At 72.3% G+C, this 224333-nt stretch carries 205 protein-coding genes, 4 tRNA genes, 8 pseudogenes and 1 riboswitch (1 of these 218 running past the window's edge); of the genes and pseudogenes, 94 read left to right on the forward strand and 123 right to left on the reverse strand.

The window, feature by feature from the left end; translation table 11 throughout:
• Positions 1-79 precede the first annotated feature (79 nt).
• Entirely contained in the window at positions 80-667 is a 588-nt protein-coding gene (locus AB5J54_RS16060; RefSeq protein ID WP_369144591.1) for a hypothetical protein, read from the reverse strand.
• Positions 668-774: 107 nt separating this feature from the next.
• Here AB5J54_RS16060 and AB5J54_RS16065 point away from each other — a divergent pair, with 107 nt between their 5' ends.
• Together AB5J54_RS16065 and AB5J54_RS16070 are read left to right on the forward strand one after the other, a co-directional pair.
• Positions 775-1131, forward strand: coding sequence for a hypothetical protein (locus AB5J54_RS16065; protein ID WP_369144593.1), 357 nt, complete (start codon positions 775-777; stop codon positions 1129-1131).
• A 24-nt stretch (positions 1132-1155) separates the two neighbouring features.
• The gene (locus tag AB5J54_RS16070) at positions 1156-1671 is read left to right on the forward strand and encodes a hypothetical protein (RefSeq protein WP_369144594.1); all 516 of its coding nucleotides are present in this window, start codon (positions 1156-1158) and stop codon (positions 1669-1671) included.
• A 61-nt stretch (positions 1672-1732) separates the two neighbouring features.
• Here AB5J54_RS16070 and hutI read toward each other — a convergent pair whose 3' ends face one another.
• The 4 genes from hutI to hutU are packed head-to-tail and all read right to left on the reverse strand — an operon-like array spanning position 1733 to position 7171.
• Positions 1733-2902, reverse strand: coding sequence for an imidazolonepropionase (hutI, locus tag AB5J54_RS16075; RefSeq protein ID WP_369144595.1), 1170 nt, complete (start codon positions 2900-2902; stop codon positions 1733-1735).
• Positions 2903-2949: 47 nt separating this feature from the next.
• Entirely contained in the window at positions 2950-4290 is a 1341-nt protein-coding gene (locus AB5J54_RS16080; protein WP_369144596.1) for a formimidoylglutamate deiminase, read from the reverse strand.
• Positions 4281-5477, reverse strand: a complete 1197-nt coding sequence (locus tag AB5J54_RS16085; RefSeq protein WP_369149347.1) for an allantoate amidohydrolase — start codon at positions 5475-5477, stop codon at positions 4281-4283. Before AB5J54_RS16085 ends, AB5J54_RS16080 begins: the two co-directional genes overlap by 10 nt.
• A 17-nt stretch (positions 5478-5494) precedes the next feature.
• Entirely contained in the window at positions 5495-7171 is a 1677-nt protein-coding gene (gene hutU, locus AB5J54_RS16090; protein WP_369144597.1) for a urocanate hydratase, read from the reverse strand.
• A 114-nt stretch (positions 7172-7285) separates the two neighbouring features.
• Here hutU and AB5J54_RS16095 point away from each other — a divergent pair, with 114 nt between their 5' ends.
• The 6 genes from AB5J54_RS16095 to AB5J54_RS16120 all read left to right on the forward strand — a co-directional run bounded on the left by AB5J54_RS16095 (position 7286) and on the right by AB5J54_RS16120 (position 11301).
• Positions 7286-8602, forward strand: coding sequence for a diaminopimelate decarboxylase (locus AB5J54_RS16095; RefSeq protein WP_369144598.1), 1317 nt, complete (start codon positions 7286-7288; stop codon positions 8600-8602).
• Positions 8603-8634: 32 nt separating this feature from the next.
• Complete coding sequence (locus AB5J54_RS16100; RefSeq protein WP_369144599.1) at positions 8635-9114, forward strand: SRPBCC family protein; 480 nt, start codon at positions 8635-8637, stop codon at positions 9112-9114.
• A gap of 151 nt (positions 9115-9265) precedes the next feature.
• Entirely contained in the window at positions 9266-9658 is a 393-nt protein-coding gene (locus AB5J54_RS16105; RefSeq protein WP_369144600.1) for a hypothetical protein, read from the forward strand.
• On the forward strand, positions 9655-10440 hold the full coding sequence (locus AB5J54_RS16110) for a transcriptional regulator (protein ID WP_369144601.1): 786 nt from the start codon (positions 9655-9657) through the stop codon (positions 10438-10440). Before AB5J54_RS16105 ends, AB5J54_RS16110 begins: the two co-directional genes overlap by 4 nt.
• Before the next feature lie 41 nt (positions 10441-10481).
• The gene (locus tag AB5J54_RS16115) at positions 10482-10874 is read left to right on the forward strand and encodes a roadblock/LC7 domain-containing protein (RefSeq protein ID WP_369144602.1); all 393 of its coding nucleotides are present in this window, start codon (positions 10482-10484) and stop codon (positions 10872-10874) included.
• Positions 10875-10929: 55 nt separating this feature from the next.
• Positions 10930-11301, forward strand: coding sequence for a hypothetical protein (locus AB5J54_RS16120; RefSeq protein ID WP_369144603.1), 372 nt, complete (start codon positions 10930-10932; stop codon positions 11299-11301).
• Positions 11302-11304: 3 nt separating this feature from the next.
• Here the strand turns inward: AB5J54_RS16120 and AB5J54_RS16125 are convergent, their stop codons facing one another.
• The 3 genes from AB5J54_RS16125 to AB5J54_RS16135 form a co-directional block, all read right to left on the reverse strand.
• Entirely contained in the window at positions 11305-12138 is an 834-nt protein-coding gene (locus tag AB5J54_RS16125) for a MurR/RpiR family transcriptional regulator (RefSeq protein WP_369144604.1), read from the reverse strand.
• A 62-nt stretch (positions 12139-12200) separates the two neighbouring features.
• Complete coding sequence (locus AB5J54_RS16130; RefSeq protein WP_369144605.1) at positions 12201-12674, reverse strand: hypothetical protein; 474 nt, start codon at positions 12672-12674, stop codon at positions 12201-12203.
• A 321-nt stretch (positions 12675-12995) separates the two neighbouring features.
• Positions 12996-14384, reverse strand: coding sequence for a cystathionine beta-synthase (locus tag AB5J54_RS16135; protein ID WP_369144606.1), 1389 nt, complete (start codon positions 14382-14384; stop codon positions 12996-12998).
• Between the two features lie 119 nt (positions 14385-14503).
• Here AB5J54_RS16135 and AB5J54_RS16140 point away from each other — a divergent pair, with 119 nt between their 5' ends.
• From AB5J54_RS16140 to AB5J54_RS16150, 3 genes are all read left to right on the forward strand, one after another.
• The gene (locus AB5J54_RS16140) at positions 14504-15487 is read left to right on the forward strand and encodes an SGNH/GDSL hydrolase family protein (RefSeq protein WP_369149349.1); all 984 of its coding nucleotides are present in this window, start codon (positions 14504-14506) and stop codon (positions 15485-15487) included.
• A 428-nt stretch (positions 15488-15915) separates the two neighbouring features.
• Complete coding sequence (locus tag AB5J54_RS16145; protein ID WP_369144607.1) at positions 15916-17136, forward strand: acetyl-CoA C-acetyltransferase; 1221 nt, start codon at positions 15916-15918, stop codon at positions 17134-17136.
• A 246-nt stretch (positions 17137-17382) separates the two neighbouring features.
• Entirely contained in the window at positions 17383-18234 is an 852-nt protein-coding gene (locus AB5J54_RS16150) for a hypothetical protein (RefSeq protein WP_369144608.1), read from the forward strand.
• A 16-nt stretch (positions 18235-18250) separates the two neighbouring features.
• Here the strand turns inward: AB5J54_RS16150 and AB5J54_RS16155 are convergent, their stop codons facing one another.
• Entirely contained in the window at positions 18251-18580 is a 330-nt protein-coding gene (locus tag AB5J54_RS16155; protein ID WP_369144609.1) for a hypothetical protein, read from the reverse strand.
• A 109-nt stretch (positions 18581-18689) separates the two neighbouring features.
• Between AB5J54_RS16155 and AB5J54_RS16160 the strand changes: the two genes are divergently transcribed.
• Positions 18690-18920 carry a DUF4287 domain-containing protein gene (locus AB5J54_RS16160; RefSeq protein WP_189805629.1) on the forward strand — a complete coding sequence of 77 codons (231 nt, stop codon included), beginning with the start codon at positions 18690-18692 and terminating at the stop codon, positions 18918-18920.
• A gap of 18 nt (positions 18921-18938) precedes the next feature.
• Here AB5J54_RS16160 and AB5J54_RS16165 read toward each other — a convergent pair whose 3' ends face one another.
• Entirely contained in the window at positions 18939-19811 is an 873-nt protein-coding gene (locus tag AB5J54_RS16165) for an alpha/beta fold hydrolase (protein ID WP_369144610.1), read from the reverse strand.
• Positions 19812-19914: 103 nt separating this feature from the next.
• Between AB5J54_RS16165 and AB5J54_RS16170 the strand changes: the two genes are divergently transcribed.
• Positions 19915-20472: a TetR/AcrR family transcriptional regulator gene (locus AB5J54_RS16170; RefSeq protein WP_369144611.1), complete on the forward strand. Its 558-nt coding sequence runs from the start codon at positions 19915-19917 to the stop codon at positions 20470-20472.
• A gap of 64 nt (positions 20473-20536) precedes the next feature.
• On the opposite strand, the gene AB5J54_RS16175 is transcribed toward AB5J54_RS16170, so the two are convergent.
• The gene (locus AB5J54_RS16175; RefSeq protein ID WP_369144612.1) at positions 20537-21439 is read right to left on the reverse strand and encodes a Bax inhibitor-1/YccA family protein; all 903 of its coding nucleotides are present in this window, start codon (positions 21437-21439) and stop codon (positions 20537-20539) included.
• A 184-nt stretch (positions 21440-21623) separates the two neighbouring features.
• Here AB5J54_RS16175 and AB5J54_RS16180 point away from each other — a divergent pair, with 184 nt between their 5' ends.
• Positions 21624-22238, forward strand: a complete 615-nt coding sequence (locus AB5J54_RS16180; protein ID WP_369144613.1) for a hypothetical protein — start codon at positions 21624-21626, stop codon at positions 22236-22238.
• A gap of 10 nt (positions 22239-22248) precedes the next feature.
• Here AB5J54_RS16180 and AB5J54_RS16185 read toward each other — a convergent pair.
• Positions 22249-22333: transfer RNA gene (locus AB5J54_RS16185), tRNA-Leu, on the reverse strand.
• Positions 22334-22724: 391 nt separating this feature from the next.
• Between AB5J54_RS16185 and AB5J54_RS16190 the strand changes: the two genes are divergently transcribed.
• On the forward strand, positions 22725-23495 hold the full coding sequence (locus tag AB5J54_RS16190) for an ABC transporter ATP-binding protein (protein WP_369144614.1): 771 nt from the start codon (positions 22725-22727) through the stop codon (positions 23493-23495).
• A 53-nt stretch (positions 23496-23548) separates the two neighbouring features.
• Positions 23549-26080, forward strand: coding sequence for an ABC transporter permease (locus AB5J54_RS16195; protein WP_369144615.1), 2532 nt, complete (start codon positions 23549-23551; stop codon positions 26078-26080).
• Between the two features lie 59 nt (positions 26081-26139).
• Here AB5J54_RS16195 and AB5J54_RS16200 read toward each other — a convergent pair whose 3' ends face one another.
• The 9 genes from AB5J54_RS16200 to AB5J54_RS16240 all read right to left on the reverse strand — a co-directional run bounded on the left by AB5J54_RS16200 (position 26140) and on the right by AB5J54_RS16240 (position 36565).
• Complete coding sequence (locus AB5J54_RS16200) at positions 26140-27432, reverse strand: class I SAM-dependent methyltransferase (RefSeq protein WP_369144616.1); 1293 nt, start codon at positions 27430-27432, stop codon at positions 26140-26142.
• A gap of 197 nt (positions 27433-27629) precedes the next feature.
• Positions 27630-29012, reverse strand: coding sequence for an NAD(P)/FAD-dependent oxidoreductase (locus AB5J54_RS16205; protein WP_369144617.1), 1383 nt, complete (start codon positions 29010-29012; stop codon positions 27630-27632).
• A 370-nt stretch (positions 29013-29382) separates the two neighbouring features.
• Positions 29383-30297, reverse strand: coding sequence for an exopolyphosphatase (locus AB5J54_RS16210; RefSeq protein ID WP_369144618.1), 915 nt, complete (start codon positions 30295-30297; stop codon positions 29383-29385).
• Complete coding sequence (locus tag AB5J54_RS16215) at positions 30294-30836, reverse strand: DUF501 domain-containing protein (protein ID WP_369144619.1); 543 nt, start codon at positions 30834-30836, stop codon at positions 30294-30296. The genes AB5J54_RS16210 and AB5J54_RS16215 overlap by 4 nt, the downstream gene beginning before the upstream one ends.
• Positions 30837-30863: 27 nt before the next feature.
• The gene (locus tag AB5J54_RS16220; protein WP_369144620.1) at positions 30864-31334 is read right to left on the reverse strand and encodes a septum formation initiator family protein; all 471 of its coding nucleotides are present in this window, start codon (positions 31332-31334) and stop codon (positions 30864-30866) included.
• A 90-nt stretch (positions 31335-31424) separates the two neighbouring features.
• Positions 31425-32711, reverse strand: coding sequence for a phosphopyruvate hydratase (gene eno, locus AB5J54_RS16225; RefSeq protein WP_369144621.1), 1287 nt, complete (start codon positions 32709-32711; stop codon positions 31425-31427).
• A 325-nt stretch (positions 32712-33036) separates the two neighbouring features.
• Entirely contained in the window at positions 33037-33741 is a 705-nt protein-coding gene (locus AB5J54_RS16230) for a transglycosylase family protein (RefSeq protein WP_369144622.1), read from the reverse strand.
• Between the two features lie 3 nt (positions 33742-33744).
• Positions 33745-33918, reverse strand: a riboswitch (cyclic di-AMP (ydaO/yuaA leader).
• A 258-nt stretch (positions 33919-34176) separates the two neighbouring features.
• The gene (locus tag AB5J54_RS16235) at positions 34177-35187 is read right to left on the reverse strand and encodes a transglycosylase family protein (protein ID WP_369144623.1); all 1011 of its coding nucleotides are present in this window, start codon (positions 35185-35187) and stop codon (positions 34177-34179) included.
• Between the two features lie 94 nt (positions 35188-35281).
• On the reverse strand, positions 35282-36565 hold the full coding sequence (locus AB5J54_RS16240) for a cytochrome P450 (protein WP_369144624.1): 1284 nt from the start codon (positions 36563-36565) through the stop codon (positions 35282-35284).
• A gap of 87 nt (positions 36566-36652) precedes the next feature.
• On the opposite strand from AB5J54_RS16240, the gene AB5J54_RS16245 reads away from it, so the two are divergent.
• Positions 36653-37864, forward strand: a complete 1212-nt coding sequence (locus AB5J54_RS16245) for a globin domain-containing protein (RefSeq protein WP_369144625.1) — start codon at positions 36653-36655, stop codon at positions 37862-37864.
• Between the two features lie 5 nt (positions 37865-37869).
• On the opposite strand, the gene AB5J54_RS16250 is transcribed toward AB5J54_RS16245, so the two are convergent.
• From AB5J54_RS16250 to AB5J54_RS16260, 3 genes are read right to left on the reverse strand one after another with little or no spacing between them, the layout of a single operon-like run.
• Complete coding sequence (locus AB5J54_RS16250; RefSeq protein WP_369144626.1) at positions 37870-38139, reverse strand: hypothetical protein; 270 nt, start codon at positions 38137-38139, stop codon at positions 37870-37872.
• Positions 38136-39098: a nucleoside triphosphate pyrophosphohydrolase gene (locus tag AB5J54_RS16255; RefSeq protein ID WP_369144627.1), complete on the reverse strand. Its 963-nt coding sequence runs from the start codon at positions 39096-39098 to the stop codon at positions 38136-38138. The genes AB5J54_RS16250 and AB5J54_RS16255 overlap by 4 nt, the downstream gene beginning before the upstream one ends.
• 19 nt (positions 39099-39117) lie before the next feature.
• On the reverse strand, positions 39118-39762 hold the full coding sequence (locus AB5J54_RS16260; protein ID WP_369144628.1) for a SurA N-terminal domain-containing protein: 645 nt from the start codon (positions 39760-39762) through the stop codon (positions 39118-39120).
• A 285-nt stretch (positions 39763-40047) separates the two neighbouring features.
• Between AB5J54_RS16260 and AB5J54_RS16265 the strand changes: the two genes are divergently transcribed.
• Complete coding sequence (locus AB5J54_RS16265; protein ID WP_369144629.1) at positions 40048-42432, forward strand: YfhO family protein; 2385 nt, start codon at positions 40048-40050, stop codon at positions 42430-42432.
• Here AB5J54_RS16265 and AB5J54_RS16270 read toward each other — a convergent pair.
• From AB5J54_RS16270 to AB5J54_RS16290, 5 genes are all read right to left on the reverse strand, one after another.
• Positions 42335-42703 (reverse strand): hypothetical protein, encoded by a 369-nt coding sequence (locus AB5J54_RS16270; RefSeq protein ID WP_369144630.1) that lies wholly within the window; start codon positions 42701-42703, stop codon positions 42335-42337. The two genes, AB5J54_RS16265 and AB5J54_RS16270, sit on opposite strands and share 98 nt — an antisense overlap.
• On the reverse strand, positions 42700-43350 hold the full coding sequence (locus AB5J54_RS16275) for a GNAT family N-acetyltransferase (protein WP_369144631.1): 651 nt from the start codon (positions 43348-43350) through the stop codon (positions 42700-42702). The genes AB5J54_RS16270 and AB5J54_RS16275 overlap by 4 nt, the downstream gene beginning before the upstream one ends.
• A gap of 42 nt (positions 43351-43392) precedes the next feature.
• The gene (locus AB5J54_RS16280) at positions 43393-43944 is read right to left on the reverse strand and encodes a GNAT family N-acetyltransferase (protein WP_369144632.1); all 552 of its coding nucleotides are present in this window, start codon (positions 43942-43944) and stop codon (positions 43393-43395) included.
• 40 nt (positions 43945-43984) lie between these two features.
• On the reverse strand, positions 43985-45049 hold the full coding sequence (locus AB5J54_RS16285; RefSeq protein ID WP_369144633.1) for a helix-turn-helix domain-containing protein: 1065 nt from the start codon (positions 45047-45049) through the stop codon (positions 43985-43987).
• Positions 45050-45138: 89 nt separating this feature from the next.
• Positions 45139-45867 carry a DUF2625 domain-containing protein gene (locus tag AB5J54_RS16290; protein WP_369144634.1) on the reverse strand — a complete coding sequence of 243 codons (729 nt, stop codon included), beginning with the start codon at positions 45865-45867 and terminating at the stop codon, positions 45139-45141.
• Positions 45868-45985: 118 nt separating this feature from the next.
• On the opposite strand from AB5J54_RS16290, the gene AB5J54_RS16295 reads away from it, so the two are divergent.
• The 3 genes from AB5J54_RS16295 to AB5J54_RS16305 are packed head-to-tail and all read left to right on the forward strand — an operon-like array spanning position 45986 to position 47569.
• Positions 45986-46360: a PadR family transcriptional regulator gene (locus AB5J54_RS16295; protein ID WP_369144635.1), complete on the forward strand. Its 375-nt coding sequence runs from the start codon at positions 45986-45988 to the stop codon at positions 46358-46360.
• Entirely contained in the window at positions 46357-46932 is a 576-nt protein-coding gene (locus tag AB5J54_RS16300; RefSeq protein ID WP_369144636.1) for a hypothetical protein, read from the forward strand. Before AB5J54_RS16295 ends, AB5J54_RS16300 begins: the two co-directional genes overlap by 4 nt.
• A gap of 34 nt (positions 46933-46966) precedes the next feature.
• Positions 46967-47569, forward strand: coding sequence for a GNAT family N-acetyltransferase (locus AB5J54_RS16305; RefSeq protein ID WP_369144637.1), 603 nt, complete (start codon positions 46967-46969; stop codon positions 47567-47569).
• A gap of 6 nt (positions 47570-47575) precedes the next feature.
• On the opposite strand, the gene AB5J54_RS16310 is transcribed toward AB5J54_RS16305, so the two are convergent.
• From AB5J54_RS16310 to helR, 6 genes and pseudogenes are all read right to left on the reverse strand, one after another.
• Entirely contained in the window at positions 47576-48199 is a 624-nt protein-coding gene (locus AB5J54_RS16310) for a hypothetical protein (RefSeq protein WP_369144638.1), read from the reverse strand.
• Between the two features lie 83 nt (positions 48200-48282).
• Entirely contained in the window at positions 48283-48699 is a 417-nt protein-coding gene (locus tag AB5J54_RS16315) for a type II toxin-antitoxin system VapC family toxin (protein ID WP_369144639.1), read from the reverse strand.
• Positions 48696-48986, reverse strand: coding sequence for a CopG family transcriptional regulator (locus AB5J54_RS16320; RefSeq protein WP_369144640.1), 291 nt, complete (start codon positions 48984-48986; stop codon positions 48696-48698). Before AB5J54_RS16320 ends, AB5J54_RS16315 begins: the two co-directional genes overlap by 4 nt.
• Positions 48987-49171: 185 nt before the next feature.
• Positions 49172-49507: pseudogene (locus AB5J54_RS16325) on the reverse strand (helix-turn-helix domain-containing protein); the annotation flags it as partial.
• Positions 49508-49832: 325 nt separating this feature from the next.
• Entirely contained in the window at positions 49833-50267 is a 435-nt protein-coding gene (locus AB5J54_RS16330) for a VOC family protein (protein ID WP_369144641.1), read from the reverse strand.
• 55 nt (positions 50268-50322) lie between these two features.
• Positions 50323-52470, reverse strand: a complete 2148-nt coding sequence (gene helR, locus AB5J54_RS16335) for an RNA polymerase recycling motor ATPase HelR (protein WP_369144642.1) — start codon at positions 52468-52470, stop codon at positions 50323-50325.
• A gap of 270 nt (positions 52471-52740) precedes the next feature.
• Here helR and AB5J54_RS16340 point away from each other — a divergent pair, with 270 nt between their 5' ends.
• From AB5J54_RS16340 to AB5J54_RS16350, 3 genes are all read left to right on the forward strand, one after another.
• On the forward strand, positions 52741-53079 hold the full coding sequence (locus tag AB5J54_RS16340) for a hypothetical protein (RefSeq protein ID WP_369144643.1): 339 nt from the start codon (positions 52741-52743) through the stop codon (positions 53077-53079).
• 98 nt (positions 53080-53177) lie between these two features.
• Entirely contained in the window at positions 53178-53798 is a 621-nt protein-coding gene (locus AB5J54_RS16345) for an RNA polymerase sigma factor (RefSeq protein ID WP_369144644.1), read from the forward strand.
• Positions 53795-54127, forward strand: a complete 333-nt coding sequence (locus AB5J54_RS16350) for a hypothetical protein (protein WP_369144645.1) — start codon at positions 53795-53797, stop codon at positions 54125-54127. The genes AB5J54_RS16345 and AB5J54_RS16350 overlap by 4 nt, the downstream gene beginning before the upstream one ends.
• Before the next feature lie 61 nt (positions 54128-54188).
• Here the strand turns inward: AB5J54_RS16350 and AB5J54_RS16355 are convergent, their stop codons facing one another.
• From AB5J54_RS16355 to AB5J54_RS16370, 4 genes are all read right to left on the reverse strand, one after another.
• Positions 54189-54572, reverse strand: a complete 384-nt coding sequence (locus AB5J54_RS16355) for a hypothetical protein (RefSeq protein ID WP_369144646.1) — start codon at positions 54570-54572, stop codon at positions 54189-54191.
• Between the two features lie 127 nt (positions 54573-54699).
• Positions 54700-56295, reverse strand: coding sequence for a protein kinase (locus AB5J54_RS16360; protein WP_369144647.1), 1596 nt, complete (start codon positions 56293-56295; stop codon positions 54700-54702).
• The gene (locus AB5J54_RS16365; protein WP_369144648.1) at positions 56292-56858 is read right to left on the reverse strand and encodes a hypothetical protein; all 567 of its coding nucleotides are present in this window, start codon (positions 56856-56858) and stop codon (positions 56292-56294) included. The genes AB5J54_RS16360 and AB5J54_RS16365 overlap by 4 nt, the downstream gene beginning before the upstream one ends.
• 123 nt (positions 56859-56981) lie before the next feature.
• Positions 56982-59036 (reverse strand): N-6 DNA methylase, encoded by a 2055-nt coding sequence (locus tag AB5J54_RS16370; protein WP_369149350.1) that lies wholly within the window; start codon positions 59034-59036, stop codon positions 56982-56984.
• Between the two features lie 290 nt (positions 59037-59326).
• Between AB5J54_RS16370 and AB5J54_RS16375 the strand changes: the two genes are divergently transcribed.
• Positions 59327-60136: a DUF4190 domain-containing protein gene (locus AB5J54_RS16375; protein ID WP_369144649.1), complete on the forward strand. Its 810-nt coding sequence runs from the start codon at positions 59327-59329 to the stop codon at positions 60134-60136.
• Between the two features lie 93 nt (positions 60137-60229).
• Positions 60230-60973 carry a hypothetical protein gene (locus AB5J54_RS16380; protein WP_369144650.1) on the forward strand — a complete coding sequence of 248 codons (744 nt, stop codon included), beginning with the start codon at positions 60230-60232 and terminating at the stop codon, positions 60971-60973.
• An 86-nt stretch (positions 60974-61059) separates the two neighbouring features.
• On the opposite strand, the gene AB5J54_RS16385 is transcribed toward AB5J54_RS16380, so the two are convergent.
• Both AB5J54_RS16385 and AB5J54_RS16390 read right to left on the reverse strand, forming a co-directional pair.
• Complete coding sequence (locus AB5J54_RS16385; protein ID WP_369144651.1) at positions 61060-61806, reverse strand: N-acetyltransferase; 747 nt, start codon at positions 61804-61806, stop codon at positions 61060-61062.
• Positions 61807-61850: 44 nt separating this feature from the next.
• Positions 61851-62291, reverse strand: a pseudogene (locus tag AB5J54_RS16390) (HNH endonuclease family protein); the annotation flags it as partial.
• Between the two features lie 91 nt (positions 62292-62382).
• Here AB5J54_RS16390 and AB5J54_RS16395 point away from each other — a divergent pair.
• The 3 genes from AB5J54_RS16395 to AB5J54_RS16405 all read left to right on the forward strand — a co-directional run bounded on the left by AB5J54_RS16395 (position 62383) and on the right by AB5J54_RS16405 (position 66355).
• Positions 62383-63537: a tyrosine-type recombinase/integrase gene (locus AB5J54_RS16395; RefSeq protein WP_369144652.1), complete on the forward strand. Its 1155-nt coding sequence runs from the start codon at positions 62383-62385 to the stop codon at positions 63535-63537.
• Between the two features lie 80 nt (positions 63538-63617).
• Positions 63618-65735, forward strand: a complete 2118-nt coding sequence (locus tag AB5J54_RS16400; RefSeq protein WP_369144653.1) for a tyrosine-type recombinase/integrase — start codon at positions 63618-63620, stop codon at positions 65733-65735.
• Positions 65732-66355, forward strand: coding sequence for a DUF6262 family protein (locus AB5J54_RS16405; protein ID WP_369144654.1), 624 nt, complete (start codon positions 65732-65734; stop codon positions 66353-66355). Before AB5J54_RS16400 ends, AB5J54_RS16405 begins: the two co-directional genes overlap by 4 nt.
• On the opposite strand, the gene AB5J54_RS16410 is transcribed toward AB5J54_RS16405, so the two are convergent.
• The 4 genes and pseudogenes from AB5J54_RS16410 to AB5J54_RS16425 form a co-directional block, all read right to left on the reverse strand.
• Positions 66336-67694, reverse strand: coding sequence for a tetratricopeptide repeat protein (locus AB5J54_RS16410; protein ID WP_369144655.1), 1359 nt, complete (start codon positions 67692-67694; stop codon positions 66336-66338). The genes AB5J54_RS16405 and AB5J54_RS16410 overlap by 20 nt on opposite strands.
• Positions 67695-67730: 36 nt before the next feature.
• Positions 67731-68501, reverse strand: coding sequence for an HNH endonuclease family protein (locus AB5J54_RS16415; RefSeq protein ID WP_369144656.1), 771 nt, complete (start codon positions 68499-68501; stop codon positions 67731-67733).
• Between the two features lie 82 nt (positions 68502-68583).
• Positions 68584-68811: pseudogene (locus tag AB5J54_RS16420) on the reverse strand (hypothetical protein); the annotation flags it as partial.
• A 108-nt stretch (positions 68812-68919) separates the two neighbouring features.
• Complete coding sequence (locus AB5J54_RS16425) at positions 68920-69759, reverse strand: hypothetical protein (protein ID WP_369149352.1); 840 nt, start codon at positions 69757-69759, stop codon at positions 68920-68922.
• Positions 69760-69881: 122 nt separating this feature from the next.
• Here AB5J54_RS16425 and AB5J54_RS16430 point away from each other — a divergent pair, with 122 nt between their 5' ends.
• Both AB5J54_RS16430 and AB5J54_RS16435 read left to right on the forward strand, forming a co-directional pair.
• Positions 69882-70472, forward strand: coding sequence for a TetR/AcrR family transcriptional regulator (locus AB5J54_RS16430; RefSeq protein WP_369144657.1), 591 nt, complete (start codon positions 69882-69884; stop codon positions 70470-70472).
• A gap of 28 nt (positions 70473-70500) precedes the next feature.
• Complete coding sequence (locus AB5J54_RS16435) at positions 70501-71781, forward strand: SGNH/GDSL hydrolase family protein (protein WP_369144659.1); 1281 nt, start codon at positions 70501-70503, stop codon at positions 71779-71781.
• 93 nt (positions 71782-71874) lie between these two features.
• Here AB5J54_RS16435 and mfd read toward each other — a convergent pair whose 3' ends face one another.
• The 3 genes from mfd to AB5J54_RS16450 form a co-directional block, all read right to left on the reverse strand.
• A complete protein-coding gene (gene mfd, locus AB5J54_RS16440) occupies positions 71875-75405 on the reverse strand; it encodes a transcription-repair coupling factor (protein ID WP_369144660.1) in 3531 nt (1176 codons plus the stop codon).
• A 400-nt stretch (positions 75406-75805) separates the two neighbouring features.
• Positions 75806-78388, reverse strand: a complete 2583-nt coding sequence (locus AB5J54_RS16445) for an ABC transporter permease (RefSeq protein ID WP_369144661.1) — start codon at positions 78386-78388, stop codon at positions 75806-75808.
• A complete protein-coding gene (locus AB5J54_RS16450; RefSeq protein ID WP_369144662.1) occupies positions 78385-79173 on the reverse strand; it encodes an ABC transporter ATP-binding protein in 789 nt (262 codons plus the stop codon). Before AB5J54_RS16450 ends, AB5J54_RS16445 begins: the two co-directional genes overlap by 4 nt.
• Positions 79174-79365: 192 nt before the next feature.
• Here AB5J54_RS16450 and AB5J54_RS16455 point away from each other — a divergent pair, with 192 nt between their 5' ends.
• Together AB5J54_RS16455 and AB5J54_RS16460 are read left to right on the forward strand one after the other, a co-directional pair.
• A complete protein-coding gene (locus tag AB5J54_RS16455; protein WP_369144663.1) occupies positions 79366-80871 on the forward strand; it encodes an MFS transporter in 1506 nt (501 codons plus the stop codon).
• Between the two features lie 70 nt (positions 80872-80941).
• Positions 80942-81280: a hypothetical protein gene (locus AB5J54_RS16460; RefSeq protein WP_369144664.1), complete on the forward strand. Its 339-nt coding sequence runs from the start codon at positions 80942-80944 to the stop codon at positions 81278-81280.
• Here AB5J54_RS16460 and AB5J54_RS16465 read toward each other — a convergent pair.
• Positions 81277-81687: pseudogene (locus AB5J54_RS16465) on the reverse strand (SMI1/KNR4 family protein); the annotation flags it as partial. The gene AB5J54_RS16460 and the pseudogene AB5J54_RS16465 overlap by 4 nt on opposite strands.
• A 113-nt stretch (positions 81688-81800) precedes the next feature.
• On the opposite strand from AB5J54_RS16465, the pseudogene AB5J54_RS16470 reads away from it, so the two are divergent.
• Positions 81801-81938 (forward strand): annotated as a pseudogene (locus AB5J54_RS16470) (IS5/IS1182 family transposase); the annotation flags it as partial.
• 314 nt (positions 81939-82252) lie between these two features.
• Positions 82253-82612 (forward strand): hypothetical protein, encoded by a 360-nt coding sequence (locus tag AB5J54_RS16475; protein WP_369144665.1) that lies wholly within the window; start codon positions 82253-82255, stop codon positions 82610-82612.
• Between the two features lie 15 nt (positions 82613-82627).
• Here AB5J54_RS16475 and AB5J54_RS16480 read toward each other — a convergent pair.
• From AB5J54_RS16480 to AB5J54_RS16490, 3 genes and pseudogenes are all read right to left on the reverse strand, one after another.
• Positions 82628-83466 (reverse strand): annotated as a pseudogene (locus AB5J54_RS16480) (IS5 family transposase).
• Positions 83467-83576: 110 nt separating this feature from the next.
• Positions 83577-83765, reverse strand: coding sequence for a DUF397 domain-containing protein (locus tag AB5J54_RS16485; protein ID WP_369144666.1), 189 nt, complete (start codon positions 83763-83765; stop codon positions 83577-83579).
• Complete coding sequence (locus tag AB5J54_RS16490; protein ID WP_369144667.1) at positions 83762-84607, reverse strand: Scr1 family TA system antitoxin-like transcriptional regulator; 846 nt, start codon at positions 84605-84607, stop codon at positions 83762-83764. The genes AB5J54_RS16485 and AB5J54_RS16490 overlap by 4 nt, the downstream gene beginning before the upstream one ends.
• A gap of 103 nt (positions 84608-84710) precedes the next feature.
• Between AB5J54_RS16490 and AB5J54_RS16495 the strand changes: the two genes are divergently transcribed.
• Complete coding sequence (locus AB5J54_RS16495; RefSeq protein WP_369144668.1) at positions 84711-85181, forward strand: ATP-binding protein; 471 nt, start codon at positions 84711-84713, stop codon at positions 85179-85181.
• A gap of 8 nt (positions 85182-85189) precedes the next feature.
• Here the strand turns inward: AB5J54_RS16495 and AB5J54_RS16500 are convergent, their stop codons facing one another.
• Together AB5J54_RS16500 and AB5J54_RS16505 are read right to left on the reverse strand one after the other, a co-directional pair.
• Positions 85190-87472 carry an FG-GAP repeat domain-containing protein gene (locus AB5J54_RS16500; RefSeq protein WP_369144670.1) on the reverse strand — a complete coding sequence of 761 codons (2283 nt, stop codon included), beginning with the start codon at positions 87470-87472 and terminating at the stop codon, positions 85190-85192.
• Complete coding sequence (locus tag AB5J54_RS16505; RefSeq protein ID WP_369144671.1) at positions 87469-88749, reverse strand: MFS transporter; 1281 nt, start codon at positions 88747-88749, stop codon at positions 87469-87471. Before AB5J54_RS16505 ends, AB5J54_RS16500 begins: the two co-directional genes overlap by 4 nt.
• A gap of 77 nt (positions 88750-88826) precedes the next feature.
• On the opposite strand from AB5J54_RS16505, the gene AB5J54_RS16510 reads away from it, so the two are divergent.
• Positions 88827-89675 (forward strand): DUF5937 family protein, encoded by an 849-nt coding sequence (locus AB5J54_RS16510; RefSeq protein WP_369144672.1) that lies wholly within the window; start codon positions 88827-88829, stop codon positions 89673-89675.
• 60 nt (positions 89676-89735) lie between these two features.
• On the opposite strand, the gene AB5J54_RS16515 is transcribed toward AB5J54_RS16510, so the two are convergent.
• The 3 genes from AB5J54_RS16515 to AB5J54_RS16525 all read right to left on the reverse strand — a co-directional run bounded on the left by AB5J54_RS16515 (position 89736) and on the right by AB5J54_RS16525 (position 91772).
• A complete protein-coding gene (locus tag AB5J54_RS16515) occupies positions 89736-90572 on the reverse strand; it encodes a hypothetical protein (protein WP_369144673.1) in 837 nt (278 codons plus the stop codon).
• A gap of 232 nt (positions 90573-90804) precedes the next feature.
• The gene (locus AB5J54_RS16520) at positions 90805-91182 is read right to left on the reverse strand and encodes a VOC family protein (protein ID WP_369144674.1); all 378 of its coding nucleotides are present in this window, start codon (positions 91180-91182) and stop codon (positions 90805-90807) included.
• Positions 91173-91772 carry a CGNR zinc finger domain-containing protein gene (locus AB5J54_RS16525; protein ID WP_369144675.1) on the reverse strand — a complete coding sequence of 200 codons (600 nt, stop codon included), beginning with the start codon at positions 91770-91772 and terminating at the stop codon, positions 91173-91175. Before AB5J54_RS16525 ends, AB5J54_RS16520 begins: the two co-directional genes overlap by 10 nt.
• 38 nt (positions 91773-91810) lie before the next feature.
• Here AB5J54_RS16525 and AB5J54_RS16530 point away from each other — a divergent pair, with 38 nt between their 5' ends.
• Positions 91811-92986 carry an MFS transporter gene (locus tag AB5J54_RS16530; protein ID WP_369144676.1) on the forward strand — a complete coding sequence of 392 codons (1176 nt, stop codon included), beginning with the start codon at positions 91811-91813 and terminating at the stop codon, positions 92984-92986.
• 19 nt (positions 92987-93005) lie between these two features.
• On the opposite strand, the gene AB5J54_RS16535 is transcribed toward AB5J54_RS16530, so the two are convergent.
• The 3 genes from AB5J54_RS16535 to AB5J54_RS16545 form a co-directional block, all read right to left on the reverse strand.
• A complete protein-coding gene (locus AB5J54_RS16535) occupies positions 93006-93959 on the reverse strand; it encodes a cellulose-binding protein (RefSeq protein WP_369144677.1) in 954 nt (317 codons plus the stop codon).
• A gap of 127 nt (positions 93960-94086) precedes the next feature.
• Positions 94087-96642 carry an SUKH-4 family immunity protein gene (locus tag AB5J54_RS16540; RefSeq protein WP_369144678.1) on the reverse strand — a complete coding sequence of 852 codons (2556 nt, stop codon included), beginning with the start codon at positions 96640-96642 and terminating at the stop codon, positions 94087-94089.
• 7 nt (positions 96643-96649) lie between these two features.
• Entirely contained in the window at positions 96650-97648 is a 999-nt protein-coding gene (locus AB5J54_RS16545) for an SMI1/KNR4 family protein (protein ID WP_369144679.1), read from the reverse strand.
• Positions 97649-97920: 272 nt separating this feature from the next.
• On the opposite strand from AB5J54_RS16545, the gene AB5J54_RS16550 reads away from it, so the two are divergent.
• Together AB5J54_RS16550 and AB5J54_RS16555 are read left to right on the forward strand one after the other, a co-directional pair.
• On the forward strand, positions 97921-98433 hold the full coding sequence (locus AB5J54_RS16550) for a YwqJ-related putative deaminase (RefSeq protein WP_369144680.1): 513 nt from the start codon (positions 97921-97923) through the stop codon (positions 98431-98433).
• Between the two features lie 10 nt (positions 98434-98443).
• Positions 98444-98944, forward strand: a complete 501-nt coding sequence (locus tag AB5J54_RS16555; RefSeq protein ID WP_369144681.1) for an SUKH-3 domain-containing protein — start codon at positions 98444-98446, stop codon at positions 98942-98944.
• Positions 98945-98960: 16 nt separating this feature from the next.
• Here the strand turns inward: AB5J54_RS16555 and AB5J54_RS16560 are convergent, their stop codons facing one another.
• Entirely contained in the window at positions 98961-100286 is a 1326-nt protein-coding gene (locus AB5J54_RS16560; RefSeq protein ID WP_369144682.1) for a sensor histidine kinase, read from the reverse strand.
• 115 nt (positions 100287-100401) lie between these two features.
• Between AB5J54_RS16560 and AB5J54_RS16565 the strand changes: the two genes are divergently transcribed.
• The 8 genes from AB5J54_RS16565 (at position 100402) to AB5J54_RS16600 (ending at position 107014) form a co-directional block, all read left to right on the forward strand.
• Positions 100402-101262, forward strand: a complete 861-nt coding sequence (locus AB5J54_RS16565; protein WP_369144683.1) for a hypothetical protein — start codon at positions 100402-100404, stop codon at positions 101260-101262.
• A 13-nt stretch (positions 101263-101275) separates the two neighbouring features.
• Positions 101276-101350, forward strand: a tRNA-Gln gene (locus tag AB5J54_RS16570).
• 108 nt (positions 101351-101458) lie between these two features.
• Complete coding sequence (glmU, locus tag AB5J54_RS16575) at positions 101459-102907, forward strand: bifunctional UDP-N-acetylglucosamine diphosphorylase/glucosamine-1-phosphate N-acetyltransferase GlmU (RefSeq protein WP_369144684.1); 1449 nt, start codon at positions 101459-101461, stop codon at positions 102905-102907.
• A 121-nt stretch (positions 102908-103028) separates the two neighbouring features.
• On the forward strand, positions 103029-104003 hold the full coding sequence (locus tag AB5J54_RS16580) for a ribose-phosphate diphosphokinase (protein ID WP_351188843.1): 975 nt from the start codon (positions 103029-103031) through the stop codon (positions 104001-104003).
• A gap of 257 nt (positions 104004-104260) precedes the next feature.
• Positions 104261-104845: a 50S ribosomal protein L25/general stress protein Ctc gene (locus AB5J54_RS16585; RefSeq protein ID WP_369144685.1), complete on the forward strand. Its 585-nt coding sequence runs from the start codon at positions 104261-104263 to the stop codon at positions 104843-104845.
• 98 nt (positions 104846-104943) lie between these two features.
• Positions 104944-105540, forward strand: a complete 597-nt coding sequence (gene pth, locus AB5J54_RS16590; protein WP_369144686.1) for an aminoacyl-tRNA hydrolase — start codon at positions 104944-104946, stop codon at positions 105538-105540.
• A gap of 40 nt (positions 105541-105580) precedes the next feature.
• The gene (locus AB5J54_RS16595; RefSeq protein ID WP_369144687.1) at positions 105581-106024 is read left to right on the forward strand and encodes a hypothetical protein; all 444 of its coding nucleotides are present in this window, start codon (positions 105581-105583) and stop codon (positions 106022-106024) included.
• Between the two features lie 162 nt (positions 106025-106186).
• Positions 106187-107014, forward strand: coding sequence for an LPXTG cell wall anchor domain-containing protein (locus AB5J54_RS16600; RefSeq protein WP_369144688.1), 828 nt, complete (start codon positions 106187-106189; stop codon positions 107012-107014).
• Positions 107015-107083: 69 nt separating this feature from the next.
• Here AB5J54_RS16600 and ppc read toward each other — a convergent pair whose 3' ends face one another.
• Entirely contained in the window at positions 107084-109813 is a 2730-nt protein-coding gene (ppc, locus tag AB5J54_RS16605) for a phosphoenolpyruvate carboxylase (RefSeq protein ID WP_369144689.1), read from the reverse strand.
• Positions 109814-110054: 241 nt separating this feature from the next.
• On the opposite strand from ppc, the gene AB5J54_RS16610 reads away from it, so the two are divergent.
• From AB5J54_RS16610 to AB5J54_RS16625, 4 genes are all read left to right on the forward strand, one after another.
• Complete coding sequence (locus tag AB5J54_RS16610; RefSeq protein ID WP_369144690.1) at positions 110055-111038, forward strand: acyl-CoA desaturase; 984 nt, start codon at positions 110055-110057, stop codon at positions 111036-111038.
• Positions 111038-111727 carry a TetR/AcrR family transcriptional regulator gene (locus tag AB5J54_RS16615; protein WP_229843022.1) on the forward strand — a complete coding sequence of 230 codons (690 nt, stop codon included), beginning with the start codon at positions 111038-111040 and terminating at the stop codon, positions 111725-111727. Before AB5J54_RS16610 ends, AB5J54_RS16615 begins: the two co-directional genes overlap by 1 nt.
• Before the next feature lie 239 nt (positions 111728-111966).
• Complete coding sequence (locus tag AB5J54_RS16620) at positions 111967-113682, forward strand: FG-GAP repeat domain-containing protein (RefSeq protein ID WP_369144691.1); 1716 nt, start codon at positions 111967-111969, stop codon at positions 113680-113682.
• Positions 113683-113924: 242 nt separating this feature from the next.
• Positions 113925-115622 (forward strand): FG-GAP repeat domain-containing protein, encoded by a 1698-nt coding sequence (locus tag AB5J54_RS16625; RefSeq protein WP_369144692.1) that lies wholly within the window; start codon positions 113925-113927, stop codon positions 115620-115622.
• 78 nt (positions 115623-115700) lie between these two features.
• Here AB5J54_RS16625 and AB5J54_RS16630 read toward each other — a convergent pair whose 3' ends face one another.
• On the reverse strand, positions 115701-116534 hold the full coding sequence (locus tag AB5J54_RS16630) for a trans-aconitate 2-methyltransferase (RefSeq protein ID WP_369144693.1): 834 nt from the start codon (positions 116532-116534) through the stop codon (positions 115701-115703).
• A gap of 162 nt (positions 116535-116696) precedes the next feature.
• Here AB5J54_RS16630 and AB5J54_RS16635 point away from each other — a divergent pair, with 162 nt between their 5' ends.
• The gene (locus AB5J54_RS16635; RefSeq protein WP_369144694.1) at positions 116697-117194 is read left to right on the forward strand and encodes a MarR family winged helix-turn-helix transcriptional regulator; all 498 of its coding nucleotides are present in this window, start codon (positions 116697-116699) and stop codon (positions 117192-117194) included.
• Here the strand turns inward: AB5J54_RS16635 and AB5J54_RS16640 are convergent.
• The 8 genes from AB5J54_RS16640 to AB5J54_RS16675 all read right to left on the reverse strand — a co-directional run bounded on the left by AB5J54_RS16640 (position 117153) and on the right by AB5J54_RS16675 (position 127921).
• Positions 117153-117923 (reverse strand): LuxR C-terminal-related transcriptional regulator, encoded by a 771-nt coding sequence (locus tag AB5J54_RS16640; protein ID WP_369144695.1) that lies wholly within the window; start codon positions 117921-117923, stop codon positions 117153-117155. The two genes, AB5J54_RS16635 and AB5J54_RS16640, sit on opposite strands and share 42 nt — an antisense overlap.
• Before the next feature lie 240 nt (positions 117924-118163).
• A complete protein-coding gene (gene galK, locus AB5J54_RS16645; RefSeq protein WP_369144696.1) occupies positions 118164-119312 on the reverse strand; it encodes a galactokinase in 1149 nt (382 codons plus the stop codon).
• On the reverse strand, positions 119309-120280 hold the full coding sequence (gene galE, locus AB5J54_RS16650) for a UDP-glucose 4-epimerase GalE (protein ID WP_369144697.1): 972 nt from the start codon (positions 120278-120280) through the stop codon (positions 119309-119311). The genes galK and galE overlap by 4 nt, the downstream gene beginning before the upstream one ends.
• Positions 120277-121320 carry a galactose-1-phosphate uridylyltransferase gene (gene galT / locus AB5J54_RS16655; RefSeq protein ID WP_369144698.1) on the reverse strand — a complete coding sequence of 348 codons (1044 nt, stop codon included), beginning with the start codon at positions 121318-121320 and terminating at the stop codon, positions 120277-120279. The genes galE and galT overlap by 4 nt, the downstream gene beginning before the upstream one ends.
• Positions 121321-121440: 120 nt before the next feature.
• Positions 121441-122124, reverse strand: a complete 684-nt coding sequence (locus AB5J54_RS16660) for a LuxR C-terminal-related transcriptional regulator (protein WP_369149354.1) — start codon at positions 122122-122124, stop codon at positions 121441-121443.
• Positions 122125-122267: 143 nt separating this feature from the next.
• Positions 122268-124118: a PQQ-binding-like beta-propeller repeat protein gene (locus AB5J54_RS16665; protein ID WP_369144699.1), complete on the reverse strand. Its 1851-nt coding sequence runs from the start codon at positions 124116-124118 to the stop codon at positions 122268-122270.
• 13 nt (positions 124119-124131) lie between these two features.
• Positions 124132-126003, reverse strand: a complete 1872-nt coding sequence (locus AB5J54_RS16670) for a PQQ-binding-like beta-propeller repeat protein (RefSeq protein ID WP_369144700.1) — start codon at positions 126001-126003, stop codon at positions 124132-124134.
• Positions 126004-126115: 112 nt separating this feature from the next.
• A complete protein-coding gene (locus AB5J54_RS16675) occupies positions 126116-127921 on the reverse strand; it encodes an ABC-F family ATP-binding cassette domain-containing protein (RefSeq protein ID WP_369144701.1) in 1806 nt (601 codons plus the stop codon).
• A 93-nt stretch (positions 127922-128014) separates the two neighbouring features.
• Between AB5J54_RS16675 and AB5J54_RS16680 the strand changes: the two genes are divergently transcribed.
• Together AB5J54_RS16680 and AB5J54_RS16685 are read left to right on the forward strand one after the other, a co-directional pair.
• Complete coding sequence (locus AB5J54_RS16680; RefSeq protein WP_369144702.1) at positions 128015-128287, forward strand: CopG family transcriptional regulator; 273 nt, start codon at positions 128015-128017, stop codon at positions 128285-128287.
• Positions 128284-128703: a type II toxin-antitoxin system VapC family toxin gene (locus AB5J54_RS16685; RefSeq protein ID WP_369144703.1), complete on the forward strand. Its 420-nt coding sequence runs from the start codon at positions 128284-128286 to the stop codon at positions 128701-128703. Before AB5J54_RS16680 ends, AB5J54_RS16685 begins: the two co-directional genes overlap by 4 nt.
• On the opposite strand, the gene AB5J54_RS16690 is transcribed toward AB5J54_RS16685, so the two are convergent.
• Entirely contained in the window at positions 128690-129982 is a 1293-nt protein-coding gene (locus AB5J54_RS16690; protein ID WP_369144704.1) for an acyltransferase, read from the reverse strand. The genes AB5J54_RS16685 and AB5J54_RS16690 overlap by 14 nt on opposite strands.
• Positions 129983-130204: 222 nt before the next feature.
• Between AB5J54_RS16690 and AB5J54_RS16695 the strand changes: the two genes are divergently transcribed.
• Positions 130205-131179 (forward strand): hypothetical protein, encoded by a 975-nt coding sequence (locus AB5J54_RS16695; RefSeq protein ID WP_369144705.1) that lies wholly within the window; start codon positions 130205-130207, stop codon positions 131177-131179.
• Here the strand turns inward: AB5J54_RS16695 and AB5J54_RS16700 are convergent.
• The 6 genes from AB5J54_RS16700 to rsmI all read right to left on the reverse strand — a co-directional run bounded on the left by AB5J54_RS16700 (position 131176) and on the right by rsmI (position 136796).
• Positions 131176-132075 carry a 4-(cytidine 5'-diphospho)-2-C-methyl-D-erythritol kinase gene (locus AB5J54_RS16700; protein ID WP_369144706.1) on the reverse strand — a complete coding sequence of 300 codons (900 nt, stop codon included), beginning with the start codon at positions 132073-132075 and terminating at the stop codon, positions 131176-131178. The genes AB5J54_RS16695 and AB5J54_RS16700 overlap by 4 nt on opposite strands.
• On the reverse strand, positions 132072-132956 hold the full coding sequence (rsmA, locus tag AB5J54_RS16705; protein WP_369144707.1) for a 16S rRNA (adenine(1518)-N(6)/adenine(1519)-N(6))-dimethyltransferase RsmA: 885 nt from the start codon (positions 132954-132956) through the stop codon (positions 132072-132074). The genes AB5J54_RS16700 and rsmA overlap by 4 nt, the downstream gene beginning before the upstream one ends.
• Before the next feature lie 103 nt (positions 132957-133059).
• Positions 133060-134343 (reverse strand): ubiquitin-like domain-containing protein, encoded by a 1284-nt coding sequence (locus tag AB5J54_RS16710; protein ID WP_369144708.1) that lies wholly within the window; start codon positions 134341-134343, stop codon positions 133060-133062.
• An 82-nt stretch (positions 134344-134425) separates the two neighbouring features.
• A complete protein-coding gene (locus tag AB5J54_RS16715) occupies positions 134426-135295 on the reverse strand; it encodes a TatD family hydrolase (RefSeq protein ID WP_369144709.1) in 870 nt (289 codons plus the stop codon).
• Between the two features lie 52 nt (positions 135296-135347).
• Positions 135348-135770: a hypothetical protein gene (locus AB5J54_RS16720; RefSeq protein ID WP_369144710.1), complete on the reverse strand. Its 423-nt coding sequence runs from the start codon at positions 135768-135770 to the stop codon at positions 135348-135350.
• 138 nt (positions 135771-135908) lie between these two features.
• Positions 135909-136796 (reverse strand): 16S rRNA (cytidine(1402)-2'-O)-methyltransferase, encoded by an 888-nt coding sequence (gene rsmI, locus AB5J54_RS16725; protein WP_369144711.1) that lies wholly within the window; start codon positions 136794-136796, stop codon positions 135909-135911.
• A gap of 94 nt (positions 136797-136890) precedes the next feature.
• Here rsmI and AB5J54_RS16730 point away from each other — a divergent pair, with 94 nt between their 5' ends.
• From AB5J54_RS16730 to AB5J54_RS16755, 6 genes are all read left to right on the forward strand, one after another.
• Positions 136891-138597, forward strand: a complete 1707-nt coding sequence (locus AB5J54_RS16730; RefSeq protein WP_369149356.1) for a dolichyl-phosphate-mannose--protein mannosyltransferase — start codon at positions 136891-136893, stop codon at positions 138595-138597.
• 166 nt (positions 138598-138763) lie between these two features.
• A complete protein-coding gene (locus AB5J54_RS16735; protein ID WP_369144712.1) occupies positions 138764-139561 on the forward strand; it encodes a hypothetical protein in 798 nt (265 codons plus the stop codon).
• A gap of 177 nt (positions 139562-139738) precedes the next feature.
• Positions 139739-141376 carry a penicillin-binding transpeptidase domain-containing protein gene (locus tag AB5J54_RS16740; RefSeq protein ID WP_369144713.1) on the forward strand — a complete coding sequence of 546 codons (1638 nt, stop codon included), beginning with the start codon at positions 139739-139741 and terminating at the stop codon, positions 141374-141376.
• Between the two features lie 123 nt (positions 141377-141499).
• Positions 141500-141997 carry a YbaK/EbsC family protein gene (locus AB5J54_RS16745; protein ID WP_369144714.1) on the forward strand — a complete coding sequence of 166 codons (498 nt, stop codon included), beginning with the start codon at positions 141500-141502 and terminating at the stop codon, positions 141995-141997.
• Complete coding sequence (locus tag AB5J54_RS16750; protein ID WP_369144715.1) at positions 141994-142845, forward strand: EamA family transporter; 852 nt, start codon at positions 141994-141996, stop codon at positions 142843-142845. The genes AB5J54_RS16745 and AB5J54_RS16750 overlap by 4 nt, the downstream gene beginning before the upstream one ends.
• A gap of 54 nt (positions 142846-142899) precedes the next feature.
• Complete coding sequence (locus tag AB5J54_RS16755) at positions 142900-143772, forward strand: MerR family transcriptional regulator (RefSeq protein ID WP_369144716.1); 873 nt, start codon at positions 142900-142902, stop codon at positions 143770-143772.
• On the opposite strand, the gene AB5J54_RS16760 is transcribed toward AB5J54_RS16755, so the two are convergent.
• Positions 143769-144554, reverse strand: coding sequence for an SDR family NAD(P)-dependent oxidoreductase (locus AB5J54_RS16760; protein WP_369144717.1), 786 nt, complete (start codon positions 144552-144554; stop codon positions 143769-143771). The genes AB5J54_RS16755 and AB5J54_RS16760 overlap by 4 nt on opposite strands.
• Positions 144555-144746: 192 nt before the next feature.
• On the opposite strand from AB5J54_RS16760, the gene AB5J54_RS16765 reads away from it, so the two are divergent.
• Both AB5J54_RS16765 and AB5J54_RS16770 read left to right on the forward strand, forming a co-directional pair.
• Entirely contained in the window at positions 144747-145505 is a 759-nt protein-coding gene (locus tag AB5J54_RS16765) for a 2OG-Fe dioxygenase family protein (RefSeq protein ID WP_369144718.1), read from the forward strand.
• Between the two features lie 77 nt (positions 145506-145582).
• On the forward strand, positions 145583-146200 hold the full coding sequence (locus tag AB5J54_RS16770; protein ID WP_369144719.1) for a LysE family translocator: 618 nt from the start codon (positions 145583-145585) through the stop codon (positions 146198-146200).
• A 7-nt stretch (positions 146201-146207) separates the two neighbouring features.
• Here the strand turns inward: AB5J54_RS16770 and AB5J54_RS16775 are convergent, their stop codons facing one another.
• The 7 genes from AB5J54_RS16775 to AB5J54_RS16805 all read right to left on the reverse strand — a co-directional run bounded on the left by AB5J54_RS16775 (position 146208) and on the right by AB5J54_RS16805 (position 152406).
• Positions 146208-146705, reverse strand: coding sequence for a YbaK/EbsC family protein (locus AB5J54_RS16775; RefSeq protein ID WP_369144720.1), 498 nt, complete (start codon positions 146703-146705; stop codon positions 146208-146210).
• A 16-nt stretch (positions 146706-146721) separates the two neighbouring features.
• Complete coding sequence (locus tag AB5J54_RS16780; RefSeq protein WP_369144721.1) at positions 146722-147789, reverse strand: ArsR family transcriptional regulator; 1068 nt, start codon at positions 147787-147789, stop codon at positions 146722-146724.
• A 161-nt stretch (positions 147790-147950) separates the two neighbouring features.
• A complete protein-coding gene (locus AB5J54_RS16785; RefSeq protein WP_369149358.1) occupies positions 147951-149117 on the reverse strand; it encodes a serine hydrolase domain-containing protein in 1167 nt (388 codons plus the stop codon).
• 92 nt (positions 149118-149209) lie between these two features.
• Positions 149210-149707, reverse strand: coding sequence for a hypothetical protein (locus AB5J54_RS16790; protein WP_369144722.1), 498 nt, complete (start codon positions 149705-149707; stop codon positions 149210-149212).
• 146 nt (positions 149708-149853) lie between these two features.
• Positions 149854-150594: an energy-coupling factor ABC transporter ATP-binding protein gene (locus AB5J54_RS16795; protein ID WP_369144723.1), complete on the reverse strand. Its 741-nt coding sequence runs from the start codon at positions 150592-150594 to the stop codon at positions 149854-149856.
• A complete protein-coding gene (cbiQ, locus tag AB5J54_RS16800) occupies positions 150591-151352 on the reverse strand; it encodes a cobalt ECF transporter T component CbiQ (protein WP_369144724.1) in 762 nt (253 codons plus the stop codon). The genes AB5J54_RS16795 and cbiQ overlap by 4 nt, the downstream gene beginning before the upstream one ends.
• Position 151353: 1 nt before the next feature.
• Entirely contained in the window at positions 151354-152406 is a 1053-nt protein-coding gene (locus AB5J54_RS16805) for an energy-coupling factor ABC transporter permease (RefSeq protein ID WP_369144725.1), read from the reverse strand.
• Between the two features lie 179 nt (positions 152407-152585).
• Here AB5J54_RS16805 and AB5J54_RS16810 point away from each other — a divergent pair, with 179 nt between their 5' ends.
• Complete coding sequence (locus AB5J54_RS16810; RefSeq protein WP_369144726.1) at positions 152586-152945, forward strand: SsgA family sporulation/cell division regulator; 360 nt, start codon at positions 152586-152588, stop codon at positions 152943-152945.
• 28 nt (positions 152946-152973) lie between these two features.
• On the opposite strand, the gene AB5J54_RS16815 is transcribed toward AB5J54_RS16810, so the two are convergent.
• The gene (locus AB5J54_RS16815; RefSeq protein ID WP_369144727.1) at positions 152974-155133 is read right to left on the reverse strand and encodes an MMPL family transporter; all 2160 of its coding nucleotides are present in this window, start codon (positions 155131-155133) and stop codon (positions 152974-152976) included.
• Positions 155134-155236: 103 nt separating this feature from the next.
• Positions 155237-155809 (reverse strand): TetR/AcrR family transcriptional regulator, encoded by a 573-nt coding sequence (locus AB5J54_RS16820; protein ID WP_369144728.1) that lies wholly within the window; start codon positions 155807-155809, stop codon positions 155237-155239.
• Between the two features lie 172 nt (positions 155810-155981).
• Between AB5J54_RS16820 and AB5J54_RS16825 the strand changes: the two genes are divergently transcribed.
• Positions 155982-159287, forward strand: coding sequence for a S41 family peptidase (locus tag AB5J54_RS16825; protein ID WP_369144729.1), 3306 nt, complete (start codon positions 155982-155984; stop codon positions 159285-159287).
• On the opposite strand, the gene AB5J54_RS16830 is transcribed toward AB5J54_RS16825, so the two are convergent.
• The 5 genes from AB5J54_RS16830 to AB5J54_RS16850 all read right to left on the reverse strand — a co-directional run bounded on the left by AB5J54_RS16830 (position 159284) and on the right by AB5J54_RS16850 (position 163584).
• Entirely contained in the window at positions 159284-159784 is a 501-nt protein-coding gene (locus AB5J54_RS16830; RefSeq protein ID WP_369144730.1) for a GNAT family N-acetyltransferase, read from the reverse strand. The two genes, AB5J54_RS16825 and AB5J54_RS16830, sit on opposite strands and share 4 nt — an antisense overlap.
• Before the next feature lie 162 nt (positions 159785-159946).
• On the reverse strand, positions 159947-160132 hold the full coding sequence (locus AB5J54_RS16835) for a hypothetical protein (protein ID WP_369144731.1): 186 nt from the start codon (positions 160130-160132) through the stop codon (positions 159947-159949).
• Between the two features lie 109 nt (positions 160133-160241).
• Positions 160242-161132 (reverse strand): SDR family oxidoreductase, encoded by an 891-nt coding sequence (locus AB5J54_RS16840; RefSeq protein WP_369144732.1) that lies wholly within the window; start codon positions 161130-161132, stop codon positions 160242-160244.
• Positions 161129-162046 carry an alpha/beta fold hydrolase gene (locus AB5J54_RS16845; protein WP_369144733.1) on the reverse strand — a complete coding sequence of 306 codons (918 nt, stop codon included), beginning with the start codon at positions 162044-162046 and terminating at the stop codon, positions 161129-161131. The genes AB5J54_RS16840 and AB5J54_RS16845 overlap by 4 nt, the downstream gene beginning before the upstream one ends.
• Positions 162043-163584, reverse strand: coding sequence for a flavin-containing monooxygenase (locus AB5J54_RS16850; RefSeq protein ID WP_369144734.1), 1542 nt, complete (start codon positions 163582-163584; stop codon positions 162043-162045). Before AB5J54_RS16850 ends, AB5J54_RS16845 begins: the two co-directional genes overlap by 4 nt.
• A gap of 214 nt (positions 163585-163798) precedes the next feature.
• Between AB5J54_RS16850 and AB5J54_RS16855 the strand changes: the two genes are divergently transcribed.
• From AB5J54_RS16855 to AB5J54_RS16880, 6 genes are all read left to right on the forward strand, one after another.
• Positions 163799-164440: a MerR family transcriptional regulator gene (locus tag AB5J54_RS16855; RefSeq protein WP_369149360.1), complete on the forward strand. Its 642-nt coding sequence runs from the start codon at positions 163799-163801 to the stop codon at positions 164438-164440.
• Between the two features lie 101 nt (positions 164441-164541).
• Positions 164542-165156 carry a hypothetical protein gene (locus tag AB5J54_RS16860; protein ID WP_369144735.1) on the forward strand — a complete coding sequence of 205 codons (615 nt, stop codon included), beginning with the start codon at positions 164542-164544 and terminating at the stop codon, positions 165154-165156.
• Between the two features lie 5 nt (positions 165157-165161).
• Positions 165162-166409, forward strand: a complete 1248-nt coding sequence (locus AB5J54_RS16865) for a peptidoglycan-binding protein (protein WP_369144736.1) — start codon at positions 165162-165164, stop codon at positions 166407-166409.
• A complete protein-coding gene (locus AB5J54_RS16870; RefSeq protein WP_369144737.1) occupies positions 166406-167134 on the forward strand; it encodes an ABC transporter ATP-binding protein in 729 nt (242 codons plus the stop codon). Before AB5J54_RS16865 ends, AB5J54_RS16870 begins: the two co-directional genes overlap by 4 nt.
• On the forward strand, positions 167131-168360 hold the full coding sequence (locus AB5J54_RS16875; protein WP_369144738.1) for an ABC transporter permease: 1230 nt from the start codon (positions 167131-167133) through the stop codon (positions 168358-168360). The genes AB5J54_RS16870 and AB5J54_RS16875 overlap by 4 nt, the downstream gene beginning before the upstream one ends.
• A gap of 396 nt (positions 168361-168756) precedes the next feature.
• Positions 168757-169122, forward strand: coding sequence for a hypothetical protein (locus tag AB5J54_RS16880; protein ID WP_369144739.1), 366 nt, complete (start codon positions 168757-168759; stop codon positions 169120-169122).
• Positions 169123-169155: 33 nt separating this feature from the next.
• Here AB5J54_RS16880 and AB5J54_RS16885 read toward each other — a convergent pair whose 3' ends face one another.
• Genes AB5J54_RS16885 through AB5J54_RS16895 form a run of 3 tightly spaced genes read right to left on the reverse strand, consistent with a single transcriptional unit; the run spans position 169156 to position 172378 of the window.
• Complete coding sequence (locus AB5J54_RS16885) at positions 169156-170829, reverse strand: sensor histidine kinase (RefSeq protein WP_369144740.1); 1674 nt, start codon at positions 170827-170829, stop codon at positions 169156-169158.
• Complete coding sequence (locus AB5J54_RS16890) at positions 170826-171527, reverse strand: response regulator transcription factor (RefSeq protein WP_369144741.1); 702 nt, start codon at positions 171525-171527, stop codon at positions 170826-170828. Before AB5J54_RS16890 ends, AB5J54_RS16885 begins: the two co-directional genes overlap by 4 nt.
• Positions 171528-171574: 47 nt before the next feature.
• Positions 171575-172378 (reverse strand): exodeoxyribonuclease III, encoded by an 804-nt coding sequence (locus AB5J54_RS16895; RefSeq protein ID WP_369144742.1) that lies wholly within the window; start codon positions 172376-172378, stop codon positions 171575-171577.
• 49 nt (positions 172379-172427) lie between these two features.
• Between AB5J54_RS16895 and AB5J54_RS16900 the strand changes: the two genes are divergently transcribed.
• Both AB5J54_RS16900 and AB5J54_RS16905 read left to right on the forward strand, forming a co-directional pair.
• Positions 172428-172907, forward strand: a complete 480-nt coding sequence (locus AB5J54_RS16900) for a GNAT family N-acetyltransferase (RefSeq protein ID WP_369144743.1) — start codon at positions 172428-172430, stop codon at positions 172905-172907.
• A gap of 328 nt (positions 172908-173235) precedes the next feature.
• Positions 173236-173979: pseudogene (locus tag AB5J54_RS16905) on the forward strand (collagenase); the annotation flags it as partial.
• Between the two features lie 98 nt (positions 173980-174077).
• On the opposite strand, the gene AB5J54_RS16910 reads toward AB5J54_RS16905, so the two are convergent.
• The 7 genes from AB5J54_RS16910 to galU all read right to left on the reverse strand — a co-directional run bounded on the left by AB5J54_RS16910 (position 174078) and on the right by galU (position 179377).
• Positions 174078-174151, reverse strand: a tRNA-Ala gene (locus AB5J54_RS16910).
• Positions 174152-174247: 96 nt separating this feature from the next.
• Complete coding sequence (gene glpR, locus AB5J54_RS16915) at positions 174248-175267, reverse strand: gephyrin-like molybdotransferase receptor GlpR (RefSeq protein ID WP_369144744.1); 1020 nt, start codon at positions 175265-175267, stop codon at positions 174248-174250.
• Positions 175268-175404: 137 nt separating this feature from the next.
• A complete protein-coding gene (locus AB5J54_RS16920) occupies positions 175405-175998 on the reverse strand; it encodes a GNAT family N-acetyltransferase (RefSeq protein WP_369149362.1) in 594 nt (197 codons plus the stop codon).
• A gap of 14 nt (positions 175999-176012) precedes the next feature.
• Positions 176013-176552: a molybdenum cofactor biosynthesis protein B gene (locus AB5J54_RS16925; RefSeq protein ID WP_369149364.1), complete on the reverse strand. Its 540-nt coding sequence runs from the start codon at positions 176550-176552 to the stop codon at positions 176013-176015.
• A 14-nt stretch (positions 176553-176566) separates the two neighbouring features.
• Entirely contained in the window at positions 176567-177052 is a 486-nt protein-coding gene (moaC, locus tag AB5J54_RS16930) for a cyclic pyranopterin monophosphate synthase MoaC (RefSeq protein ID WP_116160486.1), read from the reverse strand.
• Positions 177053-177111: 59 nt separating this feature from the next.
• Positions 177112-178380 (reverse strand): gephyrin-like molybdotransferase Glp, encoded by a 1269-nt coding sequence (gene glp / locus AB5J54_RS16935; protein ID WP_369149366.1) that lies wholly within the window; start codon positions 178378-178380, stop codon positions 177112-177114.
• 85 nt (positions 178381-178465) lie between these two features.
• On the reverse strand, positions 178466-179377 hold the full coding sequence (gene galU / locus AB5J54_RS16940) for a UTP--glucose-1-phosphate uridylyltransferase GalU (RefSeq protein ID WP_369144745.1): 912 nt from the start codon (positions 179375-179377) through the stop codon (positions 178466-178468).
• A 104-nt stretch (positions 179378-179481) separates the two neighbouring features.
• Between galU and AB5J54_RS16945 the strand changes: the two genes are divergently transcribed.
• The gene (locus AB5J54_RS16945) at positions 179482-180081 is read left to right on the forward strand and encodes a 5-formyltetrahydrofolate cyclo-ligase (protein WP_369144746.1); all 600 of its coding nucleotides are present in this window, start codon (positions 179482-179484) and stop codon (positions 180079-180081) included.
• On the opposite strand, the gene AB5J54_RS16950 is transcribed toward AB5J54_RS16945, so the two are convergent.
• Complete coding sequence (locus AB5J54_RS16950) at positions 180065-182815, reverse strand: penicillin acylase family protein (RefSeq protein WP_369144747.1); 2751 nt, start codon at positions 182813-182815, stop codon at positions 180065-180067. The two genes, AB5J54_RS16945 and AB5J54_RS16950, sit on opposite strands and share 17 nt — an antisense overlap.
• A gap of 215 nt (positions 182816-183030) precedes the next feature.
• Between AB5J54_RS16950 and AB5J54_RS16955 the strand changes: the two genes are divergently transcribed.
• From AB5J54_RS16955 to mscL, 6 genes are all read left to right on the forward strand, one after another.
• On the forward strand, positions 183031-184599 hold the full coding sequence (locus AB5J54_RS16955; RefSeq protein WP_369149368.1) for a potassium/proton antiporter: 1569 nt from the start codon (positions 183031-183033) through the stop codon (positions 184597-184599).
• 251 nt (positions 184600-184850) lie between these two features.
• A complete protein-coding gene (locus tag AB5J54_RS16960; protein WP_369144748.1) occupies positions 184851-186122 on the forward strand; it encodes an MFS transporter in 1272 nt (423 codons plus the stop codon).
• Between the two features lie 68 nt (positions 186123-186190).
• Positions 186191-186538, forward strand: coding sequence for an FmdB family zinc ribbon protein (locus AB5J54_RS16965; protein ID WP_369144749.1), 348 nt, complete (start codon positions 186191-186193; stop codon positions 186536-186538).
• Between the two features lie 81 nt (positions 186539-186619).
• On the forward strand, positions 186620-187465 hold the full coding sequence (locus AB5J54_RS16970; RefSeq protein ID WP_369144750.1) for an S-methyl-5'-thioadenosine phosphorylase: 846 nt from the start codon (positions 186620-186622) through the stop codon (positions 187463-187465).
• A gap of 128 nt (positions 187466-187593) precedes the next feature.
• Positions 187594-188109 (forward strand): hypothetical protein, encoded by a 516-nt coding sequence (locus AB5J54_RS16975; protein ID WP_369144751.1) that lies wholly within the window; start codon positions 187594-187596, stop codon positions 188107-188109.
• Between the two features lie 198 nt (positions 188110-188307).
• Positions 188308-188829: a large conductance mechanosensitive channel protein MscL gene (gene mscL, locus AB5J54_RS16980; protein WP_369144752.1), complete on the forward strand. Its 522-nt coding sequence runs from the start codon at positions 188308-188310 to the stop codon at positions 188827-188829.
• A 19-nt stretch (positions 188830-188848) separates the two neighbouring features.
• Here mscL and AB5J54_RS16985 read toward each other — a convergent pair whose 3' ends face one another.
• From AB5J54_RS16985 to AB5J54_RS17015, 7 genes and pseudogenes are all read right to left on the reverse strand, one after another.
• Entirely contained in the window at positions 188849-189067 is a 219-nt protein-coding gene (locus tag AB5J54_RS16985) for a hypothetical protein (protein WP_369144753.1), read from the reverse strand.
• A 42-nt stretch (positions 189068-189109) separates the two neighbouring features.
• A complete protein-coding gene (locus tag AB5J54_RS16990) occupies positions 189110-189583 on the reverse strand; it encodes a hypothetical protein (protein ID WP_369144754.1) in 474 nt (157 codons plus the stop codon).
• Positions 189580-190272, reverse strand: a complete 693-nt coding sequence (locus AB5J54_RS16995) for a ubiquinol-cytochrome c reductase iron-sulfur subunit (protein ID WP_369144755.1) — start codon at positions 190270-190272, stop codon at positions 189580-189582. The genes AB5J54_RS16990 and AB5J54_RS16995 overlap by 4 nt, the downstream gene beginning before the upstream one ends.
• Positions 190269-190868, reverse strand: a complete 600-nt coding sequence (locus tag AB5J54_RS17000; protein WP_086832060.1) for a 4Fe-4S dicluster domain-containing protein — start codon at positions 190866-190868, stop codon at positions 190269-190271. The genes AB5J54_RS16995 and AB5J54_RS17000 overlap by 4 nt, the downstream gene beginning before the upstream one ends.
• A 7-nt stretch (positions 190869-190875) precedes the next feature.
• On the reverse strand, positions 190876-193200 hold the full coding sequence (locus AB5J54_RS17005) for a molybdopterin oxidoreductase family protein (protein WP_369144756.1): 2325 nt from the start codon (positions 193198-193200) through the stop codon (positions 190876-190878).
• Positions 193197-194219, reverse strand: a complete 1023-nt coding sequence (locus AB5J54_RS17010; protein WP_369149369.1) for an MFS transporter — start codon at positions 194217-194219, stop codon at positions 193197-193199. Before AB5J54_RS17010 ends, AB5J54_RS17005 begins: the two co-directional genes overlap by 4 nt.
• A 189-nt stretch (positions 194220-194408) precedes the next feature.
• Positions 194409-194591, reverse strand: a pseudogene (locus AB5J54_RS17015) (pyruvate formate-lyase 1-activating enzyme); the annotation flags it as partial.
• A 166-nt stretch (positions 194592-194757) separates the two neighbouring features.
• Between AB5J54_RS17015 and AB5J54_RS17020 the strand changes: the two are divergent.
• From AB5J54_RS17020 to AB5J54_RS17045, 6 genes are all read left to right on the forward strand, one after another.
• Entirely contained in the window at positions 194758-194988 is a 231-nt protein-coding gene (locus tag AB5J54_RS17020) for a sirohydrochlorin chelatase (protein ID WP_369144757.1), read from the forward strand.
• A 35-nt stretch (positions 194989-195023) separates the two neighbouring features.
• Positions 195024-196202: a low temperature requirement protein A gene (locus tag AB5J54_RS17025; RefSeq protein WP_369144758.1), complete on the forward strand. Its 1179-nt coding sequence runs from the start codon at positions 195024-195026 to the stop codon at positions 196200-196202.
• Positions 196203-196249: 47 nt separating this feature from the next.
• Entirely contained in the window at positions 196250-198754 is a 2505-nt protein-coding gene (locus AB5J54_RS17030) for a BTAD domain-containing putative transcriptional regulator (protein WP_369144759.1), read from the forward strand.
• Between the two features lie 436 nt (positions 198755-199190).
• Complete coding sequence (locus AB5J54_RS17035; RefSeq protein WP_369144760.1) at positions 199191-199976, forward strand: SDR family oxidoreductase; 786 nt, start codon at positions 199191-199193, stop codon at positions 199974-199976.
• A gap of 50 nt (positions 199977-200026) precedes the next feature.
• The gene (locus AB5J54_RS17040; RefSeq protein WP_369144761.1) at positions 200027-201085 is read left to right on the forward strand and encodes a P1 family peptidase; all 1059 of its coding nucleotides are present in this window, start codon (positions 200027-200029) and stop codon (positions 201083-201085) included.
• A 73-nt stretch (positions 201086-201158) separates the two neighbouring features.
• On the forward strand, positions 201159-202001 hold the full coding sequence (locus AB5J54_RS17045; protein WP_369144762.1) for a DUF6227 family protein: 843 nt from the start codon (positions 201159-201161) through the stop codon (positions 201999-202001).
• Between the two features lie 28 nt (positions 202002-202029).
• On the opposite strand, the gene AB5J54_RS17050 is transcribed toward AB5J54_RS17045, so the two are convergent.
• A complete protein-coding gene (locus AB5J54_RS17050) occupies positions 202030-203103 on the reverse strand; it encodes a glycosyltransferase (RefSeq protein WP_369144763.1) in 1074 nt (357 codons plus the stop codon).
• A 317-nt stretch (positions 203104-203420) separates the two neighbouring features.
• On the opposite strand from AB5J54_RS17050, the gene AB5J54_RS17055 reads away from it, so the two are divergent.
• Positions 203421-204527, forward strand: coding sequence for a hypothetical protein (locus AB5J54_RS17055; RefSeq protein ID WP_369144764.1), 1107 nt, complete (start codon positions 203421-203423; stop codon positions 204525-204527).
• A gap of 87 nt (positions 204528-204614) precedes the next feature.
• On the opposite strand, the gene AB5J54_RS17060 is transcribed toward AB5J54_RS17055, so the two are convergent.
• The 4 genes from AB5J54_RS17060 to AB5J54_RS17075 form a co-directional block, all read right to left on the reverse strand.
• Positions 204615-206597 carry a fructose-specific PTS transporter subunit EIIC gene (locus AB5J54_RS17060; RefSeq protein WP_369144765.1) on the reverse strand — a complete coding sequence of 661 codons (1983 nt, stop codon included), beginning with the start codon at positions 206595-206597 and terminating at the stop codon, positions 204615-204617.
• Entirely contained in the window at positions 206594-207547 is a 954-nt protein-coding gene (pfkB, locus tag AB5J54_RS17065) for a 1-phosphofructokinase (RefSeq protein WP_369144766.1), read from the reverse strand. The genes AB5J54_RS17060 and pfkB overlap by 4 nt, the downstream gene beginning before the upstream one ends.
• On the reverse strand, positions 207544-208305 hold the full coding sequence (locus tag AB5J54_RS17070) for a DeoR/GlpR family DNA-binding transcription regulator (RefSeq protein WP_369144767.1): 762 nt from the start codon (positions 208303-208305) through the stop codon (positions 207544-207546). The genes pfkB and AB5J54_RS17070 overlap by 4 nt, the downstream gene beginning before the upstream one ends.
• A gap of 257 nt (positions 208306-208562) precedes the next feature.
• A complete protein-coding gene (locus AB5J54_RS17075; protein WP_369144768.1) occupies positions 208563-210101 on the reverse strand; it encodes an MFS transporter in 1539 nt (512 codons plus the stop codon).
• Between the two features lie 62 nt (positions 210102-210163).
• Here AB5J54_RS17075 and AB5J54_RS17080 point away from each other — a divergent pair, with 62 nt between their 5' ends.
• Positions 210164-211123, forward strand: a complete 960-nt coding sequence (locus AB5J54_RS17080) for a helix-turn-helix transcriptional regulator (protein WP_369144769.1) — start codon at positions 210164-210166, stop codon at positions 211121-211123.
• Between the two features lie 249 nt (positions 211124-211372).
• Here the strand turns inward: AB5J54_RS17080 and AB5J54_RS17085 are convergent, their stop codons facing one another.
• The gene (locus AB5J54_RS17085; RefSeq protein ID WP_369144770.1) at positions 211373-212374 is read right to left on the reverse strand and encodes an RNA polymerase sigma factor RpoD/SigA; all 1002 of its coding nucleotides are present in this window, start codon (positions 212372-212374) and stop codon (positions 211373-211375) included.
• A 385-nt stretch (positions 212375-212759) separates the two neighbouring features.
• Between AB5J54_RS17085 and AB5J54_RS17090 the strand changes: the two genes are divergently transcribed.
• Complete coding sequence (locus AB5J54_RS17090; RefSeq protein ID WP_369144771.1) at positions 212760-213767, forward strand: questin oxidase family protein; 1008 nt, start codon at positions 212760-212762, stop codon at positions 213765-213767.
• Between the two features lie 4 nt (positions 213768-213771).
• On the opposite strand, the gene AB5J54_RS17095 is transcribed toward AB5J54_RS17090, so the two are convergent.
• Positions 213772-214560, reverse strand: coding sequence for a dioxygenase (locus tag AB5J54_RS17095; RefSeq protein WP_369144772.1), 789 nt, complete (start codon positions 214558-214560; stop codon positions 213772-213774).
• 82 nt (positions 214561-214642) lie between these two features.
• Between AB5J54_RS17095 and AB5J54_RS17100 the strand changes: the two genes are divergently transcribed.
• Positions 214643-215149 (forward strand): MarR family winged helix-turn-helix transcriptional regulator, encoded by a 507-nt coding sequence (locus tag AB5J54_RS17100; protein WP_369144773.1) that lies wholly within the window; start codon positions 214643-214645, stop codon positions 215147-215149.
• Between the two features lie 118 nt (positions 215150-215267).
• Here the strand turns inward: AB5J54_RS17100 and AB5J54_RS17105 are convergent, their stop codons facing one another.
• Positions 215268-216803: an MFS transporter gene (locus AB5J54_RS17105; protein WP_369144774.1), complete on the reverse strand. Its 1536-nt coding sequence runs from the start codon at positions 216801-216803 to the stop codon at positions 215268-215270.
• A gap of 78 nt (positions 216804-216881) precedes the next feature.
• A complete protein-coding gene (locus tag AB5J54_RS17110) occupies positions 216882-217544 on the reverse strand; it encodes a TetR/AcrR family transcriptional regulator (protein ID WP_369144775.1) in 663 nt (220 codons plus the stop codon).
• Positions 217545-217805: 261 nt separating this feature from the next.
• Between AB5J54_RS17110 and AB5J54_RS17115 the strand changes: the two genes are divergently transcribed.
• Positions 217806-219077 carry a M6 family metalloprotease domain-containing protein gene (locus AB5J54_RS17115; protein ID WP_369144776.1) on the forward strand — a complete coding sequence of 424 codons (1272 nt, stop codon included), beginning with the start codon at positions 217806-217808 and terminating at the stop codon, positions 219075-219077.
• On the opposite strand, the gene AB5J54_RS17120 is transcribed toward AB5J54_RS17115, so the two are convergent.
• Positions 219064-220680 (reverse strand): class I adenylate-forming enzyme family protein, encoded by a 1617-nt coding sequence (locus tag AB5J54_RS17120; protein WP_369149370.1) that lies wholly within the window; start codon positions 220678-220680, stop codon positions 219064-219066. The two genes, AB5J54_RS17115 and AB5J54_RS17120, sit on opposite strands and share 14 nt — an antisense overlap.
• 138 nt (positions 220681-220818) lie before the next feature.
• On the opposite strand from AB5J54_RS17120, the gene AB5J54_RS17125 reads away from it, so the two are divergent.
• Positions 220819-220891, forward strand: a tRNA-Arg gene (locus AB5J54_RS17125).
• Positions 220892-220989: 98 nt separating this feature from the next.
• Here the strand turns inward: AB5J54_RS17125 and AB5J54_RS17130 are convergent.
• Positions 220990-222093, reverse strand: a complete 1104-nt coding sequence (locus AB5J54_RS17130; protein ID WP_369144777.1) for a M23 family metallopeptidase — start codon at positions 222091-222093, stop codon at positions 220990-220992.
• 493 nt (positions 222094-222586) lie between these two features.
• Here AB5J54_RS17130 and AB5J54_RS17135 point away from each other — a divergent pair, with 493 nt between their 5' ends.
• The gene (locus AB5J54_RS17135) at positions 222587-222952 is read left to right on the forward strand and encodes a hypothetical protein (protein WP_369144778.1); all 366 of its coding nucleotides are present in this window, start codon (positions 222587-222589) and stop codon (positions 222950-222952) included.
• A gap of 49 nt (positions 222953-223001) precedes the next feature.
• Here the strand turns inward: AB5J54_RS17135 and AB5J54_RS17140 are convergent, their stop codons facing one another.
• On the reverse strand, positions 223002-224333 hold the 3' portion of the coding sequence (locus AB5J54_RS17140; protein WP_369144779.1) for an MFS transporter. 594 nt of this gene lie beyond the right edge of the window; only the last 1332 of its 1926 coding nucleotides appear in the window; its start codon lies beyond the right edge, outside the window; the stop codon is at positions 223002-223004.

Genomic DNA, 224333 nt, shown 5'->3' on the forward strand with positions numbered 1-224333 from the left:
TGGCCGCGCCACGGGCCCGTTCACGGTCGACCGACCCTGGACGGGCCCTTTCGCGGCCATGAGGGACGGCGGAGCTGACCTACCAGCCGATCTGTACGTCCCCGATGACCTCGCCGCCGATGTGGGCGGCGAGCTTGCGGGCGCGCGGGAGGTCGCCCCACTTGTCGACGTGCACGAAGACGGTGTGGTGCGGGGTCCAGTCGTCGATCTGGGCCGTGTCGCCGTGCAGGACGAGCTGGACGCCGTCGTACTTGTCGGAGCCGGAGCACTCCGCGTCGGGGTCGTCCGGCCAGCGCCCGCGCCACGAGATGTCGGTGGTGCCGTCCCCGACGGCCCGGACGATCTCGGGCCCGACGGCCGCGAAGGGCACCTTGGCGGAGAGGCAGAGCGGCAGCTCGGCGCGGATCTCGTCGTCCCCCGCGGTGCCGAGGTCGAGCTCGCAGAAGAGGTACTCCCCGGTCACGGGGTCCCGCACGGCCTCCACCCGGTCGACGGCCGCGCCCGGAAGGAGCCGCGCGATCCGCCGCGTCTCCTCGACGGTACGGGCCTCGGCGTCGACGTACACGTCGTCGCGTCGCTCAAGCAGCCCGACGAGCCGCCACGCGCGCGCGTACGCCTCGTCGGCGTCGGTTGTCGTGAAGACGGCGTAGGCCCGCGAATTCCCCATGCGGCGCAGACTCGCACGGGATCCGGCCCGTCGCGTAATCAATTGGCGGCCTGCACAGGCCCGTCGCTAGCGTCGAGCCCCCGACCTCACGCAGAGAGCGAACCACCATGACCGGCCGCACCCGCCCGACGACGACCCTGTGGCGCCCCACCGGCCCCGTCGAGCTGGAGCTCGTACGGGAGTCGGGATGGCGGGCCTGGCCGCCGCGGCTGCCGGAGCAGCCGATCTTCTATCCGGTGCTGAACGAGGACTACGCGGTCCGCATCGCGCGTGACTGGAACGTCAAGCACGACGGCGCCGGCTTCGTCACCCGCTTCGAGGTCGACACGGAGTTCCTCCGCAGGTACCCGGTCCGGCAGGCGGGCGGGCGGACGATCCTGGAGCTGTGGGTTCCCGCCGAGGAGCTGGCCGAGTTCAACGCGCACATCGTCGGCGAGATCGAGGTCGTGCACGAGTTCCGCTGACGGCACTTCGTTAGGGTGCCGGGCATGGGATCACTGCTCGACGCCGTCCGTGAGAACGAGGAAGCCGCCCGGTTCCTGGCCTGGCCGGGGGACTTCGAGCCGGCCCGGAGGGACCACGTCGAGGAGGTCCGTCTCGCGTCCGGCGCCGCCCTGGAGGGGTTCGCCGGCGACGGTGCCGGGGGCACGTACTTCTTCTGCGGCGACGGCGGCGAGGAACGTCCCGTGCTGTACGCGGACTCCGAGGGCCGCGCGGCCCTGGTCGCGATCGGGCTGACCGAACTCCTCGGACTGCTCCTCGCCGCCCCGTGGTGGCGAGGCGGCGGGGCGGCGGAGTACCTCGCCGACATGCCCGATCTGCCCGCGCGCCGGGACGGGGCCGCCGCGGCCCTCGGCCTCGCCCTGCCGACGGAGGCCGAGGCCCTGGCCCGGCTGCGCGAGGTCGCGACGGGCCCGGGGAAGGAGTACGTCCTGGTCCTCACCTCGGAGGAGGAGCCGTACGAACCGCTGCCGATCCTCAACGCGCCGGGCCACCGGGGCTGAACCGGGCGACGGGGAACAACATCTCCCGGCCGCCTCGGCCAGCCGGATCAGCGGCGGCGGCTCAGACCGCTCGCACGCCCTTCCGCCAGACCTCCGCGATCAGCGGGACGCCCGGGCGGTACGCCAGGTGGACGTGGGAGGGGGCGTCGAGGATCGTCAGGTCCGCACGCGCGCCGACGTTCAGGTGGCCGACGTCCGTGCGGCGGAGGGCCGCGGCGCCTCCGGCCGTGGCGGACCAGAGGGCCTCGTCGGGGGTCATGAGCATGTCGCGGACGGCGAGGGCGATGCAGAACGGCATCGAGGACGTGAAGGACGAGCCCGGGTTGCAGTCCGTGGAGAGGGCCACGGTGACGCCCACGTCGATCAGGCGGCGGGCGTCCGGCCACTCGGCCCGGGTGGAGAACTCGGCTCCCGGAAGCAGCGTCGCGACCGTGTCGCCCTGGGCGAGGGCGTCGATGTCGGCGTCGGTCAGGTGGGTGCAGTGGTCGGCGCTCGCCGCGTCGAGCTCGACCGCCAGCTGCACGCCGGGGCCGTACGTGAGCTGGTTGGCGTGGACGCGGGCCTGCAGGCCCTTCGCCATGCCCGCCTTGAGGATCGCGCGGGCCTGGTCGCCGTCGAAGGCGCCCTTCTCGCAGAAGACGTCGACCCAACGGGCGTACGGGGCACAGGCGTCCAGCATCTCGCCGGTCACCAGCTTCACGTACCCCGCCGGGTCGTCGGCGTAGTCGGGGGACACGATGTGCGCGCCGAGGTAGGTGACCTCGTCCGTGTGCTCCGCGGCGATGCGCAGGGCGCGGGCCTCGTCCTCGACGGTGAGGCCGTAGCCCGACTTGGTCTCGAAGGTGGTGGTGCCCTGGCGCAGGGCCTCCCACATGTAGCGGGCGACGTTCGCGGACAGTTCGGCGTCGCTCGCCGCGCGCGTCGCCGCGACGGTCGTGCGGATGCCGCCCGCCTGGTACGGCCGGCCCGACATCCGGGCGTTGAACTCCGCCGTGCGGTCGCCCGCGAAGACGAGGTGCGAGTGGGAGTCGACGAAGCCGGGGATGACGGCGCGGCCGGCCGCGTCGACGGCCTGGTCGGCCGCCGGGGCCTGCGCCGCCGGGCCCACCCAGGAGACCTTCTCGCCTTCCAGGACGAGGGCGGCGTCCTTGATCAGGCCCAGGGGGCCTTCGCCGAGGGTGGGGTCGTTCGTGACCAGGCTGCCGATGTTCGTGATCAGCGTCGTCGTCATGGTGCTCTCCGGTGGGGGGCGGGCGGGCGGTTCGGGTGCGGGCTCGCCTAGTTCCTCAGGGCTGAGATCGCGTGCGCGAGCGCCTCGCCCGCGTTCGGTACGGAGACGTGCGTGCCGTTCTCGACGATCGTCCGGCCGCCCACCACCACGTGGCGCACGTCCGCCGCCGTCGCCGCGAAGACCGCCGTCTCGGCCGCGAGGCGCGGGACCGGGCCCGCCGTGCGGACCGAGTCCAGGGTGATCGTCGTGAAGTCGGCCAGGGCGCCGGCCTCCAGGGTGCCCGCGTCGGCCCAGCCGAGGGCCGCGTGGCCGTCGGCCGTCGCCGCGCGGAGGAGCGCGGCGGCCGTCCAGTGGCCGCGGGTGCGGGTGCGCAGGCGCTCGTTCAGCTCCATCGCCCGCGCCTCTTCGAGGAGGTCGATGACGGCGTGGCTGTCGCTGCCGAGGGAGAGCGGGGAGCCGGCCCGCTGGAGGGCGACGGCGGGGCCGATGCCGTCCGCGAGGTCGCGTTCGGTCGTCGGGCACATGCAGGTGCCGGTCGAGGACCCGCCGATGAGCGCGATGTCCTCGTCCGTCATGTGCGTGTTGTGGACGCCGGTCGTCCGCGCGCCGAGGACGCCGTGCTCCGCCAGGAGCTGCGTCGGCGTCATGCCGTGGGCCGCGAGGCAGGCCTCGTTCTCCGCGGTCTGCTCGGAGAGGTGGACGTGGAGGGGGGCCCGACGGTCCTGGGCCCAGCGGGCCACCGTCGACAGCTGGTCGGCCGGGACCGCTCGTACGGAGTGGATCGCCGCCCCGATGCGTACGCCGTCGCGCTCCTTGAGCGCCGAGACCCGCTCGGCCCACTTCTCCGCCGTGCCGTCGGTGAAGCGGAGCTGGTGCTGCTCGGGTGCGGCGCCGAAGCTGGAGGAGAGGTACGCGGTGTCGAGGAGGGTGATGCGGATGCCCGCCTCCCCGGCCGCCGCGATGAGGGCCTCGCCCATGGCGTTGGGGTCGGTGTACGCGCCGCCGCCGGGCGCGTGGTGCAGGTAGTGGAACTCGCCGACGGAGGTGATGCCCGCGAGCGCCATCTCCGCGTAGACCGCGCGGGCGAGGGCGAAGTAGCTGTCGGGGGTGAGGCGCTGGGCGACGGTGTACATGATCTCGCGCCAGGTCCAGAACGTGCCGGAGCCGACCTGGACCGTGCCGCGCAGGGCGCGGTGGAAGGCGTGCGAGTGGGCGTTGGCCAGGCCGGGGATCGTGAGGCCGCGGAGGACGACGGCGCCCGGCGGGGGCGTCTCCACTCCCGTGCGTACGGCGCTGATCCGGCCGTCCGAAGAGACCTCCAGGGCCACGCCCGGCTCGACATGGGTGGCGAGCCAGGCGTGCTCCAGCCAGTACGTCGTCAGCGGCACGCCAGCTCCTCCAGTACGTCGGCGAGTGCGAGGACCCCGGCCACGCAGTCGTCCTCGGCCGCGTTCTCGGCCGGGGAGTGCGAGACGCCGGTGGGGTTCCGTACGAACAGCATGGCGGTCGGGATCGATTCGGACAGGATGCCCGCGTCGTGTCCCGCGCCCGTGCCGAGGACCGGCACCTTGCCCGAGGTGCCCAGGATGCGGGAGAGCTCGTCGCGCAGGGCGTGCGAGAACTCCACGATCGGGGTGGAGGACTCCTGGACGACGGCGAGGTCGATGCCGTGGCGGTCGGCGTACTCCCGGGCCGCCGTCTCGACTCCCGTGACGACCTTGTCCAGGGAGCCCTGGTCGGCGGCGCGGGCGTCGAGCCAGCCGCGGACCAGCGACGGGATGGCGTTGACGCCGTTGGGCTCGACGGCGATCTTGCCGAAGGTGGCGACGGCGCCCGCGAGTTCGGCCTCGCGGCGGGCCGCGAGGACGGTCTCGGCGTACGTGAGCATCGGGTCGCGGCGGTCGACGAGGCGGGTGGTGCCCGCGTGGTTGGCCTCGCCGGCGAAGTCGTACCGCCAGCGGCCGTGCGGCCAGATGGAGGAGGCGATGCCGACGGGGTCGCCGGAGAGGTCCAGGGCGCGGCCCTGCTCGACGTGGAGTTCGACGAAGGCGCCGATGCGGGCCAGTCGCTCGGGGTCCGCGCCGATGCCCGCGGGGTCGTACCCGGCGGCCTCCATGGCCTGCGGGAGGGTGATCCCGTCGGCGTCGCGGAGCTCGTACGCCTGCTCCTTCGTCAGCCGGCCGGCGGTGAGGCGGGAGCCGACGCAGGCGAGGCCGAAGCGGGCTCCTTCCTCGTCGCCGAAGTTGACGATGGCGAGGGGCCGCTTGAACGAGGCGCCGCGGGCGCGGAGTTCGTCGAGGGCGGCGAAGGCGGACACGACGCCGAGGGGGCCGTCGAAGGCGCCGCCGTCGGGCACGGAGTCCAGGTGGGAGCCGGTGACGACGGCGTCGCCGGCCGTGGGGTCGCCGAGCCAGGCCCACTGGTTGCCGTTGCGGTCGGTCTCGACATCCAGGCGGCGGGCCTCGGCCTGCATCCGGAACCAGAGCCGGCAGTCGGCGTCGGCCTCGGTCCAGGCGTAGCGGCGGTAGCCACCGGAGGCGGCGCTGCGGCCGATGGGCCGCAGCGACCGCCACATGGCGTGGAAGGTGGCACTCACGCCGAGGCCTCGTCGTCGGAGCCCTCGCGCATCGGGACGCGGACGCCCTTCTCGTCGGCGACGCGCTCGGCGATGTCGTAGCCGGCGTCGACGTGGCGGATGACGCCCATGCCGGGGTCGTTGGTGAGCACGCGGCGGATCTTCTCGCCGGCGAGCTTGGTGCCGTCGGCGACGGAGACCTGGCCGGCGTGGATGGAGCGGCCCATGCCGACGCCGCCGCCGTGGTGGATGGAGACCCAGGAGGCGCCGGAGGCGACGTTGACCATGGCGTTGAGCAGCGGCCAGTCGGCGATGGCGTCGGAGCCGTCGAGCATGGCCTCGGTCTCGCGGTACGGGGAGGCCACCGAGCCGCAGTCGAGGTGGTCGCGGCCGATGGCGAGGGGGGCGGCGAGGGTGCCGTTGCCGACCATGTCGTTGAACATGTCGCCGGCCTTGTCGCGCTCGCCCTGGCCGAGCCAGCAGATGCGGGCGGGCAGGCCCTGGAAGTGGACGCGCTCGCCGGCCATCTTGATCCAGCGGTGCAGGGACTCGTTCTCCGGGAAGAGGTCGAGGATCGCCTTGTCCGTCTTGTGGATGTCGGAGGCCTCGCCGGAGAGGGCGGCCCAGCGGAAGGGGCCCTTGCCCTCGCAGAACAGCGGGCGGATGTAGGCCGGGACGAAGCCGGGGAAGGCGAAGGCGCGGTCGTAGCCGGCCAGCTGGGCCTCGCCGCGGATCGAGTTGCCGTAGTCGAAGACCTCGGCGCCCGCGTCCATGAAGCCGACCATGGCCTCGACGTGCTTGGCCATCGACTCGCGCGAGCGCTGGGTGAAGCCGGCCGGGTCCTTGGCGGCGGCGTCGGCCATGTCCTCGAAGGCGACGCCGACCGGGAGGTAGGACAGCGGGTCGTGGGCCGAGGTCTGGTCGGTCACGATGTCGATCGGGGCGCCCTCGGCGAGCATCTGCGGGAGCAGCTCGGCGGCGTTGCCGAGGAGGCCGATGGAGAGCGGGCGGCGGGCGTCGCGGGCCTCGACGGCGAGCTGGAGGGCGTGGGCCGGGTTGTCGGCCTTGACGTCCAGGTAGCGGTGCTCGATGCGGCGCTCGATGGCGCGCGGGTCGACGTCGATGCAGATCGCGACGCCGTCGTTCATCGTCACGGCGAGGGGCTGGGCGCCGCCCATGCCGCCGAGGCCGGCGGTGAGGGTGATGGTGCCGGCCAGGGTGCCGCCGAACTTCTTGGCCGCGACGGCGGCGAAGGTCTCGTAGGTGCCCTGGAGGATGCCCTGGGTGCCGATGTAGATCCAGGAGCCGGCCGTCATCTGGCCGTACATGGTGAGGCCGAGCTGCTCCAGGCGGCGGAACTCCTCCCAGTTCGCCCAGTCGCCGACCAGGTTGGAGTTGGCGAGGAGGACGCGCGGGGCCCACTCGTGGGTCTGCATGACGCCGACCGGGCGGCCGGACTGGACGAGCATCGTCTCGTCCTGCTTGAGGGTGCGCAGGGTGCGGACCATGGCGTCGAAGGAGCGCCAGTCGCGGGCGGCCTTGCCGGTGCCGCCGTAGACGACGAGCTTGTCGGGGTGCTCGGCGACCTCGGGGTCGAGGTTGTTCTGGAGCATCCGGAGGGCGGCTTCCTGCTGCCATCCCAGGGCGCTCAGTTCCGTACCGCGGGCGGCTCGTACGGGGCGGGGTCCTGACATGGGGGTGCCTCCTCGGATGTCGTTCAGATATTCACATACTGGCTCGCTGAATAGTCTTAGTCAACAGGGCATACCGGCCACGCCGCGGACGGCGCATGGACAAGACTGGGCCGCATGGCCTCCTCCCGTCGCGATCTCGCCGTCCGAGCCACCGTCGATCAAGGACTCCTCTCCCCCGCCGAGCCCGTCGTCGCCCTCCTCGACACCGCCGGCATCCGCGCCTCCGCCGCCGCCCTGACCAGCGCGTTCGCCGCCGTCACCGACGCCCACGTGCTCCACGCCTTCGCCGTGAAGGCCACCCCGCTCGTCCCCGTCCTGCGCCTGCTCCACGAGGCCGGGCTCGGGGTCGAGGTCGCCAGCCCCGGCGAGCTGGCCCTCGCCCGCGCCGCCGGGATCCCGCCCGCGCACACCGTCCTCGACTCCCCCGCCAAGACCCCGGCCGAGCTCCGCCAGGCCCTCGCGCTCGGGATCGCCGTCAACGCCGACAACCTCCAGGAGCTGGCCCGCCTCGACGCGCTCGTCGCCTCCGCCCCCACCGCCTCACCGCTCGGGCTCCGGGTGAACCCGCAGGTCGGAGCCGGTTCCATCGGCGCGCTCTCGACCGCGACCGCCACCTCCAAATTCGGCGTGACACTCCGCGACGAAGGCGCCCGCAAGACCGTCGTCGCCGCCTGCCTGGAGCGGCCCTGGCTGACCCGGCTGCACACCCACACCGGCTCCCAGGGCATCCCGCTCGCCCTCATGGCCCAGGGGGTCGGCGAGGCGTACGCGCTGGCCGAGGAGATCAACCGGGCGGCCGGCCGGCAACAGATCGACACCCTCGACATCGGCGGCGGACTGCCGGTGAACTTCACCTCCGACGAGGAGACCCCGACGTACGCGGAGTACGCCCGGCTGCTCGCCGACACCGTCCCCGGGCTCTTCGACGGCCGCTACCGGCTCGTCACCGAGTTCGGGCGCTCCCTGCTGGCCAAGCACGGCACGGTCCTCGCCCGGGTGGAGTACACGAAGACCTCCGGCGGCCGCCCGATCGCCGTCACCCACGCCGGCGTCCAGCTGGCCACCCGTACGGTCTACGCCCCCGAGTCCTGGCCACTGCGCGTCCTCGCGTACGACTCCGAGGGCCGCCCCCGCACCGGCGACGTCACCGTCCAGGACGTGGCCGGCCCCGCCTGCTTCGCCGGGGACCTGCTCGCCACGGGCCGGGCGCTGCCGCTGCTGCACCCCGGGGACGTCGTGGCGGTCCCGGACACCGGCGCGTACTACTTCGCCCACCACTACGCGTACAACAGCCTGCGCCGGCCCGGGATCCACGGCTTCACCGTCGACGACGACGGGGCGGTGACCTTCACGACCGTCCGCGAACCCCAGACGCTCGACGAGATCGTCGCCGAGGCGGGCGGGGCGCGGGCGGACGCGCTGGTCCGGTAGCGGTGGCCCGGCGGCCCGGCTTCCATGGAGCCATGACTGGAACGGGTACGGACACCACCTCCGTCGTCGTCGAGCGCCGGGTCGCCGCCTCCCCCGGACGGGTCTGGGAGGCCATCACCGACCTGAAGGACATGCCCCGGGTCCTCTCCGGCGTCGACCGGGTGCAGGTGCTCACCGAGGGCGGCTTCGACGTGGGCACGCGCTGGCGCGAGACCCGGCGGATGTTCGGCAAGGAGGCCACCGAGGAGATGACCGTGACCGAGTGCGAGCCGCCCGACCGGTACGTCACGGTCGCCGACTCGCACGGCATGCACTACGTCTCCGAGCTCACCCTCACCCCCGACGGCGCCGGGTCCACCACCCTGCGGATGGCCTTCTCCGCGCGGCCCGCCGGCGGCCGCGCCCCCGGGGTCGTCGCCCGGCTGCTCGCCCGCTTCGGCGCGAAGGCGGTCGCGAAGGCGCTCGCGAAGGACCTGTCCGACATCGCGCACGCGGTGGAATCGCGCGGCTGACCGCCCCGTCGAAGATCTCTTCGGATCAATTCGCGTCAGACAGCGGCATGTTCCGATGGAAAATGCCAGAACGCCTCCCCGGGGCACGAACGTTCAGTAGCGTCACCGTCACTGCCGCACGTTCGCACGCCGCATCGGGAGGGGAATCCGCGTGCCCGGAATCGACGAGTGCCTCCTGGAGGCCATGGCCCTGCCCGGGGCCCGGGGCGCCTCCCTGGTCGACTGGACCAGCGGGCTCGCGCTCGGGACCGCGGGCGAATCACCGGTCGGCGACCATGAGACGACAGCCGCCGAGACCGCCGAACTAGCCCGTTCCGCAGCCGAGTTCGACTCCTTCACCACGACGGGCGGAGGACCGGGGGACGAACCGCCCGTCGAGGACCTGATCGTCACCACCCGCGCCGGTTACCACGTCCTCCGCTTCGTCGAGACCTCCTTCGACAGCAGCGTCTTCCTCCACCTCTGGCTCGACCGCGACTCCGGCAACCTCGCCCTCGCCCGGCTCCGGCTCCGCGACCTCGCCGAGAGACTGGTCCTCGGATGAGCCCGGCCACCGCCGCCACACCCAGGACGGCCGTCTCCCCGATGCTGGTCCGGCTCGCCGCCGAGAAGGCCACCGGCGCCCTGCTCCGCGACCACGGCACGCTCTACCTCGTCGACGGCCGGGTCGTGCACGCCGAGTCCCCCGCCGCCCCCGGCGTCGACGTCCTCCTCACCACCGGCGGCCGGCTGCCCCGCGAGGGCTGGGACGAGGCCGTCGACCGGGCCGGCGCCCACCGCGCGGTCGGCCGCTTCCTCGTCGACAGCGGCCGGCTGCACGACGGCGAGCTGGAGATCTGCCACCTCGGCGCCGTCTTCGACGCGGCCTTCTTCGCCCTCTCCCCCACCAGCGGACCGACCCGCTTCCGGTACGGGGTGGGGCACTGGTTCGGCACGGTGCGGCCGGTCTCCGCCGAGGCCGTCGAGCGCGAGACCGTCCGCCGCCGCGAACTCCTCGACGCCGTCTGGCCGTACGCCTCCGTGGACACCGCCCCGGTCGTACCGCGCCCCGCCTCCCCCGGCCAGACCGTGGGGGCCCGGCAGCGCGCGCTGCTCGCCGCCGCCGACGGGGAGCGGACCCCCGCCGAACTGGCCCGGCTGCTCGGCCGGCCCGCCTTCCACACGCTGCTCGACGTGCGGCGCCTCGCCGCCGCCGGGCTCGTCGAGACACCGCTGGAACCCGCATCCGCACCGCCCCCGCCGGTGGTTTCAGCGGCCCCGCCGGTGGCCGATCCCGACATCGCCCTGCTGCGCCGGCTCCGTGACGCCCTGGAGGCACACCTGTGATGAGGCGTGCCCTGCGCATGCGCGCCGAGAGGAGACAGCTCATGACGGCAGAAGCCGAGGTCCTCGGCGAGCTCAGACGGCTGCGGGCCCGGCTGCCCCAGCTCACCGGGGCCCTGGCGGCCAGCGCCGACGGACTCGTGCTCGCCCATGACACGGTCGACGGCGAGGCGGAGAGCGTGGCCGCGCTGACCGCGGCGGCGCTCGGCGTCGGCCAGCGGCTGACCGACACCACCGGTCAGGGCCGCTTCCGTGAGCTGCTCGTACGCGGCGAGGACGGCTATGTGGCGACGTACGCGGCGGGCGGCTCGGCCGTCCTGACGCTGCTCGCCGAACCCCGGATCAACGTGGGGCGGCTCCATCTGGAGGCCCGCAGGGCGAGCGCCCGGATAGGGGAACTCGTCGACGGCGCGCTGGAACGCAGAGACCTGAACTGAATCCGTCCGATCAGCAATCCGTCCGATCAGCACCGAGAAGGAAGAGAACGACACCATGGCGAACACCGAGACCTCCCTCAAGGAAGCGGCCCAGATCGAAGGCACGATCGGCGCGGCCCTCGTCGACTACACGAGCGGCATGGCGCTCGGCACGATCGGCGGTGGCAAGGACCTCGACCTGAACATGGCCGCGGCCGGCAACACCGACGTCGTCCGGGCCAAGGTCCGGACGATGGAGATGCTGGGCCTCAACGACGACATCGAGGACATCCTGATCACCCTCGGCAACCAGTACCACCTGATCCGGCTCCTGAAGGGGCGCGGCACCAACGGCCTCTTCCTCTACCTGGCGCTCGACAAGAACCGCGCGAACCTGGCGATGGCCCGCCACCAGCTGAAGAAGATCGAGGCCGAGCTGGAGGTCTGACGGCTACTCGACGAACAGGCCCCGGGCCGCCGCCTTCGTGTCGAACTCCTCCAGACGCGCCTGCGCGTCGGGGAGTTCGTCGGCCATGGCCTCCAGGAGGACCCGGCCGAGGAGCATCGGCGCGCAGGCCGTGTCGAAGGCGAGTCCGGTGCCCACGGCGGCCGGGATGAGCAGGTCGCTGTGGGCGGCGACGGGCGCGAAGGCCGACTCGGCGACGGTCACGACCGTGAGCCCGGCCGCCCGCGCGTACTCCAGGGCCTCGACGACCTCCTTGGGGTGCCGGGGCAGCGCGAAGCAGAGCAGGGCCGTGGCCCCGGCCCGTACGGCCGCGTCGATGCGGTCCTTGAGCATCGAGCCGCCCTCGTCGAGGAGCCGGACGTCCGGGTGCACCTTGGCGGCGAAGTAGGCGAAGCCGCGGGCCTGCGAGGAGGCGGCCCGCAGTCCGAGCACGGCCAACGGCCGGGAACCGGCGAGGAGCCGGCCGGCCTTCTCGACGGGTGCGGGATCGGCGAGGAGCCGGGCGAGGTGCTGGAGGTTCTCGATCTCGGCGAGCACGGCCTGCTGGTACTCGTTGTGGCCGGAGGTCTCCTCGGCGGCCGCGGGCATGCTGTCCCGCAGGTGCTTGCGGAGCGCCGGGTAGCCGTCGAAGCCGAGGGCGACCGCGAAGCGGGTGACGGAGGGCTGGCTGACGCCGGCGAGCTCGGCGAGCTCGACGCTGGACAGGAACGGCACGTCGCCGGCGCGCCGGACCATGCAGTGCGCGATCCGCCGCTGCGTCGGCGTCAGCCGGTGCCCCTCGAAGAGCGCCTGCAGCCGACCGGCCGGGCTGTCGCTCATGCCGCCCCCTTCACTTATTCATCCACAGAAGACCTTGTATAAGGATATGCAGGCGCTCGGCCTCAGGGCGAGGGGCGGGCGGCCACGGCCGTGCAGGACTCCTCCGGGCCGTGGGCCGTGACCCGGGGCCGGTCCTTCGCCGTGAGCTCGACGGTGAAGCAGCGGGTGGCCATGGCCTCGGCCGGGCCGAAGACGACCACGGTCCGCTCGTACCCGCGGGAGAAGGACACCAGGACCCGGGTGCCGTGCTCCGTGGGGCGCACCTCCATGAGCGTCCCGAGGCGCGGGCCGCCGTCGGCGAGCCGGTCGAGGGCGGCCCGCACGTCCTGCTCGGAGGGCGTGCCGCCCTCGGCGGCGAGGGCGTCGGCGAACCGTTCCGCGTCCGCCCGGGTGGCCTCGAAGGCCTCGTCCTGCCGACCGGACTCACGGGCCTGGGCGAGGACGAAGAAGGCGGCGATCGCCACGGCGGGGACGAGCAGAACCGCGGCCAGGACCTTGGCCCAGAACGGGGTTCCGCCTCTGCGTTCGGATGTCACTGGTTCCGGAGGTTACCCGCGGAGGACCCGGGAGCGCAGGCGAACGGGCCCCCGCGTGAGCGAGGGCCCGTCGGCGTCGTGCGAGGTGGTTGGCGCGGGGACCGCCGCACCCCCGGAACGGGGGGCGGGACGACGGCGGTCCCCGCGAGGACCACGGGACCGGGTCAGGGCCGGTCACCGCGTCCGCGGCGTCTGTGGAGGCCCGGGAGCCGCTCCGGAAGTCCGTGACGCCGACGACCACCAATGTGCCGGACGCTTGTTAAGCGGGTGCTGCGGGTACGTGTCGCCCTCGTACCAGTTGTACGAACTGCTGCGTACCGCCTACTTCGAGCCGCCGTTGGCCAGGAAGGCCAGCAGGTCCTGGCGGCTCACCACACCGGTCGGCTTGCCCTCGACCAGCACGATCGCCGCGTCGGCGGACTCGCCGAGGACGGCCATCAGGGCGGCGACCGGCTCGCCCGAGCCGACCTGCGGCAGCGGCGCGCTCATGTGCTGCTCCAGCGGGTCCTCCAGGGAGGCCTTCTGGGTGAACAGGTGGTCCAGGAGCTCGCGCTCCACGACCGAGCCGACGACCTCGGCCGCCATGACGTCGGGGTGGCCGGCGCCGGGCTTCACGATGGGCATCTGGGAGACGCCGTACTCGCGCAGCACCTCGATGGCCTGGCCGACGGTCTCGTCCGGGTGCATGTGGACGAGCGAGGGCAGGACGCCCTCCTTGTGACGCAGGACGTCGGCGACGGTCGCGGTGGAGGTGTCCTCCAGGAAGCCGTGGCCGGCCATCCACTCGTCGCTGAAGATCTTCGACATGTAGCCGCGGCCCGAGTCCGGGAGCAGCACGACGACGACGTCGTCGGGGCCGAGCTCCTTGGCGACCTCCAGGGCCGCGACGACGGCCATGCCGCAGGAGCCGCCGACGAGGAGGCCCTCCTCCTTGGCGAGGCGGCGGGTCATCTGGAACGAGTCCTTGTCGGACACGGCGACGATCCGGTCCGTGACGTTCCGGTCGTACGCGGTCGGCCAGAAGTCCTCGCCGACGCCCTCGACCAGGTACGGACGGCCGGAGCCGCCCGAGTAGACCGAGCCCTCCGGGTCCGCGCCGATGACCTTCACCTTCCCGCCACTGGCCTCCTTGAGGTAGTTGCCGGTGCCGGAGATGGTGCCGCCGGTGCCGACGCCCGCGACGAAGTGGGTGATCTTCCCGTCCGTCTGCTCCCAGAGCTCGGGACCGGTGGTCTCGTAGTGCGAACGCGGGTTGTTCGGGTTCGAGTACTGGTCGGGCTTCCAGGCGCCCGGCGTCTCACGGACGAGGCGGTCCGAGACGTTGTAGTACGAGTCGGGGTGCTCGGGGTCGACGGCCGTGGGGCAGACCACGACCTCGGCGCCGTACGCCCGCAGCACGTTGATCTTGTCGAGCGACACCTTGTCCGGGCAGACGAAGATGCACTTGTAGCCCTTCTGCTGGGCCACGATCGCCAGGCCGACGCCGGTGTTGCCGGACGTGGGCTCGACGATGGTTCCGCCGGGCTTGAGCTCACCGCTCTGCTCGGCCGCCTCGATCATGCGCACGGCGATCCGGTCCTTGACCGAGCCTCCGGGGTTGAAGTACTCGACCTTGGCCAGAACGGTCGCCTGAATGCCCGCTGTGACGTTGTTGAGCTTCACCAGCGGGGTGTTGCCGACGAGGCTGATCATCGAGTCGTGGAATTGCACCGTAATCTCCGGGGTCTCCGTAATGGTGTGGCCAGCGTATGCGTAGTCGGAGCGGGTTACGGGGCAGTTAGACCCTGAACGGCTTGAAGGAGGTGACGGCCCCCATGTCGAGGGCGAGGGTGGCGCGGCGGATCGCGGCGGGTGCGGCGTACGGCGGCGGGAGCATCGGGCTGATCGGGGTGGCGGCGGTGGGGGTCCTCCTGGCCGAGGCACAGCTGGCCAAGCGCACGGTCTACGGCGCACCGGCGCCGCTGCCGCCGGTGGCGGACGGCCTCTACGGCCGCGCGTTCGGCACGGAGGACCCGCTGCGGCTGGCCCTTCTGGGTGATTCCACGGCGGCGGGCCAGGGGGTGCGCCGCTCGGGGCAGACGCCGGGCGCGCTGCTCGCCTCCGGGCTCGCGGCGGTGGCGGAGCGGCCGGTGGTCCTGCGGAACGTGGCGCTCTCGGGGGCGCGCTCGGACGATCTGGAGCGGCAGGTCTCGCTGCTCCTCGCGCAGCCGCTCGGGCCGCCGGACGTCTGCGTGATCATGATCGGCGCGAACGACGTGACGCACCGGCTGCCGGCGACCGAGTCGGTACGGCTCCTCGCCTCGGCCGTACGGCGGCTGCGGACGGTCGGCGCGGAGGTGGTGGTCGGCACCTGCCCGGATCTCGGCACGATCGAGCCGGTCTACCAGCCGCTGCGCTGGCTGGCCCGGCGGGCCTCGCGGCAGCTGGCGGCGGCGCAGACGATCGTGGTGGTGGAGCAGGGGGGCCGGACGGTGTCCCTGGGCGACCTCCTCGGGCCCGAGTTCGCGGCGAACCCGCGCGAGATGTTCGGGATCGACAGCTTCCACCCCTCGGCGGAGGGGTACGCGACGGCGGCGATGGCGGTCCTGCCGACGCTGTGCGCGGCACTGGGCGTCTGGCCGGAAACGGACCGGCTGGAGCCGGCGCGGCGGGAGGACATGCTGCCGGTGGCGAAGGCGGCGGCGGAGGCGGCGAAGGAGGCGGGGACGGAGGTCACGGGGGCGCGGGCGCCGTGGGCGCTGCTGAAGCACCGGCGCCGTCGCCGCCTCCCGGTCCCGACGGAATCCCCCACCCCGGAGGACGCCCAGGCGTGACGTCGCCGTCGTGGGCCCGCGCCGCGCCCGTGTGGGCAATCGTCCCGCTGGGGCGGGACGGGTGGGCACACGGGACGGCGCCCCCAGCCGGGCCCAGGCTTCCGCGCCCGAACCCGCACCACGACCGCGCCGCCACCGAGGGTGCGGGTCCGGGCACGGAAGCCTCTGGCGCCGGCAAGGGCGCCGTCCGTTGTGCCCACCCTCCCCCAAGCTCTCGGCTTCGCTCGAGCAGGGGGGACCCCCATCGCCCCAGCGGAACGATTGCCCACAACGGCGCGCCCTCGGCGTCGCCGCGCGGAATATCCGCAGCCTCCTGAGCGCTCGCTTAGAAAAGAGGTCCGCGTCACACCCTTCGGGCGGTGACCCGTGCGGTACGTACGGGTAACTTCCCTTTCAGTCCGCCCACTCCGCACCCTCAGGGAGCCGTCATGCCCGAAGCCGTGATCGTCTCGACCGCCCGCTCGCCCATCGGCCGGGCCTTCAAGGGCTCCCTCAAGGACCTGCGGCCGGACGACCTCACCGCGACCATCATCCAGGCCGCCCTGGCCAAGGTGCCGGAGCTGGACCCGCGCGACATCGACGACCTGATGCTCGGCTGCGGCCTCCCCGGCGGCGAGCAGGGCAACAACCTGGGCCGGATCGTCGCCGTGCAGATGGGCATGGACCACCTGCCGGGCTGCACGATCACCCGTTACTGCTCCTCCTCGCTGCAGACCTCCCGCATGGCGCTGCACGCGATCAAGGCGGGCGAGGGCGACGTCTTCATCTCGGCGGGCGTCGAGATGGTGTCCCGCTTCGTGAAGGGCAACTCGGACTCGCTGCCCGACACGCACAACCCCTTCTTCGCCGAGGCGGAGGCCCGCACCGCCGAGGTCGCCGCCTCCGAGGGCTCCACCTGGCACGACCCGCGCGAGGACGGCATCGTCCCGGACGCGTACATCGCGATGGGCCAGACCGCCGAGAACCTGGCCCGCTGGAAGGGCATCAGCCGCCAGGAGATGGACGAGTTCGGCGTACGGTCGCAGAACCTCGCCGAGCAGGCCATCAAGAACGGCTTCTGGGAGCGCGAGATCACCCCGGTCACGCTGCCCGACGGCACGGTCGTGTCCGCGGACGACGGCCCGCGCGCCGGCGTCACCCTGGAGGGCGTGCAGGGCCTCAAGCCGGTCTTCCGCCCCGACGGCCTGGTCACCGCCGGCAACTGCTGCCCGCTGAACGACGGCGCCGCCGCGCTCGTGATCATGTCCGACACCAAGGCCCGCGAGCTCGGTCTGACCCCGCTGGCCCGGATCGTCTCCACCGGCGTCTCCGGCCTCTCCCCCGAGATCATGGGTCTCGGCCCGGTCGAGGCCTCGAAGCAGGCCCTCAAGCGCGCCGGCCTGACCATCGGCGACATCGACCTCGCCGAGATCAACGAGGCCTTCGCCGCCCAGGTCATCCCGTCCTACCAGGACCTGGGCCTGGACCTGGACAAGGTGAACGTCAACGGCGGCGCCATCGCCGTCGGCCACCCCTTCGGCATGACCGGCGCCCGCATCACCGGCACGCTGATCAACAGCCTCCAGTTCCACGACAAGCAGTTCGGCCTGGAGACCATGTGCGTCGGCGGCGGCCAGGGCATGGCGATGGTCATCGAGCGTCTCAGCTAGTCACCGCCCCGCTCTCCACGGACCGAGCGCGTCAACCGCTCCGCGTCCGAGCCGTGACCGAATCTCCCCCAGGATGTGACCTACATCCCGGGGGAGTTCGTTTTCCCAGGTCAGGGCCGTTTTGGGACTAAACACCTGGCAGAAATACCTGTCCAATTCGTGACGTAATGCACTGACAGCGGGCACCACCCCAGGACAAGCTGATGTAGGAAGTCGGGGGATCGACTCGGAATCGGGAGTACGTCAGTGAGCGCCATGTCTCTTGCCCTGCTGCTGACCACGGCCGCCGCCACGGCCGTGGGCGCTGCTGCCCTGCACGCCGTCCACGGTCTCCGCAAGGAGGTCACCGCCCTCCGGGGCGAGCTGGCCGCCGGTCACGGTGCCACGGTCCCCGCGGCCCGCGCCACGCCCGCCGCCGAGATACGGGCCGCGGTCGCCGAGGCGCTGGCCGAGGAGCGCGAGCGCGAGCTCGCGGAGGCGCGCGCCTTCTGGGCCGCGCAGGAGGCCCGTGACGCGGCCGACGCCCCGTCCCTGCTCGGCGGTCTGGGCGGCCCGGTCGACGACGGCACGCTCTTCGTGCCGCGCCAGGCCGACTTCGTGGGCCTGGAGGCGATGGCCCTGGAGGCCATGGAGGCGGAGGCCACCGCGCTCGACGGCCCCGACCCGCTGGAGGCCTTCGACTCCTTCGACGAGTACCCCGAGTACCCCGAGGACTCCGTGGAGCTGGCCGCGGCCCGCCGCCGGCACCCCTCGCACCCGGACTTCGTGCCGGTGCAGACGCCCGTCGTGACGGACCACGAGCGGACGGTGGCCCGCCTGGAGGAGCTCGCGGACACCGGTACCGCGCTCACCGACGTGCGCCCGGGCCCGCTCGGCACCCTCGACGTGTACGTCTTCGCGGACGGCACCACCCTCTGTATGACCCCGGGCCACCGCGAGACCGCGGAGCGCCTGGCGGAGGCCCTCCGCGCCGGCCGCACCCCGGTCCTGCTCGGCGGCTCGGGCGTCTCGGGCGCCTTCGCCCTGACCTTCTCGTACGGCGACTCGGACGAGGAGAACGTCTACATCCTCGCCGACCGCGTCATCGCCTCCCTGTAAGGCCGCCAGGGGCTTCCTACAGCCCCGAGCGCTCCGCCGCCTCCCCCACCAGCCTCACGGCCTCGTCCAGCTCCGCCTCGCGGGAGCCGGCCGGGGCCGTTCGCAGGATTTCGGCCAGATCGTTCCCGGCGACGGCGAGTTGGTCGCCCACCACGAAGAGCCCCGCGTCCGGCATGATCACCGGCTCCCGGTCCGGGTCCTCGGCACGCTGGGCGCGCACCGCCAACTCCCTGGCCAGGGCGAGGCCTTCGGCCGCCGCGGTCTGCTTGAGACGGCTCTGCGGGGCCGCCCGCAGCCGGTCGGCGAACCGCTCGACGGCGGCGGTCAGTTCACTCGTATCGTGCACCCCGCGACCCTACGCGCCCTCCCGGGCCCCTTGCCAACGGCCGCAGGCTTCGGCACGGTGACGGGAAGGAGTACGAGAAGCACACGGTACGAAGCGTCCGGAGGCGCCGATGTCCCACACTTTCTCCGAAGAGACCCACCGCAACCTCTTGGCCCGGATCCCGCGCCGCACCGGTCGTGAGATCGCCGACTGGATGCGCACCGTCGAGGAGGGCCCCTCCCTCCTCCGCTTCGAGGAGCGGGTCAGCTGGCTCCGCGGGGCGCACGAGCTGGCGTACGGCCATGCGAAGGCGATCATCCACGAGTACGACCTGCGGCGGGCGGCCCGCAGACTGCTCTGATCCGGAACCCGCCGCGCGTCACTTCAGGTGCCGGCCGAGGAAGTCGCGGACGAGTGCGGCGATCTCCTCGCCGTGCGTCTCCAGGGCGAAGTGCCCGGCGTCCAGGAGGTGGATCTCGGCGTCGGGAAGGTCACGGGCGAAGGCCTCCGCACCGGCCGGTCCGAAGATCTCGTCGCCGCGCCCCCAGGCCGCGAGCAGCGGCGGCCGGTGGGTGCGGAAGTACTCCTGGAAGGCCGGGTAGCCGTCCAGGTTGAACTGGTAGTCCCAGAAGAGCTGGAGCTGGATCTCCTTGTTGCCGGGCCGGTCGAGGCCGGCCTGGTCCAGGGTCCAGGTCTCGGGGCCGATCCGGTCGAGCCGGTCGGCGGGGACCCCGTGGGTGTACTGCCAGCGGGTGGCCTCGGCGGTCAGCAGTTCCCGTACGCCGGCCTCGTTCGCCGCCCGGTCCTTCGCGTGGGCGAAGAGCACGTCCCAGAAGGGCGTGAATCCCTCCAGGTAGGCGTTGCCGCTCTGACTGACGATCGCGGTGACGCGCTCGGGACTGCGGGAGGCGATCCGCAGGCCGATCGGTGCTCCGTAGTCCTGGATGTACAGCGCGAACCTCTCCACGCCCAGCTGGTCGAGGAGGCCGAGGGTGATCTCGGTGAGCTTCTCGAAGCTGTACTCGAAGTCCTCGACGGCCGGTGCGGCGGAGGCGCCGAAGCCGATGTGGTCCGGGGCGATCAGGTGGTACGCGTCGGCGAGCTCGGCGATGAGCCCCCGGTACATGTGCGAGCTGGACGGGAAGCCGTGCAGCAGCACGAGGGTGGGGTTCGCCGGGTCGCCGGCCTCCCGGTAGAAGACGTCGAGCCCGTCGACGGTGACGGTGCGGGCACGCAGGCGGTACGCGGACATGGCTGACTCCCCGTTTCCGGTTTCCGATCGAGAGAACGGTCGTTCTCCCGATGCCCTGTAGACTACGAGAACGATGGTTCTCCACGCAAGGGGTGATCGGACGATGGACGCGGAAACCGCCGAGCTGAAGCTGCTCGACACCGCGGAACGGCTCTTCGACGAGCGGGGGGTGCAGGCCGTCGGCATGGACGCCATCCGCACCGCGTCGGGGGTCTCCCTGAAGCGGCTCTACCAGGTCTTCCCGTCCAAGGAGCTCCTGGTCGAGGCCGTTCTGCGGCGCCGCGACGAGGCCGTGCGGGCCGCCCTGACCTCGCACGGCGCGCGGGCCGCCGACGGGCCGTACGAGCGCGCCCTCGCGGTCTTCGACTGGCTGGCCGGCTGGTTCGCGGAGCCCGGGTTCCGCGGCTGCGCGTTCATCAACACCTTCGGGGAGCTCGGCGGGGTCACCCCGGCGGTCACCACGATCGCCCGCGACCACAAGGAGGCCCTGCGGGCCTACTTCGCGGAGCAGACGGACGCCCTCGGCGCCCCGCCCGTCCTCGCCGACCAGCTGGCCCTGCTCGCCAACGGCGCCATGGCCGTCGCGGGCATCACCGGCTCCCCCGAACCGGCCGCGCAGGCGAAGGCCGCGGCGCGGGTCCTCCTGGACGCGACGCCCTAGACACGCGGAAGGGCCCGCCCGGCACGAAGCCGGACGGGCCCTTCCCCCCGAGTCAGGGGGTGCGTCAGTCGTCGCCCTGCAGGATCGACAGCAGACGCAGCATCTCCAGGTAGATCCACACCAGGGTCATGGTGAGACCGAAGGCGGCCAGCCATGCCTCCTCGCGCGGCGCGCCGTAGGTCACGCCGTCCTCGACCTGCTTGAAGTCGAGGGCGAGGAAGCAGGCACCGAGGATGATGCCGACGATGCCGAAGACGATGCCGAGGCCACCGCTGCGGAAGCCGAGGCCGTCACCGCCGGCGAAGACGGCGAACAGCAGGTTGGCCACCATGAGCAGCGTGAAGCCGATCGCGGCGGCGATCACGAAGCCGTAGAAGCGGCGGGTGACGCGGATCCAGCCCATCTTGTAGGCGATGAGCACACCGGCGAAGACCGCCATCGTGCCCAGGACCGCCTGGATGACCACGCCGTCGGCGATGTACGTCGAGACGGCGGCCGAGATGACGCCCAGGAAGACGCCCTCGAAGGCCGCGTAGCCCAGGATCAGCGCGGGAGACGGCTTGCGCTTGAAGGACTGCACCAGCGACAGGACCAGGGCGACCAGAGCGGCGCCGATGGCGATGCCGTAGGACTTGCCGAGGTTCGCCGGGTCGACCGGCAGCAGCAGCCAGGACAGGACGGCGGTGAGCACGACCGTGCCGAGCGTCATGGCCGTACGGCTCACGACGTCGTCGATCGTCATCACGTTGCCGCGGGCCTGCTGCGGGGCGCCGAGCTGGACGTCCTGCGGGGCGTACGGGTTGGTCGCGTACGGGTTCGTCGCGCCCTGGGCGTACGGGTTGCCCGTGGCGTACGGGTCGGTTCCGACGGCGGGGCCCCCGGCCTGCGGCTGCTGCGCGTTGAAGCCCGCGTAGCCGGCGTCGCGGCTGAACCCCCGTCGCGAGAAGACCGGGTTGCTGCTCCTCATCTCACTCCTCCATGGCAAGACCGCACGGCGCGGTCTTGCGTCAAGAGTAATGGGTAGGCAAAAGGAACGCCCTAGTGCTCGGGGAGGATCTTTTCCCGTAAGTTTTCGATCTTCGTCGGCGGCGGGCCACCCCGCCCGGCCAGGCTCGTCCCGTACGGAACCACCCCCTCCACAGGAGAGCCCCATGGCCGCCGAACCGAACGAGACCTGGACCCTGCGCCACGCCACCGCGTGGGTCTTCACCGCGGACGGGCGCCTCACCAGGCCCGTGATCCTGGTCGGCGACGCCGGCACCGGACTCGCCGAGCTCGCCGCGGGCGCGGACCACGACTCGTACGCGCTCCTCAAGGAACTCACGGCGCGCGGCCACGACCTGATCCTGCTCGGCCTGCCCGAGGACGGCTCGATGACGGGCGACGGCGGGATCGTGCAGAACACCGTCACGCGCACGATCGCGGAGCAGTACGGCGACACCCGGCTGACCGTCGGCGGCACCGGGCGGGGCGCCCTCGCCGCCCGCTACGCCCTCGCCGGCATGGAGTACCAGCGGATCGACCACCGGACGGGTGTCTTCTTCTCCCACAACGCCGCCGCCCCGGAGCTGGAGGACGAGGCCGAGCTGAGCCGCATGGGCGGCAGGCCGCAGATCCCGCTGTTCCTGCGCCTGACCGACAGCGGCGTGGACGACGGGCTCGACGAGGAGGCCGCCGACGAGACGATGACGGGCACGGCGGGCGGGGCCGGTCCCCTGCTCTCCAAGGAGTACGGCTCCCGACTGCTTGAGCGTCTGCCTGGGTAGCGAGACCGTGTGGTGCCCGGAACCGGACTCGAACCGGTACGGCCCGAAGGCCAGCGAGGTTTAAGCTCGCCGTGTCTGCATTCCACCATCCGGGCGTCGCCGCGAAGCTCCGCGTTGGCACATGAGCCTATCGGGACGGTTTCCCCCGATCAGCGGAACATCGGCCCGATGTTGTCTTATTTTATTGACGTCTGAGGGTGCGTCAGTGCAGGTGAGGGGCCTTTCGCCAAACTGTGACAGGGGTCGCAGGCGCAAAGCGGCACCCCCTGGAATGACGAAAAGTCGTCGCAGGTCTGTCACCTCCGGCCGACGGGTTCCCCGTCGTCCGGAGTCAGGGGTCCCGTCATCCCAAAGGAGGAGGGACCGGACCTCCGGTCAGACTCGAGACTGCCCCCGGAACGGGCACGTGGGCGGACGACCGGAAGCGGAACGCTCGACACGATGGAGGGGTTCCCGAATCGCCGTCGCAGTGACAGGAGTCCCCCCGTGACCACCACCCCCACCGTGTCCCGCGCCACCGCGGTGGCCGCCCGCGCCACGGATCTCACCAAGGTCTACGGACACGGCGAGACCCAGGTGGTCGCGCTCGACCGGGTCAGCGTGGACTTCCGACAGGGCGAGTTCACCGCGATCATGGGCCCCTCCGGCTCCGGCAAGTCGACGCTCATGCACTGCGTCGCCGGTCTGGACTCCTTCTCCTCCGGCTCGGTCCGCATCGGCGAGACGGAGCTGTCGACCCTGAAGGACAAGCAGCTCACCCAGCTGCGCCGGGACAAGATCGGCTTCATCTTCCAGGCCTTCAACCTGCTGCCGACGCTGACGGCCCTGGAGAACATCACGCTGCCCATGGACATCGCCGGCCGCAAGGCCGACAAGCAGTGGGTCCAGCAGGTCATCGACATGCTCGGCCTCTCCGGCCGGCTCACCCACCGCCCGTCCGAGCTCTCCGGCGGCCAGCAGCAGCGCGTGGCCGTGGCCCGCGCCCTCGCCTCCCGCCCCGAGATCATCTTCGGCGACGAGCCCACCGGAAACCTGGACTCCCGCTCCGGCGCCGAGGTCCTCGGCTTCCTCCGCAACTCGGTACGTGAACTGGGCCAGACCGTCGTCATGGTCACCCACGACGCCGTCGCCGCCTCCTACGCGGACCGCGTCATCTTCCTCGCGGACGGCCGGATCGTCGACGAGATGCTCCGCCCGACGGCGGACGGCGTCCTCGACCGCATGAAGGCCTTCGACGCCAAGGGCCGTACGAGCTGACGCGGCACCAAGCCGCCACCGCCCGCCGCCTCCTCGAACTCCAGGACCCACCCATGTTCCGTACCGCCCTGCGCAACGTACTCGCGCACAAGGCGAGACTGCTGATGACCGTCCTCGCCGTGATGCTCGGCGTGGCCTTCGTCTCCGGCACCCTCGTCTTCACCGACACCCTCTCGAACGCCTTCCGCAGCCAGTCGGCCAAGAGCTACGACGACGTCGCCGTCGCGGTCAGCCTGCGGCCCGACCCGGAGGAGGCCGTCAAGGACCCCGGCCTCTCCCAGCGGACCGTCGACGAGGTCGCGAAGCTCGACGGCGTCACCGCCGTCGCCCCGCGCGTCGACGGATTCGCCGGCGTGCCGGACAAGAACGGCAAGCTGATCGGCGTCGGCTGGTCCAACAAGGGCACCAACTTCGCCCCCGGCAAGGACGGCAAGGACCCGGCCCTCACCTTCACCACCGGCAACGGCCCGGCCGCGGCCGACCAGGTCGCCCTCGACAAGGACACCGCCGACAAGGGCGGCTACAAGGTCGGCGACCGGGTGCGGGTCGCCACCAACGGCCCGGTGAAGGAGTTCACCCTCTCCGGCGTCTTCACCACCGAGGACGGCGCCGTCAACGCGGGCGGCAGCCTCGTGGTCTTCGACGCCCCGGTCGCCCAGAAGCTCTACCTGAAGCCCGGCTACTACTCCGACCTGAACGTCACGGCGGCCCCCGGCGCCGACGCCGAGAAGCTCCGCGACGAGGTCCTGAAGGTGGTCCCGAAGGCCGCCACCGCCCAGACCGGCCAGGCCCTCGCCGACCAGCAGGCCACGGACATCGAGGCCGGCCTCGGCGCCCTCAACCAGGTCCTCCTGGGCTTCGCCGGCATCGCGCTCTTCGTCGGCATCTTCCTGATCGCCAACACCTTCACGATGCTGGTCGCCCAGCGCACCAAGGAGCTGGCCCTGATGCGCGCGGTCGGTGCCTCGCGCCGGCAGATCACCCGCTCCGTCCTGGCCGAGGCCGGCATCGTCGGCATCCTCGCCTCCGCCGTCGGATACGTCCTCGGCATCGGGCTCGCCGTTGCCCTGCGCTCCGGCATGGCCGCCTTCGACATGAAGGTCCCGGACGGCGCCCTGGTCCTCGGCGCCACCCCGGCCGTGGCCGCCTTCGGCGTCGGTGTCGTCATCACCACGCTGGCCGCCTGGCTGCCCGGCCGCCGGGCCGCGAAGATCCCGCCGGTCGCCGCGATGAACAGCGTGCACGCCACCCCGAGCGCCAAGTCCCTCGTGGTGCGCAACTCGATCGGTGCCGCGATCACCGCGATCGGTGCCGTCCTCATCGTGCTCGGCGCGAACGCCGGCGGCGACGACGGCCGCATGACCATCGCGGGCGGTGCCTTCGCCACCCTCATCGGCGTCATCGTCCTCATCCCGTTCCTGGTCCGGCCCGTGATCGCCCTGATCCGTCCCCTCTTCGAGGCGGTCTTCGGGATCTCCGGCAAGCTCGCCGGCCTCAACGCGGTCCGCAACCCGCGCCGCACCGGCGCCACCGCCTCCGCGCTCGCCATCGGCCTCACCCTGGTCACCGGCCTGTCCGTCATCGGCGTCAGCGCCGGCCAGGCCCTGGACAAGATGACCGTCGACCAGATCAAGGCCGACTACATGGTCACCATGGCCAGCGGCGGCGGTCTGTCGCACGAGGCCCTGACCGCCCTGGAGAAGGCCCCGGGCGTCACCGCGGTCTCCCCGCAGCAGGCGGGCGCCTTCGACCTCAAGGGCACGTACGTCTCCGCCTCCGGCGTCACCCCCGGCGCCATCGAGAAGGTCCTCAAGGTCGAGGTCGTGAACGGTTCGCTGGCCTCGCTCGGCGAGGGGAAGATCGCCGTCGCCGACAAGACCGCCACCAGCCGCGGCCTGAAGGTCGGCTCCAGCGTCCCGGTCGAGTACCTGGACAAGAAGAAGGGCACGCTGACCGTCGGCGCGATCTACGAGGACAGCGAGTTCCTCTCCCCCGTCCTCGTGGACGCGAAGATCCTCGACGCGCACGACCCGCAGCCGTACATCCCGCAGATCTTCGTCTCCACCGACGGCGGCCCGAGCGACGCGAACGAGCGGGCGCTGGCCAAGGCCATGGGTGACAACCCGGCCATCACCGTCCTCGACCAGAAGGACATCCGCGACACCTTCGGCGGGCAGATCAACCTGCTGCTGAACATCATGTACGGCCTGCTCGCCATGGCCCTGCTCATCGCCGTCCTCGGTGTCGTCAACACCCTCGCGATGTCCGTCTTCGAGCGACAGCAGGAGATCGGCATGATCCGGGCGATCGGTCTCGACCGGCGCCGGGTGAAGCGGATGGTCCGTCTGGAGGCCGTGGTCATCTCGGTGTTCGGCGCGATCGTCGGCATCGGGCTCGGCACCTTCCTCGCCTGGGCCCTCGGCAAGACCTTCGAGAGCAGCCTGCCCGGATACACCCTGGTCCTGCCCTGGGACCGGATCGGGATCTTCCTGGTCCTGGCCGGCGTGGTCGGTGTCCTCGCCTCCCTGTGGCCGGCCCGGAGCGCGGCGAAGCTGAACATGCTCTCCGCGATCAAGGCCGAGTAGCCGGACCCGTACGGAGAAGAGGGCCGGACCCCCGCGCGGGGGTCCGGCCCTCACCCCGTTCACTCCTGCCAGACGCGCGGCCGCAGCGCCGTCCCGCTCGCCCCGGAGACGGGGGTCTTCACCGCGAGGAACTGGTTCACGCCGATCCGGTTGCGCTCGAAGGAGACCGCCGAGGCCGCCATGTAGAGCCGCCAGATCCGGGCCCGGCCGGGCGAGGTGAGCCGGACCGCCCGGTCCCAGTCGCCCTCCAGGTTGGCCACCCAGCGGCGCAGGGTGAGCGCGTAGTGCTCGCGGATCGCCTCCACGTCCCGGACCTCGAAGCCGGCGTCCTCAAGGGTCGTCAGGGTGCGTCCCATGGGGGCGAGTTCGCCGTCGGGGAAGACGTACGCGTCGATGAAGGCGTCGACCTCGTAGGCCTCCTCGTCGGGCTCGGGGCGCCGGGAGATCTGGTGGTTCAGGAGCCGCCCGCCGGGCTTGAGGAGGGCGTACAGGTCGTCGGCGTACTCCCGGTACTTCGCGGCGCCGACGTGCTCGGCCATGCCGATCGAGGAGATCGCGTCGTACGGGCCGTCGGTGACGTCGCGGTAGTCCTGGACCCGGATCTCGATCAGGTCGGTGAGGCCCTCGTCGGCGACCCTCTTGCGGGCGTAGGCGGCCTGCTCGCGGGAGAGGGTGACGCCGACGACCTTGGCGCCGTACGCGCGGGCCGCGTGGATGGCCATGGAACCCCAGCCGCAGCCCACGTCGAGGAGCCGGTCGCCCTCCTTGAGGTTCAGCTTGCGGGCGATGAGGTCCAGCTTGTCGCGCTGGGCGTCCTCAAGGGTGCCGTTCTCGGTCCAGTACGCGCACGAGTAGACCATCGAGGGGCCGAGGACCAGCTCGTAGAAGTCGTTGCCCACGTCGTAGTGGTGACTGATCGCCTGCTTGTCCCGGCGCTTGCTGTGCCGGCTGCCGCTGCGGCCGCGCATCTCCTCGGCCGGGGCCTGCGGCGGCGGCAGGGGCCCGGCGAGCCGCAGCAGGGAGCGGGCGGCGGCGCGGAGCTTGGGATCGCGTACGGAGTCCAGCAGGCCCCTGGCCTCCTCGCCGCGCTCCCACAGGAGGCCCGAGAGCCGGTCCAGGAGCTCGTAGAGGTCGCCCTCGACGTCGATCTCGCCGGCCACCCAGGCGCGGGCCAGGCCCAGTTCGCCGGGCTTCCAGATCATCCTCCGCAGGGCCCGGCGGTCGCGGACGATCAGGACGGGGCCGCCGGCGGGGCCGGCTTCACTGCCGTCCCAGGCTCGCAGACGGACCGGGAGCGGTCCTCCGAGGAGTTCCTCGGCGAGAGTCGTCAGCCGCGACGCGGCGTCGGCCATGGTGCACACCTCCGTGATCTCGTGCCCCAGAAATGCTCGTCACCAAGGGAACACCGTCCGTAGGCGTTTGCAGTCCCGGCGCCGCGCAACAAGTCGGCAAAACACGCGAAGGGCCGTCCGCACCACGGATGGCGGACGGCCCTTTTACGGCCTTGCGTGTACTGCTGGTACTGCCGGTACTACAGGGGTGCTACGGGTCAGGCCTTGGCCTTCTCCTGCGCCGGGGCGGCCGGCGCGGGGGCGGGCTTGGCCGCCTCGTAGAACTCCTCGCGCGGCGTCTCCATGGCACCGAGCGACACGACCTCGCGCTTGAGGAACATGCCGAGGGTCCAGTCGGCGAAGACGCGGATCTTGCGGTTGAACGTCGGCATCGCCATGCCGTGGTAGCCACGGTGCATGTACCAGGCGAGACGGCCCTTGAGCTTGATCTTCACCTTGCCCATGACGATCATCGCGACGCCCTTGTGCAGGCCGAGGCCGGCCACCGCGCCCTTGTTGGCGTGGCTGTACTCCTTCTGCGGGAAGCCGCGCATGCCGGCCACCACGTTGTCGCCGAGGACCTTGGCCTGGCGCAGGGCGTGCTGGGCGTTCGGCGGGCACCAGGCGCGCTCGCGCGGGACGCCGGCCTTGATCGCGGCCATGTCCGGGACCTGGGCGTTGTCGCCCGCGGCCCAGACGTAGTCCATGCCGTTGACCTGGAGCTTCTCGTTGCAGTCCACGTGGCCGCGGGGGCCGAGCGGCAGACCGAAGCGGGCGAGCGCCGGGTTCGGCTTCACACCGGCGGTCCAGACGATCGTGTTGGAGTCGACCTCAAGGCCGTTCTTCAGCACGACGTGACCGTCGATGCAGGAGTCCATGGAGGTCTCGAGGTAGATCTCGATCCCGCGGGACTCCAGGTGCTCCTTGCCGTACTGGCCGAGCTTGGGGCCGACCTCGGGAAGGATCTTGTCGGCCGCGTCGACCAGGACGAAGCGCATGTCCTCGCGCGACACGTTCTGGTAGTACTTCGCGGCGTCGCGGGCCATGTCCTCGACCTCGCCGATCGTCTCGGCGCCGGCGAAGCCACCACCGATGAAGACGAAGGTCAGCGCCTTGCGGCGGACCTCCTCGTCGGTGGTCGAGTCGGCCTTGTCGAGCTGCTCGAGGACGTGGTTGCGCAGGCCGATGGCCTCCTCGATGCCCTTCATGCCGATGCCCTGCTCGGCGAGGCCGGGGATCGGGAAGGTGCGCGAGACCGCGCCCATCGAGATGACCAGGTAGTCGAACGGCAGCTCGTACGCCTCGCCGACGAGCGGCGCGATCGTGGCGACCTTGCGGTCCTGGTCGATGGTGGTGACCCGGCCGGTGAGCACCTCGGCTCCGCGGACGACGCGTCGCAGCGGGACGACGACGTGACGCGGGGAGATGCTGCCGGCGGCGGCTTCGGGGAGGAAGGGCTGGTAGGTCATGTACGACCGCGGGTCGACGACCGTGACGGTCGCCTCCGCGTAGCGCATCTTCTTGAGGATGCGCCGAGCTGCGTACAGGCCTACGTACCCGCCGCCTACTACGAGGATCCTGGGACGCTCCGTGGTGCTCATGAGATCGAGTATCCACCCCTCCCCAGGGGGGTGCTCGTGCGCCCCTTCACAAGCTCTGTGGACACCTCTGCTACACTCCGCCGCCCACGTGATCCACGTCATGGTCCTGCAAAGGAACCGGGGTGCACTGGTGAACGTTGTTCACCCCCCTTGAACTGGCCTGGAGAGCGGCCGTTAACGCTCAACCGGACTCCTGCTTCACACGATGGAAACATCGAGCGAATCGGCCTCCACACCTGCGAAAGGGCCCCGAGACGCCCCTCGGAGGGCCTAATGACCTTCCTCGGGCACCATCAGGGCCCTTTTCCTTGTGAAGAACTTCACGAACCTTTTCCGGCAGGGTGTCGCCGGAGGGCTCGATAGCCGCCCGCTATGCCACGGATAGGGCGATCCCATCGAGAATGTCGTGCTCGCTGACGACGACCTCGGGGGCCCCGACGCGCTCCACGATCTCCCGCAGGACGAGGGCGCCGGCGATGATCACGTCGATCCGGCCGGGGTGGATGACGGGGATCGCGGCCCGCTCCTCGTGGGTGGAGGCGAGGAGCCGCTCGGTCACCTCGGCGACCTGCGCGGCGGAGATCCGGGCGTGGTGGATCTTCTCGGAGTCGTACTCGGGGAGACCGAGGGCGATCGCGGCGACCGTGGTGACCGAGCCGGCGAGCCCGACGAGGGTCTCGGCCGCGTCGATCGGGACGGTCTCGGCGGCCAGGTCGAGCGCGGTACGGACGTCGGCGCGGATCGCGGCGACCTCCTCGGCGGTCGGCGGGTCGTGGCGGACGTGCCGCTCGGTGAGCCGGACGCAGCCGATGTCGACGGAGCGGGCGGCCTCGACGTGCTTGTTGCCGACCACAAACTCGGTGGAGCCGCCGCCGATGTCCACGACGAGGCGACGGTCGTCCCCGTGCAGCTCGCCGGTGGCGCCGGTGAAGGAGAACTCGGCCTCCTGGTCGCCGGTGATGACCTCGGGCTCGACGCCCAGGATCTCCACGACCCCGTTCACGAAGTCCTGGCGGTTCTCGGCGTCGCGGGAGGCGGAGGTGGCGACGAAGCGGAGCCGCTCGGCGCCCAGCTCCTCGATGATCCCGGCGTACTCGCGGCAGGCCGCGAAGGTCCGCTCCAGGGCCTCGGGGGCGAGCCGGCCGGTCTTGTCGACGCCCTGCCCGAGCCGGACGATCGTCATCCGCCGGTCCAGCTCGATCAGCTCGCCCGTCTCGGGGTGGACGTCGGCGACGAGGAGGCGGATGGAGTTCGTACCGCAGTCGATTCCGGCGACCCGGGTCACTTCTCCCCGCCCTCCTTCTCGTCCCCGCACGGGTTCACGCACGGGCCCTTCGCCCACCACTCCGGCAGCATCGCGAGCGCCTCGTCGCCGAACGGGTTCACGCCCGGTCCCGCGGCGAGCGAGTGGCCGACGAGGACGTGCAGGCACTTGACCCGGTCCGGCATGCCGCCGGCGCTCGGGAAGCCCTCCAGGACCTCGATGGCGTCACGGCGGGCGATGTAGTCCTCGTGCGCGGCCCGGTAGGCGGCGGCGAGCTCCGGGTCGGTGGCGAGCCGGGCCTGCATCTCCTTCATGACCCCGTTGGCCTCCAGGGTGCCGATGGCCGAGGCCGCCCGGGGGCAGGTCAGGTAGTACGTGGTCGGGAACGGCGTGCCGTCGGGGAGCCGGGGCGCGGTCTCGACGACGTCCGGGTTGCCGCACGGGCAGCGGTGCGCGATGGCGCGCAGGCCGCGGGGCGGGCGGCCGAGCTGGAGCTCGAAGGCGGCGATGTCCGTCTCGGTCGGCTCGGTGCGTTCGGTCTGCGGAGGGGGCGTTTCCATGTCTGCCTTGTTCGTGTCGCGGAGGGGTCAGGGACGGTCGGCGTGGTCGACGCCGTCCCAGAGGTTGTCGTACCAGGGCCGGTCGGCCGCGCCCTGGTCGGCGCGGGGCCGTTGCTCCGCGTCGGGGTCGTTCACGGTGAAGCCGGTCTCGCCGGGGAGCAGGTAGTGCAGGTGCTCGCGGGCGAGGCGGCGGACGTAGGCCGGGTCCTGGAGGCGGGCCTTCTCGTCCTTCAGCTCCTCGACCCGCCGGGCGGCCTCGGCGGCCCTGCGCTCCTGCTCGGCGATCTCGCCCTGCTGGGAGACGTAGCTCCGCATCGGGTAGGCGAGCGCGACGACGAGGGAGCAGACCACGAGGGCGAGGAAGGCCGCGCGGCCGGTGAGCCGGGAGCGGCGGGCCTGGCGGCGGGTCTGGGAGCGGTAGACACGGGCGGCGGTCTGCTCGCCGAGCAGCTTGATCCGGGTCGCGGTCGAGAACCGGTCCCGGTCCTTCGCGGCCATGTCGTGTCGCCTCCCCTGTTCACGCGGACGTCCCCGCACACGGTACGGGACCGAGTGCGGGGACGTCCGTATCTACAGCGTCAGGCCTGTTCAGCCCTTGAAGCGCGGGAAGGCGCTGCGGCCGGCGTAGACCGCGGCGTCGTCGAGGATCTCCTCGATGCGCAGCAGCTGGTTGTACTTGGCGACGCGGTCCGAGCGGGCCGGGGCGCCGGTCTTGATCTGACCGCAGTTCACGGCGACGGCGAGGTCGGCGATGGTGACGTCCTCGGTCTCGCCGGAGCGGTGGGACATCATGCACTTGAAGCCGTTGCGCTGGGCGAGCTCGACGGCGTCGAGGGTCTCGGTCAGCGAGCCGATCTGGTTGACCTTGACCAGGAGGGCGTTCGCGGTGCCCTCCTCGATGCCGCGGGCCAGGCGCTCCGGGTTGGTGACGAAGAGGTCGTCGCCGACGATCTGGACCTTGGTGCCCAGCTTGTCGGTGAGGATCTTCCAGCCGGCCCAGTCGTCCTCGAACAGCGGGTCCTCGATGGAGACCATCGGGTACGCGGAGACGAGCTCCTCGTAGTACTCGGTCATCTCGGCGGCCGAGCGGGACTTGCCCTCGAACTCGTACGCGCCGTCCTTGTAGAACTCGGACGCGGCGACGTCGAGCGCGAGCGCGACATCGGTGCCCGGGGTGTAGCCGGCCTCCTTGATGGCCTCGACGATGAGGTCGAGGGCGGCGCGGTTCGACTCCAGGTTCGGGGCGAAGCCGCCCTCGTCGCCGAGGCCGGTGGAGAGGCCCTTGCGCTTCAGGACGCTCTTGAGGGTGTGGTAGATCTCCGCACCCCAGCGAAGGGCCTCGGAGAAGGACTCCGCGCCGATCGGGGCGATCATGAACTCCTGGATGTCCACGTTGGAGTCGGCGTGCGACCCACCGTTGAGGATGTTCATCATCGGAACGGGCAGCAGGTGCGCGTTCGGGCCGCCCAGGTAGCGGAAGAGGGGGAGGTCGCTGGCCTCGGAGGCGGCGTGCGCGACGGCGAGGGAGACGCCGAGGATGGCGTTGGCGCCGAGCGAGCCCTTGTTCTCGGTGGCGTCCAGGTCGAACATGGCCTGGTCGATCAGGCGCTGCTCGGTGGCGTCGTAGCCGACGAGCTCCGGGCCGATCTGCTCGATGACGGCGAGGACGGCCTTCTCGACACCCTTGCCCTGGTAGCGGTTGGGGTCACCGTCGCGAAGCTCGATGGCCTCGAACGCACCGGTGGAGGCGCCGGACGGAACGGCAGCACGGCCGGTGCTGCCGTCGTCGAGGCCGACCTCGACCTCGACCGTGGGGTTGCCTCGGGAGTCCAGGATTTCCCGGGCTACGACGACGTCGATGGACGGCACGAGCATCTCCTTCTGGGATGTGACGCTGGATGTGACGCAAGGTCGTGCAGGGTCGCGTGGCCTTGCGACAAGAGCCTAACCGGCTCGGGGGCTCCGGCCCGCCGTGCGCCCGCCCCCTGGGACGAAAAAGGACCCAAGGGCATGCATCCCGGGACGAAGGGCCCCAGATCTACTGGACGGTAACCGTCGTGACCCCGGGTCCTCTTGGGGGCGGGAACGGGGAAACCCCGGTCCGGCGCGCACGGGGGAAGGGGCACGCCGGACCGGGGTGGTCACCGCGGGAGGGTCGTCGGGGCCGCGTGAGCCGCCGGACTCACGCGAGCCGCCGGGCTCACTTCAGGTGGAGCTGCTGACCCGGGTAGATGAGGTCGGCGTTCTCGACGACGCCCTTGTTCAGCTCGAAGAGCTTGGCCCAGCCGCCCTTGACGCCGTGCGCCTGGGCGATCTTGCTGAGGGTGTCGCCGGCGACGACCTTGTACTCGCCGTCACCCTTCTTGACCTTCTTGCCGGTCGGGGTGGTGACGGTCTTCGGGGCCTTGCGCTGCTCGCTGCGGGTGGTCGGCTGCTCGGCGCGACGCTCCTGCTGCTTGGGGGCGGCCTCCTGCTTGGGGGCGGCCTGCTGGGTCTGCTGCGGGGTGCTCTCGGCGGCGCCGCCGTCGTAGGAGGCGCTGGAGAGGCCGACGCCGCAGCTCGGCCAGGCACCCTTGCCCTGGCCCGCGAGGACCTTCTCGGCGACGGCGATCTGCTGGGCCTTCGAGGCCAGGTCGGCGCGCGGGGCGTAGGCGGTGCCACCGAAGGCGGCCCAGGTGGAGTTGGTGAACTGCAGGCCGCCGTAGAAGCCGTTGCCGGTGTTGATGGACCAGTTGCCGCCGGACTCGCACTGGGCGACGGTGTCCCACTCGGCGGTGGTGGCGGCCGAGGCGGTGCCCGCGGTCAGCAGCGGGGCGGCGACGGCGACACCGGTGACGCCGACGAGCGTGGCGACCTGGGCGGCCTTGGAGGGACGGCGGTGTTTGCCCTTGGCGGAAAACAGCATGGGAATTCTCCTCACCGACGCCTGTGAGGTGAGCTGTCGGGTTCGGGCCGGAAAGTTGCCCGGCCGCGTGTCCTTGCACGCGGCTTCACCCCAAGCCGGTCGTCGGCCGTCTGTCTCAACGGCCGGGACCGGCACTTACCTTGGGTCCCCCACTCCTGCCTTCGGCGCTTGCGCGACGACTGTTCCCATCGGCCGACGGCAGGATTCGGCGTTTCGGTCGACGGGGCCCGCGGTGGCGAGCGGTGACGACCGTAGACACAGACCCACCGGAAGTTCAAAGAGGCTCATTGCGGAAATATCGCCCCTGCTTGCCCTCCGGTGGGCGGTGTTTGTGCAGGTGAGAGGTGACGGAAGCAAAGTTTGCGGACGTGACACGCCAGTTGGGACGAAGAGACCCATGTCTCACTTGCCCAGAACCGGACATAAGCCCGCGAACTAGCCTTCCGCCGCCACCGAACCGATCGTCAGGTCAAGGCTCTGACCAGGCAGGATGAGATCCGGATCGGCGCCCACCGTCCGCTTGTTGGCGTCGTAGAGGGCGGTCCAGCCTCCGGGGAGTTCGTTCTCCTCCGCAATGCCGGACAGGCTGTCGCCCGGCCGCACGGTGTACTCGCCCGAAGTGCCCTGACTGTCCGTTGCGCCCGAATTCGCCGCTTCGTCGGTCACCGGAGTGGCGTCGACCTTCTCCGCGGGCTTGCCCGTGCCCGACGCGTGTCGGCCGGTTTCGGACGAGTTGCCCGTTGCGCCGGTTTCCTCCGGGGCGGCGTCACCCCGGTGCTTGCCGGTGCCGGGCGTGGCCGACGGCACGTCACCCTTCGGCGTCTCAGACGAATCCGGCGTACCGGGCGTAACGGACGCGTCGGGCGTGACCGGGGCCGCGGGCGTGGTCGGCGCGGCGGGAGTGGCGGAGGTCGCCGGAGCGGTCGGCGTGGCGGGCGTCACGGCGGTGGTGGACGTGGCGGACCGCCCGGCGGACGACCCTTCGCCGCCCGCGGTGCGGTTGGACTCGGGGAGGGGGCCCGTGGGGGTGGTCGGGACGACGGTCGGGCCGGGGTTCACGCCGGTGGCCTTGCCGTCGTTCTTCAGGCCGGCGATCGGCGCGCAGGTGGCCCAGTCGTTGCTGCCCGCGTCGAGGGCCTTCTCGGCCACCGCGATCTGCTGGGCGCGGCTGGCGAGGTCGGGGCTGGGGGCGTAGGCGAGGCCGCCGTTCCGCTCCCAGCTGTCCTGGGTGAACTGGAGGCCGCCGTACATGCCGTTGCCGAAGTTGGCGCTCCACTGGCCGCCGGACTCGCACTCGGCGACCCGGTCCCAGGTGGTGGCGTCGGCGGCGGAGGCGGATCCGGTGGCGAGCAGCGGCAGCGCCATGGCGGATCCGGTGACGCCCGCGGCGACGACGATGGCGGGGGCCTGACGGGGGCGACGGTGTCGTCCGTTCCCGGAACGCATAGGAGGGCCTTTCGCGTGACGGCTGAGACTGCCGGGAAACGTAGCGGTATTCGAACGCCCGTCACAAGTCGATCGCCCCGCGATCACGTGAAGATCACATTTCTGATGGCTCGTCAGCGACCAACACGGGTACGGAAGGGGAGAACTCCACCGGAAGCGTGCGCAAACCACGCATGATGAGCCCACCGCGCCACCGGAGTTCGGACGGGTCGGCGGCAAGTCGCAGATCCGGCAGGCGAGTCAGCAGGGTCGCGAGCGCCGTCTGCCCTTCGAGGCGGGCGAGCGGTGCGCCGAGGCAGTAGTGGATGCCGTGCCCGTAGCCGAGGTGCTGGTTGTCACGCCGGGCGAGGTCGAGGGTGTCCGGCCCGTCGAACCGCGCCGGGTCCCGGTCGGCGGCGGCGAGCACCACGAGCACCGGGTCGCCCGCCGGGATCTCCTGCCCGCCGATGGTCAGCGCCCGTGTCGCGTACCGCCAGGTCGCCATCTCCACGGGCCCGTCGTACCGCAGCAGCTCCTCGACGCCGGTCTCCAGAAGCCCGGTCTCCCCGGCGGCGAGCGAGGCCTGGAGCCGCGCCCGCTGCTCCGGATGCCGGAGAAGCGCGTAAAGCCCGTTTCCTACCAGATTGACGGTGGTCTCGAAGCCGGCGAAGAGCAGGATGAACGCCATGGCGGCGGCCTCGTTCTCGGTGAGGTGCTCGCCGTGGTCGGAGGCCTTGATGAGACCCGAGATCAGGTCGTCGCCCGGCTCCTCGCGCTTGCGGTGGATCAGCTCCGCGAGATAGCCGCGCATCTTCTTCACCGACCGGGCGACCCCGCCGCGCGGCCCCCCGCCGTGCCGGATCATCATCCCGGCCCAGTCCCGGAAGTCGTCCTGGTCCTCCGCCGGCACCCCGAGCAGGTCGCAGATCGCGTAGATGGGCAGCGGGAAGGCGAACTCGTGGATGAGGTCGGCGCTCCCCCGCGCCACGAACGAGTCGATGAGCCGGTCCGTCAGCTCCTGCACGCGCGGCGTGAACTCCGCGACCCGGCGCGGGGTGAAGGCCTTCGACACGAGCCGCCGCAGCCGGGTGTGGTCCGGCGGGTCGATGTTGAGCAGATGCGTCATCAGCTCGGCCTTGCGCTCGCCCGGGATGCCCGTCTTCCCCTTCGCGTGCGGCGACTCGTCGTGGTGCGCCGGGTTCTTGGAGAGCCGCTGGTCCGCGAGGGCCTGCCGGGCGTCCGCGTACCGGGTCACGAGCCAGGCCTCGACCCCGCTGGGCAGCGTCGTCCGGTGCACGGGCGCGTGCTCGCGCAGCCAGGCGTAGGCGGGATACGGATCGCTCGCGAACTCCCAGGTGAAGAGCTCGGGCGCGGGGGCGGGGCCGGGGGTCGTACTCACGTCACGACGGTACAGGGCGGGCCCTGACGTCACGTTCGTGGAGAACCTGTGATCAAGAGGTGCATGTCGTGCCCTAGATTCTTGTCGGTGGATCCTCAGCTACTCAGAAGCACGTTCGCGGTCGTCGAGAGACGCGCCGAGCACGCCGTCACGTTCTTCTACTCGCACCTCTTCTGGCACAACCCCGGCGTGCGCGAACTCTTCCCCGAGGACATGGTCCCCCAGCGGGACCGGCTTTTCGCCGCGCTCACCCATGTGGTGACCCACGTGGAGGACCCCGGACTCGCGGCGTACCTGGGGCAGCTGGGCCGCGACCACCGCAAGTTCCTCGCCTCCCCCGCGCTGTACGCGGCCGTCGGGCAGAGCCTGCTCGCCGCGTTCGCGCACGCCGCCGGCGCAGCCTGGACCATCGAGGCGGAGAAGGCGTGGACCGAGGCGTACGGCCTGGTCTCCGACCTGATGCTCGCGGGCGCCGACACGGCGGCGGGGGCCGGGGAGCCGCCCTGGTGGGACGCGGACGTCGTCCGGCACGAGCGGTACGGCGCCGACCTGGCCGTCCTGACCCTCCGCCCCCGGCAGCCGCTGCCGTTCCGCCCCGGCCAGTACGTCAGCGTCAGCTCGCTGCGGGTCCCGCGCGTCTGGCGCACCTACTCCCTCGCCGACGCGCCCCGCCCGGACGGCACCGTGGAGCTGCACGTGAGCCGCGTCCCGGGCGGCGCGATGAGCACGGCGCTGGTCGACGAGACGGGGCCGGGCGAGGTGCTGCGGCTCAGCGCCCCCGGCGGCGCGCTGACCGCGCGGACGCCGCCGGGCGGACTGCGCACCTATATATGCGGGGGCACGGGCTGGGCGCCGGTGCGGTCGCTGCTCGCGGAGGCCGCCGGGACCGAGCCGGAGCTCGAGGGCCGGCTGTTCGTGGTGGCCCGAGCCAAGGAGTACCTGTACGGGCGCGGGGACGCCGAGCTCCTGAAGGAGCGCCTCCCCGGGCTCCACGTCACCTACATCACGGCCGCGCCGCGCCAGCGCCGGGACCGGGCGACGGAGCGACTGCTCCAGGCGCTGCGGGCCTGCGTCCGCTGGTCGGCGCACGACGTGTACCTCGCCGGGCCGCCGGCCTTCGTGGCGGAGGTCCGCGAGGCCCTGGAGGAGCTGGGCACCGACCCGGCGCGGATCCACCACGACACCCTGCCGTCCGTGGGCCGCTTCACCACCCGCCCGAACACCGCCGCCGAACGCCTCCTGGGCCCCCCGGCGCCCCTCTGGCACAACCCGGAGGCCAGGGCGCCGCGCGAGTCCTGACGGGGTCAGGTCCGGGCGCGGGTCCGCGCGCGCCACACGCCGATCCGCACGAGGTCCACGAAGGCGGGCACCGCGCACAGCGCCAAGACGATCCGCAGCCAGACCGAGACCGAGGAACTGGCCGCCTCCCACGTGAAGAAGACGAAGAGCAGGGCCGTCACCCCCGGAGCATTGGCGGCCGACGGCTTCCGGGGCCGAGCCGGGTCGGCGTGGCGCGGCTCCCGCGGGCCGGCGTCGGAGGTGTCCGGCTCGCCCGAGCCCGGTGTCCCGCTCACGCGAGCCCCTCCGCCGCCCGGATCGCGTCCCGGTACGTGCGGGCCGCCGCGCGCAGCGCCGCCTCCGGGTCCACACCCGCGGCCTCCGCCCGGGCCGCGAGGGCGAGGAGTTCGTAGCCGATGCCCTCGCCCGCCGGGAGCTTCACGTCGAGGGACGCCGAACGGACCCGGCCCGCGAGCTTCGCGGCGAGGGCCAGGCCCGGCTGGCCGAGCGGCACGCCGTCGGTGACGGACTCCCGCTGCTTCTCGATCGCCTTGGTGCGCAGCCAGTGCGCGTGGACGTCCTCCGGGGTCTCGGCGGTCGCGTCCCCGAAGACGTGCGGGTGCCGGTGGATCAGCTTCTCGACGAGCGTGCCGGCGACGTCGTCCACGGAGAACGGCTCCTCCGGGTCCTCCTCGGCGATCCGGGAGTGGAAGACGACCTGCAGCAGGACGTCCCCGAGCTCCTCGCGCAGCTCCCGCCGGTCGCCCTCCTCGATCGCCTCGACGAGCTCGTACGACTCCTCGATGGCGTACTTGGCGAGCCCCTGGTGGGTCTGGCGCGAGGTCCAGGGGCACTCGCGGCGGATGCGGTCCATGATCTGCACGAGGTCGAGGAGGCGGGCGCCGGGCAGGTCGTACGAGCCGGGCAGCAGCTCCAGGTCGGGCATGGAGACGCGGCCGGAGCCGGCGAGCCGGGCGAGGCCGTCGGTCAGCGCCCTGTCGCCCTCGCCGGAGGGCAGCAGCAGGACCGTGCGGCCCCCGGCGCAGGCCTCGACGAGCTCCTCGGCGGTGGGCCGGGCCTGCTCGACGGCGACGCCGGCCTCCCGCAGATACGGCAGCTGGGGGTGGTCCTCGTCGGGGCAGAGCACCCGGTCGGCACCGTGCAGCGCCTGCCAGGCGGGCCAGGACAGCAGTCCGGGGGCCACGCGATGGCTGGCGGTGAGCAGGACGATGCGGCCGGGGCTCTCAGAAGTCACCCCTCGAACCTACCCCGGCTCAGGCCACACCAGGGACGGCGGCCGGGTCCTGGCTGATCTGGCGGAGCCAGGGCGTCGTGGTGTCGGAGAGGCGGACCTGGGCGTCGTCCCAGCGGCCGAAGCGCGGGTTCACGTCGACGGCGAGGGCCTTGGAGGCGGCCGAGAAGACGTCCGTCAGCTTCTTCTGGCCCGCCGCGTCGTCGTTGGCTCCGAGCTTCGTCGCGATCTTGTTCATGAGGACGTTGCGGCGGACGAAGGCGTCGATCTGGTCGGGCGCCACGCCCTGCTCCTGGAGGAGGACGGCCGCGAGCTGGTCCTCGCCGCCGGCCTGGCGGACGAAGGAGGCCCGGGTCTGCTGGAGTTCGGCGCGGGTGGCGGTGACGCCCTGGTCCCGGGCGACCCTGTCGACGACCCGGTCGAAGATCATGACGTTGAGTTTGCGGCGGCTGAGGTCGCCGGTGGCGGCGACCAGCTGGGCGGACTGCGGCGAGGCCGCCTGCGCGGCCCGGACGTCCGCGACCTGGGCCTGCAGGCTGGAGACCTCGATCCGTTCGCCGCCGACGACGGCCGCAGCTCCTGGATGGGCGTCACTGCCGCAGGCGGTGAGCAGCGGGGCCGCGGCGAGCAGGGCGGCGGACACGGTGAGCGCAGTGCGGCGGTGCAAAGGAGCCTCCCGGGCTGGTCGTGCGTCAGTTGAACGACCTTGCGGTGATCGATGGTAGGGAGTCGCCCGGGCCGGAGCCACTCCTTCGGAGCGACTGTTTCGGAGCGACGCTTTCTGAGCGACTGTTTCCCCCAACGACTCACCCGTCACCCGGGTGTCGGCCGCCCGGGCCCTGCGGCCCGGTGTCCCCGCCGGGCCACGGGGATGGCGAGCAGGCGACCATCGCGTGAACTGGCCTTCCGGAACCGTCGTTCCCCGTGCCTTCGCTGTCATATTCGATCCGTCATGCCGAACGCCCAGCGCTCCCGACCGCTCTCCGCCCTGCTCGCCGCCCTGCTGTCCGCCGTCGCCGCCTGCGGCGGGGACGCCGTCGCCCGGGTCTTCCCCTTCGGGCCGCGCCACCGGGCCGTCAACGACCTCGCCAACCAGTTCGTGCCGTTCCACGCGCACCTGTGGGACCTGCTGCGGCGGGGCCGGGCGGACGGCGGGCTGCTGCTCGACTGGCAGGCCGGCTGGGGCACGAGTTTCCTGCCCGACTACGGCACCTACCTGTCGAGCCCCTTCGCCCCGCTGGTGGCGCTCTTCCCGCGCGGGGACATCGAGTACGCGGTGTACGGGATCACCGTCCTGAAGACGGCGCTCGCGGCGGCCGCGATGACGTCCCTGCTGCGGCGGACCGGCCCGGCCGGCGTGTGGTGGTGGGCGTCGGTCCTGGGCGCCTCGTACGCGCTGTGCGGCTGGTCGCTCGCGGAGGGCACGTACAACCCGATGTGGCTGGACGGCCTGATCGCCTTCCCGCTGCTCTGCCTGGTGGGCGAATGGGTACGGGAGGGCCGGCGGCCGCTCCTGGGCCCGCTGGTCGTGGCAATCTGCTGGTTCGCGAACTTCTACACGGCCTACATGGCGACCCTCGGCGCCGCCCTGGTGCTCCTGGTCCGCCTGGCGCTCACGGACTCCTTCCGGTGGCGGACGCTGCTCCGGGCGGCGGTGACGACGGCCCTCGGCGTCGGTCTCGCCGCCCCCGTCCTGATCCCGGTCCTCCTCGGCTCCCGGCACGCCTACCCGGGCGTGGTGCGGGACTTCGCCCCGGCGGCCGGCACGGACTTCCTGGCCCGGCTGCTCCCGGTGACGTACAGCTTCTCGACCCCGGCGGCCTTCGTCTGCACGGCGGTGCCGCTGCTCGCGGGAGCGCTGCTCTTCCGCCGGGACGCGCCGGGCCGGGAGCGGTGGCTGTGGGGCGGCCTGTGCGCGGCGGTCGCGCTGTCGATGCAGTGGACCCCGACCCACCTGCTCTGGCATGTCTTCGCCACCCCGAACGGCAGCCCGTACCGCCAGACCTTCGTCCTGTCCGGCGTCCTCGTCCTCGCCGCCTGGACGGGCCTCGCGCACGGCCTCCCGGACCGCCGCTCGCTCCTGGGCGGGGCGGCGGTCGTCCTGGCCCTCACGGCCGGGGCCCTGCCCAGCGACCTCCTCACCCCGTGGGCACTGCTCCTCGCGGGCGCGGGCCTCGCGGCGGTGGCGGGCGCGCTGCTGCTCCCCCGCCGGGGCCGGTACGGGCTCCTCGCCGCGCTCCTCGTCTCCGGCACCCTGCTCGGGCAGGCCGCGGCGACGACCGCGTACGCGGACCGGGAGCGGCTCGCCCGCCTCGACGACTACCCGCCGTGGGGCGCGGAGCACGAGCGGCGGGCGGCGGCCCTGGCGGCGGCCGACGGCTGGCCCGCGTACCGCACGGACTCCGGGCTGCCCCGGGTCGCGGGGAACGATCCGCTGCTCCTCGGCGGCCAGGGCGCCGCGTACTACAGCAGCCACACCCCGGCGGTCCTGACGGAGACCCTCGCCGCGCTCGGCGGCGGCTGGACCTCGCGCGGCCGGAACCTGCTGAGCCTGGACAACCCGGTGACGGACGCGCTGTTCGGGGTGGGCGCGCGGGGGCGGGACGGCGGGGTGGTCCGGACGGAGACGTACCTGCCGCTGGTGACGGTACGGCCCCCGGGCCCGCCCCCGGCCTACGGCCCGTCGCCCTTCCGGAACCAGGAACTCCTCCTTGGCGCCCGGGTGTACGAGGCTCCGCACGCGGGCGCGTGCCGGGTCGGTACGGAGGTCTTCCTCTGGGCCCCGGACGCCACGGGCACGGCCCGCCTCGGCGGGAACGCCCCGGTCCACCTCCTCGGCGGCACCCCGAAGCGGCGCGCGGCCCTGACCTCCCTCGGCGTCCAGACGGTGTCCGGCCTGAAGCCCGGGCTGCCGGGGCCCGGGGCACTCGGCTGCCTGGACCACGGCCGGCTCCGCACGGCGGTGGCGGCCCTGCGCGCCCGCGCGGCGACCTCGGTCCGCGTCACCCCGGACGGCATACGGGCCACCCTGCCGCCGGGCGCCACGGGCACGGCGGTCGTGGCGGCCCCGCACATCGCCGGCTGGCACTGCGAGGGCGCCGCCCCCGTCCCGTACGGCGGCCTCCTCGCCGTCCCGGCCCGGACCGGACTCTCCTGCGCCTTCCGTCCCCCGGGCCTCCGGGCGGGCCTGGCGGCGGGGGCGCTCGCGCTCCTGGGCCTGGCCGTCGTCCTGATGCGGGTCAGGACCGGACGACGGCCTCGTCCCGGAGCTCCGGCGGAAGGTGTCGCCGCTCGTCCTCGTGACGGATCCGCGCGGGTCCGCCCACGGGCAGGATGACGGCTCCGAGGGCGTCGGCGACGCGGCCGACCACGTCGAGCACGGCGCCGCGCGCGATGTGCATCGCCGTCAGCGACGTCACGGCTCCGCCGGATTCTCCTGTGCTGACGTGGAACTCCGCCTCGCTTCCGTCCTCCGCCCGCAGGAGGACCTCACCGGCGTCCACCGAGCCCGCCGCCACGTACGGCTCGACCACCCGGCGGAAGCGGTCGAGGTCCAGCGCGGCGGGCTCGCCGGCCACGAACCGGAGGAAGAACGTCTCCGCGCTCACGGGCCCTCGATCCCGAAGAACTCCTCGCAGCCCTTCAGACCGGTCACGGTCACCGGCAGCTGGTCCCGGGCGGCCCAGTCCTCGCGGGAGAGGCGGAAGCGGAGGGATTCGACGACCTCGCCCCGGCGGACGTCACGGGTGATGCCGTCGGGGCGGTAGCCGAGCCTGCGGGAGACGGCGACCGAGGAGTGGTTGTCGGCGAAGGACATCGACGTGGCCGAGACCGTGCCGAGTTCCGCGAAGGCGAGGTGCAGCATGGCGGTCCGCATCTCGGTGCCGAGCCCCCTGCCCTGGTGGTCGAGGCCGAGCCACGAGCCGGAGACGATCTCGCGCCGGACGCCGAAGTCCGCGGCCCGCACCTCCTGCATGCCGATCGGGCGGCCCTGGTGGAAGGCGGCGAGGCTCAGCACCCAGTTCTGCGGGGTCCACTGCCCGAGGCGGCTCCAGTGCAGCTGCACCACGTGCCGGGCCCGCCCGGCGGGCGACAGGTCCGTCCACGGCGTCAGGAACGGCCGGGCGTCGGGCGCGTGGATCCCCCGCGCCGCGATGTCCGCCACCTCGGCGAGCTCCTCGTCGGAGGGGAGGCGCAGCTCCAGGCGGGGGGAACGGACACGGAGGGCCATCAGGGGCCAGTGATCGCTGAGCACGGGGGCGAGTCTGCCCAGCCGCCCCACCGGACCGCACCAGGTTTACGGGGCGGTCCGCGACTCCCCGCGGACCTCGCCGTCCCGTCCGTCGCCCGTCGGGCTCCGCAGCTCCCAGCGGATCTCGCCGTCCTGTTCCTCGTCCGTCGGCGCGAGGCCCGCCGCGCGGGCGACGCCCGCCGAGGCCGCGTGGTCGGGGTGGACATGGGCGACGACGGTACGGACGCCCCGGTCCACGAGGAGTCCGACGAGCGCCCCGGCCGCCTCGCGGGCGATCCCCCGCCCCTGCCAGTCCGTGCCGATCACCCACGCGACCTCGGCGGTCCGCCCGCCCCCGGTGACCGTCGCCTGCACGGTCCCGGCGAGCCGGTCCTCGGCGCGGACCCGCACCACCCAGTTGCACCAGACGACCGCCGGGTCCGGCGATCCGGCGGCCAGCCGCTCGTACCGGGCCCGCAGCTCGGGCCTGGTCAGCGGGGCGCCGCCGATGAAGGTGTGCAGGGCGGGGTCGGCGAGGACCCCGGTCATCTCGTCGGCGTGCGCGACGGCGAGCGGGACGAGGTCGAGCCGCCGTGTGCGTACCGTGCTGTTCTTCACGCGTCGAAGTCCCAGATCGCCTGTCCGTTGTCGTCACCGGTCATTGTGGTCCCTCCCCGTCCTCCCGAAGCCTGCCGGACGGCTCCGAGCCTAGGAACGCGACCGCCGGTCCCGCTGTGCGTCGGGCGCGGGCCTCCTTGACGCTCAGCGCACGGAACTCGGTGGGGCTGAGTCCGTACGCCGCCCGGAAGGCGCGGCTGAAGACCGCCGGGCCGCTGAACCCCCAGTGCGCGGCGACGGCCTGCACGGGCCGCCCGGCGAGTTCGGGACGGGCGAGGTCGTCACGGCAGCGCTCCAGACGGCGGCGCCGGACGCGGACCTGGACGGTCTCGCCGTCGCCGTGCGCCTGGAAGAGCTGGTGGAGGGTCCGTACGGAGATGTGGTGGGCGGCGGCGACGGTGGCCGGGGTGAGGTCGGGGTCGCCGAGATGGGTGTCGACGAAGGTGTGGACGCGCTGGAGCAGGGCCCGCGCCCGGGCCTCGGCGGGGAGCTGGTCCTCGGCGTCGAGGTTCTGGGCGAGGCAGGCGGCGACGAGGTCGACGACGACCGAGCCGAGCCGCGGCAGGTCCTCGGGCGCGCACTGTCCGGCGTGGCCCTCCAGGGAGCCGAGGAAGGAGGCGAGGACCGCCCCGAGTCCATGGCCTCCGGGGATGCGGCTGGCGAGCAGCCGGTCGATCCGCCGGGGCCGCAGGGGCAGGACGTCACGCGGGAGTTGGAGCATCAGCAGGTGTACCGGACCCGCGTCGGTGGGCACGGCCGCGTCGGAGGGCCGCGAGGTGTCCCAGAAGACCAGGTCCCCCGCCCCGACGCTGCAGTCGTTGCGCTGCTGGGACAGGAAGGTGGCGCCCCGCCGCATCAGGCCCAGCTGGTACTGCTCCGGGTCGCCGCGCCGGATCAGGGCGGGCGTACGGCGGGAGCGCAGGGGCGAGAAGGCGAACCGTGCGACGCGGACGGTCTTCAGGTCGAGGACGGCGGCCTCGGCCTGGAAGTCGGCGGGCCGCTCGACGCTGAGCGCGGTGGGCATCACCTCCCTCGTGACGAGGTCGGCGAACCAGTCGAAACGTTCCCGCGCGGGCAACTCCCCTGCCGAGACCACGGACCACATCACACGCTCCCCCGTCGAGCTTCCTGTCGGCGGCCAGAATGCAGTGGCGAGAACGCGTTTGTCGCCGGGTCAGGGTCCCGGCGTGGCGGTCACGGGGTGCCCAGGAAGCCGGGGTCGGTGCCGTCGAGCTGCAGGGCCGTCTCGCGTCCGAGGCCGAGGAGCTGGTCCAGGGGGACGACCGCGCGGCTGGTCCCGGCCAGGTCCTGGTGCGCCTCGGCGGACCACAGCGGCGGATAGAGGCTGAGCCCCTCCCCGCCGGTCAGCCCGGGGACCTCGTCGCGCCAGCCGGGCCAGCGCAGCCCCTCGTAGAACTCCTCGGCGCCGCCGGCGAGCAGCCAGGACAGCCAGGCGCCGTACCCGGCGCCGACGGCGTCCCAGCGCAGCGAGTCGGGCGCGAAGTAGACCATCTCGCCGGGCCGGCCCGGCAGACCGGTCTCCTCCTCCGTCCCGCCCTGGATCGCGAAGGTCCCGCCGAGCACGTCGTGCGCCACCACGAGCCCTGCGGCGGGCCGCCAGTCGGCGTCGGGTTCGTCGGGGTAGCCGTTGACGCGCGCGAGGCCGGGCAGGCGCCGGTCGTTGTGGACGGCCGGGCTGCCGTACAGCCGCAGCCAGCCGTCGTCGACGAGCACCCCGCCGGTGTGGAACACGAACGCGCCGAGGTACGAGCGGACGGTGACCTGTGTCTGGAGGAGGGTGGCCGCCGCCTGTCCGGGGTCGGGGTCCAGTACCTCGACGGGCACCTTCGCGGCCCGCAGCTCCTCTTCGAGCAGCGGCCACGCCGGCTCGTCGACCTCGGTCAGCTCGCTCAGTTCACGCACAGGGAAATCGTCGCACGCGGTCCGGGGTCGTCGACCGGGGGCGTCGACCGGGAGCGTCGACCGGGAGCGTTGATCGAAGGCGTTGATCGGCGGCCCTCCCGGAGGTATCTTGCATTACATGGTTCCTGGCGAAGCAAGATCTGAGACGGCGGCCGGAAAGGTCGCCAGTCAGCTGCGCAAGGGGGTACTGGAGTACTGCGTCCTCGCCCTGCTGCGCGACGGCCCGCGCTACGGCGTCGAGATCCTCGACGAACTGGCGGCGGTCAGCGTCATGACCACCAGCCAGGGCACGATCTACCCCTTGCTGTCCCGGCTGCGCCGCGACGGGCTCGTCGACACCGAGCTGCGCGAGTCGGCCACCGGCCCCGCCCGCCGCTACTACACGCTCACCGCGCCGGGCAGGACCGCGCTCACCGAGTTCGCCGAGAGCTGGCCGCGCTTCCGCGACGGCGTCGACCACTTCCTGACCGCACCCCACGGAGGCTCCGCATGACCGGCACCGAACACCCCCTCGTGACCGACTACCTGGCCACGATCGAGCAGGAGGCGTCCTTCCTGCCCGCGGGCCGGCGCGAGGAACTCCTCGCCGACCTGCGCGAACACCTCGCGGTCGCCGTCGGCGACGAGGAGGACCCGCAGGCCGTCCGCGCGGCCCTCGAACGGCTCGGCAGCCCCTCGGCCATCGTGGCCGCGGCCCGCGCGGAGGAGCCGGAGACCACCGCGGTGCCGGCGCCGGCCAAGGACCCGCAGCCGCGGTCGCGAACGGTCACCACCGCCGTGCTGCTCGGCATCAGCGGAGTCGCCACCGCCGTCTCCCCCTTCGTCGGCGTGGTCGTTCTCGTCGTCGGCCTCGTGATGCTGTGGACGTCCACCGCATGGGAGCAGCGCACCAAGGTGTTCGCGACCGTCCTCACCGTCGCACTGCCGGTCCTGATCATCCTCGGCATGTTCCTCCTGGCGGCCCGCGTCGGCCCGACGGAGCTGCTCGTCGTGCTCGCGCTGGGCATCGCCCTGCCGGCCACGGCGGCGGTGCGCCTGCTCCGCACCCAGCCCCCGACCGCCTGACCCGCCGCGGGACCAAGATCATCACGGGTGCAGAATGACCCGTATGACCCTGTCGAACACACCGAAGTCGGCCACGATCGACGACGCTCGCACGGTCGGCCGGACGCTGGCCTCCGCCTTCGGCGACGACCCGATGATGCGCTGGTTCTTCCCCGACGACGCCTCGCGCGAGACGGGCCTCGTCCGCTACTTCACGACCCTCTTCACCCGGCAGTACGGCCTCCACGGCGTCTGCGAGCGGACCGGTTCGGCGGCCGCCTTCTGGGTGTCGCCCGAGGGCGCGGACAAGGCCGTCCCGGACGCGGAGACGATTCAGCAGCTCGTGGAGATACTCGGCGACCGCGCCCCGGTCTTCCAGGAGGCCGTGACGGCGGCCGCCGAGCACGGGCCGACCGAACCGCACTGGTACCTCGCCGTCATCGGCGCCGACCCCGCCGCCCGCGGCCGGGGCCACGGCTCGGCCCTCCTCCGCTCGGGCCTCGCGAAGGCCGACGCGGACGGCCTGCCGGTCTACCTGGAGTCCTCGAAGCCGGACAACCTGCCGGTCTACGAGCACTTCGGCTTCAAGGTCGTCGACGAGTTCCCGCTGCCGGGCGGCGGCCCGGTCCTGTGGGCCATGAAGCGGGACCCTCGCTGACGCCCTTCAGAGGAGCTGCGGCGGACCGATGACCTCCCGGCCGATCCGCTCGGCCAGATGCCGGGCGAGCCGGTCCTCGTAACCGTCGAGGTTGCCGAGGCGGATGTGCACGAGGACCAGGTGCGTGTCGGCGGGCACGTCGAGTTCACGCGAGTCGTTGTTGAGGACGAGCGTGACCTCGGCGTGCTTGTACTCGCCGTAGAAGCCGCGCTCCGGCACCTCGGACCATTCGAGGCTCTCCCAGTTGATCCAGGCCGGGAACACGCCGACCGCGTCCACGAGGCGGTCCTCGACGCTACCGACGGGCTGGTCCTCGATCGAGAAGCCGAGCGGCAGGTACGCCTCCGCCCCGCTCAGGTCCTCGGGCAGCTCGCGGACGGGGATCGTCCGGGTCAGGTCCGGGAGCCCCGGCGGCGGCACGGCGGGGGCGCCCGTGGCGTCCCAGCACACGAGCCGGGCCTCGGGCAGTTCGCCGCACAGCCGCCTCAGCTCGTCCAGGGTGTGCGCCTCGGCCTCCACCGACACCTGGGAGTACGGCCTGACGCCGAAGGCCACCATCTGCCGGGCCACCCGCAGGGCTTCGGCGCGGTCGGGGCTGCGGAAGATCGGATACGCGACGTCGTCGGACATGCCCTGACACTGCCACGCGCGGGGCGACCGGTTCCTCCGTTTTACGGGTGGTGCTTCGGTGCGGTCCGGGCGGCCGGCGCCCGTCAGGGCAGCAGCGTGAAGGTGTCGACGTGCGCGGGGCGGACGGCGCCGAAGTGGCGGCGGTCCACGGTGGCGACCTCCCTCACGCCGAGCCGCTCGGCGCAGGCGATGACGGACGCGTCCACGAGGCCGAGGGGGAACCCCGCGTACCGGGCTGTCAGTTCGGCGATCCGCAGCCAGTCCCCCGGGTGCACGGGTTCGACCGTGAGGAGCCCTTCGGCGAAGTCCTGGGCGAGCAGCAGCTCGGAGCGGGCGCCGAGGCGACGGCCGAGCAGGTGGGCGACTTCGGCGAGGACGAGGGTGGGGACGACGAGAGGCCCGGGATGGGTCTCCAGGAGCCGCACACACCGGTGGTGCCAGGCGTCGCTCCTGTCGTGCAGGGCGTAGAGCGGTCCGGCGTCGACGATCAGCGTGCTCATGCGCTGCGTCGCACCTCGCGCGCCTCCTCCTCGGCGATGAGGTCCCGCCCGTCGGCCAGGCCGGCCAGCAGCTCCTCCATGCGCTCCGCGATGTCGCTGCGGCCGCTGGCGCCCGAGCCGGTGGAGTGGAACCTGCGCCGAACAGGGGCATCGCCCTGCTCGTCGCCGGGCAGGTGGGCGGCGATGGCCTCGCGCGTCCACTCCGAGACGGTCATGCCTCGCCGGGCGGCCTCGTGACGCATGCGGGCGTCCAGCGACTCGTCGATCTTGATCGTCGTCCGCTTCATGTATGCCAGCATACCCACGACATTTTCACGGGTACGCGGCGCTTCACGCCGCCACCGCCTCGTGCACGTTCGCGTCCGCCTCGCAGTCCGGGCAGCGGCCCGGTTGCCAGGCGCGGAAGGCGACCTCCTCGCAGGTGACGCAGGTCTGGATCGGGGGCGGGGACCTCGCTCGGGGCCTCCGCGACCGCGCCCGGGTTGCTGTACGAGACCGTGCGCGTCACCATCCGGCCGTTGCGGAGGCGGTCGCGGGTCCGGCTCAGGTAGCCGTGGGCCTCCAGTTCGCGCAGGGCGGCGGCGATGCGGGTCTCGCCCTCGGGGAAGCGCGCGGCGAGGTGCTTGATGCCGATGCGCGACCCGGCGGGCAGCGACTGGATGTGGACGGCGAGGCCGATCGCGAGGAGCGAGAGGTGCTCGTGCTGCGCGAGGTGGTTGCCGACGACGGTGAAGCGCGTCGTGTGGGGGACGTTGGCGTGGATGACGCCCGCGCGGGAAACGGGCGCGCTAAGGTTCTTTGTATCCATGGGGAAGGGTTTGCTTCCTCGATGGCCAGGCCCTCGTCGGGATTGCCGTCCCGCCGGGGGCCGAGCATTTTCAGTTCGGTTGAGGCGGAGCATATGCCCGGCAACCATCCCAAAATCCAGCCCAGTCGGCAGAGTTCCCTCGTGTGAGTGACGCCCCTCCTCAGCTGTGACCCCTCAGAGCAGGTGGGGTGGGGTGGGGTACTTCCCCCCGGTACTTGAAGGACGTCGGGGCCCACCGGGTCGCGGTGCTGGTCGACCCGGTGCGGACGCCGGAAGCGGCCCCCGCCCGGCATGGGCGGAGGCCGCTTCGTACGGTTTCAGGCGCTCAGTCGAGGCAGAACTCGTTGCCCTCGATGTCCTGCATGTTGATGCAGGACTCGTTCTCGCCGTCGGCGTACAGCGTCTTCAGGTGCGTCGCACCCAGCTTCACCAGGCGCTCGCACTCGGCCTCCAGGGTGGCGAGGCGCTCGTCGCCCACCAGTCCGGCGCCGGCGCGCACGTCGAGGTGGACCCGGTTCTTCACGGCCTTCCCCTCGGGGACGCGCTGGAAGAGCAGGCGCGGGCCCTTGCCGGTGGGGTCGGTGCAGGCGAAGTAGACGGGGCGCTCCTCGGCCGGCAGCGAGTGGTGGTACTCCTCCCAGGTGGCGAAGCCCTCCGGCGCGGGCGGTGTGACGTACCCGACCACCTCGCACCAGAAAGCGGCGAGACGCGCGGGCTCCGCGCAGTCGATGGTGACCTGGATTTCCTTGATCGCTGCCATGCCGACACCGTAGCCGCCCGCCCTCATCTGCGCATTCCCCTTTTTCGGAGGCCCGTCAGGACGTCAGGACCACCAGCCGCTGCGTCGCGCGGGTCATCGCCACGTACCGGTCGACCGCGCCCTCGACGCCCTCGCCGAAGTTCTCCGGGTCGACCAGGATCACCAGGTCGAATTCGAGGCCCTTCGCCAGCGTCGGAGTGAGCGAGCGGACCCGGGAGCGCTCCTCGAACGCCGGGGCGCCGATGACGCAGGCGACGCCCTCCGCGTGCTCGGCGAGCCAGGTGTCGAGGATCCCGGACAGGTCCGCGACCGGAGCGTGGGTCACCGGGATCCCGTTGCTGCGGATGGACGTCGGCACGTTGGCGTCCGGGAGCGCGGCGCGGATGACCGGCTCGGCCTCCGCCATGACCTCTTCCGGCGTGCGGTAGTTGACGCTCAGGGACGTCATGTCGATGCGGTCGAAGCCGACCCGCTCCAGGCGCTCCCGCCACGACTCGGTGAAGCCGTGCCGGGCCTGGGCGCGGTCGCCGACGATCGTGAAGCTGCGGGAGGGGCAGCGCAGGAGCAGCATCTGCCATTCCGCGTCGCTGAGTTCCTGCGCCTCGTCGACGACGATGTGCGCGAACGGGCCGTCCAGCGGCTCCAGTTCGGCGGTCGGCAGGGCGCTCTCGTCGATCAGGCTGTCCTGGAGGTCCTTGCCGCGCAGCATCGTGACCGCGCCCTCGCCGTCGGCGTCGGCCGCGACGATGCTGTCGATGACGCCGGCCATCCGCTCGCGCTCGGCGGCGACGGTGGCCTTGCGCCGCAGCTTGAGGCGGGCGGTCTCCGGGTCGCCGAGCCGCTGCCGGGCCGCGTCCAGGAGCGGCAGGTCCGACACGGTCCACGCCTGGGCGTCCGCCCGCCGCAGCCGCTTCACCTCGTCGGGGTTCAGCCAGGGCGCGCACATCCGCAGGTACGCGGGGACGGTCCACAGGTCGCCGACGAGGTCGGCCGCCTCCAGCATCGGCCAGGCGCTGTGGAGGGCCCCGGTCAGCTCGCGGTCCTGGCGCAGCGACTTCCGGAACTGCTGCTCCGGGACCTCCTCGCCGTCGTACTTGTCGTAGAGGATCGAGACCAGGTGCTCCCAGATCTGCTCGCGCGCCTCGTTGTGCGGGGTACCGGGCTCGGCCGCGTCGAAGGCCTCCGCCCAGTCGGCGGCGGTGAGCCGGATGTCGGACCAGTGGGTGGAGACGGTCATGCCCTCGGTGGGCGGTTCCTCGTAGAAGGCGACGGCCTTCTCGATGGCCTCCACCATCTGCCGCGAGGACTTCAGACGGGCCACCTCGGGGTCGGCCTCCGCCGGCGCCTTCGCGCCCTCGGCGACCAGGTCCCGCACGGTGCAGGTGCGTACGCCCTCCTCGCCGAGACTGGGCAGCACGTCCGCGACGTAGTTCAGGTAGGGCTGGTGCGGGCCGACGAACAGCACGCCGCCGCGGCGGTGGCCGAGCCGCGGGTCGGAGTAGAGCAGGTGCGCGGTGCGGTGCAGGGCGACGACCGTCTTTCCCGTACCCGGGCCGCCGTCGACGACGAGGGCGCCGCGCGAGCCCGCGCGGATGATGGCGTCCTGGTCGGACTGGATCGTGGCGAGGACGTCCCGCATCCGGGGCGAGCGGTTGCCGCCGAGGCTGGCGATGAACGCGGACTGGTCGTCGAGCGCCGCGTGCCCTTCGAGGCCCTCGGCGGTGAAGACCTCGTCCCAGTAGTCGGTGATGCGGCCGCCGGACCAGCGGTAGCGGCGTCGGCTCGCCAGGCCCATGGGGGTGGCGTGGGTCGCCGCGAAGAACGGTTCCGCCGCCGGGGAGCGCCAGTCGATGAGCAGTCGGCGGCCGGTGCTGTCGGTGAGGCCGAGACGGCCGATGTACACGGGCTCGGGGTCGTCCGTGCCGACCACGCGGCCCAGGCACAGGTCCAGGCCGAAGCGGCGCAGGGTCCGCAGGCGGCCGCTCAGCCGGTGGATCTCCGCGTCCCGGTCCATCGCCTCCCGGCCGACGCCGCCGGGTGCCTTCCGCTCGGCGTCGAGCCGCTCGGACAGCTCGGCGATCGTCTCGTCGAGGCAGCGGGCGATGGCCGCGAAGTGCTGCTCGTCGGCGGCGATGAGTGCCGGATCGGCCTTGGGAGAGAGGTTGCCGGAGAGGTCGAACACACCGGCAATAAGGGACGTCATTGATTAAAAACCCCGTTTTCGTGCATCTTTTGGCTTCGAGGAGCGATTGTGCGCCACGGAGGGGGCCTTGCCGCAAGGCCCCCTGTGCGCTATACGTTAAAAGTGCGGGAGGTGTGTCGCCCCTCCTCGCCGATCCTCCCTCTTCCATCTCGGGGGAAATTTCCCGGACTCGATCCGCAACCTCGGGCAGTGCCGCACGTCTGGTGGGTTGAAGGCGCCCTTCAGCTGATGTTCCAGACCGTGTTTCCGACACTTCCTCGGGAGAACTCCATGTCCAGCCACGCCAAGCCCCGGATTCTGGGCGTCGTCGCCGGTGTCGCACTGCTCCTCGGCGGCGGTTTCGCCGCGCAGGCGGTCGCCGACACCGCGCCGAAGCCGGCCCCGGCCCCCGCCGCGCCGAAGGTCGCGACCGCACCGGAGCCGGTGGCCGCGCCCGAGCCGGTGGCGGCCGCGCCCAGGCCCGTCGCGGCGCCCAAGCCGGTGCCCGCGCCTGCCGCGCCGAAGCCCGTGCCGGCCGCCCCCGAGCCCGTCGCCGCGCCGGCTCCCGTGCCCTCCCCGGTCCCCGCGCCCGCCGGTGACGCGCCTCGCGTGATCGCGCCCGGCAAGTAGCCGCACCGGGCGGGTGGCGCGGATCCGGTCCTCCCGGATCCGGTCCTCCGGATCCGCCCACCCGCCCCTCACTCCCCGACCCCGACGGATCGAGGCCCATGCCGTACGCCCTTCCCCTGCCCCTGGCGCCGCCCTGGTGGTCCCGGCTGCTCGCGCGCGTGCCGGTACGGGAACGTCCTCTGCACGCCGTCCGCACCCCGTACGGCAACGGGCCCGAGGCGCCGGGCCTCACCGAGCTCTACCGGGCGCGGCGGCTCGCCATGGTGCGGCTCGCGCTCTTCCTGGTGGACGACCTGCCGACCGCCGAGGACGTCGTGCAGGACGCGTTCGCCGCCGTGTGCCGCGCCTACGGCACCTCCCTCGACGGACTGCAGGACCCCGGGGCGTATCTGCACACCGCCGTCGTCAACGCGGCCCGCTCCGTGCTGCGCCGGCGCCGCACCGCGCGCGCGTACACCCCTCCCCACCCGGGCTCCGGCGCGCCCGTCGACGAGGGGCTGCTGCTCGCCGAGGAGCACCGGGACGTGCTCGACGCGCTGGCGGAGCTGACGCGGCGGCAGCGCGAGGTGCTCGTGCTGCGCTACTGGTCGGAGCTGACGGAGGCGCAGATCGCGCAGACGCTCGGCCTTTCGCGCGGCGCCGTGAAGTCCACCGCGAGCCGCGCCCTCGACGCCCTGGAGCGCAAGCTCGGGAAGAAGGACCTGGAGGCGGGCCGATGACATCCCCTGTCGAGGAGCGGCTGCGTGCCGCCCTCGCCGCCCGCGCCGCGCTCGTCACCCACCGCGAGCTGCGCCGTGACGCGCCTCCGCAGGGGCGCGGCTGGGGCACCCGCCGGGTCCGGGCGGTCGCGGTCGCGGTGTTCGGGGCGGCGGCCGCCGTGGCCGCGGTGTGCGTCCTCGTGCTGTTCCCCGACGGGCCGGCGGCCCCGGCCCCGGTGCTGCCCGCCCGTACCCCGGTGCGGACCGCCGTACCTCCGGTGCCCACACCGGCCCCGGCCGCCCCGGTCGTCCCGTCCGTCTCGGCGCCCAGGCCGGTGGAGTCGCCGTAGGGCATGAAGAAGGGCCGGAACCCTCCGGGTCCGGCCCTTCTCCGCGGAGCTGTGCGCGCGATTACTTCGCGGCGACCTCGTCCAGGCAGAGGACGAACTTGTCCGAGCCCAGCTGCTGGGCGAGCGCGGAGAGCTCGTCGCCGCACTTGTTGAGGTCGAAGGTGTTGTCGATGACCTTGACGACCTTGAACAGGTCGGCCTTCCCGGAGGAGCAGTCGACGGTGTCGACCTTCGGGTCGTTGTCGGGGCCGGTGACGGTGACGCACTCGCCGGCCTCGGCGTGCACCGGGGCGTCGCCCGTGAGGTGCGGGAGGCCGAGCTTCACCGCGACGGCGACGACGATCGCGACGACGATGCCGCCGACCTTCTTCAGGAGGGCGCCACCCTTCTTGGCGGGGGCGGCGGGCTGCTGCTCGGGCGTGAACGGAGCGGACGGCGTCGTCATGGGGAATTCCTTGGGAACGCGGGCGCGGACATGATCAGACGCGAACGTTACATGTGCCAAAACGGTCAAAAAGGATCATGAAGATCCACTGCCCAATCAGTTGTCGAGTCGTGACCCTGTCACCCCGTCAGGGCCGCTGCCCCAGCTGCCGCTGATGGTCGAGCGCCCGCCGCAACTCCACCGGAAGCGGGTGATACGGGCCGTACGCGCGCTCCGCGTCGAACAGCAGCCGCCCGAGCTCCTCCTGACCGGCCGCGTGCTCGCCCGCCGCCAGGAGCAGCAGCCCGATCCGCTGCCGGATGTCGAAGGCCCGGACCAGGTCCCGCTCGTAGTACGGCAGCACCGCGCGGAACTCCGCGAGCGCCGCGGCCGTCTCCCCCAACTGCTCCAGACACAGCGCCGCGTCGTAACGGAACTGCAGGAACTGCGGGTCCGCCGGGCCCGCCTCCGCCCCGCGGTCCTCCGCGAGCCGGCGCAGCTCCGGCAGCGCGCGCCGGTACTGGCCGTCGTCCATCAGCGTCGACGCGTACTGCTTGCGCAGGATCCGGACGACCGGCGACCCCTCTCCGTGCTCGGCCGCCGCGGCCGGCAGGATCCCGCCGAGCATGTCCACGGCCTGGGTGAGCGAGCCCTCCCCGAGCAGCCGCTTCACCTCGTCGACGGCCGCGGCCACGTCGGGACGCGCGGGCGGCACCCCGCCGGCGTACACCCGGGGGTCGGTACGGGGATCGGCCGGCGACGGCGGCGCCACCGGGACCGGCGGCACCGGCACCGTCACCGGCACCGGAGGCAGCGGCACGACCCGGTCCTGCGCCCGCTCCGGCCAGGGCGCGTGCGGCCGCAGGAACGGCCGGGTCGGGTCCATCGGCCCCGCCGGGGCACCGCGCGCCGGGAGCAGCGGCAGCAGGTGCTCGTACACCTCGTGCGCGCCGGACGGCCGCGCCTGCGGGTCCTTGGCGAGCAGCCGCAGGACCAGCGCCTCCAGCACCTCGGGGACCTCCGGGCGCAGCTGCCGGAGCGGGGCGGGCGGCTCGTGCAGATGGCGGTGGAGCACGCCGAGCGCGGTGGATCCGGCGAACGGCACGTTCCCGCTGAGGAGTTCGTGGAGCAGCACACCGAGCGCGTACAGGTCGGTGGACGGGCCGACGGCGCCGCCCATGGCCTGCTCCGGCGCCATGTACGCCGGGCTGCCGATGGGCGAACCGGTGTGCGTGAGCCGGGTGGTGTCCGTGTCCAGGACGGAGGCGACGCCCAGGTCGAGGACGGTCACGGTGCCGTCCGGGCGGATCATCACGTTCCGCGGCTTGAGGTCGCGGTGCACGATCGGCACCGCGTGCACGGCGGCGAGCACCGCGCAGAGCTGCGCGGCGACGCTGACCGCCCACTCCCAGGGGTACGGATCGTGCTCGGCGAGGTGGTCGGCGAGGTCCGCGCCCTCCACGTACTGCATGACGAGGTACAGGTCGTCGCCGTCGCTGCCGGCGTCGTGCACGGTCACCAGGCCGGGGTGGTCGACCTGGGCGGTCACCCGGCACTCCCGCACGAAGCGGCGGCGCAGCTCCTCGGCGGCGGTGGCGGGGCCGGTCATGGTGGCGGGCCGGAGCAGTTTCACCGCGACCCGGCGGTCGAGACGTCCGTCGTACGCCGTCCAGACCTGGCCCATGCCGCCCTGGCCGATGACGGTGGCGAGCTCGTAACGCCCGCCGACGACACGCCCGTTCACCTGCGGCCCGCGTCTTCCCCGCCGTTCCCGGTGTCCTTCCTGAGCAGGTCGCTGAGCTCGTCGAGCTCGGCGCGGACCTGGTCGATGCGCGGTCCGGGCGCGGCGGGCGGCGGGACGGCCGGGCCGACGTACGGGTTCGGGTTCCCGAAGGTGCTCGGGACCGTGACGGCGGTCGCGTGGTCGTGGCCCGGCGGGCCGAACGCGTCGGCGGCGGGCCGGTCGAACCGGCGGATCTCCGTCACCAGGTAGTACGTGAGCGAGCCCGCCACCAGGAGCACCATGACGCCGACGCCGATGAAGGACTCGGCGGTGGTCGGCTCCTGGTCGCCGGTGACCCCCGCGTACGTGAACAGGCCCGCCGCCACCAGGAACGTCACGGCGAACAGCACCCAGTCCACCGCCCTGCGCGTGACGATCGCGAGACGGAGCATCGGCGCCCATGCGAGAAAACCGCAGCTCAGCAGCGCGAGGGCGGAGAAGAGGACGAGCAACGCGATCCGGCCACCGGTGGCGGGGCTCTTCGGCGGCTGCGGAACCTGCGGGGCCTGCGGGGGGCCGTACATCCTGCTGCTCCTGCTCGGACGGATGGGTGCGGAGACGAGCGTATACACCCCCGCGGACAACGGTTCCGGGATACCCGGAACCGTTGTCGAACCGAGCGATCGCCCAGGGCCTGCAGAGCAGCCCTAGGGAGCCACCGTGCCGTCCGCCAGGCCGTCGTACAGGCCCTGGACCAGCTGGTCGCCGAGGCGGGCGGCGAGGCGCAGCGACTCCTCGAACTCGGCGAGCGCCCGGAACCGCTCCCCGAACCTGCGCTGTTCGGCCAGGGGCAGGCGCGGCAGCTGGAGGCGGCGCACATCGAGACGGGTCGCGGTGGAGGCGTAGCTGCTGGCCTGCCGGGTGTTGGCGGTGGCCCGCAGGAATCCGGCCAGGAACCAGGGGTCGAGGGCCGCCGGATCGGGGCGGAGCAGCTGGAGGTTGCGGCCGAGCGCGGCGCCCTCGGCGGAGGCGTCGACGACCCGGACGGCCGCGCCGCCGCCGAGGACCGGGACGATGACGTCCCCGGCGTTGAGGAGGACCGGCTCCTCGGGCGGGCCGTCGGGCAGCGTCCCGGAGGGCGGCTGCGCGGCGAGGACGTCGTGGTCGGTGAGGACGGCGACCGGGGATCCGGCGGGGGCGGTGCCCGTGCCGCCCGCGCGCAGGGCGAGGGCTCCGGCGCGGGCGAGTTCGCCGACGGTGGTCGTGGGCCGGCCGGGCCCGGTACCGGAGCCCGGCTCGGTCACGGGCGGCGGGGTCAGCTCGCGGGTGCGGTGCAGCGTCTCGGTCAGCCGCTCGCGCACCCCGGTCAGCTGGACCGCGCCCTCGGCGGCGGCCGGCGGTGGGAGGTGGCGGGCGGGGGCGAGGTCGACGTCGTCGTCGAGGAGTTCGATGACCGGCACGGAACGGTTCGCGCCGGGCGTCCCGGCGAGGGTGCCGTCCCGGTCGAAGGGCGTCCAGGCGTCCAGTACGGCGGAGTGGACGGCGGGCCAGTCGAGCCGGTCGCGGCCCTCCCGGCCCGGCCCGGTCTGCTCGGACGCGGCGTCGACCAGGAGGAGTTCGCCGGCGTGACGCTCGCCCTGGACGGGCCGGCGCAGCACCCACAGGTGGAGCGGGATGCCGTACGGCGGGGCGGCGCCGGCCGGGAGGGCGACGACCGCGCGCAGGGCGCCCCGGCGGAGCAGATCGGCCCGGATGCGGCGGCCGGAGCGGCGGGAGGCGGCGGCCGGCGGCATGAGGAGGACGGCGGTGCCGCCGGGGCGCAGACGGGCCAGGGCGTGCTGGACCCAGGCCAGTTCGGACTCCGTGCGGGCCGGGAAGCCGTACTCCCAGCGCGGGTCGTAGGCCAGCTCGTCGTGGCCCCAGTTCCGTTCGTTGAACGGCGGGTGACAGAGGACCGCGTCCGCCGCGAGCGTCGGGAAGGCGTCGGCGCGCAGGCTGTCGCCGGACCGGACGCGGATGTCGGCGTCGGTGGCGAGCGCCAGGCGCAGGGCGGTGAGCGCGGCGAGGTCGGGGTCGGCGTCCTGGCCGCACACGGCGCCGGGGTGCTGGACCGCGCTCAGCAGGCCGCCGGTCCCGGAGGCCGGGTCGAGGACGGTGAGCGGGACGCCGCCGCGGCCCGTCCTCGGGGCCGCCGCGAGCGCCGCCATCAGGGCGGCGGGGCCGGGCGGGGTGAGGGTGTACTGCCGGGGGTTGGCGTCGAGGTGACGGCCGAGCAGGAACTCGAAGGCCCCGCGGACCCCGCTCGCGGCCGCCAGTTCGGCGGCCCCGCGCAGGAGCGGGACGGAGGCGGCGAGCGCGGAGCTGGTGGGGGTGAGGACGGCCCGCTCGGGGCCGAGGCGCTCGGTGAGCGTCTCCTCCAGGGCGACGGGCAGCACCTCCGCGAGCCGCTCGTCGGAGAGCTCGGCGAGCGCGGGCCAGGCCGCGGACCTGTCCCGTACGAGGAGGAGGGCGCAGCCCGCGTGGACGAGGGCGGCGACGGCGCCGGCCGGGTGGCCGGCGACCTGCTGCCAGACGCGTTCCTTGAGCGGGACCTCGGCCAGCTTGCCCTGGGCGCGGAGCCACCGCTCGACGTCCGCGAGGGCGAACGACGGGCTGGTCTCCGTGCCGCCGACGGGCTTGGGGAAGTCGGGGTGGCGGCGGCGCCAGTTGCTGACGGCGGCCCGGCCGACCCCGGCGAGCCGGGCGATCCCGGCGGCGGTCACCTCGGCGGCGGCGCCCGTGTCCGCGGTACCGCCCGTGTCCGCCGTACCGCCCGTGTCCGCCGTACCGCCCGGCTGCTCCGCACCCGCCGCTGCTTCGTTCTCCGGCACGTGACCCAACTCCCCTGGCTCGCCCCTCTGGCTGTGACACCAATCCTAGCGAGGAACGCGCCACGCACCACTTCACAGTGTGAGTCGATCTGTTTTTGGTGAACCGTGTTGACTCGGTTCACAGCCTCTGCTGTGATTGACCCATCGCACCAGACATCGCCTTCGTCCGGGAGGACACACCCATGTCGTACGACACCCAGGTCCCGCCTGCCGCCGCCCCGCGGGTCATGCGCAACGGTCTCGGCACCGCGGCCCTGATCCTCGGCATCATCGGCACGCTGTCCGGTCTCATCCCGCTCCTCTTCTGGCTGGCCGGCATCCTCGGCCTGATCGCGCTGATCCTGGGCCTCGTCGGCAAGGGCCGGGTGAAGCGCGGCGAGGCGAACAACAAGGGAGTGGCGCTCACCGGCGCGATCCTGGGCCTCGCGTCCCTGGTCCTCTCGGTCGTCGGCCTGGTCATCACGGTCACCGCCGTCAGCGACGCGGTCGACGAGATCGACAAGTCCATCAAGGACACCGCCCCGAAGGACCCGTCGAGCAAGGCTCCGGCGAGCAAGGCCCCGGCGGGCGACGCCGGCAAGACCGACAAGAACAAGGGCCAGGGCCTGGAGGACGGCGACAGCTCGGTCTACGACGACGACCTCACGGTCACGGTCTCGGACCCGAAGCCGTTCTCCCCGGGCGAGTACGCGATCGGCCACACCAAGGGCAACAAGGCGTACCAGGTCACCGTCCTCATCGAGAACAAGGGCAAGGCGAAGTTCGACACCACCCTCGTGTCCTTCAGCGCCACGGCCGGCGCGAACGGCGTCGCGGCCGAGCAGGTCCTCGACGACAAGGCCGGCGCGGGCTTCGAGGGCACGATCATGCCCGGCAAGAAGGCCACCGTCACCATCGCCTTCGACGCCCCCAAGGACGCCAAGAACCTGACCGTCGAGGTCGACCCCGGCTTCACCTACGACGCCTCCCAGTGGGAGCTGAAGCTCGGCTGACCCCGGCCGGACACCCACCAGGCACCTCAGCACCTCAAGGACCGGGGCCCTTCGGGGCCCCACCCCCGCACACCCCCTCTCGGAGACACCACCATGCCTGCCGCCCCCCGCCGCACCGCCCTCGTCGCCGCCCTGAGCGCCGCCGTCGCCCTCGGAGCCACCGCCTGCGGCCCCTTCTCGGACGACGCGAAGCCGGCCGGGCCCTTCGGGGAGCTGACCGGATCGCAGATCGTCGACAAGGCCTTCGCGGCGACGAGGACCGCGAAGTCGATGACCGTGGACGTCGACGAGCAGGGATCCGCCGAGCCGCTCAAGGCCTACCTGTCCCTCGACACGCAGGGACGGTGCGCCGGCACGCTGACGATCGGCGCGACCGGCACGGTCGAACTGATCAAGCCGGACGACAAGAACGCCTACATGCGCTTCGACGAGGCCTTCCTGCGCGAGCAGGTCAAGGAGGACGGCCCGGAGGCGCAGGACGCCATGGTCAAGGAGCTCAAGGGCCGCTGGATGAAGGGGCCCGTCTCCGACCCCGACAACAAGGGCATGCTGGAGCTCTGCGACCTGAAGGGGCTCCTCGACGGGTTCGAGCAGGGCGCGAGCGGGATCGCGAAGGGCGAGGAGACCACCGTCGGCGGCCAGAAGGCCCTGGCCCTGACGGAGCCGGGCGACGGCGGCGAGACCAACACCGTCTACGTGGCCACGCAGGGCACCCCGTACGTGCTGAAGATCGTCACGAAGGGCGGCGAGGAGCCGGGCACGATCACCTTCTCCCACTACGGGAAGCCGGTCGAGGCCAAGGCCCCGGCGGCGAAGGACGTCGTCGAGACCGGCTGACCGCCGGTCGGGACGCGAACGCGTGAGAGGGCCGTCACCCGGGGGGGAACGGCCCTCTCACGTATGCGTCGTACGCGTCGGACGTGTCAGACGCGGTGGCGCACCCACACATTGGGCTCCACGTACACCGCGTAGCCGCGCGCGGCCTCGCAGTGCACCGGGACCAGCGCGCCCGCGACCTCGACCGGGCCGTCCGTGTCGAAGGGCAGGCCGGTCCACGTCCGCCACTGGTCGAGGGAGCCGGAGACCGTCATGGACGCCGGGGCCACCGCCTCGATCACACCGCCCGCGCGCACATGGACGCGGAGCCACGGGTCGTGCGGCAGGCCGTCGGCCTCACGTGTACGGAAGGCGTACTCGTGGATGGAGGCCTCGGGCTCCAGGTGCTTGCCGTTGGGGCGGACCGGGGCGACCAGCTCGGCGAAACCGCGCCTGCCGACGTTCTCCCGCATGGCGGCGAGCATCCTGTGCGAGATGCCCTTGCCGAGGTGGGCGAGGTCGACGGTGATCTCGATCGCGCTCACCGTGTCGGCCTCCCGGCCGTGCCGCAGATCGGAGAAGGCCCAGTTGAGGACCTCGTCCCAGCCGCGGGCGGGCAGCTCGCGGCGGCCCTCCACGTCCAGCCGGAAGGGCACGCTGAAGCCACGGGCGACGACCGCGCCCCCGGCGTCGGTGGCGACGAGCACGAACTCCGGGAAGTCCCGCACGATCCGGCCCATGTTGGCCCAGCCGACCGGGTCGTACATCATGAACTCGGGCCAGAGGTCCTTCATGGACCACATCGCCCCTTCGAGCTCGGGTCGTTCGGCGAGGGTCGATATGTTCAGGTCCATACCGCCAGGTTAAAGATCGTTCACGGAGTGCCCAACCGTTTTTTCTACGGCAGTCGCTCCTGCGGGCAGCCGGCGAGGACCCGCTTCATCGCGTCCCGCTCCCCCGCCGTCACCCACACCCCGTACTTCTTCTTCACCGCGACCTGCCGGGCCACGTACGTGCAGCGGTAGGCGCGGTTCGGCGGCAGCCAGGTCGCGGCGTCGCCGTCGGACTTGCGGCGGTTGGTGGCGGCGTCGACGGCGAGGAGGTTGAGCGGGTCGTTGGCGAAGCGGCGCCGGGTCTCGCCGTCCCACTTCTGCGCCCCCTTCTGCCAGGCGTCGGAGAGCGCGACGACATGGTCGATGTCGACCTTGGAGCGGCCCCGGACGTAGCGGACGGTGGTGCCGGTGTACGGGTCGTCGGTGAGGGTGCCGGAGGCGACCTTGCAGTGGCCGTCGGTGAAGCGGACGCCGGTCAGGTCGCGCTTGAGTATGTCGTCGCGGGTTATCTGCAGGCCCTTCTTCCTTGTGAGAGACGTGAGTGACAGCCGTGTCCTCCCTTTGTGTCTCGCCGTTATCAGTCACACCAAGAGGCACATGAGCGACATGCTCGGACAAGGGGAGGACTCAGCGATGTTGTGCACGGAGAGGGCCGTCTCTCCCACCACGGGAGAGGTCACCTGGTTACTCGTCGACGAGGAGACGTACCGGCCTCATCGCGAGGCACGGGAGTTCTCGCTCTACCTGCGGGGCGCCGGGCGCTCACCGCAGACGCAGCGCGCATACATTCCCCGGGTCGGACGCTTCCTCAACTGGTGTGCCGGGCGGGGCACTGACTGGAAGACCGCCGGCCTCGGGGACATGACGAGATTCAAGTTCCATATCGAGCGAACACCCATCCGACAGGGGCAGTTGCCCTCGGGGAAGACAGTCAATGCCGTTCTCACCGCTGTCTGCGAGTTCCTACGGTTCTGCGCTGTCCAGGGGCATGTGGAGCATGAAGTCGCCGCACGCCTGAGTGAGCCACGCTTCCTGACGTCGCCGCCGAGCGGCTTCGACCCGGGGGAAGGCGGCCAGCACCTCATGATCAAGACTCGCGTCCTGAAGGCGCCGACGATCGAAACAGCACCCGCAATTCTCACCGATCCCCAGGTCAGGGAGGTGCTGGAGACGGCCCGTTCAGCCCGGGATCGGCTGCTCCTGACGGTGCTCGTGGAAGGGGGACTGCGGATCGGCGAGGCTCTCGGACTGCGGCGGGAGGACATGCACCTGCTTCCCGACTCGACGCATCTGGGCTGCCGTACGCGAGGCGCCCATGTCCATGTCCGCCCCAGGCAGGACAACGTGAACGGCGCACGAGCGAAGGCAGGCCGCCATCGGGCGGTACCGCTGACTGAAGGTGCCGTGCACAGGTACCGCGACCATCTTTCGGAGCGTGAGAACGTGCCGGAAGCCGTCAGTTGCGACTACGTGTTCGTGAACCTCGCCGGGCCGTACGCGGGCAGGCCGATGACGTACTCCAACGCCAAGCAGATCGTCGAGCGGATCGGGGAGCGCTGCGGCTTCCGCGCCCGTCCGCACATGATGCGGCACACCGCGGCAACGCGATGGATTCGCAGCGGAGTCTCACCGGACGTCGTCCAGACGCTGCTGGGCCATGCCTCATCCGCGAGCACCGCTGTCTATCTCCACGCCCAGGACGAGGAACTCCGAGCCGCTGTCGAGCGTGTCTCGCCGGAGGTAATCCGATGAGGCAGGGGGCCGACTCGGCTGTCGTCGCGCTGCCACTCCAGGCGGATACATCTTGGGCTTCGTGGCTCGCGGAACGCCTGGTGTCCGGGTGGCGAGCGGCCGAGTGGGACGAGGGCGCACTGCTGTTCACCGCAGCCCCGGGCAACCCCGCGACCAGCGTATTCATCTGCAGGGTGGCGGCGTGCTCCACGCACGTTGCCCACAACGGCGGCCGCTGCAGCGCCTGCAGCAGAGCACGCTGGTCGCGGGGCAACCCGTCCGACTTCGACGTAACCTACGTACCCGATGCGGCGCGCCGTCGCCCCAATATCTCGACCGGGTCCCTTCCTGGAGTTTCCCAGTTCTCGCTCAGCGAGGTCTCCTCGGCAGTGCGGCGGGAGATCCAGTACGGAATCCAGCAGCGCGACGCCGCGGGGATCAACCTCGTGCCCCAGCGCGTCCGTCGTATGGTCGTCGCTCTTCCCGCCCCATTGCCGACGCTCCTGGATCTCGACGAGTCGTTCGTGCGGGAGCTGCCGGCGGAACTCGCGGGGATGCTGAACGGGATCCTCCAACACGTCCGACGTGCGCGCTTGGAGTACGAGGGCACCGATCCGACATCGGGAGACGTCTGGGAATGCTCCCTTGTGGGACTCGCCGCCGGTCCAGGGCGGAAATATACGGCCATGCACGGCGTCATCGACTTCCGCCCGGTCCGCCAGGCATGGCTGCGTGAGCTGCTGAAGGACTACGGCCGTGCGGTACGCCCCAATGTCATCGAGTTCCGCCAAACCGTGTACGCCGCGACACTCGCCTCAGCCGCCCTGACCGATCGCCCCCACGGTGATGCACCTGAGAGGTTGTCGATGGCGGACATGAGCGCCGTGGTGGAGGCGTTCCGGATCGCCAAGCGTCCGGAGAACGGTCAGGACTACTCGACGAGCCACCGGCGGGCACTGCTGCGCCTATGGCGAGCGTTCCTCGAGTACGTACGACAGGCCGGGCTGATGGACCACATCCCCGGCGGCTTCGCGCTGAACCCGAAATTCCACACCATCGCCGCGGTCGAGATCTCCGAGGACGAGATCGGCCGTGCCATCCCGGAACATGTCATCTCGCAGCTTGACGCTCACATCGAACTGCTCGGCACATCGACAGCGTACGAAAGCGGCGGCTGGACTGCCGCGGACTTCGCGCGGATGTACCAGGTTGCCTACATGGTTCTTCGGGACACAGGTCGGCGCCCTGGCGAGGTCACCAGCCTGCGCCGCGACTGTCTGCAATGGATCGACGGCAAACCGACTCTGATCTACGACAACCACAAGCGACGCCGACACGGCCGCCGCTTGCCCATCACCGAGGCGACCGCCCAGGAGATCGAGTCCTGGCAGAAGGCTCTTCAGGGCCTGCCACCGGTACCTGCGTGCGAGCAGTGGCTTTTCCCGTCACCAGGTCAGCGCAACCGGCCCCGGCGTGGTCACCTCACTCCTGCGCAGTTCTGCAACAGGATCTTCCGCGCCTGGGTCGACGAGGTCATTCCCGCGCTCGTGGACGAGCGTCTCAGCGACGACGGTGAGCCTCTCCCCTACGACCGCGCCCAGATCGTCCCGTACGGATTCCGGCACGCCTACGCCCAACGCCACGCGGACGCGGGTACTCGCCCCGATGTCCTCCGGGAACTCATGGACCACCGATCGCTGGACGTCACCATGGGGTACTACAAGGTCTCGCTCAGCCGGAAGCAGGAAGCCGTGCGCTCGGTCGCGTCGCTCGCTGTCGACCGGCACGGGAATTCCCGTGGCTTCAGCGACCCACTGGCCTACGAGGTGGAGAGCGTCGGAGTTCCGTACGGCGGCTGTACCGAGCCGAGCAATGTCAAGGCCGGGGGAGGGCACTGCCGCATCCGCTTCCAGTGCGCCGGATGCGACTTCTACCGGCCCGATCCCTCCTACTTGCCGGCTCTGGAACAGCAGATCGCGGACCTGCGGGCCGACAAGGAGGCCGCCCTGGCGATGGAGGCCGCGGACTGGGTCGTCCGCAATCTCGACGACCAGATCCGCGCGTACTCGAAGTCGGCCGTCGAGATGCGGAGGAAGCTCGACGCGCTGCCCGCCGAGGAGCGCGCGGTTGTCGAATCCGCCTCGCGCGAGCTGCGCAAGGCCCGCTCCGCAGCGGCCTTCGTCCCCTTGCAGGCACTGACGACACGGAGCCCCGAATGAAAAGTCCCGTCGCTTCCGGCAGCAATGACCGGAACTCACGGGTCGAGCGCCTGCGCGCCAGCCGTGCCAAGGACAGCGAGGACAAGACCAAGCGCGCGCTCGATGCAGTGGACGTCCTTCTCCACTCGGGACGACGCATCACCGTCAGCCAGGTGGCGCGGGACGCTGCGGTGTCCACGTGGTTCGTCTACAACCAGCCCCAGGTGCACCAGGCCGTTCAGGACGGCATCACCGCCCAGCGAGAACAAGTACGTCACGTCTCCCCCGGCCCGGAAGCAAAGCGGGTGTCCCCTGCCGGGCTGGCGACAGATCTCGCCCTGGCACGCGAAGAGATCAAAGAGCTCAAGAGGGAACGCGACCAGCTCCGGAACCGGGTCCGGCTGTCTCTCGGCGCCGAGCTGGACGGAGTGAACCAAGACAAGCTGATCGAGCGGGTGCAGCACCTGGAGCAGCGGAACACCACTCTGGATCAGGAACTGTCAGAGGCCAGGGGGCGGATCGCCGCCCTGGAGGGCCGGCTGCGTGAGACGGAAGACGATCTCACCGCCGCACGAGCCGGGCTCCGCCGTGCGATGCGGGCCGTTCCGTCCCCGGACGGAGTCAGAACGGGGGATCGTTGAAGAGCGAGCCGGTCCAGACAGGTGCGACCGGCTCGGATTCGCGCTGCTGAAGGAGCACGACAGCGTCTTTGACGCGGCCCAGGTCGATGAGGTGGCCGGCCAGGGAGCCGCTGTGAGCGGAGGCATACGGTTCGAGAGCGGCTACGGCTTCCTCGATCCGACCGTTCTTGGCGAGGAGATCGGAAATGATCCAGGCCGCATACGAGGTGTCGCCCTCAGGGTGCGCCCGCGCCTGCTCGACCGCCTCGTCGAGCAGGCCGCAGTCGGCCATGAGCGGAAGGCGCAACCGGAAGAAGTCCCACTCCTCCCGCCCATCACGGCGCGCCTTGAGGGCGTCGAGGTAGGCCAGGCCGTCCAGGGCGCGGCCATGGTCGGCATACAGGGTGCACAGTGTGTGGACGATCCAGTCCTCCGCGCCACCGGGTGAGTCCGCGAGCACGCGCATCACCCCGATCGCCTCATGGCCCCGGCCGTGCCGGACCAGGAGCTGCGCCAAGTGCACCGCACCGTTGCGCTGGCAGACCGGTGAGTCGCCCGGCTGCCGGTACACGGCGATGGCCCCTTCCACATCACCGCGCTCCTCCAACACCTCGGCCAGGCGCCGCGCGGCGTCACCGAGGTACTCGGTCGCCGCGTACGCACGCAGTTCCTCGATCCGATCGTGCCGAGCGAGCAGATCGGCCAACTGGTCGTGATTGTTGACGGAGGTGATGTGCTGCCGGGTGTGCAGCAGGGCGATCGCTTCGTCGACGCGGCCCTGACGTTCGCGGATCGTGGCAAGCAGCCCGATTGCCGTGTCGGGGTCGAGGCCTCGGCAGCACCATGGGCTGTCGCACCGGTGCTGGTCCGGGATCCGGGCGGCCAGCAGCGCGGCGATGTCTTCGTCCCGGTCTGTTCCCTCCGTTATGTCGACCAGGGCGGTGGCAAGGAACCAGTCCTCCACCCCGGCGCTCAGCCGACTGATCGCCTCGTCCGTACGTCCGTGCCGGGCAAGCAGCCGCGCGAAGAACTCGAGCGGAAGCCCTCCGACCTCTGTGTACGGCCGGACCAGGAGGATCGCCTCCTCAGCCCGCCCCCAGCTCTCCAGCAGCTCCGCCTGGGCCTGGGCGGCCGGCCACCAGCCCGTGGCGACGTACGGAGCAAGCACCTCCAACGCCTCGGCCTGCCGACCTTGGTCGCCGAGCAGCCGCGCCCACTCCCGCGCGCAGAACCACTCCCCACGGCCGGCCTGGAACTCCACCTCCTCCATGTGGCCCAGCTCGAGAAGTCGGGTGACCAGGAGCGGAGGAATGCAGCCGGACAACGTCCGGGTCCGGTAGTCGAGATCAGCAGCGTCCACGGCAGTGCACCCTAGCCACCGCCTCCGACATCGCCGTCAGTCTGCGCACTGCTTCAGCATCGTCGCCTTGTCCGCTCTCGTCACCGGAAGGTCGTATTTGAGGGCCACCTGTGCGAAGCGGACCGCGTAGGAGCACCTCACTTGCTTGTCCGGAGGCAGCCAAGACGCCGGTCCGGAATCGCCCTTGGCCGAGTTGGCCCGGCCCTGGACCGGGATCAGATTCAACACGTCGTTGGCGAGCTGCTCGCGCTTGCTCTTCGGCCAGCGAGACGAACCCATCTGCCAGCTGTACGACAGCGGCACCACGTGGTCTATCTGCACCTCGGAGGCCTGCTGTTTGCGCCACTCGATGGTCGTCCCGGTGTACGGGTCGTCCAGCGTCATGGCGATCACGACGCAGTCGGAGCCGGCTCGGAAACGAAGCTTCTGGCCATCGCGACGAATGAGATCATTTCGCGTGTCACACCCGTTCCTCGCGAGCGGCACCCCGTCGGCCGTGTCCATCCATGCATAGCCGAACTTGTCGCGGTCGTAGCCAGTCTTCGGCCCCCGCCCCTTCACGGACACTTCCTCGATGAGCTTGCGGGCCTCGGCCCTGTCCTCCGCGGTCGGCAGGGGCGCGAGCCCTGGCTTAGTACCGTCCGGGTTCTTGAGCGGGCTGACCGCCCGCCCACCGGGAGCCGGTCCGGGCCCCGCGGAGGAGCCGTCATCGCCGAGACCCTCGCATCCCGACGCGAGGAGCACGGCAGCCGTCGCCACCGTCACCGCACGGAGAAAACGCACGCCACCCGCCCTCTTGTGACTCATGTGCCTCTCAGTAAGCACAACTCACCATCCCCTGCATGAGCTGCGCAAATGCCTCAGTCACCCGGCGAAGCATAGAGATAACGCGGGTGCCGCAGCCGTTGCCGTCGACGTCCACCCAGGCGCGGCCGAACTTGTCCCGCTCGTAACCGGTCTTCGGGGCGCGGCCCTTGACGGTGAGGGTGTCCACGGCGGCGAGCGCGGTCCCGCGCGCGGCGGGCCTACCGCCCGCGCCGCCGGACGGCTCGCCCCCTCCGCCCGGCGAACAGGCGCCGGCCGTGAGTACGGCGGTGGCGGCGAGGGCCGCGGGCAGGATCGTTCGACGTGTCAGCACCCTGGGATCCTAGGCCGAGGAGTGCGGGACCCTTCGGATCTTTGGTCCCGAATCGGACGGCCCGAAGGCCCGGGGTGTGAGGTCGCGTCAGATCTTTCCGATGCCGAGGGTGTTCTCGGAGGGCAGCAGGCCGGAGCCGATGACGGTGAGCCAGGGCCCGCCCAGGAGGTCGCCGAGCCGTGCGGTGGCGTCCGGGCCGAGGGCCTCCCAGGGGCCGGCGGCCAGCTCGTCCGTACGGCGCTCGACCTCTTCGCGCAGGGCGCGGCCGGCCTCGGTGGCCGACCCGTCCGGGTCGAGGAGACCGCGGGCGATGAGGCGCTCGCGGGCGGCGGCCCAGGCGTCCTCGCTCCACCCCCGGCTCTCGAAGACGGGTTCCGCGGCGGCTCCGACGGCGGCGAAGGAGACGAGCGACTCGGCCGGGTCGAGACCGGCGGTGACCAGGGCGGCGATGTGGCCGTCGCCCCGGTGCTCGCGCAGGATCGTCGCCGCCTGCCAGAGGACGAGGTGCGGGGCCTCGGGCCAGGGCAGTTCGGCGTGGGCGGCGGCGAGCGGGCGGCCTTCGAGGCGGGCCGACTCGGCGGCGCGGCGGGCGAGCCCGGCCGCCTCGGCCAGTGCGGGGCTGTCGAGGACCTCCTGGCCGAGGAGGGTGCGGTAGATGCGGTCGACGGCGCGGAGTCGGGCGGCGAGCACGTCGGCCGGGGCGGCGACCGCCCACGCGGCGGGGACGTGCCGGGCGACCTTCTCGGGGCTGAAGCCGTAGAAGGCGGAGGCGACGCGGACGGGTCCGACGGGGCCGAGGGCGGCGGCGCGCCAGGCGAAGTAGGAGGGCCAGCGGTCGGCGGTCTCGTAGCCGAGGGCGGCGGCCTCCTCGAAGGCCTCCGGGGCGTAGTAGAGCACGGAGTGCAGGGGTTCGAGCAGGTGCCACATCTGACGTACGCGAGCGGTGTCCACGAGGTCCTCCCGATGTCGTCCACATCTTGTCGGTGACTAGATAGTACGCCGCCGAGCCGGGAACTTGTCAATGACTAGATGGAGGCTAGGCTGCTGTCATGACGACGAGCCGGAGTACCTACCACCACGGCGAGCTGCGGCAGGCCGTCCTCGCCGCCGCCCTCGACGTGATCGCCGCCGACGGCCCCGGGGCGCTCAGCCTGCGCGACCTCGCCCGCCGCGCGGGCGTCTCGCACGCCGCCCCCGCCCACCACTTCAAGGACCGCACGGGCCTGCTCACCGCGATCGCGGCCCAGGGTTACGAGCTCCTCGCCGCCGGCCTCGCGGGCACACCCGAACTGCGCGAACGCGGCGTGCGGTACGTCCGCTTCGCGAGGGAGCACCCGGCGCACTTCCAGGTCATGTTCCAGCCGGATCTGCTCCGTGCCGACGACCCGGACCTCCTCGCCGCCAAGGAGCACGCCTCCGCCGAACTCCGCGCGGGCGTCGCCGACCTGGGGGGCGTCCCCGACGCCCGTACGGCCGGCATCGCCGCCTGGTCGCTCGCCCACGGCTTCGCGACGCTGCTCCTCACCCACAACGTGCGGGACGCGGTCGGCGACCGCGACCCCGAGGAGTACTTCCGCTCGCTCACCGGCCTGCTCTTCGGCGGGGCCGCGTCCCAACCTCCCGCCGGGGAACGGGAATAGCCCGCGTCAGCCAGTAATTGACGGAGACATGCGAACCACGAACACGCTCCGTCGCTCCGCTCTCGCCCTCCTCACCACCGCCGCGCTCGCCTTAGCCCCCACCGCGCTCGCCGACGCCGGCCACCACGGCCCCGGCAGCCAGGCCTGGCGCGGCGCCTGGGCCGCCTCCCCGCACTCCGCGACCGCGCCGTTCGGCCCCAACTGGTCGCAGCAGGGCTTCGACAACCAGACGGTCCGCCAGGTCGTCCGCGTCACCGCCTCCGGCACCCGGACCCGCATCGAACTGACGAACCGTTACGGCACCGGTCCGCTGCGGATCACCGGCGCGACCGTCGCCCGTACCGCCACGGGAGACCGCCCCCGGAGCGCGATCGTGCCCGGCTCCGTGCGGACGCTCCGCTTCGACCACCGGCCGTCCGTGACGATCCCGGCCGGCGAGACCCTCCTCAGCGACGCCGTGAACCTCCCCGTCGAGGCCTTCGAGCAGCTGACCGTCACCCTCTACCTCGCGGACCCGACCGGCCCGGCGACCTTCCACCACCTCGCCTCGGCCACCAGCTACCGCGCCGCCGGCGACCACCGCGCCGACCTGTCCGGCGCCGCCTTCCAGGAGACCAGCAGCTCCTGGTACTTCCTCTCCGGCGTCGAGGTCACCGGCGGCCGCGACACCGCCCGCCGCGACGGCATCGTCACCTTCGGCGACTCCATCACCGACGGCGTCGGCTCCACGACGGACGCCGACAACCGCTACCCCGACGAGCTCGCCGAGCGCCTCGCCGCCTCCGGCCGGCCCCGCGCCGTCCTCAACCACGGCATCGGCGGCAACGAGGTCACCAACGACACCACCTGGGCGGGCGAGAAGGCCCTCAACCGCTTCCGCAAGGACGTCCTCACCGAGCCCGGCGTGCGGACCGTCGTCATCCTGGAGGGCATCAACGACATCGGCGGCAGCGGCCCGTCCTTCCCCGGCGGCCCCACCCCCGAGGTCTCCGTCGAGAAGCTGATCGCCGGCCACCGCACCCTGATCGCCGAGGCCCACGCCAAGGGCCTCAAGGTCGTGGGCGCCACCCTCACCCCGGTCAAGGGCTCCCCCTACTTCACCGAGGCCAACGAGGCCAAGCGGGAGGCCTTCAACGACTGGGTCCGCACCTCCGGCGCGTACGACGCCGTCGTCGACTTCGACCGCGCCGTCGCCGACCCGGCCGACCCGGAGCGCATCCTCCCCGCGTACGACTCGGGCGACCACCTCCACCCGGGCGACGCCGGCTACCGCGCCATGGCCGAGGCCCTGGACCCCGACGCGCTGTAAAGCCGTGGGGCGGCGCCCCGGGGCAAGAGCCCGTGGAGCGGCGCCCCGGGGCAAGAGCCGTGGGGCGGCACCCCGAGGTGCCGCCCCACGACCTCAGCCCCCGAGGATCGTCGTCAGGAACTCACCCGTCCACGCCAGGAGTTCACGGCCGACCACCGGCTTCCCGCCGATCTTCCCGGACGTCGGGCGCGGCACCAGGATCTGGTGGACCGCCGGCTTGATCACCGAGCGCGGGTGGAGACGCTTGAGGCGGAGCTCCTGGGACTCGCGCAGCTCCACCGGCGCGAAGCGGATGTTGGAGCCCTGGAGGACGATCTCGCCGACCCCGCACGCGCGCGCGAGCATCCGCAGGCCCGCCACCAGGAGCAGGTTCTCCACCGGCTCGGGCAGCTTGCCGTACCGGTCGGTGAGCTCCTCGCGTACGGCCCTGATGTCCTCCTCCGAGTTCGCCGAGGCGATCGAGCGGTAGGCCTGGAGCCGCAGCCGCTCCCCCGGCGCGTAGTCGTGCGGCATGTGCGCGTCGACCGGGAGCTCGATCTTGACCTCCAGCGGCGGCTCCTCCTCCACGCCGCCTTCGAGCGAGGCCCGGTAGTCGGCGACGGCCTCGCCGACCATCCGTACGTACAGGTCGAAGCCGACGCCCGCGATGTGACCGGACTGCTCGCCGCCGAGCAGATTGCCCGCGCCGCGGATCTCCAGGTCCTTCATCGCCACGTACATGCCCGCGCCCATCTCGGTGTGCTGGGCGATCGTCGCGAGCCGCTCGTGCGCGGTCTCCGTGAGCGGCTTCTCCGGCGGGTACAGGAAGTACGCGTACCCCCGCTCGCGGCCACGGCCGACACGGCCGCGCAGCTGGTGGAGCTGCGACAACCCGAAGTTGTCGCCGCGCTCGACGATCAGGGTGTTGGCGTTGGAGATGTCGATGCCGGACTCGACGATCGTCGTCGACACCAGCACGTCGAACTTCTTCTCCCAGAAGTCCACGACGACCTGCTCCAGGGCCTGCTCGGACATCTGGCCGTGCGCCGTCGCGATCCGCGCCTCGGGCACGATCTCGCGCAGCCGCGCCGCCGCCCGGTCGATCGAGTCGACCCGGTTGTGGATGTAGAAGACCTGGCCCTCGCGCAGGAGTTCACGCCGGATCGCGGCGCCGATCTGCTTCTCCTCGTACGGGCCGACGAAGGTGAGGACCGGGTGCCGCTCCTCGGGCGGTGTCGTGATCGTCGACATCTCCCTGATCCCCGTCACCGCCATCTCAAGGGTGCGCGGGATCGGGGTCGCGGACATCGTCAGGACGTCGACATTGGCCCGGAGCTTCTTCAGCTGCTCCTTGTGCTCGACGCCGAAGCGCTGCTCCTCGTCGACGATGACCAGGCCCAGGTCCTTGAACTTCGTCTCGGAGGAGAAGAGGCGGTGGGTGCCGATGACGACGTCGACCGAGCCCTCCCGCAGGCCCTCCATCGTCGCCTTCGACTCGGTCTCCGTCTGGAACCGGGACAGCGCCCGCACCTTCACCGGGAACTGCGAGTACCGCTCGCTGAACGTGCCGAAGTGCTGTTGCACGAGGAGCGTCGTCGGGACCAGGACCGCGACCTGCTTGCCGTCCTGGACGGCCTTGAAGGCCGCCCGTACCGCGATCTCCGTCTTGCCGTAGCCGACGTCGCCGCAGATCAGACGGTCCATGGGGACCGTCTTCTCCATGTCCTCCTTCACCTCGGCGATCGTGGACAGCTGGTCGGGCGTCTCCGCGTACGGGAAGGCGTCCTCCAGCTCCCGCTGCCACGGGGTGTCGGGCCCGAAGGCATGACCGGGCGCCGCCATCCGCGCCGAGTACAGCTTGATCAGATCGGCCGCGATCTCCTTGACGGCCTTCTTCGCGCGCTGCTTCGTCTTCGTCCAGTCCGCGCCGCCGAGCCGGTGCAGGGTCGGCGCCTCGCCGCCCACGTACTTGGTGACCTGCTCCAGCTGGTCGGTCGGGATGTAGAGGCGGTCGCCCGGCTGGCCGCGCTTCGCGGGCGCGTACTCGACGAGGAGGTACTCGCGGGTCGCGCCCTGCACGGTCCGCTGCACCATCTCCACGTACCGGCCGACGCCGTGCTGCTCGTGCACGATGTAGTCGCCGACCTCCAGGGTCAGCGGGTCGATCGTCTTGCGGCGCTTGGCGGGCATCCGCTGCCCGTCCTTGCCGGCCGCCTTCTGCCCCGACAGGTCGGTCTCCGTCAGCACCGCCAGCTTGAGCGCCGTGTCGACGAAGCCGAAGTCGATGGAGCCGCACGCCACGTGCACGACCGACGGGGCGATCTCCGTCAGGTCCGCGTCGAGGCGGGCGGCGATGCCCTCGCCGCCGAGGACCTCGACCGTACGGGACGCGGGGCCGTGGGCCTCCGTCACGTACACCGTGCGCCAGCCGTCGGCCAGCCAGCCTTTGGTGTCGGCGAGCGCACGGGCGGTGTCGCCTCGGTACGACTCGGGGGCGTGCATGCCCAGCGTCAGGGTGTCCCCCGCGACGATCTCGTCCGCCGCGAACGGCGACACCGACCACCAGGCCATGCCGAGCTCGCGCGCCCGGTCCCGTACGTCCGCGATCCCCCACAGCGAGGCCGCGCCGACGTCGATCGGCGCCTCGCCGCCGCCGGCGGTGGCGGCCCACGAGGCCTGGAGGAACTCCTGGCTGGTGGCCACCAGGTCGGCGGCCCGGGTCCGCACCCGCTCGGGGTCGCAGACGACGGCCATCGAGCCCTTGGGAAGGACGTCGAGCACCAGCTCCATGTCGTCGACGAGGACCGGCGCGAGGGACTCCATGCCCTCGACCGCGATCCCCTCGGCGATCTTGTTGAGCAGCTCGCCGAGCTCGGGATGCTCGACGGCGAGCGCCGCGGCCCTTTCCCGTACGTCCTCGGTCAGGAGCAGCTCACGGCAGGGCGGCGCCCACAGACCGTGCTCGGCCACTTCGAGGGAGCGCTGGTCGGCGACCTTGAAGTAACGGATCTCCTCGACGTCGTCGCCCCAGAACTCGATCCGGAGCGGATGCTCCTCGGTCGGCGGGAAGACGTCCAGGATGCCGCCGCGCACGGCGAACTCGCCGCGCTTCTCGACGAGCTCGACACGGGAGTACGCGGCGGCGGCGAGCCCCTCGACGACCTCGTTCAGATCGGCGGTCTGGCCGCTCCTGAGAGCCACCGGCTCCAGGTCCCCCAGCCCCTTGACCTGCGGCTGGAGTACGGAACGGATGGGCGCGACGACGACGGAGACGGGCCCGGCGGCCGGGTCGTCGTCGCGGGGGTGCGCAAGCCGGCGCAGCACGGCCAGCCGGCGGCCGACGGTGTCGGAGCGGGGCGAGAGCCGCTCGTGCGGCAGGGTCTCCCAGGAGGGGTACTCGACGACCCTGTCCGGGTCCAGGAGGGACCGCAGCGCGGCGGCGAGGTCCTCGGCCTCCCGGCCGGTCGCGGTCACCGCGAGCACCGGCCGCCCCGAGTCCCGGGCGAGCGCGGCCACGGCGAACGGGCGCGCCGCCGCCGGGCCGACCAGGTCCACGTGCGGACGGTTGCCGTCGGCGGCGGCCTTCACCGCCTCGGCGAGGGCGGCGTCCTTGACGACGACATCGAGCAGACCGTGCAGACTCATGGACCTTTTCCATCCCGGGTTCGTACGACGGGGGCGGGCAACGCGAACAGCCCGACACGTCTCACGGGCCGGGTGGTCCCGGACCCCAGGGCCCGGTGTCGCCCAGCCTACGACGCACCACGGACACCCGCTCCCGAAACACGACCGGGCCCGTTGTGGGCAGGCGTTCCGCAAGGGGCGGTGCCCACCCGCCGTGTGGGCAATCGTCCCGCAGGGCGGGACGGGTGGGCACACGGGACGGCGCCCTCAGCGGCGCCTCCGCCTTACGCGCCTGGACCCGCACCATCCGCTCGGTACGCGGGGTGCGGGTCCAGGCCCTGGAGCCTCTGGCGCCGGCAGGGGCGCCGTTCCGTTGTGCCCACCCGTTCCGCCCCGGCGGAACGCATGCCCACAACGGGAGCTACTCGCTCGCGATCGCGTTCAGGACGTTCATCCGGCCCGCGCGGAACGCCGGGACCAGCGCCGCGAACAGCCCCACGAAGGCCGAGCCGATGAAGACCGTCACGATCGTCGGCCAGGGGATCTCCAGGACCCCGAGGCCTTCGAGGGCGAGGAGCTTCTGGGCGGCGGTGCCCCAGCCCATCCCGAGGCCCAGGCCGAGCAGCGCGCCGAAGAGGGCGATGACCACCGACTCCAGGCGGATCATGCGCCGCAGCTGCCGCCGGGAGAGCCCGATGGCCCGCATGAGGCCGATCTCGCGGGTCCGCTCGACCACCGAGAGGGCGAGGGTGTTCACGACACCGAGGACCGCGACGACGATCGCGAGCGCGAGGAGCCCGTACACGATGTTGAGCAGCTGACCGACCTGGTTCTGCAGCTCCTCCTTGTAGTCGGCCTGGTTGCTGACCTTGTACTGCGGGTACGGCGCGAGCGCGTCCTTGAGGGCCTGGTACGCCGCGTCCTCCTGGCCGTCCTTGGCGCTGGCCAGGATGAGGAGGCTGTTCGGTACCCGCTCGGCCGGCAGGTGGCGGGCGACGGTGGACACGTTCGTGTACATCGCGCCCTTGTCGACCTGCCCGGTGTCCGCCGTGATCGCCGCGACCTTCAGCTTGACCGTGTCGCCGCCCGTGAAGGCGAGGGTCAGGACGTCGCCGACCTTCACGCCGTGCTCGGTGGCGTAGTCGCTGCCGACGGACATGGCGTTCTCGCCGTACGCGTCGGTGAGGGTGCCCGCGGTGGTCTCGCGGCGCAGGTCCTTCACGTACGTGGGGTCGGTGGCGGCCAGGTCGGCCGTGGTGGTCCTGCCGCGCGGGTCGGTGACCTTCGCGTCGACCCACTTGTACGCGGTGACGTGGTCCAGGCCGGGGGTCTTCTCCACGGCGGCCTGCGCCTGCGGCACGATCGGCTGCCCGGTGCCGGACTGCACGATGAAGTCGGCGCCGACGGACCGGTCGAGTTCCTCGGTGGCCGAGGCGACCATCGAGGAGCCGACGACGGACAGGCCGGCGACGAGCGCGAGGCCGATCATCAGGGCGGCGGCGGTGGCGCCGGTGCGGCGCGGGTTGCGGAGCGCGTTGCGCTCGGCCATCCGGCCGACGGGCCCGAAGATCCGCAGGACGACGGCGCCGAGGACGCGGACGACGACGCCGGCGAGGAGCGGGCCGATGACGACGAAGCCGAGGAGGGAGAGGACGACGCCGAGGCCGAGCCAGAGGGAGCCGGGTCCGGCCTCGGCGGCGCGGGCCGCCGCCACGAGGGCGGCCGCTCCGGCGGCGGTGAGGACGAGCCCGAGCACGCCCCGTACCCGTCCGGCCTTGCCGTCGGCGGGGGTGCCCGCGTCGCGGAGCGCGGCCATCGGGGAGACCTTCCCGGCCCGGCGGGCGGGGATGTACGCGGCGAGGACGGTGACGACGATGCCGAGGGCGAGGCCGACGGCGGGGGTCGTCCAGGCGACGGTGAGGTCGCGGGTGGAGAGTTCCATGCCCATGGAGGACATGAGCTTCATGAGCCCGACGGCGAGGCCGACGCCCGCGGCGACGCCGGCGATCGAGCCGACGAGGCCGAGGAGGACCGCCTCGACGAGGACGGAACGGTTCACCTGCTCGCGGCTGGAGCCGATGGCCCGCATGAGGCCGATCTCGCGGGTGCGCTGGGCGACCAGCATGGAGAAGGTGTTGACGATGAGGAAGATGCCGACGAGGAAGGCGATCCCGGCGAAGCCGAGCATCGCGTACTTCATGACGTCGAGGAATCCGGCGACGTCCTCGCGGCCCGCGTCGGCGACCTCGGCGGCGGTGTGCAGCTTGTAGTTCTTCGCGTCGGCGCCGAGCGCGGCGGCCACGTCCGCCTTGAGGGCGTCGTCGCCGACACCGGGCTTCGCGTCGACCATGACCTGGGTGAACAGGCCTTCCTTGCCGAGGAGTTCGCGCTGCGCGGTGACGGTGTCGAAGTAGACGACGGTGGCGCCGGGGTTGGTGACCTTGAACTCGACGATGCCGGAGATCTTCGCGCTGTGGTCGCCGGTGACGGCGATCGTGCGCAGGGTGTCGCCGATCTTCAGGTGGTGCTTCTCCGCGGTGCCGGCGTCGACGACGACGTCGGTGGGCCCGCGCGGTTCGTGGCCGGAGGCCAGTTCGACCGAACGGAGCTCGTAGGGGCTCCAGTTGACGGCGATGGTCGGCGCGCCGCCGGTCGGTCCGACGTTCTTGTTCTTCGCGTCGACGACGGTGACGCTCAGGGAGGTGACGGAGCCCTGCGCGTCCTTGACGCCTTCGGCCTTCCTGACCCGCTCGACGAGCGAGGCGGGCAGGGACTCGGGTCGGCCGTTCTGCGGGGTCTCGTCGTTGCCGCCCGCGCCCTTCGGGCTGACGGTGACGTCGGAGGCGGTCGACGCGAAGAGCTTGTCGAACGTCGTGTTCATGGTGTCGGTGAAGACGAGGGTCCCACTGACGAACGCGACGGAGAGCAGGACGGCGACGGCGGAGAGCGCCATGCGGCCCTTGTGCGCGAGGAAGTTGCGCAGCGAGGTCTTGAGGACGGTCATGACGTCCGCCCGCGCGCGTCGAAGTCCTTCATGCGGTCGAGTACGGCGTCGGCGGTGGGCCGCTCCATCTCGTCCACGATCCGCCCGTCGGCGAGGTAGAGCACCCGGTCCGCGTAGGAGGCGGCGACGGGGTCGTGGGTGACCATGACGATGGTCTGGCCCAGTTCGTCCACGGAGGCGCGGAGGAAGCCGAGGACCTCGGCGCCGGCCCGCGAGTCCAGGTTTCCGGTCGGCTCGTCACCGAAGATGATCTCCGGCCGGGCGGCGAGCGCGCGGGCGACGGCGACGCGCTGCTGCTGGCCGCCGGAGAGCTGGTTCGGCCGGTGCTTGAGCCGCTCGGAGAGCCCGACGGTGTCGACGACCCGCCGCAGCCACTCGGCGTCCGGCTTGCGCCCGGCGATGTCCATCGGCAGCGTGATGTTCTCGATGGCGTTCAGGGTGGGCAGCAGGTTGAACGCCTGGAAGATGAAGCCGATCCGGTCCCGGCGCAGCCGGGTGAGCTTCTTGTCCTTGAGGCCGGTGATCTCGGTCTCGTCGAGGAAGATCTGCCCGCTGGTGACGGTGTCGAGCCCGGCGAGGCAGTGCATCAGGGTCGACTTGCCGGAACCCGAGGGTCCCATGATCGCGGTGAACCGCCCGCGGGCGATGTCCACGTCGACGGAGTCGAGGGCGACGACCCGGGTCTCCCCCGAGCCGTACGCCTTCACGACCTGCCGCGCCCGCGCCGCGACGGCCGTCCCCTCGCCAGTACCCCCGTGCCTGGGGATGGTCACAGCCGAAGTCACGGATTTCTCCTTGGAGCGGTGGGTGGGTTTGTAGGTTCAAGTTAAGAAGCGCGAACGGCACTTCTCGTCCTCCGCCGGTACGAACGACCCCTGGCCCGCATGGGGGAGGAGCCCCTAGGGGTTCCCCCCCTCTGGGTGGAGTGAGACCCTGACTCGCGCACATTTAGGTGTACGAAGAAAGGAAGGGGTGCGGTGACAGAGCCGTCGACGACCCGGGCCGGAGCAGGCCCCGCACCGGCGACCGCCCCCAGCCTCCGACCCCGAGGCCCCGTGGTCCTCGCCCTCATGCTCGCCATGGGGCTCGCCGCGCTCGACGGGACCATCGTGTCCACCGCCGTGCCCCAGATCGTCGGCGACCTCGGCGGACTCTCCGTCTTCTCCTGGCTCTTCTCCGGCTATCTGCTCGCCGTCACGGTCACCCTGCCCGTGTACGGAAAGCTCAGCGACACCTTCGGCCGCAAGCCCGTCCTCATCGCCGGCACCGTCCTCTTCCTCATCGGCTCCGTCCTGTGCGCCGCCGCCTGGAACATGGCCTCCCTGATCGCCTTCCGCGTCGTCCAGGGCCTCGGCGGCGGCGCACTCCAGGGCACCGTCCAGACCATCGCCGCCGACCTGTACCCCCTGAAGGAACGCCCGAAGATCCAGGCCCGGCTCTCCTCCGTCTGGGCCGCGTCCTCGATCGCCGGACCGGCCCTGGGCGGCCTCCTCGCCGGCTACGCCGACTGGCGCTGGATCTTCCTGATCAACCTGCCGGTGGGCCTCCTCGCGCTCTGGCTCGTCGCCCGCCACCTGACGGAACCCGCCCGCACCGCACCCCGCGCCCGCGTCCGCATCGACTGGGCCGGCGCCCTCGCGATCTTCGCCACCGGAGCCGTGCTCATCACCGCGCTCGTCCAGGGCGGAGTCGCCTGGCCCTGGCTCTCCGCCCCGTCCCTCGGCCTCCTCGGCGGAGCCGCCGCCCTCGCCGCGCTCACCGTCGTCATCGAACGGCGCGCGGCCGAGCCGATCATCCCCGGCTGGGTCTGGCGCCGCCGCACGATCGCCGCGGTCAACCTCGCCCTCGGCTCCCTCGGCCTGCTGATGGTCGCCCCGACGGTCTTCCTGCCGACGTACGCGCAGTCGGTCCTCGGCCTGGGCCCGATAGCCGCCGGCTTCGTCCTGTCCTCCTGGACCCTGAGCTGGCCCATCACGGCCGCGCTCTCGAACCGGGTCTACACCCGCATCGGCTTCCGCCTCACGGCCGTGCTCGGCATCTCCCTGGCCCTGCTCCTCCTCCTGGCGTTCCCGTTCCTGCCGTTCCCCGGCGAACCCTGGCAGCCCGCCCTCCTGATGCTGCTGCTCGGCGGAGCCCTCGGCCTCTTCCAGCTGCCCCTGATCGTCGGCGTGCAGTCGACCGTCCCGTACGAGGAGAGGGGCACGACCACGGCCTCGGTCCTCTTCTGCCGCCAGGTCGGCCAGAGCGTCGGCGCCGCACTCTTCGGCGCGATCGCCAACGGCGTCCTCGCCGCCCGCCTCGGCACGGACACGGACCTCGACACCCTGGCCCGCGCCCTGACCTCCACCGACGCGATCCGCCGAGCGGTCGACGCGGCCGTGGACTGGGTCTACCTGGGCGCGGCCGCCGCGGCGGCACTCGCCCTCCTGGCCCTCCTCACCCTGGCCCCGCGCCGCTTCCCCGTCCTGAAGGAGGAGGACTGAGTACGCCCCCGCCGGGAGATGAGCACGCGCGCCCATGCCCGGACGGCGCACCGGACCCGACGATGGGGTCATGAACCCCGACACGTACGCGACGCTCTACGGCCCCGCCCGCCCGGCGCCCCCACCTCGCCGTGGGACCGCCGTCACCGTGGTGGCGGCCCTGCTGTGGACGGTCGCCCTCCTGCTGCTCGGGTTCACGGGGTTCCTGGCGATGTGGGCCGAGGCGGACAGGGGGCCGCTGGACGGGATCCCTCTGGGCTGGGTGCTGATCAGCCTCGCCATCGCGGCCGTACCGATCGCCCTGTTCCGCACGCCCGCCGTCCGCCGCCTGTCCGTCCCGACCCGCGCCCTCGTCACCGGCCTCGCGACCTGCACGACCGCGATCGGGCTCGTGGTCTGGGCGTCCTAGGCCGTTTCCTCCGGATCGTCTCCCGGAGCACCGGCGAACCAGGGACGGCCCTGGGCCCAGTGGGTCACCCATCCGGTGAAACCGGGCCTGCCCGGCATCGGGGAGGTGCTCGACGAGGTGCCGAAGGGCATCGCGCCGTACTCGTCGATCAGCCAGACGTGACCGCGCTGCGGGCCGGTGACGACCAGGTGCCAGTACATGCCGCAGCCGTCGGTGCCCAGCAGCAGGGAGCCGTGGTCGAACACGGCGTCCATCCGGGCCTCGGCCTCCTGCTCCGACAGTGCCTCCTCGTCCTCCTCGTCGTTCTCCCACATCCACGGCGCCGTGAGGGGAAACGGCTCGGCAAGCAGGCGCTCGGGGCGCTCGGAACCCCAGTCCGACGGCGTTTGCGCGAAGGGCAGCAGACCGGCTCGGGGACGGGCGTTCAGACGAGGGAGGGCAGGACGCCTCGGGCCCGGTGCCCGAGCCAGAGGGCCATGGCCGACGGCTGGCTCTGCCCCTCGGTCGAACCGTCGGGGAGGTGGAGCGCGCGTTCGCCCATCCGCACTGGTTCCGCCGCCTGCGGATCCGCTGGGAGATCCGCGACGACATCCACGAGGCCTTCCTCACCCTCGGATGCGCACTCATCTGCTGGCGACACCTGAAGTCATTCCGATAGGAGTTCTTAGGGGTGCGCTCGCCCCGTGCGGGCGAATTTCGGTCATCACGCGAAGCGTCCCTGGTCACACGACCGATGCCGAGAGGATCGCCCGGACAGCCGGACAGACCCTAAGGCCCCCTCAGGGCCCTCCTGGGGCCCTCCGTACCCCTCGAACATGCGGCGCTTGCCCGATGTGGCGGCACCCCCTGGGAAACGAACTTAGAGGCATCGCCGGGACGGCCGGCCCACTTCCGGCCGCTCACACCGGTGCCGTTCCCCCGGCCGGTCGTACGCACCAGACCTCAGCCTTCGTCCACCACAGAAAGAGACCCATGAGCATCAAGACCAAGTTCGCCAAGGTCGGCGCGGTAGCCGCCGCCAGTGCGGCGCTCGCCGTCCTCGGTTCCGGCTCGGCGTTCGCCGGGACCAACGGCCAGCAGTTGCGCTTCTACGACGTGCAGGGCCATACCTACAGCATCAAGGTCAACGGGTACGACCAGAACGGCAACTTCACCTCCCAGTGCTTCGGCACCCCCAGCCGGGACAACTACATAGGCGGCTGGTGGTGGAAGTGGAACCTGAACTGGACCGGCTACTCGGGCTCCGACTGCACCGGCACGGTCACCGTCGGCGTGAAGATGGACTACGTCGAGCCGAATCAGGCCGGCGACTGGTGGCTCATCACGAGCTAGGAAGTTTCTTTCGGATCATCTCGCCGACCAGATGAAGATGGCGGCGATGTGGAGTCCGGCGAAGTAGATGGTGGCGGTCTTGTCGTAACGGGTAGCGAGGCCGCGCCATTGCTTGAGCCTGTTGATGCACCGCTCGACGGTGTTCCGCTGCTTGTAGGCCTCACGGTCGAAGGCCGGCGGACGGCCACCGAGCCGGCCGCGCCGCTTGCGGTTCGCGGCCTGGTCGGAGGGCTGCGGGATCACCGCCCGGATCCCGCGCCGACGCAGACGGGTCCGGATCGCCCGGGACGAGTACGCCTTGTCCGCCAGGACCACATTCGGGGTGGTCCTGGGCCGGCCGATCGGCCGCGGCACCCGTAAGCGGGCCATGACCTCGGGAAACGCGGGCGCGTCACCGGCCTGCCCGGGTGTAAGGACGAACGCCAGTGGCCGGCATCGGCCGTCCGCCGCAAGGTGGATCTTCGTGGTCAGTCCGCCGCGGGACCGTCCGAGGGCATGGTCGTCCGGCTCGCCGACCGGGGCCCCTTTTGACGGGCTCCGGCGGCGTGCTGGTGAGCCCGGACGATCGTGGAGTCGACCGAGACGATCCAGTCGAGGTCGCCCTCGGCGTCGGCCTGGGCGAGCAGCGCGGTGAAGACCTTCTGCCAGGTGCCGTCGGCGGCCCACTTCCGCAGCCGGTTGTGGGCACCCTTCCACGAGCCGAAGTGCTCGGGCAGGTCCATCCACGGAGTGCCCGTGCGGCACTTGAACGCGATCGCGTCGATCACCTGCCGGTGATCCCGCCACCTCCCGCCCCGCCGAGGTTTCCGGTCCGGCAGCAACGGCTCGATCCTCGCCCACTGGGCGTCAGTCAGCGACGCACATCAACCAACGATCAGATGATCCGAAGGAAACGCCCTAGCCGCAGAGCCCTGCCGTCCGGCTCGGACGGGCAGGGCTCCGACACGTACAACCGGCGTCTGTACTACTCCGCCGAGGCGAGCCCGACGAACCCGGCCCACGCGTCGCGCGAGACCCGGAGGGCCGGCCGGGCCACGTCCTTGGAGTCCCGGACGTGCACGGCTCCTGCGCCCGCCGCGACCTCGATGCACTGGCCACCCTCAGCACCGCTGTAGCTGCTCTTGAACCAGGCGAGGGATTCCGTGCTGTTCATAGCTCTCCTAGCAACTTCTCGATGAACACCAGCGACTCTCGTGGAGTGAAAGCCTGCGACCGGATGATCCCATAGCGGGCCGCAGCGAGAACGGCCTGTTTGGGGTCGGTCTCCAAGGCGCTGGTGCCCTGGGCCTCGGCATAGACGAACCGCTTGCCGTCCTCGCGGGTGATGACCGTGAACGGCCCGTCCACGCCCGCATTGTCCTCGGTGTCGAGCGGTATGACCTGGAGTTCGACGTTCCTCCGCTGGCCGATGAGGAGGAGCTGTTCCAGTTGTCCGCGCAGCACCTCCTTGCCGCCGAACGTCCGCCGCGCCACCGACTCGCACATGACGAAGCTCAGCAGCGGCGCGGGGCGCCGGTCGAAGATGTCCTGCCGGGCGATACGGGCGGTCACACGCTGCTCGATCGTCTCCGCATCGAGCGGCGGACGCCGGTTGCCGAGCAGCGCCCGCGTGTACTCCTCGGTCTGGAGCAGGCCGTTGACCACCAAGGTGTCGTACGTCAGCAGCTCCACCGCCTGCTTCTCCAGCTGCGCCATCCCCTGGAAGAAGACCGGATACTGCGCCCTCTCCAGCTGGTCCTTCCAGACCGTCAGCAGCCCGCCCCCGTCGAGTGCTTCGTCCGCCCGATCGATCGCCCTCGGCGGCGGGATCCTCCGCCCCTGCTCGAAGGAGGCGATCGTCGACGCCGAGTAGCCCAGCCGCTTGCCCAGCTCCTCCCGTTCCATCTTCGCCCGCACCCGCAGCGTCTTCAGGCTCTGTCCGAACGCCGCCACCACACCTTTGCCGGACTTGTCCGCCGCCGGGCCGACCTCGCCCTCGGGTTCTTCCTCCGCCATCGCGCCCCGCCTCTCGTACCGGCCCCGACACGGCACGTACAAGCCCATCGCGTCGGTGCGTCACCACTGGTCACGCTACGCCACCAAGAGGAGCTTGGGAGGCATGACGAGCAACAACGACAGCCCCACTATCACCACCCAACTCTCGGGCGTCTCGCCTTACTTGGGCAGCCGGATCTTCTCCCTGCGGTTCACCTCCACGCCCCGGGGCGCACGGCTCGCGCGCCGGCTCGTCGCCGTCCGGCTGGACGAGTGGGGTGTCCCGTACGGGACCGGGGCGCACGAGACCGTCGTGCTGGTCGCGGCCGAGCTGGCGGCGAACGCGGTGCGGCACGGGCATGTGCCGGGCCGGGACTTCCACCTGCTGCTGCGGGTCGCGGACGTCGCGCGGATCGAGGTGAGCGACACGCGGGCGGAGCGCGTTCCGCCCCGTCCCGGCCGCCTTCCGGAGCCGGAACTCCTGGAAGGCGGCCGGGGGTTGCTCCTCGTCGAGGCGCTCGCCGACCGGTGGGGGTGGTGCCCGAGGCTCCGGGCGCCGGGGAAGACGGTGTGGGCGGAGTGCGCCCTCACCTGAGGGGCGGGCTAGAAGACGGAGTTGTAGGACGAGTCCTGTGTCAGGGACACGGACACACCGCGCTTGAAGGGAGCCGACCAGTTGCCCGTGCCCGCGTAGAAGGTCTCGTCGCCGTTCGAGGCGATGAGGTCGGCGCGGCCGTCGCCGTTGGCGTCACCGACGGCGGTGAGCGCGGTGAATGCACCCCACCCGGAGCCGACCTTCGTGCGGGAGGCGAAGGTGCCGTCGCCCTTGCCGAGGTACAGCCAGAGGACTCCGGCCTTGTCACGGGCGAGGAGGTCTCCGGCCGGGCCGCCGGCGAGGTTGCCGGTGGCGGTGAGCTGGTTGTAGGCGCCCCAGCCGCCGCCGATCTTCTTGCGGGCCGCGAACGGCGCGGTGGCCGAGCCCGTGCCCCTGTACAGGTACAGGTCGCCCGCCTTGTCGGTCACGACCAGGTCCGCGCGGCCGTCGCCGGTCAGGTCGCTGCCGCCCGCCAGCTCGTTGTAGGCCTGCCAGCCCGCGCCGATCTTCGTACGGCCCGCGAGCGGCTTGTCGCGGTCGCCGGTGCCCTGGTAGAGCCAGAGGACGCCGGCGCGGTCCCGGGCGACGACGTCGGGAGCGGCCGAGCCCGCGATGTTCCCGACGCTCTCCATCCGGTCGTACGTGCCCCAGCCGCTGCCGACCCGCGAGGCGCCCGCGTCCGCCAGGGAGCCGCCGGGGGCGGTGGGCCGGGTGCCGAAGCGCCACAGGACACCGTCGGGGTCCCGGACGAGGAGGTCGGCCGTGCCGTCGTCGTCGTAGTCGTGCGGGGCGGCGGGCCGGGTCACGGTGAACCGGCCGGTGGTGACCAGCTCCGGGCCGATGCCCTCGTCCGGGCGGGCGGTGAGCTTCCACTCGTACTCGCCGTTGCGGGCGGGACGCGCCCAGTCCGGGCCCTCCAGGTCCTTGCCGTCCCAGTGCCAGGTGAGGTGGCGCGGGGTCCCGGTTGCGGGGCCGTCCTGGGCGGACCATCCGGCCCTCACCGTCTGACCGCTGAGCACGTGGGTCAGGGTCAGCCACACCTCGCTGTCCGCCCGGGACAGGTCCCAGCTGAAGTCGACTCCGCGCGCCACCTCGTCGCCGGTGAGCGTCTTCGGGGTGACGGAGCCGGAGAGGGTCACGACGGTCGACTGCCCCGTGGAGGCGACGAGTTCGACGTCCGGGCGGCCGCCGTCGGCGCGCGGCGAGATCCGGTAGAGGCCCTCGCCCTGCTCGGGGGTGCCCCCGCGCACCAGGAGCGAGCCGCCGGGTCCGGCGACGGCGGAGGAGAAGGCGGTGAGGAGAGCGGCCTTCTCCCCGGTCTCGACCGACTGGACGGTGAAGGGCCGCTTCGTCGGGTTGTCCCCGCCAGGCGCGTAGGTGGAGGACTCGATGTGGGCCTTCTGGCCGGACGCCATCCAGCTGCCGACCAGGTACATCGGGTCGGACAGGTCGTCGTCCGACGGGAACCACAGCTCGTCGGTGGTGCCGCGCCGATAGGCGACGATCCCGTGGACGGCCCTGCCTCCCGACATCCGCGCCTCCCGCCAGGCCACGTGCGTGGCGGAGACGGCGCCGTCCCGGGCCCACTCGTCCGTGGTCTGGGCGTACCAGCGCGTCGTGTCCGTGGCGAGGTCGACGAGGACCTTGACCTCCGTCCCGGTCTGTTCGAGGCGGCACTCGTACAGCGCGGAACCGGTGTCGGTCCAGCCCTCGTGGCCGTCGTAGCAGTCGAGTCCGGCGGATCCGGCAACCCATCGGGGCTTCGGGGTGCCGCCATCGAGCGTGGCGGCGTACTGCTTCACGCCGTCTGCCTCTCGTTTCCCGAGGAGCATGGTGTGGCCGGCCAGGCCCTCGAAGAAGTAGCCGGAACCGAGCGCGTCGAGGTTCACCTCCTGCGGGGCAGGGGCGGTCGTGGCGGGCGTCGACAGGTCGTAGACGCGCACCACCCGGCCGGCGACCGGGGCGGACCGGTCGACGGTGACGACGAGGTCCGAGCCGCCGGCGGCGGAGGCGGTGGTGGCGCCGGGCAGGACGACCGACGAGCCGTCCGCGTACCAGGTCCAGCGGAATTCCGGTGTGCTGCCGCGGGTCTTCGACAGGAAGCCGTTCGGGCCCGCGCCGACGACGTCCGCGTTGCGCGGGAACGGCACAGTGGTCTGCTGGGCCTCCTGCGCGGCGGCCGGCGCGGCGGCGGTGGCCGGGAGTGTGGTGAGTGCGCCGCCCGTGGCGGCGAGGACGATGGTGACGGCGGTGGCCGCGAGTCGGCGGCCGCGCACGCGTGCGTGGTTCATGTACGGGTTCCCTCCCCTGAAGGAACGACGTTAGCCGTCCCTCCGGTCACCGCTCCCACCCACCCCCCCGCCCCCACCAGCAGCGGAACCACTGCCAGCAACTCCCCCACCGCCCCCGTCCACAGCGCCGCCCGCACTCCCGCGTACTGCCCCACCAGCCCGCCCGCCAGGGCGCCCAGCGGCATGCAGCCCCAGACCACGAAGCGGAACGTCGCCGTCACGCGGCCGAGGAGGGGGGCCGGGGTGAGGCGCTGGCGGAGGGTCAACGAGCTGATCTTGAAGGTCATGAAGGCGGTCCAGCCGAGGCCCTGGAGCACGCACGCCACCGCGTACCGCCCGTCCGTCTGGAAGAACGGCAGCGCGAGCAGCCACAGCACTCCGCTCACCAGCACGGACGCGCACATCGCGCGCGCCTCGCCGAGGCGGGCCGCGATCCGGGTCGTGAGGAGACTGCCGAGGAATCCGCCGAGCGCCTCCGCCGTGAACACCAGGCCGCACAGGAACGGCGACAGGCCCAGGTCCCCCGCGAGCAGGACCAGGAGCATGGACGCGCCGATCGTGCCGCACAGGTTGGAGATCGCGGCCGTCAGCGTCAGCGCCCTCAGCAGCCGGTCCCGGAACACGAACCGCAGGCCCTCCGCGATCTCGCCCCGCAGCCGCGCCCCGTGGACCCGCTCCGGCCGGGGGTCCGGGCGGCGGATCCGGGACAGGAGCAGCGCGGAGACCAGGAAGCTGACCGCGTCGACGGCGAGCGCCACCGGCGCGGTCACCGCCGCGACGAGCGCACCGCCCGCGCCGGGCCCGCCCGCCGCCGTGACCGTACGGCTCGCCTCCAGGGCCACGTTCGCGTCCACGAGGCGGTCCTCGTCGACCAGTTGGGGCAGATGGCTCTGGTACGCGATGTCGAAGAAGGCCGTGCAGACGGACAACCCGAAGGCGACCGCGTAGAGATGGGGGAGCGTGAGGGCGTCCAGCCACGCGGCGAGCGGCAGGGTCGCGAGGAGGGCGGCCCGGCCCAGGTCCCCCACGATCATCACGCGGCGCCGGCGCATCCGGTCCACCCACGCCCCGGCCGGCAGCCCGAGGAGCAGGAAGCCCAGGTACTCGCACATCACCAGGAGTCCCGCCTCGAAGGGCGACGCGTCGAGCGGCCCGATGGCCACGAGCGGAAGCGCGAGGACGGTGACGGCGGTTCCGGCCTGGCTCACGGTGTCGCCGATCCACAGCCGGCGGAAGTCCGGCAGCCGGAGGAGCCGGGATTCAAGGGTGGTGGTCATGTCGGCGAACACCATCACCACCGGCCCGACCCGACCATTGTTTTAGTCTGGGCGAAAAGCTCGTACGGGAGGCCCGCGTGGGAGAGATACGGTTCGGCGTCGACGATCTGGCGCAGCTCCGGTTCGCCCTGTCACCCCTCCGGGAGTCCGTCGCCGCCCTGCGCGCCTCCGCCGACCCGGGCGGCCACGCGATCCATCTCCCGTGGATCAAAAAGGCGTTGACCGTGGGGCATGAGCGCACGGCGCTGCTCCCGCACCTGCCGGAGCTCGAAGCCCTCGTCCCTCCCCCGCGCTGTCCCCTCGCCGAGATCGAGGAGGAGCTCATCCTGACCCCGCCCGGCCACCGGGAGGCTCTGCTCGCCTGGTGGCGGGCCGGGGTGCGTCCTTACTGGCCCCGGATCAGGGCCGTCCTGGAGGCCGACCTCGCGTACCGCACCCGGCAGCTCGCCGAGGACGGCATCCAGGAGGTCTTCGCCCATCTGCACCCGAGCCTGCGGTGGGCGGAGGACCGGCTCACCGGGGCCGGCCTCCCGGCCGGGGGCCTCGCCCTGGACGGCGGCGGGATCACCCTCGCCCCGAGCGCCTTCACGAACCGCTGCGTCCTGCTCCCCGCGCGGCACGGCGTCGCGCCGTGCCTCGTCTATCCGGTACGGGCCGTCGGCACCCTGTGGGAGCGGAACGCCGAGCCGGGCGACGGGCTGGCGCGGCTCCTCGGGCGCAGCAGGGCGGGACTCCTGGGCCGTACGAGCACCCCGACGACCACCACCGGCCTGGCCCTGCAGACCGGTCTGAGCGTCGGCGCGGTCTCGCAGCACCTCGCCGTGCTGCGGGACGCGGGCCTGGTGACCTCGCACCGGTACCGGCGCGAGGTGTACTACCGGGCGAGCGAGCTCGGCGAGGCACTGCTCGGCCGCGCCACCGCCTAGCCTTCCCGGCGAGGCACTGCTCGGCCGCGTCTCCTGGGCGTTCCCGGCGAGGAGGGCCGGTTACTGCATGAGTTCCCTGTGAGGGTGCCCGGGGTCCATCGGGCAGTAGTAGATCTGCTGGTCGTGGAGGTCGGCGATCTGGATCGCGGTGGGTCGGCGGGCGAGGTCGCGCACGTGGTTCCGGGGAGAGGCCGCAGCGGTCTCGTCCTCGTACGGGATCCAGCTCTGCCCGCCGCCGTCCCATTCGACCGAGGCGATGGTCAGCAACGGGTCCATGTCGGTGCCGCAGGAGAGACAGGGCCGGGGCCACGGGTCGACGTATCCCCATCTGGGGTGGCCGCCGGTCTTCCAGCCCGGGGCGACGGACAGGTCGCCGGCGTAGTACGAATCGAGGTGAGGAGCGAACCCGGCGTCGATGCGGGCGCCGGCTGCCTGCCACCTGCTCCGGTCCTTCAGCTGCTCCTGCAGCTCCTTGCTCAGGTCCGGAGGGGTGGGGTACTCGATGACCTGCTCCGGCGCGAGCACACACGGCACGGGTACATAGAGCTCCTCCGCCGCGTACGGCTCCGGGGGCGAGGTGAGGATCTCGGTCACGTCGGCCGTCGAGCGCCAGAACACCGCGGTCCTGGGCATCCACTGCTCCTGCTCCGGGTGGTCGAAGGGGCACCACAGCACCTGGAGCAGATCGGCCTTCGATCCCCCGGGCGGGTGCGGCAGGAGGACGTCCCGCGCGTACAGCTGCGCGACGGGGAGCATGGGGACCAGGTGGTCGGTCTCTTCCTCGTCCCAGCCCGGGTTGTTGAACCGCTCCATGATCGCCAACTCTTCCGGCGTGTGGTCGTCTGCGCGCGGATCGTCCGGGTTCTTCGCCTTCCTCACCCGGCGCTGCTGGTCCACGCGCACGATGTCCAGGAATGCACCTCCGGACTCGTGCGGGCCGTCACAGTGCGGCCACGGCTCGTCGGCGGGCCACAGCAGAGGCCCGCCGACCGAGCTGTCGTACGGTGTCGGATTCCCCGGGCGCGGATGCAGCCGCGTCGCTCGGCGAGCCAACGGAGCCAGTTCGGGAAAGACCGCAGCGACATCCACCGCCCGCGGCGGCGTGGTTCGAGTCATCAGGACGGACCTCCTACACGGACCCGCGCGGGATCGACAGGCAGAACGGGTGTCCCGCCGGGTCCAGGACCACCCGCCACCGGTCCGGCCGGGGCTGCTCGGCGGGGACGGTCGCGCCCCACTCCACCAGGCGGGCCGTGGCCTCGTCCAGGTCGTCGACGTCGAAGTCGAGGTGCAGCTGCTGCGGGACCTCCTGGTCCGGCCAGGACGGCGGCCGGTAGCCGTCGACGCGCTGGAAGCCGAGGAACAGGCCGCCGTCCGCGCCGCGCAGTCCCGCGAACTCCTCGTCGGACCGGTCGGCGAGCGGGATGCCCGTGGCCCGGTGGTAGAACGCGGCCAGGGCCATGGGGTCGGCGCAGTCGAGCGTGACCGCCGTCAGTTTCATGAGCATGAAGGGACTCCGGGTGCGGTGAAGTGGGAGCGTCGATGGGCCGCGACGCGTTCGCGGGTCGCGCAGCGGCGGGAGCAGTAGCGGCGTTCCGGACCGCTGCCCAGGGTGATGAAGACGTTCTGGCAGCCGGGTGAGGCGCAGATCCTGCCGGGCGGGCGCTGCCGGTCCCAGACGAGGACGGTCAGGGCCATGCAGGACGAGGCGAGGAGCCACTCGCCCCAGGGCGCGTCGTCGTCGCGGTCGAGGTGGGGGTGCCAGGGGGTGCTGCCGCCGTGCGAGGTGAGGCGGAGCGGCCCGGTGTGGTCCCGCAGGAGGCGGTTGAGGGAGGCTGCGGCGTCGTCGACGCGCTCGGCTGCGAAGACCTGCCGCAGGAGTGCGGCGGCCGTGCGCATCCCGGCCACGTCGCGGCTGGTGAGGTCGACGGGGCCGGTCTCGCCGTACTCGCGGAGCACGGCGGCGACCTCGGCCGGGTCGGGGTGGTCGTCGGCGAGGGCGTTGACCAGGGCGGCGGTCCGTCGGGCCGTGGTCAGTACGGAGTGCCGGGTGGACCAGTCGTCGCGGTGGGAGAGCACCGGGGGAATGTAACGCATCTTGCCGAGTTTTGAGTTACCTCCGTAACGTCTCGGCGATGAGAAGGCGTTACCTCCTCCGCTTCTATCTCGCCGGAACCGTGGCCGCTCGTGCCGGGGACGAGATGTCGGGGCCGGCACTGATGCTGGCGGGGTTCGCCCTGGCCGGGTCGACCGTCGAAGCGTCGTCGCTGCTCGCCGGCATCACGCTCTCCGCGGCGGTGGGAGGGCCGGTGCTCGGTGTGCTCCTCGACAGAGCAGGACGGCCGGGGCGCCTGCTGGCCGGGGCCCTCGTCCTGTACGCGGCGGGGCTGGCGGTGATCCTCGTGGGACTCGGCCGCTTGCCGTTCACGGTCACCCTCCTGGTCGCAGGGGTGACAGGGCTGCTGGGACCGGCCCTGTCGGGGGGCTGGACGGCCCAGCTTCCGCGCGTGGTGCCGGGCGACCGCCTGCCCCGGGCGAACGCGCTCGACGCCATGACGTTCAGCCTGGCGAGCCTGGTCGGCCCGGCCCTCGCCGGCGGCGTGGCAGAGGTGCTGGGAGCCCCGACGGCCGTGGTCGTCTCCGTCGTGCTCATCTCCTCGGCGCTGCCCGCCGCATGGACGCTGCCCGCCCGCCCCGGGCGCGCGCCGGGCGTTCCGGCGGCCTCGGTGGTCAGCGACCTCGCCGCCGGAATGCGGGTCATCGCCGGACGGCCGCCCTTGGCACGGGCGACCCTCAGCTCGGTCGTCTCCTGTGTCGCCCAGGGCATGCTGACGGCGTGCCTCCCGCTCCTTGGCGACCGCGTGCTGGGCGGAGCCGGTCGGGGCGCGGTGCTGCTCTCCTGCACGGCGGTCTCGGCCCTGGTGGCCAACGCCGTACTCTCCCGGTTTCCGCGGGCGTTGCCCCCCGACACGGTCATCTGGGCCGGCGCCCTGGTCCAGGCTGCCGCACTGGCCCTGGCCGCCGTGGGGTCGCCCCTCGCGCTCGTCGTGGCCGTACTCGTCGCGGGGATCGGTGAAGGTCCCCAGCTGGCCGCCCTGTTCGACGTTCGCCACCGGGAGACCCCGGATCACCTGCGAGGCCAGATCTTCACCACCGGCGCCAGCCTGAAGATCACCGGATTCGCCCTGGGGGCAGCGGCTGCCGGACCCCTCGCGACGTGGTCCCTTCCCGGCACTCTGGCGCTCGCGGCGAGTGCGGCGGTCCTCGCCGCAGTGGCCTTCTTCGCGATCCCGTCGGCCACTTCGGAATGAGCGGCACGGTCCGCACCGGCTAGGAGGGGTCGGCGTCGGTCCCCTGGGCCGGCTTCTCCTCCTGGCCCTCCGGGTCCTCCTCGCCCCCCGGGTCCTCCTCACCCTTCGGCTCCGGGGCGGTCGGACGGCCCGTCAGTGCGGCCAGCGAGTTGCGGATGTGCTCCATGTGGGAGTGGATCTCGTCCCGCGCCTCCCCGTGCTCCCGCAGCACCCGCTCCGTCTCCCGCTCGACCCGCTCCGCCTTCACCCCGGCCTCGGCGCGCAACTCCTCCGCGCGGGCCTCGGCGTCCTCCTGGCCGTGCCGGGCCCGCTCCTCCGTCTCGGCCAGCGCCCGCTGCGCCTCCGCGAGCCCCGCCTCCGCCACCGCGACCAGTTCCTCGTGGCGGGCGTCCAGGGCCACCGCCTCCGCCTCGGCCGTGCGCTCCGCCTCCTCCCGTACCGCCGTCTGCTCCGCGCGCTGCTCCGCCCGCAGGGCCTCCGCGCGCCGCACGGTCTCCTCGAACTCCTCCCGGGCCGCCGTCCGCGCGCCCTCCGCGTCCCGCCGCGCGATCGTCGACGTCTCCTCGGCCCGCCCGCGCGCCTCCTCCAGGGCCGCACGGGCCGCCGCGTCCGCCGCCGCCCGCACGCCCTCCGCGTACGCCGCGGCGGCCTCCGCCGCTTCCCGGGCCGCCTGCTCGGCGGCCTCCGCGAGGGCCTGGGCCTCCGCCTCGGCGGCCCGGACCAGCCGCTCGTCCTCCTGCTCGGCCAGCTCCAGGATCTTCTGCGCGGCCTCGCCGAGGACCTCGTACCGATGCGGAACGAGCTGCTTGACGGCCAGACGGAGCCCCGCGGCCTCCGCCTCCATCTCCTTCGCCAGGACCGTGAGCCGCGCCGCCCGCTCCCAGGCGGCGTCGCGCTCCTCGGAGAGCGCGGCGAGATGGCGGTCGACCTGCTCGGGCCGGTACCCGCGCCCCCGTCCGACGGCGAAACTCATCCCTGACGCCCCTTCCCATTGGCCTCGAACAACCAGGATGCGTCATCAGAACGGACAAAAGGCGCCCAACGTGCACGCACGTCGAGCGCCTTTCGTCACATTCGGTTCGGTTCTGCCTACAGAAGGACTACAGCAGACCGTCCCACATCTGCTCAAGGAGCACCGACCACCAGTTCTCCGGCGACGACAGCGCCGCCGGGTCCAGCATCGCCAACTGCGCCTGGAAATCGACCGTCCAACGGCCCGCCTGCTCCGGGTTCAACCCGAACCGCAGCCGCCACATCCGCCCGAGCAGCGCCATCGACCGCGTGAACTCCGGCAGCCCCGTGTTCACGAACTGCGGCGGCACCGACTGCCCGCCAGGACCGGCCTCCACCGGCACCGCCACGATGTGCGCGGTCCCGTACTGGACACAGACCGCCCGGCCGAAGTCCGAACCGAGCACCAGATACGAACTCGCGTCCGGCGCCGCCGGCACCTGCCGCTGCGCCGCCAGCTCCGCCAGCGTCGGCACCACCGGAATCGCCGGCTGCGCCCAGAAGAACGGCCCGAAGTCCGCCGGAAGCCCCGCCCACACCAGCGTGCGCGCCACGACCTCCGGCACACCCTGCCGGGACACCGCCCGCTGGTCGAAACGGAGGATCCCCGGACCGAACGCACCCGCCAGCTCCTGCGCGATCCCCTCCGGGGGAATCGGCGGCGCCGGCTGCACCTGCGGCAGCGGCGCCCGCACCGGAGCCGGACGCGCCGGCCCGTCCGCGACCTGATGCAACTCACCCTGATGGGTCAGGAGTTGCCGCATGCCCTGCTGACGGCCCGCGTGATCACGGCCGTACGGGGCGATGCTCGTGATCCGCGCCTGCGGCCACGTCTCCCGGATCATCCGCGCACAGTAACCACCCGGCAGCTCACAGGACTCCAGCTCCGTGTGGAGTTCCAGCACCTGCTGCGGCGGCACGTTCATCGCCCGCAGCTCGTGCAGGATCTGCCACTCCGGATGCGGAGTACCCGGCGCCGAACGCCGGATGATCTGCGCCTCGGAACCGTCCGGCGCCCGGTAACGCAGCACCGCCTGATAGCCGGGCCCGACCGTCGGCTGACCCGTCGGCTGCGGATAGCCGTACGCCGGCGGCACGGGCGCCCCGGGCACGGGACCCGGCGCGGGCGGCGGCGTGTGCCCGCCCACCGGCGGCGCCGGAGCGGGCGGAGGCGGCGGAGCCCCCGGACCACCCAGACCCCCCGGACCGGGATGCGCCAGCATCGTCGCCGCGTGCGCCACACCACCCGGAGGCGTACCGCCACCCGGCACACCCGGCGGCGGCGGGGGCGGCGGAGGCGCGCCCGGGCCACCCTGGTTCGGATGCGCCAGCATCGTCGCCGCGTGATGCACCGGCTGCGGCGGCGTCACGGGACCCGGTGCGGCCGGCGCGGGCGGCGGACCGGGCGGACCCGGCTGCGCCGACGGCTGCGGGCCGTCGGGCCCGAGCTGCGACACCAGCTGCGTCGGGATGTACGCGTTGGAGCCCTGCGAAGCACCCGGCACACCCGGGGCCCCCGGCGGCGGAGGCGGCGTCGGACCCCGCCCGGCCTTCGGCGGCAGCGCGGCCTTGCGCGTCGCGGCGTCCGCGATGTCCCCGGCACCCGGCGCCGAGGGCGCGGGCGGCGGAGGCGTACCCGGAACGGCCGGAGCCGGAGCCGGGGCCGGAGCCGGAGCCGGGGCCGGAGCCGGAGCCTGAGCCGGAGAAGGCTGGGGGGCGGGCGCCGGCGGCACCGCACCCGGGGCCGGTGCGGCCGGGTCGAGGCGAGGGGCGATCGCCGTCGGGGGCAGCGCACTGCCCCCCTTCATCAGCGCGGTCGGCGCGTCCGCGCCCACCACCGGCGGCGGGGTGTCCTCGTCGTCCGTCCCCGACAGCGGCGGAGCGAAGACGGTCGCGGGCAGCGGCACCGCCCCGTCCGCACCCCCGGAACTCGCATTGGCGTCCGCCCACGGGCTACTCGGCGCAGGGGCAGGGGCAGGAGCGGGAGCGGGAGCCGGAGCAGGGGTCGCGGGCTTCGCCGGTACGCCGTCCATCGCCGTCGGCTCGTACGCGTCGGCCTGCGGCGCCGGAACACGCTCGGCAGCCGCAACCGGCTCCGTAGCGGCCTCCGAAGAAGACGAAGCAGCAGAAGACGCAGAAGAAGAGGAAGAAGCAGAGGAAGCCGACGAAGCCACCGAAGCCGACGGCGTCACCGCCCCCACCCCGTCCGACGCGTCGTCCACCGACGCCGACGCACCCCCGCTCTCCTGCGAGGCGTGCGACTCCTCCCGCGGCAGACCGATCTTGTCCGCCGCATCCTGCAACCACTCCGGCGGACTCAACAGGAACGACGTCTGGTTCAGATCGATCCGCGCCGCCGGCACCGCCGCCTGCGCCGGAACCTCCTCCGTCGCCCCGTACTCCTCCTCGTACCGCCGGATCACCTCACCCACCGGCAACCCCGGCCACAACGTCGCCTCACCACTGCGCGCGATCACCAGACGCTGACGCCCGCCGTCCGACGTAGGACCACCCTCACGGTCCTCCGCCCACACCACGAACCCCAGCTCGAACTCCCGCACCCGCACCTCACGGTGCTGATACGACGGCAGGTCGCCGTTGATCCACTCCTCGGCGCGCTCCTGCGCCTGCGCGAACGTCACCACAGCCAGCTCACTCCCCCACCGGGACCACGGGAACGGCACGCGCGAAGCCGCCGTCCACCATCAGATTCGCCACCGTCTCCAGCTCCGGCGGATTACCCGCCAGACGCCCGAGGAACGCGTCGAAGTCCGCCCCACAGGGCAGCAACAGCCGCTCCACCCGCTCGTTCACCGTCCAGCCGGCCGCCACCTCGCCGGAATCCCGCGCATCGTCGTACGCGCAGAACCACACCGAACCGACCGCCGCACCCCGCACCTTCAGAGCGATCAGACCACCCTGGACGAACGCCACGCCCAGATAATCCTTCGTCAGATGGTCACGCAGACACTTGTTGACATAGACGAGGTCATTGACCCCCGCCTCCTCCCGCACCGTGAAGAACGGCTGGTCCACCAGAAGCCCCAGCTCCGCGTCGAGCGCCGCCCCCACCGGAGCACACCCGCCCGCCGCCTTCAGAAACGTCCGGTACGCCCCCGGCAGCCGGTAGCCGAGATCCTCCTCGACCCCCTGCAGCTGCTGCTCCGACACCGACACCAGACCCTTCGGCAGCCCGAAGTGCACCGGCCGCGTCTCCTGCAGCGGACGCGTCCCCCGCTTCGACTGGTCCACCGCAGCCGTCGCCACCCCGCCGTGATGACGCAACAGCGCCTTCACCTCGACCGGGACCAGCTCCATCCGCCGCGACCGCGCCACGTGATGCCACGTCCAGCCGTGCGGCGTCGCCACCGACGGAATCTGGTCCCACAGCTCATGCCCCGTCGCCGCCATCGCCGCGTTCGCCGACACGTAGTCCGTCAACCGCAGCTCGTCGACACCGAAACCCTCCGGCGGATCCGCGATCTCCGCCGCCGCACGCGCATACGGCGAGAAATCCGGAAAACCGTGCTCGTCCACCCGTACCCCTCTAGGGTGACGGGACGCACGCACCGGATCCGGAAAATGCACGACCTGCCCGGCGTAGGCCGCGTTCGGTGGCGCGGTGTCCTGCCCGAGCCGACCTGTCGTCATGGCGGTTGCCCCCTGCATGGCGTCACTGACTGCTGCTACCGGCTGATTCCGCACAGCCTGATTCCGCACAGCCTATGCGCTGCCACAAGAGCCCGAACCGGACCCGAACCGACGACCACCGACCGTGACCAACTGTCACGACGCCATGACAGCCACACCATGATTCCGACACACCGAAGCGCCGTTTCGCCGCCCCAGCTTCCCCATATGGCTCCCTATTTGGCAGGCTGTCCACGCAACTCGGGGGATTGCAGGAGGGGAAGACCAGCACCATGCACACAGCAACAACGCCCACACAGGGTGACCCACGCCTCAACTGGAGCAGCAGCGCCGAGGCCGGCCGCGCACCCTTACTGCATCACCGCCGCGACGGAATCCTCCCCACCGTAGGAGCCGCACTCTCCGTCCGCGGCGAAACCCTCACGTGCACCGCCGGCCGCGGCGACCGGCCCCCCGTCCTGCACGCCCTCGTCCAGGACTTCCTCGACACCCTCACCAGCAGCCAGCGGGAACGCTTCACCGGACGATGTCCCGAAGCGATCCTCCTCTCCCGGCACCTCACCGCCACCGAGAACGGCCGCTCCAAACGCGCCCAGCGCAAGCCACTCACCCACAGCGAGGCCCGCCGCTCCCTCAAGCACGCCAAGCTCACCGCCCGACGCATCCGCGAGGACGGCGACCCGCTCCACGGCAGCTACGCCGCACCCTGCCGCTCCTGCACGGCGATGCTCGCCCACTTCGGCGTCCGCACCGTCGACCCCACCACGCCTGTCGAGAACGGCTGACCGCACCCCCATGCCCGACCACCTCAGCACCACCCGCTTCCCGGTCAACGTCGACGCCGCCCTCCGCGAAGCCGGCTGGCAGCCCGGCCGCTGGGACATCAAGCTCGCCGAAGAATGGGCCGACACCCTGCGCGCCCACATCTCCCCCGCCGGCCACCGGCACAGCGTCTTCCCCGCCGCCGTCGAAGCCTGGGCCGAATTCGGCGGCCTCCGCATCACCGCACCCGGCCACGGCCGGCAGATAGCACCCGCCGCCGTCCGCTTCGACCCCCTCGCCGGACTCCACCTCTCCCGCACCCTCGCCGACCTCGGCCGCGCCCTCGACACCGAACTCGCCCCACTCGGCGAGGAGGGCGACCAGCAGGCCGTCCTCGCCATGGACATCGAAGGCCGCGTCTACAGCCTCGACCACGCGGGCGACTGGTACCTCGGCAAGGACATCGACGCCGCACTGTCGACCCTCATCACCGGCGCCCAGCCGACCCGCCTCACGGCGGGCCAGGACCGGTAGGCGAGGGCGGCAGAACCTACGACGCGGCACCCGTCGGCAGCACCGCCGACACCCTGAAACCACCCGCGTCCGTCGGCCCCGACACGAACACACCCCCCAGCCGCAGCACCCGCTCCCGCATGCCCACCAGACCGTTCCCGCCGCTCGGCAGCCCCACATCCGCCACCGCCGCGTCCGACGGCCCGTTCTCCACCTGCATCGCGACCTCCACGTCCCGATGCGCCAGACGCACCACGACCTTCGCACCCGCCGCATGCTTGTGGACGTTCGTCAACGCCTCCTGCACCACCCGGTACGCCGTCCGCTCCACCTCAGGGGCATACGGACGCGCCGCACCGATCACCAACAGCTCCACGGCCGCCCCCGCCAACCGCGACTGCTCGCACAACGCCTCCAGAGCGTCCAGACACGGCCCGTCATCCGCCGCCGCCTCCGCCGCCGCGGCCGCAGCCCGCCCCACAGCCGCCAGGGGCACAGCCGCCGGCGCCACCGGAGCGGCATGACCGGCCCCCTCCCGCAGCACCCCCAACATCTCCCGCAACTCCGTCAGAGCCTGCCGCCCCATATCCCCCACCAGGGCCGCGTTCCGCACCGCCTTCTGCGGATCCTTCAACGCCACCGCCTGCAACGCCGCCGCATGCACCACCATCAGCGACACCCGGTGCGCCACCACGTCATGCATCTCCCGGGCGATCCGCGTCCGCTCCTCCTGCCGCGCCCACTGCGCCCGCTGCTCCGCCCGGTCCGCCAGCAGCGACAGCTCCTGCTCCAGCGAGTCCGCCCGCTCACGCAGACTCTCCATGAGACGACGCCGGGCCCCTATGTAGAGGCCGAAGAGCACCGGCGGAGCGTTGAGCCCCAGCGTCATGAAGAGCGCCACGCTCGGCACGTACCAGCCACTCGGATCGATGTCCGGCGACCCCTGGTCGACCTGGGCGACGTCCTGCCGCATCCGCACGAACGTCACGACGAAGACCGCGAGCGTCGACATCCCGGCGAGAGCGGCCGTGATCCGCCGCGGCACCTCGGAGGCGGCGAGCGAGTACAGCCCGACGATCCCCATGAGGAAGCCCATCTCGGCCGGCGCCACGGCGATCGACACGAGCACGACGGCGATGGGCCAGCGGCGGCGGACGAGCAGCGTCGACCCCACGACCAGCCCGAACAGCACGCCCACGGGAACCGGCAGCGAGGCCTTGTCGGCGAAGCCGACGCCCTCGACGGCACACTCCAGCGCGGACACGAGCGCGAGCGCCACGTCGAGCACGGCGCTGCGCCGTCTCCCCCACCACCACCAAGTCCTGACGCCCTCGGCGTCCCGGTCTGCCCCCGTTGTGGTCATACCCACCACCCTACGGGTGGCCCCCCACGTCAACGCTGCACACACCAGTCCTTCGAACTAGTGAATCGCCCAGATTTTCGATCCGGACGTCCGCATTCCGGACGATGGTGTTCGTATGACAGCCGCCACCGGTAAGTACGCGGACTTCGAGAACCTGCGCGAGCAGGCGGTCGCCCTCCGCCGCGAGGGCCTCAGCCGCCGCCAGATCCGAGACCGCCTCCACGTCGACAACAACGACATCCTCAACCGCCTCCTCGAAGGAGAGCCCCCACCGGACTGGACGAAGCGCCCGAACGCGAAGGACGACCTGCGGGCGCGGGCGAGGGAGCTCCGCCTCCAGGGCTGGACCTACGACCGGATCCAGGTCGAGCTCGGCTGCTCGAAGAGCTCGATCTCCCTGTGGGTCCGGGACCTCCCGAAGCCGGAACGGAAGCGGACCCGGGAGGAAGCGTCGGAGATCGCGCGGCGAGGCTGGGAGCCGACCATGCGCCGGCGCGAGGATGAGCGCCAGAATCGGAAGAGCGCGGCCCGGGACGAGATCGGTTCCATGACCGAGAGGGAGCTGTTCCTCGTCGGCATCGGCCTGTACTGGGCCGAGGGATCAAAAAGCAAGTCCTACGAGCGCCGCGAGAAGGTCATCTTCGTCAACAGCGACCCGGGCATGATCGCGCTATACCTGGCCTGGCTCGATGCCCTACAGATCCCGCGCGAACAGCTCACCTTCCGCGTGATGATCCACGAGTCCGCCGACGTTGCCGGCGCGGAAGCGTACTGGGCGGACCTCGTCGGAGTACCCACCGAGCGACTGCAGAAGGCCACACTCAAGAGGCACAACCCGAAGACCGTACGCAAGAACGTCGAGGACGGATACCGGGGTTGCCTCGTTGTCCGAGTACTTCAAGGGGCCGACCTGTACCAGCGCATCGAAGGCTGGTGGTCCGGCTTGGTGGTGGAGGCAGGACGCCTCAACGCGTAGGCTGGCCCCGCACTCCCCCGTGGTGTAATCGGCAACACTATCCACTTTGGATGGATCATTTCAGGTTCGAGTCCTGGCGGGGGAGCCAGCCTCAGCTCGGGTCCTGACCGTCCAGGTCAGGACCCGCACTCATGTCCGGCCCCTTGCCCCCCGGTATCCTTCGTGGGTCCACCACCCAAAGCCGAAGGGCATTCCCGTGAGCGCCAACCGCCCGGCAGCCGTCGTCGTCCTCGCAGCGGGTGAGGGCACCCGCATGAAGTCGAAGACCCCCAAGGTCCTGCACGAGATCGCCGGGCGTTCGCTCGTCGGGCATGTCGTGTCCGCCGCCCGGGAGTTGGAGCCCGAGCACCTCGTCGTCGTCGTCGGGCACGCCCGGGAGCTCGTGAAGGAGCACCTCGACGCGTACTACGCCGGGACTCGGACCGCCGTCCAGGAGCAGCAGAACGGCACCGGGCATGCGGTGCGGATGGCGCTGGAGGAGCTCGTCGAGGTGCCCGAGGGGACCGTCGTGGTCGTCTGTGGCGACACTCCGCTGCTGTCCGGGGAGACGCTCAAGGCGCTCGCCGACACGCATGCCGCCGACCGTAACGCCGTGACCGTGCTGACCGCCGAGGTTCCGGACTCGACCGGGTACGGGCGGATCGTGCGGGACGCCGAGACCGGTGCCGTGACGGAGATCGTCGAGCACAAGGACGCCTCCGTCGAGCAGCTCGCGATCCGGGAGATCAACTCGGGCGTGTTCGCGTTCGACGGGAAGCTGCTGGCCGAGGCGCTGGGCCAGGTGCGTACGGACAACAGTCAGGGTGAGGAGTACCTCACCGATGTGCTGTCGATCCTGCGCGAGGCGGGTCACCGGGTCGGGGCGTCGCTCGCGGGTGATCATCGGGAGATCCTCGGGATCAACAACCGGGTGCAGCTGTCGGAGGCCCGTGCGCTGCTGAACCGGCGGCTGCTGGAGGCGGCCATGATGGCCGGCGTCACCGTCGTGGATCCGGCGTCGGTGTTCGTGGACGTCACGGTGACGTTCGAGGCCGATGCGGTGATCCTGCCGGGTACGCAGCTGCTGGGTGCGACGCACATCTCCGAGGACGCGGTGGTCGGCCCGAACACGCGCCTGACGGACGTCACCGTGGGCAAGGGTGCCCGGGTGGACAACACCGTGGCCTTCTCGGCCGTGATCGGTGAGAGTGCTTCCGTGGGGCCGTTCGCCTATCTCCGTCCCGGTACGAACCTCGGGAAGAAGTCGAAGGCCGGTACGTACGTCGAGATGAAGAACGCGACGATCGGCGAGGGGACGAAGGTCCCCCACCTGTCGTACGTGGGCGATGCGACGATCGGTGAGTACACGAACATCGGCGCGGCGAGCGTGTTCGTGAACTACGACGGTGAGGCGAAGCACCACACCACGATCGGCTCTCACTGCCGTACGGGTTCGGACAACATGTTTGTGGCTCCCATCACGATTGGGGACGGGGCTTACACCGCCGCGGGGTCCGTGATCACGAAGGATGTGCCGGCCGGTTCGCTGGCCGTGGCCCGGGGCCAGCAGCGGAATATCGAGGGTTGGGTGGCCCGGAAGCGGCCCGGCAGTGCTGCCGCGCAGGCCGCTCAGGTCGCCTCTGGGGAGTCCGCCGGCGAAAGCTGACCGGAAACGGGTGCGTCGAACTCGGCGTACCGTGATACGTGCACACAAATTCGGCTGGTTCGCACGCGCGCACGGGAGCGCGGGGGTCGCGGCCAGGGAACACGTCTGAGGAGACAGTGCTGTGACCGGGATCAAGACGACCGGCGAGAAGAAGCTGATGCTCTTCTCCGGCCGCGCCCACCCCGAGCTGGCCGAGGAGGTCGCACACCAGCTGGGTGTCGGCATCGTGCCGACCAAGGCGTTCGACTTCGCCAATGGCGAGATCTATGTCCGCTTCCAGGAGTCGGCGCGTGGCGCGGACTGCTTCCTGATCCAGAGCCACACGGCTCCGATCAACAAGTGGATCATGGAGCAGCTGATCATGATCGATGCTCTGAAGCGGGCTTCCGCCCGGAGCATCACCGTGATCATTCCGTCGTACGGCTATGCCCGTCAGGACAAGAAGCACCGTGGTCGTGAGCCGATCTCGGCGCGCCTGGTGGCGGACCTGCTGAAGACGGCGGGTGCGGACCGGATTCTGACCGTGGACCTGCACACGGACCAGATCCAGGGCTTCTTCGACGGTCCGGTGGACCACCTGTCGGCGCTGCCGGTGCTTGCGGACTACGTGGGTGCGAAGGTCGACCGCGAGAAGCTGACGATCGTGTCGCCGGACGCGGGTCGTGTGCGGGTCGCCGACCGCTGGTGCGACCGTCTGGACGCGCCGCTGGCGATCGTGCACAAGCGTCGTGACAAGGACGTCGCCAACCAGGTGACCGTGCACGAGGTCGTCGGTGACGTGAAGGGCCGTGTGTGTGTCCTGGTGGACGACATGGTCGACACGGGTGGCACGATCTGCGCCGCCGCGGACGCGCTGTTCGCGCACGGTGCGGAGGACGTCATCGTGACGGCTACGCACGGCATCCTGTCGGGTCCTGCGGCCGACCGCCTGAAGAACTCCAAGGTCAGCGAGTTCGTGTTCACGGACACGCTGCCGGTTCCGGGTGCTCTTGAGCTCGACAAGATCACGGTGCTGTCGATCGCGCCGACGATCGCGCGCGCGGTGCGTGAGGTGTTCGAGGACGGTTCGGTGACGAGCCTCTTCGAGGAGCACTGAGCCGCCCCGGCAGGTAGCTGAGAAGGGCCGTTTCCCCCGCTTGGGGGAGGCGGCCCTTTTCGGGCTGCCGTGGTGGTGGCCGTTGATCCATTTGGGCGGGGTTCGGGTGGCGGGTAGACTGCCGTAGTTGCTCGGCGAGGGAGGTCGTGACCGTAGTGGGTCGCGGCGGTCCGTTATCGACGCGCTCTTCGTAGCAGGCCATCGCCAGTCGTGGCCGGGTGACCACCTTTGTCGTCACCTTCTACGAGGAGTGCACCATGTCCGAGGTCAAGCTCGCCGCTGCCGTCCGTACCGAGTTCGGCAAGGGCGCCGCCCGTGCCATCCGCCGTGCCGCCCAGGTTCCGGCCGTCGTCTACGGCCACGGCTCGGAGCCGGCCCACATCACCCTTCCGGCCCACGACCTCGGCCTCGCCCTGCGTACGCCGAACGTCCTGCTCTCCCTGGACATCGACGGCAAGAACGAGCTGGCGATCCCGAAGGCCGTCCAGCGTGACGCCATCAAGGGCTTCCTGATCCACGTCGACCTGCTCCTCGTGAAGCGCGGCGAGAAGGTCACGGTCGAGATCCCGGTCCAGGCCGAGGGTGAGCTGGCCGCCGGTGGCAACCTGCTGGAGCACGTGCTCGGCACGCTGTCCGTCGAGGCCGAGGCCACCCACCTCCCCGAGGCCGTCACGGTCTCCGTGGAGGGCCTGGAGGCCGGTGCCTCCGTCCTCGCGAAGGACATCACCCTCCCGAAGGGCGCGACCCTGGTGACCGACGCCGACGCCGTCGTCCTGCAGGTCCTGGCCGCGCAGGCCGAGGAGCCGGCCGCCGAGGCCGAGGCCGAGGGCGCCGAGGCCTGAGCCGTAGGCTCTGCCTGACGTGACGGGGTGATGGGCCGTACGGGCCCGTCACCCCGTTTCTCTTGTACGGATACGCGGATACGAGGAGAGCTGCGCACATGACGGACGACGCGAACGCGCCCTGGCTGATCGTCGGTCTCGGCAACCCTGGGCCCGAGTACGCGGCCAACCGGCACAACATCGGTTTCATGGTCGTGGACCTGCTCGCGGACCGGATGCGTGGTTCGTTCAAGCGGGCGCAGAAGGCGCAGGCGCAGGTCGTCGAGGGCCGGATGGGGCCTCCGGGGCCTTCGAGCCGTCGGGTGGTCCTCGTGAAGCCGATGTCGTACATGAACCTCTCGGGCGGTCCGGTGACGGCGCTGCGCGATTTCTACAAGGTGCCGACGGCGCATGTCGTGGCGATCCATGACGAGCTGGACATCGACTACGGGGTGCTGCGGCTGAAGCTGGGTGGCGGCGACAACGGGCACAACGGGCTGAAGTCGATGACGAAGGCGATGGGTGCGGAGTATCACCGGGTGCGGTGCGGGATCGGGCGTCCGCCGGGTCGGATGCAGGTCGCGGACTTCGTCCTGAAGGATTTCTCGTCGACGGAGCGCAAGGACCTGGACTGGTTCGTGGACCGGGCGGCGGACTCGGTGGAGTGTCTGGTGGCGGAGGGCTTGGAGCGGGCCCAGTCGGCGTACAACTCCTGAGTCCTGGCGGTCGGGACGTACGACTGTACGATCGCGGGTCATGACGCACGTCCGTACCGCAGCCATGGCCCTGGTCGCCCTGCTCCTCGTCGTCGCGGGCGCCTGGGCCTCGTGGAATTCCGCCCAGCACGTCCTGTTGGCGAAGGGGCGTGAGCACGGGACGCTGACGGTGACCGACTGCACCGACGAGACGTGCAGCGGCCGTTTCGCTCCGGAGGATCCTTCGTCGACGCGGCGGACGCTGACGATCGCGCGTTCGGTGGCGGCGGAGAAGGGTGTGACGATCCCGGTGGTGGTGAAGCCGGGTACGGGCGAGGGTGTGCGGACGGGCTGGGGTGGTGGTCTGCACGCGTGGCTGCCGCTGGGCGGGGCGCTGTTGCTGGCGGCGCCGTTGGTCGGTGGGGGGATGCGTCTGACGCGGACGGCGTGGTCGTTGGCGGGGGTGGGCGGGGCGGTGCTCGTGGCGGCGTTCTTCGCGCTCTGAGGGGCAGTTGATGGGGCGGTTGTTCATGATCTGCCCGTTTAAGGCGGGATTCCTGGGGCAATCGTTATCGACCTCTGGCTTAAGCGTGGCTTAAAGGGATGGATAGGCTGCCCCAGCCACCTCCCACGGCATCCTCCTCATCCCACAGATGGACGACTGCACATGCGACGCTCCCTCATTCCCGCAGCCGCACTTGTCGCGGCCATGGCGGGCTCCCTCGCGCTGGCCCCGGTGGCCTCCGCCTCCGGCGGTCCCAAGGGCGACAACGGCACGGTCAAGATCCACGACTCGAAGACCGGCGAGGAGATCAAGGCCAACGAGCCGAAGGTCTGCGAGTTCTACCTCGACGCGTTCAACTTCGACGCCTCGCAGAAGGCGATCTGGCGCATCGAGGCCTGGGCGAACAACGACCAGGACAAGGGCACCGAGGTCAAGAACGGCGCCATCACCCTGGACGCCGACGGCCACGGCCGCACCGAGGACCTGAACCTCGACAACGGCCAGTACAAGCTGTTCTGGAACTTCGACGGCGAGAACGGCAAGGCCAAGCACAAGGTCTTCAAGGTCGACTGCGAGAAGGAGTCGACCGGCGGCACCACCGGCGAGCAGACCGCGGGCGGTTCCACGACCGGCGAGCAGACCACCGGCGGTTCCACCACGGGTGAGACCACCACGGGTGGCACCACCACCGGCGAGACCACCGCCACCGGCGGTTCCACCACGGGTGAGACCACCACGGGTGGCACCACCACCGGCGAGACCACCGCCACCGGCGGTTCCACCACGGGTGAGACCACCGCGGGCGGCTCCACCGGCGGTTCGGCCTCCGGCGAGACCGCCACCGGCGGTGCCGCGGGCGGCTCGGAGGAGGGCAACCTCGCCGAGACCGGCTCCAGCGCCCCGGTCGGCATCCTCGCCGCCGCCGCCCTGGCCCTCGCGGCCGCCGGCGCGGTCCTGGTGACCCGTCGTCGCAAGGCCACGCAGAACTGACGTACCCCGTCATGACGATGCCCCCGTGGAGGATTCCACGGGGGCATCGTCATGTGTGCGGAGGGACCGTCAGCCGGTGTTGCGCAGGCCCGCCGCCACGCCGTTCACCGTGAGGAGCAGGGCCCGTGCGAGCAGCGGGTCCGGGTCCTCGCCGCGCTCGGCGTCCGCGCGCTGGCGGGCGAGGAGCGCGACCTGGAGGTAGGAGATCGGGTCCAGGTAGGCGTCGCGGATGGCGAAGGTCTGCTGGAGGACGGGGTTGGAGTCGAGGAGCTTCTCGCCGCCGGTGACCTTGAGGACCTCGGCGACGGTCAGCGCGTGCTCGGCCTCGATGGTGTCGAAGACGTGCTTGAGCTCGTCGGGGACGAGGGTGTCGACGTAGTGGCGGGCGATCCGCAGGTCGGTCTTCGCGAGCGTCATCTCGACGTTGGAGAGGAAGTTCCGGAAGAAGCCCCAGCGCTCGTACATCTCGCCGAGGACCGCGTCGAGGCCGGCCTCGCGCAGGGCCTTGAGTCCGGAGCCGACGCCGAACCAGCCGGGCACGATCTGCCGGGACTGGGTCCAGCCGAACACCCAGGGGATGGCGCGGAGTCCGTCGAGGGAGACGCCGGAGCCGGGGCGGCGGGAGGGCCGTGAGCCCAGGTGCAGGTCGGCGAGCTGGTCGACGGGGGTGGAGGCGAGGAAGTACGCCGGCAGGCCGGGGTCCTCGACGAGCTTGCGGTACGCGGTGTGGGCGGCGTCCGAGACGGTGTCCATGGCCGCGTCCCAGCGGGCGAGGGCCTCGTCGGACTGGCGCGGCGCGGTGTGCAGGGCGGAGGCCTGCAGGGTGGCGGCGACGGTCAGTTCGAGGTTCTCCCGGGCGAGGGACGGGATGAGGTACTTGTCGGAGATGACCTCGCCCTGCTCGGTCACCTTGATCTCGCCCTCCAGGGTGCCCCAGGGCTGGGCGAGGATCGCGTCGTGCGAGGGGCCGCCGCCGCGGCCGACGGTGCCGCCGCGGCCGTGGAAGAGCCGCAGGCGGACGCCGTAGCGGTGGGCGACGTCGCGGAGCCTGCGCTGCGCGCGGTGGATCTCCCACTGGGAGGTGGTGATGCCGCCGAACTTGGAGGAGTCCGAGTAGCCGAGCATGACCTCCTGGACGTCGCCGCGGAGCGAGACGAGGCGCCGGTAGGAGGGGTCGGCGAGCATGTCGTCGAGGATGACGTCGGCGGCCTTGAGCTCGTCGGTGGTCTCCAGGAGCGGCACGATGCCGATCTTGGCCCAGCCGCCGTGCAGGTCGATCAGGCCGGCCTCGCGGGCGAGGACGGCGGCCGCGAAGACGTCGTCGGCGCCCTGGCACATCGAGATGATGTACGACTCGATGACCTCCGGGCCGAAGCGCTCGAAGGACTCCTTGACGGTGTGGAAGACGCCGAGGGTCTTCTCGCCGGCGGCGTCCAGCGGGGCCGGGGTGGGGGCGAGCGGGCGGCGCGAGCGCAGCTCCTTGGCGAGCAGCTTCTGCCGGTAGTCGCGGGGCATGTCCGCGTACCGCCAGGACTCCTCGCCGAGGCGGTCGAAGAGCTGGCCGAGGGCGTGGTGGTGGGCCTCGGCGTGCTCGCGGACGTCCATGGTGGCGAGCTGGAGGCCGAAGGCGGAGAGGGTGCGGATGACCCGGTCCATGCGGCCGTCGGCGAAGAGGGCGCCGCGGTGCTCGCGCAGCGAGGTCTGGATGAGGGTGAGGTCGCGGATGAGTTCGGCGGTGCCGAGGTAGTCGCGGCCGTCCTGGTGCGGGGTGCCGTGGGCGAGGCGCTCGCGGGTGTTGACGAGCTTCTGCCGGATGCAGGTGGCCTTGAGGCGGTACGGCTCCTCGGCGTTGAGGCGCTTGTAGCGGGGGCTGATCTCCGGGAGGAGTTCCAGGTCGCGCTGGAGGGAGTCCAGGAGTTCCTGGGTGGCTCCGGTGTAGCGGATGGAGTTGGAGAGCAGGCCGCGGAGGAAGTCGACGAGTTCGAGGGCGTCGGTGATGCCGTGCTCGTGCTGCAGGATCAGGATGTCCCAGGTCACCTGCGGGGTGACGTTGGGGTTGCCGTCGCGGTCGCCGCCGATCCAGGTGCCGAAGGTGAGGGGGCGGGTGCCGGCGGGCAGTTCGACGCCGACGCGCTCCAGTTCTGCGGCGAGGTCCTCCAGGACGTCGCCGACGGCGTTGGCGTGCAGCTCGTCGAGGTAGTAGATGGCGTTGCGGGCCTCGTCGGCGGGCTCGGGGCGAACCACCCGGAGTTCGTCGGTCTGCCAGATGAGGTCGATGTTCTCGGCGAGCCGGAGGTCGGTGCGGCGCCGCTCGGACTGGCTGACCGGGGTCTCCAGGAGGGCGGCGATCCGGCGGAGCTTGTTGAGGACGGAGCGGCGGGCGGCTTCGGTGGGGTGCGCGGTGAAGACGGGCCGTACGTTGAGGTTCTTGACGGTCTCGCGGACGTGCTCGGGGTCGCCGTCCTTGAGCATGTCGGCGGTGCGGGCGAGGAGGCCGCCCTCGGCGGCGCGCTTCTCGCGCATCTCGCGGCCGCGGTGGACCTGCTCGGTGACGTTCGCGAGGTGGAAGTAGGTGGAGAAGGCGCGCACGAGCTTGGCGGCCGTCTCGAGTTCGACGCCGCGGAGCAGCTCGGCGGCGGCCTCGCCGTCCTCGCGGGTGAGGCGGCGGACCTTCTCGACGAGGTCGAGGAGCTCGTGGCCTTCCTGGCGTACGAGGGTCTCGCCGAGGAGGTCGCCCAGTCGGCGGATGTCGGCGCGCAGCTCGGCGCTGGCGGTGGGGGTCTGGTCGGCACTGCTCACAGGTGCGGCTCCTTGCAGTGTTTGAGCACGTCTGGAGGGGTTCTGGAGGCTTGCGGACCGCGCTGTCCGACGCCCCCAGGATAGGTGTCCACATGGTGGGCGGCGGGCAGGCCCCTCTTTGTGCCCTCTTGCCGCGCGCCACGGCGCTGCCATACTTACGACGCCGTAGGTTACGGAGGCGTAGCCACGGCTTCGTGCTTCGACGCGTTTCCCTCTTTTCACTCACCCCCCAGGGACCCCCATGACCATGAGCCCCGAGCTGACGGCGGCGTCCGCGGCGCCGGACGACACCGCGGCCCTGCCCTCCGCCACGCTGGGCGGGGACAGCAAGCGTTCGATCGAGCAGATCACCCTGCTGCTGTTCATCACGGTGCCGTTCCTGGCGCTCCTCGCGGCGGTGCCGCTGGCGTGGGGCTGGGGGGTGAGCTGGCTGGACCTGGGGCTGCTGGTGGCGATGTACTACATCGGCTGTCACGGGATCACGATCGGTTTCCACCGGTACTTCACGCACGGTTCCTTCAAGGCGAAGCGGCCGCTGCGGATCGCGCTGGCGATCATGGGGTCGCTGGCGGTGGAGGGTCCGCTGGTGCGGTGGGTGGCGGACCACCGCAAGCACCACAAGTTCTCGGACGCGGAGGGTGACCCGCACTCGCCGTGGCGGTTCGGCGAGACGGTGCCGGCGCTGATGAAGGGCCTGTGGTGGGCGCACATCGGCTGGATGTTCGACGAGGAGCAGACGCCGCAGCACAAGTACGCGCCCGATCTGATCAAGGACCCGGCGATCCGGGCGATCTCGCGCCAGTTCGTGCTGTGGACGATCGTGTCGCTCGCGGTCCCGCCGCTGGTGGGCGGTCTGGTGACGATGTCGTGGTGGGGCGCGTTCACGGCGTTCTTCTGGGGCTCGCTGGTGCGGGTGGCGCTGCTGCACCACGTGACGTGGTCGATCAACTCGATCTGTCACGCGGTCGGCAAGCGTCCGTTCAAGTCGCGCGACCGCTCGGGCAACGTGTGGTGGCTGGCGGTGCTGTCCTGCGGCGAGTCCTGGCACAACCTGCACCACGCGGACCCGACCTCGGCCCGGCACGGGGTGCTGCGCGGTCAGGTCGACTCCAGCGCGCGGCTGATCCGCTGGTTCGAGCAGCTGGGCTGGGCCACGGATGTGCGCTGGCCGGCGAAGTCCCGCATCGAAGCCCGCCGCCAGAGCGCGCCCGCAGACGCGGCATGATGGAAGACGTGGCGATCGAGGGCAGGACCGGCGGTACCGGCAGCAGCGGCGGAGAGCAGAAACCCCGGCGGGGCCGCCGGGTGCGGATGACGGGCGCGGAGCGCCGGGAGCAGCTCCTCGACATCGGTCGCACGCTCTTCGCGGAGAAGGGCTTCGAGGGCACGTCGGTGGAGGAGATCGCGGCGAAGGCCGGGGTCTCCAAGCCGGTGGTGTACGAGCACTTCGGGGGCAAGGAGGGGCTGTACGCGGTCGTCGTCGACCGGGAGATGCGGCAGCTCCTGGACGGGGTGACGGGGGCGCTGACGGCGGGGCATCCGCGGGAGCTCCTGGAGCAGGCGGCGTTCGCGCTGCTCGACTACATCGAGAACTACACGGACGGGTTCCGGATTCTCGTACGGGATTCGCCGGTGGCGCAGTCGACGGGCACGTTCGCGTCGCTGATCAGTGACATCGCCACGCAGGTGGAGGACATCCTGGGTCTGGAGTTCAAGGCCCGGGGCTTCGATCCGAAGCTGGCGCCGCTGTACGCGCAGGCGCTGGTGGGCAGTGTGGCGCTGACGGGCCAGTGGTGGCTGGATGTGCGCAAGCCGAAGAAGGCGGAGGTCGCGGCGCATCTGGTGAACCTGGCGTGGCACGGGCTGGACGGTCTGGAGCAGAAGCCGCGGTTGATAGGGCACCGCAAGAACTGAGCCGGCGGTGGGCGGGCGGCGTGCGGGCGGCGGGCTCCGCCGGTGGGGCCGCCCGTGCCGGTACTCCGGTGCGCGCCGACCTGGTCCGTGAGTAGACTCCCGTTCAACCGTCCGAGGGGCGCTCCGGCCCGCGAACGAGGTCGTCTCCGCGTGGCCCCAACGGCCCGCGCGGACGCCGTTCCGCGCTGTGCGAGCCGCTCTCCGGTTCTTTCGCACCTCTGATCCCTGGGGGGGATCCCTTGTCCTTCCGTTCTTCCACGCGCGCGCGTCGGCTCGCCGCCTGCACCGCGCTCGTCCTCTCCGCCGGCATGCTCCTCGCCGGCCCCGCGTCCGCCGGCACCCCGGCGCCGCACCCGGCCGTCGAGAAGCCGACGGCCGACTTCACCCCGCCGTCGCTGACGCGGCCCGCTGCGGGCGCGGCCCGTGCGGGTGCCACGGCGACCGACGGCGTCGGTGCCTCTCCGATGCTGTCGGACTTCGACGGCGACGGGAGCGGCGACCTGATCTACCGCGGCTGGGACGGCAACGTCTACACGGCCCCGACCTCGACCCAGGGCGGCCAGTTCGGGTACTTCGCGGAGCAGCCGCCGAAGGACATCGTCCCGATCGGCAACCAGGACGGGAACGCCAGCGGCCCCGAGGTCCTCCTGCTGTCGCAGACGGGCCGGCTCAGCATGTACGCGGACGCCACGCCCACCGACGCCACGTACGTCTGGCAGGGCAGCGGCTGGGGCGCCTACAACAAGATCCTCGCGCCGGGCGACGTGAACGACGACGGCCGTGCCGACCTGCTCGCGCGCGACCTCAACGGCAACCTGTACCTGTACTACGCCACGGGCAACCGCACCGCGCCGTTCTCGGCGCGGGTGGGTCTCGGTGCCGGCTGGAACGCGTACGACCAGCTCTTCGGCGTCGGCGACAACAACGGCGACGGCTGGGCCGACATGTACGCCCGTGACAGCGCCGGCGGCCTGTGGTTCTACGGCGGTACGGGCGACAAGTCGAAGCCCTTCGGCACGCGCAAGTACATCGGCCCGGGCTGGGGCATCTACAACCAGGTCTTCCCGGTCGGCGACGACAACGGCGACGGCAACGGCGAGCTGATCGCCCGCGACCTCAAGGGCACGCTCTGGTACTACACCGGCAAGGGCGCCGGCACCCTGGGCGCCCGCGTGCAGGTGAGCGACCCGGGCGGCTGGGCCGGCGTCCCGCAGTTCGGCGGGGCGGGCAACAACCCGGTCATGGGCAACAAGGAAGGCGTCCTGGCGCGGGACAAGGCCGGGACCCTGTTCTGGTACGGCGTCTCGAGCACCGGCAAGCTGGGCGGGCGCAACCAGCTCGGCGACACGGGCGGCTGGGCGGGCGCCAACTTCACGCACCTGTCCTCGATGGACCTGGACGCCTCCTCCGACAACTCGGAGATCTACCAGGGCGTCCTCTACATCGCGAGCAACCGCATCGGCAGCGGCTGGGGCATCTACAACACGGTCGTCGGCCCCGGCGACCTGTCGGGCGACGGCCAGGGCGACCTGCTGGCCCGTGACGGCTCGGGCGTCCTCTACCTGTACAAGGGCAACGGCGCCGGTACCGCGCTGTCGGGCCGGATCAGGATCGGCAGCGGCTGGGGCGCGTACAACAAGCTCCTCGGCGCCGGCGACTACACCGGCGACGGCCGCACCGACCTGCTGGCCCGCACCTCCGGCGGCGACCTGTACCTGTACCCGGGCTCGGGCGTCTCGACCGCGCCGTTCAAGGCCCGTGTGAAGATCGGCACCGGCTGGAACGGCTACAGCAAGCTGGTGGCCCCCGGTGACCTCAACGCCGACGGCAAGGCCGACCTGCTGGGTGTCACCTCCGGCGGCGACCTCTACGCCTACCTGAACACCGCCCCCGCGAAGTTCGGGGCGCGGGCGAAGATCGGCACGGGCTTCGGCATCTACAACGCCATGTCCTGACCCTTCCCGGTCCACGCGTGCCCCGTACCGGAATGCCGGTGCGGGGCCGCGCTGCGTTCACGTAAAGATCACTGGCGTAAAACCCCAGGGTGAGTAGACTCGCGTTCAACATCCGGGGGGGTGTTCCGACCTTCGGGCGATGTCGTCTCCACGGGCCCCACAGGCCTGCGCTGACGCCGTTCGATGCCGTGCGAGCCCCCCTGTGTGGTTCTGTCTCGAACCTCTGATCCCTGGGGGGGATCTTGATTTTCACGCGTTCCACGCGTGCGCGCCGCGTCGCGGCCTGCACCGCTCTCGCTCTCTCCGCCGGCATGCTCCTCGCGGGCCCGGCGTCCGCCGACACCCCGGCGCCGGCCCCCAAGGCCGTGAAGAAGGAGGCCTCCTCCTTCAGCATCCCGAAGCTGTCGCTCCCGAAGCAGGACTCCGGCCGCGCGGGCATCGCCTCCGCCGAGGCCGGCTCGCTGCTCCTGTCCGACCTGGACTACGACGGCTACGAGGACATGATCCTCCGCGGTGTGGACGGTGAGCTGTACAGCAGCACCACCACCGGCGCGGACGACCTCTTCGACCTCGGCCGGGTGGACGACGTCGCCAAGGAGATCGTCCCGATCGGCCAGCAGGGCGGTGCCCTGGTCAACCCCGAGGTGCTCGTCCTCTCCGAGAACGGCACGCTCACCCTGTACCTCGACGCCGGTGCGAGCGGCACCGCGTCCAAGGCGGTCGTGGGCGGCGGCTGGCAGATCTACAACAAGGTCACCTCGCCCGGCGACGTGAACGCCGACGGCCGGGCCGACGTGGTCGCCCGCACCAAGGACGGCCAGCTGTACCTGTACCTGGCGACGGGCAACATGACCCAGCCGCTCGGCACCCGGATCAGCGTGGGCTCCGGCTGGAACGCGTACGACCAGCTCGTCGGTCTCGGCGACGGCACCGGCGACGGCAAGGCCGACCTGTACGCCCGCGACGCGGCCGGCGCCCTGTGGTTCTACGCCGGTACGGGCGACACCGCCCACCCCTTCGGCACCCGCAAGGCCATCGGCCCGGGCTGGGGCATCTACAACCAGATCATGCCCGCCGGCGGCGGCAACCTGGTCGCCCGGGACAACGCCGGCACGCTGTTCTTCTACGGGGGCAACGGCGACGGCACCCTGGGCGGACGCCAGCAGGTCGGCGAGGCGGGTTACTGGGCGGGCGTCACGCACTTCGCCGGCTCCGGCGCCTACCCGTACACCGGCAAGGAGGGCGTCATCGCGACCACGCCCGCCGGGGCCCTGTACTGGTACACCAACAGCACCACGGGCAAGCTGGACACGCGCATCGAGATCAGCGAAGCGGGCACGTGGAACGGTGTGGGCCTGACGCACCTGTCCTCGCTGAACGCGGACGCCCTCTCCGACTTCGCCGTGATGATCGACGGCGACCTGAGCGTCGACGGCAACGACATCGGCAGCGGCTGGGGCATCTACAACACCCTCGTCGGCCCCGGTGACCTGTCGGGCGACGGCAAGGGCGACCTGCTGGCCCGCGACCGCTCCGGCGTCCTCTACCTGTACAAGGGCAACGGCGCCGGTACGGCCCTGTCCACGCGCATCAAGGTCGGCAGCGGCTGGGGCGCGTACGACAGGCTCGTCGGCGCCGGCGACTACACCGGCGACGGCCGGTCCGACCTGCTGGCCCGCACCTCGGGCGGCGACCTGTACCTGTACCCGGGCACGGGTGTCGCGGCCACGCCGTTCTCCACCCGCGTGAAGATCGGCACCGGCTGGAACACGTACACCAAGCTGGTGGCCCCCGGTGACCTCAACGCCGACGGCAAGGCCGACCTGCTGGGTGTCACCTCCGGCGGCGACCTCTACCGCTACCTGAACGTCGCCCCCGCCAAGTTCGGCCCGCGGGCCAAGCTCGGCTCGGGCTGGGGGATCTACAACTCCGTCCAGTAAAGGACCGAGGGTCTTCCACGGACGCCCCGCACCGGAGTTCCGGTGCGGGGCGTCCGCGCGTTAACGGCCCGATGGGGGTCACGACTTCTTGCGGGCGACGGCGAAGATGCGGCGGAACGGGAAGACCGTGCCGTGCGGGCCGGGCGGGTAGGCCTCGCGGAGCAGCGCGCGGTACTGGGCGAGGAAGGCGGCGACGGCCTCCTGGTCGTCGCCCAGGGTGGTGAGGACGGGCCGCAGCGCGGTGCCCTTGACCCAGTCGAGGACGGGGTCCTCGCCCTGGAGCAGCTGGCAGTACGTGGTCTCCCAGACGTCCGCCTCGCAGCCGAGGTCGGTGAGGCGGGCGAGGTAGTCGGCGGTGTCGAGGATGTGGACGTAGCGGCGGCCCTGGTCGCGGAGGCGGGAGCGCCATTCGGGGGTCTCGCAGAGCTCGCCGAGCAGGGCGTGGCTGGGCGAGGTGAAGTTGCCGGGGACCTGGAAGGCCAGGGTGCCGCCGGGATGGAGGCCGTCGATCCAGGCGGCGAAGGACTCGGGATGGTTGGGCACCCATTGGAGGGCGGCGTTGGAGACGATCAGGTCGTAGGGCTCGTCGGGGGTCCAGTGGGCGGCGTCGGCGGGCCGGAAGTCGAGCCAGCCGCCGCCGAGGGTGGTGCCGGACCAGTCCTTCTCGGCGCGCTCCAGCATCTCGGTGGAGAGGTCGAAGCCGGTGATGTGCGCGTCGGTCCACCGGTCGGCGAGGAGGACCGTCACGTTGCCGGGTCCGCAGCCGAGGTCGGCGATGCGGGCGGGCCGGTCCTGGGCCGGCAGCTGCGGTATTCGGGCGAGCAGATCGAGGAACGGGCGGGTGCGGTGGCCGGAGTGACGGAGGTACTGCTGCGGGTCCCAGGTGGGTGCGGCTGAGTCGACGGAATGCATGTTCGAAGCCCCCTTGCTGGCACGAGTTGCCGAAGCGGAACGAGTTCCGGCGGGGTCCCTTCCCCATAGTCCAGGGAAATATATCTTGACTCCAAGATACTTGACATCGAGAAACTCGAACACAAGAGACTTTATGTCAACAGACCCTCTACACTGATCGTCATGGAGGACGAGGTCGACCGACTGGTCGCAGCATGGCGCCGTGAGCGCCCCGACCTCGACGTGGAACCGCTCGAGGTGCTCAGCCGTGTCTCGCGGCTCGCCCGCCACCTCGACCGCGCCCGTCGGCTCGCCTTCTCCGAGCACCAGCTGGAGCCCTGGGAGTTCGACGTCCTCACCTCGCTGCGCCGCGCCGGAGCCCCGTACCAGCTCTCCCCCGGCCAGCTCCTCACCCAGACCCTGGTCACCTCGGGCACCATGACCAACCGCATCGACCGGCTCACCAAGAAGGGCCTCGTCGAGCGGCTCCCCGACCCCAGCGACCGGCGCGGGGTCCTCGTCCGGCTCACCCCCGAGGGCCGCGACCGCGCCGACGAGGCGCTCGCCGGACTCCTCGCGCAGGAGCGCGCCATCCTGGCCCAGCTCTCCCGCGCCCAGCGCGGCGAACTGGCCGGACTGCTACGCCGGCTGACCGCCCCGTTCGACAACATCCCCGGGTAGCACCGGCTCCGCGGGACCCACACCCGCCCGGCGGGCCAGCGCCACCGCCGCGAGCGTCGAGTGCACGCCCAGCTTCCCCAGCACGTTCTGCATGTGCGTGCGGACGGTGTGCGGGGAGAGGAACAGCCGCTCGGCGACCGCCTTGCGGCCCAGGCCCGCGACCATGCAGCGCAGCACCTCCCGCTCGCGCGGCGTCAGCGACTCCACGAGCCGCTCACTGTCCGACCGGTGCCTGCGCGCCTCCGTCAACTCCCGCAGAACGCCCGTGAGCAGCGCGGGCGGCAGATGCGTCTCGTCCCGCAGCACGCCCCGCACGACCGCGAGGAGCCGCTGCAGCGAGCAGTCCTTCGCGACCCAGCCGGAGGCCCCGGCCTGCAGCGCGAGCGCGGCCCTGCGCGGGTCGTCCTTCTCCGCGAGGACGACCGTGCGGAGCGCGGGCTGCACCCGTCGTACGCCCGTGACCAGCGAGATCCCGTCCACCGCGCCCTCCGCGTCCGCGGGCACCACGCGCGCCACGGCCGCTCCGGCCGGTCCCGCGCCCAGCTCGGCGTCGACGAGCAGCACGTCGAACCTGCGGCCCTCCGCCGCGCCGCGCTCCAGGCAGCGCAGGGCCGCCGGGCCGCTGCCGGCGGCGGCGACGTCGACATCGGGCTCCGCCGCGAGGGCGGCGGCCAGCGATTCGGCGAAGATGCGGTGGTCGTCCACCACCAGGACGCGGATGCGTGCCACGGACACTCCCAAGTGTCGAGGAACGGACCGACGCGGGTACGGCGCCGGAGGCGGGTCCGCCGAAGGCACGGCCGCCGCCGTGCGTTGACTGTTACCCCGCTTCTGGCGCCGTACCCGACGGGTCTCGCCCCCTGAACAGCACCGGCCCCCACCGGCGCTGCCCCTCAGAGTAGGGGCGGGGCGCCGCGGTGGGGGCCGATTCGCGGAACTGTCCGAAGCAGTCCGGGTGTGTGCGGTGGTTCAGAGGCGGCGCGCGCCCGCCGAGGCGACGGCCGGGAAGATCCCCGGGGCGGCGTACCCGGCCTCGGCGAAGGCCTTGCCGACGGCGGCCGACACGGCCTCCGCCCGCTCGGTCTCCACGAGGACGACGGCCGAGCCGCCGAAGCCGCCGCCGGTCATCCGGGCGCCGAGCGCCCCGGCGGCGTTGGCCGCCTCGACGACGAGGTCCAGCTCGGGGCAGGAGACCCGCAGATCGTCCCTGAGGGAGGCGTGGCCCTCGGTGAGGACCGGGCCGACGGCCCGGGTGGCGCCGGCGTCGAGCAGCGCGATGGTCCGCTCCACCCGGTCGTTGTCGGAGACGACGTGCCGCACGTACCGCAGAATCGTCTCGTCGCTCAAACGCCCGAGCGCTTCGAGCAGATGCGCGGCGCTCACTTCGCGCAGGGTGCGCACGCCGAGCGCCCGCGCACCCGCTTCACACCCGGCGCGCCGCTCGGCGTACGCGCCGTCTCCGAGCGCGTGCTTCACGCGGGTGTCGACGACGAGCAGCCGGAGCCCCTCGTGCGCCAGGTCGAAGGGGACCTGACGGTACGAGAGGTCGCGGGTGTCCAGATGGAGCGCGTGGCCCTCCTCGGCGCAGGCGGAGGCCATCTGGTCCATGACGCCGCAGGGCACGCCGACGAAGGCGTTCTCGGCGCGCTGGGCGAGCCGGGCGAGCTCGGGGCGGGAGATCCCCAGCTCGAACAGGTCGTTCAGGGCGAGGGCGGTGACGACCTCCAGGGCCGCCGACGAGGAGAGCCCGGCGCCGGTCGGCACGGTGGAGGTGAGATGGACGTCGGCGCCGGTGACCGGGTGCCCGGCCTCCCGCAGCGCCCACACGACCCCGGCGGGGTAGGCGGCCCAGCCGCCGCCGGAGAGCGGCTCCAGGGCGTCGACGTCCAGCTGGACGATCCCGCCGTCGACGTCGGCGGAGTGCAGGCGCAGGACGCCGTCGTCGCGGCGGGAGACGGCGGCGACGGCGGTGTGCGGAAGCGCGAGCGGCAGCACGAAGCCGTCGTTGAAGTCGGTGTACTCCCCGATGAGGTTGACCCGCCCGGGGGCGGCCCAGACCCCGTCGGGCGCGGCGCCGTACAGCGCCTCGAAGTCGGCGGCGACGGTCGTCGACGTCATGGACGGACTCCTGCCTGCTGCTGTGCGAACGCCCAGGCGTCGGCGACGACATCGGCCAGGTCCGGGCGGGAGGGCGTCCAGCCGAGCCGCTCGCGGGCGGCCTCGGCGGAGGCGACCAGGACGGCGGGGTCGCCGGGGCGGCGCTCCGCGGTGATCTCGGGGATCGGGTGGCCGGTGACCTTGCGGACGGTCTCGACGACCTCGCGGACGGAGAAGCCGTTGCCGTTGCCGAGGTTGCAGACCAGGTGCTCGCCGGCGGTCATGGCGTCGAGCGCGAGGAGGTGGGCCTCGGCGAGGTCGGCGACGTGGATGTAGTCGCGGACGCAGGTGCCGTCCGGGGTCGGGTAGTCCTCGCCGTACACCGAGATCGCCTCGCGGCGGCCCAGGGCGACCTGGAGGACGAGCGGGATCAGATGGGACTCGGGCTCGTGGCGCTCGCCGAGCGTGCCGTACGCCCCGGCGACGTTGAAGTAGCGCAGCGAGACGGCGGCCAGGCCGTGGGCCGCGCACTCCCCGCCGATCATGTGGTCGACGGCCAGCTTGCTCGCCCCGTACGGGCTGGTGGGGGCCGTCGGCGCGGTCTCGGTGATCGGCACGGTCTCCGGCTCGCCGTAGGTGGCGGCGGTGGAGGAGAAGACCAGCCTGCGGACCCCGGCGGTGCGCATCGCGGCGAGCAGGGCCATGGTGCCGCCGACGTTGTTCTCCCAGTACTTCTCGGGCTTGGCGACCGATTCGCCGACCTGGGAGAAGGCGGCGAAGTGCAGGACTCCGTCGTAGGAGCCGTCGAGCCATCGCGCCGCGTCCTGGATGCGGCCCCGGATGAACTCGGCGCCCTCGGGGACGGCTTCGGCGAAGCCGGTGGAGAGGTCGTCGAGGACGGTGACCCGGTGGCCCCGCTCCAGGAGGTGGGCGGCGACCACGCTGCCCACGTACCCGGCCCCTCCGGTCACCAGATACTTCCGCGTCATGCGCTTGCCACCTCTCGGAGTCGTCGGGCCGCGTCCTCCGGCCGTACGTCGTTCATGAACGCGCCCATGCCGGACTCGGTGCCCGCGAGGAACTTCAGCTTGCCAGAGGCCCGCCGGACGGTGAAAAGCTCCAGGTGCAGTCCGAGGTCCTCGCGCCGCTCGTCCGTGAACGGCGCCTGGTGCCAGGCGGCGATGTAGGGCGTCGGCGGCTCGTCCGGGCCGAAGATCCGGTCGAAGCGCCTCAAGAGTTCCAGGTAGACCTGTGCGCACTCTGTGCGCTCCGCCGCGTCCAGGGCGAGCAGGTCCGGCACCCGGCGCTTGGGGTGGAGGTGGACCTCGTACGGCCAGTGCGCGGCGTACGGCACGAAGGCGATCCAGTGCTCGGTCTCCAGGACCACCCGCTCGCCGTCGGCCTTCTCGCGGGCGACGAGGTCGTCGAAGAGGTTCCGTCCGGTCGCCGCGCGGTGCTCGTCGGCGCGGCGGCGCATGGCGGCCGTGCGGGGCGTGACGTACGGGAAGGCGTAGATCTGGCCGTGCGCGTGCGGCAGGGTGACGCCGATCTCCGCGCCGCGGTTCTCGAAGCAGTAGACCTGCTCGACGCCGGGCAGGGCGGAGAGGGCGGCGGTCCGGTCGGCCCAGGCGTCGAGGACGAGTCCGGCGCGCTCCTCGGTGAGGTCGGCGAAGGAGTCCGTGTGGTCGTCGGTGAAGCAGACGACCTCGCAGCGGCCGACGCCGCCGGAGAGGGAGGGGAAGCGGTTCTCGAAGACCGCGACCTCGTAGCTCTCCTCGGGGATCTCGCTCTCCCGGCCGTCCCTGGCGGGGCAGAGCGGGCAGGCGTCGGCCGGCGGGTGGTAGGTGCGGGCCTGCCGGTGCGAGGCGATGGCGACGGGATCGCCGGTGAGCTCGTCGTACCGGATCTCGGAGCGGGAGACGACCGGGGTGAGGGGACGGGGGTCGACGGCGGTGCGGACGGTGTCGTCGCGCGTGTCGTAGTAGATCAGCTCGCGCCCGTCGGCGAGCGTGGTGACGGTCTTCTTCACGGGGTGCCTCCGGGCGGACCAAACAGAACCACGCACAAAGAATCACATTCGAACATCTCAGTCAATGCCGAGGCCGGGCCCCTCACCCGGGGGCCCGGCTACGTCACCTCGTAGGAAGCGTCAGGAGGAGCGGCGCTGCCCCGGCACCGCACGGTCGAGCAGCCCCGTCCGGGCCGCCAGCGCCGCCGCCTCCAGACGCGAACCGACCCCCAGCTTCATCAGCACCCGCTGCACATGCGTCCGCGCCGTGCTCGGCGCGATCCCCATCCCCGCCGCGATCAGCCGGGTGTCCTCGCCCTCCGCGACCCGGACCAGGACCTCCACCTCCCGGTGGGTCAGCAGCCGGAGCAGCCGCTGCGCCTCGTCGTCCGGCTGCGCCGAAGGGTGCAGCAGCTCCTCGAACGCCCCCTGGAGCAGCTGCGGCGACACCGCCGACTCCCCCGCCCGCGCCTTCACCAGCGCCCGCTCGACGCCCTCGATGCGCTCGTCGTGCCGCACGTACCCCGAGGCCCCGGCCGCGAACGCCGCCGCGATCCCGCGCGGCGAGGGCACCGGCCCGAGCACCACCACGGCGACCTGCGGCCGCTCCCGCTTGATCCGTACGACCGGGTCGAAGGCCCCCGGCGCGTCCGGCGCCGCCGTGCCCAGGAGGCAGACCTCCGGCGCCCGGCTCACCACCAGCTCCGCGGCCCCCGCCACCGGCGCGGCCGCCGCGAGCACCCGGTGCCCGCGCAGCTTCAGCGCCGAGGCGAGCGCCTCCGCGAGCAGGCGGTGGTCGTCCACCACCACGAGGCGTACGCCCATCCCGGTCATCCCCCCTCCTCCTGGCCGGCCGGATGCCCCGGCGGGCCTGACCCGGAAAGCTACACGCTCCCCCGCTCCGGCCGCCGACATGCGCGCGGGCCCCTCCGGATCACCGGAAGGGCCCACGGGCGGACGGCGGGTCGTCAGTGCGCGACGGAGAAGGAGACGATCAGGTACTCCTTGATGTCGTTGGGCGAGGCGTTCTCCCGCGGCTTGCTGACCAGGGTCTCCGAGATGAAGAACCGGCCGTCGCCGTAGAGGAGTTCGGCGCCGTTCAGGCTGAAGCTGCTCTCGACGTTGTGGATCGACTTGTTCGCCGGGTTCTCCAGGAGCAGCGTCTCCTTCATCGTGCCGCCGTCGACCGAGACGATCCGGCCGCCCTGGTCGTAGGGCGGGGCCTTGTAGGCGATGAGGTTGCCGCCGTCCATCCGCAGCGGGACGTACGTGAACTTGTCGCCCGCGTCGGCCTTCTCGGGCACGGTGCGCCCGGTGGCCAGGTCGAAGGCGATGATCTCGTTGGTCTCGCTGCCGTACTCGCCGGTGCTGCCCTCGTGCTCCTCGGTCGGCACGTACAGCCGGCCGTTGCCGACCAGCGCCTGGGTGCAGGACTCGACCTCGGTGGCACGGCAGCGGGCCGCGTACTGGTCCGCGTCCGCCGTGATCTTCGCCTTCAGCTTCCCGGTCTTCTCGTCGATGGAGAAGAAGTCCGAGATGCCGCTGCCGTCACCGGCGGTCTCGCCGACGTCGGCCGCGACGACCAGCGGCTTGGTGGAGATGACCGAGGCGTACTTCACGCCGGGCGGCATCTTGTACTGCGAGAGCGGGGCGCCCGTGGTCGGGTTGAGGTTCTGGATCAGCACGTTCGGGTTGTCGTACTGACCGCACTTGCGGACCGCGACGAGGCCCTCGCCGCCGCCGTACCCCATGTCGTAGCAGTTCTGGTCGTTCGCCTGCGGCTTCCAGCGCGGGTTGCCGTTGGCGAGGTCGAAGGCGGCGCCGCCGTCGGTGCCGCCGGCCGCGACGGTCGCCCCGCTGAGGGTGACCTCGGTGAACCGGGCCTTCTGGTCGCCGGCGGAGCCGCCGGTGACCGAGGTGGACCAGAGCAGCTTGCCGGTGTTCAGGTCGACCACGCCGACCTCGGTGCACGGCTGGTAGTAGCGCGGGCCCACCCGCTTGGTGGCCTCGAAGAGGATCGGCGCCTTGTTGTCGGCGGTGACGTGCCGCGAGGCGCCGCAGACCTGGCCGGTCAGCGGCAGCGTCCACAGGACGCTGCCCTTGTCCAGGTCGTAGCCCACGAGCGAGTTCACGCCGGGCTTCACGAACGCCTTGTCGGTGATCCAGGAGCCGGAGACGTCGGTGATGTCCGCGACCTTCGGCTGCGCGATCTGGAAGGTCATCGTCGACTTGGTGTCGGCCGGCGGCTTCTCCTTGCCGCCGCCGCCCAGGCCCTTGCCACCGGTGTCGCCGCCACCCGTGGCGGGACCCTGCGAGGTGCCGCCCGAGCCCTTCGCCTCGTTGCCGCCGTCACCGCCGCCGGAGTTGGCGTACCAGATGCCGGCGCCGATGATCAGGACGACGGCGACGGCCGCCGCGATGACGATCTGGAGCTGCGCCGACAGCTTCTTGCCGCCGCCGGCCGGGGCCGGGGCCGCGACGGGCTGCTGGTAGCCGCCGTACTGCGGCTGCTGCGGCTGAGTCGGGTAGCCGTACGGGGGCTGGACCGGCTGCTGGGGCTGCTGCGGCTGCTGGTAACCGCCGTACTGCGGGGGCTGCTGCGGCTGCTGGGGCTGCTGGGGCGCCGTCGGGTACCCGTACGGCTGCTGCTGCGGGTACCCGTAGCCGGGCTCCGGCTGGGGCGCCGGCGGCTGCTGCGGGTAGCCGTAACCGGGCTCCGGCTGGGCCGGAGGCTGCTGCGGCGGCGGGGGCGTCGGGGCGCCGAAGCCGCCCTGCGGGTCCGGGGGCTGGTTCGGCGGCGGCGGGGGTGGCTGCGTCATCGGTCCGTGTACCTCACTTGCTGAAGGCCATCATCGTCTTGACCTGCATCTCGTCCTTGTCGTTGGACGCCGACACACGGCCGCTCGCCACCACGAAGGTGCCATTGCCGTAGGCGAAGCTCGCGTCGTAGAAGTTGCTCTCGATCCCGGCGGCCGAGGCCGGGTGCTGGAGCAGGATCTTCGGCGCGCCGCCGGTCGGGGCGAGGGTGGCGACGGCGCCGCCCTTGTCGTACGACGGGTCCACGTACAGCAGGACCTGCCCGCCGTCCATGCGCAGCGGCGTCATCGGCTGGTCGCCCGGGGCCTTGGAGCGCCACTTGGCCTTGCCGGTGTTCAGGTCGAAGGCGACGACCTCGTTGCCCTTGCCGTAGCCGGTCTCGGTGGCCATGTAGAAGGTGTTCGCGTCGGCGGCGACACCGGTGCAGCCCTGGAGGTTCTTGCCGAAGATGACGAAGCTGCCGCCGCACGAGGGAGCGAACTTGTCGTTGCCGCCCTGGATCTGCGAGCGCAGCTTGCCGTTGGCGTTCAGCGCGAAGATGGACCACTTCTTCTGGTCGCGCTGGGTGGCCGAGACGACCAGCGGGTCGACCGAGTAGACCTTGTCGACCTCCCAGTTCGCCTCCAGCTGGAAGGTGAACTTCGGCTTGCCGGTGTTGGGGTCGACCTCGCCGATGGCCTGGAGCTTCTTGGTGGTGCTGCCCGAGGGGCAGTCCATGGCGGCGATCAGCTTGCTGCCGCCCGCGAAGGCGAAGGGCTTGCAGCCGCTGTCGGCGCCCTTGAAGAGCTGGTGGCCGTCGGCGAGGGAGAAGCCGTACGCGCTGCTGGAGCCGGCCGCGGTGACCGTGTTGCCGCTGATGGCAAGGGTGTTGTCGGAGAAGGCGAAGAGGCCCGTGGCCTTCGGGACGGCCTTCTTCCAGCCGGCCTTGCCGGTCTTGAGGTCGACCTTCTGGAGCTGGGTGCACTTGGCGCCGTCCTTGGCGCTCTCGGCGTAGCCGAAGACCATGGAGCCGTCGGCGGCGGGCTCCGGCGGGACCGCGCAGAGCTCGAACGGCAGGTCGACGTGCCACTTGCGCTTGCCGTCGCTCAGGCCGTAGCCGTCGACGCCCTTGTACATCGCCTTGACGACGGTGTCGCCGACGATCCACGGGCCGAAGACGTCGGAGCCGTTGCGGGGCAGGTCGACGTCGTTCTTCAGCAGCCAGTTGACCTTCGCCTCGCCGGCCTGGCGGCCCGCGTTGAGGTCCTCGTCGCCGTTGCCGCCGTCGCCCGTGCCGTCGCCCTGGTCCACCGACTCGGTGGGCTTAGGAGCGCCGGAGGAGGAGGTGGCCGTGGCGGTGGGCTGGGCGGCCGGGTCCTTGTCGTCGTCCCCGCCGACGACGGCCCAGGTCGTGACGGCGGCGACCAGGACGGCCGCGGCGGCCACGCCGGCGACGATTCCGGTCCTGCCCTTGAACGGGCCGCCGCCACCGGGGCCCTGGGGCGGGGTGGGGGCGCCCTGGTACATGGGCTGGGTGGGGTAACCGCCGTAGGGGTTCGGCTGCTGACCGTACGGGCCGGGCTGACCGGGCTGGCCCTGCTGCGGGTACCCGTAGGGGGGCTGCGCCGGCTGTCCGTAGGGACCGGGCTGTCCGGCCTGTCCGGGCTGGCCATAGGGACCCGGCTGACCGTACGGACCGGGCTGCGGGGCCTGGCCCGGCTGTTGCGGGTAGCCGTAACCGGGCTGCGTGGCGGGCGGGGTCGGCGGCGCCTGCGGCGGGACCGGCGGAGCCTGCGGCGGCACGGGCGGCACGGCCGGACCCTGGCTCGGGGCCTGGTTCGGGGCCTGGTTCGGGTCCTGGGGGGCTCCGAAGCCCCCCGGCGGCTGGTTGCTGGGCGGCTGGGTCATCAGCGGTTCCCCCTTGACGTGAACGGGTTTTCTTTCTACCACTCACGCGCTGGCGCAAAAGCGACCGGTCCGCCCCTTGTACCCAAGGGAGGACCGGCCTGTGATGCCGTTGTTATGCGTCTTCGGCCAGTTCCAGCCAGCGCATCTCCAATTCCTCCCGCTCCCCCGCGAGTTCCCGGAGCTCCGCGTCGAGCTTCGCCACCTTCTCGAAATCGGTGGCGTTGTCGGCGATCTGCGCGTGCAGCTTCGCCTCCCTGTCGGAGAGCTTGTCGAGCTGTCGCTCGACCTTCTGCAGCTCCTTCTTGGCGGCGCGGGCGTCGGCGGCGGAGAGGCCGGACTTCTGCTGCGCGGGCGCGGCGGCGGGCGCCGGCACCGACGCCTCGATCATCTTCTGGCGCCGCTCCAGGTACTCGTCGATGCCGCGCGGCAGCATCCGCAGCGTCTTGTCGCCGAGCAGCGCGAACGTCCGGTCCGTGGTGCGCTCGATGAAGAACCGGTCGTGGGAGATGACGACCATGGAGCCCGGCCAGCCGTCGAGGAGGTCCTCCAGCTGGGTCAGGGTCTCGATGTCGAGGTCGTTGGTGGGCTCGTCGAGGAAGAGGACGTTCGGCTCGTCCATCAGGAGGCGGAGCAGCTGGAGGCGGCGGCGCTCGCCACCGGAGAGGTCGCCGACGGGGGTCCACTGCTTCTCCTTGGAGAAGCCGAACTGCTCGCAGAGCTGACCGGCGGTCATCTCGCGGCCCTTGCCGAGGTCGACGCGGTCGCGGATCTGCTGCACGGCCTCCAGGACGCGCAGCGTGGCGGGGAGTTCGGTGACGTCCTGCGAGAGGTAGGCGAGCCGGACGGTCTTGCCGACGACGATCTTCCCGGCGGCCGGCTGCTCCTCGCCCTGGCTGACGGCCGCTTCGGCGAGCGCGCGCAGGAGTGAGGTCTTGCCCGCGCCGTTGACGCCGACGAGGCCGATGCGGTCGCCTGGCCCGAGCTGCCAGGTGAGGTGCTTGAGCAGCTCCTTGGGGCCGGCGGTGATGCTCACGTCCTCCAGGTCGAAGACGGTCTTGCCGAGGCGGGCGTTGGCGAACTTCATCAGCTCGGAGGTGTCGCGCGGCGGCGGCACGTCGGCGATCAGCTCGTTCGCGGCCTCGATGCGGTAGCGCGGCTTGGAGGTGCGGGCGGGGGCACCGCGCCGCAGCCAGGCCAGCTCCTTGCGCATCAGGTTCTGCCGCTTGGCCTCCTCCGTGGCGGCGATCCGCTCGCGCTCGGCGCGGGCGAAGACGTAGTCGGAGTAGCCGCCCTCGTACTCGTGCACGTCACCGCGCTGCACGTCCCACATGCGGGTGCAGACCTGGTCGAGGAACCAGCGGTCGTGGGTGACGCAGACGAGCGCCGAGCGGCGCTCCTGGAGGTGCTTGGCGAGCCAGGCGATGCCCTCGACGTCGAGGTGGTTGGTGGGCTCGTCGAGGACGATCAGGTCCTGGTCCTCGATGAGGAGCTTGGCGAGCGCGATGCGGCGGCGCTCGCCGCCGGAGAGCGGGCCGATGACCGTGTCGAGGCCCTGCTCGAAGCCGGGCAGGTCGAGCCCGCCGAAGAGGCCGGTGAGCACGTCGCGGATCTTGGCGCTGCCCGCCCACTCGTGGTCGGCCATGACGCCGATGACCTCGTGCCGGATGGTGGCCTTCGGGTCGAGGGAGTCGTGCTGGGTGAGCACCCCGAGGCGGAGCCCGCCGCTGTGGGTGACGCGGCCGGTGTCGGCCTCCTCCAGCTTGGCGAGCATCCGGATGAGGGTGGTCTTGCCGTCGCCGTTGCGTCCGACGACCCCGATCCGGTCCCCTTCGGAGACGCCGAGCGAGACCCCGTCGAGGAGGGCACGGGTGCCGTACACCTTGCTGACGGCCTCGACATTGACCAGGTTGACGGCCACGTTCACTCCTGTACGGGGGATCGATCGACGTCCCAGGGTACGTCGCCGGGCTCTCCCCGCCCGACGGGTGGTATCAGCGGTAGCATAAGAGGCATGAGCGAGCCCACCCAGAAGTACTCGATCAGCATGCCCCGGGACCTCGCGGAGGCGGCACGCGCGCGTGGTGGCCCCTCCGGGCTCTCGGCCTACGTCACCGCCGCCGTCGCCCGGCAGATAGAGCGGGACGACCTCAACGAGCTCATCGCTGTGGCGGAGGCCGAGCACGGCCCTGTCACGGACGAGGAGGTCCAGGCCCGGCGCGAGCGGCTGCGGCGTGCACGCGAGGAGCAGGGCGGCTCGACATCCGGCGAGGCGAGTGCGGCGTGACACCGCCCCGCCCCGAAGCCGCCCCCGGCGGGACGCTGGTGCTCGACAGCGAGGGACTCGCCAAGGCCGTCCTGCGCGACCGCGAGGTCACGGGCTGGCTCGCGCTGGCCCGCGCCGACGACCTGCGGGTCGTGACGAGCGCGGCCACGCTGGTGGAGGTGATGCACCCCCGGATCAACCGGGCCGCCCTGGAGTGGACGCTGTCGCGCCTCGTCGTCGAACCCGTGACCGACGCCGTCGCCCGTCAGGCGGGGGCCCTGCTCGCCGAGGCGGGTCTGCACGGCCACAAGTACGCCATCGACGCGATGGTCGCCGCGACGGCCATCGGGGCGCCCGGTCCCGTCACCGTGCTGACCTCGGACCCTGAGGACCTGCTGGCCCTCTGCCGGGGCCGCGCGACTGTCATCGCGATCTGACCCGCCCCGCCCGCTCCACCAGCAGCCAGCCCACGAGCGCGAGCCCCACCGCCGCCGGGGCCGTGACCGGGACGGCGATCAGGGTCGCCGAGTGACCGTCGAGGAGCCCCGCGAAGCCCGTCAGGGACAGGCCCAGGACGCCGAACAGGGCGAGCGTGATGCCGAGCGCGGCGAGAGGGCCGCCCGCGTCGGTCGCCGGGGCGGCGGGGACCGGCGCCTCGAAGCGGCGGAAGACCGCGACGAGCAGGGCCGTGAGCACGGCCGCCGCCGCGAACCGCAGCGGCACCTGCGCCCACCAGGCGGCCGAGGCCGGGGCCGGCAGCTCCACGCCGAGACCGAGCAGCGCGCCGTACACCCCGAGCATGGCCGTCAGGTGCCACAGGAACGCCGTCATCGCGATCCCGTTCGCGGCGACCACCGCCCGCCACACCCCGGCCCGGGCGAGGAGCCGCGCACCCGGGCCCTTGAGCAGCTCGACCGCGCCGACCAGCCACAGGCCGTGGCAGAGCAGGGCGAGGGTCGGCGGCGCCATGTTCGACACCTTCTCGCCCGGCATCCCCACCATCGACAGCGGGTACGGCCCGAGGGCGACGAGCGCCGTCGCGCCGACGAGGCCCGCGCCGGCGAGCAGCGCCGGGCGGCGGATCATGCCGTCGGCGCGGAGGAAACCGAGCTGGTGGACCGCGAGCCACACGAACGCGAAGTTCAGGAACTCCACGAAGGGCACGCCCGTAGCGAACCGCAGCACGTCCACGGCGACCGCCCCGCCCGCGAGCGCGAAGAACGCGCCCCACCCCCACCGCTCGTGCAGCCGCAGCAGCGGCGGAGTGAAGGCCACCATCGCCAGGTAGATCCCGATGAACCACAGCGGCTGCGTGACGAGCCGCAGCGCCACCCCGGTGAGTCCTCCGTCCGCCCCGGACAGCTGGAGCAGCAGCGCGGCCGCGCCCCACACCCCGACGAACACCATCGTCGGCCGCAGCAGCCGCTGGAGCCGGGCCCTCAGGAAGGCCGCGTACCGCGGGCGGGAGCGGTGGGCGAGGGCGTGCGAGAAGCCCCCCACGAAGAAGAACACCGGCATCACCTGGAACACCCAGGTCACCACCTGGAGTTCCGGCACGACGGCGAGCAGGTTCCCGACCTGCCCGTCGGCGGTGACGGCCGCCATCAGCCAGTGGCCGAGGACGACGACCGCGAGCGAGGCGACCCGGAGCAGATCGACGTACCGGTCCCGCGTCGCCGGTGTGGCGGCGGCGAGTTCACGCGCGCTGATTCCCATACGAGCACGGTCCCGCGACGGCCCGGCCGGCCGTCAGGGCGCGGATACTCAGACGGGAGCTGAGTATGGGAGTACGAGACCCCCGGAGGCGGGTCGCGCAGTGCCAACCGGCCCCAAGCCGTCGGCCACGTGGGCGACCTCCCGGCCATGGCAGCCCGCCTCCCCCGCCCGCGAACCGACAGCCTCTCCTCAGATCACTCGCCACCCGCCGCAGGAGAGTTCATGTCGAGACACCCCCGCCTGGCCGCCGTCGCCCTCGCCACCGCCGCCCTCACCGTGCTCGCCGCGGGCCCCGCGTCGGCCGCCGACCCGACGGTGTCCGATCCCCGCGTCGTCGCCCACTTCGACTTCGACGCCGGGGAGACCCCGGAGAACATCGCCGTCGAACCCGACGGCTCGGCGGTCCTGACCTTCGCCTTCGCCCACAAGGTGGTGCGGGTCGGCAAGAACGGCTCCGGGCCGACGGACCTCGCGGTCCTCCCCACGGTGACCGACCCGACGGGGTCCATCCTCACGGGCATCGCCCGCGCCCACGACGGCACCCTGTACGTCAACTACGTCACCGGCACCGAGGAGGAGAACGGCATCTGGCGCATCCGCCCCGACGGCAGCGCGCCCCAGCGGGTCGTGAAGGTGCCCGTCGACGGCTTCCCCAACGGCCTCGCCCTCGACGAGAAGTGCGACACCCTGTACGCCGCCGACTCGGCCCTCGGCGTCGTGTGGAGCGCTCCGGTGCCCGACGGAAACGTCCAGGTGGAGGCGACGGTCTGGGCCACCGGAGCCGCCCTCCAGCCGAGCGACGAGATCCCCTACGGCGCCAACGGCCTGAAGGTCCACCACGGTGCCGTCTGGGTGTCCAACTCCGCGCAGAGCACCCTGCTCCGCATCCCGATCAGGCACAACAGGACCGCGGGCCCGATCCAGACCAGGGCGACCGGCATCACCGGGATCGACGACTTCGCGTTCACCGGGCACGGCGACACGGTCCTGGCCGCGCGGGTCACGGCCGACAAGCTCGAACTCGTCCGCCCCGACGGCACCCACAAGACCGTCCTCACCGGAGCGGACGGCCTCGACGGCCCGACCTCGGTGGCGGTCCGCGCCAAGACCGTCTACGTCCCCAGCGCGGCCTACTTCACCACCACGGACCCGGACCCGAACCTGCTGCTGGCCCGGATCTCGAAGAACAAGCTCTAGCCCAGGACGACCGCGCCCGGCGCCGGTGACGTCGTCGGGCGGGCCGTGCGGCAGGTGCCGGAGGCGACGAGGGCGGCGGCGACCGTGTCCGCCGTCTCCGCGTCCTTCACCAGGAACGCCGTCGTCGGGCCCGAGCCGGAGACCAGCGCCGCGAGGGCGCCCGCCTCGGTGCCGGCCGCCAGGGTCGCGGTGAGCGAGGGGCGCAGGGAGAGCGCCGGTGCCTGGAGGTCGTTGGCGAGGGTGGCTGCGAGAGCGGCGGTGTCGCCGGTCGCCAGGGCATCGAGGAGCGCCGGTGAGGCGGCCGGCTCGGGGACCTCGACGCCCTCGGTGAGACGGTCGAACTCCCCGTACACCGCCGGGGTCGAAAGACCGCCGTCGGCGACGGCGAACACCCAGTGGAAGGTGCCCCCGACCGGCAGCTCCGTCAGCTTCTCGCCCCGCCCGGTGCCGAGCGCCGCCCCGCCGACCAGGCTGAACGGCACGTCCGAGCCGAGCTCGGCGCAGATCTCCAGGAGCACCTCGCGGGGCGTGTCCAGGCCCCAGAGCGCGTCGCAGGCGAGCAGGGCGCCCGCGCCGTCCGCGCTGCCGCCCGCCATGCCGCCGGCGACCGGGATGTCCTTCTTGATGTGCAGGTGCACGTCCGGCGCGATGCCGTGCCGGGCGGCCAGCAGCTCGGCGGCGCGCGCGGCCAGGTTGCTGCGGTCCAGCGGCACCTTGTCGGCGTCCGGGCCCTCGCAGGTGATCGTCAGCGCGTCGGCGGGGGTGGCGGTGACCTCGTCGTACAGGGAGACGGCGAGGAAGACGTTCGCCAGGTCGTGGAAGCCGTCGGGGCGGGCCGCGCCCACCGCGAGCTGGACGTTGACCTTGGCGGGGACGCGTACGGTCACGCCGCTCATGCCTTCGCCTCCGGCTTGTTCTCCGCGATCCGCGCGAACTCCTCCACCGTCAGCGACTCGCCCCGCGCCTGCGGCGAGATCCCGGCCTTCACCAGGGCCTCCTCGGCGGCCGCGGGCGAGCCCGCCCAGCCCGCGAGGGCCGCGCGCAGGGTTTTGCGGCGCTGCGCGAAGGCCGCGTCGACGACCGCGAAGACCTCCTGCCGGCTCGCGGTGGTCGGGAGGGGCTCGGTGCGGCGGACGAGGGAGACGAGGCCCGAGTCGACGTTCGGCGCGGGCCAGAAGACGTTGCGGCCGATGGCGCCGGCGCGCTTGACCTCGGCGTACCAGTTGGCCTTGACGGAGGGGACTCCGTACACCTTGTTCCCGGGCTTGGCGGCGAGCCGGTCCGCGACCTCGGCCTGGACCATGACGAGGGTCCGCTCGATGGTCGGGAACCGCTCCAGCATGTGGAGCAGGACGGGCACGGCCACGTTGTACGGCAGGTTCGCGACGAGCGCGGTCGGCGGCGGGCCCGGAAGCTCCTCGACGTGCATCGCGTCGGAGTGGACCAGCGCGAAGCGGTCCTTCTTCCCGGGCAGGCGGGCCGCGATCGTGGCGGGCAGCGCGGCGGCGAGCACGTCGTCGATCTCGACGGCGGTCACGCGGTCGGCGGCCTCCAGGAGGGCCAGGGTGAGGGAGCCGAGTCCGGGCCCCACCTCCACGACCACGTCCTCGGGCCGCACCTCGGCCGTGCGGACGATCCGCCGGACGGTGTTGGCGTCGATGACGAAGTTCTGGCCCTTCTGCTTCGTGGGGCGCACGCCGAGGGCGGCGGCCAGCTCACGGATGTCGGCGGGGCCGAGGAGGGCGTCGGGGCTTTCGGGGCCGGTGGTGGTGCTCACCGGTACAGCGTACGGGGCGCCGGTGGGGCCGACCTACGGCTCACCGGCACGGGCGGCTAGGGGGCGTCTTGCCGCGAGCCCGGCCTGATCGACAAGACGCCCCCTACCCATGGGTGAGCCGCCGCCCGCAGTGGGGCCACGGGCTCGCGCCCCGCTGCACGTACAGCTTCTTCGCGCGGAAGGTCTGCTCGGCCGCGGACGCGTTCTGCGCGGTGCCGCTGCCGCCGAGGGCGTGCCAGGTGCCGGGGTCGAACTGGTAGAGCCCGCCGTACGTCCCCGAGGGGTCGACCGCGTTCGGGCGGCCGCCGGACTCGCAGGCGGCGAGCGCGCCCCAGTCGAGGCCGTCGGCGCCGGCGACGGAACCGGGCAGCGGCCGGGTGCCGATCCGCACCTTGCGGCTGACGGGTTCGCGGACGATCTCCTCGCCGGTCCTGCGGGGCCGCTGCTTGACGCCGTTGACCGTGCGCAGGCTGTACGTGACGCGGCGGACGCCCGGGACGCCCTGCCGTTCGACGACCTCGGTGCCGGCGAACAGCTCGGGGTCGCGGACCCGCTCGACGGTGTACGGGACGGACTCCTCCCGCACCTGCCGGGAACCGGTGATCCGCATGACGTTCACGGTCTGGCCGTCGCGGGGGAAGGAGTCGGCCGGGACGGAGGTGGTGTCCTGTCCGGAGAGCGTGATCCCGGCCTCGGCGAGGGCCTCCCGGACGGTGGCGGCGTTCGTACGGATCGTCCGCTCGCGCCCGTCGGCCAGGAAGGTGACGGCCCGCTCGGTGCGGACGTCGAGCGCCAGGCCCTGCCGGGAGATCGTGGCCCCGCGGGAGGCCGAGAGGTAGGCGCCCTCGGCGCGGACCCCGAGCTGGCGCAGCGCCCCCTCGACGGTCCCGGCGGTCGTCCAGACCTGGCGGCGCTGCCCGTCGAGGGTGAGGGCGACCGGCCGCCCGTACCGGACGACGATCTCGTCGCCGCTGACCAGGGGCTCGCCGGGGGCGGGGGCGACGATGTCGTGCTCGCCGACGGCGACGCCCTCGTCGGCGAGGAGCTCCCGCACGTCGTCGGCGAAGGTGTGGAGGGTGCGGGGGACGCCGTCGACGGTGAGCTCGACGGCCTTGTCGTCGGCGACGAAGGCGCTGGTGCCGCCGGCGAGGAAGGCGACGACGAGGGCCTGCGGGACGAGTTTCCGCAGGCCCTCGCCCGTACCGCCGGAGGTCTTGCGGCGGCGGGCGGCCCGGCGGGCCCCGGCCCGGGAGCCCTGGCCGGGGACGGCGGCGGGCACGACGCCCGGCACCACGAGGGGCGCCGCCTGCGTCGGCTGCTCGTGCACGGGCAGGGTCGCGGCCGCGCCCCGCCGTCCGGCTCGGTGACTGCCCTGGGAAGTACTCACGAGGCCGGGACCCTAGCCCCGACCGCCGTCACTCTCCACAGCGACCCGACTACGCCACGTAACCGTTATGGATCGGTGATGCTCAGTAGTCGAAGGCGCGGGCCGTGTTCACGGCGATCGCCTCGGCCAGCTCGTTCTCCCCGATCCCGCGGACCTCGGCCATGGCCCGGACGGTGACCGGGATCAGGTACGGGGCGTTCGGGCGGCCCCGGAAGGGCGCCGGGGTGAGGAAGGGGGCGTCGGTCTCGACGAGGACCAGCTCCAGGGGGGCGATCGCGAGCGCGTCCCGCAGCGGCTGGGCGTTCTTGAAGGTGACGTTGCCGGCGAAGGACATGTAGTAGCCCTTGGCGGCGCAGATCTCGGCCATGGCGGCGTCGCCGGAGTAGCAGTGGAAGACGGTCCGCTCGGGGGCGCCCTCCTCGTCCAGGACGCGCAGCACGTCGGCGTGGGCCTCGCGGTCGTGGATGACCAGGGCCTTGCCGTGCCGCTTGGCGATCTCGATGTGGGCGCGGAAGGAACGCTCCTGCGCGGCGATGCCCTCGGGGCCCGTACGGAAGAAGTCGAGGCCGGTCTCGCCGACGCCGCGGACGTACGGCAGGGCGGCGAGCCGGTCGATCTCGGTGAGGGCGTCGTCGAGGGCCGCGTCGCCGCCGCCCTGCCGGGCACCCTGGCGGGACCAGCCGTCGGGGTCCCCGAGGACGATGCGGGGGGCTTCGTTGGGGTGCAGCGCGACGGCGGCGTGCACGTTCTCGTGGGCGGCGGCCGTCTCGGCGGCCCACTGCGAGCCCTTCACGTCGCAGCCGACCTGGACGACCGTGGTCACGCCGACCGCGGCGGCCTTGACCAGGGCCTCCTCCACGGTCCCGGACTGCAGGTCCATGTGGGTGTGCGAGTCCGCGACCTCCACGAGGAGGGGTTCGGGCAGCGGCGGCGGGGCGTCCTTGGCACTCATGGCCCCGATCGTACGAGGGCCACGAGTGCCGGCGCGCGGGGTTACCGGTGGACTACTGGTGACGCCTGCGGGGGTGGAAGAGGTCCGACAGATGCCAGTGATGCGGCACCGGCGGCTTCTCGGGGACGTCGCCCTCGGTCAGTTCCTGGCCGATGGGCCCGGCCGGTGAGACGGGCTTCGTCGCCCGCGCCCCGTGCTGGTGCTTCTCGGTCGCGGCGACCAGGTCGAGCACCGACGACACCTGCCCCGCGCGCATGATGCGGACGACGTGTCCGCCGCAGTTCATGCAGGTGGGGCTGGACAGCGGGGACGGTACCCGCTCTCCGTCGGCCTTGTAGACGACGAATTCCTGGCCGGCGGCGTCGACGTGGTGCTCGATGTCGTACGCCTGCTCCCAGCCGTATCCACAGCGCATGCAGGCGAAGGCGTACGCCTCATGGGCGACGGATATGCCGGTGCCGGTGATCTCGCTCATGCCAGCTCCTCTCCACTGATCAGTGGACGCCTTTTCGGGCCGGAGCGCATCAGCGGGGGACGAACCATGGATTTCTCTTTGGCGTTCCCTTGCCAAGCGCCCTGCGAAGAGTCCCGGCGCCGGGTTCGGCTTTGCCTTTCACATTAGTCCTTTACCCTTTCCGGGGCCCGACACGTCCGCATTCTTTGCCGCGACCACGGCATCGAACACCTCCCGCTTGGGAAGTCCCGCCTCCGCCGCGACGGCGGCGATCGCCTCCTTGCGGCGCTCCCCCGCCTCCTCGCGCACCCGCACCCTGCGCACCAGCTCCTCCGCGTCGAGCTCGGCGGGGCCGGTCTCCGGGGCGCCCTCGACGACCACGGTGATCTCGCCGCGTACGCCGTCCTTCGCCCATTCCGCGAGCTCGCCGAGCGGGCCCCGCTTGACCTCCTCGTACGTCTTGGTCAGCTCACGGCAGACGGCGGCCCGGCGCTCGGCGCCGAACACCTCGGCCATCGCGGCGAGGGTGTCGTCGAGCCGGTGCGGGGCCTCGAAGTAGACGAGGGTCCTGCGCTCGTCCGCGACCTCGCGGAGGCGGCCCAGGCGCTCGCCGGCCTTCCTCGGCAGGAAGCCCTCGAAGCAGAAGCGGTCCACGGGGAGGCCTGAGAGGGCCAGCGCGGTGAGCACGGCGGACGGGCCGGGGACGGCCGTCACCTTGATGTCCTGCTCGACGGCGGCGGCGACCAGCCGGTAGCCGGGGTCCGACACGGACGGCATGCCCGCGTCCGTCACGAGCAGCACCCGCGCCCCGCCGACCAGGGCCTCGACGAGCTCCGGCGTACGGGCGGACTCGTTGCCCTCGAAGTACGAGACGACCCGGCCCGTGGTGTGGATGCCGAGCGCCCGGGTGAGGCCGCGCAGCCTCCGGGTGTCCTCGGCGGCCACGATGTCCGCGCCCTGCAGTTCGGCGGCGAGGCGCGGCGGAGCGTCCGCGATGTCACCGATGGGGGTCCCTGCGAGTACCAGCGTTCCTGTCACACGGACCATCCTCCCAGCCCGGACAGGCGACTCGCACAGGCGCGTTCCCTACGATGGCGCGGTGACCAGTACCGCACCCGAGGCCCTGGAGGGCCAGCACCCCATGGCGGCGCCCGTGGCAGAGCCCTCTTCCTGGCAGCAGAGGCTGCGGCGCTTCGGCTACACGCCGCCGGCCACCGACCCGATCGGGCTGCGCGAGCGGCTCGTCCCCCCGTACACCCGGCCGTCCGAGCGGACGTGGTCGCTGCTCGGCATCGGCCCGGGCGGCGCCGACCGGCTGTGGCGGCTGCTGGCCTGGGGCGGTCCGCTCCTGGTCACGGCGGTCGCGGGCCTGCTGCGGTTCTGGAACCTGGGCAAGCCGCACGCGGTGATATTCGACGAGACGTACTACGCCAAGGACTCCTGGGCCCTGATCAACCAGGGGTACGAGGGGGCCTGGCCGAAGGACATCGACAAGACGATCCTCACCGACCCGGGTTCGGTCCTGGTGCCGACGGATCCCGGCTATGTCGTGCACCCGCCGATGGGCAAATGGGTGATCGGCGTCGGTGAGAAGCTCTTCGGCTTCGAGCCCTTCGGCTGGCGCTTCATGGTCGCCCTGCTCGGCACGCTGTCCGTGCTGATGCTGTGCCGGATCGGCCGCCGTCTGTTCCGCTCGACGTTCCTGGGCTGCCTGGCGGGCCTGCTCCTGGCCGTCGACGGACTGCACTTCGTGATGAGCCGCACCGCGCTGCTCGACCAGGTGCTGATGTTCTTCGTGCTCGCCGCCTTCGGCTGCCTGGTCCTCGACCGGGACCGGACGAGGAAGCGGCTCGCGGCCGCGCTCCCCGAGGACGAGGAGGGGGTGCTGCGGCCCGACGCGGACATCGCGGAGTCCCTGCGCCTGGGCTGGCGGCCGTGGCGGATCGCGGCCGGCGTGTCCCTGGGCCTCGCCGCGGCGACCAAGTGGAACGGCCTCTACGTGATGGTCGCCTTCGGTCTCCTCACCGTCCTGTGGGACGTCGGCGGCCGCCGCACGGCCGGCGCCGTCCGCCCGCACCTCGCGGTGATCAAGAAGGACCTGGTCCCCGCGTTCGTCTCCGTCGTCCCGGTGGCCATCGGCACGTACCTGGCGACCTGGACCGGCTGGCTTGCCACCGACAAGGGCTACTTCCGCCACTGGGCCGAGGAGCACGACAAGGCGGTCGGCGGCGGCACCTGGGGCTGGCTCCCGGACTGGCTGCGCAGCCTCTGGCACTACGAGTCCGAGGTGTACACCTTCCACGTCGGCCTGACCTCGCCGCACACCTACCAGTCCAACCCCTGGTCCTGGATCGTCCTGGGGCGGCCCGTCTCGTACTTCTACGAGTCCCCCGCCCCCGGCACGGCGGGCTGCCCGGTGACGGCGAAGGAGAAGTGCGCCCAGGAGGTCCTGGCGCTGGGCACCCCGCTCCTCTGGTGGGCCGCCTGCTTCGCGATCCTGTACATCCTGTGGCGCTGGGCCTTCCGCCGCGACTGGCGCGCGGGCGCGATCGCCTGCGGCATCGCGGCCGGCTGGCTCCCCTGGTTCCTTTACCAGGAACGCACCATCTTCCTTTTCTACGCGGTCGTCTTCGTGCCTTTCCTGTGCCTGGCGGTGGCCATGATGCTGGGCGCGATCATCGGCCCCCGAGGCTCCTCGGAAAGACGCCGCACTTTCGGCGCGGTGGCGGCGGGCTGCCTGGTCCTGCTCATCGTCTGGAATTTCATCTACTTCTGGCCCATCTACACCGGCACTCCCATTCCGATGGACCAGTGGCGGGCCAGGATGTGGCTCGACACCTGGGTGTAGCGGGGGAATTGCGGTAAGAGGGCGCGACCACTGGTCGCGCCCTCTTGGTTGTTGTCGGTGGCTGCCAGTGGGCCCTGGCGGCCCCTCGACGGCCCACAGACGGCCCGGGACGACCTCCGCTTGCCCCTCCGGCGTCAGAGCCGTCCCCGCCCTACTATCAACGCCCATGTCCACCACCAGCTCACCGATACCCGTCCTCCGGGGCCGCGCCGGTACCACCCTCCAGGCTCAGGACGACGTCCTCGTCCTGAGCCGGCGGCGCAAGGAGAAGCGGATCCCGCTCCAGGCCGTCCGCCGAGTCGGCGCCGAGGGCCGTGCCCTTGCCGTGGAGCTGACCGCCCCGGCCGGGACGACCCCGGTCACGTACAAGGTCCGGGGCGTGAGTGAGGTGGCGGCCACGGCGTTCGCCGACGCCGTCACCGCGCTCCTGCCGGAGGAGCGGGCGGCCGACGGCACGGCTCTCGTCACCGACAGCGCGCCGGCGGGGTCCGATGACGACTGGTACACGCGCGCGTTCAGGCTCACGGCGTGGGTCACCGGCCTGGTGGCGGTCGGGGTGGCCGTACCCCTGGGCATCGTGGAGTCGGTGAGCCGCGCGGTCGCGTTCTCGGTGTTCACCCCCATCGCCGTGGGCATCGTCGCGTTCGGGGTCGCGGCCCTGTCCATGCAGTACCGCGAGTGGACCTACCCCCGGTACGGCATCACCGTCGAGGCGGTGCGCCGCGGCCCCAGGGACTACGCCTACACCGACCTGCAGGGCGTGGTCCGCGGCGCGTACATCTCCGGCAGCGCGCCGACCATCAAGGTCGCCTACCACCCGAGGAACCCCGCCGACCCGGTCCATGCGAAATCGTGGATTGCCAAGGCGGCGGGCACGCTCGTCTTCCTGGCCATCATCGCCGTCGGTCTCGCCTTCCTGGCCCTCACCATCTCCATGGCCGTCGACGGCTTCCAACGCGCCTGATCCCCCGGCGGCCGCCCGACCTTGATTACTTGAACGCGTTCAAACTACGGTGGCTGCTGCGGGCGGTGCGACACCGGTCCGTTGGGACGGGTATGACGGATGTGGCGTCCGTTGCTCGACACGCGAACGCCACGGCTGCTTGACTCGTCGGTCCACCTGGGGAGGGGAGGCGCAGTCATGCGCAGTGGAGTCAAGGTCACGATCGTCGGGGGCGTGTTCCTCGTCGTGGCGAGCGGAGTCGGGTACGGGGGGTACAACCTCTGGACGGGGGTCACCGGCGGGGAGACGTCCGTGGGCGCCAAGGCCGGTGACGCGCCGAAGACGGGGCCCGTCACCGACGACGAGGTCACGGCCACCGCGAAGGACTTCCTGGCCGCCTGGGCCGCCGGGGAGTCGGACCGGGCGGCCCAGCTGACGAACGACCCGGTCTCGGCGGGAGCCGCGGTCGCCGCCTACCGGGAGGGGGCGAAGGTCGCGAAGGCCGTCATCACGCCGGGGGCGGCCGTCGGGCCGAAGGTGCCGTTCACGGTACGGGCGACCGTCACGTACGAGGGCGTGTCCAAGGACCTGTCGTACGCCTCCGAACTGACCGTGGTGCGCGGGCAGAGCACCGGCCGCCCGCTCGTGAAGTGGCAGCCCGCCGTCCTCCACCCGAAGCTGACCGCCGCCGGCACCCTGCGGACGGGCGTCGCGAAGACCGCCGAGGTGAAGGCCGTCGACCGCGACGGCGTGGAGCTGACGGCGGCGAAGTACCCCTCGCTCGGGCCGGTCCTGGCCGAACTCCGCAAGCGGTACGGGTCGAAGGTCGACGGCACCGCCGGCGTCGAGACCTGGATCGACTCGGGCAGCGAGGGCGTCGCCGACACGCCCCTGCTCGTCCTGCGGAAGGGGAAGCCGGGCACCCTGAAGACGACCATCGACGCGGACGTCCAGGCGGCGGCGGAGAAGGCCGTCAGGGGGTACGGCTCCGCCTCGGTGGCCGCGATCGAGCCGTCCACCGGGGCGATACGGGCGGTCGCCAACAGCCCGGCCAAGGAGTTCAACACCGCGCTCCAGGGCCAGCAGGCCCCCGGCTCCACGATGAAGATCGTCACGGCGGCGATGATGATGGAGCACGGTCTGGCCACGCCCGACACCAAGGTCGAGTGTCCGCCGGACGTCCTGTCGCGAGGTGCCACCTTCCAGAACCTCAAGCGGTTCAGCATCAGCGGCGGCACCCTCACCGACGCGTTCCGCCGCTCCTGCAACACCGCCTTCATCAAGGCGATCACCAAGCTCAGCGACAAGGGCGTCGCGGACACCGCCCTCGGCACCACCGCCCGCCACCGGTTCGGCATCGGCGAGGAGTGGAACATCGGCGTCCAGGCCTCGGACGGCAGCGTCCCCGAGTCGGCCGGCAGCGAGACGCCCGCCTCGTACATCGGCCAGGGCAAGATCACGATGAGCGCCCTGAACGTCGCCTCGCTCTCCGCGACCGCGAAGAACGGCCGGTTCCTCCAGCCCTACCTGGTGGCGCGGGACCTCGACGACCGCGCGTTCGCCACGGCGGAGCCGCTCCCCGGCGAGGTCGCCAGTGGGCTGCGCCGGATGATGAAGGCGGCGGCGACGAACGGTACGGCGGCCGAGGCGATGGCGGGGGTGCCGTCGCCGAAGGGCGCCAAGACCGGCTCGGCGGAGGTCGACGGCCAGTCCACCTCGAACAGCTGGTTCACCGGCTACTCGGGCGACCTCGCCGCCGCGGCCGTCGTCCAGGCCGGCGGCCACGGCGGCGACGCGGCGGGCCGGGTGGTCGCGAAGGTCCTGAAGGCGGGGTGACCATCGTCGCTCCGAAGGCGGGGTGACCATCGTGGTCCTGAAGCCGGGGCGACCCGGAGGGCGCGCGGCCGGGGCCGGAACCCGGTCGCGTGCCCCGTACACCGACCGCTAGCGTGTCGGGGCATGACGACCCACGAGGACACCGCCTCCGCCGCCCATCCCCAGTTCGCCGCAGCGCTCCGGGACTTGGGGCTCGATGTCGAGATCCGCCGTTTCCCGGACGAGACCCGCACCGCCCAGCAGGCCGCCGACGCCATCGGCTGCGCGGTCGGCGAGATCGTGAAGTCGCTGATCTTCGCGGCCGACGGGGTGCCGGTCCTGGTCCTGATGGACGGCGCGTCGCGCGTGGACGTCGAGCGGGTGCGTCAGGAGCTGGGCGCGGAGAAGGTGACCCGCGCCGACGCGAAGGCGGTCCGGGAGACGACCGGGTACGCGATCGGGGGCGTGCCGCCGTTCGGGCACCGCACCCGGACCAGGGTCCTCGCCGACCGGGGCATCCTCGACCACACGGTGGTGTGGGCGGCGGCGGGCACCCCGCACACGGTCTTCGCGATGGACCCCGAGACGCTGGTCACGCACGCCGGCGGCACGCTCGTGGACGTCCGCGAGCCCGTGAAGTGACCCCGCTCGTCACGCTCGCGGTCCTCGTCGCGGCGGTCACGCACGCCGGCTGGAACGCCATCGCGCACCACATCAAGGACCAGCTGCTCTCCTTCACGCTGATATCCGGCGGCGGGGCGCTGCTCGGTCTGCTCGCGGCCTGCTTCGTACCGCTGCCGGCGGCGGGCGCGTGGCCGTACCTGATCACGTCGGCGGCCCTGCACGTCGGCTACATGGCCCTGCTGATGCGGTCGTTCACGCTGGGCGACTTCGGTCAGATGTACCCGATCGCGCGGGGTACGGCCCCGCTGGTCGTGACCCTCCTCGCGGCGGTCTTCCTCCACGAGGTGCCGGGCGGCCGGCAGCTGCTCGGGGTGGCGGTGGCCTGCGCCGGCCTGACGGGCCTGGCGCTGTGGGGCATCCGGGGCAAGGACGCCCGCCCGCACTGGCCGGCGCTGCTCGCGGCGGGCGCGACGGGCCTGTCGATCGCCCTGTACACGGTGGTCGACGGCGTCGGCGTCCGCGCCTCCGGCACCCCGCTGGGCTACATCGCGTGGCTGATGATCCTGGAGGGCCTCGCGATCCCGGCGTACGCCCTGTGGACCCGCCGCGCGGCCCTGGTCCCCCAGCTCCGCCCGTACGCGGCCCGCGGCCTCCTCGGCGCGGCCCTCTCGGTCACGGCGTACGCCCTCGTCCTGTGGGCCCAGACGAAGGCCCCGCTGGCCCCGATCGCCGCCCTGCGCGAGTCCTCCATCATCGTGGGCGCGGCCATCGGCGCCCTCTTCTTCAAGGAGGGCTTCGGCGTCCCGAGGGTCGCGGCGGCGGGCCTGATGGTGGTGGGCATCGGGCTGATGCTGCACGCGGGCTGACGGGTCCCTCGGCGCGCTTGCGTCTCCCGTAGGGGGAGGCCTCAGGGTGGGGGCATGGACGAGGACATCGCGTTGGGGATCGGGGAGCTGGCCCGGCGGGGCGGGGTCTCCGTGAAGACCGTTCGGTTCTACTCCGATCAGGGGCTTCTCGTGCCCGCCGGGCGCAGTGCCGCCGGTTACCGGCTGTACGGCGTCGAGGCCGTCGCGCGGCTCGAACTGGTGCGGACCCTGCGGGACCTGGGGATCGACCTGCCGACGGTGCGGCGGGTACTGGACCGGGAGGTCTCGCTGCCGGAGGTCGCCGCGGTGCACGCCGAGGCGCTCGACGTGCAGATCAGGACCCTGCGGTTGCGGCGGGCCGTGCTGACGGCGGTGGCCTCGCGTGGATCTACTCCCGAGGAGACGGAACTCATGCACAGGCTCGCCCGGCTTTCCGAGGACGAACGCCGGCTTCTGGTCCAGGACTTCCTCGATTCCGTGTTCGCGGGAATCGGGGCCGAGGGTCTCTTCGCCGGGGTGCGGAGGTCGATGACGCCCGAGCTTCCCGACGATCCCTCGCCCGCCCGGATCCGCGCCTGGGTCGAACTCGCCGAGCTCGCTCAGGACCCGGAGTTCCGGGCGTCCCTGCGGAGGGCCGTGGAGGGGGAGGCCGAGGGGTTCGAGGGGGTTCCCCGGCCCGGCGTCGCCGCCGTGGTGCGGGAGCTCGTCGGGCCCGCCCTCCGCGACGGGGTGGATCCCCGCTCGCCCGAGGCCGAGCCCTTCGTACGGGGCGTGCTCGGCCACTGCACGGAGGAACAGCTCCAGGGGCTCGTCGATCCGCTGCGCGAGCGGTACTTGGAGCTGCTCGCCGTCGTCAACGGGTGGCCCCCGCCGGAGAGTCACGCGCCCGCCGTCGCCTGGACCCTGCGCGCGCTCGCCGGCGCCTAGCCTTCCCCCAGCACCTCCGCGAAGTGCGTGTTCACGGCGAGCAGGCCGCCGTCCACGCGGAGGGTGGTGCCCGTGATCCAGGACGCGTCGGCGGAGGCCAGGAAGGCCACCGCCGCCGCCACGTCCTCCGGGGTGCCGACGCGGCCCAGGGGGTAGACGCGGGTGGCGAGGGCCGCGAGATCGGTCTCGCGGCCCTCCCAGGCCGTCGTCGCGATCGTGCCCGGGTTGATCTGGTTGACCCGGACCCCGCGCGGAGCGGCGTCGCCCGCCAGCGTCCGGGTCAGCGATGCCAGGCCCGCCTTGGCCGCGCTGTAGGCGTGGTTGCCGAAGTCCGCCTCCGCGTTGACGGAGCCGATCGTGACGATCGCCCCGCGCCCGCCGGCCGCCGCGAGGTGCGGCAGTGCCGCCCGTGCGCAGCGGACGGCGCCCATCAGCGTGACGTCGAGCTGGCCGGTCCAGCCCGCGTCGGGTTCGTCCTCGAAGCGGTCCCGGTCGGGGGCGACGGGGGCGAGGGCGTTGTTGACGAGTACGTCCAGGCGGCCGAAGGTCTTCACGGCGTACGCGACGGCCTCGTCCACCGACTCCTGGTCGCCGACGTCGCAGCGCGCCGCCACCGCCCCGGGGAGTTCCTCCGCGGTCCGCTCCGCCGCCGCCGCGTCGATGTCCGTCACGAGGACCCGCGCGCCCTCCGCCGCGAGCCGCCGGGCGGTGGCCGCGCCGATGCCGCGCGCCGCGCCGGTGACCAGTACCGCGTACCCCTCGAAGCGTTTCGTGAGATCCATGGGCAGATCCCAGCATCCCGTGAAACCTTTTCGCAACACATTGTTCACGGAATTCACGGACGAATGGCCAGAGATGGCCAGAGAACGCGAACTCGCGGCCATTCGGCCAGGGCCGAAAGTCTTTGACACCCGTCCCGTGTCAATAGCACGATCCACCCCGCCGACGATTACTTTTCGACCCAGGGGGAAACAATGGCTTCGCTGCAGCACGGGGACGATACGTACGAGTCCGGCGTCGAGGAGATCTGCTCGTCCCTTTCCTCCCGGAGTTTCGATCTGATCTCCGGCGACAAGGTGAAGTCGCTCCTCCTCCGCCGCTCCGAGACCGCCCTCGACGACCTGGAGTCCTTCCGCGACAGCTGGTCCCGCATGCCGCTCGACGGGTACATGGCGGACGGCGGGCGCTACCGCCGGCGCCGGCACGCCACGCTGAGCGCGCCCCCGGCGAGCGCCGACTACGCGGTCGAGGCCCACCAGCCGCACTACCAGGGCCTCGACTACAACAACCTCAACGGCGGTGTGGCCCGGCACTACGAGCCGTTCGAGGAGCAGAGCCTGCGCGGCAGCACCATGGACAGCCTGGTCACGCTCGGCTGCGACATCTTCGGCCGCCTCGCCCCGTACTCGGGCTGGCACATCGAGGCCCACCAGTTCCGCATCGAGGTGAACGGCGAGGAGGTCGGCCTGCCGACCCCCGAGGGCGTCCACCGCGACGGCGTCACCTTCGTCCTGATGGCGATGATCGGCCGCTCGAACGCCACCGGCGGCGAGAGCACCGTCTTCAACCTGGACAAGCAGCCGGTGGAGAAGTTCTCCCTCACCGACGTCCTGGACGTGGCGCTCGTCAACGACGAGCGGGTCTACCACGGCGTCACGCCCATCGAGCAGATCGATCCCGCCCTCCCGGCCTCGCGCGACGTGCTCGTGATCACCTACCGTCACAAGCCGTAAGTGTCCGGTGCGGCGCGGGGGGCGGCCACTACGGCGCCCCCCGCGCCCGCATTCCACCCGAGTGAGAAGACGGGAAAATGGGTCAGCTCATCGCCGTAGCGGTCATCACCATTCTGGCAGTCATCAGTCCCGGCGCGGACTTCGCGATGACCGTACGGAACAGCTATTTGTACGGGCGGACCGCCGGAGTTCTCGCCGCCGTCGGCATTTCCCTGGGCGTTCTCGTCCATGTCACCTACACCATGCTGGGCGTGGGACTTCTGGTGACCCGGACCCCGATGCTTTTCACGGCGATGAAACTGATCGGCGCCGCGTACCTGGTGTACATCGGATACAAGACCTTCGTCACCAAGGCGCAGGTGGACATCGACCTGTCGAGCGACTCCGGCCTGACGAAGGCGGGGGCGCTGCGGACCGGATTCCTGACGAACGCGCTCAACCCGAAGACGATGCTCTTCGTGCTGAGCACCTACACCCAGGTCGTCAGCGGCGACACCCCGGTCTTCCAGCAGATCGGCTACGGCCTGTTCATGTCGCTCGCGCACCTGGTCTGGTTCGCGCTGGCCGCGGTGCTCTTCTCCAACCAGTCCCTGCGGACACGGCTGCTGCAGCGGCAGAGCGTGCTCAACAAGGTCATCGGGACCGTCCTCGTCGGGCTCGGGATGGTGCTGGCCCTCACGCCGTCCATGGCCTGAGGGACGATCAGGAGGAGACCCGTTCCACTCGCGGCTCCGCGATCGTGCGGTAGTCCTCCGCGGCCAGGGCCAGCGAGCGGTCGAGGCGGGCCGCGTTGAAGAAGAACTCCTCGTGGACCAACAGGTCCGGGTCCACGATCAGTTCGAGGCGCTCGTCGAAGGCGAACGGCAGGATCGTGCCGCTCGGGGAGCCCGCGAGCTCCTCGGCGATCTCCGGGGAGGCGAAGGAGACGTACGTGCCGCCGTACAGCGCCTTCACCGCGTTGAGGTCGATGCGCCGGTCGCCCGGTACGACGACGAGCGCGAAGCGCTTCTCCTTCTTGCCGATCTTCACCATGGCGATGATGCACTTGGCCGCCCGGTCGAGCGTGTGGCCGCGCAGCGCGCTGACCGCCTCGGTGGCGCCCTCGGGGGCGTGCTCGATCACCCGGTAGGCCGCGCCGCGCTCGTCGAGCAGGGCGAGCAGCTTCTCGTACGTGCCGACACCCGTGACATCCGTGGTCATTCGGTTCCTCCCGCTTTCAACTGGTTTGGTTCTCCGGCGCGTTGACCCTACGCCTGTTGTCCATGTGCCGGAGCAGCGCGACACCCGGGCCGTCGAGTTCGTACAGCACGCGCACGCCCTCCCGGCGCCGGCGCACCACGCCCGCGGCGACCAGGGCCGTGAGGTGCTCGGAGACGGTGCTCGGGGCCAGGCCCAGGGTCGCGGCGAGGTCCGAGGTGGTGGTGGGCGCGACGAGGCCGCGGACGACGCCGGCCCGGCTGCGGCCGAGCAGGATGTCGAGCCGGTCCCCGCGCGCGGGCGCCTCGGCGAGGCCCCGGCGGCCCGGCGGCGGCGCATCCCCGAGCAGGACGGCGGCCCCCTCGGCCTGGTAGGCGACGGCCGTCGTGCCGTCCGGGGCGGACGCGGAGTACGGGGCTCCCTTGCCGAACACCAGGGGGACGAGGATCAGCCGGGAGACGCAGGGCACCGCGGTCCGGTCGCGCACCACGGGGCCGACGTGCAGCCTCAGCACGTCGTCCCGCCGGGTGAGCCGCCGTCCGCGCAGGGAGCCGAGCAGCCGCTCCGGGCCCTGGGTGGCGAGGATCCGGGCCCGCAGCAGGATGTCCTCCTCCGTCGCGACCCGCAGGGGCGCCGCGTAGGGGGCCATGGCCGCCCGCCAGTACCGGGGGACGAACTCGCCGAGTTCGGCGAGGCGGGCCCGCGGATCCGCGTACAGGGGCCCCACCTCGGGGGGAACGCCCTGCGGGAACCACTGCTCCAGCTCCTGCCTGACACGGGCCGGGGGCACGGCGGCGAGGGCCGCGAGGTCCGCCGTCAGGTCGCCCCTTGAGGGGTCCGGGACGGGGAGGAGGAAGGAGGGGAGCGCGCCCCCGCGGGCGCGGTACAGCGGGACGAGCCAGCCCGGGATGGTCACCTCGGCCCGGGTCAGCGAACGGCGGGCCGCCCGGTCCCAGTTGGTGTACGGCCAGGGCGCGAGCCCGCGCCGCGAGGAGAGCAGCCCGATGCTGCCGTACGTCTCCCAGAGCCGGCTGTCGGCGATCCGGACCGTTCCGTATCCGGACCGCCGCAGCGGAATCTCGATCACCACGCACCCCCGCGCCCGCTCCATGGTCGGTGGAGCGGGCACACGGTATCGGCCAGGTGGCCGGGGACGGCCCGTCGGCCGCTCACAATGTCAAGTCGCCGCCCAAGGAACGCATTTCAGCCGAAAGGGACCCTCTTTTTCAGCCCGAGGGGGGCGCTGTCTCAGCCCGTCACCGAGCGCACCGCGCGCACCAGGGCCTGGGCGCGCGGGTCGGCCGTGACCGTCTTCCGCATGCCGTTGGTGACGTACCCGAAGGCGATCCCGGCGTCCGGGTCGGCGAAGCCGAGGGAGCCGCCGCGGCCGGGGTGGCCGAAGGACGAGGGGCCGAGGAGCGGCGAGGCCGGGCCGTGCAGCATGTGGCCGAGGCCGAAGCGCGTCCCGACCAGCAGCACCTTGTCCAGGCCCGCGGACTCCTCGGTGCGGGCGAGGGCCAGGGTGGCGGGGGCGAAGAGGCGCTCGGCACCGTCGACGGGGCCGAGGGTCGCGGCGTAGAAGCGGGCGAGGGCGCGGGCGGTGGCGACGCCGGCCGAGCCGGGCAGTTCGGCGGCCCGGTAGACGGGGTCGTTCTCGTCGGGCTTGGGCTCGATGACCCCGAAGGCGCGCCGGGTGAGGGAGGCGGGGTCCTGGTAGGCCTCGGTGACGGAGCGCTTGGGGCGGAGCTTGAGGGCGCCGCTGCCCGGCGGGTCGATCTCCTCGACGGGGCCGAGCCGGCCGACCCGGTGGGTCTCGGACTCGGGCAGGCCGATCCACAGGTCGAGGCCGAGGGGCCCGGTGATCTCCTCGGCTACCCAGCGGCCTATGGTGCGGCCGGTCGCCCGGTGGACCAGGCCGGAGAGCAGCCAGCTGAAGGTGTGGGGGTGGTAGCCGTGGGCGGTGCCGGGCTCCCAGACGGGGGCCTGGGCGGCGATCGCGCGCGTGGCGGTGTCCAGGTCGACCGCCTCGGCGAGGGTGAGCGGGGTGTCGAGGACCGGGACACCCGCCCGGTGCGCGAGGAGCTGCCGCACGGTGACCCGGTCCTTGCCGCGGGCCTTGAACTCGGGCCAGTACGAGGAGACGGGGGCGTCCAGGTCGAGCTGCCCGCGCTCGTGCAGGAGCAGGGGGACGGCGGCGGAGACGCCCTTGGTGGCGGAGCGGACGACCTGGGCGGTGTCCGCCGTCCACGGATCCGTGCCGTCGGCGTCCTTCGTGCCCGCCCACAGGTCGACGACCTTCTCGCCGTCCCGATGGACGGCGACGGCCGCCCCGCGCTCGCCCCGCTGCTCGAAGTTGCTCAGGAACGCGTCCCTGACCGGCTCCCAGCCCGCCGCCACCGTGCCCTGGACGTCCACCTGACCCACACTCTCTTTCGTACGACCGGTTCCCATGGTGCAACGCGAGGGGGGACGGCCGGATTCCGGGGTCAGGTGGACGCCGGGGGCGGTCAGACGAGGTTGATCGTGAAGCGCCTCACGCGCGGTTGGACGGGTTCGGAGTGGACCGAGCCGCGAGCCTTTTCGTACTTCCCGGTGCCGCCGGTGATCGCGTTGTCGAAGGGCCCCTGGTCGAGGTAGTTGAAGTACATCCCCTGCACGGTGAGCTGGCCGTCCGGGAGGACGTAGGTCGCGACGCACTGCTCCGCTTCGTCGTCGCCGCCCCGGGTGGTGGTGCAGGCGACGTGGCTCTCGCCGATCTTGGTGTGCGTCGGGTCGTCGAAGAGGGAGAGGTCCGAGCGGGCGATGGCCCGATCGCCCTGCGCGGGGTCGCCGGTGGCGGGGATGCGGGTCAGCTCCTTCACCTCGGCCCGGAGCGTGATGGTCCGGGCCTTGCCCCCGGTGTGAGGGGAAGCGGTGTCCGTCGCGGCGCCGGCCGCGACGGAGGTGCAGGTGAGAAGGGTGACCAGCGTGGCCGCGCCGAGGCAGGCGGCTCTGGTGGGGCGCATCGTGCGTCTCCTGGGGTGATGTGGGGGAATGACCGGATGGCGAACTCTCATCCGATTCCGTTCGATTCCCTTCATAACCCCGGTACCGTCGCCGCACGGAGCGTCCCGGCACGACCCACCGGCATGTCCAGCCGGTCGGACCAAAGTCAGGCGACGGAGCTCGGTACGAAGCCGAACGGCAGCTCCAGGCGGTGACGGGCCATCGTCTCCTCGTCCGAGAGGATCGCGGCGGTCGGGCCGTCCTCGGCGATCACGCCCTCGCTGAGGATCACCGAGCGCGGGCAGAGCTCCAGCGCGTACGGCAGGTCGTGGGTGACCATGAGGACGGTGACGTCCAGTGCCTTGAGGATGTCGGCGAGCTCGCGGCGCGAGGCGGGGTCCAGGTTGGAGGACGGCTCGTCGAGGACGAGGATCTCCGGCTCCATGGCGAGGACGGTCGCGACGGCGACCCGGCGGCGCTGCCCGAAGGACAGGTGGTGCGGGGGCCGGTCGGCGAACTCCGCCATCCCGACCCTGGCGAGGGCCTGCTGCACGACGGCCTCCAGCTCGGCGCCCCGCACCCCGGCCGCCGCCGGGCCGAAGGCCACGTCCTCGCGGACGGTCGGCATGAACAGCTGGTCGTCGGGGTCCTGGAAGACGATGCCGACCTTCCGCCGGATCTCCGCCATGTGCTTCTTGCCGACCGGGAGCCCGGCGACGGTGACGCTGCCCGCGCCGCCGGTGAGGATGCCGTTGAGGTGGAGGACGAGGGTGGTCTTGCCGGCGCCGTTCGGGCCGAGGAGGGCGACGCGCTCGCCGCGCCCGACGGTCAGGTCGACGCCGAAGAGGGCCTGGTGGCCGTCGGGGTAGGCGTACGCGAGCCCGCGCACTTCCAGCGAGGCGGTCATAGGGTCCATCCCAGGAGGCAGATCAGGAGTGCGGTGAGCGGCAGCGCGGCGGCGTAGGCCCACTGGGCGCGGGTGGCGGTCACCTCGTCGATGACCGGCATGGTGCCGCTGTAGCCGCGGCTGACCATGGCGAGGTGGACGCGTTCGCCGCGCTCGTACGAGCGGATGAAGAGCGCGCCCGCGGACTTGGCGAGGACGCCCCAGTGGCGGACGCCGCTGGCCTCGAAGCCGCGGGAGCGACGGGCGACGGACATGCGGCGCATCTCGTCGGTGATGACGTCGCCGTACCGGATCATGAACGAGGCGATCTGGACGAGCAGCGGCGGCAGCTTGAGCCGCTGGAGGCCGAGGACCAGGGCCCGCAGCTCGGTGGTGGAGGCGAGGAGCACGGAGGCGGCGACGCCGAGGGTGCCCTTGGCGAGGACGTTCCAGGCGCCCCACAGGCCGGGGACGCTCAGCGACACCCCGAGGAGCTCGGTCTGCTCGCCGGGCACCACGAAGGGCATGAGGAGCGCGAAGGCGACGAACGGGATCTCGATGAGCAGCCGCTTGAGCAGGAAGCCGGCCGGGATCCGGGCCTTCGCGGCGACGGCCCCGAGGAGCACCGCGTAGAGGGCGAAGGCCCAGACGGCCTCGCGGGGCGTCGAGACGACGACCACGACGAAGCCGAGGACGGCGGCGAGCTTGGTGTGCGGGGGCAGCTCGTGGACCGGCGAGTGCCCGGGCCGGTAGAGCCTGTGCGCGTGCCCCGCTCCCATGTCACGCCTCCACGGCGGCGGCCTTGCGGCGGCGGACGACCCAGAAGGCGCCGGTGCCGACGGCCAGGGTCGCGCCGACGCCGATGACGCCGGCGAGGCCGCCGGAGAGCCGGGGGGCCTCGATGCCCTTGACGCCGTAGTCGGCGAGCGGGGAGTCGGCGGCGGCGTGCTCCTCGACGTTCCTGTCGATGCCCTTGTCGGCGGCGACCTTCTCCAGGCCGTCGGGGCTGGCGGAGGCGTAGAAGGAGACGAAGCCGGCGAGGACGAGGGCGGTGACCACGCCGCCGATCCACAGCTTCTTCGGGGAGCCCTTCTCGGCGGGGGCCGGGGGCGTGGCGTCGACCAGCTCGCCGTCCACGCGGAGCTTGAGCGGCGCGGTCAGGCCGCGGGCGCCGTAGACCAGGTCGGGGCGGACGGCGACGACGGCGCCGACGGTCAGCATGGTGATGACGGCCTCGCCGACGCCGATGAGGACGTGCACGCCGACCATGGCCGTGAGGACCTTGGGGACGGGGACGTCGGTGGTGCCGCCGATCGCGTAGATGAGGGTGAAGGCGGCGGCCGCGGCCGGTACGGAGACGAGCGCGGCGGCGAAGGAGGCCACCGTCACCGAGCGGCGGGTGCGCGGCAGGACGAGGACCAGGCCGCGGAAGAGCGCGTAGGCCACGACGACGGTGACGACGCCCATGACGGTGATGTTCACGCCGAGGGCGGTGAGGCCGCCGTCGGCGAAGAGGATGCCCTGCATGAGCAGGACGACGGCGATGCACAGGACGCCGGTCCAGGGCCCGACGAGGATCGCGGCGAGCGCGCCGCCGAGGAGGTGTCCGCTGGTCCCGGCGGCGACCGGGAAGTTCAGCATCTGGACGGCGAAGATGAACGCCGCGACGAGGCCCGCGAGCGGCGCGGTCCGCTCTCCCCCGTAGCCTCCGGCACGGGAGGTGCCCCCAAGCTCGCGGCGCGCTCCGCGCAGGCCGACGGCGACGGCGCCGGCGGCGACGACACCGGCTGCGGCCGACACGGGCGCGTTGATGAATCCGTCAGGTACATGCACGTCCGGAATGATAAGGCGTTCCTGCAAAGAGCTTGCAAGAGCGCATCGGTCACAGAACAGCGGCGCTCGGATGCACGTGACCCCGCACACACCTTCCGCCGCACAGGCATGCCCCGCGCCCCGGCCGGGAAAGCGTGGGACATTGGTAGACAAGAGGACAAAAGGTGAGGAGTCACCCCATGGCCGCCGTAGACGACCGCGCAATCGACGACCATGCCAAGGGACGGATCATCAGCGACGCCCCGCTCTCCCGCCCCGTCCCGGTGGCCCTCCGCTACGACCCCGGCTTCTCCCCCGCGACGGTCCGCTTCGTCTTCCCCGGCGCCGTCGAGTGGTCCTTCCCGCGCGCCCTCCTGGAGACGGGGATGCGCACCCCGACCCGCCGCGGCGACATCGGCGTCTGGCCCTGCGGCCGCGTCCAGACGGTCGTCGAGCTCCACCGGGACGACGGGGTGACGGTCGTGCAGTTCGACACCACGGCGCTGCTCCGCTTCCTGAAGCACACGTACGCCGCCAGTACGTCGATGACGACGCACTGACGGCGTACGGAACTCGGCGGCGGGGAGCTCAGACCTTCACGAGGTCCGGCTTCGCGGCGCCCTGATCACCCGGGGACTTCGCGAGGCCCTCGCCCTCCACGTCCACGTTGGGCAGGATCCGGTCCAGCCACTTCGGCAGCCACCAGGCCTTGCGGCCGAGCAGGGCGAGGACGGCCGGGACGATCGCCATGCGGACCACGAAGGCGTCGAAGAGGACCGCCGCCGCGAGGCCGAAGCCGATCATCTTGACCATCTGGTCGTCCATGCCGATGAAGCCGGAGAAGACCGCGATCATGATCACCGCGGCTGCGGTGACCACCCGGGCGCTGTGCCGGAAGCCGGTCACGATCGCCTCGCCGGGACGCTCGCCGTGCACGTACGCCTCGCGCATCCGGGTGACGAGGAAGACCTCGTAGTCCATCGCGAGGCCGAAGACGACACCCACCATGAAGATCGGCATCATCGACATGATCGGGCCGGTCTGCTCGACCCCGAAGAGGCCGCCGAGCCAGCCCCACTGGAAGACCGCGACGACCGCGCCGAGGGCCGCGACCACCGAGAGCAGGAAGCCGAGGGCCGCCTTCAGCGGGACGAGGACCGAGCGGAAGACCAGGGTCAGGAGCACGAAGGCGAGGCCGACGACCAGCGCCAGGTACGGCACGAGCGCGTCGTTCATCTTCTGCGAGAAGTCGATGTTCATCGCGGTGGCGCCGGTGACCAGGACGTCGTCGCCCGTGGCGTCGCGGATGTCGTGGACCAGGCCCTCGGTGGCGGTCGAGGACGGCCGGTCCTTCGGGATCACCGTGATCATCGCGGCGTCGCCGGCCTTGTTCGGGGTCGGCGGAGTGACCGCCGCCCAGCCGTCGAGGCCCTTGATCGTGGAGACCGTCCTGTCGGCGGTCGCCTTGTCCCCGTCCACGACGACGAGCAGCGGGCCGTTGAAGCCGGGGCCGAAGCCGTCGGACAGCGCGTCGTACGCCCTGCGCTCGGAGGTGGAGGTCGGCTTCACGCCGTCGTCCGGGAGGCCCATCTCCAGGGAGGCGGCGGGCACGGCGATCGCGCCGAGGCCGAGGACTCCGACGATCAGCACCATCAGCGGGCGGCGGATGACGAAACGGGCCCAGCGGGTGCCGCCGTTGGGCTTGTCGCTCGGCTTGGCGATGCCCTTGCGCTGCTTGCGGCTGACGACCTTGTCACCGGCGAAGCCGAGCAGGGCCGGGATGAGGGTGAGCGCGATGAGGACCGCGATCACGACCGTGCCGGCGGCGGCGAAGCCCATCTTCGTCAGCATCGGGATGTTGACGACGGCCAGGCCGACCAGGGCGATGACGACGGTGAGTCCGGCGAAGACGACGGCCGAGCCGGCCGTGCCGACCGCGCGCCCGGCGGCGTCCTCCTTCTCACGGCCCTCGGCGAGCTCCGCGCGGTAGCGGGAGACGATGAAGAGGGCGTAGTCGATGCCGACGGCGAGGCCGATCATCGACGCGAGGGTGGAGGTGGTGGTGCCGAGGTCCAGGACGTTCGCGAGCGCGGTGATCGACGAGACGCCGATGCCGACGCCGATGATCGCGGTGAGCAGCGGGAGCCCGGCCGCGACGAGCGAGCCGAAGGTGACGACGAGCACGATGCCCGCGAGGACGATGCCGATGGCCTCGCTCGCGCCCTGCTCGGGCATGGTCTGGAGCGCGTCGCCGCCGATCTCGACGGTCAGCCCCTTGCCCTGCGCGTTGTGGCCGGTGTCCTTGAGGGCCTCGCGGGTCTCGTCGGTCAGCTCCATGGCGTTGACCTTGTAGGAGACCGAGACGTAGGCGGTGGAGCCGTCCTGCGAGACGGCGTGCGCGGTGTACGGGTCGGTGACCTGGACGATCTGGTCCGAGCCGGACTTGAGCGCGGCGACGGTCTCCTCGACGACGGCCTTGTGCGCCGGGTCGGTCATCTTCTGGCCCTGGGGGGCCTTGAAGACGACGCGGGCGGTGGCCCCGTCGGCTCCGGCGCCCGGGAAGCGCTCTTCGAGCAGGTCGAAGGCGCGCTGGGCCTCGGTGCCGGGGATCGAGAAGGAGCTGGAGGTGGCGGTGGGCGCGGTGGCGGCACCGATGCCGGCGACCGCGAGGAGCGCCACCCAGAGGAGGGCGACGAGCCGTCGGCGCCGGAAGGCGGTGCGGCCCAACTTGTAGAGGAACGTGGCCACGGGGGCGTACTCCCAGTGTGGGGCGGGACAGGGCATGGGGAGCCGGCCCGACGGCGTGAGCGGTTCGTCGTCAGGTGGAGACAGGGGTGGAGCTTCGGGTGGATCAGGCGCCGAGTGAGGGGAGCACCACGGCGTCGAAGTAGGCGCTGAGGAACGCTTTGTCGACCGGCTGATCGTCGATCAGCGGGCGGGCGATGAACGCACCGATCAGCATGTGCGGGACGAGCTTCAGCGCCGGGTTGTCGGCGGGGATCTCGCCCCTGCGGACCGCTCGGCGCAGCACCTCGTCGAGGCCGTTCATCTCGGGTTCGATGAGCAGCTCGCGCAGCGCCCGGTGCAGTTCGGGGTTGGTGTGCACGGCATGGGCCAGACCCCGCATCAGCGCGGCGTCCTTGTCCATCTGGCAGTCGTCGGTGTGGGCGAGCATCGCCTCGATGTCGCCCCGCAGGGAGCCGGTGTCGATCTCGGTGATGTCGACCGGCTTGTTGTGCCGCATGGCCCGTGCGACCAGCTCGGGCTTGCTCCCCCACTGGCGGTAGAGGGTGGCCTTGCTGGAGTGGGTGCGGGCGGCGACGGCGTCCATGGTGAGGGCGTCGTAGCCGACCTCGCGGAGGAGGTCGAGCACGGCCGCGTACAGCTCGGACTCCCGCTCGGGAGTGAGTCTGCTGCGTGCCATGGCCGTTCTCCGATCCGAACGAAACGGTTTCGTACAGTACGAAGATACCCCCGACGTCAGCGAAACGAAACCGTTTCGTACGTGTCCTGGCCCACACGACGGCCACACTCCACAGGACGCCCGGATACACGTACGAGTTGCCTCACCCCCTCTCCGCGGAAAGCATGAACAGGTGAGTGACGACGTCGCGTATCTCCGTTTTCCGCACCTCCACGACGACCTGCTGTGCTTCGCCGCCGAGGACGATCTGTGGCTCGCCCCGCTCGTCCCCGAGGGCCACCGCCCCGGCCGGGCCTGGCGCCTGACCGTCGACCGGACGCGGGTCGGACACCCGCGCTTCTCGCCGGACGGCCGGCACATCGCGTACACGAACTGGCGCAGTCTCGACCCCGAGATCCATCTCGTCCCCATCGACGGCGGCGCCGCCCGCCGGCTCACCTACTGGGGCTCCACCGACACCCGGGTCTGCGGCTGGACGCCCCCCGACAAGGACGGCCGCTCCGACATCCTCGCCGTCTCCTCGCACGGGCAGCCCTTCTCGTACTACTCCTGGGCGTACACCGTCCCCACCGACGGCGCCCCCGGCCTCCGCATGCCCTGGGGGCCCGTCTCGGACATAAGCGTCACCGACGACCCCGCGATCACCGGACACGACGGAGAGCGCCGCACGCTGCTGCTCACCGGGAAGCCGCCGCACGAGCCGGCCGCCTGGAAGCGGTACCTCGGCGGCGCCACCGGCCGCCTCTGGCTCCACGGGGAACGGCTCCTGCCCGACCTCGGCGGCCACATCGACGCCCCCATGCCCGTCGGCGGGCGGATCGCCTTCCTCTCCGACCACGAGGGCGTCGGCAACCTCTACTCCTGCCTGCCCGACGGCACCGACCTCCGCCGCCACACCGACCACGACGACTTCTACGCCCGGCACGCCTCCAGCGACGGCCACCGGGTCGTCTACCAGTGCGCGGGCGAGCTGTGGATCGTCGACGCCCTCACCGCCGACTCCCGCCCCCGCCGCCTGGAGGTGCGGCTCGGCGGCCAGCGCGTCGGCCGGCGCCACTACCAGGTGCCCGCCGCCCACCACGTCGACGCGGTCTCCGTCGACGAGACCGGCCGGGCCTCCGCCGTCTCCGTGCGCGGCAGCCTGTACTGGCTGACGCACCGCGACGGCCCCGCCCGCACCATCATCGACACCCCCGGCGTCCGGGTCCGGCTCCCCGAGATGCTCGGCAGCGGCGGCCAGGTCGCGTACGTCACCGACGCCGAGGGCGAGGACGCCGTCGAGGTCGCCTATCTGCCGCGCGCCAGCGGCGACCGGCCGCCGCGCAGGCTCGCCTCGGGCGACCTCGGCCGGGTCGAGGAGATGGTCGCCGACCCGGACGGCGAGCGGCTCGCCCTCGCCTCCCACGACGGCCGGCTGCTCCTCCTCGACGCCACGGAGGACTCCAACGGCGAGGTGACGGAGCTGATCCGGTCCGTCAACGGGCCCGTCCGCGACCTCGCCTTCTCCCCCGACGGCGACTGGCTGACCTGGTCCCACCCCGGCATCGGCCGCTCCCTGCGCTCCATCAAGATGGCCCGCATCTCCGGCCCCGGCGCCCGTACCGTCGTCGACGTCACCAACGGCCGCTTCGAGGACGAGAACCCGGTCTTCACCCGGGACGGCCGCTACCTCGCCTTCCTCTCCTGGCGGGGCTTCGACCCGGTGTACGACGTGCACACCGGCGACCTGTCCTTCCCGCTCGGCTGCCGCCCCTACCTCGTCCCGCTCTCCTCCGCCACGCCCTCCCCCTTCGCGCTGCTCCCCGACGGGCGCCCGGCGGCCGGCGGCCTCGACCCCGCCGACGACGACACCGAGACCGCCGACGGCACCGTCACCGTCGAGATCGAGGGGCTCCCCGACCGGGTCACGCCCTTCCCGGTCTCCGCCTCCAAGTACTCGGCGCTGCACCCGGTCAGCGGCGGCGGCCTGGTCTGGCTGCGCTGGCCCATCTCGGGCGCCCTCGGCGAGACCTTCGCCAACCCGGCCGACACCTCCGGCAAGCCGACCCTGGAGCACTTCTCCATCACCAAGGCCCGCAAGAGCGAACTCGCCAAGGACCTCGACTGGTTCGCGGTCAGCGGCGACGGCACCCGGCTGGTCGTCGCCGACGAGGGCGAACTGCGGGCCGTGCCCGCCACCGAGTCCGGGGACGGCGACTCCACCGTCTACCTGGACCTGCGGCGCATCCTGCACGAGATCGACCCCGGCGCCGAGTGGCGCCAGGCCTTCGACGAGGCCGGCCGGATCGTCCGCGCCTACTTCTGGGAGCCGGACATGGGCGGGGTCGACTGGACGGCCGTCCTCGACCAGTACCGGCCGCTCGTCGAACGGGTCGCCTCCCCCGACGAGTTCGCCGACCTGCTCCGCGAGGTCATGGGCGAGCTCGGCACCTCCCACGCGTACGTCACACCCGCCCGCCGCAACGAGGGACCGCCGCACTACCAGCGGCCGATGGGACTGCTCGGCGCCAACCTCGTGCCCCGGGAGGCCGGCTGGACGGTGAAGCGGATCCTGCCCGGCGAGTCCTCCGACTCCAAGGCCCGCTCCCCGCTCGCCGGCACCGGCATCCGCGAGGGCGCCGTCCTCACCCACGTCGACGGCCGGCCCGTGGACCCCGTCGCCGGCCCCTACCCGCTGCTCTCCGGGACCGGCGGCACCACCGTCGAGCTCACCTTCACCCCCGCCGAGGGCGAGGGCCGCGCCCGCCGCGTCGCCGTCGTGCCGCTCGTCGACGAGCGGCCCCTGCGCTACCAGGACTGGGTCGCCAAACGCCGTGCGGTGGTACGGGAGGTCAGCGGCGGCCGCTGCGGCTACCTCCACATCCCCGACATGGGCGGCTCCGGCTGGGCCCAGTTCAACCGCGACCTGCGCATGGAGGTCTCCCGGCCGGCCCTCATCGTCGACGTGCGCGGCAACGCCGGCGGCAACATCAGCGAACTCGTCGTCGAGAAGCTGACCCGCAAGATCCTCGGCTGGGACCTCACGAGGAACGCCCAGCCCGTGTCGTACGCCTCCAACGCCCCGCGCGGCCCCGTCGTCGCCCTCGCCGACGAGGCCACCTCCTCCGACGGCGACATGATCACCGCCGCGTTCAAGCTCCTCGGCCTCGGTCCGGTCGTCGGACAGCGCACCTGGGGCGGGGTGGTCGGCATGACCGGCCGTCACCGGCTCGGCGACGGCACTCAGATCACCGTCCCGATGAACGCGGCCTGGTTCCCCGAGTACGGCTGGTCCCTGGAGAACCACGGCGTCGAACCCGACCTCGCGATCCTGCGCACCCCCCTCGACTGGGCCGAGGGCCGACACGCCCAGCTCGACGACGCGGTCCACGTGGCCCTCGAACTCCTCGCCGAGACCCCGGCGGCGAGCCCCCCGGCCTACGAGTTCCTCCCGGACCGCTCCCGCCCGAAACTGCCGCCGAGGCCGGAGGGCTCCTAGCAGGCCAGAGCGAGGTCCAGCTCGTAGGCGATGCCCAGCTCGCCGTCGTCGAGCGTCACGCCGCCCACGGCCCCGAACCCGGCCCGGGCGAGCACGGCGCTCGACGCGTCGTTGCCCAGCGTCACGAGGGCGGTCAGCCGGCTGAGCCCGTACTCCGCGACGGCCAGCCGGCACACCTCCCGTACACCCAGGGTGGCGAGCCCCCGCCCGGTCGCCTTCTCCGCGAGCCGGTAGCCGAGCTCGGCGCTGCCCGCGGCGGCGTCCACGTCGACGAGGTTGACCCGCCCGACGATCTCCCCGCCCTCGGCGACGAGCACATGGAAGTGGAGCTCGCCCGCCTCCTGCGCCTCGATCAGCTCCCGGTGCCGGGCGTCGAACTCCGCGAAGTACGCGTCCCCCCGGTCGGGCACGCGGGCGGCGAAGTAGGCCCGGTTCTCCCGCTCGAAGGCGAGCAGCGCGGGTGCGTGGTCGAGGCGGAGTCGCTCAAGTACGGCCATGGTGATCACCGTACGGAGATCCGGCCGCGGGCGCGCGGGAGTTACCGGCCGATATCCGGTTCCGGGCACGCGTGCCCTGCTCCGGGCACGCGTATCCGTTCCGGGCACGCGTGAAGGCGCACCCGGTCTCCCGGGTGCGCCTTCCTCAAGGACGGGCCGACGTCAGGCGTCGTAGTCCATGTCGAAGCGGTCCTGCTCCTCCTGCTGGGCGCGGCGGGTCTCGTCGTCGGCGCGCTCGCGGCCCTTGGAGGCACGCTGGGAGGCCTCGTCCTTCGCCTTGCCGGCGGCCTGCTTGGCCTTGTCCGCGGCCTGCTTGGCCTTGTCCTTCATCTGGTCCTGCATACCCATGGACGTTCACTCCTAGAAGGGTGAGAGGGGGCCGGGGCAGTGTGCCTCTCCGGCCTCGACCAGCCTTGCACGAGCGAACATTCCACGCATTTCGATCAGTTACGGACGGCTACCGCGCGGAGTGGCCCTCCGACCGCGCCTGCTCGTCCGCCGCGCCGCCCGCGCCCACCAGGCCCTTGGAGACCGAGCCCAGGCGCGGCTCGAAGCGCCGCATCTCGCGCTGTCCGACCGTGGCGATCAGGCTCGGCAGGTAGCCGCGGACCGACTGCATCCCGCGCAGCCACCACTGCGCGTACACATGGGCCGAGCGCCGCTCGATGCCCGCGACGATCCGGTCGACGGCCGGGCCGAGCGGGTACGTGCGGTTCGAGGGCCACGGCAGCCGCTGCCGCAGTTCCTTCATCACGTCGTCCTGGTCCGCGCCCCGCACCATGTCCGTGTCGGTCCAGGACAGATAGCCGACGCCGACCTTCACGCCCTTGTACGCGACCTCGGCGCGCAGGCTGTGCGCGAAGGCCTCGACGCCCGACTTGGAGGCGCAGTAGGCCGTCATCATCGGGGCCGGGGTGATGGCCGCGAGCGAGGCGATCTGGAGGAAGTACCCCCGGGACTCCATGAGGACCGGCAGGAACGCCCGGCCCGTCACCGCCCCGCCGATCAGGTTGACCTCGATGACCCGCCGCCAGGCGGCCGGGTCGGAGTCGACGAACGGGCCGCCCGCCGCGACACCGGCGTTGGCGACGACGATGTCGACCTTCCCGAACCGTTCCTTCACCTCGGCCGCGACCCGGGCCATCGCCTCGTGGTCGGTGACGTCGGCGTGCCACCAGTCGGCCTCGGTGTGCAGCCGCCCGGCGACCTCCTTCAGCTGCTCCGGCTCCAGGCCGACCAGCGCGATCTTCGCGCCGCGCGCGGAGAGCTTGCGGGCGAGGAGCTCCCCGACACCGCGGGCCCCGCCGGTGACGACCGCGACCTGTCCTTCCAGGCTCACCCTGCTCATGCCCCTGCCTCCTCGTTCTCCTTCACGCCCAGGTACGTGAGCGTCAGTTCACGGATCTGCGCGGTGACGGCCTCGGGGGCCTCCACCGGTGTCATGTGGCCCATGCCCGCCAGGGTGACGAGGCCCGTGCAGTGCGGCAGCGCCTCCGTCATCGCGTGGGAGAGGACGGCCGGGGTGAGCCGGTCGGCGGTGCCGACGAGCACGGCCACCGGCAGCCGCAGCTCCCGCAGGCCCGCTTCGAGGTCGAGCCCGGCCAGGACCTGCGACCAGCCGTAGCGGGCGCCGCGCGGGCAGGCGTGCACGATCCGGGCGCAGGCCTCGACCTTGTCCGGTGCCGAGCCCGGTCCCATCGTCGCGTACCTCAGGATCTTCTTCGAGACGGCGTTGACCGGGCCGAGCGGTGCCTTCGCGCCGAGGACGGCCGCGGTCAGCCGGCTGCGCAGCCCGCCGGGCCGGAGCGGTACGACGGTGGCCTCTGCGGTCAACCGCGAGGGCCCGGTGGAGCAGAGCAGGGCGGCGGCGGCGTGCTGCCGGAAGCCGGGGCGGGTGGCGGCCGCCATGATCGTCATGCCGCCCATGGAGTGGCCGGCGATCACGGCCCGCTCGCCGGGGCCGAGGGTGGCGGCGAGCACGGCCTCCAGGTCGTCGGCGAGCGCCGTCGTGGAGTAGCCCCGCCCGCCGCTCGCGGCGGGCGCGGGGGACCGGCCGTGGCCGCGCTGGTCGTAGGCGATGACCCGGTGGTCGGTGGCGAGGGACCGTATCTGCTCGGCCCAGAAGGCGATCGAGCAGGTCCAGCCGTGGGAGAGGACGACGGCGGGCGCGTCCTCGGGGCCGTACACCTCGACGTGGATCGGGCTGCCGTCGGCGGAGACGGCGGTGAGCGCCCGGGGGGCGGGCAGGCTGTGGAGGGTCACTTGGCGGTCTCCTTCTTCCGGGTCGTACGGGCGGCGGGCCTGGGGGCCGGCCCGGGGGCGCGGATCACCTCGTACTCGGAGAGGTCGACCTGCCGGGTCTCGCGCCGGAACTCGGCCGTGGTGCCCGGCCACAGGGTGGTGTTGCGGCCGCTGGCGTCGAGGTACCAGCTGTTGCAGCCGCCCGACTTCCACACGGTCCGCTCCATCCGGGCCTGGACCTTGCGGTTCCAGGCGCCGACGGCGGAGGGGCGGACGGCGAGGGCGGTGCGGCCGCCGAGCCCGGTAGGAGTGAGCAGCGCCAGCTGGCGGAGGTAGTCGGCCAGGTAGTTCAGCTGGGACTCGATCATGAGGATCATGGAGGAGTTCCCGAGGCCGGTGTTCGGCCCGATGATCATCATGAGGTTGGGGAAGCCGCCGGCGGTGGCCCCGCGCAGCACCTGGACCCCGTCCTTCCAGGACTCGGCGAGGGTGTGGCCCTCGGCGCCGACGACGCGCTCGGCGATCGGGATGTCGGTGACGTGGAAGCCGGTGCCGAAGACGATCGCGTCGACCTCGGTCTCGGTGCCGTCGGCGGCGACCACGGTCGAGCCGCGGACCTCGCGGAGGCCGGAGGCGACGACGTCCACGTTCGGCTGGGCGAGCGCCGGGTAGTACGTGTTGGAGAGCAGGATCCGCTTGCAGCCGATGCGGTACGAGGGCGTCAGCTTGGCCCGCAGCTCCGGGTCCTTGATGGAGCGGGCGATGTTGGCCTTGGCGAGCTTCTCGACGAGGCCGAGTTCGTTCGGGTGCTTGGTGAAGGCGCCGACCTGGAGCTCGCGGATGCCCCAGAGGATGCCCCGGCGCAACGTGGCGGTGACGGGCAGCGCCCGGTGCAGCCGGCGCTCGACGCCGCTGATCGCGCGGTCCATGCGGGGCATGACCCACGGGGGCGTGCGCTGGAAGAGGGTGAGCCTGCCGACCTCGCGCTGGATCTCGGGCACGATCTGGATGGCGGAGGCGCCGGTGCCGACCATGGCGACGCGCTTGCCGCGCAGGTCGTAGTCGTGGTCCCAGCGGGCCGAGTGGAAGACCTTGCCGGGGAAGTCGGCGAGGCCCGGGATGTCGGGGATCCGCGGGTCGGAGAGCGGTCCGGCGGCGGCGACGAGGACCTCGGCGCTGAAGGTGCCGCCGCTGGTCTCGATCTCCCAGCGCAGCGTCTCGGCGTCCCAGCGCGCCTTCAGCATCTCGTGGTTCAGGCGCAGGTGCGGCCGGATCCCGAAGGTGTCGGTGACGTGCTCCAGGTAGGCGCGGATGTGGCGCTGTCCGGAGAAGGTCCGGGGCCAGTCCGGGTTGGGCGCGAAGGAGAAGGAGTAGAGGTGGGAGGGGACGTCGCAGGCGCAGCCGGGGTAGCTGTTGTCGCGCCAGGCGCCGCCCACGGAGTCGGCCCGCTCCAGGACGACGAAGTCGGTGATCCCTTCGCGGCGGAGCCGGACGGCGGCTCCGATGCCGCCGAATCCCGACCCGATCACCGCCACCCTTACGTGCTCGTGCTTCGCCATGCCGCCTCCCGTGCGCCCGGCCAAGATTCCGCCAGCAATCACTGGCACAGTCGGGACTGTAGAGCAGCTCCCTACCGAGCGGTAGGGGTACGGCGAGGGAAAGTTACCGGCGGTACAACATAGGCTGGCGGGTGTGGCAGAAGGATCACGTCCCGAGACGGGCGCACAGGACGGCCCGCGCGAGACCGCAGGGGCGGGCGTGCGCGAGTACCGCATGGAGGAACTGGCCTCCGCCGCCGGCATCACCGTGCGCACCCTGCGCTTCTACCGCGAGCGCGGCCTGATCCCACCGCCCCGCCGCGAGGGCCGCATCGCCTGGTACGACGACAACCACCTGGCCCGGCTGCGCACCATCGCCGCCCTCCTGGAGCGCGGCCACACCCTCAACGGCATCGCCGACCTCACCACCGCCTTCGAGAGCGGCCGCAACGTCCGCGAGGTCCTCGCGCTGCCCGCCCCCTCCGAGGAGGAGCCGGTCCGCCTCACCCCGGAGGAGCTCGCCGACCACTTCGCCGGCGAGGTCACCGCCGAGAACCTCGCCGCCGCGCTCGACCTCGGCTACCTCGTCACCGACGGCGAGGAGATCATCCACATCAGCCGCCGGCTGCTCGACGTCTCCGCCGCCCTGGTCCGCGAGGGCGTCCCGCTCGCCGAGGTCCTCAAGGCGGGCGCCCGCGTCCGCGAACACGCCGACGCCCTCGCCGGACTCTTCACCGAACTCCTGCGCACCCACGCCAAGGACGACGACCTGTGGCGGCTGCGCCCGCTCGCCAAGAGCGTGGTGGAGGCGGAACTGTCGATGGCGCTCGACAGGCGGCTGCGCGAGGCTCCCGACGCACCGGACACGGCCTCATGATCGCCTGACAGGTTCTTCAAAAGTTCTTCATGACCCCCGTCCTACGGTCGGTCCGCCCCCCGCACCCGCGGCCGGGCCCGACGGGAGGAACGGGAGAACCGATGAGGACGAACCGGATACTGCCGGCCGCCGCGGCGGCGGTCACCGCGTTCCTACTGACCGGCTGCGGCGCCGGCGGGGACGACGGCGCGGGGAAGATCCCGACGGCCGGCGACGGCACGTCCTCCGCCGGTACGTCCTCCGCCGGTACGGGCAGGGCCACGGCGGGGGACGGGAACAGCGCCGGCGGCAAGGACGAGGTCGCCGCGTACGTCGAGGCCAAGCGGGCCTGGGTGAAGTGCCTGCGCGAGAACGGCCTGGACGCCCCCGACCCCGACGCGAACGGCCAGGTCGAACTCGGCGACGCCAGGGTCCTCAAGAAGAACCCCACGTTCATCGACGCCTCGCAGAAGTGCGGCGGCCTCAACCCGCCGGTCCCCGTCGAGATCGAGCGCAGGCTCGCCCCCAAGCTCACCCCCGAACAGATCAGGAAGCAGTTCGCGTTCGCCGACTGCATGCAGAAGAACGGCGCCGCCGACTTCCCCGACCCCGAGCCCGACGGCAACGTGTACGGGGACGTCCAGTGGAACTCCGGCACCGCCGCCGCCAAGCAGGCCGCCCGCACCTGCGCGCCGATCATCGGCAACCCCGTCGAGCAGGGCCCGGGCAAGGGCTGAGCACGGTGAGCGGAATCTTCACGGACAGGGACGAGGACGAGGACGGCGGCGCGGAGATGGAGCCGCGGCAGGAGGGGACGGCTCCCCCGCGCGCCCCCGGCCGCCGGCGGAGCCGTACCGTCCTCGCCGCCGCCGCCTGCGTCGTGGTCGCGGCGGTCGCCGTCGTCGGCCGGCTCGGCCTGGGCGGCGGCGAGGGCGAGGGCCCCGCCGCCCCGCCGAGGGCGGGCGCCACGGTCACGGTCAGCCGGCAGACCCTCGTCGAACGCACCAGGACCGAGGGCCGGTTGGGGTACGGAGCGGAGATACCGCTGCCGGTCAAGGCCACCGGCACCGTCACCTGGCTCCCCGAGGCGGGCACGACCGCCGAGCGCGGGGACACCCTGCTCCGGGTGGACGACCGGCCGGTGGTCCTGCTGTACGGGACGCTGCCGATGTACCGCGAACTGGGCGTGACGACCGGCACCCCGGCCCCTCCGGCGCCCGGGAAGAGCGCCGACGCGGACACGCCGTCCACCGCCCCTCCTGCCACGCCCCCTCCCCCCACCGCCCCGCAGCCCCTCCGCGGCATGGACGTCCTCCAGTTCGAGTCCAACCTCGCCGCCCTCGGCTACACCGGCTTCACCGTCGACGAGAGCTTCACCGCAGGCACCGAACGGGCCGTCAAACGCTGGCAGAAGTCCCTGGGCCTGCCCGAGACCGGCCGGATCGGCCTCGGCGACGTCGTGTACGCCTCCGGCCGGATCCGCCTCGGCCGGGCGGGCGTCCGCCCCGGCGCGGCGGTCGGCGAGAACGTCCTCGGCTACACCGGCACGACCCGCAAGGTCGTCGTCGACGCCTCCGCCCTGGAGGCCTCCTGGGCCGTGCGCGGCAGCGAGGTCACCGTCGGCCTGCCCGACGGCACCCCCGTGAAGGGAAAGGTCGCCTCGGTCGGCAAGGAGGCGGCCGCACCCGACGGGGACGGCGGGAGCAGCGGCGCTCCGCCCACGGTCCCGGTCACGATCACCGTCGCCGACCAGCGGTCCCTGGGCCGTCTGGAGAGCGGTCCGGTCTCCGTCGAGTACGTGGGCAGGACACGCGAGAACGTCCTGACCGTCCCGGTGGCGGCCCTGGTGGCGCTCGCCGAGGGCGGGCACGGCCTGGAGACCGAGGACGGCCGCTTCGTCGCCGCCCGCACGGGTCTCTTCGCCGACGGCATGGTGGAGGTGAGCGGCCCGTCGCTCCGCGCGGGCCTGAAGGTGAGGATCCCCCAGTGAGCACGGGCACGGCCCCGGACGCCGTGGTGGAGTTCCGGGCGGTCTCGAAGACGTACCCCGGCGGTGTGGCGGCGGTCCGGGACGTGAGCCTGCGCGTCCGGCGCGGCGAACTCGTCGCGATCGTCGGCCCGTCGGGCTCCGGCAAGTCCAGCATGCTGAACCTGATGGGCAGCCTCGACCGGCCCTCGGCGGGCCACGTCCTGGTCGACGGCCACGACGTGGCGGAGCTGACGGACCGGGAGGTGTCGGCGCTGCGGGCCACCCGGATCGGCTTCGTCTTCCAGCAGTTCCACCTGGCGGTGGGCGTCCCGGTCCTGGACTCCGTCGCCGACGGCCTGCTGTACGCCGGGATCCCGCTGCGCCGCCGCCGGGCGCGGGCGGCGGCGGCCCTGGCCCGGGTCGGGCTGAGCCACCGCGTCCACCACCTGCCGCACCAGCTCTCGGGCGGCGAGCGCCAACGGGTCGCCGTGGCACGGGCGGTGGTCGGCGGACCTGCGGTCCTGCTCGCCGACGAGCCGACGGGGAACCTGGACTCGGCGTCGGGGGCGGCCGTGCTGGCGCTCCTGCGGCAACTGCACGCCTCGGGCACGACCGTCGTCGTCATCACCCACGACCGGGAGATCGCGGCCGCACTCCCCCGCCGCATCGAGATGCGCGACGGCCGGGTGGTCGCGGACACCACCACGGAGCCCGACGGTTCGCCCGCGATCGGAGCCCGCGGATGATCCCCGCCCCGCGAGGACGGCGCACCGGGCGGCGAGGCACCGTCCTCCGCCCGGCCCGGCTGCGCCCCGCCGACGTCGTCCGGCTCGGCGGCACCGGCCTGCGCACCCGCCCGCTGCGGGTGTTCCTCTCCGCGCTCGGCATCGCGATCGGCGTCGCCGCCATGATCGCGGTGGTCGGCATCTCCGGCTCGGGCCGGGCGGAGCTCGACCGCCGGCTCGACGCGCTCGGCACCAACCTCCTGCGGGTCGAGCCCGGCGCCACCCTGGGCGGGCAGCGGACGGAGCTCCCGGCCGAGGCCGTCCGCATGATCGACCGCATCGCCCCGGTCCGGGAGGTCGCCGCCACCGGCGCGATCGACGCGAAGGTCTACCGCAACGAGCGGATCGCGGTCGGCCGCACCGGCTCCCTCTCCGTCCTGGCGGCGGACGAGGGCCTGCTCCCGGCGGTCGGCGGCCGGGTGCGCCGCGGCCGCTGGCTGGACGCGGCGACCGAGCGCTACCCGGCGGTCGTGCTCGGCGCGACGGCCGCCCAGCGGCTCGACGTGTACACCGCGGGGACCCGGCTGTGGATCGGCGGCCGCTGGTTCTCCCTGGTCGGCGTCCTCGACCCCGTACCGCTCGCTCCGGAGCTGGACGGCGCGGCGCTCGTCGGCGGTCCCGCGGCCCGGACGTACCTGCGGTTCGACGGCCATCCGTCGACGGTCTACGTCCGCACCGAGGACAGCGCCGTCGCGGCGGTACGGGCGGTGCTGCCGGCCACGGCGAACCCGGCGAAGCCCGCGGAGGTGCGGGTCTCCCGGCCCTCGGACGCACTCGCGGCCCGCCAGGCCACCGAGTCGGCGCTGACCGGTCTGCTCCTCGGCCTCGGCGGGGTCGCGCTGCTCGTCGGCGGGGTCGGCGTCGGGAACACGATGGTGATCTCCGTCCTCGAACGCCGCCCCGAGATAGGGCTGCGCCGGGCGCTCGGCGCCACCCGGGGCCAGATCCGCGCCCAGTTCGTCACGGAGTCCCTGCTCCTGTCGGTGATCGGCGGCCTCGGCGGAACCGTCCTCGGGACGGTGATCACCGCCGCGTACGCGATGAGCCGGGGCTGGCCGACGGTCGTCCCGGCGTGGGCGACGGCGGCCGGGGTCGGGGCGACGCTGGTGATCGGGATGATCGCGGGGCTCTATCCGGCGGTACGGGCGAGCCGGCTGGAACCGACGGTGGCCCTGTCCGGCACCTGACGCGCGCGGCCCGCCGGAAGCGGCCAACCTCGACCGGGCACCGCCCCGGACCGGGTTGGCCGCTTCCCGCCGATTCCCGCCGCCTCCCGCCGATTCCCCCGGGGGGACGGATTCCGGAATTCCGGCGGACCGGAAGCGAATGCCCCGCTCCCCACGCCCCCGTCACAGCCTCCGTGAACCCGGGGAGTGGAATGCGGAATCCCGTCCGGCCGCCGACCGAAGTACTCCAGAAATACCGCGCCGCCCCCGCCGGATATCCACCACCGAAAAGAAGCCGACGCCCCGTCCGCCCATTGAACGGTTTCTCCCCTCCGGGCAATTCTTTCCCCGCACTCGAACGAACCCGCCCGTCCGGCACACCGCCGGACGGAACGACCACGAGTTCAGGAGAGATCGATGCGTCTTCGGACGAAGCTCGCCGCGGTGGCCCTCGGCGCCGTCGCGGCCACCGGCGGCCTGGTCCTGCCCGCCACGGCGGCCGTGGCCGCCCCGGACGGTACCGCCGCCTGCTCCAGCCCCGGCTGGTCCAACAGGGACGGCCGGGCCGGCGGCACCAACACGGACTACGTGAACATCCGCAGCGGCCCCACGACCGAGTGCGTCGCGCTCGGCCAGGCGCAGGCGAGCCACGGCCTCACCCTGCACTGCTGGGTGGCCGGCCAGGACGGCACGTGGTCGCACGTCCGCGACAACACCACCGGCGTCTCCGGCTGGATCAAGGACAGCCTGCTGAACGGCTACGGGTCCCCGCTCCCCTGCTGAACCGCTACGGGTCCCCGCTTCCCTGCTGAACCGCTACGGGGCAACCCTTCCCCGTTGATCCCGCACCCCGCCGCCGGCCCCGCCCCGCGGGGCCGGCAGCACCACCGTGAACACGGACCCCACGCCCACCTCGGACGTCACCTCGACGGCCCCGTGGTGGTCCGCCACGATCTGCCGGGCGATCGAAAGACCGAGCCCGCTCCCGCCGGTGGCCCGCCCGCGCGCCGCGTCCGCCCGCCAGAAGCGGTCGAAGAGGTACGGCAGATCGGCGGCCGGGATGCCGCCGCCCGTGTCCCCGACCGCGATCCGCACCCGCTCGTCCCGCTCGTCCAGTGCGAGCAGCACCCGGCCCCCGGGGGGCGTGTGCCGCACCGCGTTGCCGACGAGGTTCCCGAGGGCCTGGCGCAGCCGGTCCGGGTCCCCGTGCAGCCGTACGGTGCCGGGGCCCGCGCCCGCCACCTCCAGGGCGACCCCGGCCGCCGCGGCCCGGGCGCTGTGCGCGGTCCGGCAGGCCTCCACCAGCTCCCGTGCGTCCAGCGGCCTGCGGTGGTACGTGAGGGCGCCCGCCTCGGCGAGCGCCAGGTCCTGGAGGTCGTCCACGATCCGCTGCTGGAGCAGCACCTCCTCGTGGAGCGAGTCGAGCAGCTCGGGGTCGGCCTCCAGGACGCCGTCCCGGAGCGCCTCCAGATAGCCGCGCAGGTTCGCGAGGGGGGTGCGCAGCTCGTGGGCGATGTCCCCGACGAGCCGGCGCTGCCGCTCCTCACTGCCCTGGAGAGAGCCGGCCATCCGGTTGAAGGAGCGGCCGAGCTCCGCGATCTCGTCCTTGCCGGAGGCGGGCACCCTGCGCCCCAGATCGCCCTCGCCGAGCCCCCGGGAGGCCGCCGTGAGGGCGCGTACGGGGCGCAGGACGGCCCGGCCGAGGAGCAGCGCGCAGGCGAGCACCGCGGCGGCCACCCCGGCGGCGACGAGCGCGGTGGGCCCCGCGGCCAGGGTCTGTCCGGCGTCGTCGACGGCGCCGAGCCGCACGGTCAGCGGCTGCGGGCCGACGGCGGCGGTGCGCTCGGTGAAGACCCGGCGCAGACAGGCGAGCGCTTCGGCTCTCCCCGTGGCGCGGCAGGCCTCGGCCGCGGTGATGTCGGCGGGGCGCACTGTGCCCGAGCCGTCGACGCACGGCCCCGCCGGGGTGTGCCCGCCGTTTCGGTAGAGCGGCATGCCGAACTTGCCGCGCATGACGGTGACCTGCTGTCCGAGCCGGGTCAGGCAGGCCGCGTAGGTGACGTTGGCGCCGTACCGGGCGATCACGCTGGATGTCACCTTGCGCATCGAGCCGGCTTCCCAGCCCGTGGGGAACTCCAGCTCGGGCCTCGGGTCGACGAGGAGCGCGGGGGCGGTGCTGCCGGGGCGCGGGTCGCGGCCGAGGAGGGTGTCGGAGTCGGCGAGCTGGCCCTGTCGGTCGGTGCTGATCCGGATGCGCTGCCCGGTCTGCTCGGCGAGGGTGCGGACGGTGGCGGCGACGCCCTCCCAGGTGCCGTGGCCGGCCCCGTAGGCACGCAGCTCCTCGGTGATGGCCGCGATGGACTCGCGGTCGGCGGCGGCGGACTCGCGGACCTGTCCGGTGAGCTGCCGCAGGGTCAGCCAGGCGGTGGCGCCGCTGGCGGCGACGGCGACGAGCAGGACGAGCGAGAAGACCCGCAGCCGGAAGCTCACCGCCCGCCCCCCTCGGCGAGGCGGTACCCCCGCCCGTACACGGTCTCCAGATGGCGGGGCCGGCCCGGATCGTCCTCCATCTTCAGCCGGAGGTTGCGGACGTGGACGTCGACCGTGCGCTCCAGGACGTCGCTGTCGAAGCCGAAGACCCGCTCGATGAGCTGCGCGCGGGTGAAGACCCGGCCCGGCTCGCGGGCCAGGACCTCCAGGAGGGAGAACTCCTTCGAGGTCAGGGCCACCGGCCGGCCGGCGACCCGGACCTCGAAGCGGGCGGTGTCGAGCTCGACCTCGCCGACCCGCAGCAGCTCGTCCCGGGCGGCCGCGCCGGTCGCCCGGGACCGGCGGAGCAGGGCGCGGACCCGGGCGGTGAGCTCACGCGGGCTGTACGGCTTGGTGAGGTAGTCGTCGGCGCCGAGGTCGAGGCCGAGGAGCATGTCCTCCTCGGTGCTGCGGGCGGTGAGCAGCAGGATCGGTACGTCGGATCCCTCGGAGCGCAGAATGCGGCACACGTCGAGCCCGTCGACGAAGGGCAGCATCACATCGAGGACGACGAGATCCGGCCGTATGCTCCGAATCCGTTCCAATGCCGCGCGTCCGTCGGCGACGACCTGGACGGAATTCCCTTCCCGTTCCAGATAGATCCGAATCAGCCGTGACTGCTTTTCGTCGTCCTCGGCGATGAGAATGCGCGCGCCCAACGATGCCCCCACCCGGTCCCGTCAACGGCACAGCACCGTACCGCGTACTAGACCTCGTACACGGCGGTGACGGGCGCGTGGTCGCTCCACCGCTCCCCGTGGGTGGCGGCCCGCTCGACATAGGCCTTGACGGCCTTGGCGGCGAGCCCGGGGGTGGCCATCTGGTAGTCGATGCGCCAGCCGCTGTCGTTGTCGAAGGCGCGCCCGCGGTAGGACCACCAGGAGTAGGGCCCCTCCTGCTCGGGGTGGAGCTGCCGCACGACGTCCACGTAGCCCCCGTCCCCCTCCTCCAGCACACGGGAGAGCCACTCCCGCTCCTCGGGCAGGAAGCCGGCGTTCTTCTTGTTGGACTTCCAGTTCTTGAGGTCGGCCTCGCGGTGGGCGATGTTCCAGTCGCCGCAGACGACGACCTCGCGGCCGTCGGCGGCGGCGCGGGTCCTGAGCTCCTTCAGGTACGGCAGGAACTCGCCCATGAACCGGTACTTCTCGTCCTGGCGCTCGGTGCCGACCTCGCCGGAGGGCAGGTAGAGGCTGGCGACGGTCACGCCGGGCAGGTCGGCCTCGACGTACCGGCCGCTGGAGTCGAACTCGGCGGACCCGAACCCGATCCGCACGGCGTCGGGCTCGCGCCGCGTGTAGAGCGACACACCCGCGCGCCCCTTGGCGGCGGCGGGGGCGTGGACGGTGAACCAGCCGTCGGGGCTGCGCACCTCCTCGGGCAGCTGCGCCTCCTCGGCGCGGACCTCCTGGAGGCAGACGGCATCGGCGGAGCTGCCGGCCAGCCACTCGACGAAGCCCTTCTTCGCGGCGGCACGGAGTCCGTTGACATTCGCGGTCGTGACAGTGAGCATCCCGGGAGAATACAGACACAGGCCATCGCATAGAAGTACGATCCATCGCATGAACATCCAGCCCACGCCTTACGACCACCCCGACGCCGTCAAACTCAACGACGCGGTCCAGGCGGAGTACGCCGCCCGCTACGGCGACGAGGGCGACGTCACACCGCTGGACGCCGGAATGTTCGTCCCGCCCCACGGCCTCTACCTCCTCGCGTACGACCCCGAGGGCCGGCCGGTCGCCACGGGCGGCTGGCGCACCCAGGACGAGAACGACGAGGGCTACGCGGACGGCGACGCCGAGCTGAAGCGCATGTACGTGATACCCGAGGCTCGCGGCCTGGGCCTGGCCCGCCGGATCCTCGCGGCCCTGGAATCCGACGCCCGCGCCGCCGGCCGCACCCGCATGGTCCTGGAGACGGGCACCGAGCAGCCGGAGGCCATCGCCCTCTACGCCTCCAGCGGCTACGAGCCCTGCACCAAGTTCGGCCACTACCGCCACAGCGAACTGAGCCGCTGCTTCGCGAAGCCGCTGAACTGACGCCTCCGGCAGCCACCGGAACCCCTGAGATCCCGCCCGATCCCGCGATCGGGCGGGATTTCTGCGTTCGCAGGACTGTTCAAGCCATGTGACATGTGCCATTTTACTGCGCAGCCCGTCAAGGACGGGACCCCAACTCCCCCACCAGGAGTGCGTCTTGCGCATCATGGCCCTCGCCACCGCCCTGCTCACCGCCGCCCTCGCGGCCGCCCCCGCCCAGGCCGCCCAGGCCGGCCCCACGCCGGACCACGCCTTCGCGGACCCGGCCCAGCGCCCGGCCCACGGCACCGCCAAGGGCAACCCCGGCCCGACCGCCACCACCGGCGGCAGGCTGGAATCACGGATCCTCCCGATCGTCCACGACTGCGGTCCCTCGCTCCGGATCCGGGCCCAGGAGATGACCGCCGCCCAACTGGCGGCGACCTGCACGAGCCTGGCCAACCAGGACGCCTTCTTCCACAGCGTGGTGAACGACCCGGGACCGGTGGCGGACGACCGCAACACCACCCTGGAGGTCGACGTCTTCAACTCGAGCGCCGACTACAAGACCTACGCGGGCCGGATCTACGGCATCGACACGAACAACGGCGGCATGTACCTGGAGGGAGACCCCGCCAAGGCCGGCAACCAGCCGCGCTTCATCTGCTACGAGCGCACCGACGTGAGCCCCGGCTGGCAGATCTGGAACCTCAACCACGAGTACACCCACTACCTCGACGGCCGCTTCGACCTGTACGGCGACTTCGACGCGAGCCAGAGCACCCCCACCGTGTGGTGGGGCGAGGGCATAGCGGAGTACGTCTCCTACTCCTACCGCGGCGTCACGTACACCAACGCGATCGCCGAGGCCGGCAAGCACACGTACCCGCTGCGCACGCTGTTCGACACCACCTACGCCAACAGCGACGTCAGCCGCACCTACAACTGGGGCTACCTCGCCGCCCGCTACATGGTCGAGAGGCACCCGGCCGACGTGGCCACCCTGCTCGGCCACTACCGCAGCGGGAACTGGGCCGGCGCGCGTTCCTTCCTCACCTCGCTGGACTACGAGAGCGACTGGAACGCCTGGCTGACGGCCGTGGCGACGGCGGGCGCCTGACAGACCGCGAAGGACTCCTGAACGACGAAGATCCCGCCCGGTCTTTCGACCGGGCGGGATCTCGTTGTCTGTGGACCTGTGGGGATTTGAACCCCAGACCCCCTCGATGCGAACGAGGTGCGCTACCAGACTGCGCCACAGGCCCTTGCGACGTGTGAAACATTAGCATCCCGATCGGGAAGAACAAAAATCGCTTCCCTCGCAGGTCAGCCGGGGGCCGTCGCGGGCCCCCGGCCGGGGGTCATTCGTTGGCCGCGCGGGGGCGGTCGTCGTCCGCGTACTGGTCGAAGAGCGGGGTGCGGCCGTGGTCGCGGCCCCGGCGGGGCGGGGTGGTCCGCTGGCGGGGCGCGGGGGCCGGCGCGGGGGTCGGGTCGGCCGCCGTGGAGGAGCGGGCCGCGCTCCACGTCTCCGGGTCCGTGATGTCGATGCCGCTCGTGGCGCGCGGGGCGACCGGGGCGGTGACGTACGTGGGGAGCGGCACCGGGACCGGGTCCCAGCTGTCGCCGCGGGCCGGGCCGCGCTCGCGCTGCTGGTCCACCCACTCCGCGTGGTCCGTCTGCTCGACCAGGGCCCGCCGGTCCGCCTCCTGCGGAGTGACCGCGGGGGCCGGGTCGGCCTCCGGCTCCGGCGTCGGGGCCGGGCGCCGGCTCTCGCGGAGCCGGGCGGCGGCGGCCTCGGCGCGGCGCCGGTCCATCACGTACACGAAGCGGCGGCGTTCCTGGACCCGCAGGTGGACGATGTACGCGCTGAGGAGCAGCGCGGGCACCGCCGGGGCCCACAGGAAGGCGACGCCGCCGACGGCCGCGACGACCGCGCCGAAGGTGAAGGCGGCGAAGAGGAGGGTCGTGGTCCGGCGGCGCCGGGCGAGGACCTTGCCGCGGCGGGCGCGCTCGGCGGCACCGGGGGTGGGCCGGGCCGGCGCGGGCGCCGGTTCAGGCTCGGGTTCCGGGACCTCCAGGCGGGCTTCCGTCCTGGCCGCGGGCGCGGAGAAGGCCCGGACGTCGACCGAGCTCAGATGCTCGGTCTCCGCGTCCGGGTCCACGTCGGGCGTCGGTCCCTCCGCCGCAAGGTCCCGCTCCTTCAGCTCCTTGGCGTACCGGCGCTCCATGCCCGCCCGTCCGGAAAGCAGCCGGATGGCGGTGCTGAAGCGTTCCGTCGGACGGGCTTCGTTCAGCTCGTCCTGCCTGCGGAGCCACATCGGCACCAAGTAGGCGGCCCAGGCCCCGACGATGACTGCGTAGATGAGGCCGCTGCTGCTCACGCCTCACACGGTAGAGGGGTTCTGTAACACGCATCGGCCAATTGGCCCGGTGTGTCGCACGATCTGGCTGATATCACTGAACTTTTTTGTGATTGTTCAGATCGATTGACCGCCAACTGGCGATTAAATTCGAACACTTATTGCATTCTTGCGTGATGCCAGCGGCGCAGCAGCCCCTCCGGCACCTCCTCCGCCGTCAGCGCGAAGACCAGATGGTCCCGCCACGCGCCGTCGATGTGGAGATAGCGGGGCCGCAGGCCCTCCTCGCGGAAACCGAGCTTCTCCACCACCCGGCGCGAAGGCCCGTTCTCCGGGCGGATGCACACCTCCATGCGGTGCAGCCCGACCACGCGGAAGCAGTGGTCGACGGCGAGCGCGACCGCCGTCGGCATCACCCCGCGCCCGGCCACCTCACTGTCCACCCAGTACCCCACGTGCCCCGAGCACATCGAGCCCCAGGTGATCCCCGCCACCGTCAACTGACCGACGAGCCGCCCCCGGTACTCGATCACGAACGGCAGCATCCGGCCGGCGTTCGCCTCCGACCGCAGATGACGCACCATCTGACGGTACGTCGGCCGCTGGGCGACCGGAGCGCCCGGGGGCGCCGGCGGAACCGTCGCCTCCCAGGGCCGCAGCCACTCGCGGTTGCGCCGGTTCACCTCGCGCCAGGCCGCCTGGTCGCGCATCTTTATCGGTCGGAGCAGTACGTCGCCGTCGACGAGCACCACCGGCCAGGACGGGATCACGACGCTCTCGGGTGGTCGCCGCCGCGGATCTGGTCGACGGCATGGCTCAGCAGCGGCTCCAGGACGGCGAGCCCGTCGCGCACCCCGCCCGGGGACCCGGGCAGGTTCACGATCAGCGTGGAGCCCGCGACCCCGGCGAGCCCCCGGGAGAGCGCCGCCGTGGGCACCTTCTCCCTCCCGTACGCGCGGATCGCCTCCGGGATGCCCGGGATCTCCCGCTCCAGGACCCGACGGGTCACCTCGGGGGTCTCGTCGGTGGGCGAGATGCCCGTACCGCCGGTCGTGACGATCACGTCGTACCCGGCGGCGACCCCGGCCCGCAGGGCCGCCTCCACCGGCGCCCCGTCCGGGACGACCTGCGGGCCGTCCACGGCGAAGCGCATCCGGGTCAGGCCCTCGGCGATCAGCGGACCGCCCTTGTCCTCGTACACCCCGGCCGACGCCCGGTTGGAGGCGGTGACGACGAGCGCGCGGTAGGCCGCGGCCGGGACCTCCTCGGGGGCGGGCTCCGCATGCCCCTCGTGCGTTCCGGCCACCCGGCCCGCGCGCGTCACGCCTCGGCCCTCGTCCAGTGGCCCGACTTGCCGCCCGTCTTCTCCTCCACCCGTACGTCGGAGATGACCGCGCCCTTGTCGACCGCCTTCACCATGTCGACGACGGTCAGGGCCGCCACCGAGACCGCCGTGAGCGCCTCCATCTCGACGCCCGTGCGGTCCGTGGTCTTCACCGTCGCCAGGATCTCGACCGCGTCGTCCGTGACCGCCAGGTCCAGGGTGACGCCCGAGACGGCCAGCGGGTGGCAGAGCGGGATGAGGTCCGGGGTCTTCTTGGCGCCCATGATCCCGGCGATACGGGCGGTGGCGAGCGCGTCTCCCTTCGGGACGCCCTCGCCGCGCAGCAGCTCGATCACGCGCGGCGAGACGAGAACCCGCCCGCTGGCGCGGGCGGTGCGGGACGTGACGTCCTTCGCCGATACGTCGACCATACGGGCCGCGCCCGCCTCGTCGATGTGGGTGAGACCTTGCTGCGTGCTCATGGCCGTGACACTCCCGGTCGCTGTGTGAAGGACGACACCGTACCCCCAGCGTCGCCCCCTCAGCCGAGGAGGACCACTTCCAGCTCGGTGCCCGGGGGCACGTTCTCCGTGTTCTCCGGGACCACGAGCAGGCAGTCCGCGTGTGCGAGGGCCGCGATCAGGTGGGAGCCGGCACCGCCCACGGGTGTGACGGTGCCCGCCGCGCGGTCGTACGTGCCGCGGAGGAACTGGCGGCGGCCGGCCGGGGACGAGAGGGGCTTGTCGGCGGCGAGGACGGCCCGGACCGTGGGCCGGTGCAGGTCTTCGACGCCCATCAGGGCGCGGATCGCGGGGCGGACGAACAGCTCGAAGGAGACGTACGAGGAGACCGGGTTCCCCGGCAGGGCGAGCAGCGGGATCTGCTCGGCGCCGATCGCGCCGAAGCCCTGCGGCTTGCCCGGCTGCATGGCCAGCTTGCGGAAGTCGACCTGTCCGTCGGCGGTCAGCGCCTCCTTGACCACGTCGTACGCGCCGACGCTCACCCCGCCCGTGGTGACGATCAGGTCGGCCCGGATGAGCTGGTCCTCGATGGTGGCGCGCAGCGACTCCGCGTCGTCGGCGACGGCCCCCACCCGGTAGGCCAGGGCGCCGGCGTCCCGCGCGGCGGCGGCGAGCGCGAAGCTGTTGGAGTCGTGGATCTGGCCCTCGCCCAGCGGCTCCCCGGGCTGGACGAGCTCGCTGCCGGTGGAGAGGACGACGACCCGCGGGCGGGGGCGGACCTTCACGGTGCCGCGGCCGATCGCGGCGAGCAGGCCGATCTGCGGCGGTCCGAGGACCGTGCCGGCCGCGAGGGCCAGCTCCCCGGCCCGGACGTCGCTGCCCGCCCTGCGGACGTGGGCGCCGGCCTCGGCGGAGCGGTGGACCCGGACCTCGCCCGCGGCGCCCTCGGGGGCGGTGCTCGCGGCGGTCATGCCGGTGGCGGCGCCCCCGCCCGTACCGCCGTCGGTCCACTCGACGGGGACGACGGCCTCGGCTCCGGGCGGCAGCGGGGCGCCGGTCATGATCCGGGCGGCCTGGCCGGGGCCGACCTCGGGCAGGCCGCCGGCGCCCGCGGCGACGTCGCCGATGACGGTGAGGACGGCGGGGAACTCCTCGGTGGCCCCGGCGACATCGGCGACCCGGACCGCGTATCCGTCCATGGAGCTGTTGTCGAAGGGCGGCAGCGCGGCCGGCACCGTCACGTCCTCGACGAGGACGCAGCCCTGGGCGTCGAGGAGTTGCAGCTCGATCGGTTCGAGCGGGGAGACCGTCGCGAGGATGTCGGCGAGGTGCTCGTCCACCGACCACAGGCCGCGGGCCGGGCCCGCGCAGGGGTCCGCCGCGCCTGCCGCGTGGTCGTGCTCGTGATCGTGTGCCGCGGTGCTGCTCAAGGTGCTACATCTCCTCGCTGACATATCTCCGGAGCCAGGCCCGGAAGTCCGGTCCCAGATCTTCACGTTCGCACGCGAGTCTGACAATGGCACGCAGATAGTCCCCGCGGTCGCCGGTGTCATAGCGGCGCCCCTTGAACACGACGCCGTGCACCGGGCCGCCGAGCTTCTCGTCCCAGGCCAGTTTCTGCAGGGCGTCGGTCAGCTGGATCTCGCCGCCCCGGCCCGGCTCGGTCTCCCGCAGGGTGTCGAAAACGGCCGGATCCAGGACGTAACGGCCGATGATGGCGTAGTTGCTGGGCGCCTCGCCCGGATCCGGCTTCTCGACCAGGTCCGTCACCTTCACCACGTCCGAGTCGCCGGTCGGCTCGACCGCCGCGCAGCCGTAGAGGTGGATCTGCGAGGGCTCGACCTCCATCAGGGCGATGACGCTGCCGCCCTCCCGCTCCTGCACGTCCACCATCCGCGCGAGCAGCGGGTCGCGCGGGTCGATCAGGTCGTCGCCGAGGAGCACCGCGAAGGGCTGGTCGCCGACGTGCGGGGCGGCGCAGAGCACGGCGTGGCCGAGGCCGCGCGGGGCGCCCTGGCGGACGTAGTGCATGGTGGCGAGGTCGCTGGACTCCTGGACCTTGGAGAGGCGCTCCTCGTCGCCCTTCCGGAGCAGGGCCTCCTCCAGCTCGTAGTTCCGGTCGAAGTGGTCCTCCAGGGGCCGCTTGTTCCGGCCGGTGATCATCAGGACGTCGGAGAGGCCGGCCGCGACGGCCTCCTCGACGACGTACTGGATGGCCGGCTTGTCGACGACCGGCAGCATCTCCTTCGGGGTCGCCTTCGTCGCCGGCAGGAAGCGGGTGCCGAGACCGGCGGCGGGGATGACAGCCTTGCTGATCCGACCGAGCCTGGGGAACGACTGATTCATGCGGTGCACCTTAGCCGTTCGGAATGAGAGGAAGATGTGGCTTCGGTTAACTTCCTCCACATAAAGACAGTTACAAGAATTTCGCACATGTACATGAGGCCGGCATGACACCTGAGATGTCCGAAAAGACCCTGCTGCGGAGCCGACTTCTGGGCGCCCGCGCCGCACTTTCCCCCGTTCTCATGGAGGATGCGGCCGAATCCCTCGCCCGGCACGGAATGGAACTGGCCGAACTCTCCGGGGCTGCCACGGTCGCCGCCTATGTGTCGGTGGGCCGCGAACCGGGCACGCGCGCGTTGCTCGACGCCCTCCTCGCGCGCGGGGTGCGGGTCCTGCTCCCGGTGCTGCTGCCCGACAACGACCTGGACTGGGCGGCGTACGAGGGGCCGGAGGCGCTGGCGAAGGCCGGCCGCGGTCTGCTCGAACCGACCGGGCCCCGGCTCGGCCCCGAGGCGGTGTGCGCCGCCGACACCGTCCTGCTGCCGGGCCTGGCGGTCGACGGGCGCGGGATGCGGCTCGGGCGGGGCGGCGGCTCGTACGACCGGGTCCTGGCCCGGCTCGCACGCGCGGGCGTGGATCCGGCCCTGGTGGTGCTCCTGTACGCGGACGAGGTGGTCGCCCGGGTCCCGGAGGAGCCGCACGACCACCCCGTGCAAGCGGTGGTGACCCCGGAGGGGGTCACCCGGTTCAGGGCTTCAGCGTGAGCGTGTCCTTCGCCGTCGCGTCGACCGCCGCCTTGCCGTAGGCCCAGTCGTACAGCTCGCCCTTCGCCCAGGTGTCGGTCTGGTCGGTGTAGTTCGAGTGGAAGGCGTGGCCGGAGGCGCCGGTCAGGTTGACCCACCGGGACTTGTCCCAGTCGCCGACGTTCACGACCATCCGCATCGACGGGACCCAGATGACCTCGTAGCCGCCGGCCGCGTTCCAGCCGGTGGCGTCGACGGCCGCCTCGCCGCCGCCCAGGTTCCACGGGCCGCGGTTGAGGAGCTGCTGCACGACGCCGGGGCCCGCGGTACCGAGGGTCTGGTTCTTCAGGGTCAGCTGGTGCAGCCGGCCCCAGCTCCAGGTGGAGACGTCCTTGCCGAGCTTGGCGGTCAGCTCCCAGCGGGCGTCCTTCATGGCGCGGGCGAGCAGCTGGTCACGGGTCTCGGTGGCCGGGTCCAGACGGTTGCCCGGGGTCTTCCACCACTCGTTCTTCTCCTGCTTGAGGAGCGGGCGGACCACCTCGTACCAGCGGTCGCCGCCGTCCGGCTGCGCCGAGTCGGGGTCGCGCTCGCCGCACTCGCGGACGAGCTTGTTCTGCTCGTCGACCGGGCCGGTGGCCTGGGCCGGGCGGACGTTGATGCAGTCGCCCTCGGCGCGCAGTTCCTTGGGCAGCTTGTTGCCGAAGGCGAGCTTGAGGACGTTGCGCCAGACCGCGTTGAAGTAGGCGGCGGCGGCCGAGTCGGGGTCCTGGGTGTAGTCCCAGCCCTCAAGGAGCTTCTGCGCCTCGCGGACCTGCGGGTCGGCGATGTCGATCTTCAGCAGGAGCGGGTTGAGCAGGGTCGCGATCTCGCTGCGGTTGTCGGTCTGCATGGTCCGCATGTCGTCCGGCGAGATCTTGCCGCCGTCCTTGGTCTTCGACTCGATGAGGTCGTTGATCCGCTGGCTGCGCGAGCCGTAGCCCCAGTCCTTGGTGAGCAGGTCGGGGTAGGTCTTCTGGTCGATCACGGCCTGGTTGGCGGTGACGATGTAGCCGCGCTCCGGGTCGTACTCGTAGGGCAGCTTCTCGAAGGGGATGTAGCCCTTCCACCGGTACGAGGAGTCCCAGCCGGGCGCGGGCAGGGTGCCGTCGCCCTTGGCGCGCTGCGGGATCTTGCCCGGCGACTGGTAGCCGATGTGGCCCTCGGTGTCGGCGTAGATCAGGTTCTGGGACGGCACCTCGAAGTTCTTGGCGGCGGCCCGGAAGGTGGTGAAGTCCTTGGCGCGGTCGAGGGCGAAGATCGCGTCCATCGAGTGGCCGGGCTGCAGCGCGGTCCACTGGAGGGAGACGCCGTAGCCGGTGCCGCGGTCGGGGGCGGAGTTGCCGACGGGGGCCTTCTGGCCGACCTTCTCCAGTTCGGAGGAGCGGTCGGAGACGAGCGGGCCGTGCTCGGTGGAGCGGACGGTGATCGTCCGGTCGCTGCCGCCGGCGACCTTGATGATCTCCTCGCGGCTCTGGAAGGGCTTGACCTTGCCGTCGACGAAGTAGCCGTCGGGGCCGATCTTCTCCAGGTAGAGGTCGGTCACGTCGGCGCCGAGGTTGGTGAGGCCCCAGGCGATCTTGTCGTTGTGGCCGATGATCACGCCGGGCATGCCGGAGAAGGTGTAGCCGGCGACGTCGTAGCGGCAGGTGGCCGAGACGGAGCGGCAGTGCAGGCCCATCTGGTACCAGAGGGACGGCAGCTGGGGCGCGAGGTGCGGGTCGTTGGCGAGCAGCGGCTTGCCGGAGGTCGTGTACTTCCCGGCGACGACCCAGGAGTTCGAGCCGATGCCGTTGCCGTTCGGGCCGAGCAGGGCGGGGACCGTGTCGAGGACCTCGGAGAGGGCGCCGAGCTGGGAGCTCACGCCGCCGCTCGCGTTGCCCGGGCCCGTGCCCGGGGTGTCCCCGGTGGTCGTCCCGTCGCCCTCGGTCGCGTCGGCCTTCGGGTCGAACTTCCCGGTGGACGCGTCGACGGTGCCCTTGTCGAGGATCGGCTGGTGGAGCGCGTACGGGTACTCCGGGTACAGCTGCTTGATCTGCTTCGCGCTCAGCCGGCTCGTCATCAGCGAGCGGTCGATCTCGTCCTGCATGTTGCCGCGCAGGTCCCAGGCCATCGCCTTGAGCCAGGCCACCGAGTCGACCGGGGTCCACGGCTCGATCGTGTAGTCGTTGGTGAGCGCGAGCGCCGCGTACTCGACGGAGACGTCCTTCGGGGCGCGGTCCTTCAGATAGGCGTTGACGCCCTCCGCGTACGCCTGGAGGTACTTCTTCGTCTCCGGCGACAGGACCTTGTCGTACTCCTGCTGCGCGACCCGGCGCCAGCCGAGGGTGCGGAGGAAGGCGTCGGTGTCGACCTGGCTCTCGCCGAACATCTCGGAGAGGCGGCCCGCGGTCACGTGCCGGCGGACGTCCATCTCGTAGAAGCGGTCCTGCGCCTGGACGTAGCCCTGGGCGCGGAAGAGGTCCGTCTCGTTGTCGGCGTAGATCTGCGGGACGCCGTTCGCGTCCCGCTTCACCTCGACGTCGGCGGAGAGCTTGTCGAGGCGGATCTCGCCGGTCGTCTGCGGGAACGAGGCCCGGACGGTGCTGACACCCCAGTACCCGCCGAAGCCGATGCCCGCGACCAGTGCGAGGACCAGGACGACGAGGATCAGGCGGGCGCGCCGCCCTTTCTTCTTGGCGGTCTTCTTGCCGGGGGGCGCGGTCGTGTTGGAGGGCATCGCTGTCCTTCGAGGGGCAGGGTGATCCTGGAGTACGGGAGCAACCTTAGGCGCAGCGTCCGGACAGCCCGGACGCGGTGTCAGGAAGAGAACCGTACTGATGAGCGAGGAGAAGCAAAGAAGGCGTCAAGAAAGCGTTAAAGATTAGGTAAGGTAACGAAGTACCTTGCCGCTGGAGGAACGATCCAGCCGCACGTGAGGGGAAGGAACGGCCACTGACTGTCCACCAGCTCAACGAACTCCTGCTCGTCTGCTCCCTCGTCCTGCTCGTGGCCGTCGCGGCCGTGCGGATCTCCTCCCGGAGCGGGCTCCCGAGCCTGCTGCTCTACCTCGGCATCGGCGTCGCCATCGGCCAGGACGGCATCGGCAACGTCGCCTTCGACAACGCGGAACTCACCCAGGTCATCGGCTACGCCGCCCTCGTCGTGATCCTCGCCGAGGGTGGTCTCGGCACGAAGTGGAAGGAGATCAAGCCGGCGCTGCCCGCCGCGGTCGTCCTCTCCACCGTCGGCGTCGCCGTCAGCGTCGGCATCACCGCCGCCGGCGCCCACTACCTCGTCGGGCTCGACTGGCGGCAGGCCCTGATCATCGGCGCCGTCGTCTCCTCCACCGACGCCGCCGCGGTCTTCTCCGTGCTGCGCAAGGTGCCCCTCCCCTCGCGGGTCACCGGTGTCCTGGAGGCCGAGTCCGGCTTCAACGACGCCCCCGTCGTCATCCTCGTCGTCGCCTTCTCCACGGCCGGACCGGTCGACCACTGGTACCTGCTCATCGCCGAGATCGCCCTCGAACTCGCCATCGGCGTCGCCGTCGGCCTCATCGTCGGCTTCCTCGGCGCCTACGGGCTCAAGCACATCGCCCTGCCCGCCTCCGGCCTGTACCCGATCGCCGTCATGGCCATCGCCGTCGTCGCGTACGCCGCCGGCGCCATGGCCCACGGCTCCGGCTTCCTCGCCGTCTACCTGGCCTCGATGGTCCTCGGCAACGCCAAGCTGCCCCACGCGCCCGCGAACCGCGGCTTCGCCGAGGGACTCGGCTGGATCGCCCAGATCGGCATGTTCGTCCTGCTCGGCCTGCTCGTCACCCCGCACGAGCTCGGCCACGACTTCTGGCCCGCCGTCGTCATCGGCCTCGTCCTGACCGTGGTCGCGCGGCCCATGGAGGTCCTGGTCAGCCTGCTGCCCTTCCGGATCCCCTGGCAGGAGCAGGCCCTGATGTCCTGGGCCGGCCTGCGCGGAGCCGTCCCCATCATCCTCGCCACCATCCCGATGGTGTCGAAGATCGAGGGCAGCGAGCGGATCTTCAACATCGTCTTCGTCCTCGTCGTCGTCTACACCCTCGTCCAGGGCCCGACGCTGCCCTGGCTGGCGAAGGCCCTCAAGCTCGGCGACTCCACCGAGACCGCCGACCTCGGCGTCGAGTCCGCACCCCTGGAGCGGCTGCGCGGACACCTGCTCTCGGTCGCCATCCCGGAGAGCTCCCGGATGCACGGCGTCGAGGTCGCCGAGCTGCGCCTCCCCGCCGGTGCGGCCGTCACCCTCGTCGTACGGGAGGACGCCAGCTTCGTACCGGGCCCGGCGACCGTCCTGCGGCACGGCGACGAACTCCTCGTCGTCGCCACCGACCCGGTGCGGGACGCCACCGAGCGGCGGCTGCGGGCCGTCGGACAGGGCGGCAAGCTCGCCGGCTGGCTCGGGACCGGCGGCGCGACAGCGGCCTCGGAACCCACGGCCATGGGGCGCTTCCACCTGCCGGGCAGCGACCGCCGCAAGAAAACTTCCGGTTAATCCCAGGCATTAATTCAGGTGCGGGAGCGTTTTCCCAGGCGGGAAGACGCTCTTCCCTGTACCATGAAGGCACACCTGATCGAACCAACTCTGCCTGAAGCAGAGCTGGCGCGACCGTATGGCGGCCGTGGCGCCCCTCCGCAGTGGGGCCGGCCCGGTATCTACCGCAGTAACGCGCATGAGGACAGCTCTCGGCGACACCCGCACCACCGTGCCGGGGCGCGCTACCAGGCGGCAGAAAGGCAAGGACCGTGGCGTCCACGGTCATCAAGGACAAGCGGCCCGGCTACGGGCAGCTCCTGCGCACACCCGGTGCACTGTCCTTCCTGCTCCCCGGCTTCGCCGCGCGGCAGCCCTTCGCGATGCTGACCATCGGCATCGTCCTGCTCGTCCAGCACACCACCGGCTCCTTCGGCAGCGCCGGCGCGGTCGCCGCCGTCACCGGCGTCTCCATGGCGCTGTTCGCCCCGCAGAGCGGCAAGCTCGCCGACCGCTTCGGCCAGCGCGCCGTCCTCGTCCCCGGCGTCCTCGTCCACACCGCGTCCGTCTCCCTGCTCGTCGCGCTCGCCCTGGCCGGCGCCCCGCTCTGGGCGCTGTTCCTGGCCGCCGTCCCCGCCGGCGCCTCCGTGCCCCAGGTCGGGCCGATGGTCCGGGCCCGCTGGGCCGCCAAGCTGGACGGCACCCCGCTGATGCCGACGGCCGCCGCCTTCGAATCCGTCACGGACGAGTTCACCTTCGTCGTCGGCCCCGTCCTCGCCACCGCCCTGTGCACCGGCGTCCACCCGGCCGCGGGCCTGATCGCCGAGGCCGCCCTCACCCTCGTCGGCGGCCTGTTCTTCGCCGCGCAGCGCGCCACCCAGCCCGCGTACGGCCTGTCCGCCGCGGTCACCTCGGAGCCCCACCGCTCCGCCCTGTCCATCCCCGGCGTCCGTGTCCTCATCGTCGCCTTCCTCGGCATCGGCTCCGTCTTCGGCGGCATGCAGGTCTCCCTCACCGCCTTCACCGAGGAGATCGGCAACCCCGGCGCCAACGGCCTGCTGTACGGGATCTTCGCCGCCGGCAACATGCTCGCGGGCATCGCCATGGGCGCCGTCGCCTGGAAGACCGGCCCCCGCCGCCGCCTGATCCTGGGCTACGCGGGCCTCACCGCCGCCGCCTCCCTGCTGTGGACCACGCACTCGGTGCTGCTCCTCGGCGCCCTGGGCCTCGTCGTCGGCCTGTGCATCGCCCCCGCCCTGATCACCGGCTACACCATCGTCGAGACCCTGATCCCGGCCTCGGCCCGTACCGAGGCCTTCACCTGGCTCACCGGCGCCGTCGCGCTCGGCCAGGCCGCGGCCGTCACGGTCGCCGGCCGCCTCGCCGACGCCCACGGCGCGAGCACCGGATTCCTGGTGCCGATGGCGGGCACGGCCCTCGCCCTGACCACGCTGCTCGCCCTGCGGTCGCGGCTGAAGCCGCGCGAGGCGAGCCGGGTCGCGGCACGTGGTATCGGTCACCGCGTGCCGGTGGCGGTGGACTGAACCCACGGAATACGTCACTATGGATCGTCGTTAGCACTCGATGAGTGTGAGTGCCAGGAGGAAGTCAAGTGCCGACCTACCAGTACCAGTGCACCGAGTGCGGCGAAGGCCTCGAGGCGGTGCAGAAGTTCACGGATGACGCCCTGACCGTGTGCCCCAGCTGCCAGGGACGCCTGAAGAAGGTGTTCTCGGCCGTCGGCATCGTCTTCAAGGGCTCCGGCTTCTACCGGAACGACAGCCGCGGCTCGTCGTCCAGCAGCTCGCCGGCCTCGTCGAAGTCCTCGTCGTCCTCGACGCCGACCTCTTCGTCGTCGACGTCTTCGTCCTCTTCGTCCTCTTCGGACGCGAAGCCGGCCGCGTCGTCCGCTTCCTCCTCCTCGACGTCCTCGTCGAGCACCGGAAGCTCGGCCGCCTGAGCCTTCTTGCCTTCGTGGGCCCCGTCGCCGTGCGCGACGGGGCCTTCGGCGTTTCCGGGGAGCGCGCTTAGGGTGACCGTCATGGCCAACCATGACGTGTACGCGGACATCGGCGTGATCGGCGGCTCCGGCTTCTACTCCTTCCTGGAGGACGTCACCGAGGTGTCCGTCGACACCCCGTACGGCAGCCCCAGCGACTCCCTCTTCCTCGGCTCGATCGCCGGGCGGCAGGTCGCCTTCCTCCCCCGGCACGGCCGCGGCCACACCGTCCCGCCGCACCGGATCAACTACCGCGCCAACCTCTGGGCGCTGCGCTCCGTGGGCGTACGGCAGGTCCTCGGGCCCTGCGCCGTCGGCGGACTGCGCGAGGAGTACGGGCCCGGCACGCTCGTCGTGCCCGACCAGCTCGTCGACCGTACGAAGAGCCGGGCGCAGACCTATTTCGACGGGGAACGGCGGGCCGACGGAGCCCTCCCGAACGTCGTCCACGTGACCTTCGCCGACCCCTACTGCCCGGACGGGCGGCGGGTCGCGGTCAAGGCCGCCCGGGGCCGCGGCTGGGAACCCGTCGACGGCGGCACGATGGTGGTCGTCGAGGGGCCCCGCTTCTCCACCCGCGCCGAGTCCCGCTGGCACGCCGCCGCGGGCTGGTCGGTGGTCGGCATGACCGGGCACCCCGAGGCCGTCCTCGCCCGCGAGCTGGGCCTCTGCTACACCTCGCTCGCCCTCGTCACCGACCTCGACGCGGGCGCCGAGACCGGCGAGGGCGTCTCCCACACCGAGGTGCTGCGGGTGTTCGGCGAGAACGTGGGCCGGCTGCGGGAGGTCCTCTTCGACGCGGTGGGGGCACTGCCGGCGACGGCGGACCGGGACTGCCTGTGCATGCATGCCCACGACGGGTGGGACCTGGGGATCGAGCTGCCGTAAACCACCCATCGGTGTGGGGGAGTTGTCCACAGGCTCGCGGTGATCCCCAGGCCGGAGCGGGGTGGGGGCGGAGTCGGGACAGTGGGGGCGTTCTCGTTTCGCTCCCGACCGGACAGGCGGTACTCCGCATGACGACGACCCTCTCCTCCTCCGTTCCCGCGCCCTGTACGGTGCCGGCCTTCGAGCCGCTACGGGTGCGGGGCGCCCGGCACCGGCTGCGGAGGGCGCTCCGGCGGGGGCGGCGCGCACCGGCGCTGCTCCTGGCCCTGACGGCGGGCGCGCTGGCCGTCGCGGACATGGGCGCCGCCCCGGGCGCGCCTCCTCCGTCGGCGCCCGCTCGCGCGCGGCCGCCCGCCGCCGCGCCCCTGGTGTCCGCGCCGGTACGGATCGCCGACGCCGCGACCGTACGGCTGCTCAGGCCCGGTGACCGGGTCGACGTGATCGCCGCCGCGCCCAACTCGCCGCTGGGCGGGGAGGGAGAGGCCCGGGTGGTCGCGACGGGCGCCCGAGTGGCCGAAGTTCCACGGCCCGGCGAGACTCGTTCGGACGGAGGGGCGCTCGTCGTCCTGTCCGTGCCACGGCCGACGGCGGCGGCGCTGGCAGGTGCCGGTGTCACCTCCCAACTGGCGGTGACGGTGTGCTGATTCGCACTGACTCGCTGTCAAGTCACCGTCCCGTGTGTACGGATTGGACGCCTCTGCGCCGTTCACGGCCTAATGGCACCGCACACAGCGGTACACGCGGCATCTCACGCGATGTCACGCGCGACTTCACGCGCGACTTCACGCGCGACTTCACACGCGACTTCACACGCGACTTCACACGCGACGAAAGGCACCTCGGTGGCCGAGAAGAAGGAAAGTCTGCTGGGAGGCTTCAAAGCCTTCCTGATGCGGGGCAACGTGATCGACCTGGCGGTGGCGGTCGTCATCGGTGCCGCCTTCACGAACATCGTGAACTCGGTGGTCAAGGGCATCATCAACCCGGTCGTCGGCGCCTTCGGCACGAAGGACCTGGAGGGCTACGCGTCCTGCCTCAAGGACCCCTGCCGGGTCGTCGACGGGGAGATGCAGGGCATCCAGATCCAGTGGGGCCTCGTCCTCAGCGCGGTGCTGAGCTTCGTGATCACCGCGGCCGTCGTCTACTTCCTCATGGTCCTGCCGATGGCGAAGATCCTCGCCAAGCGCGCCGCCCAGGAGAAGGCGAAGGAAGGCGTCGAGGAGGTCATGGAGGTCAGCGAGCTGGAGGTGCTCAAGGAGATCCGCGACCACCTGGTCGCGCAGCGCGTCCCGTCCGTGAACAACACGCACCCGGGCAGCGGGGTCGCCGGCACTGGGAGCGCCGGGGCGCACTCCACCTCCTGACCGGCGCGGTACGCCGGATTCAGAGGTGGTGCGGCGGCTTCTCGTCGAGGAAGCGCGCGAGGTCGGCGGCGCTGCCGCCGGCCGGAGGCCGCTCGCCCCATCCACGGTCCGTGTCGTCCGCGGATTGCTGGTCCAGCGGATCGTCGAAGACGAGGGCCGGCTTGGGAGTGTTCTCGGGACTGGATGTCAGGCCGGTCCGCTTCGCGTCTCGCGGTCCGTGGGCGGGGGCGGTGCTCATCTGTCCAGACTACGCCCGCTCACCCGCCCCGGACCCCCCTGATCAGCGGTCCTTCGGGTCGATCAGCCAGAGTCCGAGGACCACGAGGAACGACAGGACGAGGAATCCCGCGCCCCACCAGGCGGTTCCGGTGTCGCCCGTCATCCACTCGTCCACGACGATCGTCAGGCCCCACAGCTGGCCGATCACCACCGTGAGCGCCAGCGCGAGGCGGGCCGAGAGCTTCGAGGAGCGCTCCGGCTCCTGCTCCGTCCCGGCCCCGGGGCCGGGCCCGGTGTGCCGGATCCGGGGGTCGCCGTACCCGCTGGTGGGCCGGATCTGGGGGTACCGCTCGTGCACGGGCCGATTGAGCCGCGGCTGCGCACTGCCGGGGGTGTACGCGGGGCGCGGGGGCGCGGCGGGCGCGGCGGGCGTGGCGGCTGCCGCGGAGGCCGCAGGTGTCCCGGGTGTCCCGGGTGTCCCGGGTGCCGCGGGGTCCGGCGCCTCGGGGTCCCTCGGGAACGAGCTCTCGGTCATGTCCGCTCACTCCTCTCGGCGGGCTTCGGGCCGCTCCGGGTCTGCTGCGCGCCGGGCCCGGCCGGCTTGTGGGCCGGCGCGCCCGCGCCGAAGCCCGGGCAGCCCGGGCGGTCGTCGCCCTGCTGGCGGCAGAAGCCCTCGACGAGGCTCTCGCCCGAGCGGGCCGTGCCGACGGCCCAGACGCTGCCGTCGACCTCCTCGACGAGGATCACCTTCGGCAGGCCCCGTGGGGGCGGGCCGGCGGTGACCTCTCCCGTACGGGCGTCGAAGACGCCCTCGTGGCAGGGGCAGTACAGCTCGCCCTCGCTGCCCCGTTCCTTGCGCCAGAGCACGGCGCAGGCGAGGTGGGTGCAGACGGCGGAGTAGCCGGCGAGGGTGCCGTCCTCCATGCGGACGGCGATCGCCCGGTCCTCGTCGCCGGGGTAGCGGAAGGCGAGCGACTCCCCCGGTTCGATCCGGTCGGCGATCCTCTTGGGCTCGGGGGCGCCCGTGCTGTCGCCGTGCCGGTGGAGGATGCCGGAGGCGACGCCGATGCCGCCGACGGCGAGGCCGCCGGAGACGGTGGCGACGATCCGCAGGTAGTCGCGGCGGGTGGTCAGGGAGTCGGCGGCGATCCGGTCGTGGAGCGCTTCCTGGGCCGCGTCGGCGTGGGCGTCCGGCGCCGGCGGCTGGGGGTCGGTGACGCTCAACGGACATCCCTTCCATTGATCTCGACGACGGGGAGGCCGCCGGGCACCGGCCACTGGACCTTGTCGGCGGGGACGACCATCGCCACCCCGGTGGAGACGGTGGTGCTGCCGAAGGTGAAGGAGTCGGCGACCTGGACGCCGGGGCGTTCGGCGCGGAGCTCGTCGAGGGTTCCGTAGAAGAGGGCGCCGGTGGGGCAGACGGTGGCGCACATCGGGGCGAGGCCGTAGGCGGTGCGGTCGTAGCAGAGGTTGCACTTCATCTGGAGCTTCGCCTGGAGGTCGATCTTGGGGACGCCGAACGGGCAGGCGTTGACGCAGTTGGCGCAGCCGATGCAGCGGGTGGTGTCGGCCTGCTGCACGACGCCGTCGGCGGTGACGAGGATCGCGTCGGCGGGGCAGACCTCGGCGCAGGGGGCGACGGGGTCCTCGCAGTGCATGCAGACGGTGGGGAGGGAGGCGACGGAGCGGCCCTCGTCGGGGTAGTCGAGGTGGATCATCGACTTGCCGCGGTGCGAGTCGCATTCGCGGCAGGCGGAGACGCAGGCCTGGCAGCCGATGCAGCGGCCCGGGTCGATGAAGATCGTGCGGCCCATCATGTGCGGGTCAGCTCCTCTCCGCGGTGCCGCGGCCCTGGGGTGAGGTGGGGGGCAGCGGGTCGGTGCGGGAGACCTGGGTCTCCGGGTAGGCCTGGTGTCCGGGGGCGGTGGGCGGGGCGGGGACCTCGTCGATGCGGTCGGCGGCCTCGATGCGGGCGGCGCACACCTTGTACTCGGGGATCTTGGAGCGCGGGTCGAGGGCGTCGATGGTGAGGGCGTTCGCCGCCGTGGGAACGGGCCAGTGGTAGGGCACGAAGACGGTGTCGGGGCGGATGGCCTCGGTGACGAGCGCGGGGAAGACCTCGCTGCCGCGGCGGGTGACGACGCGGACGGGGTCGCCGTTGCGGAAGCCGTGCGAGGGGTGGACCTCGACCCAGGGGCGGGGGGTCTGCTCGACGAGGGCGCCGAGGCGGCGGGTCTGATTGCCGGAGAGGAAGTGGGCGACGGTGCGGCCGGTGGTGAGCGAGAGGGGGTACTCCTCGCTGTACGGGTCCATGGGCGGGTGCCATTCGACGACCTGCATGTGGATCGTGCCGTCGGGGTGGTAGGTGCGGCCGTCCTCGAAGAGGCGGGGGGTGCCGGGGTGCTCGGTGCCGGGGCAGGGCCAGGCGATGCCGCCGGTCTCCTCCAGGCGTTCGTACGTGATGCCGTAGTAGTCGTTGACGGTGCCGGCGGAGGCGATGCGGAGCTCCTCGAAGACGGAGCGGGAGTCGGGGAAGGCGAACTTGTCCCCGGCGCCGAGCCGCTTGGCGAGCTCGCAGATGACCCAGGTGTCGGTGCGGACGCCGGCCGGGGGTTCCTGGGCCTTGTTGTGCTTGACGACCCGGGCCTCGGCGTTGGCCATGACGCCCTCGTCCTCGGCCCACACGGTGACGGGGAAGACCACGTGCGCGTTGGCGGCGGTCTCGGAGAGGAAGAAGTCGAACTGGGCGTGGAACTCGAGGGTGTCGTAGCCGTCCTTGACGGTGGTGTAGTTCGGGAGGGAGACGAAGGGGTTGTTGCAGATGCCGACGAGGCCGCGGATCTCCTTGCGCTGCATCTGCCAGACCATCTCCATCATGGAGGTGCCGGCGGGCGGGAGTTCGGCCTCGTCGATGCCCCAGATCGCGCAGATCTGGCGGCGGTGCTCGGGGTTGGTGATGGAGCGGCCGCCGGGGAGGAGGTCGGACTTCTGACCGTGTTCGCGGCCGCCCTGGCCGTTGCCCTGGCCGGTGATGGTGCCGTAGCCGGCGCCGGGCCTTCCGATGTTCCCGGTGGCGACGCAGAGGTTGATGATCGAGAGGCAGTTCTCGACGCCCTGGGAGTGGTGCTCGACGCCGCGGGCGTGCCAGGCCATGGCCTTGTCCGCGCCGGCGAACATGCGGGCGACCTGGACGATCTGTTCCTCGGGGACGCCGCAGATCTCGGCGGACCGGGCGGGCGGGTAGTCGGCGACGGTCTTCTTGACCTCGTCCCAGCCGGTGGCGTGGGCGGCGAGGTAGGCCTCGTCGGTGAGGCCCTCGGCGACGACGACGTGCAGGACGGCGTTGAAGAAGGCGGAGTCGGTGCCGGGCTTGAGGGCGACGTGGACGTCGGCGGTGCGGGCGATCGCGGTCTCGCGGGGGTCGACCACGATGAGGGTGGCGCCCCGGTCGCGGGCTCCCCACAGGTACTGGGTCATGACGGGGAAGCATTCGCCGACGTTGGATCCCGCGATGAGGAGGCAGTCGGTGAGGAGGATGTCGGAGAAGGGGTTGCCGGCGCGGTCGATGCCGAAGGCGAGCTTGTTGGCTCCGGCGGCGGAGACCATGCAGAGCCGGCCGTTGTAGTCGACGTGCCGGGACTTGAGGGCGACGCGGGCGAACTTGCCGACGAGGTAGGTCTTCTCGGAGAAGAGGCTGGCGCCGCCGAGGAGTCCGAAGGAGTCGTTGCCGTACTCGCCCTGGATGCGGCGGATCTCGGCGACGGTGTGGTCGAGGGCCTCCTCCCAGCTGACCTCGCGGAACTCCTCGTCGCGGCTGCGGCGCATGAGGGGGGCGGTGAGCCGGTCGGGGTGGTTGACCTGCTGGTAGGCGTTGATGCCCTTGGGGCAGAGCCGCATCCGGTTGATGTCGTGGTTGCGGGGTTCGACGCCGAAGACCTTGCCGTGGTGGTCGACGCGGAGGTACATGCCGCACTGGACGCCGCAGAAGCAGCAGTGGGTGGGGACGAGGGTCTCCCCGTTCTGGTCGGCGTGCCAGCGGTCGGCGGGGATGCCTCCGGCGTCGCGGAAGTCGCGGGTGCCGGGCGGGGCGAGGGAGGGGTCGAGCGGCAGCGGCCGGCCGGGGGTGGTCGCGGGGTCGGTCGCGGTCAATTGAAGCCCTTCTTCACGTGGTCGAGGTAGGCGGTGCCGCGCAGGACGCGCTTGCAGCGGGGGCAGTACTCGGCCCACTCGTCGAAGCCGAGGGCGAGGTCGCGCATGGTGCCCTGGAGGTTCTCCACGTACGGGGCGGTGTCGATGGGCTCGTGGCAGCGGCGGCAGGTGAGGATCTCGTCCTCGTCCTTGCGGCGGGCGGTGTACTTGAAGAGCTGCATGCCGACGGCCGCGGGCCGCTGGACGATGTGGAAGAACTTCCCGAAGGGGATGTAGATCAGGGTGAAGACGACGGACACCATGTGGAGGACCGCGAGGAACTCGTAGCCGCCGCCGTGCAGGAAGATCGACGAGAAGGTCAGCAGCAGGCCGGTCACCGAGATGACGATGAGGGCGATCAGCGGCACCAGGTCGTAGGCGAAGCGCTGGCCGGTGATGGCGCCCCGGTCCTTCATGCGGCGCCACAGGAAGTAGGAGGCGCCGGCGATGACGAGGACGGCGGCGATGTCGAGGCCGTGGAACATCAGCCGGCCGACGGGGCTGAGCGCGTCGAAGCCGATGATCTTGAAGCCCCAGATCCGCATCTCGTAGCCGGGGCCCGAGCCGGTGGAGGAGGTGAAGGTGAACCAGCCCCAGGTGAGCGGGAAGGTGATCGCGGCGGCGAGCAGACAGCCCCAGAAAACGAGCTGGTGGGCGGCCCAGCGGGCGTGCGAGCGGGCGCCGAGGAACTTCTGGAAGCCGAGGTAGGTGGCGATCATCCTCGGCAGGGCGGTGGGCGCCTTGCGGAAGTTCGCCGCGGAGAAGAAGGAGCGCCAGCCCTGCCGGAAGAGGCGGCGGGCGCCGGGCGCGGAGATCCAGACCGTGTAGCGGTAGGCGACGCCGAAGGCGAGGAAGACGGTGGCCACGGCGTACGGCAGGAGGGCCGAGTCGAAGTCGCGGAGCAGGCGGCTGCCGAAGACGATCGCGAGGATCAGCAGGGCGGAGACGGCGGCGCCGACGAGGGCGGCGCGGCGGCGCACGGCGGCGGGGGTCCGGCGCGCGTGGCCGTCGGCCGCCGGGAGGCCGGGCGCGGTGCCGGGCGCGAGGCCCTGGGCTGGGCCGGGTTCGGGGGTCGGCTCGGCTGTCTGCGGTGGCTCGGTCACGCGGACACGGTAAAGCCGTTTGCCCTATTCGGTCCTGTTTTGCCCACTGTGGGGGTGACGCGTCGTTCAGACGGCGTGCAGCCCATGGGCCTGGAAGACCTCGCGGGCCGCGGCGAGCTGCGCGGGGGTCGGGGACGGGGTGTCGTGCAGGGTGAACGGCTTGGCGAGTGCTTGCCACTTCGCTTCGCCCAGCTTGTGGAAGGGCAGGATGTCCACGCGGGACACGTTGCCGAGGCCGGCGGCGAACGCCCCCGGAGACGGTGGCGCCGCCGCCGGACGCGGAGATGAAGCGGACGTCTTCTGCTGAGCACTGGCAGCACGACGTCCGGGTCGTCCAGGCAGGCCCCGGTAGCCGGGCGGCAACGACGGCACCCTGAGGGCCGTCGAGCAACTGCGCCCGCGCCTCACGGTGCCCGTGACCGTCGCGTACTGCTCGGCGAGTTCCCCGGCCCCGGAAGAGGCGGTCGTACGGCTCCGGGCGGACGGCTTCCGCCGGATCGACGTCGCCGCCCGCCTCCTCGCCCCCGGCCGCTTCACCCGCGCCCTGGCCGCCGTACCGGGCGTCCGGGCCGTCACGGAGCCCCTCGCCGACGACCCGCGCGTCGCGGAGCCGGTGGCCGCGCGGTACGAAAGGCGTGGCATGTGAGCGGGCCCGCCGCCCGCTCTGCTGTGCTGGGGCACATGACACAACCGTTCCTGCCCCTCACCGCCCGCTCCCGCGAGGAGTCCCACCGGGCCGCCACGCCCCTGGAACTCTTCTTCGACCTGTGCTTCGTCGTGGCCGTCGCCCAGGCCGGCGCCGAGCTCGTGCACGCGGTCGCCGAGGGCCACGCGGGCCAGGGCATCCTCAACTACGCGATGGTCTTCTTCGCCATCTGGTGGGCCTGGATGAACTTCTCCTGGTTCGCCTCCGCGTACGACAACGACGACGTCCTCTACCGCGTCGTCACCCTGATCCAGATCGCCGGTGTGCTCGTGCTCGCCGCCGGCGTCTCGCGCGCCTTCGAGGAGCACGACTTCCTCGTCGTCTACCTCGGCTACGTCGTGATGCGCCTCGCGATGGCCTCGCAGTGGCTGCGCGCCGCCCACCACGCCACCGCCCCGGCCGAGCGGACGATGTGCCGCCGGTACGCGGGCGGGGTCCTCGCCGTCCAGATCGGCTGGCTGGCGCTGGTCCTGGCGCCCGAGTCGGCCCGCCCGTGGGTCTTCCTGGTCATGGCGCTCGCCGAGATGGCCGTACCGGTGTACGCGGAGAAGGACGCGCCCAGCGCCTGGCACCCGCACCACATCGCCGAGCGGTACGGCCTGTTCACGATCATCGTGCTCGGCGAGACCGTCGCCGCCGCGACCGTCGCCGTGAAGACGGGCATCATCGAGAACGACGCCCTCGGCGAGGTGCTCCCGATCGCCGCGGGCGGTCTGCTGCTCGTCTTCGCCGCCTGGTGGATCTACTTCGTCGTGCCCGCCCACGACCGGCTGACCTCCAGCCGTCAGGGCTTCCTGTGGGGCTACGGCCACTATGTGATCTTCGCGTCGGCGGCGGCCGTCGGCGCGGGTCTGGAGATCGCCGTGGAGCAGTCGGTGGGCAAGGCCCACATCTCCACGCTCGCCGCCTCCGCCGCCGTGACGATCCCGTCGGCCGTGTTCCTGCTGTCGGTGTGGCTGCTGCACGCCCGCTACTTCAAGGTCGGCATCGCGCAGCAAATGGTCCTGCCGGTCTCGTCGTTCGCGATCCTGATGTGCACGTTCGCGGGCCACTGGGCGGTGCTCGCGGCCGGGATCGTCGCGGCGGCGACGGTCGCGGTCGGGGTCACCCTGACCGCCCGCAACCCGACCACGCGCGCGCGGGCGGCGGCCTGACGGACCCGGGGTGGAGCATCCGCCGTCCGCGGGACACAATCCGCCGCATGATGTTCCGCCTCCTCGGGCCGCTCACGGTGGCCGACACCGACGGCGTCCCGACACCCGTCGCCGGCGGCCCCAAGGTCCGGGCCCTGCTCGCCCGGCTCCTCCTCGACGCGGGCCGGACCGTCCCGGTCGAGCGGCTCCTCGACGGGCTGTACGGGGACGAGCCACCGGCCGGCGCCCCGGGCGCACTCCAGGCCCAGGTCTCGCGGCTGCGCCGGGCGCTCCCGCCGGGCGTGCGGGTCGAGTTCTCGCCCGCCGGGTACCGGCTGGCGGTCGGGGACCCCGCCACGGACGTGGACGTCCTGCGATTCGAGACGCTCGCCCGCGACGGCGCGCGGGCCGCCGCGGCGGGCGACCCCGGCCGCGCGGCCGCCCTGCTGCGGGAGGCCCTCGGACTGTGGCGGGGCCCGGCGCTTGCCGACGTACGGGACGCACCGTTCGCGCCGGGCCAGGCGGCCCGGCTCGACGCGCTGCGGCTGGACGCGGTGGAGGAGTGGGCGGCCGCCGAGCTGACGGCCGAAGGGGACCCGGCGGTCCTCGTACGGGAGTTGGAGCGGGCCGTCCTGGAGCAGCCGCTGCGGGAGCGGCTGCGGGGCCTGCAGATGCGGGCGCTCGGCGCGGCGGGCCGGCAGGCGGACGCGCTGTCCGCGTACGAGGAGGTACGGGCGGCCCTGGCGGAGGAGCTGGGGGCGGATCCGTCGCCGGAACTGTCCGCCGTACACCTGGAGCTGCTGCGCGGCGGGCCGGCGGCGCCGCCGGTACGGACGTCCCCTCCGCTCCCCGCGCCGCTGACGGACTTCGTGGGCCGGGAGCGGGAGTGGGAGCGGCTGACCGCCCTGGTGGCGGCCGCGCGGCTGGTGACCCTGGTGGGCCCGGGCGGTGCGGGCAAGACGCGGCTCGCCCTGGAGGTGGGGTCGGGGCTGCCGGGCGAGGTGCGGTTCGTGGACCTGGGGGCTGTTGCGGGTGCGGGTGACTCGGCGGCCGGGGAGGTCGCGGAGGCCTTCGCCACCGCGCTCGGGGTGCGGGGTGTGGCGCGGCTCGAAGCGGCGCTCGCCGGGCGGCCGGTGGTGCTGATCGTGGACAACTGCGAGCACGTCGTCGTGGAGACGGCCGTCCTCGTACGGCGCCTCCTCGCCGCCTGCCCGGGGCTGCGGATCCTGACGACGAGCCGTGAGGCCCTCGGACTCACCGGGGAGTCCCTGCTGCCGCTCGGCGCGCTGGCGCCCGAGGCGGCGGAGGAGCTGTTCGTACGGCGGGCGGCTGCGGTCCGGCCCGGATTCACCGGCCACGCGCGCGTGGCGGAGCTCTGCGCGGGGCTCGACGGGCTGCCGCTCGCCGTCGAGCTGGCGGCGGCCCGGCTGCGGACGCTGTCCGTGGAGGAGCTGGCGGACGGGCTCGGCGAGCGGTTCGAGCTCCTTTCGCGCGGGGACCGCACCGCGCCGGAGCGGCACCGGACACTGCGGGCGGTCGTGGAGTGGAGCTGGTCGCTGCTCGAACCCGGGGAGCGGGAACTGGCGGCGCGGCTCTCGGTGTTCCGGGGCGGGGCGACGGCCGGGGCGGTGGCCCGGGTGTGCGGGGCGGGGTCGGGGGCGCTGGCGTCGCTCGTGGAGAAGTCGCTGGTGGAGGTACGGGACGACGGCCGGTACCGGATGCTGGAGACGATCCGGGCGTACGCCGCGGAGCGCCTCCCGGCCGGGGATCCGGCGATCGCCGCGCACCACGCGTACTACCGGGAGCTGGCCGAGGCGGCCGATCCCGAACTGCGCGGGCCCGCCCAGCTGGAGTGGCTGGCGCGGCTCGACGCGGAGGACGCCAACCTGCGGGCGGCGCTGCGGCGGGGCACACCGGAGGAGGGGCTGCGGCTGGTCGCGGCGCTCAGCCCGTACTGGTGGCTGCGCGGGCTGCGGGGCCGGGTGGCGGCGCCGGTCGCGGAACTCCTGGACCGGGTGGAGCCGACGGCGGAACGCGGCGAGGAGTACGCGCTGTGCGTCCTGGCGGCGGGCCTGCGGGAGGGCGAACACGTCGACCGGGCGCGGGGGTTCCTCGCCGCGGGTACGGCTCCGCTGCGGCAGCCGTACACGGCGTTCCTGTGGTCGACGTCCGTGGGCCCGGTGGAGGGCCTGCGGCTCGGCGACGACGCCTGGTCCCGGTCGCTGGGGCTCGTGGGCCGCGCCCTGCTGACGACGGAGCCCGCCGAGGCGGAGACGCTCCTGACGGAGGCCCTGGCCGGGTTCCGGGCGCTCGGGGAACGGTGGGGGACGGCGACGGCCCTGGAGGGCCTCGCGGGCCTCTCGTCCGATCCGCTGCCCCTGCTCGGCGAGGCCCTGGCCCTCTTCGAGGAACTCGGAGTCGCCGAGGACGTCGTGGACCTCCTCCACCGCCGGGCCTCCGTCCACGAGGCGGCGGGCGGCGAGCGGGCGGCGACGTCCGACCGGGCCCGCGCGGGGGAGACGGCGCGGAGGGCGGGGCTGGGCGGGACGGCGGAACTCGGCGTGCCCGCCTGACCGCCGAGGCCGTCGTGATCGTCTCGGGCCTCGCGCCCTACTGGGCGGTGCCCCGGGCCGCCCGCCGTGTGGGCAATCGTCCCGCTGGGGCGTGGGGGCCCCCTGCTCGAGCGAAGCCGAGAGCTTGGGGGAGGGTGGGCACACGGGACGGCGCGCCCAGCGGCGCCTCCGCGTTCCGAGCCCTGGCCCGCACCACCAGCGCGCCGCGCATCCGGTGCGGGTTCAGGCTCGGGAGCCTCTGGCGCCGGCAGGGGCGCCGTTCCGTTGTGCCCACCCGTTCCGCCCTGCGGAACGATTGCCCACAACGGCGGAAGCGCGCCCGCAACGGGGCGTCAGCGGCCGTCAGCCCGCTGTCAGTGGTTCGTCAGCGGGCCGCGCGAGTGTTCCTTCCGTGCCCCGGGGACCCGCCCCGGCGCACGGATCCGAGGAGACCGTCATGCAGCAGAACACCGCCCCCCGCACCGCCCTCGTCACCGGTTCCTCCCGGGGTATCGGGCGGGCTCTCGCCCGGCGGCTCGCCCGGGACGGGATGGTCGTCGCCGTGCACTACGGGCAGGACGCCGCCGCGGCGCAGGAGACCGTCGACCTGATCGTCCGGGACGGCGGGCGGGCCTTCTCCGTCGGGGCCGACCTTGCCACCCACGACGGGGTGCTCGCGCTCGTCGAGGGCGTCCGGGCCGGGCTGGCCGCCCACACCGGCGAGGCGGCGCTCGACGTGCTCGTCAACAACGCCGCCGCGACGACCTCCGGCGGCCACCTCGCGGACGAGACCCCGGAGGCGTTCGACCGTCTCTTCGCGGTCAACGTCCGGGCTCCGTACTTCCTGGTCCAGGGCCTGCTGCCGCTGCTCCGGGACGGCGGCCGGATCATCAACATCGGCTCCGCCGTCACCCGGATCGCCCTCGCCGACGAGCTGGCGTACGCGATGACGAAGGGCGCCATGGAGACCTTCACCCGCACCCTCGCCAACGTCGTCGGCGACCGCCGGATCACCGTCAACACCGTCGCCCCCGGCCCGACCCAGACCGCCTCGCTCACCGCCGCCATGGCGGCGATGCCCCAGCTCGAAGCGATGCTGATCGCCGGCCAGGCGCTGCCGTGGGTCGGGCAGCCGGAGGACATCGCCGACCCGGTCGCCTTCCTGGCCTCGGAGGACGGCCGCTGGATCACCGGCACGGTGATCGACGCCTCGGGCGGCACCTACCTCGGCCCGAAGCGCTGACCGAAGCGCTGACCGAAGCGATCAGCCAAGCGCCGTGGTAGGGAGGGGACATGACACTTCAGGACTCGATCACCGACGTGACCGGGCTGCGCGTCGGCCACGCGCGCGTGGACCGGCCCGGGGCCCTGAGCGGCACCACGGTCGTCCTGGCCCCGGAGGGCGGCGTCGTCGCCGCCGTGGACGTACGGGGCGGGGGGCCCGGCACCCGGGAGACGGACGCCCTGGACCCGCGGAACGTGGTCCAGCGGATCGACGCGGTCGTCCTGACCGGCGGCAGCGCGTACGGCCTGGACTCCGCCTCCGGGGTGATGGCCTGGCTGGAGGAGCGGAACCGGGGCGTGCGGGTGGGCCCCGACCCGTCGCACGTGGTGCCGGTGGTGCCCGCCGCCTGCGTCTTCGACCTGGGCCGGGGCGGCGACTTCACCGCCCGCCCGGACGCGGCGACCGGCCGCGCGGCGGTGGAGGCGGCCGCCGCGGGCGGGGACCACGCGCGCGTGGAGACGGGCGCGGTCGGCGCGGGCCTCGGGGCCGTGGTCGGCGGGCTGCGGGGCGGGGTCGGGACCGCGAGCACCGTCCTGGAGTCGGGGATCACGGTCGGCGCGCTCGTGGTGGTGAACGCGGTGGGCGCGGCCGTCGACCCGACCAACGGCGTCCCGTACGGCGCCTACCACGACGCGGGCCGCCTCGCCTTCCCCGACGCCTCCGTCCACGAGGCGGCCCGGCGGCGCCTCGCGGAGGCGCGCAAGGCGTCCACTCCGCCCCCGCTGAACACCACGCTCGCCGTCGTCGCCACGGACGCGGTCCTCACCCGGGCCCAGGCGCGGAAGGTCGCCGGCACCGCGCACGACGGCATCGCGCGCGGGGTGCGGCCGGTGCACCTGATGAACGACGGGGACACGGTCTTCGCCCTCGCCACCGGGGCCCGGGAGCTCCCGGAGGCGCCCGGTCCGCTCGCCCTGAACGAGATCCTGGCGGCGGGCGCGGACCTGGTCACCCGGGCCGTCGTCCGGGCCCTCCTCGCCGCCCCGGGCGGTCTGCGCGGCCCGGCCGGCGACTTCCCCTCGTACCGCGAGCTGTACGGGCCGGAAGCGGACGCGTACTCCCGGTAAGGGGAAGGGAGTTGGAGAAAACGGGCGGGAACTTCGCGAGCGGGCCCTTCGTTTTGCCGGAACCCCGGACACGATGTCAGACCCAGGGACTACGTTAAGCAAGCACCAAGTGACATGCGGCGACGGCCTGGAGACCCTCTTGAACGATCCGCAGGATCCTCACGATCCGTACGAGACGACCGAGACGCACCTTGAGCGACTCCTCGGCCGGGCGCTCAACTCCTTCGACCTGCCCGACTCCACCGTCGAGCGCCTCGGCACGGCGCTCGCCCACTCCAGCGCGCTGCACTCCTCGCACCACAGCGCGTCGCTGCACCGCACGACCCACCGCCATACGTATCTGCTCGCCGACGGCAGCGCGCTCAGCGTGTGGGAGCTCGCGCACAACGCCGGCCGGGACGGCGCGACGCAGCACGAGCTGTACCTGGAGGAGGCGGAGGCGCGGCTCGCCGCCTCCCGGCTCCCGACCGGGCCGCTGCCGGGGTGGACGGCGGAGCGCGCCGACGGCCGCGCCCTCGACGAGGACGACGACCTGGAGCTGCTGAGCGCCCTGCTCGCCCGCCCGATACCCGCCCAGCCCCGGATGTACGTGCCGGACAACTCCCCCGACCACGCGCGCCGCGTCCTGCGCCGCGCGGAGAACGCGGACCGGCCGGGCGAGCGCACGGCCCGCCGTCTCCGGCTGGCCTTCGCGCACCACATCACGCAGGCCTTCGGGCGCCACTGCCCGGTGGAGGGCGGCCGGGACGCCGGCTTCACCCTCTACGAGCACCAGTTCCTGCTGCTCGACGGCAGCGAGGTCAGCCTCTGGGAGGTCGAGCACACGGCGACGCCGGACGGCCGGCACATGTGCGAGGTGTACGAGGACGAGCACGCGGCCCGCGGGGCGATGGAGTCCCGCTCCCGGGTCCGCTGACGCACCGCCGCCGCCCCGCCCCGTCCCTTCAGGGGGCGGGGACGGCGGCGGCCTCCGCCAGGCGCTGGAGGGCGAACGCCCGGTTGGCGCGGGTCTGTTCGCGATAGCTCTCCGGCAGGTCCGGGAGCGCGAGCAGCCGGTCGCAGGCGGCCAGCGAGGCGGCGTGGTCGCCCACCCAGTACGCGGTGATCGAGTACTCGAAGAGCAGCCCCCACCGGTACACCCACGGCTGTGTGAACAGCACGTCGTCCGGCATCTCCCGGTCCACGACGGCGGACACGATCGCGTGGGCGGCCTGGTGGCGCCGCCTCGTCCGCAGCCGCGCCACCAGCTCGTAGCAGGCCTCAAGGCGTTCCGGCCGCGCCTCCCAGGCCCTCGTGAGGGCGTCCATCCCGGCCGGCCAGTCTCCGGCGTCGGCCCGGAGGACGCCCGACTGGAGCAGCGAGAAGTACACCTCCTCGACCCAGCCGCCCATGGCCGCGCGCCGCTCGTAGAGGTCGACGGCCTCGTCGGAGCGGCCCATGTCCCGGAGGGTCTGCGCGAGGTAGAAGACCGTCCGGTGGTTCGCCGGGTCCCGCTCCAGCTCGGCGCTCAGGAGCCGGGCGTCGCGCTCGAACTTGTCGTGGCGCGAGCCGCCGTCGGCGTGGTCCTCGATGACGAGCGCGTCCAGGTTCTCCTGGACGTGGTCCCGGTCGGCCGTCAGGTACTCGTGGGTGACGCCCTCGTACCGCCAGGGCAGATCGCCTCTGACCAGGCGTTTGATGCGGTACTCGACGTTCCCCCGGTGGCGGATCATGTACGCGTCGGCGAGCTGTCCGCCGGCGGCGGGCAGCGGCGCCTCCTGCCGCAGGACGTGATCGGCGTCGAGGAGCAGCAGATAGTCGGCGCGGCCGCGGGCGTGCGCGATGTTCAGGCTGCGGTTGTGGCCGAAGTTCACCCACGGCTCCTCGCGCAGCTCCCCGGGGACGCCGTCGAGGGCCTTGCGGATCAGGTCCTGGGTGCCGTCCGTGGAACCGGTGTCGGAGATGACCCAGGTGTCCACCAGGCCGCGGACGGAGGCGAGGCAGCGTTCGATCACCGCGGCCTCGTTCTTGACGATCATGCACAAGCAGATGGACGGACGCACGGCAACACCACTTCCGGTGGGGGCGGGGAGGCGCTCGGGGGCCGATCGGGTGCGCGACCCTATGGGGCGCTTCACCCGGCGCGGCCTCGGCGCGCCGACGGGCCGTGCGAGGTTCGCCGTCGCGCACGCATCCATTCGGCTGTCCGTGCTAGGCCATGGCGCTGAGAGCGCCCAAAAACGGTCAAGCCTTTGCATGCGCGATCCGATGATCCGACCAGGGAAGCGCGAATCCGCTCCCCTCCCTCGACCTCTCACTCGCACCGGCCGCGGAGCCGGTGGAGGAAGGAGCATGCATGCGTCCTGATGCCAGGACCAGGTCCCCGCTCGGCCCGCTGCCCCGACGGCGCGGATGGCTCTGCAGCGGTGCCATCGCCTCCGTCGCCCTCGTCCTCACCGGCTTCGCCACACCGGCTTCGGCCGCGTGGGGCACCCCCGGTACGGCGCTGGCGGGGCCCCCGCCCGGCGACCACTGCAAGGAGAAGCCCCCGCACCACGAGCACCACCCCAAGGCGGCCGCCGAGGACGGCCCGTCGCCCTGGGAGACCGGTGACTTCTCGGCGTATCTGGACGACCAGATCCAGCCGCTGCTGGAGGGCAACGACGCCCGCGCGCTGACCGCGGCCATGCTGCGGGGAGGGGGCGGCGACGACGACTGCCACGCGGGCCCGCCCGGCCCGCCCGGCCCGACGGGACCCGCGGGCCCGACCGGGCCGACGGGAGCGACAGGAGCGACGGGAGCCACGGGCGCGACCGGAGCCACGGGCGCGACCGGAGCCACAGGAGCGACGGGTGCCACGGGCGCCACCGGAGCCACGGGTGCGACGGGCGCCACCGGAGCCACGGGTGCCACGGGAGCGACTGGAGCCACAGGAGCAACTGGTGCCACAGGAGCCACCGGAGCGACGGGCGCCACCGGAGCCACGGGAGCCACCGGTGCGACAGGCGCCACCGGTGCCACCGGGCCCACCGGGCCCTGCTCCGACATCGACACCTACAGCCCCTCGAACGACGAGGACTTCCAGGCGGTGCTCACCGGCGGCAAGGCGTACGCCGGGAAGGCGTCCGTGCCGGGCGGGGCGATCGCCTGGCAGGACCTCACCAACCTGACCGCGACCATGACCGACCCCGCGAACGGCTCCGTGGCGACCGGAGACGCCTTCCCCGGCAACGCGTGCGGGATCGCCATCGAGGCGCAGGGCAACGACGCGTTCGTCAAGATCGTCAGGACGAACGGCGAAGTCTGGCAGACCCACGGCGACATCCAGGGCAAGACGTTCGTCTGGGACGAGGGCTGGGTCCAACGGGCCACGCCCACCCCGGCGGCGCTGCGCGCCGGGAAGTTCACACGTGCTCTGCCACCCGGCACCGCACGCAACCTCATCCCGGGCCTGAAACCCTGACCGACGGGTGACACAGCCGAGGGGCGGTGCGCTCGCGGTGCGCACCGCCCCTCCGCGGACGGCCCCCTCCTGTCCAGGGGGCCGGGCTCAGGCCGCCACGGTGACCTCCGGCTCGGCCGCCGGCACGGGTCCGGCCTCGGGAGCGGGCTTCCGGGCGCTCTTGAGGAGGATCACCAGACCGGCGCTGACGACCGTTCCGGCCGCGATCGCGAGCAGATAGAGGAACGGGTTGCCGATCAGCGGGATCACGAAGACACCGCCGTGCGGGGCCCGCAGGGTGCACTCGAAGGCCATCGACAGGGCGCCGGTGACCGCGCCGCCCGCCATCGCCGCCGGGATGACCCGCAGCGGGTCGGCGGCGGCGAAGGGGATCGCGCCCTCGGAGATGAACGAGGCCCCGAGGACCCAGGCCGCCTTGCCGTTCTCGCGCTCGGTCCGGGTGAAGAGCCGGCCCCGTACGGTCGTGGCGAGGGCCATCGCGAGCGGCGGCACCATGCCCGCCGCCATCACGGCGGCCATGACCTTGAGGGAGCCCTCGTTGGGGTTGGCGAGGCCGCCGACGGCGAAGGCGTACGCGACCTTGTTGACCGGGCCGCCGAGGTCGAAGCACATCATCAGGCCGAGGATGACGCCGAGGATCACCGCGTTGGCGCCGGAGAGGCCGGACAGCCAGTCCGTCAGGGCCTTCTGGAGGCTCGCGATCGGCTTGCCGACGACGAGGAACATCAGGAAGCCGACGACGATCGAGGACAACAGCGGGATCACGACCACCGGCATGATGCCCCTGAGGACGGCGGGGATCCGCACCCGCTGGATCGCGAGGACCGTGCCGCCCGCGATCAGGCCGGCGACGAGACCGCCGAGGAAGCCCGCGTTGACGGTGAGCGCGATCGCGCCGCCGACGAAGCCGGGGACGAGACCGGGGCGGTCGGCCATCCCGTACGCGATGTACCCGGCGAGGACCGGTACGAGGAAGCCGAACGCGAGGCCGCCGATCTGGAACATCAGCGCGGCCCAGCTGTCGACCTGCCCCCAGTCGAAGTGCTGGGTGACGGAGGGGGCCTTGTTGATGTCCCAGCCGCCGAGGGCGAAGCCGAGGGCGATGAGGAGACCGCCCGCGGCGACGAACGGGACCATGTAACTGACGCCGGACATCAGCCACTTGCGGAGCTTGGTGCCGTAGCCCTCGTCCGGCTCGCCCGCCCTCTCGACGGGTGTCGGCTTCGAGGGGGAGACCTCGCCGCGTGCGGCCTTGTCCCGGACCTCGGCGATGAGTTCGGCGGCGCGGTTGATGCCGGCCTTGACGCCCACGTCGACGGTCGGCTTTCCGGCGAACCGTTCCTTCTCCCGTACGGGCACGTCGTGCGCGAAGATCACGCCGTCGGCGGCCGCGACGACCGCCGGGTCGAGCCGGGTGAACCCGGCCGAGCCCTGCGTCTCGACGGAGACCTCGACGCCCGTGGCCTCGCCCGCCTTCTCCAGCGCCTCGGCCGCCATGTAGGTGTGGGCGATGCCGGTGGGGCAGGAGGTGACGGCGACGATCCGGAAGGGCGCCTCGGCGACCGGAGCCTCCGGAGAGGGCTCATCGGAAGACGGCTCCTCCGAAGCCGGGTCCTCCGAAGCCGGCGCCTCCTCCCCCGCGATCAGCGCCGCCGCCCCCGCCGGGGACGTCGCGGAGCGCAGCGCGTCCGTGAACTCGGGGTCCATCAGGTGGCGGGCCAGGGAGGACAGGATCGTCAGGTGGGCGTCGTCCGCGCCCGCCGGGGCGGCGATCAGGAAGATCAGGTCCGCCGGGCCGTCCGGGGCGCCGAAGTCGACGCCGGCGGCGGAGCGGCCGAAGGCGAGGGTGGGCTCGGTGACGTGGGTGCTGCGGCAGTGCGGGATGCCGATGCCGCCGTCGAGGCCGGTCGGCATCTGGGCCTCGCGGGCCGCGACGTCGGCGAGGAAGCCGTCGAGGTCGGTCACCCGGCCGCGTGCGACCATGCGCTCCGCGAGCGAACGGGCCGCCGCTTCCTTGCTGTCGGCGGACAGGTCGAGGTCGACCAGGTCCGCGGTGATCATCCTGCTCATCGCGGGCTCCCTTGCTCGCTGAGTACTCGGTCGAGGGGTACGTCGGCGGTCACCGTGACCGCCGCCGGGTCCAGGTCGCCCGGGGTGGGCATCTCGCTGCCGGGCAGCTGCACGGCGGCCGCCCCGTGGGCGACGGCGGCCGCGAGGGCCTCGGGTCCTTCGCCGCCGGCCGCGAGGAAGCCGGCCAGGGAGGCGTCGCCCGCGCCGACGTCGGAGCGGACGGCGGCGACGGCGGCGTGGCCGTACCAGACGCCGTCCGCCGAGACGAGGAGCTGGCCGTCGGCGCCGAGGCTGGCGAGGACGGCGCCCGCGCCGAGCTCGCGCAGTTCCTCGGCCGCCTTGACGGCGTCGCCGACGGTGGCGAGGGGGCGGCCGACGGCCTCGGCGAGTTCGTCGGCGTTCGGCTTGACGACGTCGGGGCGGGCGGCGAGGGCCGCCAGCAGCGACGGGCCCGAGGTGTCGAGGGCGATCCGGGCCCCGGCGCCGTGGGCGCGGGTGACGAGCCGGGCGTACCACTCGGGGGCGAGGCCGCGCGGGAGGCTGCCGCAGCAGGCGATCCAGTCGGCGGCGGGCGAGTAGGCGCCGACGGCGGAGAGCAGGGTCTCGGCCTCCTCGCCGCTCAGTTCCGGGCCGGGCGCGTTGATCTTCGTCAGGGTGCCGTCCGGTTCCGCGAGGGCGATGTTGGAGCGGGTGTGGCCGGTGACGGGGACGGGGGCGACCTCGATGCCCTGGCCCGCGAGGAGCTGGGCGACGAGGGCGCCGGGGGCGCCGCCGAGGGGGACGACGGCGACGGTGCGGTGTCCGGCGGCGGCGACGGCCCGGGAGACGTTGACGCCCTTGCCGCCGGGGTCGACGCGTTCGGCGGCGGCGCGCAGCACCTCGCCGCGCTCCAGGCCGGGGACCTCGTACGTCCGGTCCAGGGAGGGGTTGGGGGTGACGGTGAGGATCATGCGCGTACGACTTCCGTTCCGGTGGCCTCGATGGCCGCGGCGTCCTCGGGGCTGAGCCCGCTGTCGGTGACGATCAGGTCGACGTCGGTCAGGTCGCCGAAGCGGGCGAAGTGCTCCTGCCCGTGCTTGGCGGAGTCGGCGAGCAGGACGACCCGGCGGGCGGCGGCGACGACGGCCCGCTTGACGGCGGCCTCGGCGAGGTCGGGGGTGGTGAGTCCGTGCTCGGCCGAGAAGCCGTTGGCGCCGAGGAAGGCGACGTCGGCGCGGATCTCCCCGTACGCCCTGAGCGCCCAGGCGTCGACGGCGGCGCGGGTGCGGTGGCGTACGCGTCCGCCGACGAGGTGCAGGTCGATGCCGGGGTGGTCGGCGAGCCGGGCGGCGACGGGGAGGGCGTGGGTGACGACGGTCAGGGTGCGGTCGAGGGGGAACTCGGCGGCGAGACGGGCGAGGGTCGAGCCGGCGTCGAGGACGACGCTGCCCTCCGTGGGGAGTTCGGCGAGGGCGGCGCGGACGATGCGGTCCTTCTCGTCGGCGGCGGTGGACTCGCGCTCGGCGAGGTCGGGCTCGAAGTCGAGCCGTCCGGCGGGGATGGCGCCGCCGTGGACCCGGCGGAGGAGTCCGGCCCGGTCGAGGGCCTTGAGGTCGCGCCGTACGGTCTCGGCGGTGACCTGGAACTCCTCGGCGAGGGAGAGGACGTCGACGCGTCCGCTCTCGCGGGCGATCCGGAGGATCTCTTGCTGGCGCTCGGGTGCGTACATGCCTGTCTACGTCCGTTCGATGCCCGAACCTGTGGTTTCAGTGTCAGGCTACGCCTCGATTTCCGCCAAGTAAACGAATCCGGGCATCCATATGGGCACAAACGGACATCGGTCCTAGGCGCACACGGGCATCGGCCCTGGGCGCACACAGGCATCGGCCCTTGCCCGGGCACGGGCATCCACCCTTGCCCGGGCACGACGAAGGGCCCTGCCCCCGGGACGCATCCCGGGACCAGGGCCCCAGCCGGGCGACGGGCTCAGTGCGTGAGCACCGGCTCCTTGTCGACCGTCACGGTCTCGCCCGCCTCGTCGGCGTCGTCACCGCCGTCCTCCAGGTGCTGCTTCGGCTTCGCCGGCAGCGCGAACATCACCAGGAAGATCACGGCGAGCACGCCCGCCGCCCAGCCCAGCGAGTTCTGGAAGGCGTCCCCGAACGCCGCCCCCACCTCGGCCGGAGCCTTGGCGAGCTTCTCGTCGTCGATCGTCCCGAAGAAGACCACGGACACCAGGCCGAGTCCGAGCGCGTTGCCCATCTGCCCGGTCGTGTTGATCAGACCCGAGGCCGAACCGGCGTGCTCCTTCGGCACCTCCGAGAGCACCGCGTCCGTCAGCGGCGCCACGATCAGGCCCATGCCGAGGCCCATGACCACCAGCGGCGGGATCATCTGCCAGGAGTGGATCCCGGCCCCGTACCGCCCGGACACGAAGACGTAGAGCAGGATGCCCGCGATCATCGTCAGGGCGCCCGCCTGGAGCACCTTCCGGCCGAAGCGCGGCACCAGCTTCTGCACGGACATGCCCGCCGCCACCGAGACCGAGATCGAGAACGGCACCCCGGTCAGACCCGCGTGCAGCGGGGTCCAGCCGAGTCCGATCTGCATGTACAGCGTCCAGACCAGGAAGAAGATGCCGAGCACGACACCGAAGGTCAGCTGCACCGCGATGCCCGCCGCGAAGCTCTTCACCCTGAACAGCGACAGCTCGACGAGCGGCGAACCGTCCTTCTTCGTCTTGTACTTCTCGTACGCGACGAGGGCACCGAAGACGAGCAGGCTGCCGGCCATCATCAGGTGGCCCCAGAGCGGCCAGTCCAGCTCACGGCCGCGGGTCAGCGGGTAGACCAGCATGAGCAGCGCCGTCGTCACCAGGAGCACGCCGACCATGTCGAGCTTGAGCGCCTTCGGCGCCTTCGACTCGGCGATGAACTTCCGGCCCAGGATCAGGGCGGCGACGCCGACCGGCAGGTTGATCAGGAAGATCGGACGCCACTCCAGGCCCGCGATGTTCCACTGCGTGAGCAGCGCGCCGAGCAGCGGGCCCGAGACCGCGCCGAGGCCGATGATCGCGCCGAACATTCCGAAGACCTTGCCGCGCTCGTGCGCCGGGAAGGTGACGTGGATGATCGACAGGACCTGCGGGACCATCATCGCGGCCGCGGCGCCCTGGAGCAGCCGGGAGCCGACCAGCATCTCCTGGTTGGCCGCGAAGCCGCAGAGCGCCGAGGCGAGGGTGAAGCCGGCGGTACCGAGGAGGAAGAGGCGCTTGCGGCCGTAGATGTCCCCGAGCCGTCCACCGGTGATCAGCCCGGCGGCGAACGCGAGGGCGTACCCGGCGGTGATCCACTGGATGGCCCCGAACGAGGCGCCGAGGTCCTTCTCGATGCTGGGGATCGCGATGTTGACGATCGTGGCGTCGACCAGGTCCATGAAGGCGGCGGTCATGACGATGGCGAGGGCGATCCAGCGCCGCTTGTCGCCGGCCTCTGCCGCTTCCGCGGCGGCGTCGTGTGAACTCATACGAAGAAGATAGAAGTCATGTAGGTCAGGTCATGTCCTAGATAGGCCTCATCCTGGAAAACATGACGGACACCCCGGCACGACTCCTGAATCTGCTCTCGCTCCTCCAGACCCCGCGCGAGTGGCCCGGAAGCGAACTCGCCGAACGGCTCTCGGTCTCCCCGCGCACCATCCGCCGTGACATCGACCGGCTCCGCGACCTCGGCTACCCGGTCGAGGCCACCATGGGCGCGATCGGCGGCTACCGCCTCGTCGCCGGTACGGCGATGCCCCCGCTGCTCCTCGACGACGAGGAGGCCGTCGCGATCGCCGTGGGCCTGCGCGCCGGGGCCGGACACGCCATCGAGGGCGTCGAGGAGGCGTCCGTACGGGCCCTGGCGAAGCTGGAGCAGGTGCTGCCCGCGCGGCTCCGGCACCGGGTGTCCACCCTCCAGAACGCGACGATCCCGCTGACCAGGGGCGACGGCGCCACGGTCACGCCCGCGACGCTGACGGCGCTCGCGGGAGCGGTGACCGGGCACGAGCGGCTGCGGTTCGGCTACCGGGCCGGGGACGGGACGGAGACGAAGCGGCTCGTGGAGCCGTACCGGCTGGTGTCGACCGGCCGTCGCTGGTACCTCGTCGCGTACGACCTGGGGCGGGAGGACTGGCGGACCTTCCGGGTGGACCGGGTCAGCGAGCCGCTCCCGACGGGCGCGCGCTTCACCCCGCGGGAGCTGCCGTCGGGCGACGCGGCCACGTACATGGCGCGCTCCATGGCCCGGGCGCAGGGCGAGGTCGACCTCGACGTGACCTTCGCCGCGCCGGCCGAGTTCGTCGTGGCCCGCCTCCCGTCCCACCTCGTCCCGGTCGCGACGGGCCCCGACCACTGCCGCCTGCGCGCCCGGGTCACCGACTCGGTGGAATGGCTGGCCCTCCGCCTGGCCCTGATGGACATCGACTTCACGGTCCACGGCCCGGAGGCTCTGATCACGTACATGCGGGACCTGTCGGGGCGGCTGGCGACGGCGACGGGGGCCTGAGCCCGCCGCCGTTGTGGGCATGCGTTCCGCCGGGGCGGAACGGGTGGGCACAACGGAACGGCGCCCCTACCGGCGCCGAAGGCTTACGCGCCTGGACCCGCACCACCGGCTCGGTGCACGTGGTGCGGGTCCAGGCACGCAACGCGGAGGCGCCGCTGGGCGCGCCGTCCCGTGTGCCCACCCGTCCCGCCCCAGCGGGACGATTGCCCACACGGCAGCGGGGCGACGCCCGCCCGGGCGCCGGCCGCCTCAGGCCACCGCGTCGAAGCCCGTGTCGTGGGCCATCTTCTTCAGTTCGAGCAGCGCGTGCTTCTCGATCTGGCGGATCCGCTCCCGCGTCAGCCCGTGCTCCTTGCCGACCTCCGTCAGCGTCCGCTCGCGGCCGTCCTCGATGCCGTACCGCATGCGGATGATCGAGGCGGTCCGGTGGTCGAGCTTGTCGATGAGGTCGTCCAGCTCCTCGCTGCGCAGCAGGGTCAGGACCGACTGCTCCGGCGAGATCGCCGACGTGTCCTCCAGCAGGTCGCCGAACTGGGTCTCGCCCTCGTCGTCCACCGACATGTTCAGCGAGACCGGGTCCCGCGCCCAGTCCAGGACGTCCGTGACGCGCTCGGGCGTCGAGCCGAGCTCGGTCGCGATCTCGGCGGGCTCGGGCTCCCGCCCGTGCTCCCTGTTGAACTCGCGCTGCACCCGCCGGATCCGGCCGAGCTCCTCCACGAGGTGGACGGGGAGCCGGATGGTCCGGGACTGGTCGGCGATGGACCGGGTGATGGCCTGGCGGATCCACCACGTGGCGTACGTGGAGAACTTGAAGCCCTTCGCGTAGTCGAACTTCTCGACCGCGCGCACCAGGCCCGCGTTCCCCTCCTGGATCAGGTCGAGCAGCGGCAGCCCGCTGCGCGGATAGCGCCGCGCGACGGCCACCACGAGCCGCAGGTTGGACTTGATGAAGAGGTCCTTGGCCCGCTCGCCCTCGGCGACCAGCGCTTCGAGCTCCTCACGGGTCGCCCCGCCCGCCTCGCTCTCCACCTCTTCGTCGAGTATCTGCTGGGCGTAGACGCCCGCCTCGATCGTCTGGGAGAGCTCGACCTCCTTGGCGGCGTCGAGCAGGGGCGTGCGCGCGATCTCGTCGAGGTACATGCCGACCAGGTCGCGGTCGGCGATCTCCCCGCCCACGGCGCGAACGCTGCTTGCCCGTGCGGCCCCGCTCTGGGCGGAGGTCTGACGACGGGCGACGGCACGGGTTGCCATGCGTGCTCCCTTGCTGAGTAGGTCGCGACACCCTTCCGGGTGCCCTGCATCCGACGGAAACAACGACTGGAATCAGGACAGAATTCCCACCCGGCACATGGATTTTCGCGATCATGCAGTATCCTGCGCGGCCGCCGCCCCCGCGGGCGCACCGCGGGCACCCGTGGAGGTGCAGGTCAGACCGGGCACGGAGGGTGAAACGGCGCCCCTCGCGGGAGCACCCGACCACGCTGTCGGTGAGACCGCGATCACATGCGGCGCCATCCCTTCAGACGCGCCGACTCGACCCACGGTTGCCTCCGCGGCGGGCCGCCTCGCCTCCGCCCAGCGGCCTAGGTCCCGAGCCCGTTCCGCCGCGCCGCTCCCCCGGCCTAGCGTCGCCCCCATGACCGACACCACCGGCACCCTCGACGAGGCACTCGAACGGCTCCACACCACGGGCCCCGAGCGCAACGGCTGGCTCACCAACCACGCCCCCATGGCCGTCGAGGCCCTGGTCCGTCACGGCCAGGCCCGGGCCGTCCACCGCTGGCTCGACCACTACGCACCCAAGCTGGAGGAGCTCCCGCCCGCGCACACCCCGGTCACGGCGGGCACCTGGCGGGAGGCGCTCGGCGATCCGGCCCGGATCACCGACTGGACCCGTTTCTTCTCCCGCGAGCTGGCGGACCGGCCCTGGCGGTCGGTGCTCGCCGAGTGGTGGCCCCGTCTCCTTCCCGGCATCGCGGGCGGGGCGACGCATCCGGTGATCCGTACCGGGCACGCCGTACGGACCCTGCTCACGACCGACGAGACGCCGCCGCGCCGCGCCGAGCTGGCGCACGCCCTCGGCTACTGGGCGGCCCGCCACCAGCCGCTCCCGCCGCTCGCCCCGCTGGCCGTGGCACCCACCGCGGCGGCCGCCCTCGACGCCGTACCGCCCGTTCCGGAGCAGGACGGCGGGATCCGGGCCCGGCTCGCGCAGCTGACGGCCTTCCCGGTGTGGGGCGAGGCGTCGGACCCCGATGCGGCGAAGACGCTGCTCGCCGAGCTGGTGACGGCGGCGACGCACCGGTACGCGTCGCACGGCCACGGCGAGCCGATCATGCTGGTCCACGCGGCGACCGCGCCGAACGCGGTCCTGCGCGCCCTGCCCGCGCTCCCCCGCGCGCTGTGGGCGCCGAGCGTGGCGGCCGCCTGGGCGGCGTCGGCCGCGGTGACGGCGGCCTACACGCCGCGCGAGGCCGCCCCGTACGCCGCGACCGGCCTCGCCCCCGAGGAGATCTTCGTTCGGGCGGCCGCGCACGGCGACGACCACACGATCAAGTTCACGGACACGGCGCTCGACGTGGGCGACCCGCTCGCCCTGGCCGCCGCCGTCCGCTCGATCGACCTCAATCCACCCGCCCTGTAAGGGGTCAGCCGAACTGGACGGACCGCTTGGCGAGCCCCATCCAGAAGCCGTCGATCACCGAGCGCTCCGCGCCGAGGTCGCCGGCCGCGTCCGCCGCGCCCATGGTGACGAAGAGCGGGGCGAAGTGTTCGGTACGGGGGTGGGCGAGGCGGCCGGCGGGCGACTTGTGCTCGAAGTCCAGGAGGGCGTCGACGTCGTGCGCGGCGAGCGCCTCGCTCCCCCAGGCGTCGAACTCGGCGGACCAGCCGGGGACACCGGGGCCGGTGTGGCGGAGGGCGGCGAGGTTGTGGGTGAAGAAGCCGCTGCCGACGATCAGGACGCCCTCGTCGCGCAGTGGGGCGAGCTTGCGCCCGATGTCCATGAGGCGGCGCGGGTCGAGGGTGGGCATGGAGATCTGGAGGACGGGGATGTCGGCGCCGGGGAACATCTCGACGAGCGGCACGTACGCGCCGTGGTCGAGACCCCGGTCGGGGATGTCCTGCACGGGCGTGCCGGGCGCGCGGAGCAGCTTGCGGACGGCCTCGGCGAGCCGCGGGGCGCCGGGGGCGGCGTACTGGACGCGGTAGTAGTGCTCGGGGAAACCCCAGAAGTCGTAGACGAGGGGGACGGTCTCGGTGGCGCCGAGCGCGAGCGGGGCCTCCTCCCAGTGGGCGGAGACCATGAGGATCGCCTTGGGGCGCGGCAGTCCGGCGGACCAGGCGGCGAGCTCGCCGGGCCAGACGGGGTCGTCGGCGAGCGGTGGGGCGCCGTGGGACAGGTAGAGGGCGGGCATCCGTTCCTGCGTGGCGTCCATGACGACCTCCATTCTTGAAACTTCAAGCTTTCCGCTCCAGCGTAAACCCTACATAGTTCAACTTTCAAGAACGAGTCGTACGATGGGAACCATGGGAGACATGACCGAACCCCGCTGGCTGACCGACGAGGAGCAGCACGTCTGGCGCGCGTACCTGCACGCCACCACGCTCCTGGAGGACCACCTCGACCGCCAGTTGCAGCGCGACGCCGGGATGCCGCACGTCTACTACGGGCTCCTCGTCCAGCTCTCCCAGGCCCCCCGCCGCCGGCTCCGGATGACCGAGCTGGCCAGGAGCGCCAAGATCACCCGCTCCCGGCTCTCCCACGCGATCGCCCGCCTGGAGAAGAACGGCTGGGTACGGCGCGAGGACTGCCCCTCCGACAAGCGCGGCCAGTTCGCCCAGCTGACGGACGAGGGCATGGACGTCCTGCGGCAGAACGCGCCCGGGCACGTGGCGGCCGTCCGCCAGGCCATGTTCGACCGGCTCTCGCCCGAGCAGGTGGAGCAGCTCGGCGCGATCATGCGGGTGATGGCCGAGGGCCTCGAACCCACGGACGCGCACGCGGACCTGCCCTGGCTCCGCTGAGCGAGCGGACCCACAGAAACGGACCTGCCCCGGCTCCGCCGACAAGGCGGAACCGGGGCAGGTCCGTTTTCCGGATCCGGGAGCCGGGGCAGGTCCCTTCTCCCGGTCCGGATCCGGATCAGTGGGCGACGACGGGGATCTTCACCTCGTCCTCGGCCCCGGCCCCCTCACCGGACCCGGCGACCTGACCGGTCCCCGGCTTCCCGGTGTTGATGAACGTGAAGGCGATCGCGGCCGAGACGGCCAGGATGCCGACCGCCCACCAGATGGCCGCGGTGTACCCCTCGACCATGCCCTGGAACTGGAGCAGCTTCTGCGCGGCCGGGGTGGTCGCGCCGGCGGCGTGGTCGGTCAGGTAGGCGGTGGTCGCCGAGGCGGCGATCGTGTTCAGCAGGGCCGTACCGATGGCGCCGCCGACCTGCTGCGAGGTGTTGACCATCGCGGAGGCCACACCGGCGTCCCGCGGGTCCACGCCGAGCGTCGCGAGCGACATGGCCGGCATGAACGCCGTACCCATGCCCAGGCCGAGGAGCAGCTGCGCGGGCAGGATCAGCCCGGCGTACGAGGTGCCGATCTCCAGCTGGGTGAGGAGCAGCATGCCGACGGCGGCGGTCAGGAAGCCCGGCGCCATCAGGAAGCGCGGCGGGACGCGGGTCATCAGACGCGCGCCGATCTGGGTCGAGCCCACGATCATGCCCGCGATCATCGGGAGGAACGCGAAGCCCGTCTTGACCGGCGAGAAGCCCTTCACGACCTGGAGGTAGTACGTGAGGAAGAGGAACAGGCCGAACATCGCGATGACGGCGAGACCCAGCGACAGGTAGACGCCGCCGCGGTTGCGGTTGGTCACGACGCGCAGCGGCAGCAGCGGGGACTTGACCAGGTACTCGGTGAGGACGAACGCGATGAGCAGCACGCCGGAGCCGACGAAGAGACCGATCGTGCCGGCGTCGCTCCAGCCCGCGGACTCGGCGCGGGTGAAGCCGTACACGAGCGAGACGAGACCCAGGGTGGAGAGGATCACGCCGGGGATGTCGAGCGGCGAGCGGTTGCGGCCGCCCTCGGGCTCACGGACGACGAGGTACGCGCCGACGGCGGCGACCACGGCGAACGGGATGTTGACGAAGAAGGTCCAGCGCCAGTTCAGGTACTCGGTGAGGAAGCCGCCGAGGATCAGGCCCACGGCGCCGCCGCCACCGGCGATCGCGCCGTAGATGCCGAAGGCCTTCGCGCGCTCCTTGGCGTCGGTGAAGGTCACGGCGAGCAGCGAGAGCGCGGCGGGCGCGAGGAGCGCGCCGAAGGCACCCTGGAGCGCGCGGGCGCCGAGCATCATGGCCTCGCCGGTCGCGGCCCCGCCGAGGGCGGAGGCGGCGGCGAAGCCGATGAGGCCGGTGATGAAGGTCCGCTTGCGGCCCCACAGGTCGGCGATGCGGCCGCCGAAGAGGAGGAGTCCGCCGAAGGCGAGGGCGTACGCGGTGATGACCCACTGCCGGTTGCCGTCCGAGATCCCGAGGTCCTGCTGGGCGGAGGGGAGGGCGATGTTCACGATGGTCGCGTCGAGCACGACCATCAGCTGGGCGAGGGCGATGAAGATCAGGGCTTTCCAGCGGCCGGGGTCGGCCTGGATCGCGGACTTCTCGGGGATTTTCGGCATGGGGGTGGCCACCTCTTGGCGCGTACTGGTGAAAAAAGGGCGTAAGTGAGTGCGGGCCGCTCCGGGGAGCGGGTCAGGTCACGACGGGCAGGAGTCGCGTCTCAGGTCCTCCAGGGTCGCGGCCTTTCCCTGTAGCTCCGAGCGGGCGGGCGTCTCCAGGCCGTCGAGGAAGATCTGCAGATGGCGGTGGACGAACTGGTCGAAGGCCCCGCAGCCCGTTCCGGGCAGCGGACGGGTCAGCTGGGAGAGCGCCACCATCAGGTCTCCGACGCCGACGTCGGTCCGGAGCCGGCCGGCCCGCTGCGCCCGGTCGACGAGGCCCTGGACGATGCCCTCCAGGCGGTCGCGCTCGGCGAGCAGGTCGGGGTGGTCCTTGTCGAAGGCGCCGTCGAGCATCGGGCACAGGGCGCCCACGCGCTCGTCGGCGGCGCCGTGGGCGAAGCGCCGGAGGGCGGCGAAGGTGTCGCCCTCCTCCTCGGCGGCCCGCTCGGCGACCTCGGCGACGCGGGCCATCAGGGAGAGGACGACCTCGTGGACGAGGTCGGGGCGCTCGGGGAAGTTCCGGTAGAGCGTGGCGTTCCCGACGCCGGCGCGGCGCGCGATCTCGTCGTAGGGCACCTGGGAGCCGAACTCGACGAACATCTCGCGGGCCGCCGTCACGATCCGCTCGCGGTTGCGCAGGGCGTCGGCCCGCGGGCGGGGTACGCGGCGGGCGGGCGCGGTGTCGGCGGTGCTGGTCACGCCACGGCCTCCTCACTCGGTCACTCGAACCATCCGGGGAAGGACTCCCCACTTCGCTGAACACCTGCATAAACGGGGACTGGCTCCCCGCTTATTTCCCAGCTTCTCTGTGACCTGCGTCACAAGCTCTCGCTCTCGCGGAATACCCACGATCGGGCCACCCGGCGCGCGCACCCGGACCCGGCGCCACAGGCTGATCGCACAGCGCGGACCCGCGGAAGGGGTCGCGGCGCCGACCTGCCCCCACCGGAGAGGCGACGTATGCAGCACCCCCGCCGACGGATACGCAGACCCGTCGCCCTGGCGGCGACCACGGCACTCTCCCTCGCCCTGCTCGCCTCGGCGAGCTCCACCCTGCCCGGGCCCGCCCCGGCCTCGGCGGGCCCCGTGGCCGCCGCGCCGAGCGGCGCCCAGCTGGGACCGTGCCGCATCGCCACGACGATGGGCGTGCAGATGTCGGAGGGGCTGCCCACGGCCCCCGGATACGTACGCTCCACGGGCCGCATCAGGGCCCTCAACCTGATGATCGACTTCCCGGACGCCCCCGGGGACGGGACGGCGATGGGCCGCTTCCGCGAGTTCTTCCCGCAGACCGCGGACTGGTTCCGCACCAGCTCGTACGGGCGCCTGCAGTACGAGCCCGAGGCCCCGATACCCGACTGGCTGCGGATGCCCCGCGCCTTCTCCTCGTACGGCATCGAGCGCGGCTCACCGTACGAACCGGGCTACCGCGCCCTCGTCGAGGACATCGTGAAGGCGGCCGACGCGCGGGTGGACTTCAGCGCGTACGACCTGGTCAACATCCTCGTCACGCCGAACGCCGGGCCGTCCGCCCTCGACACCGTCCTGTCCGTGACCTTCTCCGGCAACGACGACGCCCCCTACGCGGACGGCGTGCCGCTCGCCAACACGTCCTTCGTCTACAGCCGCCAGGACGACGGCTCCGGCAGCTTCGCCGACACCGGCTACCGCGTCCTGCCGCACGAGAACGGCCACGTCTTCGGCCTGCCCGACCTCTACACCTCGGACGGCGGCGGCACCGTCGGGCACTGGGACATCATGTCCGAGGACTGGGGAGCCAACAACGACCTGCTCGGCTGGCACAAGTGGAAACTGGGCTGGCTCGACAACGACCAGGTCAGCTGCGCCTCCAGCCCCGGCGCCGGCGACTACAGCCTCACGCCGCTCGCGGCTCCCGGCGGCCCCAAGCTCGCGTTCGTCCCGCTCTCCGGCACCTCCGGATACGCGGTCGAGGTCCGCAGCAAGGACGGCAACGACGAGGCGGTCTGCGAGAGCGGCGTCCTGGTCTACCGCGTGGAGTCGGACGTGGACACGGGCCACGGCCCGGTGACGGTGGCCGACAGCGACCGGGCCAGCGGCGGCTGCACGCGCAGGGCCAACGTCCACGCGGAACTGTCGGACGCCCCGTACGGCCCGGGAGAGACCTTCACGGACCGGGCCAACGGCATACGGATCGAGGTCCTGGACGAGGACGACACGGGCACCTACCGGGTGAGGATCACCCGCCGCTGAAGAGGTCCCTGAGCTGCCGCTTGAGAAGCTTCCCGGTCGAATTCCGCGGCAGCTCATCGCCCTGCGACAGCACTCGGGCGGGCACCTTGAAAGCGGCGAGGCGCAGCCCGACGTGCGCGCGCAGCGCTTCGCCACCGGTCTCGGCCCCTTCCCGCAACCGCACGACGGCCACGACCTCCTCACCCAGCAGCGGATGAGGAACACCGAACACAGCGGCGTCGAGAACATCGGGATGCTGATGCAGCGCACCCTCGACCTCGACGCAGTACACGTTCTCGCCGCCGCGGATCACCATGTCGGTGAGCCGGTCGACGATGCTGACGCGCCCGTCGCCGTCGAGAAGAGCGAGATCCCCGGTCCGAAACCACCCGTCGTCGCCGAAAGCGGCACGCGTGGCGGCCTCATCCTCCCAATACCCCCGAACAAGAGACTGCCCCCGCAGCCACAACTCCCCGACCCCCTCGGCATCGGGCCGGTCGATCCGCACCTCGGTGACGGGCGAGGGCCGCCCGACGCTCCCGGGGAACGCCCGGTACTCGGCCCCGACGTTCGAGAGAACCCCACCGCAGGTCTCGGTCAGCCCGTATCCGTTCCGGGGCTCGATCCGTTCGCCGTACCCGTCGACGATCCCGGAGACGATCCCGGGAGGAGCGGCGGCACCTCCGGTACTGAGGAGGGTGAGACTGGCAAGGGGATCACCCTCACGCCGCGCGAGGTCGAGCAACTGAAGCGCGGTGGTGGGAACCCCGGCGTAATGGGTGACGCGATGCTCGCGAATGAGCTCAAGAGCCCGCCCCGCATCCCACTTCCGCATCATCACAAGCGTCCCGCCGGCGGCCATGACGGCATAGAACGACGTGAACGCGGCGACGTGGAAGAACGGGAACGTGGTCAGGGACACCATCGCGGGCCCTGCCCCGGGCACGTCCCCGCGGGCGAGGGCCGCGGCGGCGGCGAAGTACCGCGGATTCATCGCGGCCCCGACCTGCGCGAGGTGCGTGGCGACGGCACCCTTGGGCCGGCCGGTGGTCCCGGACGTGTAGATGATGGTCGCGTCGTGCTCGGGAAGGACGTCGACGGAAGGCGGCCCGAGATACGGATCGTCATCGACGACGTAGGCGACGAACCCGTCCTCGGCGTCCCCCCGGAAGACGACCCCGGGCACACCGTTCCGCACGGCCCAGGCCCTCACCCTCCCGACCCGCTCCCCGTCGACGAGCAGCACACCGGGCGAACAGTCGTCGAGGGCGTAGGCGAACTCGTCCTCGGTCCACCAGGCGTTGAGGGGGACGGCGACGAGGCCCGCCAACTGCGCGGCCCAGAAGGCGACATGCCATTCCGGCAGATTCCGCATGGCGACGACGGCCCGGTCACCCGGCCGCATCCCGTACTCCCCGACAAGCCGCCGCGCGAGCCCACAGGCGGCGTCGAAGAACTCCCGGTAGGTCATGGTGACGCCCTCGGCCACGAGAAACACCCGGTCCCCGTAGCCCCAGGTCACCTCGACGAACTCCCGCAGGGTCCGCGGCCCACTGACGAACACCCCGCCCTCGACGGCGAAGGGCGCCCCGGGCCCACAGAGCCGCTCGACCCCACCAGCCACCACCACGAGGACCTCCTAAGCGCTTGCTCACCCGCGCCGCGACGCTATGCGGCTCCCCCGGCCCGGTCAACCCCAGGCAGGATCGCACGCCGGGGGGCGACCCCGACGAGGCGCATCCGCTACCCTGTCCCTGGCCATGCCTTCGTAGCTCAGGGGATAGAGCACCGCTCTCCTAAAGCGGGTGTCGCAGGTTCGAATCCTGCCGGGGGCACAAGCGGAAGGGCCAGCTCAGGGGAACATTCCCCCGAAGCTGGCCCTTTCTCATGATCACGACCGTGCCACCTACGTGCCAGAAGGCGGCGAATCCGGTCAGAACTCCAGCACCTCGCGGTCGAGCGGATACCGCGCACGGTGCGGGCCCTCGTACGGCGAGGGCGTGATCGGCAGGACGCCGGTCGGCTGCAGGCCCAGGTTGTCGTCCCAGATGCGGGGTTCGACCTGTCCGACGACGCGGAACTCCCGGAAGGTGAACGGCGGGCTGTCGGTCGGGAAGAACTCGGCTGTGGTCATCACCTGGAAGTGCAGGTGCGGCGTGGTCGAGTTGCCGCTGTTGCCGATCAGCCCGAGAACCCGGCCGGGTTCGACGCGGTCGCCTTCCCGGACCATGAGCGAGCCGGGCTTCAGGTGGGCGTAGAGCAGATAGCGGCCCGGCGCGACCTCCAGGGTGACGTGGTTGCCGACGGTCTCCTCGATCGGCGGGACCGGTGGGGTGACGGGCGGCGCATTGTCCGGGATCCCGTCCTGGACCTCCACCACTCTGCCGCCGGCCGCGGCGACCACCGGCTGCCGGTAGCTCAGGTAGCTGGTGAGCCGCGCGGGGTCGCCTTCCCAGGTCTGTCCTTGCTCGCCGACCCGGTACCAGTCGATCGCGAAGCGCTGCGGCACGTCGAAGCGGCCGTTGATCGGGCCGAGTCCGCGCCGGTGGTGGGTGTTGCCGCAACACGACTCGCTGGAGTACCAGGTGCCGGGGCGGACCGGCGCGTTCAGGTTCATCGGCGCGGTGCGGCCGGTCGGGGTGACCTGAACCGTCTCCTCGAACGGGGAGGAACCGGAGGCGGTGACGACAGCACCCGCGAGATGGTGTTCGAGGACCTTGGGCACCCGCTGACCGCGCTCAAGAGCCAGGTCGAGCCAGATGACCCACTGCTGGGAGCCCGGGATGACGGTCGGCGTCGGCCCCGGGGGCGCTGGGGTGTACCCGTCCGCGCCCGGCAGGGGATCACCCACGGGATTGGCGGCATCGGCCAGCGCCTGGCCACTCAGCGAGCCCACCACCAGGTGGGTGCGGGCGTCCCGGACCTCGACACGATCGAGGCGCACGTGCGTACTGCTGGGCAGTGCGTTCGTGGTGAGCAGTTCGTACGAGAGGTGCGTCCTGCCGTCCGTGGCATGGAACGGCGTCGGTTCGGTCATCACCGCCGCCGTCAACGGCGTGAACTGTGGGCCGGGTGCCGGACCGGCCGCGTCGGTCCCGAATCCGGGTGGCGTGGAAGCCGTCAGCATGCCGGCTGCGAGCACGGCGGTCACGAGCCCGCGACGTAGCGGGCTCCGGCCGGTGCGGGTGCGAGGGTCGCGCTTTGCCATGGTGCTCTTCCAGTCGTCGGGTCCCGGGCCGTGAAGGGCACCGGCACGCCCCGCGCCGAGGCGCAGGCCCATGTGTAACCCGGCGACGCGCCGCTCCGGGCCGAGGGCACCGGAGCCAGGTCCGAACTGCACCCGTCCAGCCCCATGACCAGCGAACCCGGGTCACAGGGCGAGCCGCCCAGGACGGAGGGCACCCATCGGACGCGGTGGGTGCCCTTCGGCGTGTGTGCCGTCTTCGTCCTCGCGGGTCGCGCCCCCTCTGCCAGGGGCCCGGCCGGTTCTATCCTGGCCTTCACCTACAGGGGGAAAGCTGGGGGGAACGGTGGACTGGTTCTGGTGGGTTCTCATTCTGTTCTGGACCGGTGGCTTCGCCTGGGCCGCCGACAACGTCCGTACCGCGCTGCGCCATCGGCACGAGCGGAAGATGGAGTTGCTCGAGGCCACGAAGCAGGAACGGCTCGCTCTTGAGGCCGCGCACAAGACGCCCGAGCCCGTGTGCGGGTGCACGCATCACCTCGCCAAGCACGACAGGCAGGGCCGGTGCCACGAGCGGGTCGAGGTGCCCACGGCCTGGGACGAGAACAAGAAGCCGGTCCGGTACGAGGCCGGTGAGTGCAACTGTCAGCAGTACGTGGGGCCGCAGCCCCTGTCCCAGGTGTACGCGGACGAGCTGACCGATCTGGCCTAGGCCGTCCCTTCCGGATCTTGCCTGACCCGCAAGATCCGGAAGAGACGGCCTAGCGGCGCAGTTCCTCCGGGCAGGCCGTGCCCCGTGACAGCTTGTACGGGGCGGCCAGGCGGTACACGCCCGCCTTCGGGGCGACGAGTTCCGTCCATTCATCGCCCTCGATGTCCGCCTCCGCCTTGAAGAGGCAGCCCTTCTCGTTGGCGAAGACCTTCGGGAGCTCGGTCTCCGACTCCTCGCGGGCCACCTTCGAGGCCTCCGTCTCCTGCGGCGGTTCGATCTTGCCGCCGTGCTCGTCGACGAGCGCCAGCCACGGCGAGTACGGGACGCGGATGAGGACCCGGCCCGGGCGGTCGACCCGGATCACGACCTCGTTCTCCTCCGCGCTCTGCACCTCGGCCGGCGGGTCGGCGAGGGGGGTCGGGTTCTGCACCTCGTACAGCCGCCAGTTCTCGTCGGACCAGACCTGGTTCAGGTACGGCAGGCCCTCGCGGACCAGCTCGGCCTCCTGCGCGGCGCCCGAGTCGGGGGCGCCGGTGGGCAGCACCACGTAGTGGACGGCCCAGCGGTCGAGCCAGTCCTGGTAGTTCGAGGCGTTCAGCGTGTCGTCGTAGAAGAGCGGGTTGCGCTCCATGTCCGCCTGCCGGTTCCAGCCGCGCGCCAGGTTGATGTACGGGCTGAGCGCGGAGGACTCGCGGTGGCTGGAGGCCGGCACGACCTCGACGCGCGCCTTGCCCGCGTCCCGTACCTGGAGCTGGTTCACCAGGGGGGCCAGCTCGCGGGCCCAGGAGGCGTCGGGGGCGGTGCGGATGACGTCGTCGACGCCCTTGAAGCCGATCCAGAAGTTCAGTCCGACGACGGCGAGCAGCAGCGCGTACCAGCGGCGGGACCGCGGCGCCGTGTACGGCAGCGCCGCGAGCAGCACGACGCCCGCGAAGAGCATCGGCAGCCGGGAGATGTTCGAGCCGATCTGCGAGTCGATCAGCCAGGTCAGGAGCGTGCCGAGGGAGTAGACGGCCGCGGCCGTGCGGACCGTGCGCCAGTCCTTCGGGACGAGGACGAGGACGAGTATCCCGAAGAGCAGCGGCAGTGCCGTCGAGCCGAAGGCCATCGGCTGCGTGCCCGAGAAGGGGAACAGCCAGGAGGACAGGGCCACCACGGCGACCGGGGCCAGGCCCAGGGCGTACGCGCCCGGGCGCCGCTTGTTCAGGAACAGCGCCGCCGCCGCGACCCCGAGGAACAGTCCGGCGACCGGGCTGCACGCCGTCGCCAGACCGGCCAGCGGGGCGGCGACCGCCGCCTTCGCCCAGCGTCTGTAGCGCCAGCGGTGCGGCCAGCAGAAGACGGCGGCGACCGCGCCGAGCGCGAACATCATGCCGAGGCC

The sequence above is a fragment of the Streptomyces sp. R44 genome (assembly GCF_041053105.1).
Classification (GTDB): Bacteria; Actinomycetota; Actinomycetes; order Streptomycetales; family Streptomycetaceae; genus Streptomyces.

Excerpts from the sequence above, each read along its gene's own strand:
- AB5J54_RS16060 (WP_369144591.1), bottom strand. The coding sequence starts at position 667 with ATGGGGAATTCGCGGGCCTACGCCGTCTTCACGACAACCGACGCCGAC.
- AB5J54_RS16065 (WP_369144593.1), top strand. The coding sequence starts at position 775 with ATGACCGGCCGCACCCGCCCGACGACGACCCTGTGGCGCCCCACCGGC.
- AB5J54_RS16070 (WP_369144594.1), top strand. The coding sequence starts at position 1,156 with ATGGGATCACTGCTCGACGCCGTCCGTGAGAACGAGGAAGCCGCCCGG.
- hutI (WP_369144595.1), bottom strand. The coding sequence starts at position 2,902 with ATGACGACGACGCTGATCACGAACATCGGCAGCCTGGTCACGAACGAC.
- AB5J54_RS16085 (WP_369149347.1), bottom strand. The coding sequence starts at position 5,477 with ATGTGGCGGTCGCTGCGGCCCATCGGCCGCAGCGCCGCCTCCGGTGGC.
- hutU (WP_369144597.1), bottom strand. The coding sequence starts at position 7,171 with ATGTCAGGACCCCGCCCCGTACGAGCCGCCCGCGGTACGGAACTGAGC.
- AB5J54_RS16095 (WP_369144598.1), top strand. The coding sequence starts at position 7,286 with ATGGCCTCCTCCCGTCGCGATCTCGCCGTCCGAGCCACCGTCGATCAA.
- AB5J54_RS16100 (WP_369144599.1), top strand. The coding sequence starts at position 8,635 with ATGACTGGAACGGGTACGGACACCACCTCCGTCGTCGTCGAGCGCCGG.
- AB5J54_RS16110 (WP_369144601.1), top strand. The coding sequence starts at position 9,655 with ATGAGCCCGGCCACCGCCGCCACACCCAGGACGGCCGTCTCCCCGATG.
- AB5J54_RS16115 (WP_369144602.1), top strand. The coding sequence starts at position 10,482 with ATGACGGCAGAAGCCGAGGTCCTCGGCGAGCTCAGACGGCTGCGGGCC.
- AB5J54_RS16120 (WP_369144603.1), top strand. The coding sequence starts at position 10,930 with ATGGCGAACACCGAGACCTCCCTCAAGGAAGCGGCCCAGATCGAAGGC.
- AB5J54_RS16125 (WP_369144604.1), bottom strand. The coding sequence starts at position 12,138 with ATGAGCGACAGCCCGGCCGGTCGGCTGCAGGCGCTCTTCGAGGGGCAC.
- AB5J54_RS16145 (WP_369144607.1), top strand. The coding sequence starts at position 15,916 with ATGCCCGAAGCCGTGATCGTCTCGACCGCCCGCTCGCCCATCGGCCGG.
- AB5J54_RS16160 (WP_189805629.1), top strand. The coding sequence starts at position 18,690 with ATGTCCCACACTTTCTCCGAAGAGACCCACCGCAACCTCTTGGCCCGG.
- AB5J54_RS16165 (WP_369144610.1), bottom strand. The coding sequence starts at position 19,811 with ATGTCCGCGTACCGCCTGCGTGCCCGCACCGTCACCGTCGACGGGCTC.
- AB5J54_RS16170 (WP_369144611.1), top strand. The coding sequence starts at position 19,915 with ATGGACGCGGAAACCGCCGAGCTGAAGCTGCTCGACACCGCGGAACGG.
- AB5J54_RS16175 (WP_369144612.1), bottom strand. The coding sequence starts at position 21,439 with ATGAGGAGCAGCAACCCGGTCTTCTCGCGACGGGGGTTCAGCCGCGAC.
- AB5J54_RS16180 (WP_369144613.1), top strand. The coding sequence starts at position 21,624 with ATGGCCGCCGAACCGAACGAGACCTGGACCCTGCGCCACGCCACCGCG.
- AB5J54_RS16195 (WP_369144615.1), top strand. The coding sequence starts at position 23,549 with ATGTTCCGTACCGCCCTGCGCAACGTACTCGCGCACAAGGCGAGACTG.
- AB5J54_RS16200 (WP_369144616.1), bottom strand. The coding sequence starts at position 27,432 with ATGGCCGACGCCGCGTCGCGGCTGACGACTCTCGCCGAGGAACTCCTC.
- AB5J54_RS16205 (WP_369144617.1), bottom strand. The coding sequence starts at position 29,012 with ATGAGCACCACGGAGCGTCCCAGGATCCTCGTAGTAGGCGGCGGGTAC.
- AB5J54_RS16215 (WP_369144619.1), bottom strand. The coding sequence starts at position 30,836 with ATGGAAACGCCCCCTCCGCAGACCGAACGCACCGAGCCGACCGAGACG.
- AB5J54_RS16220 (WP_369144620.1), bottom strand. The coding sequence starts at position 31,334 with ATGGCCGCGAAGGACCGGGACCGGTTCTCGACCGCGACCCGGATCAAG.
- eno (WP_369144621.1), bottom strand. The coding sequence starts at position 32,711 with ATGCTCGTGCCGTCCATCGACGTCGTCGTAGCCCGGGAAATCCTGGAC.
- AB5J54_RS16230 (WP_369144622.1), bottom strand. The coding sequence starts at position 33,741 with ATGCTGTTTTCCGCCAAGGGCAAACACCGCCGTCCCTCCAAGGCCGCC.
- AB5J54_RS16235 (WP_369144623.1), bottom strand. The coding sequence starts at position 35,187 with ATGCGTTCCGGGAACGGACGACACCGTCGCCCCCGTCAGGCCCCCGCC.
- AB5J54_RS16265 (WP_369144629.1), top strand. The coding sequence starts at position 40,048 with ATGCCGAACGCCCAGCGCTCCCGACCGCTCTCCGCCCTGCTCGCCGCC.
- AB5J54_RS16285 (WP_369144633.1), bottom strand. The coding sequence starts at position 45,049 with ATGTGGTCCGTGGTCTCGGCAGGGGAGTTGCCCGCGCGGGAACGTTTC.
- AB5J54_RS16295 (WP_369144635.1), top strand. The coding sequence starts at position 45,986 with ATGGTTCCTGGCGAAGCAAGATCTGAGACGGCGGCCGGAAAGGTCGCC.
- AB5J54_RS16300 (WP_369144636.1), top strand. The coding sequence starts at position 46,357 with ATGACCGGCACCGAACACCCCCTCGTGACCGACTACCTGGCCACGATC.
- AB5J54_RS16305 (WP_369144637.1), top strand. The coding sequence starts at position 46,967 with ATGACCCGTATGACCCTGTCGAACACACCGAAGTCGGCCACGATCGAC.
- AB5J54_RS16310 (WP_369144638.1), bottom strand. The coding sequence starts at position 48,199 with ATGTCCGACGACGTCGCGTATCCGATCTTCCGCAGCCCCGACCGCGCC.
- AB5J54_RS16315 (WP_369144639.1), bottom strand. The coding sequence starts at position 48,699 with ATGAGCACGCTGATCGTCGACGCCGGACCGCTCTACGCCCTGCACGAC.
- AB5J54_RS16320 (WP_369144640.1), bottom strand. The coding sequence starts at position 48,986 with ATGAAGCGGACGACGATCAAGATCGACGAGTCGCTGGACGCCCGCATG.
- AB5J54_RS16330 (WP_369144641.1), bottom strand. The coding sequence starts at position 50,267 with ATGGCAGCGATCAAGGAAATCCAGGTCACCATCGACTGCGCGGAGCCC.
- helR (WP_369144642.1), bottom strand. The coding sequence starts at position 52,470 with ATGACGTCCCTTATTGCCGGTGTGTTCGACCTCTCCGGCAACCTCTCT.
- AB5J54_RS16340 (WP_369144643.1), top strand. The coding sequence starts at position 52,741 with ATGTCCAGCCACGCCAAGCCCCGGATTCTGGGCGTCGTCGCCGGTGTC.
- AB5J54_RS16345 (WP_369144644.1), top strand. The coding sequence starts at position 53,178 with ATGCCGTACGCCCTTCCCCTGCCCCTGGCGCCGCCCTGGTGGTCCCGG.
- AB5J54_RS16350 (WP_369144645.1), top strand. The coding sequence starts at position 53,795 with ATGACATCCCCTGTCGAGGAGCGGCTGCGTGCCGCCCTCGCCGCCCGC.
- AB5J54_RS16355 (WP_369144646.1), bottom strand. The coding sequence starts at position 54,572 with ATGACGACGCCGTCCGCTCCGTTCACGCCCGAGCAGCAGCCCGCCGCC.
- AB5J54_RS16365 (WP_369144648.1), bottom strand. The coding sequence starts at position 56,858 with ATGTACGGCCCCCCGCAGGCCCCGCAGGTTCCGCAGCCGCCGAAGAGC.
- AB5J54_RS16375 (WP_369144649.1), top strand. The coding sequence starts at position 59,327 with ATGTCGTACGACACCCAGGTCCCGCCTGCCGCCGCCCCGCGGGTCATG.
- AB5J54_RS16380 (WP_369144650.1), top strand. The coding sequence starts at position 60,230 with ATGCCTGCCGCCCCCCGCCGCACCGCCCTCGTCGCCGCCCTGAGCGCC.
- AB5J54_RS16385 (WP_369144651.1), bottom strand. The coding sequence starts at position 61,806 with ATGGACCTGAACATATCGACCCTCGCCGAACGACCCGAGCTCGAAGGG.
- AB5J54_RS16395 (WP_369144652.1), top strand. The coding sequence starts at position 62,383 with ATGAGCGACATGCTCGGACAAGGGGAGGACTCAGCGATGTTGTGCACG.
- AB5J54_RS16405 (WP_369144654.1), top strand. The coding sequence starts at position 65,732 with ATGAAAAGTCCCGTCGCTTCCGGCAGCAATGACCGGAACTCACGGGTC.
- AB5J54_RS16415 (WP_369144656.1), bottom strand. The coding sequence starts at position 68,501 with ATGAGTCACAAGAGGGCGGGTGGCGTGCGTTTTCTCCGTGCGGTGACG.
- AB5J54_RS16425 (WP_369149352.1), bottom strand. The coding sequence starts at position 69,759 with ATGTGGCACCTGCTCGAACCCCTGCACTCCGTGCTCTACTACGCCCCG.
- AB5J54_RS16430 (WP_369144657.1), top strand. The coding sequence starts at position 69,882 with ATGACGACGAGCCGGAGTACCTACCACCACGGCGAGCTGCGGCAGGCC.
- AB5J54_RS16435 (WP_369144659.1), top strand. The coding sequence starts at position 70,501 with ATGCGAACCACGAACACGCTCCGTCGCTCCGCTCTCGCCCTCCTCACC.
- mfd (WP_369144660.1), bottom strand. The coding sequence starts at position 75,405 with ATGAGTCTGCACGGTCTGCTCGATGTCGTCGTCAAGGACGCCGCCCTC.
- AB5J54_RS16445 (WP_369144661.1), bottom strand. The coding sequence starts at position 78,388 with ATGACCGTCCTCAAGACCTCGCTGCGCAACTTCCTCGCGCACAAGGGC.
- AB5J54_RS16460 (WP_369144664.1), top strand. The coding sequence starts at position 80,942 with ATGAACCCCGACACGTACGCGACGCTCTACGGCCCCGCCCGCCCGGCG.
- AB5J54_RS16475 (WP_369144665.1), top strand. The coding sequence starts at position 82,253 with ATGAGCATCAAGACCAAGTTCGCCAAGGTCGGCGCGGTAGCCGCCGCC.
- AB5J54_RS16485 (WP_369144666.1), bottom strand. The coding sequence starts at position 83,765 with ATGAACAGCACGGAATCCCTCGCCTGGTTCAAGAGCAGCTACAGCGGT.
- AB5J54_RS16490 (WP_369144667.1), bottom strand. The coding sequence starts at position 84,607 with ATGGCGGAGGAAGAACCCGAGGGCGAGGTCGGCCCGGCGGCGGACAAG.
- AB5J54_RS16495 (WP_369144668.1), top strand. The coding sequence starts at position 84,711 with ATGACGAGCAACAACGACAGCCCCACTATCACCACCCAACTCTCGGGC.
- AB5J54_RS16500 (WP_369144670.1), bottom strand. The coding sequence starts at position 87,472 with ATGAACCACGCACGCGTGCGCGGCCGCCGACTCGCGGCCACCGCCGTC.
- AB5J54_RS16505 (WP_369144671.1), bottom strand. The coding sequence starts at position 88,749 with ATGACCACCACCCTTGAATCCCGGCTCCTCCGGCTGCCGGACTTCCGC.
- AB5J54_RS16520 (WP_369144674.1), bottom strand. The coding sequence starts at position 91,182 with ATGCTCATGAAACTGACGGCGGTCACGCTCGACTGCGCCGACCCCATG.
- AB5J54_RS16525 (WP_369144675.1), bottom strand. The coding sequence starts at position 91,772 with ATGCGTTACATTCCCCCGGTGCTCTCCCACCGCGACGACTGGTCCACC.
- AB5J54_RS16530 (WP_369144676.1), top strand. The coding sequence starts at position 91,811 with ATGAGAAGGCGTTACCTCCTCCGCTTCTATCTCGCCGGAACCGTGGCC.
- AB5J54_RS16535 (WP_369144677.1), bottom strand. The coding sequence starts at position 93,959 with ATGAGTTTCGCCGTCGGACGGGGGCGCGGGTACCGGCCCGAGCAGGTC.
- AB5J54_RS16545 (WP_369144679.1), bottom strand. The coding sequence starts at position 97,648 with ATGACGACAGGTCGGCTCGGGCAGGACACCGCGCCACCGAACGCGGCC.
- AB5J54_RS16550 (WP_369144680.1), top strand. The coding sequence starts at position 97,921 with ATGCACACAGCAACAACGCCCACACAGGGTGACCCACGCCTCAACTGG.
- AB5J54_RS16555 (WP_369144681.1), top strand. The coding sequence starts at position 98,444 with ATGCCCGACCACCTCAGCACCACCCGCTTCCCGGTCAACGTCGACGCC.
- AB5J54_RS16560 (WP_369144682.1), bottom strand. The coding sequence starts at position 100,286 with ATGACCACAACGGGGGCAGACCGGGACGCCGAGGGCGTCAGGACTTGG.
- AB5J54_RS16565 (WP_369144683.1), top strand. The coding sequence starts at position 100,402 with ATGACAGCCGCCACCGGTAAGTACGCGGACTTCGAGAACCTGCGCGAG.
- AB5J54_RS16585 (WP_369144685.1), top strand. The coding sequence starts at position 104,261 with ATGTCCGAGGTCAAGCTCGCCGCTGCCGTCCGTACCGAGTTCGGCAAG.
- pth (WP_369144686.1), top strand. The coding sequence starts at position 104,944 with ATGACGGACGACGCGAACGCGCCCTGGCTGATCGTCGGTCTCGGCAAC.
- AB5J54_RS16595 (WP_369144687.1), top strand. The coding sequence starts at position 105,581 with ATGACGCACGTCCGTACCGCAGCCATGGCCCTGGTCGCCCTGCTCCTC.
- AB5J54_RS16600 (WP_369144688.1), top strand. The coding sequence starts at position 106,187 with ATGCGACGCTCCCTCATTCCCGCAGCCGCACTTGTCGCGGCCATGGCG.
- AB5J54_RS16610 (WP_369144690.1), top strand. The coding sequence starts at position 110,055 with ATGACCATGAGCCCCGAGCTGACGGCGGCGTCCGCGGCGCCGGACGAC.
- AB5J54_RS16615 (WP_229843022.1), top strand. The coding sequence starts at position 111,038 with ATGGAAGACGTGGCGATCGAGGGCAGGACCGGCGGTACCGGCAGCAGC.
- AB5J54_RS16630 (WP_369144693.1), bottom strand. The coding sequence starts at position 116,534 with ATGCATTCCGTCGACTCAGCCGCACCCACCTGGGACCCGCAGCAGTAC.
- AB5J54_RS16635 (WP_369144694.1), top strand. The coding sequence starts at position 116,697 with ATGGAGGACGAGGTCGACCGACTGGTCGCAGCATGGCGCCGTGAGCGC.
- galK (WP_369144696.1), bottom strand. The coding sequence starts at position 119,312 with ATGACGTCGACGACCGTCGCCGCCGACTTCGAGGCGCTGTACGGCGCC.
- galE (WP_369144697.1), bottom strand. The coding sequence starts at position 120,280 with ATGACGCGGAAGTATCTGGTGACCGGAGGGGCCGGGTACGTGGGCAGC.
- AB5J54_RS16660 (WP_369149354.1), bottom strand. The coding sequence starts at position 122,124 with ATGGGCGTACGCCTCGTGGTGGTGGACGACCACCGCCTGCTCGCGGAG.
- AB5J54_RS16665 (WP_369144699.1), bottom strand. The coding sequence starts at position 124,118 with ATGACGCAGCCACCCCCGCCGCCGCCGAACCAGCCCCCGGACCCGCAG.
- AB5J54_RS16670 (WP_369144700.1), bottom strand. The coding sequence starts at position 126,003 with ATGACCCAGCCGCCCAGCAACCAGCCGCCGGGGGGCTTCGGAGCCCCC.
- AB5J54_RS16680 (WP_369144702.1), top strand. The coding sequence starts at position 128,015 with ATGAGCGAGCCCACCCAGAAGTACTCGATCAGCATGCCCCGGGACCTC.
- AB5J54_RS16690 (WP_369144704.1), bottom strand. The coding sequence starts at position 129,982 with ATGGGAATCAGCGCGCGTGAACTCGCCGCCGCCACACCGGCGACGCGG.
- AB5J54_RS16695 (WP_369144705.1), top strand. The coding sequence starts at position 130,205 with ATGTCGAGACACCCCCGCCTGGCCGCCGTCGCCCTCGCCACCGCCGCC.
- AB5J54_RS16700 (WP_369144706.1), bottom strand. The coding sequence starts at position 132,075 with ATGAGCGGCGTGACCGTACGCGTCCCCGCCAAGGTCAACGTCCAGCTC.
- AB5J54_RS16715 (WP_369144709.1), bottom strand. The coding sequence starts at position 135,295 with ATGAGTGCCAAGGACGCCCCGCCGCCGCTGCCCGAACCCCTCCTCGTG.
- AB5J54_RS16720 (WP_369144710.1), bottom strand. The coding sequence starts at position 135,770 with ATGAGCGAGATCACCGGCACCGGCATATCCGTCGCCCATGAGGCGTAC.
- rsmI (WP_369144711.1), bottom strand. The coding sequence starts at position 136,796 with ATGGTCCGTGTGACAGGAACGCTGGTACTCGCAGGGACCCCCATCGGT.
- AB5J54_RS16730 (WP_369149356.1), top strand. The coding sequence starts at position 136,891 with ATGGCGGCGCCCGTGGCAGAGCCCTCTTCCTGGCAGCAGAGGCTGCGG.
- AB5J54_RS16735 (WP_369144712.1), top strand. The coding sequence starts at position 138,764 with ATGTCCACCACCAGCTCACCGATACCCGTCCTCCGGGGCCGCGCCGGT.
- AB5J54_RS16740 (WP_369144713.1), top strand. The coding sequence starts at position 139,739 with ATGCGCAGTGGAGTCAAGGTCACGATCGTCGGGGGCGTGTTCCTCGTC.
- AB5J54_RS16745 (WP_369144714.1), top strand. The coding sequence starts at position 141,500 with ATGACGACCCACGAGGACACCGCCTCCGCCGCCCATCCCCAGTTCGCC.
- AB5J54_RS16755 (WP_369144716.1), top strand. The coding sequence starts at position 142,900 with ATGGACGAGGACATCGCGTTGGGGATCGGGGAGCTGGCCCGGCGGGGC.
- AB5J54_RS16760 (WP_369144717.1), bottom strand. The coding sequence starts at position 144,554 with ATGGATCTCACGAAACGCTTCGAGGGGTACGCGGTACTGGTCACCGGC.
- AB5J54_RS16765 (WP_369144718.1), top strand. The coding sequence starts at position 144,747 with ATGGCTTCGCTGCAGCACGGGGACGATACGTACGAGTCCGGCGTCGAG.
- AB5J54_RS16770 (WP_369144719.1), top strand. The coding sequence starts at position 145,583 with ATGGGTCAGCTCATCGCCGTAGCGGTCATCACCATTCTGGCAGTCATC.
- AB5J54_RS16775 (WP_369144720.1), bottom strand. The coding sequence starts at position 146,705 with ATGACCACGGATGTCACGGGTGTCGGCACGTACGAGAAGCTGCTCGCC.
- AB5J54_RS16790 (WP_369144722.1), bottom strand. The coding sequence starts at position 149,707 with ATGCGCCCCACCAGAGCCGCCTGCCTCGGCGCGGCCACGCTGGTCACC.
- AB5J54_RS16795 (WP_369144723.1), bottom strand. The coding sequence starts at position 150,594 with ATGACCGCCTCGCTGGAAGTGCGCGGGCTCGCGTACGCCTACCCCGAC.
- cbiQ (WP_369144724.1), bottom strand. The coding sequence starts at position 151,352 with ATGGGAGCGGGGCACGCGCACAGGCTCTACCGGCCCGGGCACTCGCCG.
- AB5J54_RS16810 (WP_369144726.1), top strand. The coding sequence starts at position 152,586 with ATGGCCGCCGTAGACGACCGCGCAATCGACGACCATGCCAAGGGACGG.
- AB5J54_RS16820 (WP_369144728.1), bottom strand. The coding sequence starts at position 155,809 with ATGGCACGCAGCAGACTCACTCCCGAGCGGGAGTCCGAGCTGTACGCG.
- AB5J54_RS16830 (WP_369144730.1), bottom strand. The coding sequence starts at position 159,784 with ATGGCCGTACTTGAGCGACTCCGCCTCGACCACGCACCCGCGCTGCTC.
- AB5J54_RS16835 (WP_369144731.1), bottom strand. The coding sequence starts at position 160,132 with ATGGGTATGCAGGACCAGATGAAGGACAAGGCCAAGCAGGCCGCGGAC.
- AB5J54_RS16840 (WP_369144732.1), bottom strand. The coding sequence starts at position 161,132 with ATGAGCAGGGTGAGCCTGGAAGGACAGGTCGCGGTCGTCACCGGCGGG.
- AB5J54_RS16850 (WP_369144734.1), bottom strand. The coding sequence starts at position 163,584 with ATGGCGAAGCACGAGCACGTAAGGGTGGCGGTGATCGGGTCGGGATTC.
- AB5J54_RS16855 (WP_369149360.1), top strand. The coding sequence starts at position 163,799 with ATGGAGGAACTGGCCTCCGCCGCCGGCATCACCGTGCGCACCCTGCGC.
- AB5J54_RS16860 (WP_369144735.1), top strand. The coding sequence starts at position 164,542 with ATGAGGACGAACCGGATACTGCCGGCCGCCGCGGCGGCGGTCACCGCG.
- AB5J54_RS16875 (WP_369144738.1), top strand. The coding sequence starts at position 167,131 with ATGATCCCCGCCCCGCGAGGACGGCGCACCGGGCGGCGAGGCACCGTC.
- AB5J54_RS16880 (WP_369144739.1), top strand. The coding sequence starts at position 168,757 with ATGCGTCTTCGGACGAAGCTCGCCGCGGTGGCCCTCGGCGCCGTCGCG.
- AB5J54_RS16895 (WP_369144742.1), bottom strand. The coding sequence starts at position 172,378 with ATGCTCACTGTCACGACCGCGAATGTCAACGGACTCCGTGCCGCCGCG.
- AB5J54_RS16900 (WP_369144743.1), top strand. The coding sequence starts at position 172,428 with ATGAACATCCAGCCCACGCCTTACGACCACCCCGACGCCGTCAAACTC.
- moaC (WP_116160486.1), bottom strand. The coding sequence starts at position 177,052 with ATGAGCACGCAGCAAGGTCTCACCCACATCGACGAGGCGGGCGCGGCC.
- galU (WP_369144745.1), bottom strand. The coding sequence starts at position 179,377 with ATGAATCAGTCGTTCCCCAGGCTCGGTCGGATCAGCAAGGCTGTCATC.
- AB5J54_RS16945 (WP_369144746.1), top strand. The coding sequence starts at position 179,482 with ATGACACCTGAGATGTCCGAAAAGACCCTGCTGCGGAGCCGACTTCTG.
- AB5J54_RS16950 (WP_369144747.1), bottom strand. The coding sequence starts at position 182,815 with ATGCCCTCCAACACGACCGCGCCCCCCGGCAAGAAGACCGCCAAGAAG.
- AB5J54_RS16970 (WP_369144750.1), top strand. The coding sequence starts at position 186,620 with ATGGCCAACCATGACGTGTACGCGGACATCGGCGTGATCGGCGGCTCC.
- AB5J54_RS16975 (WP_369144751.1), top strand. The coding sequence starts at position 187,594 with ATGACGACGACCCTCTCCTCCTCCGTTCCCGCGCCCTGTACGGTGCCG.
- AB5J54_RS16985 (WP_369144753.1), bottom strand. The coding sequence starts at position 189,067 with ATGAGCACCGCCCCCGCCCACGGACCGCGAGACGCGAAGCGGACCGGC.
- AB5J54_RS16990 (WP_369144754.1), bottom strand. The coding sequence starts at position 189,583 with ATGACCGAGAGCTCGTTCCCGAGGGACCCCGAGGCGCCGGACCCCGCG.
- AB5J54_RS17000 (WP_086832060.1), bottom strand. The coding sequence starts at position 190,868 with ATGATGGGCCGCACGATCTTCATCGACCCGGGCCGCTGCATCGGCTGC.
- AB5J54_RS17025 (WP_369144758.1), top strand. The coding sequence starts at position 195,024 with ATGACACAACCGTTCCTGCCCCTCACCGCCCGCTCCCGCGAGGAGTCC.
- AB5J54_RS17030 (WP_369144759.1), top strand. The coding sequence starts at position 196,250 with ATGATGTTCCGCCTCCTCGGGCCGCTCACGGTGGCCGACACCGACGGC.
- AB5J54_RS17035 (WP_369144760.1), top strand. The coding sequence starts at position 199,191 with ATGCAGCAGAACACCGCCCCCCGCACCGCCCTCGTCACCGGTTCCTCC.
- AB5J54_RS17040 (WP_369144761.1), top strand. The coding sequence starts at position 200,027 with ATGACACTTCAGGACTCGATCACCGACGTGACCGGGCTGCGCGTCGGC.
- AB5J54_RS17045 (WP_369144762.1), top strand. The coding sequence starts at position 201,159 with ATGTCAGACCCAGGGACTACGTTAAGCAAGCACCAAGTGACATGCGGC.
- AB5J54_RS17050 (WP_369144763.1), bottom strand. The coding sequence starts at position 203,103 with ATGATCGTCAAGAACGAGGCCGCGGTGATCGAACGCTGCCTCGCCTCC.
- AB5J54_RS17055 (WP_369144764.1), top strand. The coding sequence starts at position 203,421 with ATGCGTCCTGATGCCAGGACCAGGTCCCCGCTCGGCCCGCTGCCCCGA.
- AB5J54_RS17060 (WP_369144765.1), bottom strand. The coding sequence starts at position 206,597 with ATGAGCAGGATGATCACCGCGGACCTGGTCGACCTCGACCTGTCCGCC.
- pfkB (WP_369144766.1), bottom strand. The coding sequence starts at position 207,547 with ATGATCCTCACCGTCACCCCCAACCCCTCCCTGGACCGGACGTACGAG.
- AB5J54_RS17070 (WP_369144767.1), bottom strand. The coding sequence starts at position 208,305 with ATGTACGCACCCGAGCGCCAGCAAGAGATCCTCCGGATCGCCCGCGAG.
- AB5J54_RS17075 (WP_369144768.1), bottom strand. The coding sequence starts at position 210,101 with ATGAGTTCACACGACGCCGCCGCGGAAGCGGCAGAGGCCGGCGACAAG.
- AB5J54_RS17080 (WP_369144769.1), top strand. The coding sequence starts at position 210,164 with ATGACGGACACCCCGGCACGACTCCTGAATCTGCTCTCGCTCCTCCAG.
- AB5J54_RS17085 (WP_369144770.1), bottom strand. The coding sequence starts at position 212,374 with ATGGCAACCCGTGCCGTCGCCCGTCGTCAGACCTCCGCCCAGAGCGGG.
- AB5J54_RS17090 (WP_369144771.1), top strand. The coding sequence starts at position 212,760 with ATGACCGACACCACCGGCACCCTCGACGAGGCACTCGAACGGCTCCAC.
- AB5J54_RS17095 (WP_369144772.1), bottom strand. The coding sequence starts at position 214,560 with ATGGACGCCACGCAGGAACGGATGCCCGCCCTCTACCTGTCCCACGGC.
- AB5J54_RS17100 (WP_369144773.1), top strand. The coding sequence starts at position 214,643 with ATGGGAACCATGGGAGACATGACCGAACCCCGCTGGCTGACCGACGAG.
- AB5J54_RS17105 (WP_369144774.1), bottom strand. The coding sequence starts at position 216,803 with ATGCCGAAAATCCCCGAGAAGTCCGCGATCCAGGCCGACCCCGGCCGC.
- AB5J54_RS17115 (WP_369144776.1), top strand. The coding sequence starts at position 217,806 with ATGCAGCACCCCCGCCGACGGATACGCAGACCCGTCGCCCTGGCGGCG.
- AB5J54_RS17130 (WP_369144777.1), bottom strand. The coding sequence starts at position 222,093 with ATGACCGAACCGACGCCGTTCCATGCCACGGACGGCAGGACGCACCTC.